Genomic DNA, 230686 nt, shown 5'->3' with positions numbered 1-230686 from the left:
TAATCTAGGTGGTGGAGTTGTAACAGATCTTGGAGGTTTTGTGGCAAGTACATATATGAGAGGTATAGACTATATAAATGTTCCTACATCTTTGCTGGCCATGGTTGATGCTTCTGTGGGAGGAAAAACAGGTGTTGATCTTGGTGTGTTAAAAAACCAAATAGGCATTATCAGTGAAGGTAGTATGGTTTTAATTGACACGTCTTATTTAGAGACCTTACCTCCTAACCACATGGTGTCTGGTTATGCGGAAATGCTAAAGCATGGATTAATTTATGATAAAGGCTATTGGGAAAATTTGGTGAATTTTGAAAATATGGACATTTCAGAATTAGACAAATTGATATATGATTCTGTAATTATTAAAAATACCATAGTTTCTCAAGACATAAAAGAACAAGGCCTAAGAAAAACATTGAACTTTGGACACACCTTGGGACATGCCATCGAAAGTTATTTTTTAAGCAACGCGGACAAAACACCGTTGTTACATGGTGAAGCAATCGCTATAGGAATGGTGCTAGAATCATACCTATCAACAAAGGTCTGTGGTTTATCGACTGATGAATTTAAAAAAATAAAGGAAGGCATTTTAAAAACATTCTCAAAAGTCAATATTGAAAAAAGAGATCAGGACGTTATTATTGACTTCTTGAAGCATGACAAAAAGAACAGTCATGGAAAGGTAAATTTTGTGCTCTTAGAATCTATCGGAAAACCAAAAATTGATTGCGAAGCAAATAACGACCTTATTCTCGAAGCTTTTAAAGATTATAATTCCTAAAGGTATCTTTGCTTTATCACCTGTATATGGTGATTTTCATGACCCACAATTATGTAACCCAGTGCTCTTACTGAAATTGGAAAGCCACTGGCCTCACCCATTTTTAAAAGTGTTTCACGATCAAAGCTTTGAAAAAGAGATATGGTAGCAAGTCTTACGCTTTTATATTCTTCTATGAGGTTTTCTAAAGAACGCTTTTTAGCATTACCACTCACTACATAACCATCTTGTTCAAAGCCAGCTAAAGGCGTCTTATCTCCCCTTGAAATACGTAGAGCCCTATATGAAAAGACCCTTTCGGTATCAATAATGTGAAGCAAAGTATCTTTTATTGTCCATTTATCTTCCGCATAAGCATAATCATGTTTTTCATAAGGCAGCTTCGAATAAAAATCTATAACGCTATCAAAACTTGATTTTAAGCCTTTTAATATATCAACATCAGAAGCCTTATCAATATAAGCCTTGTAGTATGGATTGTATTCTTTAATATTTATAGTTTCTGAAATCATCATCAAAAGTTTTTAAACAAAAAGCCCTTAGCAAATATACTAAGGGCTTCTCTATAAAATTAATAGGCTTATTATAATTCGTTAAATATGGTGTGCATTAATCGTTTTTTATCGTTAATACTTTCCTCTAAAGAAATCATAGTCTCAGTCCTGTAAACACCATCTATATCATCTATCATGAAGATAATTTCCTTAGCATGCATAGTATCCTTAGCTCTTATCTTGCAAAAAATATTAAACTTTCCTGTAGTTATGTGTGCAACTGTAACATAAGGTATGGTTTCCACACGTTCTAGAACAAACTTGGTCTGAGAGGTGTTTTGCAGAAAAACACCAACATAGGCGATAAATGAATATCCTAATTTTTTATAATCCAAAGTTAATGAAGACCCTCTTATAATTCCTGCTTCTTCCATTTTCTTTACACGTACATGAACAGTACCTGCAGATATCAATAATTTTTTAGCAATATCCGTAAATGGGATACGTGTATTATCGATAAGCATATCGAGAATTTGGTGGTCAACTTCGTCTAATTTAAACTTCGCCATAATTGTAAATCTTTAAACTTTATGCAAAAATAAAGGATTTTCATTAACAAATACGTATCTAAAAACAGTTTTTTTAAGGTTTTAATGAGATTTTTTCATTATTTATCAAAACGAAATCGTTTTCGTAACCTACTTTTATTTCTAAATCATTTACATTTTTTATTATAGATCCTTCGGCATCAATTTCCTTATGCCCAAAAAAATCATCTAACTTAGAAATTTTCTCTATAGTTGGTATAAATTCAACTTTTCCGTCAATCAATTTCTCATTATACTGTATGGCTATATCTTTTAAATTAGAAGAATCATCTGTTAGGCAAGCATTTCTGATAATGACGTCATAAAACTGTTTGCCATTTTCGGGTATGTTGAAATAATCCTCACAATTCAGGTCTTTAGTACCAGATGCAATGACGTCTAATCCTTTCAGTATGGCTATAAAAACCAAACGTCTTACCTCTTCCCTACTGTAATCATTAGGAAAATGACCAGCTTCATATAAAATTGTTGGCACACCAAAGTTTTGAAATGTATCACCAACACAGTCTAAATTAAAGCCATCATCATAGCGTGCAACACCATTAGGGATTTCCTCTTGCAGCAACTGATTAATCTCGGAGATGATGCCCATTGCAACCTTTCTATTTTCGGTTAACGTGCGTTGTGCATCTTGAGATGGCGATAAGAACGATAATATTGAGGAGTTACTGGTATCGCCTACATTATATATGGTCCTTTGGCCATGAAGGTTGAAGCAATAATCGGGTTTAAACTCATTAAAAACCTTTCTCAGCACTTTACTTTCTGGCTGTGATAAGCTTTGAGCATCTCTATTCAAATCAACATCATTGGCATTTAAGCGTGTATATCGCTCGGCACCATCGGGATTTAAAATAGGAACAACCATTAAAGTGCATGAGTCTAAAATTGTATTTGAAATCTCATTATTGGTTAAAAAGAGGTTAAAAGTATCGAACAGCGCTTTGGTGGTTGTTGATTCGTTGCCGTGCATTTGAGACCACAATAACACTTTTTTTGATCCCGTACCAAAAGTTAAACTGTAAATGGATTTGTTTAAAACTGAATATCCGACAACTGAAGTAACAGATTTAGGAAGCTTTTTTAAACACTTTTCTATATGTGAATTTGTGATGTAGCGACCAAATAGTTCTGGATTTTTAACTAGAGAATAAAGACTATTAAGATGATTTAATTTCATTAGAGAAACTTCTGGGTTACAAATGTAATCATTTGTGTTTTTACAATTGTAAACAATAAATTTATTTAAAAATGTTACAATGTTATACAACTAAACATAATGATTGACTAAGACCAACCACATAGATTGAGAATAATTTAATGATTATTATTTTTAAATCTTATTTTATTTGTTTTCAGTAATTTAATACAAAAAATCAAAGTTAAAGTTTAAGTTTTTTAATCATTTATTTTGTTAGATATTGATTATTGAAATACTAATGTTTACATTTGTACCGTTATTTAATAACAATTACTGTTTACAATGATAAACTCTAGTGAATTCACTGTTAGGCTTCAAAAAGTCATGGATTTTTACGATGAAACTGCTTCAAGTTTCGCCGAAAAAATTGGTGTGCAGCGCTCTAGTATTTCCCACATTCTCTCTGGTAGAAATAAGCCGAGTTTAGATTTTGTAATGAAAGTGCTTCACTCCTATCCGGATGTAGAATTGTATTGGTTGCTGAATGGAAAAGGCAATTTCCCAAAAACTAATACAATCTCTGAGACTCCAAATTCCAATCTTCAAATTCAAAGTGAAGATTCGCAAGAAAAACCAGTTAGCAATTCAGATATTGAAAAAATTGTGATTTTTTACAAAGACGGTACTTTTAAAAGTTATAAGCCATAAAATTAACTTCGTTATTCTTTACCTTTGCACAAAACTTTACAATGAAGCTTCTGCGCGTATTTCTTCCACTTTTGCTACTAACAGGGTGTTATTCTGTAGAACGTAACTGTGATGAGTTTAAAACTGGTGAGTTTGAATTTAACTATACTATTGATGGTATTGAAAAAACAGGTAGATTTATTAGAACCGAAACACTCAATATAGATTATTACGAAGGAAAAGTGGACACATCTTCTGTCCGTTGGATTAACGATTGCGAGTTTGTACTCAAAAAATTAAATCCAAAAACCAATTCAGAGAAAGATGAGATTCACATGAAAATATTGTCAACCACCAGTAATTCTTACACTTTTGAATATAAGCTGGCCGTAAAAAAGCCCAATAAACCAATGTATGTAGAGAAAGGAGTTGCCACAAAAATTAATTAAGGAATATGCTAGACTTTTTATTGACCTCTGATGCCATAATAGCTTTGTTAACACTCACTTTCCTAGAAATTATTTTAGGTATAGATAATATTGTTTTTATATCTATTGCCGCAAACAAACTACCGGAAGAACAAAGAAGCAAGGCAACCAATATAGGTCTTGTTCTAGCAATGGCTCAGCGTATAATATTGCTTTTCTTTGTATCGTTCCTTATTGGTCTCAGTGAGCCTTTCTATATACATGAGTCTAGCTGGCTGTCCATATCAATAAGCTGGCAAGCCATTATACTATTTGCTGGTGGGTTATTTCTTATCTATAAGAGCACAAAGGAAATACGTGAAAAAGTTGAGACGCCAGCTCATGATGAAAAAGCTGTAAAGTCTAAGGTCATAAAGTCTTTAAATCAAGCCATTACTCAAATACTAATTATTGACTTTATTTTCTCAGTCGACTCTATTCTTACGGCCGTAGGTATGACCAATGGTTTACACCCAAACCATAACTATACCCTTGTATTAATGATAATTGCTGTGATGATTTCTATTGCAGTGATGATTGGTTTTGCCAACCCAATACGTAAGTTTATTGATCGCAATCCAAGTATGCAGGTTCTTGGTTTGGCATTTCTAATTCTCATCGGCTTTATGTTAATTACCGAAGCGGCACACTTATCGCACACAGAATTCTTTGGCAACTCAGTAGGCGCCATACCAAAAGGCTACCTTTATTTTGCAATTGCCTTCTCACTTTTTGTAGAATTCCTAAACTTTAAAACGGTTAAAAAGAAAGCTTGAGTTTAAAACAATGTCGCTTGGCCTTTATCGTCAATATCAGGACCCTTACCTTCATCATCTTTTGAAGAAAGACTTTCCTTAGGTTTTTCCGTGTTTTTAGAAGTGTTGGTAACCTCTAAGTCTACTGAAACTGTTTCCTCGTCAACAACTTCGAGTTCATCTGCATGTACTTCCTCTGGTGCTTCGTAAGGCAACGGAGCCAACCTATTTATTTGGTTCACCTTGTCTTTAGTTAATTGATTTCCAAGTGCAGTAATGCCTTTTATAGCAATAAATTCTTCAAGATTGACTTCCATATTAGGTTTTCGGTCTTTGCCACGTTCTTTTGTAAACTCAACCTCTGCCATTGGTCTCCAATCCGTAAAAACCAATTCTAAACGCGAATCCTGATGATCAGAAATAAAGGATTCCTCTTTACCTTCTTGTTCTATTAAAAAGCGTTTTACGTAGTAACGTTCTTTTTCACCATCGTAATAGATAGCTGAAATCGGTTTTTTAGGCACCCATTTTTCTAGCACTATCATATCACTATCAAAGTGAGTCGTCAATTCTGGTATAATCGTTTTCGCAATTCCAGATTGTGTAATGACCAATAAACGGTCTTCGCCTCTAAACTCGCCAATGAGCTCACCTCTTTCATCTACATTGAGGCGCTGAACAGCATCATCAAACCAAATTTTACGAGGCTTGAGCGTAGAAACACCTTTCTCCTTTAGCTCTACACGCTTTACTGAATGTTTGGTTACCAAATTACCTTTAGACGAACGTCCTTTTATAAGGATATCAGCAAAGTCTAAGTCCCATTTTAGTTTTTTAATGCTTCCGACCTGGCGCAATAAAACGGTAACGACTTCGGCCTCTCCATTAGGATTTGCAGAGAAGTACCATACCAGAGAACCTTTATTACCGTTGGTTAGGTCGTATTCTCTATCCCTTGTCATACTAGTAACCGCAAAGCGTTTGACATACGAAGGCCCTTTTTTGCCATCACGATAAATCATATTGTAAATGGTACGCTTGTCTTTTTTCTTAAATACAGCAACATGGATAATATTTTTACCAATAAAGGTTTTAGAATCTACTTTGGTCACCATCATCTTTCCCTCTTGGGTAAAGACAATAATATCATCAATATCGCTACAATCACAAACATATTCATCTCTACGCAATGAGGTACCTACGAAACCTTCTTCTCTATTGACATAGAGCTTTGTGTTTCTAATTACAACCTTAGTAGCATCTACATCATCAAAGACACGCAATTCGGTTTTACGCTCCTTGCCTTCACCGTAATCTTTCTTTAATCTTTCAAAATAGGCTATAGAATAATCGATAAGATTTGCCAAATGATGCTTCATTTCAGCAATCTGATCTTCTAAAGCATCAATTTTTTGCTGCGCTTTGTCAATGTCAAACTTAGATATACGCTTAATTCTAATTTCGGTTAACCTTACAATATCTTCCTCAGTAACTTTGCGCTTTAAGTGTTTAATATATGGCTGAAGCCCTTTATCTATAGCACTGATAACCCCTTCCCAAGTCTCTTCCTCTTCAATATCGCGGTAAATTCTGTTTTCAATAAAAATACGCTCTAGTGAGGCGAAGTGCCATTGTTCTTCAAATTCACCTAACTTAATTTCTAGCTCTTGCTTTAAAAGCTGAACCGTATTATCAGTAGAACGACGTAGCATTTCCGTTACACCAACAAAATAAGGCTTGTTATCTTCAATAACACAGCCTAGTGGCGAAATTGAGGTTTCGCAATTTGTAAAGGCGTATAAGGCGTCAATAGTTTTATCTGGCGACAATCCTGAAGGCAAGTGAACTAATATTTCCACTTCTGCAGCAGTATTATCCTCTATCTTTTTTATTTTAATCTTACCCTTATCATTAGCTTTTAAGATAGAGTCTATCAACGATGATGTGGTTGTGCCAAACGGAATCTCTGTAATTGCTAAAGTATTTTTATCGTGCTGGGCAATTTTTGCTCTCACCCTTACTTTTCCGCCACGCAAACCATCATTATAATTAGTAATGTCTGCAATACCTGCAGTTGGAAAGTCTGGTAATATAGTAAAGCGTTTTCCTTTTAAATGCTTAATAGACGCATCAATGAGCTCTATAAAATTATGCGGCAATATCTTGGTTGATAGACCCACAGCAATACCTTCTCCTCCTTGCGCCAAGAGCAAAGGAAACATCACTGGTAGGTTGATAGGCTCCTTACGTCTTCCATCATAAGAGGCCTGCCATTCTGTAATTTTTGGATTATAAACCACATCTAGGGCAAACTTAGACAGCCTTGCTTCGATATAACGCGAAGCTGCAGCCCTATCACCCGTGAGAATATTTCCCCAGTTTCCTTGGGTATCTATCAATAAATCTTTTTGGCCTATCTGCACCATGGCATCTGCTATACTGGCATCACCATGTGGATGGTACTGCATCGTATGACCAACAATATTAGCCACTTTATTATAACGACCGTCGTCCAAATCTTTCATGGAGTGCATTATACGTCGTTGCACAGGCTTAAAGCCATCTTCTATGGCTGGTACAGCACGCTCTAAAATTACATAAGAGGCGTAATCCAAAAACCAATCCTTGTACATTCCGGTAACCTTGGTAATCGTCTCCTGGTTACTATTATCTTCATTTAACAATTCGTCATGTTCTTCTGCCATCTATCCTTGTTTTCGCTTTAGGTTTTCTTTTAAGTTTTTTCTAAGTGACTGCTTCACATACTTTAATTTTCTTTTTTTTACAAGGGTTACATTAAACCGTTCTTTAATGGATTTACCATTAGATTTTTTCACAAGTAATACCAGAGATTTATAAATAATGAAGTTTTTTATTTTATAACCCGCTAGTTCAGAACGGTCAAATTCTAGCTTTCGCTCCCTATAATTGATGTATTCCGTCAAAAGTAATCCTTTATTGAGTACAATTATTTTACTCCCATCGCTATCGTATTCAAAATAACCTGCAATGGAATGAAAAACTACCAAAACGATAAATAAACCTATGAGCACAAAAAATATTTCATCCTTTAAAAAGTCAAGGGATTTAAACACCGTTAGAAACAATATTGCAAAAACTATCAATATAAAATATATTGAAACAACTGTATTTTTTACTTTTCTATTGTCAGTTCTCATACCGTATCCTCAACCACATCAAGTTCTACCTTGAGGTTTTCGATTATGAATTCTTGTCTAGATGGTGTGTTTTTTCCCATATAAAAGGACAATAACTCTTCGATAGACATTTCTTTATCTAACATTACAGGATCTAATCTTATATCGTCACCAATGAAGTGTTTGAACTCATCAGGAGAAATTTCACCCAAACCTTTAAATCTTGTTATTTCTGGTTTCGGTTTCAGTTTCTCTATGGCTTCAACACGCTCTTCTTCAGAATAACAATATATTGTTTCTTTCTTGTTTCTAACTCTAAACAATGGTGTTTGTAAAATGTACAAATGACCTTCTTTAATCACCTCAGGAAAAAATTGTAAAAAGAAGGTAATAAGCAACAAACGAATATGCATACCATCAACGTCTGCATCAGTTGCTATTACTACATTATTGTACCTTAAGTCCTCTAAGGATTCTTCAATATTTAAAGCCGCTTGTAAGAGATTAAATTCCTCATTCTCATAAACAATCTTTTTACTCAGCCCATAGCAATTCAAGGGCTTTCCTTTAAGGCTAAAAACCGCTTGGGTATTGACATCCCTTGATTTTGTAATACTACCAGAAGCAGAATCTCCCTCTGTAATAAACAACGTGGTTTCTAGATTTCTTTCATTTTTAGTATCACCAAAGTGAACACGGCAATCGCGCAATTTTTTATTGTGAAGACTTGCTTTTTTAGCACGCTCTTTTGCCAACTTTCTAATGCCAGACAATTCCTTTCTTTCGCGTTCTGCCTGAAGAATCTTACGCTGAATCTTTTCAGCCGTATCAGGATTCTTATGTAAAAAATTATCGAGATTGGTTTTAACAAAGTCATTGATATAAGTTCTTACCGTAGGTAAGTCTCCACCCATATCTGTAGAGCCTAGTTTTGTTTTTGTCTGACTTTCAAAAACAGGTTCCATTACTTTTATGGCAATAGCCGTAACGACAGATTTCCTAACATCGGAAGCGTCATAGTTCTTACCGAAAAACTCTCTAATGGTTTTAACGAGCGCTTCTCGAAAAGCTGCTAAATGTGTACCACCCTGAGTTGTGTTTTGTCCGTTAACAAACGAATGATATTCTTCGCTGTACTGCGTTTTACTATGAGTTAAAGCCACTTCAATATCATCACCTCTAAGGTGAATTATTGGGTAGAGCAAATCAGATTCATTTATATTTTCAGACAAGAGGTCTTTTAGTCCATTCTCACTATAGTACTTCTCTCCATTAAAAACTATGGTCAACCCAGGATTGAGATACACATAGTTCTTCAGCATTTTTATAACATACTCATTTCGGTATTTGTAATTTTTAAAAATGCTATCATCCGGAACAAATGTTACCTTAGTACCTTTTCTACGAGACGTATCATCTAAAAACTCTTCGTCTCTTAGCTCTCCCAATTCAAACTCTGCTGAAGCAGATTTGCCATCTCGTGTAGATTCTACCCTAAAATAAGTGGATAACGCATTAACCGCTTTGGTACCGACACCATTCAATCCGACGGATTTCTTAAAAGCCTTAGAATCGTACTTACCACCAGTATTCATCTTAGACACAACATCTACAACTTTACCTAGTGGAATACCACGACCATAATCGCGTACAATGACGCGTTCTCCTTGTATTGAGATTTCAATGGTTTTACCAGCTCCCATAACAAACTCATCGATAGAGTTATCGAGAACTTCCTTAAGAAGAATGTAGATACCATCATCTGGTGAAGAACCATCACCTAATTTTCCGATATACATACCAGGACGCATTCTGATGTGTTCCTTCCAATCGAGTGAGCGTATGTTATCTTCAGTATAGTTAGTCTGTTCTGCCATAGAATTAGGACGAAATTTTTGATAGAACGCTAATATAAGACTATAGCTTAAAAAATGAAATATGGTTGGTGTAAAGTAATTAACAAGTTATCAGTATTGAAAATCTGTAGTTATCGGAATAAACGTAGTTACATAAATAGTTTAACTCATTTTACGAAAAACGAATAAAACGAGTCAACAACTGAACATCAATCTACACATTGAAAAGGAAATGCATTACATCTCCATCCTTAACGATGTAGTTTTTTCCTTCCACACGCATTTTACCAGCTTCCTTTACTTTGGCTTCACTTCCATAAGACACATAGTCATTGTAAGCAATCACCTCTGCTCTAATAAAGCCTTTTTCAAAATCAGTGTGAATGACTCCTGCTGCCTGTGGTGCAGTAGCACCAATTGCAACCGTCCAAGCTCTTACTTCTTTTACGCCAGCCGTAAAATAGGTCTGTTGATTCAATAATTTATAAGCAGATCTTATTAACTTGGCAGAGCCAGGTTCATCGAGTCCAATGTCTTCAAGGAACATTTGGCGCTCTTCGTAATCGTCGAGCTCATTTATATCTGCTTCTGTACCAACCGCTAAAACCAAAACTTCTGCATTTTCGTCTTTAACGGCTTCACGAACTTGCTCAACATATGCATTGCCAGTTGTTGCAGCACCTTCATCTACGTTGCAAACGTACATTACGGGTTTATCAGTAATAAACTGCAACGGCTTTACATACTCTACATAATCTTCGTCTGAAAACTCTAAAGCTCTAACTGAAATACCAGCCTCTAATCCATTTTTTATTTTAAGCAAAACAGCTTCTTCGGCTTGCGCTTCCTTGTTCCCAGTTTTAGCGGCACGCTTTACTTTGTCCAGCTTTTTCTCTGCAGTTTCCAAATCCTTAAGCTGCAGCTCCATATCAATGGTTTCCTTATCACGTATAGGATCTATGGAGCCATCTACATGTACAATATTATCATTATCAAAACAACGCAACACATGAAGTATCGCATCCGTTTCTCTAATATTCGCCAAGAACTGATTTCCCAAACCTTCACCTTTACTTGCTCCTTTTACCAAACCAGCAATATCTACAATCTCTACGGTTGCAGGTACTACCTTCTCAGGGTTTACCAATTCTTCTAATTTTGCCAACCTTGGATCTGGCACGTTGACCACGCCAATATTAGGCTCAATGGTACAAAACGGAAAGTTGGCACTTTGCGCTTTGGCATTAGATAAACAATTGAATAAGGTTGATTTTCCTACGTTTGGTAATCCTACTATTCCGGCTTTCATGTAAAGTTATTTTTGCGAGTGCAAATGTAGTTAATTACTAGAATAGTTTTATGTAAAAGGATTTGAAATAATTTGATGTAAAATTGCAGTTGAAGTTATTAGTTATTTACATGCTCTACAACCTCAATAGCACAGCCCCAAGCTACGGTAAATCCTGCACCTCCATGGCCGTAGTTATGAAACATATTGGGAAAACGGCTATCAAACTCAAAACGTACGGCATGCCTTTTAGGTCTTAATCCTACGATTTCTTCAATAATATCGGGTTCGTTTTGAGATGATCCACCATTTAAGAGACGTTCAACAATTAAGCGTGTATCGTTGGCCTCTACATTGGTGTTCCAATCATTGTCATAGTCTGTACCTCCAATAACACAGTCTTCACTACGATTAATAACATAACTCAGCGCCCCTTTTTTGGTAGAATCTGTATAAGACGGTATATTCATCTTATGACAGCGTAAAATCTGGCCACGCATCGGCAGTAAGTCCACATCATTGCATAGTTGCCTAGCTCCCAAACCTGTACAATTTATCACTAATTTGTCTAAAGTTGATGCTTCCTCTAGACTTGAAACAGTACGTTTTTTAAAAATGCCTCCAGAATGTTTAAAACGCGAAAACAAATAAGGCAGATACAATTGTGGTTCGGCTAACGGAACGGTTGACATCAATCCTTTTTCCATACCTATTGGCAACTCATTTGGCAATGCTTCTCTAACAGATCCTTTGGGCAACTGTTGGATCCAATCCGTATCACTATCATCATTATAAGCAGTTATAAATGGTATAAACGTCACTCCATTATCCTTCGTTATGTCTTTTTGATATTCCCTGTAAGCAAGTGTTGCCCAGCGATTGGCCTTTTCTTTCGGCTGTATCTCAAAAGGAAACCATATAGCACCTACTTTATTAGATAGGGCATTCTCAAAACCTTCTTTAGCTACTATGGTAACCTTAAATCCGCTTCCCTGTAGTTTAATCGCTTTGGTTAGGCCAATGATGCCACAACCTATGATTGTCGCAGATGTCATGATTTCATTGTTATTATTATAGGTTGTCTAGACATTTAAATAACGTTTAACAAAAAAAGTCTTTTTTAATGTAAGCAAATTACATTTATTACCATTAAAGAATAACGTTTATGTCATTTAATGAAGATTGGTTTCCAAGATGATATATAACCTTTATGTACTGTGCAGATATTATTGAACCTGAAAGTTTGAAGCGAAGTGTTGAGGGAAGTTTCAATAAAGCTGCGCAAATACCTTAGGAGTTATCTTCGTTATCATTAGTATCCTTAGCCTGCATGGCGGAACCCAAACCTGCACCAATGGCTACACCTATTGCCAGCCATAATCCAAGATTACCAGTTGCAACACCTATTGCTGTCCCTATAGCAACTCCCACTGCTATACCAATAGATAACTTATTTCCTTTTTTCATTTTGGTTAATTTATGCTATTATTTAGTACTAGTCGTGTTTTTTGAGAAAAAGCTATAAAGAAGGTACTGAGTTAAAAGTAGAGAACACAAAAATTTTACTAAAACAGATAACATTTTTTACAACCAGAAATTATACGTAGCAATCAGTCTAAAAGTGTTTGTTTTAATATTACCTCCTTTAATATCCTTATTTTTATTCACGTCAGCTAAACCAATATCATTTCTAAATTGTAAAGTAATATCTGTATTATTTTTAAATCGAAAAGTGGTACCTATACCAAATGCCAGACCATAATTAAAATCTTCAAAATTTATAAACAATGGTTCAAACTCATTTGCTTTTGCTTTATTAAAATAATTTAAAAATCCACCTCCATCAACAAAAAATTGCATTTTTTTACCAAATTTATATCTGAACAACAGAGGTATATTGAAAAAATCATGACTTTCTTTAAAAGTGTCTTTACCATCTTCATTTGCCTGGCTATCAAAATATATTATTTCTTTTTTCTTCGTCCATCTCTCAGAATTAAATCCTGTCACTATTGATATTTTATCGCTATATAAATATTCAATATTAATCCCATACATTAAACCTATTTCAAAATCACTTTTCACTTGACGTTCAAAGCCTCTTAGGTCTGTGTACTGTCCACCAACATTTAAACCAAGTTTAAGTTTCTTTTGAGCTAATGCTGGAGATAAAAAGAGAATACTAAATATTAAAACTAACGTAACTTTTGCTTTCATAAAATTTTTATTTGTTGGCTAAAATAAAAAAATCCCAAGCCAAAGGCTCAGGATTAATATTCATTTATAGTTAGTAATTAATCATTTACTCATCAGGATGCATAAAGCTCTGCTTACCTAACAACTCCTCTTCTGTTTCTACAATATCTTCGTCTGGCACACAGCAATCCACTGGGCAAACCGCAGCACACTGAGGCTCTTCATGGAAGCCCATACATTCCGTACATTTATCTGGTGCAATGTAATAAATTTCATCACTTATAGGTTCTTGTGTTTCTTCTGCATCTACTTCTTTTCCATTGGGTAAAACTACTTTTCCTGTTAGGCTTGTACCGTCAGAATAGCGCCAATCGTCGGCACCTTCGTAAATAGCAGTATTTGGGCATTCTGGCTCACAAGCTCCACAATTAATACATTCGTCTGTGATTATTATTGCCATAATTTAATTCTTCTTTTTATTGCTTAATTTTGCACTCTCTTGTAGCACGCTACAAAATACGAAGTGCAAAAATAGAGCCAAAATGGCGGTTTACCAAACACTACATGGATTTACAACAAAGAATTAACGCTTTCGCAAAATTAGGACGGTTTTTATGTCAATTTAAAACCGATGGTATCACAAAAGATGACACTGTTACATCAAACGATTTGTTTTTTGAGGGTTTTAAACATCAAATTAAATTAGCAAAAGAACACAATGGCTGGTTTACCGAAGCGAACATCTTGTTTAGTTTGGAGTCTTGGTGTAAGGCATTGACAAAGAATAACATTAAGCAATGGATATCAAAGTATAACTTCAACCTATCGGAACCAAAAACCATCGGCATAATTATGGCTGGTAATATTCCATTAGTTGGCTTTCATGATTTCCTTTCCGTGCTAATTTCTGGGCACAAGGTTTTAGTAAAACAGTCCTCTAACGATAAGCATCTTCTGCCGTTTTTGGCAAAGTATTTAGAAGTTGTTGAACCTGGCTTTAAAGATAAAATCACATTCACTGAAGGCAAACTAGAGAATTTTGATGCTGTGATCGCCACAGGTAGTGATAACACGGCACGCTATTTTGAATATTACTTTAAGGACAAGCCTTCTATTATAAGAAAGAACCGAAATTCGGTTGCAGTACTTACAGGCAATGAAACTCATGAGCAATTAGAAGCTTTATCCGATGATATGTTTAGATACTACGGTTTAGGTTGTAGAAATGTCTCAAAACTATTTGTCCCAAAGAACTATAATTTCGATGCGTTTTTTAAGGCGGTTTATAAATGGCACCATGTTATCCACGAAGCAAAATATGCCAACAACTATGATTACAACAAGGCTGTTTATTTAATGAGCGAGTTTGATATGCTTGAAAATGGATTTCTAATGGTTAAGGAAGATCCAAGCTATGCTTCGCCTATTGCTACTGTATTTTATGAAACCTACGATTCGGAAGATGATTTAAAGAAAAAACTCAAATCAGATTCAGATAAAATTCAATGTGTCGTGGCTGACGGCTTTATGAAAAACGAGGTGGATTTTGGTGAGACCCAAAAACCACAGCTTTGGGATTATGCAGATAATGTGGATACTGTTGAATTCTTGTTAAAAATTTGACCTAAAAATTATCAATTTATTAATACTTAATCCCTGATAAATTAGCACCTTTGTAGCTGTTTAAAAAATGACTCTTCAGGATATTTAGGAGATTCTGAAATAAATTCATGATAAAATGAAAAAGCATAATTTTAGCGCAGGTCCTTGTGTATTGCCAAAAACAGTAATTGAAAAAGCATCAGAAGCCCTGATAAACTTTGATGATGGACTATCCCTTATAGAAATTTCTCACCGTAGTAAGCCTTTTGTAGATGTAATGGAAAATGCCAGGTCATTGGCGTTGGAACTTCTAGGATTAGAGGGCAAAGGCTATAAGGCGTTGTTTCTACAAGGTGGAGCGAGTACTCAATTTTTGATGGTCGCTTTAAATCTATTAGAAAAACGCGCAGGTTACTTAAATACTGGTACTTGGTCGGATAAGGCTATTAAGGAAGCTAAAATCTATGACGATATATATGAAGTAGCATCCTCCAAAAGTGCTAATTTTAATTATATCCCAAAAGGTTATGACATCCCTGAAGATTACGATTATTTTCATTGTACTTCTAACAATACCATTTTCGGAACGCAAATGAAACATTTTCCTACATCACCAATCCCGATGGTATGTGATATGAGTAGTGATATCTTTTCACGTCAATTGGATTTTACTAAATTCGATTTGATCTATGCTGGCGCACAGAAAAATATGGGTCCTGCAGGTACTACTTTAGTTGTTGTGAAGGAAGATATTTTAGGTAAAGTGTCTCGTAAGATTCCATCAATGATGGATTACAAGGTTCACATTAGCAAAGGCAGTATGTTTAACACACCACCTGTATTTGCAGTATATACAAGTATGCTGACCTTGCAGTGGTTAAAGGATTTAGGTGGCATAAAAGCTATTGAAGAGGAAAATGACAAAAAAGCGCGATTGATTTATTCTGAGATTGATTTGAACCCTTTATTCAAAGGTTATGCCGTTAAAGAAGATCGTTCTAATATGAATGCCACTTTCACTCTAGAAAACGAAAATCTTAAAGAAACTTTTGATGCCATGTGGAAAGAAGCTGGCATAAACGGATTAAATGGCCACAGAAGTGTTGGTGGCTATAGAGCTTCTATGTACAATGCCTTATCGCTAGATAGCGTAAAAGTACTGGTGGAAGTTATGAGCGAACTTGAGAGTAAGGCTTAAGAAAGCCTTCAGTAAGCACTTGCAGTTTGCAGAGCTTAATAAATTAAAATAATAATAATCGTCATTCCGAACGAAGTAAAGGAATCTCTTTAATGAGATTGTCACATCATTCTTCCTCGCAATGACAAAAAACTGAATAATGAAAGTATTAGCAAACGACGGAGTTTCACAAAGCGGTATTGATGCCTTGGAAGCTGCTGGATATGAAGTCATAACAACTACAGTTGCGCAAGAGCAATTACAAAATTACATTAACGACAATAACATTGATGTCCTTTTGGTAAGAAGTGCCACAAAAGTTAGAAAGGATATTATCGACAACTGTCCTAACCTTAAGGTTATTGGCCGTGGTGGTGTTGGTATGGACAATATTGATGTAGAATATGCACGCAGTAAAGGTTTACATGTTATCAATACACCAGCAGCATCTTCGCATTCTGTTGCCGAATTGGTATTTGGACACTTCTATGGCTTGGCTCGTTTTCTTCATAACTCTAATCGTGATATGCCGCTAGAAGGTGATACTAATTTTAAAAGTTTAAAAAAATCTTACGCAAAAGGAACTGAGCTAAAAGGAAAAACACTTGGAGTTATTGGTTTTGGAAGAATTGGACAAGCTACAGCAAAAGTAGCTATCGGAGCAGGAATGAAAGTTGTTGCCTTTGATCCTTTTATTGAAAAAGCAGATTTGGAACTAGAGTTTTTTGACGGACAAAACTTAAAATTTGAAATTGAAACCATTTCTAAAGAAGACGTCTTAAAACAATCAGATTTCTTGACGCTACATGTACCTGCTCAGAAAGAGTATGTAATAGATGAAAAAGAGTTTAACCAAATGAAAGATGGTGTAATCATCGCCAATGCTGCACGTGGTGGAGTTGTAAACGAAGTGGCGCTTGTCAAAGCTCTCGAAAGCGGAAAAGTGGCTAGAGCGGCTTTAGATGTTTTTGAAAAAGAACCAGCTCCAGAAATTCAGTTGTTAATGAATCCTTCTCTTTCATTAACTCCTCACACAGGTGCTGCAACAAATGAAGCACAAGATAGAATTGGCGTGGAGTTAGCTGAGCAAATCATAAGTATTTTAAGTTAAGTCTTAAAAATGTGACCAAAGCAAAAAATATGAGTCCTACAACTGTGGGACTTTTTTTTGTACCTTCAAATACTAAATTTATTAACCGTAATCACAAAACAAAATGGAAGGAATTTTAGACTTATTAAACAGTGACTTAGGAAAAACCATCATAAGTGGTGTTTCTGGATCTACAGGAACAGACCAAAATAAAACAAGTAGTGTTTTAACCATGGCATTGCCTGTTCTTATGAAAGCTATGGAGCGCAATGCTTCTACGCCAGAAGGAGCTCAAGGTTTAATGGGTGCATTAAATAGCAAACACGACGGAAGTATCTTAGACAACTTAGGTGGTCTTTTTGGAGGTGGAGTCGATGAAGACGTAAAAACTGATGGAGATAAAATTCTTGGCCATGTTTTGGGTCAAAGACGTCATGGTGTTGAGCAAGTGTTAGGTCAGAAAGCAGGATTAGATACAAGTTCTGTTGGTAATATTCTTAAAGTTGCTGCTCCAATATTAATGGGTGTTTTAGGTAAACAAGCTCGTCAGAACAATGTAAGTTCACAAAGTGATTTAGGTGGCTTACTAGGAGGTTTATTAGGAGGAAGTAAGACTAGCAATGAGCAAAGTTTTCTTGAGAAAATATTAGATGCCGATGGTGATGGTAGTGTCATCGATGATGTTGCTGGTATGGTACTAGGTGCTGGAAAAAAGAAAAGAGGCGGACTCGGTGGTCTTTTAGGCGGTCTATTCGGAAAATAGTATTCAAATACTATGATATGTAAAAAGCAGTTCCTATTGGAGCTGCTTTTTTTGTTATTATTCTTCAACAGACTAAAAAAAGGATTGTTTACTCATTGAAACGACCAGTTTACAAAATGGGGCTATAAAATAGTGTTGATTTTACCTTGCTTTGTAGTGTTAAATAGAATTTAAAATATAAACAACACTCATTAATTTTTAATATCTTTAGTAATATGAAAAAAATCATCCCATTTATCGTATTTATAGCCCTTATTGCAAGTTGCAAATCTTACGACAATGACCAAACTATCAACAACAGTAATGATAGTGGTTTAGTGGAAAACGATACGGTTTCCATTAGTAGTGACGAAAGTGACTACGAAATTATAATCATTGAACCGGGTTTTAATGCTTGGCTGCAATCTAGAGCCAGACCAAGAGGGTTTCACTCCCAACAATGGTTAGAGTCTCGTAATGCCTTATTGGTACAATCGTGGAACCAAAGGAATCTACAACCCATGGTCTATGACCCAAATTTATATCAGCTACGGATAGATTACGATACACGCACAGATTATGGTTATGATGTTAACTATAAACTCTATAACTATTTTTTATATTTTCAGTTAAAATATAACCAAAGGTTAACATCTTTCGTTCCTAGAATTTAGCTTAAATTTGCAGCACTTAAAAAGTGTTATGGAAAAATTCAAAAAACAATGGGAAATACAACACAATTGGCAGTTGTTGTTTCCCTTTTTTGGTTTACTTGCTTTAGGCTATTCTGCCTTTAAACTCTCTAATGCTTTTTTAAAGGACTACCCTATTGCATTTTCAATTGTAGCTACAGTCCCTGTTTTTTATAGTCTATTGAAGCTAACCTTATTCATTTTCAAAAAACTGGAAAACAAGTGGATACTCGATTATAAATGGGAAATGATCCGAGTATTTATAGTCTTTGCCATAACCGGTTCATCGTCTATGCTTATAGGTAGACCAATAATGAAGTTAATAGGTATTACTAAAGAAAACTTAAATCCTCTGCTCTATTGGATTTTATTCATTATTATTGGGCTAATTTTTTATCAAATCCTTTTGGTTTTCTTTGGTTGGCTTTTTGGTCAATTTAAATTCTTTTGGGAGTTTGAAAAGAAAATGTTGAGACGATTTGGTTTAAAGCGTTTTGTAGATTGAGAATTAAGACCATTATAACATACCTTTTTAAAGTACTAGCATTTACGTTAGCACTCTCAGTGTTGTTGCCAACAGCAGTAAAGTTGTCGCATGTTTTCAATCATCATGAGCATGAAGTTTGTGAGAATGACAATAACTTAAACACACATCTTCACAAATTAGATTTAGATTGTGATTTCTACAAGTTTAAGCTTACAAGTCAATTTTATTTCAAGTTAAAATTAGAAGACTTCAAGGTTTTTGAAGACAATTATAAAATAACTAACTCTCAGTATGAGTTTGTTAGTAACTTTCAAAAATTACAAACTGCACTCAGAGGACCTCCTCAACTGATTTAATATACACAGGATACAAATTTTTTTACCAAATTATTAAATCATTACATCATGAAAAAATTATTGGCATTGGCCATAAGCTTATATTGCTTTGGTATCAATGCACAACATACATTTACAGGCAAAGTCATAGATAATACAACACAACAAAGCATCAGTTTTGCCACAATTTACTTCCCAGAACTTGAAAACGGAACTACCGCAAACGAGAACGGTGAATTCTCAATAGATATAAGCTCTGGCACCTTTAAACTCGTTGTTTCGAGTATTGGTTACGAAACTAAATCGTTGCAGATAAAGATTCCGATGTCCGAAGACTTTATTATAGTGCTTTCGGAATCTGCAATAGAGATGGAAGAAGTCATCATTTCAACACCTTTTCACAAGTTACAAAGTGAAAACGTGATGAAGGTAGAACAAAAGAAAATAAAGGAATTAAAGGCTTCTGGAGCCGTTACCTTAGCGGAAGGCATTACTAATATTGCTGGTGTGGAGAGTGTTACCACAGGGAATAGCATAGGTAAACCCGTAATACGAGGTTTAAGCTCCAATCGTGTGTTGGTTTACACGCAAGGCGTGAGGTTAGAAAACCAACAATATGGGGACGAGCACGGTCTTGGCATTAACGATGCAGGTATAGAAAGTGTAGAGGTTATAAAAGGACCCGCTTCTCTACTGTATGGTAGTGATGCCTTAGGTGGTGTGTTATACTTAAACCCAGAACGTTTTGCTAATGCAAATGAATCGTCAGCAGATGCTTCAGTAAATTACTTTAGTAATACAAGAGGTTATGCAACAAATGCTGGCTACAAAGCCTCTAAGGATGGTTTTAAATTTTTGTTTAGAGGTAGTCTTACTGAACACTCAGATTATGAAACCAATCGTTATAGAGTAACAAATTCACGCTATAGGGAACAGGATTTTAAAGCAGGTTTAGGGTATCAGGCATCAAAATTTAAAACAGAGTTCCGTTATAATTTGAATAATGCTAAAATTGGACTTCCAGAAGAAATTGGTATTCAATCCACAAACAGAGCTCCATTATTGCCTTATCAAAATATCGATAATCATATTTTCAGTTCTAAATCTACATTGTTTTTTGAAGATTCGAGCTTAGATGTTGTTTTAGGTTATACCTATAATAATAGAAAAGAGTTTGAAGAGCATCACCATCATGATGAAGACGACCACGAAAATGAAGAAGATCACGAAGACGAACATGATGAAGATGAAGAGATTACTGAGCCAGCCCTTCACATGAAGCTAAAAACCTTTAGCTATAACGTTAAATATAATCTGCCTGAACTTGGGCGTTTTGAGACCATCGTCGGTGTGCAAGGCATGAATCAGGTGAACACAAATTATGGTGAAGAGATTCTAATTCCGAATGCAACAACTAATGATTTTGGTGTACTGGCAACTTCTCATATTCATTTTGAAACGGTTGATGTGCAATTGGGTGCGCGTTATGACTACAGAAATATAGCTATAGAGAACAATGCCGAAAAAAGCTTTAATTCGTTTAACGGCGCTTTGGGCTTTAAGACAGATATTTTTAATAGAGTAACAGCGAGACTTAATTTGGCATCTGGCTTTAGGGCGCCAAACTTAGCAGAATTAGCCTCTGATGGTACACATGAAGGTACAAACCGTTATGAAATCGGAAATATTAATCTTGATTATGAACAAAATTTACAGGTAGATTTAGCTCTGGAATATAAGAACGAGCATGTTGAGTTATTTGCAAATGGGTTCTATAACAAAGTCAACGATTATATCTACTTAAATCCTAATGGTGAATTTATAGAAGACGACCCTGTTTTCATTTATGAGCAACAAGATGCCACACTTTATGGTGGTGAGTTTGGCTTACACTTACATCCACACCCTTTAGATTGGTTGCATTTTGAAAGCAGTTTTGAAACCGTTACTGGCAAATTGGATAATGATGATTATTTACCGCTTATTCCTGCTAATTCATTGACAAATACGGTAAGGGTAGAATTCGATTTTCAATCGGTTAAAGACAGTTATGTTTTTGTAAAGTTGCGCTCAACTTTCGCACAAAATAACACGAACCCTTTTGAAACTGCATCAGATGCTTACAACCTCTTAAGTGTTGGCATTGGTGGTTCTTTTGAGTTTTTAAAGAATGATATGGCAGTAACACTATCTGCCACTAATCTGTTAGATACGGAATATATTCACCATTTATCGCGCCTTAAGCCAGATGGTATTTTGAATATGGGGCGTAATGTTAATTTGGGAATTACTTATACCTTATAAAAAAAAAGCACTCAAATGAGTGCTTTTTTTATGCGTTATCTTTAGGTTTTTCTTTTTTAATGAAATAGGTGTAAATCCACATTAGAGTAAATGATGGTATGATATCAAAACCAGGCAAAGCCTCTTCAACAAAAGTGATGACACCAGCAATTCTTCCTTCTTTCCCTTTATATAATTTGGTCATTAACCAACCTGAAACTGGCGCCCAGATAATATCAGAGAATTCTCCGACACCAGGTATGATGAAAGATACAAAGCCCAATGCGTCAAACAATAGACCTAGAAATAGTATTTGGTATTTTTTCATATTTTATTTATGAATTACAGAGCAAGAAGTGTTCCAAAATATGGCACCTGTCGCTTCGTCAGAAAAATTCCATTAACATAACTTAAGGCTTTTTAACTTTTAGTTAAGACCGTTGCGTAACCTGACAAGTTAGTTTTGCAAAGTTGAAGTGTAACAACCGCAAAATAATTATGTCTTTAACAATATACTAAACTATCATCAATCATCAATCCATTATGAACTTACGTTCAATTCTACTATTGCTATTTATTTGTTTTTCAAGCATTGCCATATCCCAAGACGAGGTCATCCTTCCTGAAGAAAAAAAATCATTAAACATCAATCGAGCAGAACAAGCTCCTAAAATAGATGGCGTTTTAGATGATGTCGCTTGGCAAAATGCTGAGATAGCCACTAATTTTATTTCATTTAGACCAGAAATTGGAGATAAACGTCCACCTGAGGAACGAACCGAGGTGAAAATGACCTACGATAACCAGGCCATTTATATTGGAGCCTATCTTTACGATGATCCTACAAAAATCATGAAACAGTTGACGAGTAGAGATAATTTTGGTCAAAATGATTTTTTTGGTATCGTAATCAATCCAAACAATGATGCTCAAAACGATACACAGTTCTTCATCTTTAGCTCGGGTCAGCAAGCTGATGCTATTGCAAACCCTACAATTGGTGAAGATTTTGGATGGAATGCTGTTTGGGAAAGTTCCGTTAAAATTGTTGATGATGGCTGGATTGTAGAAGTAAAAATCCCATATCGTGCTTTACGATTTACAGATCAGGAAGAACCAACTTGGGGATTACAATTCCATAGACAATTTAGAAGAGAACGGTCGCAATACACATGGAACCCAATTGATCCAACAAAAGGAAATATTGGCATCTACCATGGAGAATTAACAGGGTTAAAAAACATTAAACCACCTGTGAGGCTTAACCTCTACCCTTTTTCAACAGGAATTATAAATGATTTTGATGGGGAAACCGAAACCGACTTAACCTTTGGTATGGATGTAAAATATGGTATTACAGACAATTTTACATTAGATGCTACTCTTGTACCAGACTTTAGCCAAGCTGGTTTTGATAACGTAACACTAAACCTTGGGCCATTTGAGCAAACCTTTTCTGAGCAACGGCAGTTTTTCACCGAAGGTGTAGAATTATTCTCTAAAGGTAATTTGTTCTTTTCAAGACGCGTAGGTAACAGACCAAGTGGCAGACTAAATCTATCTGATGACGAAGTAGCAAATGTGCCAAGTGAGGTAAAGGTTTTAAATGCGATAAAAATTTCCGGACGAACAAAAGAAGGATTGGGTATTGGAATTTTTAATGCCATTACCGAAAAAACAGAGGCAACAATTACAAATACAACCACTAATGAAAAACGTAATGAAGTCGTAGAGCCTTTTGCCAATTACAATATTCTTGTTGTAGACCAACAATTTAATGGTAACTCTTCTATTAGTTTAATCAATACCAATGTACTGAGAGAAGGAAGTTTTAGAGATGCTAATGCAACAGCATTAGTTACCAGCATACAGAATAAACGTAACACGTATAGAATAATTGGCGAAGCTAAAATGAGCAATGTTAACCGTCAATTTGATGATAATGAAACCGGATACAGTACGTTCTTTTTTATAGGAAAAGCACATGGTAATTTTAGATATAGTTTTGACCACAGCTTTGCAGACACAAAGTTTGATATTAATGATCTTGGACTTATCTTTAGAAATAACTACAATAACTTTGGAGCAGATGTATCCTATAGAATCTTTGAGCCCCAAGGCAATCTTAATAACTACCGTATAAGTGCATATATCAATTACAAAAACCTAGCTAATCCAGGAACCTTTACAGGTATAAATTTTGGAGCAAACTACAATGCACAGACCAAAGCTTTGAATAATTATGGGTTTAATATGAATATTGAACCAGGCAAACAATACGATTATTTTGAGTCTAGGGATGGCAGATTTTTTATATACGAAGATATTGTATCTGGTGGTGGGTACTACTCTTCAAATTATAACAAAAAATTTGCTTATGATATTAATGCTAACATATTTAAGATATTTGAAGATGGAAGGGATTTATTTGGGTACAACCTAAATTTAAGTCCTAGATTCAGGTTTAACGATAAATTCCAAGTGGTATATAGCATGAATCTTAATATGTCCAACGGATCCAGAGGTTATGCCACAAGAGTAGATAACCAGCCTATTTTTGGCGAGCGAAACCGCAAAAGATTAACCAATAGTATTTCAGCAAACTATACTTTTAATCCTTTTAACTCATTGGCATTAACGTTTAGACATTATTGGGATACTGTAAACTATGACGATGAATTATTTACCTTATTAGACAATGGTCGCTTAACTACAGCATCTGGTTACACTGTAGATAATATTGGTAACAGTCCAAATATAAACTTTAGTACGTGGAATATAGATTTGAGCTATTCATGGCAATTTGCACCAGGAAGTTTTTTAACAGCTTTGTATAGAAATCAGTTGTTTAATTTTGATACCATGTCGGAAGACAGTTATTCGGAAAGTTTAAATACATTATTTGATCAGCCGATGCAGCATACACTCTCTGTTAGAGTGCAGTACTTTATAGATTTTAATGGTATTAAATCTGTTTTTAAAAAGAAAACACCTGCTCAAACTGGGCAAGCGAGTAGATTTAACAATAGACCATTTAATCCGTTTAATACACTACCGTAAAACATGATGCAATAATCGTATTAAAATAGTATTTTCGCTAACACTATGATTAAGGCAACAAATATTCATAAATCCTATAGCGACCTTCATGTATTGAAAGGTGTAGATTTAACCATTTCTGAAAGTGAAATTATATCCATAGTGGGTGCTTCTGGTGCTGGTAAAACTACACTATTGCAAATCTTGGGCACTTTAGACAAACCCGATTATAAGACGGATACCGACCTCACTATCAACGGACAATCCATAACATCTTTAAACGATAAAGCATTAGCAAAATTTAGAAATAACCATATTGGTTTTATCTTTCAATTTCACCAATTACTGCCAGAATTTACAGCTTTAGAAAATGTGTGTATTCCTGCTTTTATAAATAATACACCAAAAGCAAAAGCAGAGCAACGCGCTAAGGAACTACTCGATTATTTAGGTTTATCAGAGCGTTTACAACATAAACCCAACAGTATGTCTGGTGGTGAGCAGCAGCGTGTGGCTGTAGCCAGAGCTTTAATAAATGAACCTAAAATTATCTTTGCCGACGAACCTTCTGGGAATTTAGATAGTGAATCTGCGGAACAACTTCACAATTTATTCTTTAAACTACGAGACGAATTTAAACAAACCTTTGTTATTGTTACCCATAACCAAGAACTCGCAGAAATGGCAGACAGGCAATTGACTATGGTGGATGGGAAAATTGTGGGATAGGTTTGTGTCAGGCTTATATATCTATTGTATAACCGACAGTAAAAGATTCATATATGGTAATTTTTAGGTTATTTTAGACTTTAGCAATTCCGAGTGGATACCGATATAGTCAGAACCTCCGTAATCGCCGTTAATTTCGTTAATTGCAGTAACTTATTCAAAATCAATCGTTTCCCTATCTGTTAATTTAGTTAGTTCAATAGGATTTTCCTCAAATCTTTTTACTGGTCTATCCAGTTTTTGACTTGTGTGTCCAATTGCGAATCCCATTTTATAACCAATATTGTCCTTAGTTGTTAAATATACATTATCATGTTCCTCGTCCCAATCAGGAATAAAAATCATAACTTTTTTATTTACTAAGTCTTCCCTCATCCAAGCATCTCCAGTCTCTGTCGAATACCATCCTTTAACATCAGGTTTATAATCAGATTTTAAACTTAAGTCATGAGCATTAACCAAATAATTAATAAAATAACAGTATCGCTCAAAATCAATGTCATAAGGGAATGTAATCACGAATTTATTGTTAAGAAGAAATAATCTAGGTTGAGCAATATATGTCTCTTGGTTATAAATATTACAAAATTGTTCAATAGCCTGTTTTAAATAATCCAGTTTTATATTTTTCACTAAAATTAATTTATCATTCTCAATCAGCTTGGATGGTTTTTGTGTATCGCTCGGTCTTTTTTTACTACTTAAGTCAGGTGAAGATGGTTTTAATCCAGATTGAAAAATAAAAATCACAACTATTACAATAAATCCGATAATAAAAAATGTTTTATTCATTTTGAAACAACTTTTTGTTAAAGTTTCAGTATCTCGATTCTGCTTTAATATTGCAACTATAGGTTGATTTTATCGTCTGTTAAAGAAACAGGCTCAACAAAGGTAAGCAAGTTACCATTTTAATCTCCATATGTCCATACGCAGCATTACGTATTTTTTAAGCTATCAGCATTAAAATAAAAGCCTTGTTTCCGTTTCCAAAAATGGCTTAAATCCGTAATTTTGTAGTATCCATTAAAAATAAGACCAATGACGTATAGAATTGAAAAAGATACCATGGGCGAGGTTAAAGTCCCAGCAGATAAACTTTGGGGAGCGCAAACCGAGCGTTCTCGTAATAATTTTAAAATTGGTGCACCTGCATCCATGCCTTTAGAGGTAGTGTATGGCTTTGCTTATCTTAAAAAAGCGGCTGCTTATACCAATTGTGAATTGGGTGTTTTAGACAAAGATAAACGCGATTTAATTGCGCAGGTATGTGATGAAATTTTAGATGGTAAGCACGACGATCAGTTTCCTTTGGTGATTTGGCAAACGGGTTCTGGGACACAAAGCAACATGAATGTTAACGAAGTCATTGCCAATAGAGCACAACAACTGGCTGGTAAAGTTATTGGTGAGGGTGAGAAAACCATTCAGCCTAACGATGATGTTAATAAATCCCAATCCTCAAATGACACCTTCCCTACTGGGATGCATATTGCGGCTTATAAAAAAGTGGTGGAAACGACCATTCCTGGAGTGATTCAATTAAGAAATACGCTTCATAACAAATCCCAAGAGTTTAAAGATTGTGTAAAGATTGGTAGAACACATCTTATGGATGCGACTCCGCTAACATTGGGTCAGGAATTTTCTGGTTATGTCTCACAATTAGACCATGGCTTAAAAGCTTTAGAGAGTACCTTGTCACATCTAAGTGAATTGGCACTTGGAGGTACTGCAGTAGGTACTGGCTTAAACACACCAGAAGGTTATGATGTCTTGGTTGCCAAATATATTGCTGATTTTACAGGATTGCCATTCGTTACGGCAGAAAATAAATTTGAAGCACTTGCTGCACACGATGCAATTGTTGAAACTCATGGAGCTTTGAAACTTTTAGCGGTTTCTTTAAATAAAATAGCTAACGATATTAGAATGATGGCTTCTGGCCCACGCTCTGGTATTGGAGAAATTATTATTCCTGCAAACGAGCCTGGCAGTTCTATTATGCCAGGAAAAGTAAATCCAACGCAGAGCGAAGCCTTAACTATGGTCTGTGCGCAAGTGATGGGTAACGATGTTGCCATTACTGTTGGTGGTACGCAAGGTCACTACGAGCTTAATGTGTTTAAACCTATGATGGCAGCTAATATTTTACAATCTGCGCAATTAATAGGTGATGCCTGTGTAAGTTTTGACGAGAATTGTGCACAAGGTATAGAGCCTAATCACGCAGTGATTAAAGAGTTACTGAATAACTCCTTAATGCTGGTAACAGCCTTAAATACTAAGATTGGTTATTACAAAGCAGCCGAAATAGCAAATACAGCACATAAAAACGGAACCACATTAAAAGAGGAAGCCATTAACCTTGGTTATGTTACTGCTGAAGAGTATGATGAATGGGTAAAACCAGAAGATATGGTTGGTAGCTTAAAGTAAATGTAAGTTATTGAATGTCAAGCAGAATAATAATATTATAAAATAAATTCTTACATTAGTAAAAACTAATCTAAAAAAATTATGAAAAGAACTTTACTTACTTTAATATCAATCTTCTGTGTTTTATTCACGGTCAACTCCCAAACCGTTTGGGATCCTATACAAAATATTGATCCTTCTACAGGAGCAGATGCATACGTTATAGCATCTGGTGATTTAGATGGAGATTCAGACATAGATATTGCCATGGGTACTTATAATTTTTCTGCAGATGTAGTTAAATGGTATCAGAATGATGGTAGTGGAAATTTCACAATAATGCCAACAGTTTCGGATGCTGGTACTTTATTTGGTATTGGAGGTATGGTCATAGCAGATTTAGATGGTGTAAACGGTAATGATATCGTAGCGAGTTCATATTCTAACGACACCGTAATGTTTTATGCCAACAATGGAGCTGGTGGTTTTGCAACAGGTGTTGCCATATCGACTACAGCTGATGGTGCAGGTCAGGTTACTGCAGTCGATATTAATAATGACGGTAATTTAGATATTTCAGTTGCTGAATACGATGGTGCCACAACATCTTGGTTTCCAGGGAATGGTGATGGTACTTTTGGTGCTAAACAAACAATAGCAAATGTGACCCTACCAGGGAATTTAAGTTTTGATGACTTTGACAATGATGGTGATTTAGATGCCATTGTTGGGTATATTGATGGAACAACCGATGGTACTATTGAGATTTATTACAACCAATATATAGAGAGTGGAACAATGACTGTTTCTTGGATAAAAGATACTGTAACTGTTGATAGCGGCAATCCGTTTTTATTTGTTGCAGCTTTCGCTGATGTCAATGATGACGGTATTTTGGATATTGTGAAATCTGACAACACAAGTGGTGAGGTAGCTTGGTATAGCAAAGTAAAGAACGGCCCTTCTATAGAAACTATGATTTCTGATGAAACTATCATTGACAGACCTGCCGTTGTTGCCGTAGCCGATTTTGATAATGACACTTACAATGATGTGGTAGTAACGGACGGAGGAAGTGCAGACGATGCCCTTATTTGGTTTGAAAGTACAGATTTTGGTGGTCTTAATACTGAGGCTTTAATTGCAGACCACAATTACCAAGTATTTGGAATTACAATCGCTGATTTTGACGGTGATGGAGACAAGGATATTGCGAGTGTCGGCTTCTTTAGTGAAACCGTAGATTGGTATGAAAATAGATTAGAAACTCTGTCAGACAATGATTTTGTTACTTCTCAGTTAAGTATCTTCCCTAACCCTACCAAAGACGTATTAAATTTTGAAGGGTTTAACGAAAGCATAATTGATATTACTATCACAGATATATTAGGAAAAAATATTATGACTACAGCTCATAACTCTAATGAGACTTTAGATGTTTCAGAATTAGCAGATGGTATTTATAACATTAGTATCAATGGGAAATTTGCTTCAAAATTCATAAAAAAATAGAGATATAAATATTTTAAAATCTTAAGCGCTAGTTCTATCAGCTAGCGTTTTTTTTATTCAAAAAAAAGAAAGAACTTTACAAAAAAGCAAACCCATGTCTATACTCATCACCAATATTAAGCAACTTTTACAAGTCCACGACTCTAATGTTACACTTGTAAAGGGCAATGACATGAAAACACTACCAGTGTTAGAAAATGCTTACCTATACGTTGAGCACGATACCATTATAGAATACGGTGAAATGAAATACTGTGATGGTCTTGAAGCAGAAACCGTTATTGATGCCACTGGCAAAATTGTTTTACCTTCTTGGTGCGACTCTCATACACATATAGTTTATGCAGGTGATAGAACATCAGAATTTGTTGACAGAATCAATGGCTTGAGTTATGCCGAAATCGCCAATCGTGGTGGTGGAATTTTAAACTCTGTAAAATTACTTCAAGACACTTCTGAAGAAGATTTATATGAGCAATCCATAAACCGAATGGAAGAACTCATAAAAATGGGAACAGGAGCTTTTGAAATTAAAACCGGTTATGGACTTACTGTTGATGCCGAATTGAAAATGCTACGTGTTATAAAACGTATAAAGCAGGAAAGCCTAGCCAAAATAGCACCTACCCTTTTAGCCGCTCATGCAATACCCGAAGCTTATCGTGCTAAAAAAGATAAATACATTAAATTAATTACAGAACAGTTAATCCCAAAAGCAGCCAAACTGAATATTGCATATTATATAGATGTCTTTTGTGAAGAAGGCTATTTTGATATTAATGATACAGAAGCCATTTTAAAGGCTGGCCTAAAACATAAGCTGAGACCAAAAATTCATGTGAACCAATTTAATATTCTTGGTGGAGTTGCATTAGGCGTAAAACACAATGCATTATCTGTAGACCACTTGGAAGAACTGAATGAAGATGATATTAAAGCATTAAAAAATAGCGACACTATACCAGTGGCTTTACCTGGTTGCTCATATTTTTTAAGTATTCCTTATACACCAGCAAGGCAACTTATTGATGCAGGACTTCCATTAGCAATTGCAACGGATTATAATCCAGGTTCCGCTCCCAGTGGTAATATGAATTTTATTGTAAGTGCCGCTTGCGTAAAGTTAAAAATGACACCAGAAGAAGCAATAAATGCAGCGACTATAAATGGTGCTTACGCTATGGGAATAAGTAATCTGTATGGAAGCATTACAAGAGGCAAAAAGGCTAATCTCATTATCACAAAACCTCTAAATCATTATAGCGAAATTCCTTATGCCTTTGCTCACAATCCTGTTGAGCAAGTTATTATCAACGGTCAATTAAAGGATATAAATAATCCGGAAGAGAACTTCCGGATATAGCATTATCTCAATAAACTGTTATTTCAACTCTAATCTATAGCTCGTAATTAGACTCTGTCTATCATAAATATTTACTGTATAAATACCTTTTGAGAGTTCTTCAGAATCTTCTATATCTAAATAGTCGCATTTATTTATATTCTCATTCTTATAGTCAAATGCTGTAATGAAGGAATAGTTCAATTCAAATCGTTCTTCCTTAAAGCGTTTATATTTTGGTGATACAACGAGCTGTCTAGGACCAATAACCTGAACATAAAGTTCCTTTGTGCCTTCTTTTACCAAAGGGTTTTTGGCAATGGTATAACAAACTTCAAACTTGTCGGTTTTTCTAGCTCTATTGGTTTCAATTTGTTTACCCGAAGAGCGTTCTTTAAATGCTCTAGCATTAAGGTGAACCATATTAAGAAAAGCCATACTTTCAACTTTCTTATTTAGTTGTTCTTTCTCTTCCTGAAGTTGTGAGTTTTGGTCTTGATAAGACACTAGTTGATTATGAGCCTTAGACAATTCATTTTTCCTAATATTTAGAGATTGTACTAAAAGCCCATTGTCTTGCTTCAACTCATTATTTTCTCTAATCAACCCCTTAAGTGTAGTATGTAATTCTAATTGTCTGTCTTTAAGTGTCAATAAAGATTTTAAGGTTATTGTAGTGGTTTCTAAAGAATCTACGAGCCTGTCAATTTTTAACTTAGCATCAAGTAGTTCGTCATTTTTCCAGTTCCGTTCTTCCAAAAGTTCATCGTAAGAATTAGACATATTTTCTAGTTCTTTGATCAATGCGATTTTCTCTTGCTCTAATTCTGATTTTATGTTTTGGTTTATAATAGAGAAATAAGAAATTCCGAGGGCAACTAATACTATTATAGAGGCTAAAGCTATTTTTGAACCTCTTTTGGTAATCATTTTCATAGTGTAATAATTTGGATTAATAATTCACCCTTAAGACACTTTATAATTCTTTTACCCTATGAAAATTTAAAAATAATGCACAAAAAAAACCCGGAAGCAAGCGCTTCCGGATTTTTAACTATCAATCAATCAAATAATCAACTCTTACTTCATTACAAATTCTGAAGAAGAAATCAACTCTTTATCATTAAATACATTTATCTTATAACGACCTTCTTCAAACTTAGAGTCTTCAAGTACGTTAATATATTCGCAAATGTTTAAGTTTCTGTTTTCGTAGTTAAAACGACTAATTAAACTGTAGTTTAAAACCTGGTCTTCAAACTGAATCTGTTCATTAGCACCTAATACGTTGTTCTTAGGGTCGATTACCTGAACATACAATTCTTTGTCGCCAGCTTCAGTCAATTTGTTTTTAGCAACCGTAAAACAAACTTTAATTTTGTCACTACGCTTAGCACGCTCAGTTGGTATTTGCTTTCCACTACTTCTTTCTATCACACCCATACCAATTAAACCAACAGTTTGCAAAGCAGCAGCATCTTCTACTACAGTAGCTAATTCTGTATTTTGAACTAATAAAGAATCTGTAAACACTGTTCGCTCAGCTAATTGTACTTGAGTACTATCTAAGGATGTTGCTAAATATTCGTTCTCAACTTTCAGTTTATCATTTTCAGCCATTAAGACATCCATTTCTTCCTGTAATGCCATAAACTTCTTTTTGTATCTCCATAAGCTATTTACACTTGTTTGAGATACTTTTAAAGAATCCATTAAGCCTGTAATTCTTTCTCTAGCAGCAATTAAATCTTGATTTTTAATTTCGCTCTCAGCAATGGCTTCATCATATTGTGCGGCCATTATGTTAAGGTCGTTCATTACTTGTTCCTTTTCTGTAATGAGTGTTTTTTCGGTTTCTTTATTATCTGTATAAAGCTTAGAAGCATAAAAAGCTGTTCCTAAAAATAATACCAATAAAATTCCTAATCCGACTTTTAAACCTGTACTTGTTTTTTGCGAATTTTCCATAAATTTTAGTTTTTAAGTTATTGTAATTCTTGTTTTTTTATTTAGTTTGAGTTTAAAGTAAAAGCTGTACATTTATTTTTGTAAATATTAATCCAAAATGCAAAATCTCGTTTTATTCACTTCAAAAGATCGCGATACACTTTTAAAAGCTCGTAAAGGAGAATCAAAATTTGGAGAACATATTCAGTTATTACCTAACCTCACTAACATATACGATGACATTGTTAATTTAGACGTTGACTATGTTATTTTTGGGATTTCTGAGGACATCGGAGTCTTTGCAAACCTCGGTCATACAGGTACATACAAAGCTTGGAGCACTGTGATTAAATTTTTGTTAAATACACAAAATAATGACTTTACAAAAGCCAGTCGTGTTCTAATATTAGGTCATTTAGATTATGATACTCAAAGAAAAGAGCTAACTAATTTAGATGTTTCTAAGAAGAAAAACATAAAAAAGGCAAGACATTTTGTTGAACATATTGATAATGATGTCTCTCATATAGTATCGTCAATTATTAAAGCAGGAAAGACACCAATAATTATAGGCGGAGGACATAATAATGCCTATGGAAATATAAAAGGTCTGGCATTGGCAAAAAATGACAAAGTCAATGTTATAAACTTTGATGCGCATACCGACTTTAGGCCAGAAGAAGGGAGACATAGCGGTAATGGTTTTAGTTATACCTATGCCGAAGGGTTTTTAAAAAATTATTTCATATTTGGATTACATGAAAACTATACTTCAGATAAGTTATTTAAAACCATAAAGAAGATTAAGGATATAAAATACAATACTTATGAAGCGCTAGAGGTTAGATGCGATTTAGATTACAATTCTGAATTGGAAAAGGCCTTAAACCATGTCTCTGGTAGTAGTTTTGGAATTGAACTAGATTGTGATGCCATTGCCAATATACCCAGTAGTGCGGCAACACCAAGCGGCTTTAGCGTAAAGCAAGCCAGGCAATTTGTTCATATCGTTGCCAAACACCCTAATGCAAGTTATCTGCATATTTGCGAAGCTGCACCAACTAAGAAAACTGAAACTACAGTTGGAAAACTCATCAGCTATTTAATAACAGATTTTATAAGATCACATGGGAATTGAGATTATAGATTACGATAATAAATATGCCAAAAACTTTTACGATTTAAACATTGAATGGTTAAAAACTTACTTTTATGTAGAACCATATGATGAAGAAGTTCTAAGCAAACCCGATAAATACATTATTAACAAGGGAGGCTATATTTTCTTTGCCATAAAGGGAAATAAGGTTGTTGGTACAGTGGCTTTGATGCCTACAGAAGAAAACGGAATTTTAGAACTTACCAAAATGGCAGTACTGCCAGAAGAGCGTGGACAAAAAATCGGTCAAAAATTATTACAGCATTGTATTGATTTTGCCAAGTCTAAAAACCTTAAGGCACTTCTACTCTATTCTGCAACAAAGCTAGAAAACGCCATATATCTCTATAGAAAATATGGTTTTAAGGAATTGGATCTTGAGCCCAACAGTCCTTATCAACGCTCTGATATTAAGATGTTGTTAGAATTTTAATCTAATTTTCAATAGCCTTTAAAGAATCGAGTTGACGTTGTAAAGCCTCAATTTGTTTAGAATTATCGTTGACTTTTGGTATCGCTTTTAGCGAATCCATTTGGCGCTCCATAATATCTTCATCCTTTGGCTGTTCTTGGTAGTAATAGCCAATACCTTCACTGGCTCTCCAGGCTTCGTTTAATTGGTTGTAAACGGTTTCGTCCCATGTGCTTGGATGTTTTACATCAATCCAAATCACATCACTGTACTCACTATCAATCAATACTAAATCTGGTGTAGCAGAACCATCAAATTGTTGTGCATTGGTATCACTTATGGAAGAAACCGTACCAAGAAAAAACATACGTTTTCTACCTGCAATGTCTTTTATATACGGTCTGAATTCTACTGGTGTACTGGCTTTCCAATCGTATTCTTTTCGGGATTCTTTCACTTTTAATGGCATTGCGGAAACGCCTGCAAAGCCTTCTTTTTTAGACGCATGGTCGTAATAATACATTTTATCCGTACCGTCTGCTGGAATAAAAACACTGTAACTTAAACTGGTGCGGTCATCTCCAACGGGTTCTAATCCAAACCAATGGTAGAGTCCGCTGTAGGCATCAGAATTACTTCCTGCAAAATCAAAATCCGTTACATAAGGTTGTTGATTCTGGTCTTTAGGCATCAATGGAATCTTAACCGCTGTTTCCATGTTCCAAGGTAATGGATCGCTGAATCCTCCGAGAAATTTTAGTGACTCTGCCTGAAGTTGCGATACTTTTTCAGCAAGTGTATTCTGCTTATTTAGGAATGGGTAATTCTTTATATCATCCGGACTTACAAATGTTCCTTTTCCAATGGTAATGCGCTCTAGATAGTCATTAAAATCGTGCTCACCATTGTCAATAATCATAACTCCACCAAAAGTTGGATATGGAAAAAAGAAGCCCTTCCATTTGATTAAACTAACCACTTGCACCCAATCCCCATTATCATTCTTCATGTAAAACGTATCGCTTGGCTCGTAATTAAACAACATCCAAGGGTTAAAGCGTTGCACCACGGCATTGTAGGTGTTTCGGCTAAATTTCAACGACTCGCCTATTGAAAAGGTCACAGGAATACGATTTTCGTTGGAAAACCTCGGAAAAGGCGTTGTACTACTCACAGAAAAGACTTCCTCTGTATTATCATTAATACGCTGCATGATGTACTTTTCACTCGGCTGAATGGCCATAGTCCATTTGTTCTCAGTGCCAATTCTTACCAAATGTGGCAATGACACATCCTTAGTTTCAGCAACCCGTTCTTTTGCCATGGAATGAACGTTTCGCAATGGCTGAATGCGCTCGTTTTGGGTTAATGGCAATTCATCTATTTCAACCTTATTTAGATTATTGAAGACGTTATAGGTTTTCATGTAGTCATAAAGACCTTGATTCCAACCCAGAAAATATAACAGTCCAAAAAATAAAATCAGTAATCCTAGAATACCCAAACGACCACCAGTATTGGCAATTTTTCTAAACTTCCTTAATCCTAAAACAAGAACCAAAACACTTATGAGAATGATGAAGATGTACTTTCTGAAAAATAATAGTACAGGTTGGTAATCGTCCCTAAAAAAGAACAATAAAATAAGGATTAGTAAACCGACAAAAATTGTGATTCGTTTTTGTTTTGCTCCTTTGTTCCAGTATGATTTTATCATGGTATATTTTTGTCATTGCGAATCCCGAAGTTTCGGGATATGGCAATCTTTTTATTATTAGTTTAGTTTCAATTTAAAAGATTACTTCGTTATTCTATTCCTCGTAATGACGCATCATCACATCAACCCCTTATCTTTTAATCGCTCTCTCGCACTCTTCTCGTTCGTTTTGGTTTCGGATTCGTTTTTTATTTCTTCTTTGGCTTCTTCAACAGCCTTATTATCCTTGTTCTTTAGATCTTCAATGAAATCCTTTCCTTTTTCAACGACGTTATCAAATTTATCTTCTAGTGATTCACTTTGGGTTTCAATAACTTCAGAAGACTTTATGACAAAACTTGCCACGTAAGTACCTATCAATGTACCCACAGCAAATGAGGAAAATGCAGAAATACCATCATAACTCGAAAACACAGCAAGAGGTGTTAAAAACTCGACTACCAAAGCTGCTACCAGTACCAAAGCAACTACAAAAATCAATCGTGGTAAAAAGGCCTGTTTATAGACAAATCCCTTAGGATTATTAGTACTCATTTGTAGTTCCTTGCTGTTCATAACCTTGTTTAGAAAGCGATAGGCTCCATTACCATTAGATTCTCTCCAGTAAAGAAAAATTCCGAACAATATAGCTGCTATAAAAATGACGAGTTCTATTCCCATAATTTAGTTTTTTGTCATTCTGCGCTACGACGCAGAATCCATTAATAATTCCAATCTATTGATAAATCAATCCAATTAATATTGTCCTTTTCAATTAAATCTATTTTCCACTGTCTATTCCAATTCTTTAATTGTTTTTCTCTTTTAATAGCATCATAGACATATTGATAAGGCTCAAAATACATCAATTTTGTCAAACTATATTTTGATGTAAACCCTTCAACAAGTTTACTTTTATGTTCAACCATTCTTCTTTCTAAATCATTTGTAACACCAACATATAAAGTTCCATTTTTCTTGTTTGAAAGAATGTAAACATAATATTGATGGTAATTTCCTTTCATTTTATGGATTCCGCATCAAGTGCGGAATGACAACTATTATAAAATTAGTCTAATTTTATCAAATATTGTTACTAATCGTTTCTATTACCCAATCCTTAAAAGAGTCATCCCAAGTTTCGTAACTGTTGTAAAACTGTTCCTTATCATACCAATACAAAAACAAAACATCTTTTGGTGCAATATTTATGAGCAGTTTATGTATTAAATCACGATGTTCTGCTGATAAAGATGAATGCGGTTGGTGCAATGCAAAATACATAGCTTGATCAACCATATCCTCCAACTTGTAGGCATTACTGCGCTCTAGTTTTTCTAGATATAACTCTACTCCCATCACCTGTTTACGCGCTTTGATATCTATTTTGTTCAAATAGCTTTTAAAAAGTGGCTTATTGGTTAAGATATCTTTTATTGGGTGTTCACAATCTTTAAGGGCGCTAAATAATTCAAACTTCTTAATACGATCGTAATTCGGTGTTTTGACCATGTACTCCAAATCACATTCAATAATAATATGATCTTTTAGCTTGTCGATTAATTCTGGTTGTGCAATATGATAAATCAATACATCATGAACGGTATCTTTTATCGCTTCTTTATAAGCGTCTTTGCTCTCAAATACAACAATTGGTTTTATAAAATCCCTAAGCAAATAGATGCCTCCAAAGGCTCTAGTAAAAAACGACCCAGTTGAAAAATGTAATGGATGTAGGTTTAAATCCCTATCACGTAAATCTCCGTAAGTCTTGGCAGAATCCAGTAATTCTTGGTGAATGCTTTCGTCAATAAAGTTATTTCCTGTTCGGAATTTATCGACCAATGCCAATTGCTGTTTTTGTTTGTCTTCGAGATTATCTATAAGCCGGAATGTTATACTGACATCGTCATACTTTAAAACATCCAATGGTTCGTAAAACACATCTATATCTTGATCGAAATCAATACAAATAGCCGAATCTCTTGTAATATCATTAATCTTTCTGCCATGGGTTCTAAACACATGTTGCATCATTTCCCTATCAAATGAGTGAAACGGCAAATAGACAGGTTTTCCTCTTTGCAAAGGCGAAATAATAATACCGTGTGGATTGGCATCTCCATGGTTAAGATAATGCACATCCTTTCGCTCTTCTGCAACTTCTGGGCTCCAACCCACTCCATCAATGGAAAAGGATTTTAGCTTGGTTTCCTTAAAACCCAAAGTTTTGAGACACTTGTTATAGCGCTCCACCAATTTTCCGCTCACGGGAATGAGCTCACTTCTATATAGATTTGCTTGTTTTAGTTTGTCCATATTCATTTTCCACGAAGGTGGAAATCTTATAATCCTACCTAAGCATTTCGACTGCGCTCAGTGGGACATCTAGGTTTAAATTATCAATTTATTAATCTGAGCATACTGCAACAACATTATCGTTTTTGCATCAATAATTCCTCCTGAATTAATTTTCTCAATAGCATCTTTAAAAGGCATTTCAACAATCTCAATATCTTCATTTTCATCATCAAGCCCTCCACCATTCTCAACTTTCATCTCATCTGAATATTCTCCAACAAAGCACGAAAATCGCTCAGTGCTGCCTCCTGGCGTGGCAAAAGCATCATAGATTTTGGTCAACTTCGGGACTTTATATCCTGTTTCCTCCAGTATTTCGCGTTTCATCGCGTCTTCTGCTGAGCCATCGTTATTTTCCAATATGCCTGCTGGCACTTCTAACATAAACCCTGTTTCTACGCCATTCATGTATGCTGGTAGGCGAAACTGCTTTACTAAGATTACTGTTTGCTTTTCCATATTGTAGAGCAAGGCAGCTGCTGCATTGCCACGTTCTAAAACTTCCCAAGTATTTTTAACCCAATCACCGCTTTTTAATTGATAATCGAATTTAACTTCGGATAAGGTAAAGTACTTATCGGACAGAATTTTTCGATTTATGTTTTTAATACGGTTACTCATGCTCAATCTCTTTTCCCAAATTGTTCTCTTGCCTCAGCCTCAATATTCAATTGGTTGATTCTCGCATCCACTTTGCGCTTAAAGTCCGTATCTGCAATGGTTGCCACATTATCTAAATACCTAACTACTTCTTGTCGTCTAATGTCACTGAAGTCGAGGCCTTTCATATTGGCACGCATTAATTCTTGCAGCATATTGAATTTGGTGTCGTAATCCTTTTTGAAATAAATTTCAGGATTTTCAAACCAATCTGGCTCCAAATCAAAATCCGTTAATCTCAATGATACTGCTTTTTGAATGTTCCTCACATCACGAGATGAAAAGAACGGGAATATCTTCTGAATCTCAGTGTATAAATGTGCGTAGAACATGTGCTCATCATCCTTGTACTTGCTAGCAACTTTATCAAAAGTGTTCAGAACACGTTCTTCAGTTGGCTTCTCTATTTTTTCCAAAATTTCACCTAAGTTCTTCGCTACTTTCTGTGCATCGAGATATTTATAATTATCTGGATTGTCCATATTTATAAAATTGGGCATCGTCTCTTCCAGCTTTCTCCACCACAGGTAATCCTGATCCACAAAATCTTTTTCATTTCGTGCTCCATCGATCTTAAAACGACCTTGCACTCGAGAAATCACGGCCTTATCCAACATTTCGGGCAAATTGGTAAATAAGCCTATGGAACTGTTTCCATAATTTACAGCGTATGCACCTTCGGTATATCTTAAAAACACACCAATCACTTCCTTAACACCAGCAGAAACACCTTGTACTGTACGCTCTTGTAGATTGTTTTCCGCATCATCGATTGGTGCAAAAATCAAGCGGGTTGGATCTTGTAATGGTTTCATCCATTCTACCATTTTCTCTGCAGAACCACCTTGAAATGTTGAAATCAACGTATCTGGCATTGGGTGGAACAAAAATGGAATATCCAAATTTTCACTGTGTGCCTTCAAACGTGTGGCAATGGCAGCAATGAGCATACTTTTTCCTGTTCCTGGAATTCCATAACCCATAAACACTGGCATAAATCCGCCCAATTCTTGAAATGGATTTTTCTTAGCTTCAAAATCGTAACTCAATAGACGTTCTGTCAATCGTCTGGCGAAGTGCTTTGCATCCTTATTACCTACAATTTGTTCAAATTGAACTTTATTGAACTCGACACTTACGGCTGTTCCGGCAAATACATTGTTCCAACCGTCAACCGCAAAGTCTGATTTTTCTAGTTTATAGGTTCTGTCTTCAATGGTATCGGTATATTCCAAAGTGCTTTTTCGTAATTGAATTTCATCAATTAAAGCCTCAAAATAAACCACTGTAAAATCGATGACATCTTTATCCGTTTTTATGATATCTGGATGCCCTAAATACTTATCGTAATAAAACAGTTGACATGAAATTCCTTTTAAAGGTGATAAAAACGACACTTCAGGAATTCCTGCAAACTTCTGCTTCATCACCGATAAATCATCTGAAGCGTGTGGTTTTAAATCGTGAAGAATTTTATAAGCCGTAGCAAACAACATAAAAGCCGTAGCCGTGTGCATTTTACTTTCGTACTCGCGCTTTCCCGAACTGTCCAATGCCGATTTGTTTTCGCTAAGTGTTGACAAACCAGAAGCATCGTAATAACTATCCTTAACCCAAATACCCAAGGTAATACCTTCTTGAACGGCGTACAATGATTGATTTAGATAAATAGGAATCGCTACAGACTCTGGCAATAAACGTTTCTTCAATCCCAGAATGGTTTTAGAAACCGACGTTACGTTAACATTGCTTCCTTTGTTAGCTCTTGATAAATACAATAAAATGGACTCGTCTTTGCCGTCATTATTCTTGTTTTTGGCACGTTGGCTCTGCTCCCATTGTATGGATTTTAGATAAGACGTAGCTTCATCACGAAGCATATCGAGTTCGTTAAGTTTTATTGGGAATGTTGAATTGTGTTCCATTTATTATTTATTTCGTCATTGCGAACAAAGTGAAGTAATCTGTTTCAATTGAAGAGATAACTTCGTTCCTCGTTATGACGTTACTTTTTTTCAATTTTCAAATCAGAAACCTGAATAGGCGGAATTTCTAGCTTATTCATAATCTCTGGTGTTTTGTTATACAATAATTGTATGATTCTGTGTGGTGCAAAGACATAACGTCTTCTATATAAACCTGTCCATCTTTGAAAGGTCTGCTTGCTAAAGAAACTACCTTCCTTAAATTCACTTTTGGAACTCACTTCATCAATTTTGAATGAAATAGCATAAGATTCCAGCGGAATATTTTTTTTGGCAATACCATCTAAAATAGCATGAGTGACTTCGTTCTCGTCCTTTGCAAACACATTGTGAATCGGTCCTAAATCCACACGTTTTATAAGCTTTGGCATTACCTTAGGCAATCTTTTATCGATGGCATACGCCATTGTGTCTATATTCAATTCTCTATCTGCAACCGTCTTTAAAACGTAATAGATATCTTCCCTATCCTTGAGTGGGTCTCTACCATCATAATTAAAATACATGTAGCAAATAAAAGGTCTGTTGTGCGATACTTCATAAAAACTCCAGCTTACCATATATTCTCCAGGCGAACCTTGAGGTGCGTCCAATATCTTTCCCTGAACAAATCGATTGAAAATATATTCTTTCTTCGCAGAAGTATAATACACTATTGATGCGGCTTGAAATAACTTTCGCCTAGAAATAGGCTCTTTTTTACGCATTAAGGTGTCTAAAAACTCATCCTTAAGGACATCGATATTAGTAAGCTTGCTAAGAAATTCTTCCCTAAGTTCTAAATCATTAAACAAATAACGGAACTCTAAATAATTAGGGAAACCAGAATCCGTAAGATCCACCTTCATGTTTTCTTCATCATCATACATATACTTAACACGCATGGCTTCAACAGAATACAATAACAAGTCGGTGTACTGCTTAAACAACAGTATTTCTTGTTGATTAAGTATTTGTTTTGCCTGAACAGCAGTTATGAGTTCCTTGAGCGTAAAATCTAACATCTTGTGATAGAACACATATTGCTCTTTGGAATCTAATACTGCGGAATCTAATGGAGTTACGATCATTTTTTAGTAACAAGTATTAAGTACAAAGTGTAAAGTAAACAAGTTCTATTAGAAACTTAAATGTAATGACTTGTTACTTTATACTTATTACTGAATTATCCTAAGAGGTCATCTTCATTAGGTTCTGGCTTTGGCTTACCTGCTGGCTCACCTCCATACGCTGGTGCGTTTGGATCTGCTTTATAGTATTCGTCAAAAATCTCTTTCATGTCAATACCATAACGATCAGCGAAGTTCTGCTGGATTTCTGCATCTTTTGCTCTAATATCCTTTAAGGCTTCAGCATAACTTCCGTAAACACCTTGCATTACTTTTTCGTGAACTGGAATATTATCCATCATTTCTTGACGTGCCTTAGCACTTGCAGTATGCATAGCTGCTAATGTTTCTCCAATATGCTCATCGGTCTTAACACCTAAATGCTCTAGGATTGCGGCAAACTCTTGATCTGTACGTGCTTTCAGCGCAACAACGTAACCATCATAATATTTGAGTCGCTCGTCAGTGTCCGATTTTAATTTTGCTCGATGCGTTTGAAGATTACTTCTCAAAGACGTCAACACCTTAATGGTTAAGTTATGCTTGTGTACAAAACTATCCTTAGAAGCAGCTAAAGTTGTGTAAGCATTTTTAAGGCCTTCTAATTCCTCAACCTTTTGCTCTAACCCTGTAACTTTTTCCAATGCTTCGGAATATTCCGTGGATTGCTTGTCAGCCACTTCTTCTAAAGCCTGTCTAGCTTGCTTTAATAATGCATATTGCTCTTCGAGCTTTGCCTCTACTTCTTTTTTCTTTTGAAGCGCTTTGGTATGGTTGTTACTTGCCTCTACAATTGCAGTTTTAAGACTTTCTTCAACTTCTTTTATTTCGAGCTCTCTATCCTTTAAACGCTTAATGGCAGCCTGACTTTTAAATGACAATTCATTAAGAAGTGTTTGTACATCAGCGGTTTCTATACGTTGTTGAAACATAGCTTTTGCTCTGTTATCGGCACCATCACGCTGTTTTTGTGCTTCTCTTAGTTCTTCTTCAGCACTTCTGATTTTGCTTTTTCGTCCCCAAAGATTGTTCCACCATGTGTCTGGTTTAGCCTTGGCATCCTCTAGCTCAACCTTAGCACGCTCTAGTCTTTTTACAGCATCATCAATGATTTTTTGCTCGGCAGCATTTAATGCTGAAAAGCCTTCGAACATAATACCAACTTCATCTTGATAGTCTGTTAAATCCTTAATGGCATCTAGAAGTGTCGTTCTATCTTTCTCTGCCATATCAACCACATTGTCCAATGTGGCATTTAATATTTTCTGACGACTTTCTGGATCATCCTCTTGAGCCAACTTAGACTTCATTTGGTCTATGGCTTTTCCCCAGTTTACATCTACTTTTTCAGCTTTTTCTTGTGAGTTGGTCTCTAATAAATCAAAATCATCAGACATATTGTATTATATATTTTAGTTGAACAATTTAATGGATAAGCAATTTCGGTAATTTTATGAGAGTATAAAAATTTTGCCTACTAAATTATAAGTAGTGATTGTTATAAAATTGTTACAAATTTTAAGTTATCGCTATTGTTGGGTATCTTTATGAAAAACATGCAATTATGAAATTTATAAAAATCAACCTTTTATTACTTATTCTTCTAACTACGTTTTGCTGCAAAAACGAAAAGTCAACTACTGAAACAGTAGAGTCAAATGAGAAAATGGCTGAAAATACCAAAACGGAAAGTAGCCTAAACATTATACCCATTGAGCATGCTACATTTATTTTAGAATCTGAAGATAATGTTATTTATATAGACCCAACAGGAGGTGCAGAAGCTTTTGAAAACAAAAACAAACCAACATTGGTATTAATTACCGATATCCATGGTGACCATTTAAACGTAAAAACACTAGAAGCTTTAGATTTAGAAAATGCATCAGTAATAGCACCCAAAGCAGTAGCTGATAAAATACCAAGTTCATTAAATTTGGATGTTAAAGTGCTAAACAATGGTGAGAAATTAAACTCTAAAGGTATTGAAGTTGAAGCTATCCCAATGTATAACTTACGTGAGGAAGCATTAAAATTCCATGAAAAAGGAAGAGGCAATGGTTATGTATTGAACATTAATGACGAACGTATATACATCTCTGGCGACACTGAGGACATCCCTGAAATGCGAAATCTTAAAAACATTGACAAAGCCTTTGTCTGTATGAATCTACCTTATACAATGCCAGTTGAAAGTGCTGCTGATGCAGTGTTAGATTTTAAACCTAAAACAGTATATCCTTATCACTACAGGGGTTCTGAAGGCATGAGCGATGTTAGTGAATTTAAAAAAATAGTGAATGATGGTGATAATTCAATTGAAGTGCTCCTTTTAGAGTGGTATTAATAAAACATATATGTTAAATTTTTGAATTGTTAACAAGTCATTCAAATCGTTCTTTTAGCCGAAAACACTGCGGTTTATCGAATATTTCAATCGCTTTAACGATGAAAATGTTAAAAACATTAGTGTAAATTATTTAAAACTAAGCATTTACCTTATGTTTTTTTTCTATATTAGCACCATAGAACCCAAATCTAATATTATTAATCATGCTTAACAAACTGCTTTCTAAGGCTTTAGTAGTGACGACCACGCAACTTACTATGATTTTAATAGCCGTAGCATCTATATTTCTTGTATTCATAATTATAGCCATCATAAAGATGTATAAGTTGAAAGCTGAGAATAAGAAATTGATGGAGACCAATGCGTTTAAAGATGTCGATGAGACTTATAAAGATTTTACCAGTGGTCATCTTTATGGTGATAATTAATAAAGACTTTTACCGATACAAAATGAAATAACAAAAAATGCCCACATGTTGCGGGCATTTTTTGTTGGTATGCATTAAGCTTATCGCACTAATTTCTTGTACTTAATTCGTTTTGGCATTAAATCACCGCCAAGTCGTTTCTTTTTATTCTCCTCATAATCACTGAAACTACCTGCAAAGAAGTACACCTGACTATTACCTTCAAAAGCCAAGATGTGTGTACAAATTCTATCCAGAAACCACCTATCGTGACTAATAACAACCGCACAACCTGCAAAGTTTTCTAAACCTTCTTCTAAGGCGCGCAACGTATTGACATCTAAATCATTAGTAGGTTCATCTAAAAGTAATACATTACCTTCTTCTTTTAGTGTCATAGCCAAATGTAAACGGTTCCTTTCCCCTCCTGAGAGTAGACTCACCTTTTTATTCTGTTCACTACCGGAAAAATTAAATCGACTTAAGTATGCTCTTGAATTTACTTGGCGACCTCCCATCATGATGAGTTCTTGCTCATCACTAAAATTTTGCCAAATTGTTTTTTCTGGATCAATGTTGGAGTGTTTTTGATCTACATAAGCAATTTTTGCTGTCTCCCCTACTTTAAACTCACCCTTATCTGGAGTTTCCTCTCCCATTATCATTCTAAAAATGGTAGTTTTACCAGCACCATTTGGTCCAATAACACCTACAATTCCTGCTTGTGGTAAGTTGAAGTTTAAATCCTCATAAAGTAATTTATCACCGTAAGCTTTGGCTACACCATTAGCTTCTATAACGTTGGTTCCTAAACGTGGTCCATTTGGTATATAGATTTCCAATTTTTCGTCAAGCTGCTTTTGGTCTTGACTCATCAGCTTATCGTAATTCTTCAAACGTGCTTTTTGCTTAGTCTGACGACCTTTGGCACCTTGTCTCACCCACTCCAACTCACGCTCAAGGGTTTTCTGTCTTTTTGATGCTGTCTTACTTTCTTGTGCTAATCGTTTTGACTTTTGGTCTAACCAAGATGAGTAGTTTCCTTTCCAAGGAATACCTTCTCCTCTATCGAGCTCTAAAATCCAGCCTGCAACGTTATCTAAGAAATATCTATCGTGAGTTACAGCTATTACCGTTCCTTTGTATTGTGCTAAATGATGTTCTAACCAATGAACTGATTCTGCATCTAAATGGTTGGTAGGCTCATCTAAAAGCAATACATCTGGTTCTTGCAACAATAAACGACATAAGGCTACACGACGACGCTCACCACCAGATAATACACCAATTTTTTTATCGCCTTCAGGTGTGCGTAGAGCATCCATGGCGATTTCTAATTTAGTATCTAATTCCCATGCGTTTGCAGCATCAATTTGATCTTGAAGCTCAGCTTGTCGGTTCATAAGTTTTTCCATTTTATCTGGATCACTATAGACCTCCTCTAAGCCAAATTGGTCATTGATACTGTTATATTCGTCAAGAATTGCTACGGTTTCTGCAGCACCTTCCCGTACAACCTCCATTACAGTTTTATCATCATCTAGCTGAGGCTCTTGTTCTAAATAACCAACAGAATAGTCTTGAGAGAACACCACATCTCCTTGATAATTTTTGTCAACTCCAGCTATAATCTTTAATAATGTAGATTTACCAGAACCGTTAAGACCTAAAATCCCAATTTTTGCTCCATAAAAGAAACTGAGATAGATATTCTTTAAAACTGGTGTATTTGCAGATTGAAATGTCTTGGTTACACCAGACATTGAAAAAATTATTTTTTTGTCATCACTCATTATACTCTCCCTTTTAATGCATTAAACACCCATGCTATTGCAAAAAAGCCAAAGCCGACTGTTGCAAATCCCCAACCGGCAACATCATCATATCTGTATGCTCCCATCAATATTAGTACTACACCCATTATTATCATTAGCACGGTTGCCCATGCCAATACTGTGTTTTTATTCATCGCCATATTCTTGTTCTGTTTTAATTATGTTAGTTAGTTGAAATACAAATATCGCATTTTAAATAAAAAAAGCATCACTATTTGTGATGCTTCTAACTTAAAACCTTTCGATATTTATAATTCGATCATTGGAACTTCAATGAATAATAGCTCAGTATTACTAATAGATTTTACAGTAAATGAATCCGTTTCTGAAATTCCAACGGCATCTCTAGAATCTAGATTTTCTTCATTTATTTCACTTTCGCCAGAAATATTCATAACATAAACACCATGGTCTTTAGTCATTAAATTATAAGTATAAGTTTCTCCTTTAGATAAATCAATTCTGGAAAGTTTTGCGTCTTGATGAATTTTCAAGCTTTCCTCATCATTATCTTTGAATGAAGTTACCAGTGTTTGAAGTTTTCCTTTTCTATCGTCTACATTAAATGTCTTCTGATCATAGCGTGGCTCAACACTTCGTTTTTCAGGGATAATCCAAATTTGAAATAAGCTCAAGTATTCATCAACCGATCCATTAATTTCTGAATGTTGTACTCCGGATCCTGCAGACATAACCTGCACTTCGCCAGGAAGTACTTTTTGCCAATCGTCTTTCATATTGTCACGATGTTTTAATTCACCTTTTAATGGAATGGTAATAATTTCCATATTGTCGTGTGGATGCGTACCAAAACCCATTTTAGGGGCAATAATGTCATCATTCAACACTCTTAAAGCACCAAAATGAACTTTATCTGGCTGGTACCAACTCGCAAAACTAAATGAGTGATTGGCCTGTAGCCATCCATGATTGGCAAACCCTCTACTATCTGCTTTATGCACTATTGTTTTCATTATAATTTTCCTTTCTTTTATTTCTGTAATTTTCTATCGCATTTTATCAAGAAGATTGCTTAACTGCTCTGCTTCTTCTTCACTTAAATTTTTGATTAAATCTCTATTTAAATCGTTTGGTATAGACTTTAATAAATTCAAGCCCTGTTCCGTTATCGCTATTTTTACCACTCGTCTATCATGTTCAGATGGTAAACGTTCAATTAGGTTTTTAGAGCAAAGTTTATCCATCAATCGTGTTGCATTTGGTGAACGCTCTAACATTCTATCTTTTATAGTTTGCACTTTTAAAGGTTCATCAGCACCACGCAAAATCCTCAATATATTGTACTGTTGTGGTGAAATTCCATAACTTTTAAAGAATTCGTTTTGATAACTCGTAATCCAGTTTGCCGTATACACAATATTGAGCAAAGCCTTTACTCTATTGTTTGGGAATGTTGAGTTTATTTCTTTGGCAAAATTTCCCATATCTAAAATCTTACATCATTATACTCACTACGCTTCTTAAAAACGGCATTAGCAAATGGACAAAGTGGCATAATTTTAAGGTTGTTTTCCCTGGCATAATCTACTGACGCTTCAACTAGCTTGTAACCTACTCCTTGACCTTGAAGCGATTCATCAACCTCAGTATGGTCAATTATTATTTTATCCTCTCCAGCATGGCTGTAGGTCATCAAACCTAGTTTTTGGCCATCAACTTCATAAAAAAATTCTCCTTTTTTGTCGTTATCCTGTTGTTGAATTTTCATAATTATAGGCTTTTTTCAAATTGTTTAACCTCTTCTTTTAATTCGTTATTTAGATCGTCATTAATGATTTTGCCATCCGAAAAATTATCGTTGAATGATGGCAATGAGAATTTACCAACAATATTGGCATTGTGACGAGGAAAGCGATCCTCAGCCATCTGCAAAACAGACTGCCCACCTCTTGCTCCTGGTGATGTTGCCATTAACAACATTGGCTTACCCAACCAATTTTTCTGCTCAGCTCTAGATAGCCAATCAAACAAGTTTTTAAAGACCGCTGAATATGCTCCATTATTTTCTGCAAGAGACAATACAATTCCGTCACTTTGCTTTATGTGATCCAAAAATTTTGTAGCATTCTCTGGTATGCCTTTTTCCGCTTCTAAATCCTTGCTGTAAATAGGCAAATCAAAATCGTTGAGATCTAATATGGTCGCCTTAGCACCCTCAACCAAGGACGCTGTATAGATAGATAACTGCTTATTTATTGAATCTGAACTGTTGCTGCCTGCAAAGGCTAATATGTTTTTCATCTGTTGTTTTTTTAGTTTATCAAATTTAAGAAAATTAAATTTATATTCCAAGGAATATATTTCCATGTAATATTATTTAACAAAACATTCACTTTTTATACAACAATTGGTTTTGTAAATTCGTGCAAAATAAAATTACAACAAATAGATACCCACTTGTGTGGGCAATGCCTATGGATATTAAATTCAACAAGAACGAAGACCATAATAAACTTCTACTTTCTGATCTTAAAAAACGCTTGGCCAAAGTAAAACTTGGTGGTGGCGAAAAAAGTATCGCCAAACATCATGGCAAAGGAAAAATGACAGCTCGCGAGCGGATTGATTATCTTTTGGATCCCAAATCCAAGTCCATTGAAATCGGTGCCTTTGCTGGTGAAGACATGTATGAAAATTATGGAGGTTGTCCATCTGGCGGAGTTGTTGTAAAAATCGGATATGTAAAAGGTAAACAATGTATCGTAGTTGCCAACGATGCCACCGTAAAAGCAGGAGCATGGTTTCCTATTACAGGTAAAAAGAACTTAAGAGCTCAGGAAATTGCTATTGAAAATCGATTACCCATTATATATTTGGTTGATAGTGCTGGAGTGTTTCTGCCAATGCAAGATGAAATTTTCCCAGACAAAGAACATTTCGGTCGTATTTTTAGAAATAATGCTGTGATGAGCAGTATGGGTATCACTCAAATTGCTGCAGTAATGGGTAGTTGTGTTGCTGGTGGGGCTTATTTACCAATAATGAGTGATGAAGCACTTATTGTAGATAAAACAGGTAGTATTTTCCTAGCTGGGAGCTATTTAGTAAAAGCTGCCATTGGTGAAACTATAGACAATGAAACTTTAGGTGGCGCGACTACACACTGCGAAATTTCGGGTGTTACAGATTATAAAGCAAAAGATGATAAGGATGCTTTAGATACTATTAAAAACATAGTGGATAAAATAGGTGATTATGATAAGGCTGGCTATAACCGTTCAAAATCTGCAAAACCTAAAGAAAATCCTGAAGATATTTATGGCATTCTTCCAAAGAGCAGAGCCGACCAATACGATATGAAAGACATTATAAAGCGTTTGGTTGATAACTCTGAATTTGAGGAATACAAAGAAGGTTATGGTAAAACCATTATTACAGCTTACGCTAGAATTGATGGTTGGGCAGTTGGAATTGTTGCCAATCAACGTCATATAGTAAAAACCACTGGTGCCAAAACTAAACCAAGTGAGATGCAATTTGGCGGAGTGATTTATAATGATTCTGCAGATAAAGCCACACGTTTTATAGCGAATTGCAATCAGAAAAAGATTCCTCTTGTTTTCTTGCAGGATGTTACAGGCTTTATGGTAGGAAGTAAATCTGAACACGGAGGCATCATTAAAGACGGAGCCAAAATGGTTAATGCCGTTAGTAATTCTGTGGTTCCAAAATTCACTATTGTAATTGGCAATAGTTATGGAGCCGGAAATTATGCCATGTGTGGAAAAGCGTATGACCCTAGACTGATAGTGGCTTGGCCAAGTGCAGAACTTGCTGTGATGAGCGGTAATTCCGCAGCAAAAGTATTATTGCAAATTGAGACGGCTTCACTTAAAAAAAGAGGTGAAACTATTACCAAGGAAAAAGAGGAAGAACTATTCAATAAGATAAAATCGAGATACGATAACCAAGTCTCACCATATTATGCGGCAGCAAGATTGTGGACGGACGGTGTAATTGATCCTTTGGACACAAGAACCTGGATTAGTATGGGTATAGAAGCTGCCAACCACGCTCCTATCGAGAAACCTTTCAATTTAGGAGTTTTACAGGTTTAAATGCAGCAAGACACCAACAAAAAACAGCCTCTGTATGTAATACTATTATTGATATTAGCAGCAGAGGCTGTTTTTATTTTGCCGTTTGTATTACAGCGTATTTTTAGAACTACGTTTTTAGAATCCTTTTCAATTAACGATACGCAAATAGGTAGTTGTTTTGCAGCATACGGAACCGTGGCATTGGTATCATATCTTTTTGGCGGACCGTTGGCAGATAGATTCAAACCGAATGTTTTAATGTCAGTAGCATTAATTTTAACTGCTTTAGGAGGCTTTTATTTGTCAACTTACCCAACCCTTGTCAATCTTCATATCCTCTATGGATTTTGGGGTTTCACTACTATTTTCTTGTTTTGGGCAGCAATGATAAAAGCGACCAGAATTTGGGGAGGCTCAAACAAACAAGGCATAGCATTTGGATTTTTAGATGGTGGTCGCGGATTGGTTGCCGCACTTTTTGGCTCCGCTGGAGTAGTAATATTCTCTCTGTTTATCACAAAAGACATTGAGCTGACCTCAATTGAAGAGCGTCGTGTAGCGTTTAAGGAAGTCATTAGATATACCTCAATCGCAGTAATGCTGATAGGTTTTATAGTTTTCTTTTTACTAAGGTTTAACGAAGAAGAGGATATTAAATTAGAGCATAATGCCAAACTGCTGACGATGGAGAATTTTAAAATCGTAATGAAGTACCGTGCGGTTTGGCTACTAATGATTATAATTCTTTGCGCCTATTACGGATACAAAATGACTGATCTATTTAGTAAGTATGCTGAACAAGTTATGAATTACAATAAAATTGAAGCTGCAAAAGTTGGAACGTCTCTTTTATATATGCGACCAGTAATTGGTGTCGTTATCGGTTTACTTGCTGACAGAACAAGAGCTTCGTTATGGATAATCATAGGATTTTTATTAATGACCATAACAAGCCTTATATTTTATCTTGGGATTATAGATGATAGTACCACTCTACTGTTTGTATTATCAATCGGTACCATGGCAATTGGTGTGTATTCTGCAAGAGTATTATACTTTGCTACACTTGAAGAAGCGAAAATTCCTTTAGCAGTCACAGGAACTGCAGTTGGTTTTATTTCGGTTGTTGGCTATACACCAGATATTTTCGCTGGTTTGTTGATGGGCTTTTTCTTGGATGATAATCCCGGTGCTGTTGGCTTGCAACATGCTTTTGGTATTATGGGCATATTTACCCTTGTAGGGTTATTGGCTTCTTATTTGTTTTATAGGCATTCAAAAAAAGTGTTATAATTCTTACTTTTTTATATATTTAGGAATGCAAAAAATTCTCGTTTTAATTATAACAACATTAGTATACCAACTATCTTTTTCACAATCAAATCTTGTATTAGACTTTGACGAAAAGAAGGATTATGTTTCAATTAAATCGTTAGATAAAGAATCAAAGGATAAAATTAGAGATCATATAATCTTAGATAAGGATACATTAGTAAACTTAAGAGGTAAAGTTGAAATTAAAGATGTTGAGAAATTTTGTAAATATTTCAATAAAAACGAATCTATAAGAGACCTCATCAACGCTATACAATTTGAATTACCTAAGAATAGAAAACTAGCTGAAACTAAACAATGGAATAGTAAAATAATTGTATTCATTGATAAGAATATTCCCAGAAAATTAAAGAAAAACTTTATCACTTTCTTTAAACAAATTGACAGTGTAAATAATTTTGAGTTATCATTTTCAAAATCCTTAGATGATTCTAATTATGTAATAAAAGTTTCAGACACGCTTATTCCAAATTTTAAAACTGACAGTAAGGATTTTGATGAGTTAAGTCCATATAGCAAGGCGACTTATAATCTTATCTCAGATAATAATAACAAGTTTTATAGCGGAACTCTATTAATAGATGAGAGTGTTTTAAACAATGAGGAGTTATCGCTCAAAAAATTAAAACAAATGTTTTTCATGAGCTTAGGTCCATTTGTATCAAGAAAATCATTACCCACTGAAAGTTTATTACACCCTAAATACTTCAATTCCAATAAATTATCAGAATTTGACATCAATTTATTGAGATCACACTATTTTAAAATATACCCCAGACCTTTTACCAGACCCGATTTAATAGAATTTAATAATAAAGCTAAATCCATCTGTAAAAATGAACAGTAAAAAAATATACCTATCGTTAACCTACTTTATAATAACACTATTTATTTATAGTCAAGAAAAAAATATCCAAAAGCGTTATTTAGTACCGAAAGATCATTTTAAGGAAAAATATAAGCCAAGTGACTCTTTAGGGTTTATAATTAAAAATGGAGATACATTGATAAGAGTTGATCGTTTTATATCTCCAAAAGGTGTTGCTGTACCTTATGAATATAAAGATTCTACTTTTTTAGAATTGTATAAGAAGATTGCATTTCAGCCCATACATAAAGATTCATCCAATACAAAACCAATGAAATATTGGAAAGATGATATTAGAATCTATTTCTCAGAAAATATGTCTAAATCGGTTATACGTGATGTTATGGAGTTTGCTCAAAAAATAGATGAAGAAGTAGATAGCCTTAAAATCAGTAAAGTTAAAAAAATAGAAGATTCTAACTATGTCATTTACTATGATACCGATTACGAATATCTTAATGAGATAAAGAATAAAAAAAAATCTGATTATTGGATCTCATGGAATGGAAAAAATCAAATTGAACGTGGTTATTTAAGAATTGTAAAAAGTCGTATGTTTTCAGAAAAATTAACAACTCAAAAGATTAGAGAATTATTTTTTGGAACTCTAGGTTGGTTCTATCTACAAGACGATTTAGATTGTGATAATTATGTAGCAAATTGTTATTCTGACAGTAAACATTTAACAGCCATAGATTTAGAGATTTTAAGATACCATTATTCTTACGGCATTTGTAAAGGAACTAGTCTAAAGACATTTGAAGCCCAACATAGACAATGTAAAGAGAATTTAAGAAAAGGATTGCCAGCTGGTCGCTTTATTCATCCAGATTAATTTTAATCCCTAAGTGTTCTTTAACTCTAGGAACAGTTAATAATTTAGTCTGTCTTCCATTAACATATCTAAAACCATCTTTTCCCCAAAATCCTGCTTCTTCTAGCATAATTCTGATGTCTCGTTTCCATTCTGGTATTGTAACTGTTGTATTTAGCTCTATGGCATATACTGTGTTTTCATGCAACGGATAATCTCCATTAACAGGAACACCACCTTGTGAATCCCACATCCCTAAAGTGGTACCAGATGAATGACCGTAAGTTCCCAAAGGATGTGTGTAAATTGCAGGTCTTAAACCTTCAGCTTTTGCTTCATCTAAGGATTCTTTTAAGACAACATTACCTGTTTTTCCTGTTTCAAAATTTGAGGTAAATATATCTTGAACTCGGTTTCCGTCTTTCAACGCATCAATCAAAAATTTTGGTGGTTCAGTTTCATTGGGTTTTAAGACATAAGCCAATTCTTGGCAGTCAGTATTCAACCTTAAATAGGTGATTCCAAAATCGCAATGCAATAAATCACCAGGAAGAATAACCATATCTTCTGGTCGGTTTGAAAACGCATAGAGATGGTTCCCTAATTCTTCTGCTGTGCGCTGTACATCTACTGTTGGGTGAAACCATGTTTCTAAGCCCAAAGCAGTTACCTTATCGCGCATCCACCACTCCACATCTGTTGTAGTCGTAATTCCGGGTGTAATGACTTTTTCTGAAAATGCTTCTGCAATAATATTATGGGTAATATCTACCAACTGGTTGTAAATCACCATTTCGGTTTCGGTTCGGGTTTCAATCCAACCGATAGCGAGTTGCTCTGCTGACTTCACATTAGCTTTATATTGTTCTGGCAAATGAGCCATAAACGCTTCATAATCTGTTTTTACCAATCCGTCAGCAATGTTAAAATGATCGGAATAATTTAATCCGATTGATTTAGAATTGCGTTCTTCTATAATTTCAATCAATCGTTTCCATTGGTTCGGTTCCTTTTCTTTGTCCCAAGCAGAAATAATATTCTCACCAAAATCATAACGTGCCACAGCTAATTTCTCAATTGTATTGTTCTCTTTGTCTCTGTAAAACACTAAAATTGTTCTTCGTCTTGCGTTAAGCCATGTTGCAGGCAACATGGTCTTAAGAACTGGATCTTCATTGTATTCTCTAGAAATTAAAATCCACATATCAAAACCCGTGTCATCCATCAATTTTGGCAATAGATTATCAAATCTATCCTTCAAAATATCATCTACTACTTCAGCGCGTTGACGCTCTGGTAATATTTGCTGGGCATCGAGATTTATTGAAAAAAGTAAAATGAAGACGAATAGGAATTTCATAAGTTGATATTTAGCTCACTAAATTACCTAATTTTTGAGCATAAAAAAAGAGCGCTAATTGCGCTCTTAAATTTATATGTAGTTATGTTTAGTGTGAAACACTTTCACGCTTTGCTTTCTTCTCTTCTCTAATTTCCTTAAAACGCTCTATAGCCGAACCAAATACCCAGTAAGGGATAACAAAAGTTAAAAGGAAAATCATTAACCAAAACCCAATAGTTAATATGGTTAAAAATGCTAAAAATCCTAAATACTGATCAAATTCGAACATAATTGCGTTTCATTTTTTATTGCTGCACAAAGATATAACCAAATAATAAGTTTTACAATAGCACCATTAAGATTTATTAACAGCTTATTAAACACTATAAATTCTTAACATGATAATCTACGAGTCCTTCAATAGGTCTTCTAACAAAATTCCCAACTTTAAAACCGTACTCTTCTGCAACTTCTTCAATTTCATTTTTAGAGAAAAAAGCTATGGAGCCCGCAAAATGAACAGGAACCCCCTTCTTTAATTCATCCTTAAATTGAAGTATCATGTTTTCGGTAAAAAGACGAACTCCCTTTTTTATTAGATTGACAACATAATCAGAATCTTTGTTCAAAAACATAAACTCTGCATGGTCTGCCAAATAAGCACTTGGGTTGGCTTGCTTATACAGGTTGTACTTAATAAAGTCTGCATCTAAGTTATGCTTGTGTTCAAAAGCCAACTTAATTACTTCTGGCATTTTGTTGAAATAGTAATCTCTTATGAGTTGTTTGCCAAAATAATTACCACTGGCATCATCCATAAGAGTATAACCCAAACTATCTACACGTTGGTGCAATTGTTTTCCATCAAAGTAACTACAATTAGAACCAGTACCCATAATACACACCACTGCGGCTTCGTCTTTAGCATTAATACAAGCTCTAACGGCAGCGTATGTATCTTCCCTAACCTCAACTAGAGATTGAGGAAAATAATCTTCTAAAACAGACTTTAGTAATAGACGAGGCTTTTCGGTTCCGCAACCTGCACCATAAAAAAAGATGTGCGTTACTTCAGAAACTAGAGCCATGAGCTCTTTATTCTTCCTAATGGTTTTTCTGAGCTTTTTTTCTTCAATAATGGCAGGGTTTAATCCCTTAGTCCTTATTTTATCGGCTGCTTGTTTTCCATTCTTATCTATAGCAATCCAATCGCACTTAGTAGATCCACCGTCAGTAATTAAAATCATATGCTTTCTTATATCAAAATTCCGTAGAAAAAGAGATGTTCAAACTTCTACAGAATTTCAAATTCATTTTATAAACTATTGATTTTCTGAGCTAAATCGACTAACTTATTTGAATAACCAAACTCATTATCGTACCAAGCTACAAGTTTAAAGAACGTAGAGTTGAGTTCTATCGCAGAGTCAGCATCAAAAACACTTGTTCTTACCTCACTTACAAAATCTTGAGAAACAACGGCATCCTCAGTATAACCTACAACACCATTCATAGAACCCTCAGCCGCTTTTTTGACAGCAGCTTTAATCTCCTTTAATGATGTTTCATTTTTGGTCTTAACAGTTAAATCCACAACAGAAACGTCTGCTGTAGGCACTCTAAACGCCATACCTGTTAATTTACCATCTAACTCAGGAATTACTTTGCCTACTGCTTTTGCAGCACCTGTAGAAGTTGGGATAATATTATTAAGAGCGCTACGTCCTAACCTATAATTCTTTTTAGAAGGTGAATCTACAGTATATTGAGTAGATGTAGTAGCATGTATTGTGGTCATTAATGCTTCTTCTATACCAAAATTATCTTCTATAACTTTAGCTAAAGGCGCTAGACAGTTTGTAGTACAAGATGCGTTTGATACAATGGTATGACTTGCGTTAAGTTCATTGTCATTCACACCCATAACAAACATTGGTGCATCCTTACTAGGTGCAGAAATAACAACTTTTTTTGCACCACCATCTATATGGTATTGAGCAGTTTCTAAAGTTGTAAAAATACCTGTGCACTCAGCTACGATATCAGCACCAGCTTCATCCCATTTTAAATTTTTAGGATCGCGCTCTGCAGTTACACGAATTGATTTACCATCAACTACCAAATTTCCGTCTTTTACTTCAACTTCTCCATCGAATCTTCCATGTACGGAATCATACTTTAATAAATATGCTAAATGCTCCACGTCCAATAAGTCATTTATTGCAACAACATCCACATCATCACGGTTTACAGTAGCTCTAAATACAATTCTACCTATTCTACCAAAACCGTTGATTCCTAATTTTAAATTTGACATATATCTTACTATTAATTAATTTTTCTATTGTTAAACTGTCATTATATCCGAAACTCTTAAGAGTTCCATATTAATTTTTGATTTTCCTTTTACCGCTTGGTCAAATGGTGTTAACTGTATGAGGTCATTTTTAAGACCTACCATATAATTACTTTCTCCAGCCAAAAGACTTTCAACAGCTCTTACTCCCATTCTACTTGCCAAAACCCTATCGAAACACGATGGTGAACCACCACGTTGCATGTGGCCAAGTACAGAAACTCTTACCTCATATTCAGATAAATTTTCTTCTACATAATCTTTTAGCTGAAATACATTTTTACCGATTTTATCACCTTCAGCCACAACAACTATACTCGAAGACTTTCCTGATTGTTTACTGCGTCTTAGGGATTCTAAAAGTCTGTCCAATCCTAAATCTTCTTCAGGAATAAGAATTTCTTCAGCACCAGCACCAACACCAACATTAAGTGCTATGTGGCCAACATCTCTTCCCATCACCTCAACAAAAAATAATCTGTTATGCGAACTTGCCGTATCTCTAATTTTATCTATAGCTTCTACAACCGTATTAAGCGCGGTATCATAACCCAAAGTATGCGTAGTACCAAAAATATCGTTATCTATAGTACCCGGAATTCCCATTACAGGAAAGTTGAATTCTTGGTTAAAAATCATGGCGCCTGTAAAGCTTCCATCACCACCAATCACCACTAAAGCATCTATGTTTGCTTTTTTTAATTGCTCATGCGCTTTGGCTCTTCCTTCTTTTGTTCTGAATGTTTGTGATCTTGCAGACTTTAAGATAGTGCCTCCTTTATTAATAATTCCTTTAACGCTACGCGCATCCATTTGCACAAAATCTCCATCAATCATTCCTTCATAACCTCTATAGATTCCATAGCATTCAATTTTATGATAAGCACATGCCCTTACCACAGATCTAATGGCTGCATTCATTCCTGGAGAATCACCTCCAGATGTCATTACTCCTATTTTTTTAATTGAATTTGACATTAACGTATTTCTTTTGAAAGTAAAATTAAGAAACAATGCAAACAAAAAAGCGGCTATTATGATAAAAAAACAGAGCGAAAACTAATTCAAACGTTTTCGTTAATAAGTATTTTAATAAAAAGCAGGAAAGTGTAGTTTAGGACTTAGTTTTTGTCTTCTTTTTTCTTCATGGACATATATTCTGGCATCATAGAATCCTCTTCCTTGTTCTTTTTTTCTTCTTCTTTTTTTGCCTTTTTATCCTTTTTGTTTTTTCCGGAAAATATAATATCTATGAACTCTTTAAAAGTATCGAATTCTACATTATACGATAACCCGACACCTTGGGTATAGCCTATTTCTTCACCAAAGTTTCTAATAGTGTTCTCTCTATTAAATACTTTTGCTCGTAGTGTACCCTCATCATTAAGTAACCAATCAATCTGTACGTCTCCTGTTATGGTTGTCTGTGCTGCGCTACCAAAAGGAACACCAACTTTTCCATTTACCAAAATTCTGTCTGATATTTTAGTTTGCAATGTTAAACCCACTCTACTATTGGTTTGCAGTTCTGGCGTATCTTGACCAAGCTCTAAGTCTACACCAACACGTAAATCCTCATTATCACCTCCCAATAAATTATTGACAATACCACTGAGACGTTCTGCTATAGTACCAGAAAAATTGACATCATTTACACCGCTTGCAAAACTTCCTGTTGCCAAGAATATTAATGCTTGGTTATCGCGCTCATCCTTAGAAGCTAACCTGTAATCTAACTCAGATTTTACCGTAGAGGTTACTGTTGGAAACCTAAAATCGAATTGTGGGTCTGGTTGTTCCAATTGACCCGTAAGATGAATTTCAACCTCAACAGGAATGCTTTGATTTATTGGATTGTCTAATAATACCGATGGGTTTGCCGAGCCTTGGTAAACAGCTTTAATATCTATTTGCGCCTTCATTGGGTCACCTTCCCAAACAATATTCCCTCCTTGTTCTACATCAAATCTTTTTTCTACTAAACCACGATATCTAAAATTATAAACCCCTTCAAATACTGAGAAATCTCCCCACATATTGAAGGTACCGTTAGTGTTGATTAAGAACACCAGGTTACCTTCGCCTTTACCCCTTATAGTGCTACCAGACTCCTCATCAATTACTATTTCTATTGTTGCATTCTGATTTACATTTAAATCAAAATTAAGCTCTAGTCCTTTAACCTCTATAGCTTCGGTAACTTCGCCGTTAATTCTAGCTTTCTTTTCTTCTGGACTTAAAAAATGAATAAATGAGTTATCACCAAAACTTTCAGAATCATTTAAGGGAATATTAAACACAGTGCCAGGTGCTGTGCTTCCGTCAACATCAATAACCAATTGATCTGTTGGCCCTTTTATGGCTGCATTCCCAGAAACAAAAGCTGTTCCGTAATAGAGCTCATCTTCAGACTCTTCTGTGTTTAACACCAGAAGTCTATCCGTTTCTAGCCTTAAACCTAATTTCCAATCAGAAAAATTATTGTGTTCAATATAGCCGTTGAGCGTACCTTTAGAAAAGTACTCAGAATCGGTCATGGCAACATTATTAAAAATAAACTGCTGATTACGAAGTGAGACTTTAGAATCGAAATCAAATCCGTAATCTACATTAAGATACGGAATGGAAAGGCCTGCTCTATCAAGCAATAATTCTCCATCTATACTTGGTTGTCTTAAGCTACCTGTGACTTTTGCATTACCAGAAACAAGACCTCTTATATTACTTATAACACCTTCTCCGAGTGGATTTAGTGGGTCTAGTAAAAACTCTTCAAAAGTGACATCTAAGTTTATTCTCGGGTTGCGTTCTGCGACATCGATTGTTCCTTTTGCCAATAGCGATGTTAAGTTATCATTTACAAGAGACACATCTACATTATAATCTGTAATTGAGTTATTGCCCTCTATACTTGCTGTTAAATTCCCTAGGTCGTAATCATTTACAAAAAGACTGCTTATCTCTACATCTGACTTAGGAAGATACACTCCATTATTCTGAACAATATCTAGTTTACCATTTACTATACCTCTCAATGAAAGACTATCTATACGAGGCGTAATCTTAACCAATTGTACATCCTTAAAATCTACTCTTATATTTTTATTGGCTTTATCATTAATAATACCCGAAAGCTCTATCTCCTCATTACCCTGATTTATGGTTATTGGAAAAATATCAAAGGATTTAAACTGCCTATCAAAACGTATTTTATTAAAGCTATTTTTTTCTGAATTAACAAACCAATCATAACCTTTAAACTTTACATCAGATTTTCTAAAACCAACTATAGATTTGTTGGCTTCATCAATGGTATAAAATAGATTGAGATTAAATTCATCTTGATTGTTCTTACCACCCTTAAATTCGGTCTTAACGAGTAAAGTGTCTCTTTTAGTAACATTTATAAGTGTAAAATCTGAAGCATTATATACTCCAGCTCCAAGACTATCTACTTCAATAAAAGTATTGTACAACGGATTACTATTATCTACTGATACATTAATATTATTGGCAAAATAATCTCTAAATTTAATCTCGGGAGAATTAAAGGTTAATTCAAAGCCTCTTTCGTCTGTTTCTACCCTACCCTCTATAAACGTGTTTTTACCTAATATTAGATCCTTAAAAAAGACTGCGGCAATTTTAGAATATATATTGAATTTAAAGTCTATATACTGACCACCTTCTACTTCATTGGGAATGTAATTGGTATATATACTACCTATGGAGTTTTCAACCAAATCCAAAATATCATTGGTTTTAAACTGCCCCTTTATATTTCCATTAATAATGTCTGGAGAGTTAATTGCAATCGTACGTTCATTACCATTAAAAGAAGATACAATGTCAAAATCCTGAAAGTTATATGTGTTATCCTGATTTTTATACGTTGTGTTTGTTATGTTAATGGCTCCACTGGCATTGTCAAATGTAGAGCCTGTTGCGGTCATATTTACAAGTCCTTTGAATTCTGATATACTGTCTCTAGTTACAAAATTCAGCGTTTTTAAATTGGCGTAGCCTACATTAGCGTTAAAGTCGAATTTTTTTTGCTCTTGGGAGAAATCCGCCAAACCATTAAACTCTAGTTGCAAATTGGCATCATCCGCTTTTAACTCTCCATTAAATACTTTATTACCTAAATCACCAGACACAACTATATTTTGATATACATAATCATTATATTCTAAACTAAAAATATCGCCTTTTACATCAGTTCTTAGGTTGTCTACTGTAAAGCCTTTACCGTCTACATCTAAATCTAACGAAGCCTTTTTCAATGACGGATCATCAATTAATGCACCTATATCAAATTCATCAAATACAACATTACCTACATATACAGCATTATCAATATCATTAATCTCTGTAAGTTTAAGATTTGAATCGATAAAACCCAAATCGGTATCTATGGTAATATCTGCATCAATTTGCTTTGCAGTAACATAAGATTTTCCCACTATTTTAAAATTTCCAACCTTAGAAAGAAAAGTAGGCATGGATCGCCCTAATATATTTGGAAGCAAGGCAACTAAATCATTGTAGTTAGAGGCTAAATTTTGAAACTCGCCCTCAATAGTAAAACCTTCTTCATTATTACTAAAAAGATTTTTAAAAGTGACGTCACCTATAATTCTTGTATTACGTGTGGTGCTGGTATTAAGATTATTGGCTGTTAGATTATTTAAAGTGCCTGTTAAATGAGCATTGAAACTTGCACTTTGATTAACCCCAAACTCATCAAAAAATGCATTTAATTCTGTTAAATTGATTTTTGAATCCCTAAAACTCGCATCAACATTTACCTTATTTGTAAAATCCTTTAAATCCTCCCGCTTATAACCAAACCTTAAATCCCCTTTTAATTGCGAACCTTTAGTTTTAATATCAAGATTACCAAAGTTCATATGGCTTAGAGTATATTCAAAATCTGCTGTAAGATTTTCTACCCTAACGCCTTGGCTATGGTTAAAATTGAAGGTATTGATACGTGAGCTAACATTTGGCCCATCAATCAAAAAATTAGTTGTATTGGCATTGAGTTCTGTAAACTCTAATATTTTAGGAATTTCTCTATTATCATCAATAAGTCTAAATACACCATTTTCTATAGATACATCACTCGATGAAAACAAAAATTCACTTTTTTCCTTTCGTGGATTGTCATCATCAAACTTTGCCACGAAAACATCCAAGTTTGTATCCGTTGCACCTTCGTAAGTTCTTAGGTTAAATATCAAATTTTGAATGTCTATGTCTCCAAAATTCAATTTGTTGTTATAAAGGTTCCTGAAACTGATAATCGATGTGTTGAGCTCACCAATGCTAAAGAGCGTATCCTTTTTATAATCTCTTATAAGTATTTCCTTTAATTCTACATCTCCATTGAGTTGAAGTCCAACGCGACCAACATTGATATCTGTTTTATAATCCTCGTTGAGCCTATCCGTTACATATTGACCCAGTTTAGTCTGTACGGCAGGAATTCCCAGAATTAGAAAAATAATAAGAAACAGCAACAAAAATATGCCCACTATTTTTCCTATTATTTTGAGTACTCTTTTGATAGAATTTACGCTTATGAATTGATGAAATCTTCACTACATTTGTACCACACAAAATGCCGTATTGTACAATGTTTTACCTTATCTGGTAAAATTAACAATTATTGTGCCTAATATCGACTATGGAAAAAGAAAATATTTATATCCTTGGTATTGAATCTTCTTGCGATGATACATCGGCTGCTGTACTATGTAACGACAGAATTTTAAGCAATGTTGTTGCAGACCAAAAAATACATGCAGAATATGGTGGTGTGGTGCCAGAATTAGCATCGAGAGCACATCAACAGAACATTGTCCCAGTTGTGCATCAAGCGCTAGAAAAGGCAGGAATTTCTAAAGACCAATTAAGTGCTATTGCCTTTACTCGTGGACCTGGTTTAATGGGTTCGCTTCTTGTGGGTACTTCCTTTGCAAAATCCTTGGCTTATGGTTTGGATATTCCATTGATAGACGTTAACCACATGCAAGCGCATATTTTAGCACATTTTATTGCTGAGGATAATCACAACAAACCACCTTTTCCCTTTTTGGCCATGACCATTTCTGGAGGCCATACACAAATAGTAAAAGTGACCAACCATTTTGAAATGGAAGTCTTGGGAGAAACCATTGATGATGCGGTTGGAGAAGCTTACGATAAAAGCGGAAAAGTTTTAGGCTTAGGCTATCCTGCTGGTCCAGAAATTGACAGAAGAGCACAACTCGGAAACCCAAAAGCCTATAAGTTTACCAAACCAAAAGTTGATGGCTTAAATTTTAGCTTCTCAGGATTAAAAACCGGAATCCTCTATTTTGTGCAGCGCGAAACGAAAGCCAATCCTAATTTTGTTGAAGAAAACCTGAATGATATTTGCGCATCCATCCAATACACCATCATTGGTATTTTAATGGATAAATTAAAGCTTGCCGTAAAGCAAACTGGCATAAAGCACATTGCCATAGGTGGTGGTGTATCTGCCAACTCTGGAATAAGAAAAGCCTTAAAAGATGCCGAAAAAAAACATGGTTGGACCACATACATTCCAAAATTTGAATACACCACAGACAATGCTGCTATGATTGCTATTGTTGGCTATTTAAAGTATCTGGAAAAGGATTTTGCCGATTTTGATGTAATGGCTACGGCTCGGTTGAAGATATGAATGATGATATTTTTATACTAATATTTGAAACCCTTATTTATGGGTTTTGTTTTACAGTTTTTACATTATACTTCATTCATTTATTTAAAACAAGGGTTAGGATTACACTAACTAGGCTTTTTTTTAAACATTCCATTCACCTAGTCAGATTCATCGCTATTCTCTATGCTTTATATCTTATTCTTCATTATATCAGTCATTATGATTATTCTTTAGTAGAAAATCGAGCTACAGGCACTTATGCATGGGCATATTGGTATATGTTTTTAAGGCCTTTTATTGTTATTCTTTTAATTCACCTTTTATGGTTAAAGAAATTTTACAATAAAGGATTTTACAACTTTACATTAATCTTGTTAATATTAATTGTTCACTTTTTTAATGGTGCAAATCTTGAGCGTTATATAATAATAATTTCATCAATTCATAGAGATTATGGGACATCAGATTTTTTAAAAATTGATGCCATCTGGTATGCCATCTGGTATAAAACGTCATTATTATTGCTATTAATGTTTATAGAGCGAACCTTAATATTTTCGTTTTTAGTATTCTTGAAAATCCAAATAAAAAATTTATTCACCAAATCAAAAAACTAAATTGTTAAAACATCTGTTGATAAGCTAAATCACTATAGCTCAATTTCACTTTAAATTTTATTTGTTTTGTGGTACAATCAATCTCTATATAACATGAAGCAACTTTTCTTTCTATTTTTATTAATACCTTTTTTAGGTTTTTCTCAAGACTCATTAGAACAAGAATTAGATTCCATAAGCACTACGGAAGAAGCAAAAACATTTGCCAAAACCCATAAAAAAGCCAATAAGAGTAAGCTCTATACCTTCAATAAAGAAAAGCACAAAACACGATTGGCAGACGACCTTTTTAAACTCTCAAAAGGTGCCAAAAAAGTTGTTAAAAGCGAGGATAAAACCACCTATTATAAAATTATTGACAAAGAAACGGTGCTACACTACAGAGCCAGCTATATCTATTTTGACGGTAATAAAATGAGCCTGGAGAACATCAATAAAAAGAGAGCAAAAATTATGGCACAATACAAACAAGGCTATAGATTTGACGCTTTGGCAAAACTACACTCCATGGACATAAGTGCCAATCGTGGTGGTGATTTAGGATGGTTTCCTGAAGGGAAAATGCACCCAGAATTTGAAGAAGCTATAAAGAATCATAATACCAATGATATCTTTACCTTAGACATTGAAGAAGGCAAATGGTATTATATTGTACTTAAAACTTACGATGCCAAACCTATCGAAGAGATTACCGTTTTAAAATATACCGAAGCTACCGATTAATGCAATTATTCTACAACCCAAATATATCTGAAAACGATAGTCTATTTAGTTTCGATAAAGACGAAAGCCGACATATTGTAAAAGTGCTTCGTAAAAAAGTTGGAGACCAATTGCACATTACCAATGGAAAAGGTTGGCTGTTTGAAGCTGAGTTAATTTCAGCAGACGCAAAGCATTGTTATGTGGATATTACTTCAAAAAGTTTACAACCCAAACGGAATTTTCACTTGCATCTGGCCGTAGCACCAACCAAAATGAACGACCGCTACGAATGGTTTTTAGAAAAAGCCACTGAAATTGGTATTGAAGAAATCACACCGATTATCTGTGATAATAGTGAACGTAAGGTTGTAAAACTAGAGCGTTTTGAAAGAATCATTCAATCCGCTATGAAGCAATCTCTTCAATGTTATTTGCCAAAGCTCAATGCTCCAATGTCATTTCAGGATTTTGTAAATCAAGAATTTTCAGGTCAAAAATTTATTGCGCATTGCGAGGAAACTGACAAAAAATCTTTGAAATCAGAGTTGAAAACAGATGAGGACTGTATCCTTTTAATTGGGCCAGAAGGAGATTTTAGTGTTAAGGAAATTGAAATGGCTTTGGCAGCTAATTATATTCCAGTAACTTTGGGTGACACGCGCTTACGGACTGAAACAGCCGCAATTACAGCTTGCCATTCCATAGCTTTTGTAAATAGATAATTTATGAGAAACTTAATCGCTTTATTTGTAATACTTTTTACTTCCCAACTTTTTTCCCAAGATGTTGCAGTACTAAAATACAAAGGTGGTGGCGATTGGTATAGCAACCCAACAGCACTACCAAATTTGGTAAAATATTGCAATGATAATATTGACACCAATATCAATGAAAACATACAAACAGTAGAAGTTGGTAGTACTGATATTTATCAATTTCCGCTGTTGCATATGACAGGTCATGGCAATGTGTTTTTTGACGATGATGATGCCGAAAACCTAAGAAATTATCTCATCTCAGGTGGTTTTCTTCATATCGATGACAACTACGGTATGGAACCTTACATTACAAAAGAGCTTAAAAAAGTTTTTCCTAATAATGAATTGAGAGAAATACCAAAGGATCACGCTATTTTTAATACTGCCTTTGATTTCCCAAACGGTTTACCAAAAATCCATGAGCACGATGGCAAATCACCACAGGCTTTCGGGATTTTTCATGAAGGCAGACTTGTGCTCTTATTTACTTTTGAAAGTGATTTAGGTGACGGTTGGGAAGACCAAGAAGTCCATAACGACCCTGAAGACGTACGCGAAAAAGCGCTGAAAATGGGAGCTAATATTGTGAAGTACGCTTTTGAAAACTGAATTGAGACTTTAGAGAGGAAAACTAGAAGCTAGACTTCAACACTGACTACTTAAAATGCAACTCACCCATTACACTTCCAACTTTAAAAAAGTAAAACATCCCATTACTTTGGTATGTGACAACATTACCAACGCACCAAATATTGGGAGTCTATTCCGTACAGCCGATGCTTTTGGTATTGAGCAAATTATATTCTGTGGAGATAATATTCCTTTAGGAAAGCGCATGACCAAAACATCACGCTCTACAGAAAAATATGTGAATCATAGCATTGAAGCGAATATTAATGAGGTTATTAAAAACTTTAAAGCAACAAACCATTTTATAATCGCTTTAGAAATCACTGAAAGCAGTACTGAACTCAGTCAGTTTACATTAGAAACCAACCAATCTATTGTATTAGTATTAGGTGATGAAAATTTTGGAATTTCAGAACATGTAATAAAGCTGTGTGACGCTATTTTACATATCAATATGTACGGGAACAATAGTAGTATGAATGTAGTACAAGCCACAAGCATTGCGCTTTACGAATTAACAAAGCAACTCAATCTTTAAATTTGTCTTGCTGAATTTATTTCAGCATCTTTGAGTAAATTAAAACTAATGAATTCAAAAATCATCGCAAATGGTATTTTAAGAGCTTTAGGCATATTGCTGGCCATTGCCCTGATTTTATTCTTTCTTTATAAAATTCAAGTTGTTATAGTTTATATAGCGATTGCAGCTGTGATTTCGCTCATCGGAAGACCTATTGTCTTGTTTTTGAGACGTAAATTGAAGTTCAACAATACTATTGCCGTTGTAGTTACCATGGTCTTTTTTATTGGGTTGTTGATTGGACTCATTGGTATGTTTATTCCTCTAATTGCGGATCAAGGACAAAAATTATCGTTACTAAACCTTCAACAACTAGAGAGCAATGTTGAAAACCTTTATCAGCAAATCGTAACCTATTTTGAGTTCAACAATATTGACGTAGAACAATCTATTAAGGACTCTAACTTACTGTCTAAGCTAGATTTTTCATTGATTCCAAATTTCTTCAATGGTCTAATTAGCGGATTGGGCAGTTTTAGTATTGGTCTGTTTTCTGTTCTGTTTATTTCCTTCTTCTTTTTAAAAGACAGTAGGTTATTTGAAGACGGTATTATGACCTTTGTTCCTAAGGGCAACGAAATGCGATCTAAGCGCTCATTCACAAAAATTAAAGACCTATTGTCACGTTATTTTGTGGGTCTTATTCTTCAGATTTTTATTCTATTTGTAATCTATACCATTGTGCTATTGATTTTTGGTATTGACAATGCAGTTGTTATAGCGTTTTTATGCGCTTTAATAAACCTAGTGCCATATGTTGGCCCTTTGGTTAGTGGTTTTTTAATGCTTTTGCTAAGTATGTCTAGTAACCTAGGCGAAAGCTTTAGCTTGGTGATTTTACCTAAAACTACTTATGTAATGATAGGCTTTATCGCGGCACAGCTGATTGATAATTTTTTCAGCCAACCGTTTATATTCTCTAAAAGTGTAAAATCGCATCCGTTAGAAATTTTCCTTATAATTATTATTGCTGGAATTTTATTCGGTGTTGTGGGTATGATAGTAGCCATACCAGCTTATACAGCCATTAAGGTTATTTTAAAAGAATTTTTGTCAGAATACAAAGTAGTGAATAAACTTACCAAAGGATTATAGCTATAGTTTGAACAAGGCTATTTTAAATATTGAAGTACAGGAATTTATAAATTCACATATCAATTCAGATGTTTCCAGTTTATTGTTGAAAGGTTTACCATTTGAAGGTATTGATGCCAAACTGGTTATTGAACAGATTGAAGCAAAAAAACGTTCAGAAAAAAAGTTGCCAACCTGGTTTAAAACTGAAAATATCTATTATCCCAACAAACTTAATATTGAGCAAACCTCTTCAGAAATAACAGCAAAATACAAAGCTAATTTGGTTTCTGGCAAAAGTTTAATCGATCTTACAGGTGGCTTTGGTGTGGATACTTATTACTTTTCAAAGCAAGTTGAAAATGTGATCCATTGTGAAATCAATACACATTTATCTGATATAACAGCACATAATTTTGAGCAATTAAAAGTTTCAAATGCTGAATGTAGAAATGAAAATGGAATTGAAACCTTAAAAAAATTGGACAAGCAGTTCGATTGGATTTACATCGATCCTTCCAGACGGGACAATTCCAAAAACAAGGTGTTTTTAATAACGGATTGTACGCCAAACGTTAAAACGTATCAGGGGTTATTTTTAAAATATGCAGAAAACGTGATGATAAAAACATCGCCTTTATTGGATATTTCTGCCACACTTTTAGAAATAAGTAACGTCAAGGAAATTCACGTCGTTGCAGTAAATAAGGAAGTGAAAGAATTATTATGGATATTAGAACGCAACTATTCTGGATCCGTTTTAATCAAAACCGTCAATATTCAAAAAGAAAATCAACAAACTTTTGACTTCTATTATGAAGAAGAATCTACTGCAAAAGTTGAATACACCCGACCTTCTAATTATTTGTACGAGCCAAATGCAGCCATTTTAAAAGCTGGAGCATTTAATTCGGTTAGTTCTAATTTGGGAGTAAAAAAACTTCATAAACATTCGCATTTATATACTTCTGAAACATTAATTGATTTTCCCGGAAGACGTTTTAATATTGAAAATGTTATTCCTTTTAATAACAAGGCTTTTTCTAAATTAAAAATCCAAAAAGCCAATATCACTACTCGGAATTTTCCGCTATCTGTTGCGGACATTCGTAAAAAATTAAAAGTGAAGGATGGTGGAACTATTTATTTGTTTTTCACCACAGACTTAACAAACAATAAAATTATCTTGGTGTGCTCAAAAGCATAAATCAAGTAGCAAAGTCATGTCGAACAAAAGTGAGACATCACAAATGAAACTTTGAATTCTAACGTGAGAGATTTCTCAATCGCTTAGCTTATTTCGAAATGACCTACAACTTAAAAATAGCTGTTTCTGTAAAAGCATAACAAACTGAGTCTTTTGGCTGAGAGTGCGTGTTCAACCCGGTAAATAAGCTAAATGCAGGCAATATAATTTGATGTCCACTCACTTGAAAACAGGGTAATTTTAAAAATTGTTTGCCCTTGCCTTTTATGCGTACACCAGGATGGGTATGACCTGAAATCGTAAATTGTTCTGAATGCTTTTTTAAATGCTCATGCACAAAGGTGAAAGGTGAAATTTCCAATTCTTTTTCAATCTCAAAATCAAACTTTGAAACTATGTTTTTTGAAAGTCTATCGTGGTTTCCTTTAATCAGAACGATTTGTAAATCTTCAAACTGATTTAGCCATAATTGAAAAGTGTCCATATCTACGTTAGCCTCCGCGTGAAATAAATCACCAACAATCAAGAGTTTTTGAGCGTTAAAATAAAGAACCAGTTGTTTCAAACGTTCTAAATCGTTCTGAAGCACACCATCAGGCATGGGTATACCATGTTTTCTAAAGTGTGCCGTTTTGCCGATATGTACATCGGATAGAATTAGCGCGTTTTCACTTTTCCAAAAGATGGCGCGTTGATTGGTGAGTGTCAATGTTTCAGCTTTAACAGTAATATTTTCGGTAATGATTTTTAGTTTCACAATTTTAGTCATGTCGAACTTTCGTGAGACATCCCACATATAGCTCCATTCAAATCTCAAAATTATGTGATTTCTCGCTTTGCTCGAAATGACTTCAAGCTTTTATTTATATTTATGGATGCTTTATAATCACTTTGTGTACATAACAACAAATCCTTACAGGACCACACTATACATCGGAATAACAAATAACATTCAAAGAAGATTAGATCAGCATTTCTTTGACAGTCAGAATTCTAGAAAATCGTTTGCTGGTAAATATAATTGTATCTATTTGGTATATTACGAAGGATTTGAATACCCGAGAGAAGCTATTTCAAGAGAAAAAGAATTGAAAAAATGGCGTCGTGAAAAGAAAAATAAATTGATTACAACATTTAATCCTAAATGGAAAACTCTTAATAACCAAGTAATTTAGTCATGTCGAACGTATGTGAGACATTGCATCCTCACTGAGTAGAATAAAAAATTATGAGATTTCTCACTATGCTCGAAATGACAACTCAATCAATCTTAAATGCTTGTGCTTTAATACGCTGAATTCGTTTATCCAAACTCTCGTTGCTCATTGTCCCTCGCAGACTATCAACTTTAAGCGGGAAGCTCAAAGGTGTAAAAGATTTGGCATGTTTCAAAATGATTTTGCTCTTTGAAATACGCTCAAAAGCAGCTTGTAAACGTACTTCTTCTAATTGTTGGTTGAACACTTCCGTATAGGCTTGTTTCAATAACAAATTTTCAGGTTCATAATCTTCCAAAACTCTAAATATTAATCCTGAAGATGATTGCAGACTTTTATTATTTTTTCGAGCGCCTGGTTGTGATTGTACTACCAAACCAGCTATTACTGCTATATCCCTAAATTTTCGAGATGCCATTTCTGACGCGTTAATACTCGCAATCACATCATCCATTAGATTTTCCTTGCTTAGTAATTTTGAAATATTGGCTTCGGTCACTGGAATCGGTTGGTCGCTTAATAATTCAAAACCATAATCATTCATCGCAATTGTAAAGGTTAATGGCTTTAATTTACTGATTCTGTATGCCATCAATGCCGAAAAGACCTCATGCACCAATCTGCCTTCAAACGGATACATAAACAAATGATGACCATCTCGTGTTTCAATCATTTCAACTAAAAACTCATCATCTTTTGGTATATGGGAATGATTATCTTGACGTGATAAAAGCGGGTTCAAGAATCGAAGTTCTTTTTCTAATCGTCCAGGTTCAAGCGCATCCGATAATTTTAACCGCATAAAGTGACTCAGGTGAGACGTCAAAGGCAAGCGACCACCCAACCAACTTGGCGTCACGGCTTTTTTCGCTTTACTGCGACGTACCAAAACAGTCATATCTTTAATTTGTGCTAATTCCAGAACTCGGCCTGCCAAAATAAAATTATCACCAGGCTTTAGTTTCGAAATAAAGAACTCTTCAATCATACCAATATAGCCACCAGAAAAGAATTTGACCATTAGCATCACTTCACTAACAATAGCACCAATATTCATACGATGCAGCATACTAATGCGTCGGCTTTTTACTCTGTAAAGACCATCTTCATCTTTAATTACTTTATGAAATTCCTCATAAGAACTCAGTGTTTTTCCGCCTTTAGTGACAAACTGTAAGCACCATTGCCATTCATCTTTAGTGATGTAACTAAATGCATGCGTTTCTTTTATTTGAATAAATAGCTTTTCAGAATCAAATCCCATACCCACAGCGTTGGTTACCATAAACTGAATCAACACGTCAAACGTCATTACCATTGGATCGCGGGTTTCGATTTTATTTTGTTTTACGGCTTCCTTTAATGCCGAAACTTCCACCAATTCCAAAGAATGTGTAGGAATAAAATAAATTTTGGAACGCTCATATGGCGAATGACCACTGCGACCAGCGCGTTGCATAAAACGTGCTATGCCTTTAGCAGAACCAATTTGAATCACACAATCCACAGGCTTAAAATCCACACCCAAATCGAGAGAAGACGTACAGACCACAGCTTTTAAATAGCCGTTAGAAATGCTATCCTCAATCCAATTCCTCAGTTTCTTATCGATTGATCCATGATGAATAGCTAACAATCCAGCCAATTCCGGGTTGGCATTAAGTAATAATTGATACCACAATTCTGATTGGCCGCGAGTATTTGTAAATATTAAGGTTGTAGTGTTGTTTTCAATAATTGGTATAATCTTATCCACCATTTTGGCACCGAGATGACCTGCCCAAGGCAACACTTCTATTTCATGTGGCAAGACCGAAACAATATCAATTTTCTTTTTTTGTTTTGCTTTTATTTGAGTGACTTTTAGATTGGGGCAAGGGAGAAGTACACTTTTCGCTTCCTCAAGATTACCTATCGTCGCTGTAATTCCCCAAATTTGAACTTTCGGTGAATAGCTTCGTATTTGCGACAATGCTAACTCAGTAAGCACACCTCTTTTATTACCTAGCAATTCGTGCCACTCATCAATAGCAACACATCTTACATTTTTAAACCATCTCGAATTCTTCTTTTGTGAGAACAGCAAATGCATGGTTTCGGGTGTGGTAAGCAATACATCTGGCATTAAACGTTCCTGTTTTCTTCGAATATTTGTTGGTGTGTCACCATTTCGAACTTGTACAGACCAATCCAAACCAATTTCATCAACGGCTTCGGTCATGGCTTTTGCTAGGTCTTTTGCTAATGAACGTAACGGACTAATCCACAACAATTTTAATCCTTTAGGATATTTATCTGGATGATTTAAGTAATCGATAACTACAGCTAAAAAAACTGAAAACGTTTTCCCAAAACCTGTTGGTGCCACTACCATGCCGCTGTAGCCATTGGCATAACGCTGCCAGGTTTGCGTTTGAAACGGAAAAGGCGCTTGCCCTTTCCCTGCCATCCAATTGTGGATAATCTGTAATCCTATGCTCTCGTTGAATTTGCTCAAGGTGCTGTAATGAGTTGTTTCACGTTTTCTATGGTATCAATTTCTTCCACAGGCTTATCTTTTCGCCAGCGCGAAATTCTTGGGAAACGCAAAGCTACACCAGATTTATGACGATTGCTGAGCGCAATACCTTCAAATGCGATTTCGAACACCAATTCTGGTTTTACGGTTCTAACTGGTCCAAATTTTTCAATGGCATTTTTATTGACCCAACGTGAAATTTCTGTAATTTCTTTATCCGTTAATCCTGAATACGCTTTTGCTACGGTTACTAAAGCGTCATCTTTTTTTACGGCAAATGTATAATCCGTATATTTTGAACTTCGTCTTCCACTACCCTTTTGCGCATAAATCATTACGGCATCAATCGTCAATGGGTCAACCTTCCATTTCCACCAATCTCCTTTTTTTCGCCCTGTGTGGTATGGAGAGGCTTTCTGTTTTAGCATTAAACCTTCACTGTTTATGGCTCTTGAATTATCTCTAATGGCATGTAAGTCATTCCACTCATTGAAATCAACAATAAAAGATAATTTAAGTTGTGCAGGTAACGCAACTGAATTAAAAATTCTTTCCAATATTTTTCGTCTCTCAGCAAATGGTGTCTCCCTGATATCATCGCCATTAAATTCCATAATATCGTAAGCATAAAAACCAATAGGAACTTCTTCCAGCAATTTTTTTGTGACATTTTTACGATTCAAGCGTTTTTGCAAGTCGTTGAATAACAGTACTGCATTATCTTTCATGGCCAATATTTCACCATCGATCACAAAGTCATCACTAAAATTTGAAATCACTTCGACCAATTCAGGAAATTGTTGTGTGACTAATTCTTCACCACGAGACCATATAAAAATTTCGTTATTTCGTTTTACGATTTGTCCTCGTATACCATCCCATTTTTGCTCAACAATCCAATCGTTAGGTTCACCTAATTCTGGCAATTCCTTTTCCAAAGCATAAGCCAAACAGAATGGATAAGGTTTGGAATTATCATAGTTGATGTGGGTGCCTTTTATTAATTCTTCAAAGGAAATAGAATCAATATCCCAATTTCCAATAATACTGTGCATCAGTTGATTGGCATCAATACCTGTAAGTTTTGCCAAAGCATTTACCAATGTTTTTTTGGAAACACCAATTCTGAAACTACCACCAATCAATTTGTTGAAAATAAGACGTTCTTGCTGCTCTAAACCCGACCATGCCTCGAGAACAAATGCTTTTTTATCCCCTTCAGATTTCGGTTTTAACGCTTTGAGTTCCTTCATCCATTCGCTCAAAGTCAAATCGAGCTGATGCGTTGGTAGCGGCAATAAAAGTGCAATAGTTTCGCCCAAATCACCAACTGTGCTATAGCTTTCCAGAAATAACCATTCGGGCAGTTCTGTAATTTCCATGCACCATTGTTTCATCAATGCTGTTTTTACAGGACGTGATGGACGTTTTCCTGTGAATAGTGCGATTAGCCACAGTTTATCTTTGTCTGGTGCGGTCTCAAAATAATTGACCAATGCATCAATTTTTGCATTGGTTTTGTTAGTGATTTCTATAGCACTTATGAGTTCAGAAAACTGTTTCATTCGGTTTCAGCTTTTTCAGTTTCCTTTTCAGCTTGAGCCATTTGCTCATCACCGTATTCGGTTTTTAGCTCATCGGCTTTTATTCCTATTTCATTTAGATATTTTGAAAATATTGCTTGAGAACCGTGAGTGACATAAACTTGTTCGGCTTCTGTGGCTTTAACTGCTGCAATCAAACCATTCCAATCTGCATGGTCGCTAACTGCAAATCCTGCATCAACAGCTTGCCAACGACGATTACCACGAATTTGCATCCAACCTGAACATATTGCTGTTGCTGCATTTGGTACACGTTTTAACATCCGAGAACCCAATAATGCTGGTGGTGCGATGATTATTTTATTTTGAAGGGTTTTCTTGTCCAAATCTGCCGACCACAATTTTGTTTCTGGCAAGTCTATTCCTGAACCTTCTATGGCTTCATTTAAATTTTTAATGGCTCTATGTACATAAATTTCGTCGCAGCCATCGAGTAAGGACATTAAACGCTGTGCTTTTCCTAAGGAATACCCTAAAAACACTGAGGTTCTATTATTAGCTTGATTTGTTTTTACCCAGTTCTGCAAGTCATTTTGTAATTCTTTTTCTGATTTCCAATTGTATATCGGTAAACCGAAGGTGCTTTCGGTAATAAACGTGTGGCATTTGACCGGTTCGTATGGTGCTGAAATGTAGTCAGGTTGAGTTTTGTAATCACCAGTAAAAACAACTACATAGCCTTTATATTCCAACCGTATTTGTGCAGAACCAATGACATGACCAGCAGGATGAAAACTCACTTTAACCCCATTGATAGTTATTGGATCTTCATAACCCAAACTTTCAATGTTTATATCTGCACCTATGCGATGCTGGAGAATGGCTTTAGAATCGTGCTGACATAAATAGCGTTTCATTCCCCATCGTGCGTGGTCTGCGTGACCATGGGAAATTATCGCATAATCCACAGGAAACCATGGGTCTAAATAGAATTTACCTTGTGGGCAAAAAATACCTTTTTTAGTGAATTTAATGAGTTGATTTTCTTTTGGCATAGCAATACGAAGCTATTGAAAAATGACATATTCTATTGACAAAATAGAGTTAAATTTTAACTGTTATAAAAACCCCTTTTGAGAAATAATAATGTCATCTCCCCAAAGTTTAACCAAATAAGAAATATCAATTGGAAAAAATGATGACGAGCCATCTGTGTTGTATTTTACAGGGCATTCAATACGGTTACCATCAACTATTCTACATTTGTTTTTACCATTATCTGAAATAAAAATGTCTCTAGCGTCCAACTTTTGATAGACTTTTTGTAAGTCGATAATTGCATATTTAAGAAAGGTTGTTGACTTATTTATTTCTGCTTTAGTGCTATCTATGATGCCGTAGGTGAAATAATGTGCTTTTATCTTATAGTACTCAGACTCATGACGGTCTTCAATTTTATTTTCATCTCTTCTATATCGAATTGTAAAATCAGAAAAACTGTTATATTTTTTATCCCTAAAGCGTTCTTGAACTGTTTTAATTTCATTTCCGCATCTAAACACATAGTCGATACCGTCCATCATATCTATATATTTGGCATAATCTTTTCTAAGCTGAACTTCAGTCCATTGCAATGGTTTATAAATTATGTTAGTAGCCATATGCTTGTGCACATAGTCAGTGAAGGCCCTGTCATTTTTATATTTAGACATAATGAGATAAATTTAAGTATATAATTGTCGTTATCAAAGTCATTAGAAATTTGACAAAAAATTCAAAAAATTTGTTGCGTTCTTTAATATGAAAAGTTACATTTGCACCCGCTTAACAGGTAAAAGAAATTTTATTTGTTGTTTGTGGAATTTTAAGAAATGTTCTTTTAATTTTGGAGAGGTGCCAGAGTGGTAATGGAGCAGATTGCTAATCTGTCAACGCGTAAGTGTTGCCCGGGTTCGAATCCCGGTCTCTCCGCAATATTGAATTGATAACCAATTTTTCGGGGTGTAGCGTAGCCCGGTTATCGCGCCGCGTTTGGGACGCGGAGGTCGCAGGTTCGAATCCTGCCACCCCGACAAAAAGCTTAAATAAGATTTTGTTGAAAATTTATTTTCATAAAAATTTGTTGGAAGCTTTTGTAAAAAGCAACGCTTTTTACAACAACCTATTTTCAGGATCAACGTAGTTAATCCTTGAAGGGTCGCATAGCTCAGCTGGATAGAGCACCTGCCTTCTAAGCAGGCGGTCCTAGGTTCGAATCCTAGTGCGATCACATTAAGCCTTACTAGAAATAGTGAGGCTTTTTTGTTTTATTACTCAGGGTATTCAATTCTAAGGTGGTATATGTTTGCCAACTTATGTTTTAGTACTTTTTTAATCGATTGAATTTCTTTGAATGTAATGTTGGCATTTAGAAACTGACCATTTTCCATTTGCTTGTCTATTATACTCTCTACAAAGTCATTAATTTTTGTAGTTGTAGGTTCTTTAAGGCTTTTTGAAGCGGCTTCAACACTGTCGCACATCATTAAAATAGCCGTTTCTTTACTAAAAGGCTTTGGTCCAGGGTAAGAATAATCCTCTAATTTTAAATCTTCATTTTCTGCTTTTTCCTTCATATAAAAATAATACACCATACTTGTACCATGGTGTGTTCTTATAAAATCAATCACACGATCTGGTAAATTGTGCTTTTTTGCAATCTCTATACCTTTTATAACATGATTTACTATAACTCTGGCACTTTCGCGATTCGATAATTCATCATGCGGATTTATGCCTGTACTTTGATTTTCAGTAAAATAAGTTGGATTTTTCATCTTACCAATATCATGATACAAAGCGCCTACCCTTACAAGCATAGCATTTGCTCCAATCTCATTTGCAGAAGCTTCAGCTAAATTGGCCACGTTTAAAGAATGATGAAAAGTTCCAGGTGCTTTATTAGAAAGCTCCTTTAATAATTTTGTGTTTGTGTCTGAAAGCTCAAGTAAGGATACGTCAGAAACCAGTCCAAATACCTTTTCATAAATGTATATTAAAGGTTGTACAAATAATGTTGCCAAACCACATAATATAAACAAGCCGAAAGTTTCCCATTTTAAGCTTGTTACCTGTCCTTCTTGAATTACAAAAAATGCAAAATATGCTATTATATAAATAAGTGTTATTTGACCTACTGAAATAAATAAATTAGCACGCTTATATAATTCTGAAACGGTAAGTATAGTTACAATTCCCGCGATTATCTGTAAGAACATATACTCATAACTATTAGGTACTATAAATCCTAAAAGCAATACGGTAAGCACATGTGCAAAAAGCCCTAACCTAGCATCAAAAAATGCCTTTAACACCAATGGTAAAATACAAAGTGGTACAACATAGATATACTGAGAATTATAGCTAATTACCAACGTAGTTAACAGAATCATTATAACTACATTGAAAAATATAAAGGTGACTTTTGTGTTGTTCAAAAACACCTCTATACGGTACTTTCTTAAGAATAATAATAACATTAAAAGCGCTAATGCAACCAATAAGGTGTATGCGACAAGCACCCAGTTATAATTTGCGGTATTCCAAACTTGGGATTCATACTCAGATTTTAAGGAATTTAATATTATATACTCTTCATCCTCAACGACTTGACCTTTTGAAATAATGAGCTGATCTTTATCTATACTACCTCGGGTTTGGGAAATTTGAGAAAGTTCTTCCTCTAAGGCGTTTTGGGTTAAACTCTCGTTTAGTGTAATATTCGGTTTTACAATATCAAAAAAGAGAGAGATGATTTTATTACGATCTGCAGATGGTGATTCTGAAAAATGATCATCAAGACGTTGTCGCAATTGTCCGATTTCAATTAAATCTTCATACTGTAGTTGCTTTTCAATTGTGTTTGAAGATACTAAAACCACTGGCTTAGTGTTGGGGTAATTATAGTCCGTATCTAAAATGCCGTTAGAATACAGCAAGTCAACAAAAGATCTTCCTTTCTTATATAGACTAGATTCATTGGTGTTTAAATCTAATGTGTCTTTAAATGTTTGATTGAATTTTTTTAAATATTCTGACAGCACTAAATCCTTAACCTCAGTATTTAAATCAAAATATACCGAAGCGTTGTTTTCTACCTCCAACCTTTCGCTCTCAATCTCCTCCTGTGCTTTTTTTATCGCAAAATTAAAAGGGGCATACAAGTTTTCGGACTGCCAAGGCTTTCCTTTTTCAAAAGAAAATCTAAACTTCCCTGTCTTAGGAAACAGATAGACTATAAATAATGTAGTGGACAGAAACAATAGTATTTTATATACTAATGCATGATTTTTGTACCATTTGTTGAGAAGTTCCTTCATACACAATCAAAAGTAAGAAATAATAAAATTTTAGGCTGCTATAATCCTAATTACATTCTAAAATCTCTCAAAAATTGATTAATTTCGCAGCAACTAAATAAAACATAAATATAATGAACAAGGATGTAGTTATTGTATCTGCTGTAAGAACACCAATAGGAAGTTTTTTAGGAAGCTTATCTAGTGTTCCGGCACCAAGATTAGGCGCTACTGCAATTAAAGGAGCTTTAGATAAAATTAGTTTAAAACCTGAATTGGTTGATGAAGTATTGATGGGAAATGTTGTACAAGCAGGTACAGGACAAGCCCCAGCAAGACAAGCCGCAATTTATGCAGGTATTCCAGATACAGTGCCTTGTACTACTATTAATAAAGTTTGCGCTTCTGGTATGAAAGCCATTACTCAAGCTGCCCAAGCTATTCAACTTGGAGATGCGGAAATTGTTGTAGCTGGTGGAATGGAAAACATGAGTGCAATACCACACTACTACCATGCAAGAAGTGCTACTAAATTTGGACCTGCAACACTTGAAGATGGTATGCAAAAAGACGGATTGGTAGATGCCTATGAAAAACATGCCATGGGAGTTTGTGCGGATGCTTGTGCCACGGAATATAAGTTTAGCAGAGAAGATCAAGATGCATACGCAATCCAATCTTATGAGCGCTCTAAGGCAGCTTGGGATGCTGGTAAGTTTGATGATGAAGTCGTTCCTGTTGAAGTGCCACAGCGTCGCGGTGAGCCTATAATAGTTAATCGAGACGAAGAATACACCAACGTAAAGATGGAAAAGATTCCTACTTTACGTCCTGCTTTTACCAAAGAAGGTACGGTTACCGCTGCAAATGCATCCACTATTAATGATGGTGCGGCAGCAATGGTACTGATGAGCAGGGAAAAGGCTAATGAATTAGGATTAAAACCAATTGCAACTATAAAAAGTTATGCGGATGCAGCACAAGAACCTAAATGGTTTACTACTGCGCCTGCCAAGGCATTACCAAAAGCGTTAGCTAAAGCAAATATTGAGTTAAAAGATGTTGATTATTTTGAATTTAATGAAGCTTTCTCAGTTGTTGGTTTAGCAAACATGAAAATTTTAGGATTATCCGACGACAATGTAAACGTTAATGGTGGTGCAGTTTCATTGGGTCATCCTTTAGGATGTTCTGGTGCAAGAATCCTTGTCACCCTAATTAATGTATTGCATCAAAATAATGCCAAAATTGGTGCAGCTGCTATCTGTAATGGTGGTGGTGGTGCATCTGCAATGGTCTTAGAGCGCGCTTAAAACTTTTCTATGCAATACGGCATTTGCAATTTAGGAATTGTACCCATACGATTAGAACCTAGCGATACTAGTGAAATGGTAACGCAAGCTCTGTATGGTGATCAGTTTAAAGTGCTTGAGCAACGAAAGAAATGGAGCCGTATTCGTTTTGCCTATGACAAATATGAAGGGTGGATAGATAATAAACAGTATCTAGAGATTGAAGAATCTCAGTACAAATTATTATTAGAAGCAGATATAAATTTATCGAAAGATTTAGTAGAGTTTGTTTCCGATGCATCAAATAATCTCTACCCAATTCCACTTGGGTCTGATTTAAATAGCTTAGAGCTTCTTAAGCACAAATTTGATGGTAATAGGTTGACATCAAAAAATGAAAAGAACAACATAATCCAAACATCTTTTTTGTATTTGAATGCTCCGTATTTATGGGGAGGAAAAACACCCTTCGGAATTGATTGTTCTGGTTTTACACAAATGGTTTATAAGCTAAATGGGTACAAATTATTGAGAGATGCTTCTCAACAAGCAGCTCAAGGTATGGCTTTAAGTTTTATTGAAGAGAGTGAGCCTGGCGATCTAGCGTTTTTTGATAATGCCGAAGGTGATATCATCCACGTAGGTATTATTATGGAAAACAATTACATTATCCATGCACACGGTAAAGTGCGAATAGATCGTTTAGACCATAGCGGTATCTATAATGTTGACAAAAACTCACATACACATAGGCTAAGAGTCATTAAAAAGATTGTATAAAAAAAGCGACTATTTTGGTAATAGTCGCTTTTTAATTTTATAGTTTCAAAGATTAATTTCCACCAGAACCAGCTTCAATTTCTTCAACTTTTGCTCTCATCTCCTTAAACTTTTCAGTTTCACCTAATGCACTGTATATATTCTTCAATTGACCAAGAATATCAAGATTTTTGGTATTAGGGTTTTTCTCTACATAATTTTCTAGATGTTCTGCAGCTTTTTGAAAGTGCTCATTCTTTTGAGATCTCAATTCCTCATAGCGTTTGTTATCAGCTGATGATGTACCTAATGAATTCATTTCGTCATTCAGTGCATTACCTCTATTGATCTCTATAGCAGACAAATTTAAAGCTGCATCAGAATAACTTGGCTTATACTTTAAGGTTTTATTAAAAGCTTCAATTGCATAATCGTATTGCTCAGCTTCCATTGCCAATACACCTACATTGTAATTTAATTCAGGATTTTCTGGGTCCATATTTAAAGCTTCCTTATATAACTCAGCAGCTTTATCTGTATTACCCAATTGAAGATAAACATTACCTTCTGAAAGAATTAAATTATAATCATTAGGATTATCTTCTTTTGCATCTTGGATAGCACTTAAGGCTTTTTCATTTTCACCTTTAGTAACATAAATGATGGCTATATTTTTTACTATGTCCGCTCTCCTAGATTCTGACTGGGCATCTCTAGGCTTAACATGGGTTTTTAATGTCTTTACAGACAAATCTCTACCTGCTTTATCAGCAAATATTTCTTCTTCACCAGTCTCTTTATTAGTAGCATAGTAGTTCATTTTAACACCAGTATAGCCTAAATCTTTTAACTGAATAAAGTAATCTAAGGCTGTGTCATAATCTTGATCTTCTACCGCAGAATATGCAGCATTGAATAAGTACATGGTGTCCTGAGGTGAAACTCTGTAAATTTTCTCAAACCTCTTTGCGGCTGTTTTGTAATCCTTATTATTAAAAGCATTATTAGCTTTAGTTATAAAAGAATTGAACATCTGGGATTTCATTTCGTTAGCCTCTTCAGTATACCTGAGTTTGCCCATTCCAGATTCTAACTCCTTGAGCTGATCTAAAGTAGCAATTGCTTCGTCAACATTTGCGTCGGTACCGGCACCATTAGCGTATAGTGCTTGAGCTTTAAGAAAATAAAATTTTGCCTTGGTCTTATCATCCATATTTCCAATTAATGCTTCTGCAGCCGCTACAGCAGATTTAGCATCAGCAAAATTTGAATTTTTTACTGCTTTTTCAATAGCTTTTACTTCACTCTTTTGTGCAAAAGACATAGATGTAATAGCCAAAAGCAACATTAATGTCATAAATTTTTTCATCTTGTAATAAATAATTTTGTTGTTAATTTTTAGTTTTCAGTTTCATTATTATCAATAGCCGTGCCATCCTCATTAGGTGCCTGATTGTCAGACAACTCAGAATCTAACTCTTCAACATCTTCATCGTCATCTTTCATGACTTTTGCTACTGCAGCAATAGAGTCATTGCCTTTTAAGTTAATGAGTTTTACACCTTGTGTTGCTCTTCCCATTACCCTTAAATCAGCGACTTCCATACGAATAGCAATACCAGATTTATTGATAATCATTAAATCATCGTCATCTGTCACATTCTTTATAGATACTAAGTTACCTGTTTTTTCTGTAATAGAAATAGTTTTTACACCTTTTCCGCCTCTATTGGTAATTCTGTAATCATCTAAACTAGAACGTTTTCCATAGCCATTTTCAGAAACAACGAGAATATTGCTATCCATATCATCTACTGCAATCATACCTATTACTTCATCTGTTTTTTCGTCTTGCAGCCTAATTCCCCTAACACCAGAAGCATTTCTTCCCATTGGTCTGGTCTTGGCTTCTTCAAAACGAATGGCTTTACCCGATTTAAGCGCTAACATTACCTGACTCTCTCCTGTTGTAAGCTTTGCTTCCAATAATGTATCATCTTCTCTAATCGTAATCGCATTAATTCCATTAGTACGAGGTCTAGAGTATTGCTCTAAAGATGTTTTCTTAACCTGACCTTTCTTTGTCGCCATAATGACATAATGACTATTGATATAGTCTTGGTCTTTTAAGTCTTGTGTACAAATGAAAGCCATCACTTTATCATCTTGCTCAATATTTATAAGATTCTGAATAGCCCTTCCTTTAGATGTTTTAGCTCCTTCAGGAATTTCGTAAACACGCATCCAGAAACATTTTCCTTTTTGTGTGAAGAACAGCATATATTGATGGTTAGTACCTACAAATAGGTGTTCTAAGAAATCCTCATTACGAGTAGTCGATGCTTTTTGACCTACTCCACCTCTATTTTGGGTTTTATATTCCGTTAGTGAAGTACGTTTAATATAACCTGCATGCGAAATAGTAATGACAACTTTTTCGTCTGGAATCATATCTTCGATACTCAAATCACCGCCTGCATATTCTATAACCGAACGACGGTCATCACCATATTTATCTCTTACCAATTCAAGCTCCTCCTTTATGATATCCATTCGACGCTCTTTCTTGTCTAAGATATCTTTAAGGTCTATTATAGTTTTCATTATGTCTTCGTACTCAGAACGTAATTTGTCTTGCTCCAAACCAGTTAACTGACGCAAACGCATCTCAACAATGGCCTTGGCTTGTATTTCGGAAAGTTTGAAGCGTTCAATTAAATTATTTCGAGCTTCATCTGCATTTGAAGATGCACGAATAATTTTAATAACCTCATCAATATTGTCTGAAGCTATAATTAAGCCTTCTAAAATATGAGCACGTTCTTCAGCTTTACGTAATTCATAAGTAGTACGTCTAACAACAACCTCATGTCTATGTTCAACGAAGTAGTGAATTAGTTCTTTTAAGTTTAATAATTGTGGGCGTCCATTTACTAAAGCTATATTATTAACACTAAAGGACGATTGTAATGCGGTGTACTTGTATAATTTATTAAGTACAATATTAGGAATTGCATCACGCTTTAAAACATAAACGATTCGCATTCCGTTTCTATCAGATTCATCTCTTATGGTAGAAATACCTTCGAGCTTTTTATCATTTACCAAGTCTGCAGTTTTCTTAATCATATCTGCTTTATTGACTTGGTAAGGAATTTCGTTTACGATAATGCATTCACGTCCATTAACTTCTTCAATATTGGCTTTACCACGTATAACGATTCGGCCACGACCTGTATGAAAAGCTTCCTTTACACCATCGTATCCATAAATTGTTCCTCCAGTAGGAAAATCTGGTGCCTTAATATGTTGCATCAACTCATCAATCTCAATGTCGTTATTGTCTATATAAGCTATAGTACCATTAACAACTTCCGTAAGGTTATGCGGAGGCATGTTTGTAGCCATACCAACTGCAATACCAGATGCTCCATTAACCAAAAGACCAGGAATACGCGTTGGCAAAACCGTTGGTTCTTCAAGCGTATCATCAAAATTTAATTTATGATCTACTGTTTCCTTGTCAATATCTGCCAACATGTCTTCAGAAATCTTGCGCATTCTAGCCTCAGTGTAACGCATTGCTGCTGGACTATCGCCATCAACCGAACCAAAGTTACCTTGACCATCAATTAACATATAACGCAAACTCCACTCTTGGGCCATACGCACCATAGTGTCATAAACTGAAGTATCACCATGTGGGTGATATTTACCTAAAACTTCACCAACAATTCTTGCCGATTTTTTATGTGCTGTATTTGATCTAACACCAAGTTCGTGCATACCGTAAAGTACACGTCTATGTACTGGCTTTAAACCATCTCTTACATCTGGTAACGCGCGTGACACAATGACTGACATTGAGTAGTCAATGTAAGCCGATTTCATTTCATCTTCAATGTTAATTGGAATGAGTTTTTCTCCTTCTGCCATATATAAAATTAATTAGATTTTTTGTAGGTTTTCAAAACGTGCTAATATAACCAATTTGGTAGTGTTTAAAGAGAATTTAAGGCTTGTTTTTAGGAGTTTTTATTAACAATTTTTAATATCTTTTTCGTTAATAAGTATCTTGATATTTGCTTTGATTTAAAATGCTTTTTTAGTCTATTCGTTTACACATAATATTTAAGGTATGGTTTTTGTTCTTTAGATAATATGTTTTTACTATTTTTAAAGCAGAAAGGAATTTACTATGGATGATAATTTTTCCCCAAGAGTTAAAGATGTTATAGCTTATAGCAAAGAGGAAGCTCTGCGTTTAGGTCACGATTTTATTGGTACCGAACATTTAATGTTGGGATTACTGCGTGACGGAAACGGAAAGGCAATAGATATATTAAGTTCATTGGATGTAGACCTTAATCATTTGAGACGAAAAGTTGAAATTTTAAGCCCTGCTAATCCTAATATAACAACAACATCTAACGAAAAGAAAAACTTGCACTTAACAAGGCAAGCTGAGCGTGCTTTAAAAACAACTTTTTTAGAAGCAAAACTGTTTCAGAGTACCTCTATAAATACTGCACATTTATTATTGTGTATTTTAAGAAATGAAAATGATCCAACTACTAAATTGTTGAACAAACTTAAAGTTGACTATGACAACGTTAAAGAAGAATTTAAATCTATGATTACAAGCGAAGATGATTACCTAGATGAGCCAAAGTCAGAATCGTTCTCAGATGATGATGCAAATGAAGAAGAAGAGGATGCAAAACAAAACCCGTTTGGTGGAAGCCAATCTAGCAAAACAAACAAGAAGTCTAAAACACCTGTTTTAGATAACTTTGGAAGAGACTTAACCATTCTTGCCGAAGAAGGTAAACTAGATCCTGTTGTGGGTCGAGAAAAAGAAATACAGCGTGTATCTCAGATATTGAGCAGACGTAAGAAAAACAACCCTCTCTTAATAGGAGAACCTGGTGTTGGTAAGTCTGCTATAGCCGAAGGATTGGCACTTAGAATTGTAAAGCGAAAAGTATCGCGTACTTTATTTAATAAGCGTGTAGTAACTTTGGACTTGGCTAGTCTAGTTGCTGGAACAAAATATAGAGGTCAGTTCGAAGAGCGAATGAAAGCGGTAATGAATGAGCTAGAAAAGAATGATGACATTATTCTCTTCATTGATGAAATTCATACAATCGTTGGTGCTGGTGGAGCAACTGGTAGTTTAGATGCTTCTAACATGTTTAAACCTGCTCTTGCTAGAGGAGAGATTCAATGTATTGGAGCCACAACTTTAGATGAATACAGACAGTATATTGAAAAAGATGGTGCCTTAGAACGTCGTTTTCAAAAAGTCATTGTTGAACCAACAACTGTTGAAGAGACAATTGAAATCCTAAATAATATTAAAGGTAAATACGAGGAACACCATAATGTTGATTATACAGATGACGCAATTGAAGCTTGTGTAAAATTAACTAATCGCTATATGACTGAGCGATTCCTTCCAGACAAGGCCATTGATGCCTTAGACGAAGCAGGTTCTCGTGTTCATATAACAAATATTGACGTGCCTAAGCAGATTCTAGAGTTAGAGAAGAAGCTAGAAGAGGTTAAGGAAACCAAAAACAGTGTTGTAAAGAAACAGAAGTATGAGGAAGCTGCAAAGCTAAGGGATGATGAAAAAAGATTAGAAAAGGAGCTTGCTTCAGCCCAAGAAAAATGGGAAGAAGAAACCAAACAGCACCGAGAAGTGGTTACCGAAGATAATGTAGCTGATGTCGTATCTATGATGACAGGTATTCCTGTAAACAAAATTGCACAGACTGAAATCAATAAATTGTCTCAATTACCAGACCTTATTAAAGGAAAAGTAATCGGTCAGGATACTGCTGTTGCAAAAGTTGTTAAAGCAATTCAGAGAAACAGAGCTGGATTAAAAGACCCTAATAAACCAATAGGTTCGTTTATATTCTTAGGCCAAACAGGAGTTGGTAAAACTCAATTGGCAAAAGTATTGGCTCGCGAGTTATTTGATAGTGATGACGCCTTAGTACGCATTGACATGAGTGAATACATGGAGAAGTTTGCGATATCTCGTTTAATTGGAGCACCTCCAGGATACGTTGGCTATGAAGAAGGTGGTCAGCTTACTGAAAAAATTAGACGTAAGCCATACGCTGTAGTACTTTTAGATGAAATTGAAAAAGCACATCCAGATGTCTTCAACATGTTATTACAGGTTCTTGATGATGGATACTTAACGGATAGCCTTGGTCGTAAAATTGATTTTAGAAACACCATAATTATTATGACTTCTAATATTGGTGCGCGCAAATTAAAAGACTTCGGAACTGGTGTAGGCTTTGGTACTTCTGCTAAAGAAGCTCAAGAAAGTGATTATGCCAAAGCAGTCATTGAAAACGCACTTAAAAAAGCCTTTGCGCCAGAATTCTTAAACAGAATTGATGATGTCATTGTCTTTAACGCTCTAGAAAAAGAAGATATCAATAAGATTATTGATATTGAATTAGTGAAGCTTATAAGCAGAATTAAAGATTTAGGTTATGAACTTAAATTAACAGCTAAAGCGAAAGACTATATTGCTGAAAAAGGATTTGATAAGCAATATGGCGCAAGACCCTTAAACAGAGCTATACAAAAATATGTGGAAGATGCTCTTGCTGAGGAGATTATCAATTCTAAAATCCATGAAGGTGATACCATTACCATGGATTTGGATTCTAAAAATGATAAATTGAAGATTAAAATTAAATCTTCAAGCAAGACTACTGAGTCCTAAACACTTAGAAAATAAACACTAAAAACTCCTCAATATTTGAGGAGTTTTTTTATATATTAAGGGAACCTTTGAATTATTAAATCATGAAAGAATCCCTAACCTTCGACTTTTGTGATATGACGATTTATGATCACTATGTCGTTGTTGTTATGAAAGAAGGAGTAAATATTACACCAGATTACAACAATGTTTTGGTGGAAGTAACTGACGCTTACTATGCGGACAAACCTTTCGTTTACATAACACATAGAGTCAATTCGTATTCCGTAGATCCAAAAATCTACTATGAAACTGCAAAAATTGACAATCTAATAGGGTTTGCCGTGGTCTCCAGTAATTATAAAGCCAAGGTTAATGCTCAAATTGAGCAAATGTTTTTTACCAAATCTTTTGAAATATTTACCGAATTAGATGACGCTTTTAGCTGGGCCAATGAACTTATAGAAAAGAATAGCTAGAGTGTGAACATCAATGTTTTTCCACACCATAATTATTTAAAAACAACTCCTCTACTTCTATATCAACCTCTTTAATAAACCGTATTGAAGCTTCAATATCATTATGTAACACCTGATCTTCTTTTATAAATGGAACGACCTTTCTATAGTGTTCCAAGAAAGACTCAAGTAACGGAGACGTTTTTAATGGTCTTCTAAATTCTAAGGCTTGTGAAGCATTCATTAACTCAATAGCAATAATGCGCTCTACGTTTCTAATTAATGTGTGAGCTTGAGTTGCAGCATTGGCTCCCATACTTACATGGTCTTCTTGTCCATTACTAGAAACGATACTGTCCACACTAGCAGGTGAAGCCAATTGTTTATTAGCACTAACAATACTAGCTGCTGTATATTGTGGTATCATAAAACCAGAATTCAATCCAGGATTATCTACGAGAAACGCTGGCAAACCTCGTAACCCTGAAACTAATTGAAATATTCGGCGTTCAGAAATATTACCGATTTCAGCCATAGCAATTTTTAAATAGTCTAAAGCCAAAGCTAAGGGCTGCCCATGAAAATTACCACCAGAAATTATCATATCCTCATCAGGAAAAATATTTGGGTTATCCGTAACAGCATTAATTTCTGTTAAAATCACTTTCTCTACAAAATCCAGAGTATCCTTTGTAGCTCCATGTACCTGAGGAATGCATCGGAACGAGTATGGATCTTGCACATGTTCTTTTTCTCTATTGATGAGTTCACTTCCTTCCAAAAGTTCACTAAATCTCCTTGCAACTTTTCTCTGACCTGGATGTGGTCTTACATCATGGACCAAATCGTGAAAAGGATCTAATCTCCCATCAAAAGCATCTAAAGAAATAGAGGCTATGATATCTGCCATATATGATGTTTTGTGAGACATCAATAACAAATAAACACCATAAGCACTCATAAACTGTGTGCCATTTAAGAGCGCCAAACCTTCTTTAGCTTCAAGTTTAATGGGCTCCCAACCATATCTTGTTAAAAGTTCTGAAGCTTCAAAATTTTCACCGTTATGCACAACACTTCCCTTTCCTAAAAGCGGTAAAGCTAAATGTGCTAAGGGTGCCAAATCACCTGATGCTCCCAATGACCCTTGTGTAAATACAAAAGGAAATATATCATTATTAAAAAAGTCTATAAGCCGCTCAATGGTCTTTAACTGCACACCACTATGTCCATAACTTAATGATTGAATCTTTAAAAGCAGCATCACTTTAACAATGGATTCTGGAACACGATCACCAGTGCCACAAGCATGAGACATCACAAGGTTTTCCTGAAGCTTCGTTAAATCCTTATCTGAAATCTTTACATTATAAAGCGATCCAAAGCCTGTATTAATTCCATAAATTGGCTTTTTATTATTGGCTAGCTTTTCATTTAAATAAGCTTTACAGGCTGTTATTTTATCAATTGACTTCTGAGAGAGTTTTAATTTTTTATTTTCTTTAAAAATATTGTATATCGTAACAATATCAATTGTTTCAGAAGAAATGATATGATAGTTATCCATAGATTCTAAGTTATATCCTTCAAAATTGAGAATATTTTTTGGTTTCACAACAATTTGTTAATAAATCATATTCTCTTGAATATCTCCTTATAATTTATATTTTTGATACTCAACAAAACATTAATTATGAAAAGATTATTTGTCATTTGTATTGCAGTTTCCCTCTTTGCATGTAAGGAAGAACCAAAAATCGATTATGCATTACTTTCAGGTAAAATTGAAAATCCTGCTAATAAGGTTGTTACTATTCTAAACGGCAGAGAAAAAGTAAAAGAAATAGCTCTAAACGACGATGGAACCTTTGCTGATACTCTAAAAATTGAAAATGGCACTTACACTTTCGATCACGGAAGGGAAATAGCTTATCTATACTTAGAACAAGGTGACGATATTAATGTTACTGTAGATACAAAAGAGTTTGATGAAAGCATAAAGTTTACTGGTATAGGATCTGAAAATAATAACTATTTAGCCAAAAAAGTTTTAGCTGATGAAAAATCTAACTTAGATTTTGCAAAGGTGTTTGCTATGGAAGAAGCAGAATTTCTTGCTACTATGGATGAAGTAAAAAGCACTAAGTTAGAATTGCTTAAAAGTGCAGAAAACATAAGTGATGGCCTCAAAGCTATAGAAAAGAAAAATATTGATTATGAACATTTTGCAGACCTTCAAAGCTATAAGTCTTACCATGCTTATTATGCAAAAAAAGAAGAATTTAAGCCTTCTGAGGATTTTATAAAGTTATTGCAATCCGTTGATTATAATAACGAAGAAGATTATGCCAAGCTTGACAGTTACAAAAGACTGGTACAGGGTCATTACGCATCTAAAATAAGTGACAGCAAAAATCCATCTGAAGTTTTTGAAGATATCAATAACAACACGTTTTCAGCTCTAAAGGCTGATCTTTCCAATAGATTACGTTATGATATTTCGCCAAATAATGAGCATAATGAAGCCTATTACAATGGCTTAATGGCCATGTCTTCTGATGAAAAATTCAAAGAAGGATTAACAGCTAAGTATGACAAAGTAAAGAAGCTGGCAAAAGGAATGCCTTCACCAGAATTTGTAGAATATGAAAATCATAAAGGTGGCACAACATCTCTAGAAGACCTAAAAGGAAAGTATGTCTATGTAGATGTTTGGGCAACTTGGTGTGGACCTTGTATTAGGGAAATACCTTCACTAAAAGAAGTAGAAAAACAATTTCATGGTAAAAACATTGCATTTGTTAGTACTTCTATTGATAAAGCCTCCGCTCATAATACTTGGGTAGAAATGGTGAAGGAAAAAGAACTTGGAGGTGTGCAATTAATGGCTGATAACGACTGGAATTCACAATTTGTAAAAGACTATGCCATTGAAGGCATCCCAAGGTTTATCTTAATTGATCCTGATGGTAATATTGTTAGTGCGGATGCACCAAGACCATCCAATCCTAAATTGGTGAAGATGTTTAATGAATTGAAAATATAATTAGTGGAATAAGTAAAAAAAGCCTTCGAAATGAAGGCTTTTTTTTATGTTCTATAAGCAAGAATCTCTATCGTTTTTTAGGCCTCCCTCTTTGTTTTTTCGCTTTTTGTTGCTGTTCTTCTTGTGCCTCTTCCTGTGGTTCTTCGGGTTGTTTAAATAAATCGATATAAGCTTTACCAATATAATCTATAATGTGGCTTGCAATTAAACTTTGGTAGCCATAATCCTCCAAAGCAATATCTGCTGACTTCCCATGAAGATAAACACCAAAAATAGTGGCAGCCAACTGCTCGTAACCTTGAGCAACCAAACCAGAAATTATCCCGGTTAGCACATCTCCACTTCCTCCTGTTGCCATACCTGGATTCCCTGTGGTATTTACATACAGTTTATCACCAAATACGGTGATACTATGAGCACCTTTAATCAGTACAATAACCTTGTATTTTTTAGAGAATGCCTTAACTTTTTTAAGTTTTTCAAAATCGTCTGACCACTTCCCTATCAAACGTTCAAGCTCTTTAGGATGTGGTGTTAAAATGGATTGCTCAGGTAATAATTTCAATAGCGCTTTTTTCTTTGAAAGAATATTCAATCCATCAGCATCAATAACCAAAGGGGCTTTATTTGTTTTCAAAAAATTTTCTAAAGCACTTATTGTTTCATCCTCTGTTCCGAGTCCAACACCTACTCCGACCACTGTTGGATCAATATTGAAATTAATATTACTAATAAAATTGGGTTTTTCATCTGTAATCACCATAAGTTCTGGCAACGATGTTTGCAAACTCTGGTAACCACATTCTGGTACGTAAGCCGTTACCAATCCTGCACCAGAGCTGAGTGCAGCTTTACAGGCCAAATTTACAGCGCCAATTTTTCCATAGCTTCCACCGAGAATCATAACATGACCAAAATCACCTTTGTGCGAAAATTTATCCCTAGGTTTATAAAGCGGTAAAACTTCTAACTTTGCGATAAGCTCTGCTTCCGTTTCAGTTTGCATGAGATAACCTCTATCAATGCCAATATCCAAAACTTCCCATTGTACTGTATATTTAGCTGTCTCTGGTAAAAAGAATACCAATTTTGGAGATTGAAAACTTAAGGTATAACCAGCGTGAACTACGGCATTTTCATCCTCAACAGCTTTGTCTGTATATAATCCTGAAGGAATATCTATTGCTAATGTATAGGCCTTAGAAGATCTCCACCATTGAAATAACTTCTGAACCCATTCGTTAGGTGGTCTATTCAACCCAATACCAAAAACAGCATCAACGATTATATCTCTTTCTTCTATAACAATTTCCGAAAAATCTGCGCCACAACTCAACATAATTGGCCATTCCTTGGTGACATCCTTTATACGGTCATAATTGATGAGAAAATCTTTAGACCGTTTATCGCTACAATTAACAATATAAGTCACCACATTATAACCATGTGTAATTAAATGACGAGCCAAAACCAAACCATCACCTCCATTATTACCAATACCACAAAACACATGAATAGGCACTTGTGCGCCTTGCATTCGCATATGAATCCAATTGAATATTTGGGTACCTGCGCGTTCCATTAAATCTGTAGATGAGATGTTTTGGCGTTCGGTAGTGAGTTTGTCACCTTCGTAAATTTGCTCTTTCGATAATATTTTCATGTAATAATTCTGTATATTAAATGCTATATTGTTATGTAAAAATAACATATTCCCAGCCAACCGAATAAAAACTTCTCGATGTTTAATGACTTCAGGAAATTCATTTTATACACAAAGACTTCATGTTAGACCAATAACAACAAAGGATGCACCTTTTATTTTGGAGTTAATGAATACACCAAAATGGATTCAGTTTATTGGCGACAGAAATGTAAGAACCGTTGAAGAGGCAGAAAACTACATTATAGAAAAAGTACTTGTACAGTTTAATAAACATGGTTATAGCAACAATGTTATTTTAAGAAAAGATGATAACGTAAAACTTGGCACTTGTGGCATATACCATAGAGAAGACAGGGAAGATCCAGATATAGGTTTTGCATTTCTTCCTCAATTTGAAGGTAAAGGCTACGCCTATGAAGCTGCCAATAAATTAATGCATGTGGCGCAACAAGACTATGGATTAACCGAACTAAGCGGTTATACCTTAGAAGAGAACGCTGCATCACGAAAACTATTAGAGCGATTGGGCTTTAGCTTAAAAGGTTTAGGAAACTTGCCCAACAGTGATGATGAGTTATTGCACTACCATAGGGTTTTAGATTTTTAAAGTCCATTAACTTTTACACTTTACCCCAAATTCTTGTGGCTTATGTAATTTTTAATGCCCAAATCTTTAGAATTGCTACATTTAGACATTATTCAAAATGTTCTATGGTAAAGCAAGCATGTTTTAATATCATTCTATTTTGTTCCATTTTATGTGTTAGCGCACAGCAATTCACTCTAAAAACCGATTTAAGTGACTCAGTTAGTGAAACTTCAGGATTACTGTATTTAAACAACACGCTTATAACCCACAACGATTCTGCAACAACCAACCAACTGTTTGATGTGGACACCTCAACTGGTATGGTGACTAGAACCGTAACTATAACAAATGCCACAAACACAGACTGGGAAGATCTCACACATGATGACACATATATTTACATTGGTGATTTTGGAAACTACCAAGGTGACCGAACCAATTTAAAAGTCTATCGTATAGCGATAGTAGATTATTTTGCTAGTACGTCAGTAACAGCAGACGAGATTAATTTCAGCTACAGTAACCAAACCGATTTTACACCTAGCCCTTTAGCAACAAACTTTGATGCTGAAGGCTTAATTCATTATAACAATAATTTATATGTGTTTTCAAAAAATTGGGTGGATGGCAACACCAACATCTATCAATTACCCAAAACACCTGGAACACACAGTCTTTCTATGGTTGACACAATAGCCGCAGAAGGTCTAATTTCCGGTGCAACATTTAATATTCTGAGTAATGCTGTAATGTTGATTGGTTATGATGCAAACGGAGCATTTTTAATTGAGCTAGAGAGTTTTCATTCTGGTTTGTTTTCTAATGGGAGCGTTACGAAAACTTCCGTAAGCGTGCCAGCAAATTATTCGCCACAGATTGAAGGTGTCATTCCGTTGAATGTGGATGAGTACTATGTTTCAGCTGAGGAAAATTCTTCACTAAATGCTGGTTTGTACAGTTTTAATACTTCAACTTTAAGTACTTCTGACATAGAAACTGAATCTATTTCTTTTTATCCAAATCCTGCTAAGAGGCTAATTACTTTAAGTCAAAATAATCTTGAAACAAAGATTTATTCCATTACTGGGCAATTGGTAAAAACCTCCAACAAGAAACAAATTGACATTTCTGATTTGAATTCTGGTGTCTATTTAATTAAAATTGAAGAAAGTTCTAGTGGTAATGGCGTAACAAAACGATTGATTGTTGAATAGGCTTTGACCTTTCAAACTAAACAGGGTTACGATTCGTTAAGTATCAACCCAGAATCCTAACCAACAACTCTTTAAGCAAATCACCTTGCGGCACAGCATTGGCACCTACACCTTTTCCTTTTACATCAAACTCACGAAGCAACGAAATAACAGCACTCACCTTTTTCATCGGATAATTACGAGCAGCTGTTAAATATTCATTTACAAAATACGGATTAACTCTTAGGGCTGAAGCTACGCTTCGAGGGGACTTATCATGCATGCCATGAAGGTGCAATAATTGAGAAAAGAAACTAAAAAGTAGTGAAACCGTAACCACCATAGGGTTATCCTTAGGGTTATCTGCAAAATATTTTGCTATTTGGTGTGCTTTTACCACATTACGCTCACCAACCGCTTTTCTAAGTTCAAAATTGTTGAAATCTTTACTTATCCCAATGTTTTCTTCAATATGCTCTGGAGTAATCTGAGTGCCTTTTGGGAGAACGATTTTTAACTTATCGAGCTCATTATTCACTTTACTTAAATCAGTTCCTAGAAACTCAACAAGCATTTGGGCAGCCTTTGGAGAAATATCGTAACCTTGCCCTTTAAGTACACGCCTTATCCAATCTGGTACTTGATTGTCGTATAGTTTCTTACTTTCAAAAACAACACTTCCATGTTTATTTAATGCCTTATATAACGCTTTACGTTTATCTATTTTTTTGTACTTGTAGTTAATGACCAAAACTGTGGTTGGCTGCGGATTTTCGGCATATTTTGCCAATTGTTCAATGGTTCTACTTAAGTCTTGAGCCTCCTTGACAATAACCACCTGTTTTTCCGCCATCATTGGATAACGCTTGGCGTTACTTACAATATCATCAATAGAAACATCACGGCCATAAAGCACCATTTGGTTAAAACCTTTTTCAGCTTCATCTAGCACATTATCTTCAATAAAATCCGAAATCTTGTCTATATAATAGGCTTCCTCACCCATGAGAAAATAAATGGGCTTGATGTCCCCTTTTTTAATCGCGCCAACTAGTTGTTTTACTTCGTCCAAAGTTTTCTAAAATTCCAAAGTTTAAAACTCTAAATTCCTAAAAATGAGCATACACTATTGGAATTTGGAGTTTGTCTATTGAATATTGCTTTTATGTCCTTAAATTTGATTGAAATATTACAACTTAAGCATTGCAAGACCTCAACTTTCCTAAGTTTGAATACCGACTCAAAAGTACAGAAAATAAAGTTTCTATTTTTGATGTCATTCGGAAAAAATTCATCATTCTTCAACCCGAAGAATGGGTAAGACAGCACTGTGTCCATTTTTTAATCAATGAGAAGAAATTTCCTAAATCTCTAATCAATGTTGAAAAGGAATTGACCATTAACGGATTGAAAAAGCGGTACGATATTGTGGTGTTTAATCCTGATGGGAGTATTCACCTTATGGTTGAATGTAAATCATACAATATAACCATAGACCAAAGCACTTTTGACCAAATTGCACGTTATAATTTACAACTAGATGCGACTTATCTTATGGTAACCAATGGAATTAATCACTATTATTGTGAAATGGATATGCAAGCAGAACGTTACGTGTTTTTAAAAGATATTCCAGATTATACCTCAGTATAAATGTACACAACAAAAGACATCGCAGTAGTAATTTTAAACTGGAATGGTAAAGCATTACTCAAGCAGTTTCTACCTTCGGTTGTCAATCATTCTGATGGTGCTAAAATCTATGTTGCGGATAATGCCTCAACGGATGGTTCCGTTTCTTTTGTTTCTGAACATTTCCCAACATTAACCACCATTCAGAATGCAGAAAACGGTGGTTATGCCAAAGGTTATAACGATTCCTTAAGATATATTGAAGAACCACTACTCTGCCTTTTAAACAGTGATATTGAAGTGACTGAAAATTGGTTAAAGCCCATTGTTGATGAGTTTAACGCGAACATTCAAACTGCTATCATTCAACCAAAAATATTAGACTACAAAAACAAGGATTATTTTGAATATGCTGGTGCAGCTGGAGGCTTTATAGATAAATACGGATATCCCTTTTGCAGAGGTCGCATTTTTGATACCATTGAAAAAGATAACGGCCAATACAATGATACCATAGATATCTTCTGGGCATCTGGAGCTTGTTTTTTTATTAAAAATTCCGTGTTTAAGGAACTAAACGGGTTTGACCAATCCTATTTTGCCCACATGGAAGAAATTGATTTATGTTGGCGAGCTTTCAACACCAACCACAAGGCAAGGTATGTAGGAACCTCAACCGTTTACCATGTTGGTGGTGCTACATTGAGCAATACCAATCCAAGAAAAACCTATCTCAATTTTAGAAATAGTCTATTCACGCTCGTAAAAAATACAGATTCTAATGTTTTTATAAGAACTATTGTTAGAATGAAGCTTGATGGTATAGCCGCAATGCGATTTTTGTTTCAACTTAAGCCGAAATATTTTTTCGCTATTTTTAAAGCCCATCTATCTTTTTACAAGTATTTGAGACAAATTTTAAGTCAGCGAAAACAACTTCCAAAACGGCCAAATTACTATAGAATCAATTCGATTGTTTGGGCTTATTTTATCAAAAAGAGAGAAAAATTTTAATTGTTTATAAAACTGTTAAAATTTTTGTTAATCATTGTTCAGCCCACTATTCTTTTCAATAATTTTGATATGTTAAAAATTAACAATTAAAACTAGTATCAAAATTATGAAAAAACTAATGTTATTAAGTGTTTGCTCAATGGTGTTGTTAGCATCTTGTGTGTCGAAGAAAGAGTACGCGGCGCTTGAAGCAAAACATCAAGAAACCCAAGATTTATTGAATTCTGCGACTGTAAAACTAAATAAATGCCTATCTGATGCTGCTGCTGCTAATGCTAGAGTCGAAACAATGAAAGACCAGTTGGCTGACATGAGAAAGAGCAATGAAGCCTTGATAAAAAGCTCACAAGATTTAACTGAGCTTACCAGTAAAGGTGCAGAAAACCTTGAAAAGTCATTAGAAAGTCTAAGAGAGAGTAACCTTAAAATTACACGTCTACAAGATGCGTTATCTCGTAAGGACAGTGTTACACTTGCTATTGTTACAAGTCTTAAGAAAGAAGTAGGTCTTAACGATCCTGATATTGAGGTGAATGTTGAAAAAGGGGTTGTATTTATCTCAATCGCGGATAAATTATTATTTAAAAGCGGGAGTTATACTGTAACTAACCGTGCTAAGGAAATTTTAGGAAAAGTTGCTAAAGTAGTAAACAGCAAGCCTAATTTTGAAGCTATGGTAGAAGCACACACCGATAACGTACCTTACAGCAAGCCACCTTTATTAGATAACTGGGACTTGAGTGTAAAACGTGCAACTTCTGTGGTAAGAGTATTAGAGGAATTAGAAGTAAACCCACAACAATTGGTTGCTGCTGGTCGTAGTTACCACGTACCTTTAGTTGAAAATGATACTGCTGAAAACAGAGCAAAAAACAGACGTACAAGAATCGTTGTGATGCCAAAAATCGATCAGTTCTACGAAATGGTTGAGGAAGAAATGAAAAACCTTTCTGCTCAGAACTAAAATCTTGTAGATATAATATGAAAACCCAATGCGATGGCATTGGGTTTTTTTGTTAATATCAATCTTTAATAACAGCTATAAGTTCTGGTAATAAGGCAATAGCTGTTAAGACCACAGCATTACTTTTCTTTTTGGTGGTTTTATTTGAATCCTTAGAGTCCGCTTTTGCAACTTCATCTTTTCTATTAGGAATACGTATCATTACTACTGAATTTTCAGAGTCTTCAATAAAGTTTTCTTTTGCAAACTCATAAGCGAGCTCAATGCCATCTTCTTCAAAAGTTTTCACACTAGACTTTGGATGTTCAATAACATATAGTAGTTTTTTTATGTCAGTTGCTTCAACTTGAGTAAGTGCAATGCCACTAAAACTTGAATATGTAACAATACTAATGAGATCGTCCTCAGTAACTCGCTTAGTCAACAATTTAAAAGCTTGTTTTAGAATTACCTTATCTTCTGTATTGAAATCATCAGCGTAAGTCTCAATAAGGAATGTGATGTTCTTTGTTTCGGTCGAGTCGGTTTGAACACTATAATGTTCTACTATAAATGTAATAAGGTTATCAAGTGTAACTGATTCTGTTTCAATGTTTTTTTCCTGTGCAAAACTTGCCGATGTCATCATCAAAGCAAGTAATAATGTGAATAGTCGTTTCATTGGTTTGGTGTTTATAGTTGATATAAAACTATGCACCTTACCTAGAAAATAAAACTGGAAATGAGTGAAGTATGCGTATGAATGAGTTAACTACTCAAAACCGCTTTTATGGTTTTTTTACGCTGTATTTTTCCTGTTGTGGTTTCAGAAAATTTATCAATGACATAGATTTTCTTTGGGATTTCAAACTTATCCAATGTTTTTAATTCCTTAATATTCTTAAGAATGTGCTCTGTGGATTCTTTTGAATTTTCAACAATGAGAACCAACTTTTCACCTAGATCAGTGTCATCTTCTCCAGCGATAATATAACGCTCATTGATTATAGGTTGCAATTTTTCCTCTATTTGCTCAGGAAACAGTTTTACTCCACCTGAATTTATGACATTATCGTAACGTCCGAGTAATTTAAAACTGGTTTTAGATTGTAAATCAACAATATCGTTGGTCACCAATGGCTCTTTAACCAGATTAGGTGCATGCACAATCAAACAGCTTCTATCATCTGTGGTAAATTCAACATTAGGCAACGCCTTAAAATATGGTTCTCCGTCACCTGCTTTTGATTGCAGTTGTCTAACAGCCACATGTGTAACGGTTTCAGTCATACCATAAGTTTCGAAAAACTTTGAAGGTGCTTCTTTAACTTTTTTCAGCAATGGCTTGGTTACCATAGAACCACCTACAATTATGGTTTTTATATTGTTGACATAATCTATAGTATGCTTTAACTGAAGCGGCACCATAGCACAAAAGTCATAGTGCTTTTCGTAATTAAATATCGGTTTTGAACTTGGCTCTACAAAGTCTATTTCCAATCCCAATACCATAGCTCTTACAAACATCATTTTACCAGCAATATAGTGGCTAGGTAAACAATGTAATGCTTTATCGCCAGGTTGCAATCCAAAAAAATCACCAGTAGCAATGGCAGAGTTTACCATAGCCTGTTTCTGTAGTTTTATCTTTTTAGGTTGGCCGGTGGAACCCGAAGTCTTAACGACCAAGTAATCATCATTGTTTAACCAATCGATTAAAAAATTACCTATTTCTTTTTCGTAAGGGTCTCCTTCTTTTATAACGCTATAGGCAACTTCATTTAAATCTCCATGATTAAAATGAATTCCATTAAACTTAAATCGGTTATGAACTTTATTGAAAGTAGGTGTCATTATTTAATAATTTTATAATCTTCTTTTTGTGGAGGAACTACTTTTCCGAATAAACGCTCTTTCCAATTGTTCCATCCGTAGCGTTTAGATAGAATCAACAACATTATTGGATATACTACCAAAACAGGAACTAATATTTCACCAATAATACTCATTGATGGTTCTGCGGTGCTTCTAAAAATGGCATCCGTTTGTAATGCTGTCCAGTCTGCAGTTACCAATAGCGATGCCAATAAATTGTTACCTAAATGAAATCCTAATGCGAGTTCCAATCCATCATCCATCAAGGTCATTATACCCAGTAACAATCCTGTACCAATGTAGAAAATCATCATTTTCCAGAATCCTATAGCTCCAACTTCTGGGTTGGCACTATGTGCAATACCAAATAGTATTGAGGTAAATATCAATGGAAACCACTTATTCTTAGCCAACACACCGAGATGTTGCATAAGATAACCTCTAAACAAGTATTCTTCTAAACCGATTTGAAATGGAAATAAAATAATACTTACCAAAAAGAGGATAGCAAACTTGCTGGCATCAAACTGAAAAACGATCTCTGAGGAATCTATTGAATATGCTACGAAAAAGCTTACTAGAGTAAATACGGCTATCATCATAAACGAAAAGAAAACCCTACCGAAATCCACCTTGCTTCTTCCTGTGGTTAGGGATAATATACTGCGTTGATGTACAAATTTCACTAATAGAAACAATAGTCCTAATAATATAGCAAATGGCGCTAAGTTTATGGCCAAATTTAAGCTAGAAGGTATATTTGCGAAAAGCTCGTAAGCAGCATCTAGATCAGATTGATCATAGGTTAAATAGATTACAAAATTTATAAAGAAAACGCCTCCAACAATAACCGTTGTTAGAAAAAACATCCATAAATAAAGCTGGCCTTTGTAGGCTTGTTGTATATAATTCATCGCTATAAATTAAAATTCCAAGGTTGTTGATTATCGTATTGCAAAGTACCATTTTTTACGGTTAATGGCGAATCAAAGTTGTTGGTAAATAAACTTCCCGTGCCTAATCCTTGTGGCAAACTATTTTTAAGCGTATAGGTCCATTGGGAAATGGCATTCAACCCTACATTACTTTCAAGAGCGCTTGTTATCCACCATTTAATATTTAGTTGTTCAGCTAAGTTAATCCATTGCTGACTTCCGCTAAAACTACCAATCAAACTCGGTTTTAAGATGATATATTGCGGTTTTATGGTTTGAAGCAAATCATTTTTGTCTTCTTTAGCGAACACACCAATCAACTCTTCGTCCAAAGCGATAGGTAAAGGCGTGACTTCACAAAGTTTTGCCATGGCTTCAAATTGCTTGGGTTTTATGGGTTGCTCAATCGAATGAATTTTATATTCTGAAAGACGTTTCAATTTCTCTAAAGCTTCATCCTTTGAAAAAGCGCCGTTGGCATCCACACGCAATTCTATATCAGAAACCGAAAATTCTTTTCTAATGGATTTAAGGATATCTAATTCCGTTTGAAAATCAATAGCACCAATCTTCAGTTTAATGCAATCGAAACCAGATACAATTTTGTCCTTGATTTGTTGGCGCATAAAACTCTCGTCACCCATCCATACCAAACCATTAATGGGAATACTATCAAACCCTTTCGTAAATGCTGATGGAAATAAGGTGAATTCATCTGCGCTTTCCAAAGATTTAAACGCGGTTTCCAAACCAAATTGAATACTTGGAAATTCAACAAGCTCACTGACCAAGTTTTCTTTACCTAAATTGATGTTTTCACAAGCCCATTTCAGTCGTTCTTCGTAATCAGGTCTGTCATCAACGCTCAAGCCTCTTAAAATACCACACTCACCTATACCTCTTTTTCCGTTTTCCTCCAGAATAATAAACCAAGTCTCTTTTGTAGTCATCACACCTCTTGAAGTGCCACTTGGCCTTTTAAAGTTTAGAATATATTTATGATAGGTGGCTTTAATCATTTTAAATATTGTGGTGCATGCTAAATTGCAATTGCCCTTTTCCCCAAGCATTGGTCTTTTGGTTCATCCAACCGAACTGAAAACGAATTTTCGGATTCAATACATAGCCAACACCTAAATAGGTTCTGTTTCTATCAAATAGCTGCACTTCCCTTCCGTCTCCAATATCCATTTGACCATTGATAAACAATTCGTTATATAATGCCAAATAAACGGCTTTCGGACTCAATTCCTTGGAATTTAAAGGCACATTCAAAAACAAGTTATAACGATAGCGTGTTCTAAAATCTTGATTTTCAACAAATCGCTGTTCGTATCTAAAACGATGCGTTAAGTAAAATCTATTGCCCAACTTTTGAGGAATCAATGCTTCTTGATAGATTCTGCTCTCTCCAGAGGTTTCATCGCTTTCTCCGAATTGACCTGTGGTGACGTTACCGTAACCCAACGTGAATTTTACTCCAGCATCTTTAGGCGAAAAGGTAATCCCGGAGCGTAATAACAACTGCTCCATATCGCCGAGACCTTGCCAATCTCTATATTGAAAATCCCCTTGAAATCCCCATTGACTATCTTTAAACTGATGGCTAAAAAAGTACATGTACCACGCTCCGGTTTGCGATTCGTCAACTTGTGAAAAGCTACTGTTTAAGGCTAAAAAGAATACTAAAATTAATAGTTTAAATTTCATAAATAATAATTTCAAAAAATCAAAGGTTAAAAATACGCAACTCCCTTTTTTTAGACGAGCGATTGTTTTAAAAATTTTCTATTTTTAAAGAAAATTCAATGCCAGATTTTCCGAACATAATCCTGTACGCCATTCCGTTTTTTATTTTGGCCATGCTGCTAGAATTGTATGTTACTGCTAAGCAACATATTAAGTCTTACGAGACAAAGGATGCATTTTCATCCATTGCTATGGGATTGGGTAATGTGATTCTTGGTTTTGTCAGTAAAGCTCTGGTGTTACTGGTCTTCTTTTTAATTTATGACAATTTTAGACTGTTTGATATTCCTGTAGCGTGGTGGTCTTTTGCCTTATTGTTTTTTCTAGATGACTTTTCATATTATTGGTTTCATCGAATTTCCCATGAGTGTCGCTTGTTTTGGGCGTCGCATGTGGTGCACCATTCCTCGCAGCACTACAATCTAAGTACTGCGTTACGGCAAACGTGGTCTGGTGGTTTTTACACCTTTATTTTTTGGTTATGGTTGCCGTTGTTGGGCTTTCATCCTGCCATGATTTTGTTGCAAATGTCCATTAGTTTACTGTATCAATTTTGGATCCATACCGAAGCCATCAATAAAATGCCTAAATGGTTTGAAGCTGTTTTTAACACACCATCGCACCATCGTGTGCATCATGGTAGCAATCCTATTTATCTAGATAGAAATCATGCAGGCATTTTAATTATATGGGATAAACTCTTTGGGACTTTTCAACCAGAATTAGAAGACGAAAAAGTAACCTACGGTTTGGTAAAGAATATAAAAACCTATAACCCAATTAAAATCGCTTTTATTGAGTGGTGGTACATGTTTAAGGATGCCTTTACAGGCAAAAAATCTGTGAAGAACAGAATACAGTATTTAATTAAGCCACCTGGTTGGAAGCATGATGGTACTGGGAAGGTTTCTGATGATTTGCGGAATGAGTGGTTGAACTCCAACAAATGATTTTCCATCTCAAAAAAGGTAGTTCAATGTTAAGTTAAAATAGGTGTCCTTGGCTAAACGTATATGAACTTAATTTTATAAAGTGGAAGGTTAAGTTAAAGTTGCTATTAATTAAAATATTATTGAGTTATTAACTTGATTGTCATAGCTCAACACTCTCACCAATGTCCAATAACATCAAATCCTTATCCTTATCAAAGAATTTACGTTTGGCGTCTTCGTGGTCTATTTCAATATACCCGAAGGTATCAAAATGATAGCCCAAAATTTTATCGCATTGCACAAAATCACTGGCTATAATGGCGTCCTCTACTCCCATGGTAAAATTATCTCCAATCGGTAAAATGGCTAAATCGAGTTTGGTCTGCATTGGGATGAGTTTCATATCCATCGTTAAAGCCGTATCACCAGCGATATAAATGTTTTTATGTTCTCCTTCAATTATAAAACCACCTGGTTGGCCTCCATAGCTACCATCTGGAAACGACGACGTATGTATGGCATTAACGTATTTTACATTTCCGAATTCAAAATCCCAAGAGCCACCATGGTTCATAGGATGTCCTTCTAAATCTAGGTTTTGATAATGCGTTACGATTTCGTAATTAGAAACAATAACAGCTCCTGTACGTTTGGCAATCGCTTCAACATCTAAAATATGATCTTGATGCGCATGTGTCACTAGAATATAATCTGCTTTAAGACTTTCTATATCAATCTCTGAAGCTTTTTCGTTGCCTGAAATAAACGGATCAACCAGAATATGTATATCTTTAATTTGTAAACCTAAACAGGCGTGACCGTAAAATGTAATTTTCATCTGTTTTAAATTTTAAGGAGTAATACGTCCTTAAATTTAATATAAAATATAGCCAATACCTAACAAGAGCGAAAAGAGAAATGTGGATAATGCCAAGACCTTTAATTGACTGTCAAAGTCATTAGGTTGCTTAGCGGCTTTTATCTTTTTAATGTGAAAGATCAATGGTATAAAAGCGAGTAGATACAAAAAATTGTATGGCGCTACATAATATAGAATTGAGAATATTACCGTAATGACCATAGCACCTATAATGAGAAGAAAATGGTATTGCTTGGCACGGTGAATACCCAACTTAACAGCTAAGGTAATTTTACCAACATTGGCATCTGCATTAAGATCTCGCATATTATTGAGGTTTAAAACACCAACACTCAACAGACCCAAGGCAATTGCAGGTAGTATAACCACATGGTCTATGGTTTGCATGTAAAGTAAGTAACTGCCCATAGTACTCACAAGTCCAAAGAAAACAAACACAAAAATATCTCCCAATGCCCTGTAACCATAAGGTGAATCTCCCATGGTGTAATTTAATGCGGCATATACTGAAATACCACCCAAAAAAACAAATAATAATAAAAACAAAAAATTAGTGGGGCCAAAAGCAGCTAAAATTAGGGACAGCGTTAAAATAATGACCACTACAATATTAAACTTAATGGCATCGAGCATTTCATTTGGAGTGATTTTACCACTTTGTACAGCGCGACGTGGCCCAACACGATCATCATTATCCGCTCCGTTAACACTATCTCCGTAGTCATTGGCTAAATTAGAAAGTATTTGTAGGCTTATGGTTGTTAAAATAGCCAATACTAAAACCCACCAGTTAAAACGACCATTGTAACTGGCGAAACAAGTGCCGACAATAATTCCTGAAACAGAAAGCGGTAAGGTTCTTAGTCGCATGGCAGAAAGCCATGGTTTAATTTCTTTCATTCAAAATGTGTTAGATTATGGAATCCATTTCTTATCGAAGTTGGGTTTCCTTTTCTCTAAAAAGGCATCTCTTCCTTCTTTTGCCTCATCTGTCATATAGGCTAACCTTGTAGCTTCACCAGCAAACACCTGTTGCCCAACCATTCCGTCGTCCGTAAGGTTCATAGCAAACTTTAGCATCTTAATTGAAGTTGGCGATTTAGCTAATATTTCTTGTGCCCATTCATAAGCAGTCGTTTCCAAATCAGCATGTGGAATAACCGCATTGACCATTCCCATTTCATAAGCTTCTTGGGCTGAATAGTTTCTTCCGAGGAAAAATATTTCACGTGCTTTTTTCTGACCTACCATTTTGGCTAAGTATGCCGAACCATAGCCACCATCAAAACTGGTGACGTCTGCGTCAGTTTGTTTAAAAATAGCGTGTTCTTTACTGGCAAGGGTTAGATCGCATACCACATGTAAACTGTGACCTCCACCAACGGCCCAACCCGGTACAACAGCTATAACTGCCTTTGGCATAAAACGGATAAGACGTTGAACTTCCAATATATTTAAACGATGGTAACCATCCTCACCTACATAACCTTGGTGCCCTCTTGCTTTTTGGTCACCACCAGAGCAGAAACTCCAGATACCATCCTTTGATGACGGACCTTCAGCACTCAGCAAAACCACGCCAATATTTACATCTTCATTGGCATCATAAAATGCGTCGTAAAGTTCTGAAGTTGTCTTTGGGCGAAAGGCATTTCGTACGTCTGGGCGATTAAAAGCAATTCTGGCTACTCCATTACTTTTATGATATGTTATATCTTCATAAGACTTGGCAACTTTCCAATCTATATGACTCATATTTTTCAATATTTTGACAACAAAAATAAGGAATTAATAATAATGAATTAAAGGTAATTTTTATTTGATTTTTTAAGGTGCAATAATATATTTACATACCCTTATTATTAACCCTAACCTTAATCAATAATGATTAATGAACTTAACCTGAAGAGCAAAAAATATCGTGTTTACAAATCTGAAATAGGCGATTTATACCTCTTTGATAATTATGTTATCACCAACTTCAACGAAGGTGTAGATCTTAATTATGCTAACTTCTATGAAGCTGGCCTCGAAATAAGGAATCACTTTATGGATAAGCCGTTTGGCTATATTGCCAACAGAAATAATTCCTATTCCATAAACCTACATGATGTTACAATTTTCAACAAAGCCTTTCCTAACTTAAAAGCGTATGCTATTGTTACTTACAATACTTTAACTGAAAGAGTATTTGAAATTGAAAATCACTTTTTCACCTCAAACCGACAAGCGTTCAAGAATATTAATGATGCTATTGCATGGGTTGAGGAAATCCTGTCTTAACAACTAAAATTATTGTATAGTACAATTCTTATAGTGTTTTAATTTTCAATATCTTAAGTGACCTTTTTAAAATTAATGTGTCACATAATAGGCGCTTATTTAAAGTGCTGAAAATTTAGTTGTTAATTAAAGACATATAGTAATGACAATTGCAAACTCTAACGTTGCATCTCAAATTGTTAAACAAACACAATCAGACGTAGGTACCGTGCACTTCTTTGACCATTTGGCTGTTGTAGAATTTAATGAAGGGACGCACATAGATCTAAAATCAGTGAGACAAACACTTGATGATGTTCTGAATCATTTTGGGTATTCTAAGCCCTTCGGAATTATAGCAAATAGAGTCAACTCTTATTCTATTTCTTTACTAGATATAAAAGATGCTAGAGCTACTCTACCAAACTTAACTGCGTATGGTATCGTTAGCTATAATAGTGCCACAAGAATGAATGCAGAAATTGAAAGTAGTTTTTGTGAGTGGAACGACATTTGCTTTAACAACTTATACGAAGGTCTAGACACCATTCACAAAAGAGTTATAAGAAAAAGTGCTTAGTTTAATCAACCAACCGTATTCCATCTGCTTCAATAGTAATCTGACGCTCTTTGTATAAAGACCCTATGGCTTTTTTAAAGCTCTTTTTACTCATTTGTAAGTGCTCCTTTATGTCTTCTGGACTCGATTTATCGTGTAATGGCAAAAAGCCACTGTTGTCTTGCAACTCATTTAATATATGTTCTGCATTTGGCTCTATATTTCTATAGCCTATTTGGCTTAAGGAAATATCCAGCTTATTATCGTGGCGTACTTTCTTCACTATTCCTTTTAGTCGATCACCAACACTAATGTCTTTATAAATATCGTCGTTGAATACTAGGCCAAGATGTTTTTTGTTTACGATGACATTCATTCCTATTTCTGAAGGATGCGATACTATTAAATCCACCTCATCAAATTGGGAGACCGTTAATTCCTTGTTGTCTAAAAAATGATTGGTTTTACTCGAAGCTACCAAACGCTCCGTTTCTTCATCTAAATAACAATGTACCAAATACCAGCCACCTGCTTTCATTTTAAAGGCTTGCTCCTTAAATGGGCAGAACAATTCCTTTACCAAACCCCAATCTAAAAAAGCTCCGAAATTAGTTACCTGGTTACAGCGCAATAAAGCAAAATCACCTTTTTTTATATAAGGCGTGTCGGTTGTAGCTACTGGTCGCTCTTCATTATCTAAATACACAAATACCTCAATCTTATCGCCTATTTCAAATTCTTCTGGCACATAACGATTAGGCAAGAGTACCTCGCCATCCTCACCATCACCCAAAAACAAACCCGGTTCTCTATCCCTAAGTATTTCTAATGTATTGTATTCGCCTAAATGTATCATGATGCAAAGGTATTGATATTAGTACAAAGAAAAAGCGCTATAATTAAAATTATAACGCTTCTTTTATATTTAAAAATCTATCTATTAGTAAACAGACGCTTTATTAAAATGCTTACATAATAAGTAATATACCACAGCTCTATATTTGTTTCTGTTAGATTGACCGTAAGTATCCATGACAGACGCAATAGCTTTATCTAAATCAGCGCTATCCTTTAAGCCTAATTTTTTGATTAAATAGTTATTCTTAACCGTTGCCAACTCACTCTCATCAGAACCTGATACTGTAGATGAATCAGCATTATAAATTGAAGGACCTAAACCTACAGTTACTTTGGTCAATAAATCCATATCTGGATTTACACCACATTTTTCCTTTAAATCTGCTGCATATTTTGCAATTAACTCGTCTCTTTTACTCATTGTAATAATTGTTTTAGTTTAAATAAATTATCTCACTAAAGGTAAGTATTTTTTAGACACATTAAAAATAGACAAGTCACATCTTAGGCAGATTTAACTTTAAGTTTACTTAATAAATTTAAAGTAATCTAGAAGAATTTCATCATTAACAGTTGAAGGAGTAAAAACTTCTAACAATTTAGGTTGACTAGATACTGAATAAAAAGAATCTAAGCTTTCATTTAATGCCGCTTCATTTGATACATTATGATATTCAAAACCATACATTTCACAAAGTTGCTTTGCTGTTAACGGATGTTTGGTTTCAAAATAAGTATCAAAATTTTCAGTGTTTTTATGACCTGGTAAGATTCTAAAGATGCCACCACCTCCGTTATTTATAACTATAATTCTAAAACTGTTAGGTATGTAATTGTTCCACAAGGCATTACTATCATAAAAGAAGCTCAAATCGCCCGTTATAAAAGTGACACGTTGGTTACTCAAAACTGCTGACCCAATGGCTGTACTTGTACTACCATCAATACCACTAGTACCTCTATTACAGAAAACACTAATGTCTTTTCGTAATTGAAATAACTGGGTATATCGAATGGCTGAACTATTACCAACCTGTAACTGACTATCTTTAGGAATACTTTTTAATATCGAATCAAAAGCCTTGAAGTCTGAAAAGGAAATGGTTTTTAAATAAGATTGATGGCGTTTTCGTCGCTTCTCTCGTACAGATAACCAAGACGATTTATAGGTGCTTTTTGTATGGTGTGTTACTTTAGACAAAAATGTTTCTAAAAAAGTATTTGGAGTCAACTGAACATGTTTACTCAAGCTAAAAAAAGTATCATTAGCCCTTAACATATCCACATGCCAGTGATGTTCTGGCTTATACTGTCTTAGAAATGCCTTAATCTTTTTTGAAACGACCAAACCTCCAAAGGTTAAAAGAATATCTGGTTGTAATGCTTTAAATTCTTCGGCCTCTAATGGTGCAATGATTTTATCTATACTTGGGAAAAAATCTGGATGATTTAGATTAGAAGTCGTTTCTGTAAAAACCAAAATACTGTCATCATCCGCTATCTGCTGAATCCATTGTTCTTCAATAGAATTGGGTTGAAGCACACCTACCAAAATCATTTTACGTTTAGCACTGTGCCATAGATCCAATAAACTATCAATTTCAAAATCATCAATCTTCTCTATTCTGCTTTTTAAATTAAAAGGCTTTGGCTTAATTGTTAACTCCTCAACAGTATCATACAATGGTTCGTCAAAAGGTATGTTTATATGTACAGGAGCAGATTCCAATTTCGCTACAGTTAAAGCATCATGGATTTCGGATTCGTTATAGGTCTGTATATCTTTCTGTAGACCTAAAAAGTACTCGAGTTTGTTTTCTATACTTTTAAGAATCGGCAACTCATCATCTTTATTTCTACGCTTGTTTTCTAGTAAGTCTAATTTTAGGTTCGCATTGTATAAACTATGCTCACCATAAACATTTTTCTGCTTTATGGTTTGCCCATCACCAATACCAATGAGGTGTTTTGGTCTATCAGCAGAAATTACCACCAACGGTATACGACTGTAATATGCTTCTGAAACTGCAGGATAATAATTCAGTAAAGCACTTCCCGAAGTGCAAACCACAGCAACAGGTTCTTGCAGCTGTTGGGCAATTCCCAATGCGAAAAAAGCGGCACAGCGCTCATCAACTATGCTATAGCATTCAAAAAAATCATCGTGAGTAAACCCAATGGTTAAAGGTGCATTTCTACTTCCAGGAGATATAACAATGTGCTTAATATTATGCGTTTTGCATAAGGTGACTACCGTCTGGGACAAGGGAATTTTAGAATGCTTCATCTATTTGCAAAGGTAAGAAATATCAATGGCTTTATTCCAGTACTTTATTGATCGTTTTGGTCTTATTTACCGTTTCTTCCCATTCATTTTCAGAAACGGAATCCTTGGTAATTCCACCACCTACATAAATTAAGGCATCACCATGCTTTATCTGCATGCAACGTAAATTTACATAGAAGTTAGACTGTGTTTTAACTACTGTATAGGCATTATTCTCAACATTCCGTCTATTGGTATTTCTGGTTCTGGAATGTTTCAAATTCAGTTCACCCAAAAATCCTGTGTAATACTCACGATTGTAATTTTCATGATGAAGAATAAATTCTTTTGATGCTTCCTTTGGATAGCCACAAACAGCAGGTGTTGGGTGCAAAGCTTCAATAATAGATTTTAAATCTGTTGTGTCATTAATACGACTTGTAACTCTTGATTTTAGATGAAGTAAACTTCCTGCTTTAACCGTTTCCGCCTCTGTTACATTAACTTTACTAGAGTATGGTTCTATTTGTTTCTTAATATAATCTACTACTATTTGCTGTTCTTCTATTTCCTTAGCATTCCAAGACACTTCTTTTCCAGTTTGCGTTGCTTGCGTACCAGCCAATGCTATGGTTGTTAATTGCTTACCTTCTAACTTAAACAATAATTCTGGTGTGGCACCAAGCCATAAGCCTATTTTTGGGTGATACCAACAATAGACCATTGCATTTTTATAGGTATTGAACAATCGTTTAAAAATGGCTAAAGGATTATTGGTTTGCGTGGCTTTTTTTACTAGCCTAGACAAGACCACCTTTTCTAAGTCTCCTTTTTTAATAGTCTCTATACCTTTTGAAACTAATGCTAAGTGGTTGTCTTTAGCTTGAGCATCAATAGAAGTGGTGTTGATTTCTGTCTCTAAGTCGAGATGAGAAGCTTCTAGCGTGTAATGTTGGCAATGCTCCTGAGGTAGAAGAATACTGTCATTATTCAAATCAAAAGGTGCAAAGACAAAACCGCTTTCTGTAAAATTTGACGTCGTGTGCAACGCATCATCATACTGCAACCAACATTTTATAACTGAATTGATCGGTCTGCTATAAACCGCAAATGGTAGTTGATTTTTATACTGATTTTCTAGAGTTTCAAAAAATGAATCTACCGTCATCAACTATTTCTTTTTTGGCAGTGAAATGGTTGACAATCGACAAATGGATATTAAGTTATCGGCTTCATCGGTGACTCTAATATCCAGAAGCTGCGTTGTGCGTCCCTTATGCAAAAAAGTCGCTTTGGCATAGACATAGCCTTCACTAATACTTTTGATGTGATTGGCAGTAATTTCTAACCCTCTGACAAAGTACTTTTCTCTATCTGTAAAGATTAAAGCTGCGAAACTGCCCACACTTTCTGCTAATGCTGCCGTTGCACCACCATGTAAAACACCATCGGGTTGATGTACTCTTGGCGTCACTGGCATTTTTGCCACAAGAAAATCTTCTCCATAGTCCGTCATCTCAATATTTAAGGTTTCTAATAAGGTATTTTTACTCGCAGCATTGGCTTTGGCGATTAATTCTTCTTTAGATATTTGCATAGAAAACAGTATTTTTAAAGTCGTTTACAAAAATACTGAAACTACCAAGAATAATGAATTCGGAAGAAAAAGAAATCACCTACCAAACTAGCAACTCCTACTCTACTTTAAACCAACTTACAGAACGTACTAAAAACGTGTGGTTTGTATGCCATGGTATGGGTTATTTGAGTCGCTATTTTTTGAAATATTTTAAAGAATTAAATGCTGAAGAAAATTACATCATCGCTCCTCAAGCTCCAAGCAAATACTATATTCAGCCGAAAATGCATGTTGGCGCTAATTGGTTAACGCGAGACAACACCAAAGCCGGAACCAAAAACATTATGAATTATTTTGATGCCATTTTTGAAGCTGAGGAAATTCCTGAAGATGCCAACTTTATTGTTTTTGGCTATTCACAAGGTGTCAGTGTTGCTATGCGATATATGGCTAAACGACAGTTGCAATGTCATCAACTGGTGTTGCATTCTGGTGGTATTCCTAAAGAGTTAACAGCGGAAGATTTTGCGTACTTGGATGAAGACACAAAAGTAAAATTGATTTACGGTACTGAAGATGAGTATTTGAATACAGCTCGTATTGAAGAAGAATCTGCCAGAGCTATTAACCTTTTTGGAGATCGTGTTACGATTCTTCCTTTTGAAGGGAAACATGTGGTTAATGTGGATTATATTAATAATTTGGTTTGAGTCTGTCATTCCTGCGCAGGCAGGAATCTAATTATATTATAATACAACATATCATTGAGCAATTTCGATTGTGTTTAAATGTGAACACACGCGTTTCTCTAAAGCTTTAGCGTAAGAACAGTCGAAGTGCTATTGTATTTAAGAACTTTTTATTTCATTCATTTTGTCTTGATACAAAACGAATCAAAAAATCAAAACGATTTGTTAGGAAATTGCAAAGCACCATTCACTAATATATCATGAGTTTATTTTCAATTTATATTTTACCTTTCAATCCTTGAATATAGTTTTAATAGTCTTTTGGGCTCATTATTTCTGAAAATCGTTGCTTCCGACGTTGTCGGAATTTCAAGTCAATAAGAATATTTTAGTTTTGATTTATGAACATACCAACCCTAGAAAACAGTAGAGTAAAACTTAGTCTCTTAGACCTGAGCAACTACAAACATTTAGAATCCATTGCCCAAGAAAAAGATCTCATTTTCTATTCTCCATCAGATATTTCTTCACCAGAAAAACTGAGGGACTATGTACAAGTGGCTGTGGATGGCTATTACCATAAAACCACAATTCCGTTTCTAGTTTATGATAAAGAAAAGCAAGCTTATGCTGGTTCTACGCGTTTTGGACTCATCAATTGGAACAACAAAGTGTTGCATATCGGCTGGACATGGATAGGACACCGTTTTCAAGGTACAGGACTTAATATTAACATGAAGCTTTTAATGCTAGAATATGCTTTTGAAACTCTGGAATTCGAAAAAGTGGAATTCAGGATAGATGAGCGCAATAAAAAATCGCGTATAGCTGTGGAAAAATTGGGTGCAACACTTGAAGGCATCTTAAGAAAGGATACTGTGATGAATGATGGTTTTAGGCGTAGTACTTGTTGTTATGGCATTTTAAAAGAAGAATGGAACACCATTAAAGAAAACCTACAGCGCCTAATCTAAATTATTGGTAACATTCAAAGCAGCTCAATAATTCTTTGGGTAAGCTAATATCATCAGATCCATTTAAAGGTTCTGTTACCTTGCCTTGGTCTTGTATAATGTTATGAAATTTAAGTGCATATGCTTTTAGATCATTTCTGCGACTCTTTATTTTTCCCAATATGTCATCAGCATCCAAATCCCTGATATGTTGAGGCCAAACGTTTAGAGACTCCTCTAAGGCAGCATCAGTAAGCAATTCTTGTAATGCATTAGCTTCTTGTATAAAGAAATCTTTTGGAGTATTCAGCAGAAAATAACGATCAAACGGATATACATAGCCTTCCATATAATCGATATCCTCATCAAAAGGACGCAGTTCTGTTACCACTTCTTTTCGTGATAATATCAATGGAATAATACCTTCTAAATGAAAAAAGGCATTGTCCCTATCACCAGCAATCGGTATCGCTTTATAGATGGAATCCTTTTTTTGAACTGCCCAACCCCATTGTTTGGTGTGTCTGTCCCAATCGCCTATCAACATATCAAACAATCGGCTTCTTACCAATGCTGGAATATCTACATGGAGGCTGTCCTTGAGTTCTAATTTCATTTCCTGTAAATCATCAGTCTCTACAATCTCAACAATATTGTTGTACTTAGTATAATTGATGTCACTTTCGGTTTCATATTCCAATAAATACAGACGATTGCCATAATCCTCATTAAATTGTTTTAATTTGGATTGTTTTGGAACAAAAACCATTTGCGGACTTGTATGCAACACATTGGCTTTTTCAGCCAACTCTGCTACTAAGATTGCGGCAAAAGGATGTTGTGCAGAGATACCATCTACAACAATATTTTCTAAGTTTAATGTTTTTAAAAATTCTGGGATTAATTTTTCTGCATCCTTATTGACGCTACGTAAGGTGTAGGTGACACTATCAGCACCTTTTAGTTTTAGGGAATGCGTCTGTTTGCCACCGCCTTCTTTTAAGATGGTCATACCACCTTTTAGCGTATCTAAAAACACAATGGGCACTTTTACTTTGGCAGACCAAGCCGCTCTGTATTGTTCTCCTTGAAATAATCTTTTAATATCATCGGCTTTGTACAAATCACTTGGCACCAATTCCACGGAGTCGTAATCCCTAAAGTTGGTGGTTTCTAAATCCTCAATGTTTTGGATAATGGCCTTAGTGTATATCTTGTCCGTATTACCGACCGACCAATATAATAGAAATATAAAAACCGTAACAATGATAAGAAGCGTTACGATGATGATGCGTTTAATTTTCAATGGATACGTAAAATTATAGTGTTAGCTTTCAAGTTATAAAGTTAGGTTTTATAACACTATAATTTTAACCTAAATACGTGATTTTAGAACTGATATGAGTTTATCTGAAGTTATAGTTCTTAAAAATTCTTGTATGGAAAAACAATTGTCTTCGCTCGCCTGTCTGCCGACAGGCAGGCAATGACATAGTGTTAGCTTGATTGCTGAAGATTTTTATTCTTTTCTTTAAGAATGGCCAATTGCTTTTCTAAAAAGGTAATGGCCTCTTCGGTTTTATAACTTGCTTTAGAGGCGAAATCCTTTAGGTCTTCCTTAAATTTATCCTTACCAGACTTAGCGGCTTTGGACAGATCGTCTTTAACTTCTGTAAAATCGTCCACCAACTGGTCTTTAATCTCCTTACCTTCTTTTTTAAGTTTGTCTCTGGTAACACTTCCTTTTTCTGGCGCTAAAAGTACACCTGCTGCTGCTCCGATTAGTGCTCCTAAAACGAGCGCTCCTTTATACTGTATCATAATTTTTCTTTTTTTAAACTGTTGAACTTCTGCCTGTTGGTAGACAGGTGTTTTACTTATGTGTCGTAGTAGTTGGTGTTTTGTTACAGATAATTAATTTCCATATATCATATCTTCTGCATTAGGCATAACCTTTCTTACTCGAGTTTTATTTTTAGTTGAAAATTCCATTATCCATAGAGTACCATCTTTTTCAATTAGTCCTCCACTTGGTGACCATCCTTCATCAGAAACAAAAACTGTTGTAATCTCACCTTTGTGGTTAATTTTTTTAACCTTTCCTGCTCCATATAAAGCAACATAAATATTCTTATGCGTGTCCGTCCATAATCCAAAAATGTAATGACGATCTCCAACACCCATAAATGGAGCTCCATTTTCTTTTAAGTTCTCTGCTAAGACCTCAACATTTCCAGAAGGTGTTATTTTTTTAATTTTTAAATTATCAACGACATAAAGATTCTCGTCATTTGTAGAAAAATGCATCCAGCGAATATCATCAAATTGGTGCGATGAGAATTTATAATTATCTCCGTTTACAGACTGCTTCATCAGCACTTCGCCATTTCCTGATTTTTTTGACCAATAGGAATTACCTTCGTTATCTCTTATCAAAGTTGTGTTGTCTAAAAACCCTTCAAAATCTGGAATGACTTTTTCAAAATTACCCTCTTTATTTAGGCACCAAACATAATTTCCCCAGGTGTCTGTTGCTTCACCATTGTACCACTCGTGTTCACCATATAAATTACCATTTGAATCAAGATAGAGCTCATGAGTGTGTACATTTTCAACTGCTATTGTCAATTTTCCTTCCTTAGATATTTTCCAAACATGGGTCAAATCCGTGTAGTAAACATTTCCTTCATTATCCATTACAATTCCGATTCCTGGATGTGCTTCTAGTGAATTTATTATAAAGAAATAGAATAAGAGTAAAATCAACTTTTTCATATTACGTGTTTTAATTAAGATCTAGTTGGTAGATATGAAGCTGTCTTATTAGCTAAGTTATATATTAATCATATAAACTCATTGTCTTTTAACCCTTTATTATAAAATAACCTTATATAATTTAGCAAGATTAGAACAATAAAACACAGAGTTGAAGAACGTGTTTTAGTTATATAGTTTTCTTTTAATCATTTTGGCAGATATGATACGAATACCATTGACAGGATACTTCTGTTTATTAGTCTTAACCTGTGCAATACTATCAACAACATTCATTCCCATAACAACTTCACCAAAAACGGTATAATTTTGATCTAAACGTGGTACACCTCCAATGGTTTTATAAACGTCTCTATGAGCTTCTGGTACGCTGTATTTTTGCATTTTCTCAAGTTCTACAGTAGTTAAAGAATCTACTTTTTTTTGTAGCATAAGAAGTTCGGTAATATCATCTTCGCTTACTTCTTCGTCTGGTAGTGCAATTAGTTTTTGATATTTAGAAAATTCTTGCTTAAATTCTGGTTGATTAAAAACACTGTTCTTAGCCGTTAAAAAATTAATCTTTTCTGTGTGATTATCTATAGTGCTATCCGTTTGTTTTCCTGTTTGGATAATGTAAAACTGAAAACCACTGGACGAACGACTTGGATTCATGATATCTGGGCTTCTGGCCGCTCCTAAAGCACCACGTTTATGAAAAAGGTTGTTGTTGAACTCAGCTTCAATTGTATATGATAATTCTGGATCACCTTTAGGATTATAGGTTTGTGACATTTTACTCGTTGGGTTCCCAGCCTGAATGACATAATCATTTATTACCCGATGAAAAGCAATACCTTCATAAAATTTTTGATTCACTAACTTGATAAAGTTATTGCGATGCTTTGGTGTTTCATCAGATAAACGCAAAATAATTGTACCAAAATCGGTTAGCATCTCAACGTCTTTTGATAAGTCGCTTTGTTTTACGCCTTCTTCTATTTCCTTGTCACATCCAAGAACAGCGAGGATTAAAAACCCCATGAGACATTTTGTAAAAACTTTCATAATTATGTTTTTAGTTTTTCTAATTTTTATATTGAACTATCATGACATAATCGAAATTCTTCAAGTTTCTGATTATTGAAGCTCTTTGCCTAATGGTATTAGTAGTCTATTAATATAAATTAATTGTCTGTTAAGTAGTTCTTTATAACGTCTTGATAATTGGATTTGCTGATACATCAAACGTTTTAGGGCGGTTCTCTTTTCAGTTGTATTTAAGGTTACTGATTCTGATATAAAAAAGGTTTTATCTTGGGCTATAATATCTAAATCCAATAGTTTTTCCAATAACATACCTTTCTTTTCAAATACTAAATCACTTCTCTTTTCATCTCCAAAGAATTCGGTTCTTGGGAATGAAAGCTCATAAGTTTTAACAATTAAACTTCGTAAAGAATCATTCTTAATGTATTCTAGACCTTTTGATTTTAAAGTCTCATAGGCTCCTTTGTCATAATTTATTTTATTATCTAAACAGGATTGATTTAAGTTATACATAAAAATTGAATCCGTTTCAATCTTTCCACTGTTTAAAAAAGAGAGTATATAGTTGATTGCGTTATCTCTTCTTTTTACGTTGGTCATGATGTTGTCATTATTTTGAGCATCTCGTTTTAATGAAGTATATATTTCTGTAAGCGCCTGGTTTTCATAGACCCTATCTTTTCTGTATTCATTTTGGGTATTGATCTGTAAGGCAATTAAAATTCCGATAACCACTAAAATGATTTCACCAATGGCATATTTTAAGTATTTGCCTGTTTTGTTTTGCGCCATAAGGTTGTATCTTATTTTTCGGAAAAATTTTATCATATCACTTATTTAATCTTTTTAAACTCCGTCCTATATCTACCATTAGATAAATAATAACCAATAACCTCATTGTTTGTGTTATAGGATAATTCTCCAAATAAGTAATTGTTAAATGTGAATGTGTTTTTGGAATCTGGATAAAAAGTAAAAATGAATTGATTTTCAGGATTGGTATTTCTAAATCCTGTCATAATCATTTTATCGTTCTGTCTTATAATTTTATGAGTGAACAAAAGGTTTGTGTAAGTTCCTAGGTAATGATCGTATGCTTTTGAGTTTTTTATTATAGAAGTATCCTTCTCTATCTTGAGATAATCTGACAATTCGTCGTAAGCCTCTAAAGCATTTTGCTTAAACCCTTTAGTATATCTTTTGTGATTATTTAAATTTATGAGTTGAAAATTTGCGACGAGATTTAAGTAAATAGAATCTGTGAGTAAATAGTTTATGGCTTCATCATTTAATTGATCGCTCATAGTCATATCGAAATACCAATTTTTTTCATTTTTATATTTCTTAAGATACTCTAACACTAAATTTGTTGTAATGTCATCGGTAAGATCCACTCGTTTTTTGTTGGTACCGTAAATTTCTTTTAGTTTAGAAATAATTGAATCTTGCTCTAGGGTAAAATCATCTTGTTTATCAATTAAATTTTTAAAGGCATCATCTGCTATTTCAACAGCTTCTTGACTCAATATAATAATATCAGACATATCTTGATTTTTATAGTACTCATAGTTAACATTCCTATTAACTACGTCATAAACTAGTTTGTCTTTACCTCTATATTGCTCAATGACATTATTTGCCTTTCCTATATTAAAAGCCAGTTCTTTATGAACCTGTTGCATTAAGATTTCAGATTTTTCGGCAGCTTTTCTATCCTCGTTCCAATTATTAATTGAGAGCGCAATTAAAATACCAATCACCACAAGTACAATTTCTCCTACAGCGTATTTAAAGTACTTTGATGTTTTGCTTTGTGCCATGAGATTGTATCTGATTTTTCGGAAGAATTTTATCATGATTCATTGCTTTAATTATGTGGTCATATTGACTATTCTATATGGTATTCTGTTTTAATTTTATCCATTAAAATGGTGCCTCGAGTTTTAAATTTATTCAATAATCTACTATAGGCTCTGTGCGATCTAGAATATGCAAAAAAATGACTTTTAAATAAGTCATCTTCAAAAATCATATCTACAAAGGTGGATCTATTATTGTTTATCCTATAATCTACTCGTATTCCTTTATATTGGATATGACTCGTTAATTCACTAAACTTATTAGTTAGAAATTTCTCATCTATTTCGATTTCAAATAGAAGTTGACTATATAACAATGACAAGGCTTCAGATAACTCATTATTAAGCTCGTAATTAAGCTCTATTTTAGATTCGAGCACACGTACTCCTGTGTCAATAATCTTAATGTCTGGAAAACCAGTTGTTGAAAAAAAATATTCTTGAAAATAATCAGTGTTTGTTAATAGGGAATCTCGATTAACCTCTTCTCTAATAATACGATCCATTAAAGAAAACCTGGCTTCCATGACTGCAACGTCGCGTTCAATTTCTTTAGAAGAATTTTCAAAGTCTTTAACAATACGTGCATATATATTTCTAATTTGATTTTTTTCTTTCTGCTTCTCGTTCCAATTATTAATAGAAAGTGCTATTAAAATCCCAATCACCACAAGTACAATTTCGCCTATGGCGTATTTAAAGTATTTGGATGTTTTGTTTTGTTCCATGAGCTTGTATCTAATTCGTCTAAAGAATTTTATCATAAGACTTTATTTAATTTTTTTCCAAGTTATCTTTCGACCACCTCTATAAAAGACCATTCCCTTGACTTCGTTATCATTATCATAGGTTAAATTGCCATAGTATTGCTTATTCGTAAAAAGGGTTTTAGAATCAAGATATAGTGGATATTTTTCAATCTTAGTAGAATCGTTATTTTCAATTACAGTTTGTATGAAATGATTACCCTCCTCTTTAATGTGCAACGTAGAATTATCATTAGTATATGTTCCCAAATAATCTCTATAGCCAGTCAAATCTTTTACTATCGCTGTATCAGGAGTTATTTTTAAATGATGACTTAATTGAGCGTAGGTTATAATGGCGCTTTCTCTGAATCTTTTTACACCATTATTTTGCTGAGCAGGACCAATTGTATAAAAGTATGACGCGTCATTTAAATATTCTGGATCAGTGAGGAAATAGTTAACCATATCGTCACTTATTGACTGGTAACTAATAAAGTTAGGGTACCATGGCTGTTCGTTTTTGTATTTTTTATGCAAATCAAAGATGAATTCATAAATCTCAGTATCCAAAAAGTCTACCTCTCCTTTAAAATTACTGTAGACGAGCTTTAATTTAGAGAGCAAGTCATCTTGCTCTTGGGTTAATTTTTCGTCGGAATTCAATAATTTTTGAAATGTATCATCAGAAAGTTCTACTGAATTGCCACTAAATAACAAGTATGCATAACCATGAAGTTTATAATTTTCTTTAGTCGCCTTTTTGTTAATTATTCTGTAATAAATATAATTCTGACGTCTAAAATAGACGACCTTAGTATTTGCCTTTTCTATATTAAATTTAAGTTCCTTAAGTGTCTTTTTAAATAATAGATTTGTATAATCTGCAGCTTTACGTTCTTCATTCTTATTGTTAATGGAAAGCGCTATTAATATGCCTATGACAACCAGAATGATTTCACCAACAGCATAAAGTAAATACTTCCCCACTTTGTTTTTGTTGAGTAGGTTTTGACGGATTTTACGAAAGAATTTTATCATTAGTTAGGTGCATTTGTTAATTTGTTTTTAGTGCATCTATTTCAATTTTAATATTATCAGCAACTTTTAAAGCAGCTTCTAATGTTTTCCTATGTATATATAAAAGTTGATATTTACCTCCTCTACTACTATTAATATGATAAAGTATGTTATCACTATGCTCTAAAAACTTTTTATAAGATAAGCTAGTCATTGTCAAATCTGTTCCATCATATCCAAAATAGGGTCCAATTTCACGACTTAAAATGTTGCTATAATCAATATTTTCAGTATTGTTTACTAATAAGGATAGGAACTCATAATCAAACTCATATAGATTATTAATGTCATCTCTTAAGGTCTCATTTGAGATAATGGATAGGCCTTTTTGTTTAGCTTCTTGAAAATGAGAATCATGTAAAATAATGAACGATTTACTAACTGTGATGTAATGTAGTTCGGCTATAAAATTTTTATTTAATTCTTTTTTGTTTAATATATGGTCGATTAAAAAACTAACTGTTTCTATCCCATTTCTAGTTCCACGAATATTGGTATTTAAATCGATGGTGTCCCTTAAAATGTCTTTTCTAATACCTTCTAAAATATCGATTTCAACAATTCTTTGCTTTCTTAATTCGTTTTGATTATTTAATTGTAGTGCAATTAAAATGCCAATAACAACTAATAAAACCTCTCCAATAGAATACAGTAAATACTTACCAATTTTATTTTTGTTCAGTAAGTTTTGGCGGATTTTCCTAAAGAATTTTATCATAATTCTAAGGTTTTAGTTTGGTATAGGTTACCGGAATATGACCTTCGTGAATAGTCATGGTGATATTATCTCCTGAATTACTTTTATTAAAGATAAACACACCACCAATAGGATTAGCACTTGAAAACTTACTTTCAGAACTAACATGAATTAATCCATCTTCTTGCAATGGATGTTCTCTATTTACTATTAAAAAGCCATCATTATTAATTGTTATCTCTGCTTTAGATTCATGGTTTGTGCTTCTAACATAGCTACCAACATAACGGTTTAGCACTTCCTCATCAGTAATAAAATCAAGTGAGTCTGTCATTTTGTTTAAGACAGATGCTATTTCCTCATAACACCTAACTGCATGTGCTCTATAAAACAAAATTGTTCTTCTATGATTTCTAATAACTATACCATGATATTTTTTAACTCTATTTTTATAGCGATAATCATTAAGTCTATACATTATGGCCTCTGTACTTTTTTTATGATCTGGTTCGGTATACCAAGGCTTTTCTGCAAGAATATCATTAGATTCAATAACATGGTCGTTCAGTCGTTTATTAAAACGTTCTACTGATTGCCTTCTGGTACCATGCAACTCATTCAAAAAAGAAACTGATTGACTATATTTTTCTGGAATGGCATCAATGTTACTCATTAAAACTTTATGAGCATTATCGGATGGGGTGTAAAAACCCATTGTTAAGGCTGCTCGCCATATAGGATCACTATCTTCTTTAGCATAGTCTTTATAAGTTAAGTCTGTGTTTAGCACTAAGCTTAGTAAAGAGTCCTTTCTTTGATAGATGTCAATATACGCTGTGCTTCTACTTATATCTGTTTCTAAATCTTTAAGTACGTCTTCAAAAATGGCATCGATTTTAGCTTCTGCTTTTTTTTGTTCGCTACGTTGGTTAAGATTTAAGGCAATGAGAATACCAACAATTACAAGTATGATTTCACCTAAGGCATAGAGTAAGTACTTCCCTATTTTGTTCTTGGTAAGTAGTTCTTTTCTAATAGTTCTAAAAAACTTAATCATAGCTTTTATTTTACTATTAAGTAAGTCCGCAAACGGCCATCTCAATCAAAGGTCTACCAGACCTCTGATTTTGTATGAACAAAATTCTGTTTCGATATTGAAAGAACTTTAGCATGAGGAAGTTGATTGATTCCTTTAAAGGTAGGTTAATTAATCGACAACCACACTATACAATTAACTCTAACTTTTTGATAATGAGTTTATTCTAATGATTCACACCTATAGTGCTTTTATTTTATAGACAATTGCGCAAGATTGGAAAAGTAAAACACAAACAATACCTTTAGTTTTGTTATCCATAAACGATAGACCAATGGCAGAGCGACCAAAAGCAAAACAGCGTTATCTGGAAAACCTAAACTGTGTATTGGATTATATACATAACCATTTAGATTCTAAAATTGATATTGCACATTTGGCAGAGTTGTCCCATTTTTCAAAATATCATTTTCATCGTATCACTCGTGCTTTGTTGGGTGAGCCTTTGGGTGCTTATATTACACGAGCTCGTGTTGAGGCTGCAGCAAAACTAATTCGCTATTCAGATAATTCCATTGAAGACATTGCGTATAGTGTAGGTTTTGAAACTCCGTCTTCCCTATCTAAAGCGTTTAAAAATCATTTTGGAATTTCGCCCAGTGCGTATCGTAATAATAAAGATATCATAATCAAAAAACAGAACATCATGAAAACAGAACTCAACATTAAAAAACCAAAAATTCAAGAGCTAGAAGATCAACAATGTTTGTACTATACTATGTATGGCGCTTATCAAGATCTAGACTATGGTTTGGCATGGGAAAAACTTTGGGCAGAGGTAAAAGCACAGCAATTGTTTACCAAAGGTATTCGCCATATTGGCTTGCCTCACGATGATCCAAAGATTACGGAACCTAATAAAATCCGTTACGATGCGTGTTTAATTATTCATAAAGATGCTAAACCCAATGGAGATATTGGTGTAAAAACCCTAAGAGGCGGAAAGTTCGCCACTTTTCTTTACCAAGGCAGTTACAAGCACTTTGCAGACGTCTATGACTATATGTTTAATGAATGGTTGCTCAATACAGATCATGAATTGAGAGATGCTCCTTGTAGAGAAAAATATATAAGTGATGCCAGACGTGTAGCCGAAGAGAAATTAAAAACTGAGTTTTATATTCCGATAAAGTAACCTCCTGTGTCAGTTTGAGCGCAGTCAAAACCTCGTGTTATAAGCCTTATAATATTTCGATTGTTCTTACGCTAAAGCTTTAGCGACACGCGTGCGCTCAATATGACATTTATGTTTTCATTAAGCGCACCTAGTTTTATTCACGTTCATACTGCGCTTTCACCATCTCATATAACTCATCAAGCTTAGCTTTAAGTTCCTTATTCTCTTGTTCTAAATTTTCAATCTTAGAGTTTAGAGCTTTTATGGATTGTACATAAAGCGCATCATAAGTACCATAAGCCGTTTGATAAAACCCTTGGTTATCCATACTCACATTTTCTGGAAACACCTCTTTCAATTCCTGAGCTACAAATCCATATTGTTGCCCTTCCGGTCTGTTATTTCCTGTTTGGTTATCGTCCCACTCATAAGTGACACCTCGCATTTGCAATAATTTCTGCAATGCGTCCATCTCTCTAAACGTATTGATGTTTTTCTTTAAACGTCTATCACTATTTGCCAACCAATCACCTGCTGTAGTTTTTGAAGCATTTCCGTTGACTTCTAAGATATTGGTTGTTGGGATACGCATTATACCTGTTCTTCCATCTTTAAGTATTGTGAATGCATTATTGTTATTTGGAATTGAAGGAGTAGCATCTCCATTAGCAACTACAAACAATCTGTCATCTTCATCGCTAATTGTAATACTTGCAGGAGTATAAACCTCTTCATTAAATCCAAAAACCGTTTCGGAAAATGAATAGGCTCTTACATCGTTGCCTATGGCAACACTTCGGTCACCAGAAGCAATTGTTGATAAACCAATAGCTACACTATTATTTCCTGATGATTGAGAACCATTTCCGATAGCAACACTTGAGGATGCAGAAGCTGTGCCACCTTGCAATGCTATTGAAAAAGTTCCCGTTGTCGCACTGTTGATACCTGCCAGACTCTGGCTGCCTGCTGCGTTGCTACCAGAAAATGACACCGAACCTGAACCCGAAGCTATCGCAAACTGACCAAAGGCGAAGCTTCCATCACCTGAGGCTGTATTATTGTAACCAATGGCCGTTCCGTTGGCAGCAGTGACCGAGTTGGATAAACCTAATGCCAAACCATTGTTTGCCGATGCCGATACCGTACTTGAGCTTCCTATAGCGATGCCCTCTTGAGCTTCTGATGATGAATTTGGTCCTATTGAAATACTGGACTCTTCTGTAGCATTACCGCCTTGCAATGCTATTGCAAAAGTTCCCGTTGTCGCACTGTTGATACCTGCCAGACTCTGGCTGCCTGCTGCGTTGCTGCCAGAAAATGACACCGAACCTGAGCCAGATGCTGTCGCAAACTGACCAAAGGCGAAGCTTCCATCACCTGAGGCTGTATTAATGTAACCAATGGCCGTTCCGTTGGCAGCAGTGACCGAGTTGGATGAACCCAAAGCCAAACCATTGGTTGCTGATGCTGATACCGTGCTTGAGCTCCCTATAACAATGCCCTCTTGAGCTTCTGATGATGAATTTGGTCCTATTGAAATACTGGACTCTTCAGTAGCATTACCGCCTTGCAATGCTATTGCAAAAGTTCCCGTTGTCGCACTGTTGATACCTGCCAGACTCTGGCTGCCTGCTGCGTTGCTGCCAGAAAATGACACCGAACCTGAGCCAGATGCTGTCGCAAACTGACCAAAGGCGAAGCTTCCATCACCTGAGGCTGTATTATTGTAACCAATGGCCGTTCCGTTGGCAGCAGTGACCGAGTTGGATGAACCTAATGCCAAACCATTGGTTGCTGATGACGACACCGTGCTTGAGCTCCCTATAGCAATCCCCTCTTGAGCTTCTGATGATGAATTTGGTCCTATTGAAATACTGGACTCTTCTGTAGCATTACCGCCTTGCAATGCTATTGCAAAAGTTCCCGTTGTCGCACTGTTGATACCTGCCAGACTCTGGCTGCCTGCTGCGTTGCTGCCAGAAAATGACACCGAACCTGAGCCAGATGCTGTCGCAAACTGACCAAAGGCGAAGCTTCCATCACCTGAGGCTGTATTATTGTAACCAATGGCCGTTCCGTTGGCAGCAGTGACCGAGTTGGATGAACCTAATGCCAAACCATTGGTTGCTGATGCTGATACCGTGCTTGAGCTCCCTATAACAATGCCCTCTTGAGCTTCTGATGATGAATTTGGTCCTATTGAAATACTGGACTCTTCAGTAGCATTACCGCCTTGCAATGCTATTGCAAAAGTTCCCGTTGTCGCACTGTTGATACCTGCCAGACTCTGGCTGCCTGCTGCGTTGCTGCCAGAAAATGAAACCGAACCTGAGCCAGATGCTGTCGCAAACTGCCCAAAGGCGAAGCTTCCATCACCTGAGGCTGTATTATTGTAACCAATGGCCGTTCCGTTGGCAGCAGTGACCGAGTTGGATGAACCTAATGCCAAACCATTGGTTGCTGATGCTGATACCGTGCTTGAGCTCCCTATAACAATGCCCTCTTGAGCTTCTGATGATGAATTTGGTCCTATTGAAATACTGGACTCTTCAGTAGCATTACCGCCTTGCAATGCTATTGCAAAAGTTCCCGTTGTCGCACTGTTGATACCTGCCAGACTCTGGCTGCCTGCTGCGTTGCTGCCAGAAAATGAAACCGAACCTGAGCCAGATGCTGTCGCAAACTGCCCAAAGGCGAAGCTTCCATCACCTGAGGCTGTATTTCCTGAACCTAGAGCTATAGAATTATTTCCTACATTAATATCATTCCACTCATTCCCAAAAGTTTCACCAGCTCTAAAAGCACCTTTACTCTTATCAAAAAAGAAACGTGAGCCCGAACCTGATAATACATTACTTCCAAATACAAAATCATCACTAAAAACATTCGTTGTGTTTTGTACTATACCACCAATACTTTGAAATTCACCTGAAGCACCAAAAGTGAGTTGATTCCAACTTGAGCCATTATAAAACCAAAAACCAGAAGATAAATTGGTTTGATATATCATAAGTCCTTCGGCTGGTGATGCTATGGCAAGCCGGTCTGACTCTGTCATTCTTGGAATCAATAAACCTGAGGTGGTACTTTCAATATCCAACATTGATGAAGCATCAGGATTAGTTGTACCAATACCCACTTGGGAGAATGATAAATTAATGCAAAAACAAATGAAAAGTAATTTTAGGGTTTTCATGATGCGTGGTTTTATAGTTTATACCTACATCGTATAAATTCAAAAATGTCATCGTTTTAATAAAACAGAAGCAACACTAATCACTTTCCTCCTTACGGTAATACTTTTGCACAATTTCAGTTTCTAGTGTCTTTATTTTTTTCTTAATAGCAGAAAGTTCTGCCTGTAAACGTTTTAAAGTTTTGAGTTGTAAGGTTTCATCATCCATTATGGTATCTGAGGCTGAAAATGCACGAGGCAACGTGGAAGCTTGCCAACTTAGGTTACCGTTACCATCAGTTGTTAATATATCACCTGAATTACCATCGTTGACTGGGAGTGTATATTGTGAGTTTATGGTCACCTCGCCCATTGCCGAAACTTCAAAAGCATTCCGATTTAAAAATTCGCTAGCGTAAACTTGCCAACTACAGCCAGAAACTCCACTACACGTATAAGTACTATCATATGCAGTTGGAATACGCTCTTTCCCTATAACAAATTTTGAGGATGACGTAATTGCTGTGTGTGGTCCAATGGCTATGATACCATCACCAACAGGCTCAGTAGTATCCGATCCTACTGTTATTGCCGCTAAGCCTTCTGAGGCTCTAATATCCACTTTACCATATTTGTATAAGTCACCATTAATATCATTCCTACCTGGACCATGCCAATCATCATCACCCTCTTTTGACAAGTACGTCCAAGTACCTCCCTTATAATACCAAAACCCAGATTCTAAATTGGTTTGATATACCATAAGTCCTTCGACTGGTGACCCTATAGCAAGTCTTTGGGCTTGGGTCATTCTTGGGATTAATAAACCTGAAGTAGTACTTTCAATATCCAACATTGACGAAGCGTCTGGATCTGTTGTGCCAATACCCACTTGGGAAAATGATAAATTAATGCAAAAACAAATGAAAAGAAGTTTTAGGGTTTTCATAATGAGCGGTTTTGTAGTTTACCACTGCATCGTAGAGAAATAAAAATGTCATCATCTCTGAATGAAAAAGGAAATATAGTCTTACCATTTAATCGTATAAATATAAGCTCTAACGATTATAGTAAATGTTTAATCTATAAAAGATTACTTTACGCTCAATCAACCAACCAATCATGAAAATTATTATTACGTTACTTGCTTTTGCATTTTTTAATCTAAGTTCATCGCAAGTCACTCTAGAAGATGATGGCTTACATTTTGCAGTGGGTGCAGCCATATCTAGCGGAACATATGCCTTAATATATTCTAAAACAAAAAATAAAAGTAAGGCATTTTGGTATAGTTTCGGGCTTTCTTCACTAGCTGGGTTTTCTAAAGAATTCTATGACGGTAATATTATTAGTGGCAAGTTTGATACCAGCGAGTTTGTGGCTACAATGTTAGGTGGTCTTACTGCCAGTTACACCTTCAATATTTTTACTGGAAAACAAAAGAAGAAAAAGCTAGAGGAAGAATTAGCGCTGCTTAATTTATAAGTTTCGCAACAATGTCTTTTACAGGAAGGATTTCCTTAGTATGCTCAATACTTGGTCCTGCAACCCACACTGTTTTATAAGTCGCTTTTTTAGCGGCTTTTTCTGTGGCTTTCATTCCGATGGAAAAACGAATCATCTTCACCCATTTTTTTAGTTTTCGATTTTTGTTCAGTAGATTTTCAATCCAAGTGGCTTTAGTGCCAATTTTCTGAACATAAGGCGTGTTGATAACAGTACATGGTGTACCAGAAATACGTTCGGTCATTATAATGTCATCAGCACCATAATCCACACAGGCTTGTTTGTATTCGTCAGTAACTCCTGCTTCTTCTGAAGCAATAAAAGGACTTCCAACCGAAACACCTGCTGCACCATAACTCAACATTTTATCAATATCTTCTTTACATCCTACTCCACCAGCAGAAATTATGGGAATGGATAATTCCTTATGCAATAAACTCGTTAAATCTTCTGGAGATAAATTCCCTCTATGACCACCTGCTTCATTATTTACAGCAATGGCTGCATCTGCTCCAAGGCTTTCCACTTTTTTGGCAAATTTTAAATCCGTCACATCGCAGAATACCTTAATACCAACGGCATGTGCTTGTCTGATAGTTTCCTCTGGACTTCCCAAAGAGGTAATAATAAAATCACAACCTTCTTCGCAAATGACTTCTAATTGTCCTTTGTATTTAATATTAGATTTATTCACAATTAAATTAAAGCCAAACGAACCTCCTTCAACCTTATTTGCTTTCAGTTCTTTTATAGCAGCTCTTAACTCTTCAAGTGTTCTGTAATTCAACGCAGGAATACAACCTGCAATACCAGCTTTCATAGCTTCAGTAACCATAGCCACGTTAGACACCAAGAACATTGGTGCTTGTATGATTGGGTATTTTATGTTTAGGAGTTGGGTTAGTTGAGTACTCATGCCTGAAATTGATTTGAGCAAATATACTAATAATTGCTATGCGTGCATAATACTTTTTACTCTAAAAATCTATAGTACCCACATTTTAGATAGGCTCCTTCAGGAAATGAAATCGGATGATCAACATCATGCTGGGTTTTTAGAACGGTTTCGAAAAGTCTGGATTGTTCATTTAACACTCTATTGTTTAAATCAAAAAAAGATTGAGCCAGAACTCTTGAAGAACAAGATGCCAATACCAGCAATCCTTTCTTTGCTGTGAGCTTCTCTCCTAGTGATGCCAACTGTGCGTACTTTTTCTTTGCCAGTTCCACGTCAGATTTTTGTTTGGCGAAACTTGGTGGGTCGATTACAACGACATCATAACGTTTGCCTCTCTTAATCAATTTTTTCATTTCGGTAAAAGCATCACCTGCAATGGTTTTATGAAGTCCTGAATAGTCGTTCAAGCTTCCATTTTCTAAAGCGATTTCTAGTGCTTGCTTGCTTATGTCCAAACTTGTGACTTCAGTTGCTCCTTTAGCTAATGCATGTACAGAAAATCCACCTGCATAAGAAAATACATCCAAAACTGTTTTGTGTGAGCTTAACTCTGCTACTCTTTTTCGGTTATGTCTATGGTCTAAAAAGTAGCCCGTTTTATGACCCTTTATCACGTTGGCAGTAAATTTAACTCCATGTTCTATAAATTCCACAACTTCATTTTCTAAATCACCATAGATTACCTTACCATCTTCAAGATTATGATTTTTACTGTTTTGAAGATTCCTGCTCAAACGCATCACTATGGTTTTTGTCATAGAAACTTGTTGCAAACTTTTTACTATAGGTTCTAAATAAGGAAGCCATATTTCGGAATATAATTTTACAACTAAAACCGAATCATAAACATCTGCTATTAAGCCTGGAAAACCATCATTCTCACCAAATAACAGTCTATAACTATTGGTATTAGTTTGCAGTAGCTCTAACCTTTTGTCATAAGCCAGTTCTATTTTTTGGTGAAAGAAATCTGTATTAATTTCCGCTTTGGTTTCCGCATTGTGAATCATCTTAATACGGATTGGTGATTTATCGTCGTATAATCCAAAGCCTATAACCTTATTCTTGTTTTTGCTGAATACGATTGCTAAATCTCCTGTCTTTGCATCATCATTAATCTTTACAATGCTATTTGAAAAGACCCAAGGATGACCTTTTACAACAGATTGTTCTCCTTTAGAGCTCAGTTTTACAGCTAGATTTTTTGGTCTAACATTATCCTTAAATGATATATGGAAAGGCATGAATATTCTAAATTAAAGAAACTTCTATTTTACAATATGAAGGTAAAATTAACCTTAAATACATCAATAAAATGTCTTTTAATAGATAAAAACTTACTGTTAGCCTTATAAATGCTATTTATTAACAATTGTTAATATCTTTGACATGCATCCAAATCTATGAACAAACTTTAATGGTAATCACTTAAGAGGGTTCTATAATAACTTACTACATGAAAAATATTTTAATTTATGGTGCATCTGGCCACGCTAAGATGATTGTGGATATTATACAGAAGAATAATACTCACAATTTCTTGGGCTTTATAGATTCTTATAAGCCTATTAATGATGATGTATATGGATTTAAGGTTTTAGGTAATTTAGAATTACTGCCAAGCCTCATCAAAAAGTTTGATATTGACGGAATTGTTATTGGTATTGGCAATAATGATACACGGTTACTTGCATATAAGAACATTATTGACGTTGCGCCTAACCTCGAGTTTATTCCTATAGTACATCCCAGCGCTATACTTGCAAATGATATTATAATACCTGAGGGTACCGTAGTTATGCCTGGAGCTATAGTAAACGCTAATGCTAAAGTTGGGAAGTTTTGTCTTTTAAATACAAAATCGTCTCTAGGACATGATTCTATAATGTCTGATTTTTCGAGCTTAGCATCTGGAGCCACAATAGGCGGCAATGTAAAAATAGGGTTTTGTTCTACAATATGCCTAAGCGCATCAGTTGCACAAAATATAACCATAGGTGATTATACTACTATAGGAGGAGGAGCATTAGTTCTAAAGCCTATAGGTGATCATAAGTTAGCATTTGGTGTGCCTATAAATACTATAAAGGACAAAAAAGCGAGTTCTAAAATTCTGGTTAAAAAAGTGCCTTATGCTTCTTAACTCGTTAAGAAATAAGTTTTTTTGGACACTTGATGGCCTTAAAGGAGGGCTTATAAAAAACCAACTCAATGAAGTTAAACTTGGCGTTAAGCATCCTAATTCTGATAAGGCTAAAGACTTAAAGAATCAACATACCAACAACATTATTAAGCACGCTGTTGAAACGACTCCGTACTATGGTAATTTTAATGATGCTAAAACCATTTCAGATTTTCCCGTAATAAGAAAAACGACCATTCAGGATAACTTTGAACAGTTTCAGTCCTATAAATTTAAGGATGCAGATAATTTTAAAGTCTCTACGAGTGGCTCTACTGGAGTTCCTTTTTTCTTATATCAAAACAAAGGGAAACGCAACAGAAATCATGCTGATATCATATACTTCTTCAACGCTGCCAGTTTTGAAATTGGCAATAGACTTTATGAACTTGAAGTTTGGAGAGGACACAATGAAAAGGGTAAATTAAAAGCTTGGCTGCAGAATGCCGTTCAGTTTGATATCTCTAGATTGACCGATGAAAGAATTGAAGCATTTTTAAATCTTATAAAAAAAGATAGGCAGTCTAAAAAAACCATGTTAGGTTTTGCGTCTTCATATGAAATGATCGCCCAATACTTAGAAAGAAACAATATCTTTTTAAAAGATACAGGCATAATAGCTGCTATTGCAAACTCAGAGTATTTAAACCCATACACCAAAGAAACCTTGGGTAAGCATTTAGACACACAAGTACTTTCAAGATATTCTAGCGAAGAAGTGGGTATGATTGCCCAGCAAACGCTGCAATCACCCAACAACTTTGTAATTAATCATGCTAGTTACCACGTAGAAATTTTGAATCTCGATAATGACAAGCCTGTTAAACCAGGTGAATTTGGAAGAATTGTAGTTACTGATTTGTTTAATTATGCCATGCCAATAATTAGATATGATACTGGTGATATTGCAAAACTTGCTTTAAATGAAGATGGTGTAGAGGTATTAGAACAAATTGAGGGTCGTAAAATGGATGTTATCCATGACTCTAAAGGAAATATTGTGTCTTCGTTTGTGGTTTATACCAAGTTTTACAATTACTACCATTTATTAAAGCAGTATCAGTTTATACAACAAGGGGAAAAAGAATATGAAGTAAAACTGAATCTACAAGGCGAAAATTTTGAATTTGAAGATGAATTAATTAACAGTATAAAATCTGACTTTGGTAGCGATGCCAATGTTGTCATTACTTATGTTGATGAAATTCCACCATTATCTTCCGGAAAAAGAAGAAAAGTAATCAATAATTATAAAAAAGCTTAGGCACGTTTTAAGGCTAGGGCTAATATCTCATCTGTAAAATCACCTAGCAAAGGCCCATCTGCTATTTGCAAATCAACACCTAGCTTGTGGGTATTGTATTCTATTAAATATGGTAAATCGTCTTTGCTTATTCCTATATCCCAAGCAATAATTTTAAAATACGGAACCACATGATGCATTGACTTTACCATTTCTTGCACTTTTACATAATTGGGTATTTTACAGCCTGCTAAACTGATACCTGTTGAAGCTTCTTTTACTACTTCACCTTTAGGGTTATAACCCTTTCCTTTTAGGGTGCCATCATCTAATATACCGCAAAAGAGACCTCCTGTTGAGAAATTATCCGTAGAGCTTCCTAACTTTCCAACTCTCAAAACTGAAGATAATATATGTACTCCTTCATTATTTAAGTAAGACACTATTCTAAGGGTGTTTAGGCTGGAAGGGTTGAGAGATTTCAACACGGCACTTTGTTCTAAACATTCTTGAACCACAAAATCTTTTCCATATAATTTGAACAGTTTTTCGATACTGTAATCTTTATAAGTGGTCTTGGAATTAAGGACACTAAATGTATTAACCATTTTTCCGCGTCCAGTATCTATGGTTGGTTTGATTATTAATTTGCCTTCAACAGCTCCACAGGCATCAATTGCGCCTTGTAAATCGACAATTTCGTCGTTTATATAATAGAAACCATTAATATTCTGAACAATACGCCTAGGTTGGTTAAACTCCCTAAATAAATTGTAAGTCAAGTTTTTGTCTAATAGTGCTGGCCACTGTCTTCTCTGGTTCAACATAGGATTAATCCTAGGGTTAAAAATATCGTAAGGGACATAATTTTTATGAAACTCACCATTTATACCTTTATAATACCTGTGCCAATAAGTGTTTTTCAAATTATAACCCCTTGATTTATAATAAGATTTGGCTTCTTTAATTTCTTCAGCACTTAGTTTTGGCAAATCTCTTTTTGCCAATAAAGTTTTCATATATCGTCTAGCACTTATCTCTAATTGCAATTGCGTTAATCGTTGCTGAATAATAGGTATTCGCTTAATAAATGAATTTTTAAAATGTTGATATAAAGACATAAATACACGCTATTATTAAACTATTCTAGTGCCTTTGCTAAGATTTCATCTGTAAACTTACCGAAAAGTGGTCCTGTTACTATTTGAACTTCTAAACCTTGATTGTAGGTATTATACTCAACTAAAACTGGCTTATTGTTTTTATTAATGGCGATATCCCAAGAGACAAGTTTAAAATATGGAATTCTAACGTGAATGGACTTTACCATATCCACAACTAGATTATAATTAGGCACAGTATATCCAATGAGTTTTACACCAGAAAATGTTTGATCTAGAGCTACCCCTTTTTTAGAATAGCCTTTGGTTTTAATTCTTCCATAATCATCTACACCACACAATATGCCACCAGAGGAGTAATTATCCGTGCGACTATTTAAACCCCCTACTCTGGCAGTAGTAGAAAGTATATTTACTCCATTACCGTTTAGATATGATATTACTCGTAAGGTATTTAAACTTGAAGGGTTGAGTGTACGCATTGTTTCACTTTGCTCTAAAAACTCTTGTACAATGAAATCCTTTTTATATAGTTTTAAAAGGTCCTCAACACTTAAATTTTTGTGTGACGTTTTATTTCCTATAACCTCAAAAGCTACAACCTTTTTACCACCACCTGAATCTATACTTGGTTTGATGATAAGTTGGTTTCCGTTTTTACATATTTCATTTACAGCTTCATCAAAAGTAGCAGGTTGGTCATTTATATAATAAAAGCCGTTGATATTCTGAACTACACGTTTTGGCAGTTCAAATCCTTTAAATATTCGATATATTATATTCTTATCCAACAGAGCTGGCCACTGTATCTTTTCATTAAGCTTTGGTGAAATTTTAGTTTTAAATAAGCCTAATGGAATATAATCTTTATGAAATTCTCCATTCATGGATTTGTAGAACGTATGCCATTCCGTATGATTTAACTTGTAACCTCTTGACTTAAAAAATGATTTCGCTTCTTTAATTTCATTTGGACTCAATTTAGAAACCTCAATATTGCGCATTAAAGCTTTAACTTTATTGCGAGAGTTCATTACATGATTGAAATCGAGAACGCGTTTTCTTAAACTACTGAAATACTTTGACGCTATTTTTTTAAAGAAACGGTACATATCATGAAGTTAATATTTCTTTAATGTATAGTTAAATGTCCACTTTTTAAATAATATAACACTAAGATATAGGGCGACGGTTTTAGCCTTTAATTTGTATTGTATTCTTAAAGCAGATTTATTAAAATATTCAGTAATAGCATGGTGGTAAATTACTCCTTGCTTTTCAAATAACCCATAACGTTCGTATTTCATGTAGGGTGAAATATTCTTTCCTCTATACTTATCAAATGTATATAGACTATGTATATAGATATCTTTCTCGGATAAATGGAAATAGCGTTTTCTAAAATAAAAGGGCTTGTTTTTAATCATAGAATAGGCAACAATTTCATTATTGTGCTTTATGCCCATGCATATATCACCATTTTTTAGATCTTCATGAAAATCTTTTTGGTCTAGGCCACTAATTGAAGCTTTTATCAATTCTAAATCTGACTCATCAAAAACCGTAACCGTAGAATTTATTTTTTCACCTCTAATTTTCTGAAGCACAGCAGTATCTTTAGTTGAAATAAAATAATAATACGGCATTATATCTATGCCAATCTTGGCAAGATTATTACGCAGACCTTGCATAAACAAACCATGTTTGGAGAGTTTATAAATCCACTTTATTCTATCGATAATACCCCTTTTATTATTTTCCATAATAATAGTTCTATATAGAGCCTATTTTAGCTATAGTTTTTTAAAGTAAAATTCATAGTCCATTTTTTAAAGATCACTAAACTGAGGTAGAGTTTCATTGGCTTAGAATTCAATTTCTTCTTAAACCTTATTGTGGACTTATTAAAATACTCGCTAACACTGTAAAAGTTTGTTATACCTTTTTTCTCTAAATGCTCGTAACTGTGATAGCGTAAATATGGTGCAAGGTTCTTTCCTCTATAGGCTTCAAAAGTGTACATACTATGCAAATAGCTTTCCGTAGGTCGCAAATCAAAAGAACGTTTTCTAAAAGTAAATGGCCTACACTTTATAAACATATAAGCAGCAATCTCCTCTCTGTTTTTTAACCCTATACAAATTTCACCGTTTTTAAGGTCAGCCAATAAATCTTTCTGCTCAATACCTATTATGGTATTCTTTATGTAATTAATTTCAGCTTCACCAAAAGTGGTTATTTCAAAATCTTTATCTTCTCCCCTAATTTCTGGAGGTGTAACAGGGCTGGTAGCTTCCCTAACCCAATAATATGGCATAAAATCCAATCCAATTTTGGCTAAATTATTACGCACACCATGCCAAAACAATCCATGTTTTATGATATTGGACATCCATTTAACTCTATAGGATAAGCCTTTTTTGTCTCCTTCCATAAATTAATGGTTATTTGTAAATACGACCATAGCGACCATTGCCAGGCTCCATATCCATTTGAACTCTAAACTCTGACGGAGTCATAATTTCTCTGTTATTGGCTTTGGCAATAGTATGTATTCGTTCTATAAGTGATGTGTTTGTTGCCAATCGTGTACGTTCTGCATCAAACCAAATATTGTCCTCTAAACCAACTCTTACTCCCTTACCAATAGCAATAGCCAAAGAATTCATCATTAATTGTCCATTACCTATACCAGCTATACTAACCAAAGCATCTTCCGGAATATCATTAAGCATTACTCCTGTATGCAATAAATTGGTTTGTGCGCAGGCAATATTTCCAAAAAGTAGATTATAATATAATGGAGGCCTTATGTAATCTTTCTTCACCAAATACTTTCCAAAGTTAATCATACCTACATCAAATACTTCCAGTTCTGGTACAATTCCCTTAGCTTTCATTGTTTTTGCCAAGTCTTCAATCATACTTGGAGCGTTCATACTCGCTACCTTATTAAAATTTAAAGAACTTAGGGTTAAACTGCCCATATCTGGTTTTAAGTCACCCTCTAAAGATAATACGTCTGCTCTCTTATCCAAAGTATTAAAATTACGACCACTAAGCGATGTACAAATCACTAAGTCTGGCGCGTATTTTCTTATACCCTCTATCAATTGAGCGTAAACTTCTTTTTTGTAAGTAGGTACACCAGTCTTTTCATCTCTGGCATGTATGTGAGTCATGGTTATGCCTAGCTCGTACGCACGGTGAACATCTTCTACAATTTCATTGACTGTAACAGGTACATGAGGTGTCATGTCCTTAGTGGGTATCATTCCGGTAGGAGTGAAGTTTATTATTAGCTTATTCATTCGATTTGGGTTAAATGATGACGAAAGCTAGCTTATTTCTTAAATAAAACACAAATAATCCGATTAAATGGGAGTGTATGACTATAAATTGAACATTTTTTAAGTTTGTAGCAACAAAAAAACGCAATCAAATTAATGATTGCGTTTTTATATTCTAGATTCTGAAATAAATTCAGAAATCAAAGATTTGACCTAGTCAATGAAAAATCTAACTTACTTCACTTCCTCAAAGTCTACATCCTCTACATCACTACTGTCGTTAGCATCTTGAGCTTGTCCTTTTGCACCTGCTCCTGCATCCGTTGGTCCACCTTCTGGTGCACCTTGTGCTTCGGCCTGTGCTTTGTACATCTCTTCGCTAGCAACTTTCCATGCTTCATTGATTTTCTCTAAAGCTGGATCTATTACCACGATATCTTTAGTTTCATAAGCTTTCTTCAATTCCTCTAAAGCTTCTTCAATTGGCTTCTTCTTATCATCTGATAATTTATCACCAAATTCTTCTAATTGCTTTTCAGTTTGGAAAATCATCGCATCAGCCTGATTCAACTTATCTGCAGTTTCCTTAGCTTTTGCATCTGCTTCTGCATTAGCTTCAGCCTCTTGCTTCATTTTAGCGATTTCCTCTTCTGTTAATCCAGATGACGCTTCAATACGGATATCTTGCTTCTTACCAGTCGCTTTATCTTCCGCAGATACTTTAATGATACCGTTGGCATCAATATCAAACGTTACTTCAATCTGAGGTGTTCCTCGTCTTGCTGGTGGAATTCCATCCAAGTGGAAACGACCAATCGTTTTGTTATCTGCTGCCATAGGACGCTCACCTTGTAATACGTGAATCTCTACCGATGGCTGATTATCTGCTGCTGTTGAGAATACTTGTGATTTCTTAGTCGGAATCGTCGTATTGGCTTCAATCAACTTGGTCATTACATTACCCATGGTTTCAATACCTAGTGATAATGGAGTAACATCTAATAAAAGAACGTCTTTTACGTCACCAGTTAATACACCACCTTGAATACCAGCACCCAATGCTACAACTTCGTCAGGGTTTACACCTTTACTTGGTGCTTTTCCGAAGAATTTCTCTACAGCTTCCTGTACTGCAGGAATACGTGTAGAACCACCTACCAAGATTACTTCGTCAATATCAGACTTAGATAATCCTGCGGCTTTCAATGCCGTTTCACATGGCTCAATAGTACGCTTGATTAAATCATCGATTAACTGCTCAAATTTAGAACGTGTCAATGTACGTACCAAGTGCTTAGGTCCACTAGCGGTAGCGGTTACATAAGGTAAGTTGATTTCTGTCTGTGCAGAAGATGATAATTCAATCTTCGCTTTTTCAGCTGCTTCTTTAAGACGTTGTAAAGCCATAGGATCTTTACGTAAGTCCATATCTTCATCATTCATGAACTCATCAGCTAACCAATCGATGATTCTTTCATCAATATCGTCACCACCTAAATGTGTGTCACCATCTGTTGATAATACTTCAAACACTCCGTCTCCTAATTCAAGAATGGAAACATCGTGTGTACCACCACCAAAATCGAATACAACGATTTTTTGGTCTTTAGATTTTTTATCCAATCCGTAAGCTAAGGCCGCAGCAGTAGGCTCATTGATAATACGCTCTACTTTTAATCCTGCAATCTCACCAGCTTCTTTTGTTGCTTGACGCTGTGAGTCATTAAAGTATGCTGGCACAGTAATAACTGCTTTACTTACATCAGCTCCTAAATAATCCTCAGCAGTTTTCTTCATCTTTTGAAGAATCATAGCTGACAATTCTTGTGGTGTGTATAAACGACCATCAATATCCACACGTGGAGTATCGTTGTCACCTTTTACCACTTTATACGGCACACGTTCTGCTTCTTTTTTAGATTCAGAATATTTGTTACCCATAAAACGCTTAATAGAATAAACCGTTTTTGTTGGGTTTGTCACTGCTTGTCTTTTTGCTGGATCACCAACTTTAATTTCACCACCTTCTACAAAGGCGATAACCGAAGGTGTTGTTCTCTTACCTTCAGCGTTTGGGATTACAACTGGCTCGTTACCTTCCATTACAGAAACGCAAGAGTTGGTTGTACCTAAATCAATTCCAATAATCTTACTCATAATTAATATCTATATTTTGTTGTGTTTTTAATTTTTAACTCGACTAGTATAGGTCAAGTTCTATGCCATGACAAAAAATGTGACATGATGTCAGATTTCTTTTTGAGAAAGTATTTCTTATTGAGCATCACTTTGGAATAACCTTTGATGCTATAAAGAAAAACTTTAGATATCATGAAACGTATTTTAACCTTTATTTCAGTATTTGCTTTATTATTAACCGCTTGTGAAGGTCCTCAAGGTCCTCCGGGTTTTGATGGATTTGATGGCCAGGATGGCCAAGATGGTGTTGGTGTTCCGCCAGCTTTCGAAATTGTTCTAGATTTTACTCCTGAAGATAACTATGAACTTATAGAACCTTATGGTTTTGAGGTTGGACCTACAGCTGTTGCCCTAGTTTATATTTCATGGGAAGTAGACAATGGTCAGGACATATGGCGACCATTACCTCAAACGGAATATTTTGAGGATGGAACTCTAGTCTATAATTTTGATTTTACACAAAATGATGTCCGATTCTTTTTAGACGGAACCATAGACTTTTCGACATTAGACCCTTCTTACACAGATGCGCAAGTATTCAGAGTTGTTTTGGTACCTGCTGAAAATGTTGGCCGTGTAGATTTATCTGATTTAAATGCTGTAATGAGCGCATACGGAATCGAAGAATTTATAAAACGTTAACTTAACCTATATATAAATTAGCTAGCAGCTTTGATTAAAAATCAAGGCTGTTTTTTTATAAAAAATCCAGATAAACATAATGTATATTTGCAATAGAAATTTAGAACACAAATGGAATGTATCTCTGTTTTTGACATGCTTAAGATTGGCATTGGACCATCGAGCTCACATACCTTAGGGCCTTGGCGTGCTGCTGAGCGCTGGATACAAGAACTTAAAGATAAAAACCGCTTTGATAAGGTTGAAAACATAACTGTAGATCTTTATGGTTCATTATCCCTAACAGGAAAAGGACATGCCACGGATTATGCTGTAATGTTGGGTCTTAGTGGATCCGATCCTGAGCGCGTTCCGGTTGAGGATATTGACAAAACTGTGGCTAATATAAAAACTACAAATACCTTAAATTTTAATGGTGAAAAAACACTTCCTTTTAACCCAAAGGAACAGATAAAATTCAATCGTAAGTTTTTACCGTTTCATGCCAATGGACTTACTTTTACTGCTCTTATAAATGGTCGAAATTATAAATCCACCTACTACTCTATTGGTGGAGGCTTTGTAGTACAGGAAGAACGTAAAATTTCTAAGGCCAACAAAATTATTTTCTACTGTACATTCCCTTATCCTGTTGAAAAAGGAGATGAACTTCTAAAATATTGCCATCATTTAAATTTACCAATTTCTGGAGTTGTATTGGAAAATGAAAAATCCATACGAGATGAAGGCAACATCGATTTCGAATTACAGCGTATCTGGACGACAATGCTAGAATGTATGTACACAGGCTGTCACACAGAAGGTAACCTACCAGGCGGACTTAATGTAAGGAGACGTGCTTACGATATGCACAAAAATTTAATAGGTGATTATACATATGAAAACCCTGAAGCCTGGTTGCAAACCATTAGAAAAACTGAAGTTAAATTCAGACAAATATTAAAATGGGTAAGTTGTTTTGCTTTGGCTGTGAATGAAGTTAACGCTTCGCTCGGTCGTGTGGTTACGGCACCTACAAATGGTAGTGCTGGAGTGATTCCTTCAGTATTGATGTATTATATGGTTATTGAAAATCATGAAGCAGACTTTGAGCACATTAAAAAGTTCTTATTAGTGGCCAGCGAAATTGGAAGTATCTTTAAAAAAGGGGCGACTATATCTGCAGCAATGGGAGGCTGCCAAGCAGAAATTGGAGTGTCCTCAGCCATGGCAGCAGGTGCGCTATGCGAATTGATGGGAGGAACACCAGAACAAGTTTTAGTAGCTGCCGAAATTGCGATGGAACATCACTTAGGCTTAACCTGTGACCCTATTGGTGGATTGGTACAGATTCCATGTATAGAACGTAATTCTATGGGAGCCATTAAGGCTATCAATGCTGCTGAATTGGCACTAGATACAGATCCTAAAAATGTAAAAGTACCATTAGATAAAGTCGTCAACACTATGTGGGAAACCGCAAAAGACATGAATACCAAGTATAAAGAAACCTCGGAAGGTGGTTTGGCTGTTGGTGTTCATATGTCGGATTGCTAGATTGCTAGATTGCTAGATTGCTAGAAAAAAGTCTAACAAATCTAATTATCTAAAAATCTAACGCTCTAATTTTTACACCCTTCTCTCCTTCTTGTATCGACCAAATAAATAATTTTCCACTCATCATTTACCTTTATAAGCTGAAAGGAATTCACTCCACAGTGACTAAAGTTGCCATTATACCAAAATTCGTAAGGTGTCCAAGCATTTGCCATGTTTCCATCTACTTGAATATTGAAATCCAACAATTTTTCCTCAAACGTTCTGTCCTTAGGAATACTAGCGATATTCTTAAGAAACTGGCTGTAGTCACTTTCTTGTAAAACTGTCTTGCCTTCTTTGTCCACCGAAATGGATTGCATTATTATATCGCCTTTTGCCATAGCCTTAAGCTTTGTGGTATCTTGTTTATGGAAAGATTCGAAAAATTTAACGATTGTTGCTTTTACATTTTCCTTTTCAGTTTTTTGTGCGTTTACAATCAATGTGAAGCAGAACGCTCCAAGTAGTAACAGTTTTTTCATCTTATAAAATTTTAGTCAAAATACGACTGATACCGTATTTCTATCGTAGAATAAACAAAAGTTTAACAAATCTCTTTATTTTTACATCACTAATTTAATCAATATGTCTGTAGCCAAGAAAGAATACAAAAGAATTACCGTAAAAACCCTTGTGGATATGAAGTCCAAAGGCGAAAAAATATCCATGCTCACCGCTTACGATTACACCATGGCAAAAATTGTTGATGGCGCAGGTGTTGATGTAATTTTGGTAGGCGATTCTGCAAGTAATGTTATGGCTGGGCATGAAACAACTTTACCTATTACATTAGACCAAATGATTTATCACGCATCATCTGTTGTACGTGCTATTGATAGAGCATTAGTGGTTGTTGATTTACCTTTCGGAACCTACCAAAGTGATCCAAAGGAGGCTTTACGTTCTGCCATACGTATTATGAAGGAATCTGGTGGACATGCCGTAAAGCTTGAAGGTGGTAAAGAAATAAAGGATTCAATTAAGCGTATTCTAAATGCTGGTATTCCGGTTATGGGACATTTAGGACTCACACCACAATCCATTTATAAATTTGGAACCTATACTGTTAGAGCAAAAGAAGAGCAAGAAGCTTTACAACTTAAGGAAGATGCTATAATGTTAGAAAAAGCGGGTTGTTTTGGCATTGTCTTAGAAAAAATCCCAGCAGATTTAGCTAAGCAAGTCGCAGAAAGCGTTTCTATACCAATTATAGGTATTGGTGCTGGTGATGGTGTGGATGGACAAGTACTGGTGCTTCACGATATGATTGGGATGACGCATGAGTTTAACCCTCGTTTCTTACGTCGCTATATGAATCTTTATGATGACATGACCAACGCTATCTCTCAATATGTAGAAGATGTGAAGTCTGAGGATTTTCCTAATGATAAGGAGCAGTATTGATCTAGATTGTTAGACTTTTAGATTGTTAGACACATAACTGAAAAATGGCTCATAAATTTAAAGAATTACAAATTTGGAAAAGAAGTAGGTCATTCTGCTCAAGAATTTATGAAATAACATCAAAATTTCCTGATTCAGAAAAATTCGGACTGACACACCAGCTAAGACGTGCGTCGGTCTCTATACCTTCTAATATTGCTGAAGGGTCCTCAAGACACTCAAATAAAGATTTTGCTAGATTTTTACAAATCGCAATTGGTTCCGCTTATGAAATAGAAACACAATTGCTCATTTCTTCTGATTTAAAATTTATATCAGATATAGAACTAGAATCAATTCTTTCTGAATTAGATGAAGTTATTAAGATGATTTCAAAGTTTAAATCTACTTTAATCTAAAAATCTAACTGATCTAAAAATCTATTTTGTCTAAAACTCTATCAAATAAAACCAATCTTCAAGTCCTCTACGAAGACAATCATATCATCGTTGTCAATAAACGTGCTGGTGATATTGTGCAAGGAGATAAAACTGGTGACAAACCTTTAAGTGATGTTGTAAAGGATTACATAAAAGATAAATACGACAAACCTGGGAATGTATATTTAGGTGTTGTGCATCGTTTAGATAGGCCTACCACAGGTATTGTGCTGTTTTCTAAAACCAGTAAGGCCTTACCAAGACTCAATAAATTATTCGCAGAAAAAAAAGCCAATAAAACGTATTGGGCTTTGGTAAAAAATCCACCTCCGAATACAGAAGACCAATTAATCCACTGGCTAAAAAAGAATCCTAAAAAAAATAAATCAACAGCATATAGCAAAGAGGTTGATGGTAGTAAAAAAGCTATTCTTCATTATAAAATCATTAAAGCATTAGATAATTTTTATTTACTCGAAGTTGATTTAGAAACCGGAAGACACCATCAAATCCGTTGTCAACTTTCTAAAATCGGTTGCCCTATTAAGGGAGATTTAAAATATGGCTTTGATCGTAGTAATAAAGATGCGAGCATTAGTCTTCATGCAAGACGACTGGAGTTTGTTCATCCTGTAAAGAAAGAAAATGTAATCATAACCGCACCTGTGCCAAAGGATACTTTATGGCAAGCTTGTGAAAGTTAGAGTGTTCGGTATGGATATTTTAAATTGAGTTTAGTACCGTTTTCAGGCTGTGTGTTTAACTGAAAATCTGCATTTATCAACTCTGCACGTTTTTTCATATTGGTCATTCCAGACCCTTGCTCTGCAGTAGCTAAATCGAAACCATTACCATCATCTTCTACCTCAATGTTCAAAAATTCTTTGTGATAGTTAATTTCAACATTCAGATGTTCTGCTTCAGCATATTTTAAAGTGTTTGAAGTAAATTCCTGTAAAATCCTAAAGAGAATGATTTCGTCTTTATGGTTTTCAAATTCTACATTATCTCCATTAATAGTGAGATTTGCTTGTATTAAACCTGACTTATTTAGGCGTTCAATTTCATTCTTTACTGTGGCATCAAACCCTAAATTGAAAATGACATCACTATTTAAGGATTTTGATAAAGCTCTTACTTCGTCTAACGATTCTTTTAAGTATTGAGAAGCATTAGCAACTTTAGATTTAACCTCTTCTCCAACCACTTTTACTGCAGATTTCATTTGCATAGTGGCCAGCACAAGCATTTGTCCAACGTTATCATGAAGTTCTCTGCCTACGTGCTTTAGAGTTTCTTCTTGAATCTCTTGTTGGGTTTTAGCCAATTCTTCTTCAAACTCTTTTTGTTGTTTTATTTTATCAAGTAATAATTGATTTTTACGTTTTTGAAACATGATAAAAAACAGAACAAACACAACAATTATAATCAGGAAAAAGAAAATGACATAAGAAATTAAGGCAATTTCCTCGTTGCTGATGGTTTTTTGTATTGAATTGTATAAAGAAATCCAAATGTAAAGCATACGTATAAAAAAATGTTAGCAATTAGAAGATACAAACTTCTAAATTCAATGAAACTTTGATTGATCTCATAGAAATATGCATCAAAGATAAATAATGGAGTAACACATAAAAACCATAATAAAAGCCCTGAACTTATATAAAAATATGGCGATTTATAAAAGAACAATATCTTTTCGCTATTCAACAATTGCTTATAATATAGCATCACAAAAACGAATACGACAAATGTACTTAAAAGAAAATCATAGGGTATTGATTTTATAAAAAACCCGCCAGAAAAAACAAAATACAATACCGAAAATATTACATATAAAATTATAATTAGCTTGATAATATTTTTATCTATTTTACTCTTTATCAGTTTGTTATAAAACACCCCAAACAAAAGAATTGTTGCTAGGTTAAATAGATTATAAAGCCATGAATTGTAGCAAAAAACACTGTTTTTTATCCAAATAAATATCTCATTATCAAAATTATACTGAAGTATGTAACCGTACATACCAATTGTCTCAACAATGACCATTATCCAGAGATACCATACAAATGGTTTTATTTTATAATCTCTAGTTTTAATGTAATAGATTGATCCGGCAACGGCTGCAATTAACTCTAATATATGGAAAAGGAATACGTTAAAATTCATTCCATCTTAGTCAGTTTTTTACTGTGGATAATTAGCGCCTGGTGGCATTCCATTCCCTCCATGATTTAACCCTGAACCACCTGGTATATCTCCACTCTCTTGAAACATAGGAAAGACGCTACCTTGAGACTTATTCATATAACCAGTTGGTATAAAGAACATCGTTGTTAATCCTGTTTCTTCACCAGAATTTGGATGCGCTCCTAAATAAACACGGATTCCATCCATGGTATAACCTAATTCACCAGCCTGGTTTTCTGCATAATTAATGTAGTTCTGAATATCCTCAAGTTTCCACCAAGAAGAACGATTATCACCTCCGTCAGCAGAATTCTTATAAAGAGAATCATTAATAATGCGATGTTTAATGTTGTACGCTTGATCTAAAGTCTTTGCCTCTTTGGGCGTAATCAACCCTTTTGGTTCTGTGATTGGAGATTCGTTCTCCATTTCCATAGATCCACAACAATAATAATACATCGCCAAGGCACCTAGTAATACACCAAGAATAAGTAATCCTAATTTTTTCATAATAAGTCTTCAAATTAATTAATAGTTGAGCCTAAATTATTGAAATTAGTTAACAAAAAAAATTATTATTAATTGTTTTCTTACAACTTCAGCCTTTTAGTCTAAGATTTATGATGTTTCCAGTAGTTTTTTGACTCAACACATTAATGGATTTTTCCGTTAATTGAAGTACTCTAGGATAACCTCCAGTGGTCTGGCAATCTCGCATCAAAACTATTAAATTGCCCTTTGGTGTAAGCTGAACTGTTCCCGGCAAAACTGGTGAGGTTAGGATAGACTCAAGATTATTTTTCAAAAGTGGCTCTAATTGATAGGCCATGCGGTTATTGTATTTTGAAACTTTAAGTTCAGAATTAATAAGCTGCGTTTTTAGCTCGGTTGATAATTTATTGAACTCTGGTCCTTTATACACTTCGAGAATATCACTTAACACTACAGAATCATCAAATTTTACTGATGCCTTGGATATACTATAACTGCTATCATTACTCGCGTATTTTAACGTATCACCTTTACTGATGGTGTTGAATTCTGTAATGGGACTGTACTGGCTTCGGCTTTCTAAAACTTCATTGGTTTTAAATCCGTCTTTTATGGCTAAATAGGTTCTAAATCCCGTTTTAGTCTTTCCAAAACTTATAATGTCATTTTTTTCCACGCCTATGACTTCGCTTTGTTTTACCAAACTATTATTCAACTTTGTATTCATTACTGCTCCTGAAATGACTATAGTAGTTGGCTTTGTAAACTGAAATTCACCACCAATCATGGTCATTTCAATTAAAGCTGAATCCATATCATTCCCTAGTAGCAGGTTTGCGAACTGAGCGGAATATGCATCCATAAAACCAGAAACTGGTACTCCATAATTTCTAAAGCCAAAACGCCCTAAATCTTGAACTGTTGAATAAAACCCAGGTTTTAAAACTTTAAGCATTTTGTTTTATGGGTTTTAATTGATATGCTGATTTAGACATACGTTTTTCAATGTCTAAGTATTCACTCTCCTCAATAGGCCTGAACTTTACCTTATCTCCTGCTTTTACAAAACAAGGTGGATTTTGTGAGGACATAAAAAATTCTACTGGAGTTCTACCAATTATATGCCATCCTCCAGGACTGTCTTGCGGATAGATTCCTGTTTGCCGCCCACCAATGGCAACCGAACCTTTTTTAATATTGAGATTGGGTGTTGACTTTCTATCTAAACAGATCTTAGGAGGAAGTCCTCCCAAGTACAAAAATCCAGGTAAAAAACCGATGAAATATACCGTGTAAATTTCGTTAGAATGAAGTTCAATAATTTCATTTTTTGATAGCTTTTTTTGATTCGAAAAATCTTCTAAATCATGACCGAATTCCTTATTATAACAAACAGGTATTTCCCAAATAGAAGCGTTAGTGGATTCAACCTCATTTTGTTCATTATACATGGTTTTTAGACTCGAAATTTCATCATTGATGTTGTCAATAGTAAAATCATAATTTATTAATATTGAGTTGTATGTATTGATTACCTTAACTTTTTGTTTAATTATATATTTTTTGATGTTATTTTTAAAATTCAAGATGTCTTTTAAAATTTTTTCATCAATTATCGCTGGCCATTCAATTAAAATGGCACGTTCTCCATAGCGAGAAAATTTTAAATTATAAGGCATAAATTTTTAACTGATTTGAATTTTATATTCGGGCAGTTTTTCATTCAAAAACTTTAAAATTTCTGAAGCATTTTTAGTGTCTCCATGAACGCAAAAAGTTGATGCTTTTAGAAGTACTTCTACCCCATCAACTGTACTTACTTTTTGATGCGTTATCATCCTTAAGACATGGTTAAGAATTTCATCCTTTTCCGTTAAAATTGCATTATCCATTTCTCGAGACACCAAAGAAAGATCTGTATTATAGTTTCTATCTGCAAAAGCTTCATAAGTCACTTCAATACCTTCTGCTTCCGCTACTTTAGCAATGACAGAAAAGTAAGGCGCATAAAGTTTTAAAGGCAAAGCGATACTTTTTATAACTTCAACAATCACATTTGCTGTTTTCTCATCCTTTGCGGCCAAATTGTACAAAGCACCATGTGGTTTAATGTGATGTAACATAGCATTTTCTGAACGCAATACATTTTGAAGTACTCTAATTTGCTGCTTTAGACTGGTATATAAGTCTGCGGCTGTCATTTCTATAATCTTCCTTCCAAAATTAGTTTTATCGGGAAACGATGGGTGTGCGCCAATCTTAACATTATGTGCTCTAGCTAACCTTACGACTTCAGTCATTGTAAAGGTGTTGCCCGCATGACCACCACAGGCAATATTGCACGATGACAAATGTGGCATTAATTCAGGCTCATTGCCCATACCTTCTCCTACGTCAGCATTGATATCTATTTTTATTAAAAGACTCATAAAAACACCCCTAAAGTCCCCTCAATGGGACAATTATTCAACAAAACATTTAGATAAGATTAAAAACACTTAAAATTCCTTTTACACCTAAAAAGATAGTGATTATTAGAATTATAATTCCAAGAATGTTCTGAAGTTTTGAGTTTGTATAGTTCCCAAGGACAATCCGTTTGTTCATAACCCAGAGTAAAAATCCTGCAATAATAGGCAACAGCAAACCATTAGCGACTTGGGCAAATTTGATGATTTCAATAGATTTAAATCCAATTGAAGAGAATATGACACCTAAAACAAGAATACTCATCCAAACCGTTCTAAATTTTGGTGACTTAAGATTTGCTTCCCAACCCAAACAGCCACTCGCTACAAAAGCTGCTGCCAAAGGTGCAGTTATAGCGCTTGTAATGCCAGCAGCAAACAAACCGATGGACAAAAAGTATTTGGCATTAACACCGAACAAAGGCTCAAGTCCTTTGGCCAGATCTGATGCATTTGAAATATCTTGGTGCGGAATAGCAGAAGCAGTTATAATTATACACATCGACACCAAACCTCCTAAAACCACTGCGATTATTGTGTCTTTCCTGGCGTAACGTAAATCACTCTTGGATTGCCATTTGGTCTTTGCCAAGGACGCATGCAAGAATAAATTATAAGGCACAACAGTTGTACCAATGAGGCCAATAATGGTGAGAATACTCTTATCGGGAAATTTAGGAATGAGCATACCTTTTGCCACTTCCAAAATATCGGGTTTTGTAATAATAGCTGTGGTTAAAAATGCTAAACTCATCAGAATCACCAATGAAACTAAGGTTTGTTCAAGCACTTTATAATTTCCAATATAGAGTAAAATAAAGGCTACAGCACCTATAACAATGGGAATAACCGTGAAATTTGAGCTACCAATGACAATTTCAGGATTACCGAAAAGCGTTTGCACTCCCAAAGCTCCTCCACTAATGTTTCCAGCTTCGTAAGCTGCGTTACCAACAACAATAGCTGACAACATTAAACCAATCGCTAATCCTCTTGCTATTGGACTTTTTATTTCTTCTCTAATAACTTCAGACAAGCCCTTTTGGGACACAATACCCAATCTAGCTGCCATTTCTTGTAATACAATAGTTGCCAAAACCGATAACACTAATGCCCAAAGTAGTGCATAACCAAAGTTGACACCAGCCAAGGTACACAGTGTTACAGTGCCTGGACCTATAAATGCTGCCGCTACCAATGGACCAGGTCCTATATTTTTGAAGAATTTCCTAATCATTATCTATGGAATTCAAGGCATAAATAGCGAAACTACCTAGCCAATGCCCACCTTCGTAACTATCTCCTACAATACTTGGTAAGGAATAATTAATGTGTTTGTTGGCTAAATTTTTGAGATGATCAAATTCAGGAATACCATTGGCAATTTCGTTGAGACTCCATGCTCTTGAAAAGTTAACACCATCGAGATGCACGAGTTTTCCGTCCGTTCGGTCTGAGACTTTACCGACTTCGATATCAAAATCTTCGTTATTTAGCTGTGGCAAAAAATCGTTTACCCAAGCCATAAACTCATCTTTAGACAATATACGCTTCATTAAAGCCGCTTCTTCCAAACAAGGAGATAAAAAATCGAATCCACTTGGCTCCCATTCCAACGGACAATCTTGATCATCCATATAAAAATCCTTGGCTCGTTTTTCAATGACAGCTTTCAGCTCTGAATGCCCTACTGTTACTGCATAATCGTAGGCAAAACTTAACCCGAAGGCTGTATTTGGGTGCTCTCCCACTCTGATTGGGTAATTAAGTTTGGGTAGAAACTCTAAATATTTATTGACGATTAAATCTGTTAACGGTTGGAGGTTATTTTCCACTTCCCTTGCTGTAGAGTGATCCCATTTGTGTAGTTCTTCAGCTAATTTGAGCAACCATGCCCAACCATAAGTACGTTCGTAAGTTTTATTGTGCTTACCGTGGAAATAGGCGACTTCTTTTTCAATATTTTCTTTTGAAATACTTTGCACCAACCAACTCTGCATCTCGGTTTGCTTTTCCAAATCTTGAAACTGACGTAATAAGCTCACCATGCTCCAATGTCCATGAACAGCAGAATGCCAGTCAAAACAACCGTAAAAGGTTGGATGTAATGTTTTTGGTGATTTTAAATCGTCATCGCTTCCTAAGGTTTGACCGAGTTTGTTAGGATATTCAGTACCAACGCAAGCAAGTGGTAATTCTGCTAAACGGTTGGCTTGTTCTAGGTTTAAGGTTGGTATTTTTTCGTTTTCAATTTTGGCAGTTACGTTGTCAGCGTTCTTTTCCTTTTTGGTATTACAACAAAAAATAAAAAAGCAAAGCAACAGGACTATATGTTTCATAATAATTCTTTTAAATTTTATCAAAATTGCTCCATAGCATTTCGACTGTGCTCAATGTGACATGTAAATAGAAAACAGTTACCCTAACCAACCCTCTCTATCCAAACTTCGATACTGAATAGCTTCACTTATATATTATCCGCCCATTAAACCTTTAAAACCTTCAATTAGAATTTGTCCAAACCCAACACTTTTACCTTCTTTTACAATCCAATTAATAATATCAACACCTTGAAAATAAATTCTACTATATAAAACAGCAATCCTTTTTTTAATTTGACCTTGTGTTAATTGAGGAAGATATTTATTTAACTCTTTTAATTCTTCAATGATTTCATTTTTTTCCTCACTATCTTCAATTGAATCATCTGCAACTAAAAACCCAATGGTCTTATCTATAAAAATATTTAGTAAAGTTCTGTTCTTAAAAGATAACGCCTTATCATCACTTTTATCATCCAAAAAACTGAATACTTGAAAGAATCTATTTTCATAATCTCTTAGAACTTTATCTTTAGGATGAATGCTTATGTTCTCATATTTTTTTAGAATATTTAGCCAGTGATTAAATCTGTTCAATATTTCTTCTTTTGAAGAAGATATTATTGGCATATTAAATAAACCCTTTTCCCTATTACTACTTGGCAAATGTAAAACCTTAAAAGAGACGTGGTTATTTGAATAGTTCGGATTTGCAACACTAAATTTAAAGTCATAACCTTTTCTAGTATACTCAATTTTCAATTCTAAATTTTCATCTTTAACTATCCTGAGAATATCATCATTCTCTTTGACTTTATTTCTTAATTTTTGAAAAGTATTTTGTACATTTTCTAACAGTACAACTGGATAATCAGCATAATTCATAAACTCATTTGATTTTATTTGATTTTAAACTTACCCCAACCAACCCTCTCTATCTAAACTTCGGTATTGTATCGCTTCGCTAATATGAGCACCCAAAACATTTTCAGAACCTTCTAAATCGGCAATGGTTCTCGACACCTTAAGAATTCTGTCATAAGCTCTAGCAGAGAGATTTAAACGTTCCATGGCGGATTTTAAAAGCTGTAATGACGCATCGTCTAACTTGCAATATTTTCTGATTTGCTTGGTGTTCATCTGCGCATTATAATGCACATTTTCCAATTCTTTAAAGCGTTCGGTCTGTACTTCTCTTGCTTTAGTCACACGTTTTCTTATATCCACTGAAGATTCGCCTTTTCTATCGTCAGATAGTTTTTCAAAAGGTACTGGAGTCACTTCAATGTGAATATCTATTCGATCTAACAAAGGTCCTGAAATTTTACTGAGATAACGTTGCATTTCTGCAGGACTAGACGTCACTGGCGCATCTGGATCATTAAAATAACCACCAGGACTCGGATTCATACTCGCCACCAACATAAAAGAGGATGGATAGGTTACCGTAAATTTTGCTCTTGATATGGTTACTTCTCGGTCTTCCAAAGGTTGACGCATTACTTCCAGAACTTCACGTTTAAACTCTGGTAATTCGTCTAGGAATAACACTCCGTTGTGTGATAATGAAATTTCACCTGGTTGCGGATAGCTTCCGCCTCCAACCAGGGCAACGTTTGTTGTTCTGTATAATGTGTGCTTTATTGAAAATAGACTATACCCATCCTGAAACACAGTACTAGCAAAGAGATAAGCCAAAATACTGAGTTTAAAGTGTACTGATTGAACCCAGCCTATTTTCAATACATGAACCATAAGTATAAATGTAAATAATAAAAATAAACATTATGGAGAACTTAAAAATTTATGTAGGAACGTATGCAAAGTACAATAACGGAAGTATTGCTGGTAAATGGCTGGACTTATTAATGTATGACAGTTTTGAAGAACTAAAAGATGCTATTAGAAAGATACATAGAGATGAAATAGACCCTGAATACATGTTTCAGGATTGGGAATGCGATGTAATATTTGAAAGTTTAGGACTAATAAGTCAATCTTATATTTCAGAAGAAATTTACAATGTTATTGAAGCATTAAAACACTCTTATTATGATGTAGAGGTATTTAACAGTTATTGTAACGTGTTTGGAATGTACTCTAATGACATTAACGAACTTATTGAGCGTATAGAGGAAAGCTATTGCGGAGAATATTCAAGTGATATTGAGTTTGTAGAGAATTTACTAGAAGAAACTGGAAGCACTATTGAAAACCTTCCAAGCTACATACATATTAATTGGGAAAGCACTGCAAGAGATATAATGATGGACTACTCAACAGATAACAACTACTACTTTAGAAACTATTAATAATTTCACAATGAAAGCACGATATATAAGAATAAGTACTGCCTCTCAAAAAATCGAGAGGCAACTCACTAAAAAACATCCAAACGAAGCCGTATTTATAGACATTATAAGTGGTGCTACAGCCTTTAAAACAAGAGAGAAAGCCAAAGACCTTCTAGAGCAAATAAAAGGCGGTAAAATCAATTATATAACGGTGCATAGTATTGATAGACTTGGTAGAAATTTAATTGATATACTTTCAACTTTAGAGCTATTTGAGCAATATGGAATCATTTTAAAAGTTGATAATTTAGGTATTGAAAGCCACATTGCAGGAAAGCCAAACTTCGCTTTTAAACTCATTATTTCAGTTATGGGAAGTATTGCTGAAATGGAGAGAGAAACTATCTTAGAACGTCAAAAAGAAGGAATATTGTTAGCTAAAATAAATGGTGTTTACAAAGGAAGAGTCAAAGGTTCTAAAGAATCTAAAAAAGAATTTTTAGCGAGGCATAAGAAAACAATAAAACTGCTAAATCAAAACCATTCTTTGAGAAACATTGCTAAACTTTGTGATATTAGTTTAAGTACTGTACAAAAAGTAAAAAAAATATACTACGGAAATTGAAATTGACTCTTGGCAAAAGATAAACACCACTATCTAAAATGCTTAAAGTCCTAGCAAAAACAAGACCTAAAGAAATATTCTCAAAAGCTTTTATACTTTGCCATGGGATATTGATACGTTAAAAACATATATCAGGTAAAAATTGACAAATAGGTATTGTTAACACTCACTAAGAGCAAAGAATAAAAACTAAAATTTCAAAAATCTTAATTCAAAAATTCAAATTGAGACCCCACCCCTATTCGAAAAATCGACTTTTCCCTTTGGCAACATGGGGGTTAAACATATATAAACCCTAATGAGACAAAGAGAGAGAAAAAAACTTTAAGACAGTAAAGTGATTTAGGTATTTACCTATTGACAATGCTGTTATCAAAAGGGTTGCAAGGTTTTTAGCTTTTTGACAACCGAGGTAATCATATAAAGCAAGTCTTTATTTATTGTGCCAACATATTTACATACCAAATACCTAAAAGAAAAGCAATAACCAATATTGGTACATATAAATATCTAATTAAGTATGGACTTTCGTTTTTATACTTTCTTCGTCTAAACCATTCGACTAAAACAATGAAAAATAGTAGTGAACTAAAAGCAAATATTATCTCGTCTCCATAGTAATCATAACTATCAATTTCAACACTATAAACAAAGAAAGCAAAAAGGCTCGATAGTATTGTTGGCAGGATTAATTCACCCAAATAAGGTAAATACTTTGAGTTTAAGATTTTGTTTAGCATAAAGAATTGTTTACTGCTTCACCAAACCTCTAGGCAAAAAGATTAATTCATTAAAAAAAAAGAAGCGTGAGGTTTCAAGCCTTGCAGTAAAGAGGTTCGCCAAAACCTACAGTAAACAAGTACTAACTCACGCCCATTATGGACGAGAGCATTTCACTTGTTATTCTTACTGTTTAAAAATTGGCGATTTCTTTACTGAACAACAGTTTAACGCTTCCGTATATTTAAAAGGTCTTTCCTCTTATAGTTTTTATTTTGGTTCGTAAAAATAACTAAAGAAATTTTAATATCTCATTTAGAATTGTAACTTTACGAAAACCCTATAATTAATAACAAGCGACTCCTTAGAGACGCTTTATTTGTTTAATATTGAGACAGTTATAAAATCTAATGGCTATAAAAAAATCAGAACTATACAGTTCCCTTTGGGCAAGTTGCGATGAATTAAGAGGTGGTATGGATGCCAGCCAATACAAGGATTATGTGTTGGTAATGCTCTTCATAAAATACATAAGTGATAAGTGGGCTAACCAGCCTTATGCCCCAATTACAATACCAGAAGGAGCTAGTTTTAAAGATATGACCCTTCTCAAGGGTAAAACAGATATCGGTGACCAAATCAATAAAAAGATAATTGCACCTTTAAAAGAAGCTAATAAACTCTCGGATATGCCTGACTTTGATGACCCTGTTAAGCTCGGTGAGGGAAAAGAGAAAGTTGAGCGATTGACAAATCTTATTTCAATCTTTGAAAAGCCCGAACTAGACTTCAGTAAAAACCGTGCTGAAGGAGATGATATTCTAGGAGATGCCTATGAATATCTTATGAGGCACTTTGCAACAGAGAGTGGAAAGAGTAAAGGGCAATTCTATACACCTGCTGAGGTGAGTAGAATCATGGCAATGATAATTGGCATACACGATGTAGAGTCAAGTGCTAATACAACCGTTTATGACCCAACATGTGGGTCTGGCTCATTGCTTTTAAGAATTGGTACAGCAGCTAATACTAAAGTAACTTTGTACGGTCAGGAGAAGGACTCTGCTACATCTGCATTAGCCAGAATGAACATGATACTTCACGATTACCCTACTGCGGAGATTAAACAAGGGAATACACTCGCAAAGCCATTATTTAAAGATGAAAATGGCAGCATGAAGCAGTTTGATTATGTGGTTGCCAATCCACCGTTTAGTGATAAGCGTTGGAGTACTGGTCTATCTTTACCTGAAGATGGAAAATACAATCGCTTTGAGGGGTTTGGAATCCCACCATCTAAAAATGGAGACTTTGCTTATCTGTTGCATATTTTACGTTCGTTGAAGCGTAAAGGTAAGGGTGCGGTCATCTTGCCTCATGGAGTTTTATTTAGGGGCAATGCTGAAGCTGAAATAAGAAAGAACCTAATTAAACGAGGCTATATAAAAGGACTTATAGGTTTACCAGCTAACTTGTTTTATGGTACAGGCATTCCTGCGTGTATTATTGTTTTAGATAAAGAGAATGCTCAAAACCGTAAAGCCATTTTTATGATTGATGCCAGCAATGGCTTTGTTAAGGATGGTAACAAAAACAGACTGCGAGAGCAGGACATCAGAAGAATTACGGATGTATTTAACAACCAAACTGTAATTAAAGGCTACAGCAAAGTGGTGTCTATTTCAAGTATTGAGAAGAATGAATACAACTTAAACATCCCTCGATATATCGATGGTCAGGAAAAAGAGGATATTCAAGATATAGATGCACATCTTAATGGAGGGATTCCTAATGTAGATATTGACGATTTGGAAAAATATTGGAAAGTATACCCTTCTCTTAAAAATGACTTGTTCACAGGGGACAGGACAGGTTACTCTGCTTTAACAGTTCCTAATGACCAGATTAATGCTACCATATACGAGCATCCAGAGTTTGTGTCTTTTATGGATGATATGGATACGCTTTATCAATCTTGGGCTTCAGAAACGGAAGCCTATGCAAAAGCATTAGTTAAAAATTGTCACCCTAAGCAAATCATTTTAGATATATCAGATAATATCTTAGAACTGTATAAGGGCAAACCGTTGGTAGATAGGTATGATATATACCAGTATTTACTAAGCTACTGGCATGAGGTCATGCAGGATGATGTCTATATCATATCTTATGATGGATGGAAGGCAGAAACCTATAGAATCTATAAAGAGAACAACAAAAAGCAAATGGTTGACAAAGGTTGGACATGCGACCTCATACCTAAAGAGCTTGTTACAAATCGCTATTTTGAAGCTGAGAAATTAGAAATAGAAGACCTTAATGCACAGCTAGAAAATACTGTTGCTCAATACCAAGAATTAGAAGAAGAACACAGTGGTGAAGAGTCTGCCTTGTTTGGTGTGACTAAGAAAAAGGATGCTGAGGAAAATTTAGCAGAATTTAAAGAGGCAGCACTCAACGAGTATTTTCCTGCTTTGTATGAAACCAATGAGAATATTAAGGAAAGTTTGCCAAAGCTCATAGAAGAGCTCAATAGCTTCAGTCTCAATCCGTTTTTTGATGGTTTAAAAGGTAAAAGTGGTAAACCAACCAAAACCAATGTTCAAAAAGCTTATAAGGCAATGGATGAGGAAACTGAGAATGCCAAAGTACTTAAGGCGTGGCTTGATGCAAACGATAGTATTACACTGGCAAAAAAAGACCTTAAGCATTTAAATGAAACCATTGAGCAATCCTTACAGGTAAAAATAGAAGAAGATAAAACACAGGAGTACATTTTTGAGCTCACCATTATCTTTCAATACCTAGACTTAAGAGATAAGGAAACGGAGCTTAAGAAGTTGATTAAGGACAAGGTACAGGAGCTAGACGATAAGCTATATGCCAAATACCCTGAACTAACCGAAGGCGAAATAAAAGTATTAGTAGTAGATGATAAATGGTTGACCACATTACATAAAACAATTAGCTCAGAGATAGACCAAATAAGCCAACGTTTAACCAACCGCATTAAGGAATTAGCAGAACGTTATGGGACACCATTGCCAAAAACGAATAAGATGTTAGAAGAATTAGAAGCTACGGTCAATAGTCACCTTGAAAAAATGGGATTTGAATGGAATTAACAGCGGCAAAAAATAAGCAATCTGAAGTAGGATTTATTCCAGAGGGTTGGGAGATATCAATCATAGAAGAAATTTGTGATGTAATTGACCCTCATCCAAGTCATCGTGCACCGAAGAGGACTAGAACAGGTGTTCCCTTTTTAGGGATAGGTGATTTTGATGAACTTGGAAATATAGTCGCAACTAATCCTAGAATTGTTGGTTTTGACGTACTTGAAGACCATAACAAGAGATACAATTTAAATGAGAACTTAATTGGGTTAGGTAGGGTTGCCTCTATTGGGAAAGTGGTTAGTTTAAGGAATGATATTGGGGATTATACCATTTCGCCAACGCTGGGAATTCTCAGGAGTAAATCTGTAAACCCTGATTATTTAAAGCATATTCTTAAATCTGATTTCATCCAGAATTACTTCAATAAAATAATGAGTGGTTCTACCAGAAGTTCTGTTGGTATGGTTGTTCTGCGAAAAGTTCCAATACCTATACCAAAAGAATCAGAACAACAAGCCATTGCCCAAGTCCTATCTGATACTGATGCCCTTATTCAAGCCCTTCAAAAAAAGATAACCAAGAAAAAACTCATTAGAAAAGGTACAATGCAACGGTTGTTGAAACCTAAAGAAAATTGGGATATTAAATTAATTGAAAATATTTGTGATGTGATAGACCCTCATCCTAGTCATAGAGCACCGGCAAAGACAGCAGTTGGAATTCCGTTTTTGGGAATTGGTGATTTTGACGAGAATGGGAAAATAATAACGGAGAATCCTAGAATTGTAGATTATCAAGTTCTTAAAGAACATAATAAGCGATATAATTTAAATGAAGGGTTGATTGGTTTAGGAAGAGTCGCATCAATTGGAAAAGTAGTAAAATTAAGAAATGATATTGGAGACTATACAATATCACCGACTTTAGGAATTCTAAGATGTAAATATGTTAATGCAGATTATTTGAGATACGTTCTAAAATCCGATTATATAAAACAGTATTTCTCGAAAGTTATGAGTGGTTCAACCAGAAGTTCAGTTGGAATGATTGTATTGAGAAAAGTACCCATACCACTGCCTGATGAAAATGAACAAAAACTTATTGTCCGCCAACTTTTGGATATTGATGCTGAAATTGGAAACTTAGAGCAAAAGCTTTCAAAATACAAATTAGTTAAACAAGGCACGGCGCAACAATTACTCACAGGAAAAATAAGAATACTATGACCAAGAATAATCAAAATAGTGTCAACTTGAAGTGCAGTAGATACAATTACCTCATCAAAAAAGGTTTTGCATGGGAGAATTGACAGCTAAGAAATATAAGAAAACCGATTTAGGAATAATACCTTGTGATTGGAATCAAAACGAAGTAGGTAATTGCTTTTTAATTCATAACAATTTGAGACTTCCTATTAGCGGAGATATTAGAAAAAGTATCCAAGGACCGTATCCCTATTATGGTCCAACTAAAATCCAAGATTATATTAATGAATATAGAGTAGATGGGACCTATGCACTTATTGGTGAGGATGGTGACCATTTTTTGAAATGGAAAAACGAATCCATGACCCAATTAGCAAAAGGAAGATTTAATGTAAATAATCATGCACATTTACTGAAAGGCAAAAATGACGAGACAACGACAGAATGGTTTTATTATTTTTTTAAGCATCGCGATATTACACCTTATTTGGCTAGACAAGGAGCAGGGCGTTATAAGTTATCAAAAAGCGCTCTAATTACCTTACCATGTGTCTATCCCTCAATCAAAGAGCAAAAGTTGATAACTGAAGTCTTATATGATACCGACACCCTTATCCAAGCTCTTGAAAAAAAGATAGTTAAGAATAAACTCATTAAAAAAGGGGTGATGCAGAAACTGCTGACACCTAAGAATGGATGGAGATATATCAGATTGGGAGATATTGCTAGCATGAATAGTGGAGGTACACCATTGACAATTAATGCAAAATTTTACGATGGAGATATTGTTTGGGTTTCAATTTCAGATATTTCTGGGGCTGGTAAGTACATTTCTAACTCAACAAAGAAAATTAGTGAACAGGGTTTAAATAATAGTTCGGCTCGCATATTTAATTCAGGAACTGTTCTGTTGGCAATGTATGCTTCAATTGGGAAATGTTGTATCGCAACAAGAGATGTCACGACTAGTCAAGCTATTTTGGGTATTACAACATCAGAAAAATTATATAACGAATATCTATATTATTACTTGATTTTTAAAGTTAATGACCTAATTAGCCAAGGACAGCAAGGAACTCAATCAAATTTGAATAAAGGAATAGTAGAAGATTATCAAGTACACTTACCAGAGTTTGATGAACAAGTGGAAATCGCAAATACTTTGCGTGATATCGATGATGAAATTGATGTTCTAGAACAAAAACTTTCAAAATATCAATTAGCCAAACAAGGTATGATGCAACAATTACTCACTGGAAAAATTAGATTAGTGTAAAAATTAGAGAACAATAGTTTATGGATATAAAAGCAGAAGTAAAAAGTATTTCAGAGTTAAAAGATTTTTTCTTTTTAGTTCCAGATTACCAACGTGAATATGTATGGAAACCAGATGACCAAGTTGAGCAATTTCTTATTGACATAGACAATGAGTTTAATCCGGATTCAGAGGAGCAAAAAAGCTACTTTATTGGTTCAATAATCATTGTTGAAAATAGAGGTAAATATGATGTTATTGATGGTCAGCAACGATTAACTACTATTGTCTTAACGCTTTGTGCGTTTAGAGACATTTTAAGACCGCTTAAGGGTGAATTGGATACAATAGGAGAGGAATATCTAAAATCAATTGAAGGGCTCTTATTTTCCTTTGATTTAAAGACCAAGAAATCTACATACAGACTTGAATTGCAATATGAAGAGAGTAAAGATTATTTAAATACACTTATCCTCAGTAAAGAGTTTGAGGAAGAAAAAAGTCCTTCCATTTATTTGATGGAACAGGCTTACAATCGTGTAAAATCCCACTTGGAGTTATACTTAAAGGAAGGTTTAACTCAATTACTGGACTATGCTAGTTATTTTCTCACTCATATAGAAATCGTAGTTATAAAACCAGAAAATTTAAGTAGTGCTCTAAAGATATTTGAAACCATAAACCAAAGAGGAACAAACCTCAACGCCATGGATTTGGTTAAGAACTTATTGTTTATTGAAGCCGATGAGGATGAGTTTGATTACATCAAAAAGACATGGAAGAAAATAACCGATAATCTCCAGTCTTGCGGTGAGGAAAATAGCCCTTTACGTTTCCTTAGATACTTTTTAATGGCACGTTACCACAATGGAATAATACGAGAGGATGATATTTACTCTTGGATTATTTCTGCTGAAGGTAAGAAAGCAACGGATTACCAAAATAATCCTTCTGCGTTTGCCAAAGAGCTCATGAAGATATCAAAGCGATATGCAGATTTGGTTAACGCTACTCAGCATAAAGATAGCGAAGGCAAATATCCTGAAGTTGCCAATATTGGTTATATCAATAAAGTGAAATCTCGACAGCATTTAGTCCTTCTTTTAGCTTTAGATATCAATACAACTGATGAAGAGATAAATTACTTAGCAAAACAAATAGAAAGCTTTTTCTTTTACAGTAACACGCTTGGAATACAAGCGAAATACAATGAGAGTCTATTTATAAAATGGGCAAATGAGTTAAGACAGGATAAAGGGTTAACCCATATAACAAATGTTGTTGAAAACTTTATAGTACCATACATTAAAGAAAGAACATCAAAAATTCGTTCGGAGTTTTTGAATATTTTCCATGCGCATTACAATCCACTCTACAGATTACGTTTCATTTTTGCTAAGATTGAAAATACCATTTTGGAACAAGCAGGATTGCCATTACAGGATTTGAAATTCTTGGACAAGATGCAGATAGAACACATTTTACCTCAGACACCAAAAGATGGAATCTTAACGGATGAATTTGAGGATATGGATGACTACACGGATTACGTGTACAGTCTGGGTAATGTGATTTTGTTAGAGAGCCAAATTAATCAGGCGGTCAATAACTTTAATGATTTATCTAGTGACTGGTTTACGAAGAAGCAAGGGGAATATATTAATTCTACAGTGACTTCTGTAAAACTTCTCAATGACGAATTTAAGGTTGGAATTAATACAGCTTTAAATCGATTTAGAATCGATAAAGATTTCTTATTCACATCTTGGGATAAGGATGCTATTGAGAAGCGACAGAAAATATTACTGGATTTGGTCTATGAAACATGGAAATTCAATAACAAACGAATAGACAGCTAGAAACGATGAGCGAAATAGGCAACATAGAACGTGTTACTCAAGACCGAGTTGTAAAACTTTTCCAAGAAGAATTGGATTATACCTATTTAGGTAACTGGGAAGAGCGACCTGATAATAGTAACATAGAAGAGGACTTATTAAAATCGTATTTGCTTCGTGCAGGTTATACTGAGGCTCAGAGTAAAAAAGCCATTTTTGAACTCAAACAAGTAGCGACTGATTTTAATGACAGCTTATATACCACTAACAAAAAAGTATATAATAAGCTACGTTATGGTATAGAAGTAAAAGTTAATGTTGGCGATAATTACGAAACTATAAAGCTCATAAATTGGCAAGACCCAACAGAAAATGACTTCTATATTGCTGAAGAAGTCACAGTGGTGGGTTCTAAAACCAAGCGACCTGATGTGATACTTTACATTAATGGAATTGCCATTGGAATCATAGAATTAAAACGAGGTATAGTTAATATTGGTGAAGGTATTAGACAGAATATAACCAATATGCAAGACCGTTTTATTGAGTCTTTCTTTGGGACGATGCAAATACTCTTCGCAGGAAATGACTCAGAGGGCTTAAGATATGGTACAATAAGTAGTGAAGAGAAATTCTATTTCAGTTGGAAGGAAGATGCAGATGATGATAGCAGACTAATGCTGGATAAGTACCTCATTAAAATGTGTGGAAAAGAACGGTTGATAGAATTACTCTATGACTTTGTACTCTATGATGGAGGTATTAAGAAACTGCCGAGAGTACACCAGTATTTTGCCATTAAGGAAGCTCAGAAGTTTGTAAATAGATATGAAGGTGGAATCATTTGGCATACACAAGGAAGCGGTAAGAGCTTAACCATGGTATATCTAGCTAAATGGATATTAGAGAACAATCCAAAAGCACGGATTGCTGTAATCACGGATAGGGATGAATTAGATAAGCAAATTGAAGGAGTGTTTACAGATGCTGGGGAAGAAATTTTTAGAACTAAAAGTGGCAGGGATTTAATGAATAAGTTAGCACAGCCATCACCAAGAATGCTGTGTTCATTGGTACATAAATTTGGAAGAAAGGACGTTACAAATTTCAATAAATACATAGAAGAGTTAGAGGCTAATCCTATTCAAGTATCAGGTGAATTATTCGTATTTGTGGATGAGTGCCACAGGACACAAAGCGGAAAATTACACAGAACTATGAAGGCTATGTTGCCTAATGCTGTGTTTATTGGCTTTACAGGAACGCCATTACTCAAGAAAGACAAGAAGACAAGCTTAGAGGTTTTTGGCAAATATATCCATACCTACAAGTTCAATGAAGGCGTTGAGGATAAGGTGATTTTGGACTTGATGTATGAAGCACGAGATATTGACCAAAGATTAAGTTCACCAAAGAAAATTGACAAGTGGTTTGAGGTCAATACAGAAGGCTTAAATGACTTTCAAAAAGCTGAATTGAAAAAGAAATGGGGTACGATGCAAAATGTGCTTAGTAGTCGTTCTAGAATGCAAAAAATAGTTGATGATATCACGCTCGATTTTAGAGAAAAAAGATTATTGAGGTTTGGTTCATCTAATGCTATTCTGGTAGCAAATTCTATTTATGAGGCTTGTGAATACTATAAACTCTTTCAGAATACTGCATTTAAAGGAAAATGTGCCTTAGTAACTTCTTACAACCCAAATATAAGAGATGTAACAACAGAGGACACAGGAGCTAACACTGAGACACAAAAAGAGGCTATTTACAATCTATATGAGGAGCTTTTAAAAGAAGTAGTACCTCAACCTGAAAAAACAAAAGCAGAGACTTATATAGACTGGGCTAAAAACAAATTTAAGACAGAACCAGCCAATATGAAGGTGATGGTCGTGGTATCAAAACTTCTAACAGGGTTTGATGCACCAAGTTGTGCTTACATATATTTGGATAAAAGCATGCAAGACCATGGTTTATTTCAAGCTATTTGTAGAACAAACAGAGTTGCTGGAGAAGAAAAGGATTATGGGTATATAGTAGATTATAGAGGTATGTTTGATAATGTGGGTCAGGCAATTTCAGTATATACTTCAGAACTAGACATGGATGATTTTGAGTCTGATGATATTGAAATCATGTTACAAGACCGTTTAGATGCTGGTAAAAAGCGTTTAGATAATGCTAGAGAAGAATTGGCTTTGCTCTGTGAGCCTGTTGAACCACCTAAAGGAACGTTAGAATACCAAAGGTACTTTTGTGGAAATCCTGAAAATGAAGATGATTTAAAAGCTACTGCATTAAGACGAACTCAACTCTACAAGAAAATAGTAGGTTTCATTCGTGCTTACGCAAATATTCAAGAAGAGCTCAGTGAGGCAGGATATTCGCCTAAAGAAATAAAAGAGATAGAGAAAGACCTTGATTACTATTATCACTTGAGAGACCATATTAAAAAGGCTTCTGGTGAGACGTTGGACATGAAGACCTATGAGGCAGATATGAGGCATTTAATAGATGCATATATTCAAGCAGATGACCCAGAGGATATAACACCCTTTGAAGGGATGTCCCTTTTAGATATTGTCTCAAATGAAGGGGTTGCAGAATTAATAGGTGCTCTACCTAAGGATGTTCAGAAAAACAGAGGCGCAGTTGCAGAACTTATTGAAAACAACGTCAGGAGAAAAATTATTAACGAACAACACATTAACCCTGCTTTTTTTGAAAAAATGTCAAAGCTCTTAAACGAATTAATACAGCTAAGACGAGAAGGAGCAATTTCTTATGAAGAGTATTTGAGACGAATTGCAGAGTTGGCTAAAAATGTTAATACAGGCGAAACGGATGACACACCACCAGAGGTTAAAACAGCAGGAATGAGAGCACTTTATAACAATCTGGATAATAATCTTGAATTGGCGATTCAAATAGATTCTGCACTAAAAACAAACAGTCCTGCTGATTGGAGAGGTCATAATGCTAAAGAAAATGTTGTTAAGCATGAGTTGTATCAAATTTTGAATGATGTGGATGAGGTAGAGAGAATATTTAAGATAATTAAAGAACAGGTAGAATATTGATGCAACATTTAAAACTTGGAGATATTGATATTGAGGTTGACCAAAAGGATATAAAGAACATCCATTTGAGTGTATATCCACCCAATGGTAGAGTCCGTATAGCTGCACCAGAACGAATGGATTTAGATACAATTAGGGTGTTTGCTATTTCAAAATTGCAGTGGATAAAGAACCAGCAGGAAACTCTTCAGCAACAAGAGCGAGAACCAAAGCGAGAGTATATAAATAGAGAGAGTCACTACTTTTTTGGTAAGCGTTATTTGCTAAAAGTCCATGAGGTTGATTTAGCACCTAGAGTTGAGGTTGACCATAGGTATATTCATTTATTCGTTAGACCTGATTCACCAATTGAGAAAAAGGCAGAGGTCATGGACGAATGGCACAGGTCAGAACTCAAAAAGATTGTTCCTAGTCTTATCGCTAAATGGGAAAAGGAGATTGGCGTAGCAATTTCTGATTATGGCATAAAAAAGATGCGTACCAAGTGGGGAAGTTGCAATACTGAAGCAAAACGTATTTGGTTAAATTTAGAGTTGGCTAAAAAACCGAAAACTTGCTTAGAATACATAATAGTTCATGAACTTGTGCACCTTTTGGAAAGAAGTCACAATGAGAGATTTGTGAAGTTTATGGATGAGTTTATGCCTAAATGGAGGTTTTATAGGGATGAGTTAAATAGACTGCCATATAGCCATGTAGATTGGGATTATTAACTCAATTAAGAAATTTAAATAATAATACATTATGGAATGGATTTTTAAATCAACAGGGGAAATTAATCATTATAATCCCCATATACATGAAGGAACTCAACCTATTAGAGTACTTAATCACATGAACGTCCATATGTTTATTAATACACATCCTAATTTCGCAGAAGAGCTAAAAAAAGCAATCAATGAGAATGGGCTGTCTTCTAAAATAAATATTGTATTTGGAGAAACAAGAATAGAAAGAACACCTTACATTAGAAATGATAACAAATCTATTTATTTAGATGAAACATTTCTTTCTTATTTATGGTGTATATGTCATACTGTATGGACTGTGTATATTCAGGAAATTGATTTTCCTAGATGCAACAGTCTAAATGGAAAAGAAGTATATAAAATTGACGCTCAAATAACAGAAAAAGCTTATGATTTATTTGATTATGCAAAGTCGTTAATTGTGTCTTATTCAAAATGGGATGTTGACAAAATGCCAAACCCTGAAAAATACCAAGCTGAATACAGGGATTTTATAGAACAACCCAATGGTTTTTATACTGAAGCTATAAAGTTTATACTCTGCCATGAGTATATACATGCTATTAAGCATATTGATGAGATAAACGCCGGCGAGTATGAAAATTCACATTTCATAGAATTTGAAAAGGAAGCGGACTATGAAGCCATTGAATTATTAAAAAAGGGAATTTTTCCTAATAGAATAAATCAAATAGCAGTTCACGTAGGGATTACATTAGGAATCCTTTCTATGCTATATTTTCGCCCAAATACAGACGCCCCTAGGCATCCAAATACAGAGGATAGGTTGGTTGTTGCTTTGAATCAATTAGAATTATCTGATGATTCACCTTGCTGGGGTATTGCTTTAATTGGAATGGATTTATGGGCTAAGCAATTTGACCTTGGCATAAATTGGAATACAGAATTAAACGAAAAGGAAGCGTTTGAAGATTTTATTGCTCAAATAAAAGCTTTGTAATTCGTTAAAAATAATATTGGACATTAGTAATAAATCCCATATAATTTTATTCACCATAATGAAATTTTAAGTTCAGAGGTAAAGCCAAAAACGTTAATTAACTCTATCCTAATAATATTTTATTCTATCATTTTTATCGTTTTAATTGAAGTGTTTATAAAAACAAAGGTACTTGTTTGGTTAGCATATTTTTCTTTACAGAGTAAGACTTCATTTTTTTCTGTTTTTCCATTGTTTGGTAAATTCATCTTCCTCTACCCCTAAAGGAAATAGAACATAGTACCAAAGACAATTAAGGTAGTACCTCACTATTCTATACCACCTTGGCTGTTTTCTTTTATTTCTATTTGACCTCAAAATATTGAATTAATCTAATAAACAACTATATTACTGTTAACTACCAAGATTTGGATTTCACATCTGGGGCAATACCAAACTCTTTAATTAGTTCGTCCTTAATTACTTCTTCCAGAATACCACCAAAATCTTCCGTTGTAATTAAACAGTCATGCAAAGTAAAAATAGGTGCTTTTCGATAGAACTTTTTGTTAAAAGCTCTCGCAACCACATTCAATAAATACTCCGACTCTACTTGAAACAAAATATGTGATAATTTTTTATACCATCTTTTATCTTCAGAAGACTTTAAATTTTTAAAATCATTTATAATTTTCATCAATTCAGGAAACTTATTGGAGAAAATTTGTCTGTAAAACTCATAACTTTCTGCACTTGTTGAAGCAAATATCATTGCTAAAATCTTCTTTTTTGCAATTCTTCTAACTTGCTTATAATTCCCGAAATATTCATCATCATAGCCAAGCTGGTCGTTATAAATTATCTTTAAATCATTCATGCTATAATACTCTTGAATTTCCCCCATAAATGAATCATAAAAACTTCCATTGAGAGCTAAATCACTAAACAGCTCAATCTCTTTTACAGAAAGGGTTTCAAGAGATTTGCAGAACATTAGTAGGGAGTTATTAGATTCTAGAGAGGTCAAATAAACATTATTACTTATTAGCATATTAAGAAAGAATATAATTGAATTTGATAAGTCTACTTCAACTAATCTTTTATTATCATAAGTTAAATACTTTCTAAAATCACTTGGTAACATTGTTAAGTTAGTATGTAATCTAGAATCTGTTTCTTTTGTATAGTAAAACCTATACACTTTATTATGTATATCTGCGATTTCATAAACTTCATTTAAATACTTACCGTAATCCTTAGTACTCTCAAATCTTTTATTACAATGCTGAATAGCACTAATAAAATCTATTTCTAATTTCTGATTCTGGAAATACTTCAATAGAAACTTATATTTCCCTGTCATAACTATTGGCGGAATCTTTGTGCTGTATCTCCTTATTTTATTTATCAATCTCCAATCACTTAAATAATGAGGAGTTAATTTCATTTTGGTGTAATAAGGGTTAACTCTATATGAATAGGAACGTTTACCAACCTCATAGCCTTTTCTATATAATGCACTTAAACCCCTTTGTTCGGTTGTATTTCGGCTTAACCTTCTATCATATTTCTTGAAATTTGAAATAAGAAACTCAATATGTTTTTTATGTTTATCATCCCTTACCAATACATCTTTTTTAGAATCAATTTTGACATAATGCTCTCTTAATCTTTTTCTTTCACCCGATTCTTCATCAAAACTTTCTATAAAATTTGCATGACCATTTAAAACATAATTAATTAAGAATCTCAAATAGTCAATATCTAAATCAACATTATTTTTAGTTACTATATCGTCTATATCTAATTCACTTGGAGTGAACACAACAAATTGTTTCATTAGCTATTTTGGTTGGTAGATTTATTCAAAAATATACAAATGTTTACTTTCTAGAGTTTATTCGATTTCTAGCTGATGTATAATTTTCCATATAGTTATTTAAAACGTCATTATCGATTTCTACACCATTTACTATCAATTCTTTCTCTTCATCTGTTATTTCATAATCTCCTGTTTGAATAAACTTCTTCATTCTATGTGGATTACTCGAAAACGCATAATTCTGCTGCCCTGATTTTGTATTGAACTTAACAGCTATGTAATAGAATTTTATTGATTTGTCGTATCTAATAAAGACCCTATTGATATATTTAGAAATTAACTCTTTTCGTCTATTAAATGGTGTATCTGTCCTGACTTTATCTATATCAAAACCAGCTGTTTTCCTGAGTTCAATTGCTTTTAACTGAAACTCAATTTCCTCATTTAAATTATTCAATATTATTTGAAACTCATCTATTTTTTTATTTCGATTTTCCTTTTGGAGAATAGCCTCACCTACATTAAAGAAGCCATCTATTGCTAGTTGATTCACTTTTGAAATTTCCTTATTTAACGATGACAACTGTTTCTCAATTTCTTTTTTCTCTTCATTCAATTTATCAATAATATCATCTTCCTTGTTTTCTTTTTCAAGCTCATCAATAACATAAGCATCTTCAAGTACAACCTCCCAAAGGAATTTCTCAATAAAATCGATATTAATTGACCTGTTACCACAATTTATGTCTTTATATCTTTTAGAGCTACACATATAGTAATGGTCATGCTTATTAGTTCTTGTTCTACCATACATATTCCTACCACAAACTCCACATTCTAACACACCTTTTAATAAATATTTATGATTGACCTTTTTACCAGAATTATTTCTATTTTTCTTTAAATTTTCATTTACTTTCTGCCAGAATTTAGGCTCTATTATTATAGGGCTTTCATATATTTCACCCCCAAATTTTCTTACCCCCTTATAAATTGTATTCTTTATAATTCCACGTACACTATTACCTGACCATTTTATATCAGATTTTTTAGTAGTAGTTATTTCTCCTGTATATTTATTCTTAGTTCTAATTACCCCCTCACCTATTTTATTATATCTGGTGGGTACATTTTCAGATGATAAATTCTCTGCAATTTTGTTAGTTCCAATTCCATTTAAACTATCGCTATAAATACGTTTTACAATAATAGCCTCTTCTTCATCAATTATTAAATAATTGTTTTCATCCTTTGTATAGCCATAAGGATATATACTGGAATGAACTTTTCCTTCTTTAGCATTTCGATGTAATACCGATTTAATTTTCTTTTTTGTAAGTTTTACATAATACTGGTTCATTATGGAAACCATATCACCAAGCATTTCACTTTCCATATCATTCAAATCAATTATTCCTGTAGACGTGTATAATTGTATTTGGTTTTCCCTAAAAATATTATTCAGTAAAAATCTTACTTGCGGATTTCTTTCTAATCTAGATTGGTCATAAGCATAGACAATAGTTATCTTTCCTTCGATAATATCGTCAACCATTCTAGCTAAACTGGGTCTTTGTTCTATTAAATGTAAATTTCCTGAATAACCTTGGTCAATATAAGTTTCAAATTCCAAGCCCTCTCTTTTGGCTAACTCTATTCCAGATTCTCTCTGGTCATGAATTGAACGGTCTTTACCTTCTTCTTTATCTACAGATATTCTACAATATATTCCTAACATTGCGCTAAAATTTAAATAATGTTGTGTAAATATAAAAAGAATTATATATTTGTACACAACATATTATGCAACATTGCTGATAGTATGATGTGGACTCCGAAACGGTCGTTGCGCCATCAAGCCAGCATGGGCTTTTACCCGACCAACCACCGAATGTATTTTCGTCGTCTCCAAAGCTTCATGAAGCGTCATTGGTGGCAAAATACTTGGCAAACGTTTTGCCAACATGGTTTTACCAGAACCCGGAGGACCGATAAGAATAATGTTGTGACCACCTGCTGCTGCAATTTCCATACAGCGTTTTATACTTTCCTGGCCCTTTACATCCGCAAAATCGAATTCCGGGAAATCGAGGTTTTTATAAAACTCCTCACGTGTGTTTATAATGGTTTCTTCAATATGAATATCTTTATCAAAATGCTCAATCACCTGCGTGATGTTATCGACTCCATAGACTTTTAAATCGTTGACAATTGCTGCTTCCTTTGCATTTTGACTTGGCAGTATAAAACCTTTAAAACCTTCTTCCCTAGCCTTCACAGCTATTGGCAATGCTCCTTTAATAGGCTGCAAACTTCCATCTAAGGACAATTCGCCCATAATGAGATAGTCTTCTAAGTTTTCAGCCTTTATTTGACCTGATGCAGCCAGAATCCCAACAGCTAAGGTTAAATCGTATGCTGAACCTTCCTTACGTAAGTCGGCGGGTGCCATATTGATGGTTATCTTTTTCCCTGGAATGCGATAACCATTGTTCTGAAGTGCTGCTGCGATACGATAATTGCTCTCTTTTATCGCGTTATCTGGAAGTCCGACCAAATGGTAACCAACACCTTTATCTACATTAACCTCAACAGTTACGGTTGAAGCTTCAACACCAAAAACGGCACTGGCGAAAACTTTTTTGAGCATGTATTTTTCGTTTTTCTAAATGTAGAAAAATTGATTTGAATAAAAAAAAACCTTTCAGAATATAATCTTGAAAGGTTTTTGTATTCGTAAACGAGATTCTTGACTTAGACTTCGACTGTTCTTTCGCTAAAGCTTCAGCAACACGTAGGTTCTCAGTCTGACAGCTCTGAACGACAGATTAGTTTTTTATGAACTTTTTAGTGGATTTTGATTGACCTGATTGAATTTCCAAAAAATAGACACCGTTAGACAAACTTGAAACATCCAAACTATAATCCGAAACTGAAATTTCTATAGAATTCAGTTCCCTACCATTAATATCAACAATGGTTAATCCATAAATAATTTGATTGGATGTTATCTGCAACTTGTTTTTTGCAGGATTTGGATACAACTTTACATTCTGTAGCTCTTCCTCATCAACACTTAATGGCTCAACGATTTCTGTATTGACCGTATTGGTTGTTATTGGTGGGTTAAAATCGAAATAAATATCTGCTACTCCGCTGATAATGTCGCCGACTTGTACATCTGCTTTTGGCTTAATTTTGTAAGCCACGTAGCCATTAGATCCCTCTTCATCTTCATCACTATGAGGTAAATTTATTTCATCAAAAATAAATTGTACAAAATTACCATTTGTTATTTCTACACGTCCTTGATGACTTAGGGACTCAAGTTGCATTGTCGTCCAATCGAGTTTATCGTCTAATTGGTGATCTACCCTAACATTTATAGCCGAAGCAGTACCTATGTTTTGGAAACGAATTATGTAGTTCAAATAGTTGCCCACATCATCAATTAATATTTCATCTCCTTGTAAACAACGAATATCATTAGGGTCATACGGTCCAACTACGGGTTCGAATAGTTCAAAAGTATTATCATCTGGTGTAAGATCACCATTAACGGGATAAATTGTACCTGTTAATGTAATGGTGTCAAATATAGTAGCAGTGACAAAAAACTCAAGTGGTAAGATTCGGGTTTCCAAAGGGTCTAAATCTTCAAATTCTAAGACAATACTATTACCAGTATCCACTACGGTTTCAGTACCTGCATTTAAGAACTCTAATTTATCTGGTTCATAATCAAAAGTTATTGAACCATCTAACGTATTAGTGCCAACATTTCTATAAACCACATAATATGTAATATTTATAAATTGTCGAGGTGTTTGTGACGAATAAATACTAATATTTAAGTCATTGATATCTGCCGAGATTTCCAGACAAAAGTTAACCGTATCGGTGTTTTGCAAACCCGAAAATGTGGACGTCGCAGAATTTGGTGATATAGAATAATAGCTTGGTAAATTATTAACTGTGGTGGTGTAAGTATCCTCTCCAACAAAAAATTGATAAGCACCTGTTTCTGATGAAAATGTGGCAAAACTTTCTGATGGACTCTCTGTACTTATAAGTACATCCGAGAGATTTATATTACCATCTGCACAACCATTGTTATTTACATCTAATGACAACACTCCATTAATTTCATTTCTTAATTCCCCAAGATTTTTAAACCAGTGCGTATACCAGTTAGATTGGTAGTCTGAAACTATGTCAACTTTACCATCATTATCAATATCCTCACACACTATTGACCTGTAAAGATCTGCACCACTCGGCGACCCAAAATGGTGAACTAATTGTTCTTGCCCAAAAGCACCTAGGCCATCGACATTCTCAAACCATACGATATCATCATCTTGAGACAAGGCAACGGCAATATCCAAATCACCATCAGAATCTAAATCTGCAACAGACATGTCTCTATACGATATACCTTCTGCGATGACATTTCCGTTTCCAAAATTTGCTACTCCATCCAAGTTCTTAAACCATACAATATTTCCGTTACTATTATTGTTTGTTATTACATCTAAAAAACCATCATTGTCTATATCCTTTATGAAAGCTTTTGTGGTCCAAATATCATCATCAATGATTATTTTAGGCCCAAAGACACCTTGACCATCCAAGTTCTCAAACCAAAAAATCCCAATGTGCGAACCACTGAGTATATCTAAGTCTCCATCTCCATCAATATCGGCAGAACGCACGATATTAGCTTCTTCATTTTCGACAACATACTGCTGAGCACCGAAATCTCCCTCACCATCTAAGTTTTCATGCCAAATTATTTTGTTCCCAGACTCAACGGAATAAACAATATCATTGTCATTATCGCCATCTAAATCACAAACAAAGATATTTCTGGCAAAATAAGCCTCTGAATTAATTACAATGTCTGGACCGAAATTTCCTGAACCATCTAAATTTTTAAACCAAACCATTCTATGGTCTGATGAGGCTAAAACGTCCATGTCGTTATCTCCATCCAAATCTGCTATAAAAGCTGTAAACGCTAGATCTGCATTTGATTTTATAAGTTTTGGCGTATTGAAACTACCAAGGCCATCCTGGTTTTCGAACCAAGCAATTTTACCATCACTTAGGCTGGTCGTTAAAATATCATTATCACCGTCATTATCAATATCTTTGGATAATATATCAGAAAACCCAGGCGTAAAGATGATGATATTGGGCTCATCGTATTCAAAAATTCCTTGGCCATTTAGGTTTTCGTGCCACTGATTATTTGTAGTCACATCCAAATCTCCATCTCCGTCCAAATCCACTATAAAAGGAAATCCTTCGGAATCATGATCGGCTATATTACTTACTGGAATTTGGCTCATGGCCCCATTTCCATTAAGATTTTCATACCATTTTAGTTGAGTACTGCTGACTATTAAATCTAAGTCCCCATCATTGTCCATGTCTGCTGAATTAAGAATTGTACCATTTGGTATAATATCTTGCGCACCGGAGAATGTACCTTGCCCATCTAGGTTTTCATATAGTTCATTCTTCATGAAAATATCCATATCACCATCATTATCTATATCTGCAATATGGATACTGTTGTAAACATATGTAAGATTTAGTGCTATTATTTGCTCACCACCGAAATTTCCTTGGCCATCTGTATTTTCAAACCAGACTAATTTATCATCGCCCTGTGAAATCGAAGCTATATCTAAATCACCATCACCGTCTAGATCAGCTACCTCTAAAGAAACTAAAGAACTTATTGAATCAGAAATAATTTGCGCATCTCCAAAATTTCCTTGACCATCTAAATTTTCATACCATAGTGCTTCTCCCAAAGTTAGAGAACCAACTAACACATCTATGTCGCCATCATTGTCAATGTCACCTACTTTTATTGACCGAATATTACCTAGCGATGAATCAATAAGTATTTCATCACTAAATGTTCCTAAACCATCTAAATTTTGAAACCATCTTACTTTAGTACCAGACTGAGAAAGTACATCTAAGTCATTATCTCCATCAAAATCTGCTGCAAACACTAAATCGCCCGACTCTTCAGAAAATACATTACGCACACCAAATTTACCCTGACCATTCAAGTTTTCGTACCAGGTGGATGCTGACAACATATCCATATCTCCATCGCCATCAATATCAGCAGGAAAATAAGGGTCGGCATCAATAAAAAAATTTAAACCAAAAATAATCTCTCTTTCAAACCCAAGCTGCCCAAAACCAAGCTGCAAACCAAAAATTAAAATAAGTAACGTGTAAAAATGTTTCATTATAAATGTATTACACTTCAAATTTACCTTTATTGATAGAATTTACAAATTCCAGTCCACGCCATTCATTATAATAAATATTCCTTTTGTCGATAAACCCTACATGTCCACCATATTTGGGCATTTCTAAAAATAGGTTTGGGTTGTGTTTCGCTTCTTTTACAGGATAACATTCCGCAGATAAAAACGAATCATTAAGTGCGTTGATTACTAAACTTGGCACTTTTATGTTCGGCAAAAATTGCAGACAACTCGCTTTCTCATAATATTCATAAGCATCCTTAAAACCGTGGGCTTTAGAGGTATAAACTTCATCGAATCCAATTAAAGTTTTGATTGAATTAAAATCCTTAATATTAATATTATCAGTAAATTGTGATAACTTAGGTTTTAATTTATCTTTTAAATGTTTTAAAAACCGAATCGCATAATGCTTATTCTTTAAGCTCAACAATGCATCACATGAGCCTTTTAAATCGCAAGGTGTAGAAATGGCGATAACTGCTTTTATTTCTTTTGGCACATCATCACGTTCGCCTACATATTTTAGTGCCATATTAGCCCCTAAGCTGATGCCTTTGATATAAATCTCATCGTATTGGTTTTTCTCCAATATACTATTGATGACGGCTTCCAAATCTTCCGTTGCACCCGAATGGTAACTGCGATACAATAAATTGGGTTCGCCACTACAACCTCTAAAGTTTACTGCACAGGCATCAATGCCATTTTTGTTAAATAATTTTGCTGTGCCAGTGATATATGGTCGCTGTGCATTTCCTTCTAAACCATGAAGCAAAACAATGACCTTATTCGACTTTTGCTCAGCGTAACTCCAGTCTAAATCGAGAAAGTCACCATCTGGTAACGTGATGCGTTCTCGTGTTTGTACGACACCTTTCACGCGTCTTGCCAAACCTGAAAATACGGTTGATGTAAAGCTTTTCTTTGCCCAGAATGGCGGTTTGTATGTGGATTGGATTATTGGAATAACAAGCCCTTTAATTCATTTATTAAAAACCCTCTTTACACCCCTAAAGTCCCCTCAAGGGGACAATCGAAGTGACGATAGCTCTATTTTAAGACTGTAAACTCTATCGAAGAGTCATTAAACACTCTATGCGTTTGTGCTTTAAAATCAGACTCCTTGGCTTCAAAGATGTTATCCACATACGTCTGCGGATTGGCATCTATGTAAGGGAAAAACGTACTCTGCACCTGCACCTGAATTTTATGTCCTTTTTTAAACGTATGGAAGACATCTTGCAACTTCAAATTTACCGCTGTTTTTTGATTTGGAACAAAAGGCTCTGGCTTTTCCATGCTGTTTCTAAAGCGACCTCTCATAACTTCACTTCTTACCAATAGATGGTAGTTACTGAGTTTTAGATGATCCTGTACATCTTCATTGTCCTCTGGTGTTTCCATATCAGATGGGTACACATCAATGACTTTCACAATCCAATCGGCTGCTGTCCCTGTGGTAGACACATTTAGCTTTGTTAAAATATCTCCGGCTAACGTAATGTCTTTTTCAAGTATGTCAGTTTCAAACACCAATACATCTGGTCGTCTTGCAGCGAAACGTTGGTCATCGGTCATAAACTTTCGTGGTGTAAAGACCACTTTAATGTCTTCAGAATATGGTACTGGTTTCAACGGGTCACTGATAAAATCAGACGTTGCCATCATACGATTTGGTTGTTGAGTTAACCTTTCATTTGGCTGTAGCCAATAGCTTTCCTTTGCCGCATTCTTAGGTGGCCATGATTCAAAGCTTTGCCACATTTTCGTCCCTGTATTGAACATATGCGCTTCGGCCAAACCAGTTTCACCATTAGCTTCACCTTTAAGGAAATGGTTAAAGAATTTGGTTTCAATATTCTTCTGAAAATAATCCGAAATGCTATCCCCAAAATGGATATTCCCAATCACTTGTCTTGGATTACTTCTCGCCCAATCACCATGACTCCAAGGACCAAAAACTATAGTATTGTAGTTGTCGCTATTATTCTCAATACTTTTATATGTGTTGAATGGACCATACAAATCCTCAGCATCAAAAAACCCTCCAACGACCATCGTTGCTGGCTTAATGTCTTTTAAATGTTGAATGATGCCTCGGCTTTTCCAAAATTCATCATAAGTGACATGCTCTTTTAGTTGTTCCATAAACACATTGGTGGAATCGTAAAATCTATCAAGCTTGCTAAGCGGTATGTTATCCACAAAAAACTGATATTGATCTTCAGTACCGATATCTGGAAATTCGTACCAAGCCTCCGTAGTTGGCTCATCCTTCATATAGCCAAACACCGAAGTGGCGCGCCAGTAACTCAGTAAATAAGCACCATTGTGAATAAAATCATCAAAAAAGAAATCTCCTATACAAGCTTGAGGCGATACTGCTTTTAACGCTGGATGCGCATCTAACAAAGAATACGTAGCATAAAATCCAGGATAGGAGATACCGTAAGTACCAACCTTACCGTTGTTGTTTTCAACATTGTTTATGAGCCACTCAATAGTATCGTAAGTATCAGTGGCTTCGTCGGTTTGATTTTCTGTTTTATTAGGAATGTAAGCACGCATATTATCGTAAACTCCCTCACTGTTCCAGCGACCTCTTACATCTTGATACACCATAATATTTCCTTCTTCCATAAGGTATTTATTAGGTCCTAATTTTGCCTTAAACTCATCTTCACCATAAGGTCTGCAACTATATGGCGTTCTCATCATTAGTATCGGATATTCTTTTGAAGTGTCCTTAGGTGAATAAATGGTGGTATGCAATTTAATACCATCGCGCATTGCAATCATCACCTCTTTTTTGGTGTAGTTGTCCTTTGCGTAGGTGTTTTCACCTTCCGCTATTTCAGGTGAATCTATAGCTTGATGCTTGTCATCCTTGCAACTATAAAGTAAAAATGCGATTAAAATTAAGCTGAAAACTTTTTTGATCATGATCTTGGTATAATTTTTAAAAACCTAAAGATAAGTATTGCCATTAAAAAAACCTTTTAAAGAATCATCTAAAAAAGGTTATATCTCATATTAAGTGTAATGGGTTTTACTTCCTGTGTTTTAAAGCATCCTGAGGTGTCGGTACAAAATGTCCTTTACCTCCTGCTCTATCATCGTCGAAAGTTACTGGAATATCATCATTTTCAGTACGTTCGTGCCATGTAACATTTTCTTTACCATCATCTCTTTTTACCATAGTAATGCAATCCTCAACAGGACAAACCAATGAGCACAAATTACAACCAACACAATTTGCTTCTATAATACTCGGAATTCTGATTGCTGGATCATCAGACAAAGCAATAGCTTGGTGCGCTCCATCATCACAAGCAATGTAACACAAATCACAACCAATACATTTGTCCTCATTTATTTCGGCAACGACTTTATGTTTGAGATTTAAATGCTTCCATTCCGTAACATTTGGCAATGCTTTACCAGCAAAATCATAAATAGTTTGGTAATTTTTCTCTTCCATAAACTGGCGTAAACCTGCTTCCATTTCGCGTACAATTCCGAAACCATAATGCATTACTGCTGTACAAACCTGAACTGAGGTCGCACCTAACAAAATAAATTCAACCACGTCACGCCAAGTTTCAATACCACCAATACCAGATAATGGCACTTTACCAATTTCTGGATGCTGTGCTAAATCCTTGAGCATGTGCATCGCAATTGGTTTTACAGCAGGACCACAATACCCTCCATTGGTTCCCTTTCCATCTACGATTGGATAAGGTGCATAAGAATCTAAATCGATGCCAACAATACTTTTAATAGTGTTGATTAGGGATATGGAATCCGTTCCACCTTGAACGGCTGCCAATCCTGGGTCGGTAATATGTGAAATATTTGGTGACAGCTTAGTAATTACCGGAATATTGGCTGCTTCCTTCACCCAACCAACAATAGTTTTTAAAACTTCTGGTTCTTGACCCACAGCTGATCCCATACCACGTTCACACATTCCATGAGGACAGCCAAAATTAAGTTCAATACCGTCTGCACCAGCATTTTCTACATCTTTTATAATTTGCTCCCATTCTGCTCTGCTTTCCACCATTAAAGATGCAATGACTGCATGATCTGGAAAGTATTTTTTAACTTCTTCAATTTCACGAAGGTTATCAGCTAATGGTCTATCCGTAATCAATTCGATATTATTGAAACCCATCATTTTGGTACCTCTATAATTTACGGAACCATAACGACTTGATACGTTTACTACCGGAACACCAAGCGTTTTCCAAACCGCTCCTCCCCAACCAGCATCAAAAGCTTTCATTATTTGATATCCTGAATTTGTTGGAGGTGCTGATGCGAGCCAAAACGGATTCGGTGATTTAATGCCTGCGAAGTTTATGGATAAGTCTATCATATTTTTGTTTTTTTCATTCCGAAATTGATGCGAAATCTATTTTACTTGCTCTACAACAATGAGATCCTGAATCAAGTTCAGGATGACATCTGGTATTATTCTTTATTCAAATAATTATGCATACCACGTGCTGCCATTTTTCCATCATATGCTGCATTGACCACTTCTGCACCACCATTTATGGCGTCACCACCTGCAAAATATTTCGGATTGGAAGTCTGAAATTCAGCATTGGTTTCTATTCTTGTTTTATGATCTACTTTGAGATTGTCAATAAGCTCATATAAATGTCCTTGTTTTGCTTGTCCTGTGGCTTTTATTACCAAATCGCATCGCACTACAAAAGTGTTTTTCATATTGGTTTTTAATTTGCCTTCAACAATTTCTGTTTTTGCAAATTTCACACCTTCAACTTTTCCGTTTCCTACAATCTCTAAAGGCGTAACATGAAACAAACTATCTACTCCAGCACTTATGGCTAAATCATACTCAAAACCATAGGCACCCATTTTCTCTTTGGAATTTCGATAGGCTAAAACTACTTTTTTGGCTCCCATCCTAGCCGATTCTGAAGCTGCATCCATTGCTGTATTTCCACCTCCTAACACAACAACCTTTTGAGGGACTTTCATTTTGTGCTGTTTTTTACGAAGCTCTTCAATAAACTCTACAGCTCCTACAACATTGGCTTTGTCTTCTCCTTCTAATCCTAAAGTTCTTGTGTTTCCTAATCCTACCCCCAAAAAGATGGCATCGTAATTATGCTCTAATTCTTTTATTTGTTCTTTGGAATCTATTGCCGAATTGTATTTAATATTGAATCCTAAATGTTTCTGAAGGTATTCAATTTCACTTAAAACTTCTTCATTGGTTATTTTATATGGTGCAACACCATGAACATTCAATCCTGATGGCAATGATTTTGCTTCAAAAACATCAACCTCATAACCTAAAGTTCTTGCTTCACTTGCAAAAGCAATTCCTGCAGGACCTGAACCAATAACTGCTGCTTTTTTACCATTTGATTTTCCGGCTTTAAAAATGACTTTGTCTTCTCCAATGGTTGTATTTGTTGCATAGTTTTGAAGTCTCCCAATTTGAATTGGTGGCACATCCTGATGATTATACACACAAGCACCTTCACACAAGACACCTGTTGGACAAACCACTCCACAGGCATTTCCTAGCCAGTTGGCAGCAAAAATCGTTTTTGATGCTCCAGTGACATTATCCGTATGAATCTGTTTAATAAACAACGGAATGTCAATATGCGTAGGACACGCTTGAATACATGGTGCATCATAACAAAACAAGCATCGTGAAGCTTCATAATAGGCTTCAGTATCGTTCATCAATGGTTTTTTCTGCTTGAAATTCTTATCGAATTCTTCCTTTGTGGTCGGTCTTTTATATTCTGCCATATCTTATAAATCAGTTAATCTGCCATAGGTTTCCGGTCTTCTATCTCTGAAAAATTGCCAAGTAGAGCGTACTTCTTCTATTAAATCTAAATCGAACTCTGCCACTAATAACTCATCATCATCTCGAGAAGCCTCAGCAAAAATTTGTCCGCGAGGGTCAACAAAATATGATTGTCCGTAAAACTTACCTAAATTCCATGGTTTCTCTTCTCCAACTCGATTTATGCACCCCATAAAATAGCCATTAGCAGCTGCATGTGCTGGTTGTTCTAACTTCCACAAGTATTCGCTTAATCCCGCTACAGTTGCTGAAGGATTATAAACAATCTCAGCTCCATTAAGACCTAAAACTCTTGCTCCATCAGGAAAATGTCTGTCATAGCAAATGTACACACCAACCTTAGCGTATTTAGTTTGAAACACAGGATATCCCATATTACCAGGTTTAAAGAAGAACTTCTCCCAGAACCCAGTGGTATGTGGAATATGATTTTTTCTATACTTTCCTAAGTAAGTTCCATCTGCATCTATGACTGCAGCTGTATTGTACAATACTCCTGGTGATTCCTTTTCGTAGATTGGAACGATAATCACCATATTATGTTTTTTAGCAAGCACTTGCATTTTTTCTGTAGTTGGCCCTGGAACAGATTCTGCGGATGCATACCATTTTTTATCCTGTCCAGGACAGAAATATGGTGTATTGAATATTTCTTGTAAACACAAAATTTGTACACCTTGTTTTCCAGCTTCCTCAATGTACGGAATGTGCTTATCGTACATAGCATCCATGATTTCTTGAATGGTTCCTTCTCCTTCCGTCATTGGAAGACTCATTTGTATCAATCCTGATTTTACTTTTCTTGGCATTGTCTTACTGTTTGTTTATTGATATTTTTAATCGTTTAGATAACTGTCTTGCTTGTTTTTCCTCGCGGAATAAATTGTCCGTGTCCTGCTTTCAATTTACATTCTTCATCTTCGATCGCAACTTGTCCTCTTAAAATTACGGTTTCGGTTTTTCCTGTTATTTTCATGCCTTCGTAGGCTGAATAATCTACATTCATATGGTGAGTATCCACTGAAATTGTGTGTTCCTTTTTTGGGTTGAACACTACTAAATCAGCATCACTTCCTATGGCAATGGTTCCCTTTCTAGGATACATGCCGAATATTTTTGCCGCATTGGTTGAAGCCACTTCAACATATTTTGGCAGTGATATCTTTCCTTTGTTTACGCCTTCAGAAAACAATAGTTCCATACGATGCTCAATCGCTGGGTGACCATTAGGAATTTTTGAAAAATCATCTTTTCCCATTTTCTTTTGTTCCCACATAAATGGACAATGATCTGTACCAACTACTTGTACCAATCCTTGATTGATTCCTGACCATAAAGCTACTTGGTCTTTCTTTTCGCGCAATGGTGGGCTCATTACCCATTTAGCGCCATCAAAATCTTTTTCATACAATGAAGCATCCAAAATCAAATACTGCGTACAGGTTTCCACAAATACTTTTTGATTACGTTGTGTTGCTTTTCTAACGGCGTTTAACGCACCTTCACAAGTCATGTGTACAATATAACCAGGACAATCTGTATAGTGCAACATATCTGAAAAACGTGCTGACGCTTCCGCTTCTGTAACTTCTGGTTGTGATAAATAATGGTATAAAGGTGATAAATTCCCTTGTGCTTTATTTTTTGCGATGAGCGAATCAATCATGTCGCCATTTGTTGCGTGAACAGTAACCAATCCTCCATGTTTTTTAACTACCTTCATCAGTTGTACCATTTGACCATCATCAATCATTAACGCTCCTTTATAGGCCATAAATGTTTTAAACGATGTTATACCTTCTTCCTCTATCATCTCAACAACTTCTTTTGCGACATCATCATTGAAATCCGTAATTGCCATGTGATATGAATAATCTCCAATGGCTTTTCCTTTAGATTTGCCTTGCCAAGTTTTTAAGGCATTATGAAGCGTATCACCTTGTGTTTGCAATATGAAGTCTATAATCATTGTTGTACCTCCATGCAAAGCAGCACGAGTTCCTGTTTCATAATCGTCACTAGAATAGGTTCCCATAAAAGGCATATCTAGATGCACGTGAGGGTCAATTCCACCAGGAAAAACAAGTTTATTTGAAGCGTCAATAATTTTATCAGCTTTATAATTTAAATCTTTTCCAATAGCCACAATTTTTTCGCCTTCTGTGTACACATCAGCGATATAACTTTCGGAAGCCGTAACAACACGACCATTTTTAATCAGTATAGACATTTTACTTTTTCTTCATTAATAAATAATACAGGACAAACGAAATGATGAATCCTGTAAACCAAGATAGTGAATACAAGAAACTCAATGCAGGCACCCAATAACCAATCAGTGCGGCAAACACACCAATACCTAATGAAATCATTGCAGCCCTATTAAATCCTGTTTTGTTATAGGAATAGATTCCTTCTTCTTTATAGAGTTCAGCCAATTCCATTGTCTTGTTTCGGACTAAAAAATAATCGGCAATCAGAATTCCAAGAACCGGACCCAACAAACCACTTACAAAAATCAAGAATCCTGAAATTTCGTTTAATAACCACCAAGGCATAATTAAAATTCCTATAATTCCTGTGATGGTTCCACCAGTTTTAAAACTAATCTTTTTAGGCCATAGATTTGAAAATGCATTAGATGGTGCTATAACATTGGCCGCTATATTGGTACTCAACGTAGCTATTATCATAAACACCTGCGCTACAATAACGACGACTGGATTTTCGAATTTTGCAATTAACGATACTGGATCCCAAGGTGCATCATCTGCTATCAATATATCCTTAAAGTTAATAATTGCTGCGCAAGTCACAAAGATCCCAACAAAAGAATAGAGCATCATGGTTGCCGGAAGCCCTAAAAACTGTCCCACAACTTGATCTTTCTGAGTGGATGCATAACGCGTAATATCTGCTATACTTATGGACATAGTAGCCCAGAAACCAACCATAGCAGTAAGCCATAAAATATAACGCCACAATTTACTTTCCTTAGAATTTGGGTCGACAATATTTGCTGTAACAACACTGGATAACACTGATGATTCTCCTTCTGTGTTTCTGAATTGTACCTTAACATTTTCAGGATTAGAAATCGCTATAGGTTGATTTGTAAAAGTTTCCCATGTTGTATTTTCATTGGAAACGATATTATACTCTGAAACTTTCAGGTTTCCTTCTTTATCATGCAATGCATTAAGATTTAGAAAATAAGTATCATTTTCATGAGTTATAGTTGCGGCAGTATTTTCAAGCTGAACACTTTGGTCTAATACAATTGAAAACCCTTCCGCTTTATTATAACTCCAATAAATCAGAACAATACCTATGATAATTAAGATGGGAGCCGAATAGGTTTCGAGCCATTTGATGCTTTCGGTGCCCTTCCAGATGAAATACATATTAATGAACCAGAAAATACCGAAGCTCACGAATTTGCCAATAGACAAACCCAACTCTCCTGTCGAACCTGTAATCGCATTAAAAATCGCATAAATCGCCAATCCACCTATCCAAGTTTGTACGCCAAACCATCCACAGGCAATGACTCCTCTTGTGACCGAAGCCAAGTGAACACCTTTAGTGCCAAATGCGGCTCGACCAATCACAGGAAATGGAATACCATATTTTACGCCTGCATGGCCGTTGAGTACCATTGGGATAGTGATTATTAAATTAGCAAGACCTATAATGATAAGAGCTTCATACCAATTTAAGCCAGTCTTAATCATGTAAGAGGCTAAAAGATACGTTGGAATACAAACCGCCATACCAACCCAAATAGCAGCCAAATGCCATTTACTCCAAGTTCTTTGGTTGGTAGGTACAGGAGCTAAATCCTCACTATAAAGTGAAGAGCTAGATACATCTTCTTGTAATTCTACAATGTCTTTGCTCATTTAATGGAACGCTATTTTTCCCATCCTAACCTTCCCTAAGGGAAGGAATAAATGCGTTATTATTTTTCTGTTTCTATACTTTAGACCTCACAGGTTTTAAAACCTGTGAGGTCTAATTTCATGAGATTCCTGCCTACGCAGGAATGACATACTCATCAGCAATTGCAATGGCTTCAGAGATTATTTTTAAGCCCTCATCGACTTCTTCTTTTGTTACATTTAGAGGAGGCGCAATGAAAATCCAGTTCCAGCGTACAAACGTAAACATGCCCAATTCTCTAATCTTTGCAGCCATTTTGTTAGTCATTTCCATCTCACTTGGTTTAGCATTCCAAGGTGTAACAGGTTCTTTAGTTTTTCTGTTTTTAACCAATTCTATACAACCAAGCAATCCTGTATTTCTAAAGTCTCCAATTGATGGATGTTTTGCTTTTAGTTTTTCGACTTCAGCTTCGATATATTGTCCCATTTCGGCTGCTCGCTCTACTAAATTATCTTCTTCAATGATTTTTAAATTCTCCAATGCTGCAGCACATAATGTAGGATGTGCAGAATAGGTCAATCCAATTACCATAGGATTGTCATTGAAATATTCTGCAATTTTATCAGTGACCACAACACCTCCAAGAGGTAAATACCCAGAAGTTAAGCCTTTAGCCAAACACATCATGTCTGGTGTTACATTGTGATGATCTATACCAAACATTTTTCCTGTGCGACCAAAACCACTCATAACCTCATCATCAATCATCATAATTCCATATTTATCACAAAGCTCTCGAACACGTTTTAAATACATTGGTGGATATTTTATACATCCTGATGAACCAGATTCGCCTTCAAATAAAATAGCAGCAACACTACCAGGATTTTCAAACTGAACAACGCGTTCTAAGTGTGCAATGGCACGTTCACCACATTCTTCAATAGATTTAGAATTCCACGGACAACGATATGCATAAGGATTTTCAACATGTACCACATTTGGCATTGCTTGACTATCTGAAGGAAAACGTCTTGGGTCTCCTCCTGCTGTCATAGCACCATAAGTGCCACCATGATAGGCTCGATAATGTGTGATTATTTTATGTCGTCCTGTGTACATTCTCGCTAATTTAATAGCGTTTTCTATGGCTTCTGCTCCACCAAGAGTAAAGAATGTCTTAGCAAGGTTACCTGGTGTAATTTCAGCGAGTTTTTTGCCTAATTGACCACGAACATCAGTTGCCATTCCTGGATACACATAACTTACTTCCTGCATTTGTTTTACAACTGCATCAGTGATGCGTTGGTTTCCATGACCAATATTAACATTCATTAATTGAGAAGAAAAGTCTAAGTATTTTTTTCCATCTCTATCATAAACATAAGAGCCGTTGGCATGTGATGCGTTTATTGGTTCAAGTCCGCCTTGCTTAGACCAGGAAAAAAGTGTGTAGTCGAGGTTATTTTTTATGATTTGTTGATTACTCATTAAGTTGAATTGATTGAAATTTAGAGTTAAATATTATGAGATTCCAGCCTTCGCAGGAACTTTAGCTCATCCAATTGGTTTTTGCCTCTGGATTCCATTTGATGGTTGTTTTCTTATTTTGAGTCCAAAACTCTATGGAACTTCTACCTGTAATGTCACCAACTCCGAATTTTGATTCGTTCCAACCTCCAAAAGAAAATGGTTCTCTAGGCACTGGAACTCCAATATTAACGCCAATCATTCCAGCACTTGCGCGTTCCATAACTTGTTTTGCCAATCCTCCACTTTGTGTGAATACAGCTGCTGCATTACCATAATTGGAACCGTTTTCTATCTCTATAGCTTCGTCTAAATCTTTAGCACGCAATATTGAAATTACGGGTCCGAAAATTTCTTCACGAGCTACAGACATGTCAGTAGTTACATAATCAATAATGGTTGGTCCAACGTAATAGCCTCCTTCTTTTCCTTTTACAGTAGCGTTACGACCATCGAGCAAAATTTTAGCACCATTTTTTTCCGCTTCAGCGATATAGCCTTCTATGCGTTCTCTCGCTTCTTTTGTAATAACAGAACCCAAATTTTCACCTGGAATTATGGTTTTGGCTTCCTCTACCATTCTGTCAATAATATGTTGCACTTTATCTACACCAACCATTACAGAAGCTGCCATACAGCGTTGACCTGCACAACCAGACATAGAAGCCACAACGTTTGAAGCTGTCATTTCTGGATTGGCATCAGGCAATACCAGTAAGTGATTTTTTGCGCCTCCTAAAGCCACACATCGTTTTAAGTTTGAAGTTGCACGTTTATATACAATTTTCGCCACTTTAGTAGAGCCTACAAACGACACTGCTTTAATTTCTTCATGATCACAAATGGCCTCAACCACTTCCTTACCGCCATTAACAATATTAAACACACCATCTGGAAGTCCAGCTTCCTTAAGCAATTCTGCCATACGAACTGTGCTTAGTGGCACCAATTCCGATGGTTTCATTACCATGGTGTTTCCTAGCACAAGAGCATTTGGTAATGTCCAATGTGGCACCATATTCGGGAAATTAAAAGGTGTAATGGACGCTACAACACCAAGAGGTTTGCGTTCAATACGGCATTCTACACCTTTACTGACTTCTTGCACTTCGTTTGTAATAATTTGTGGAATGGAAACTGCAAACTCACAAAGCTCCATGCTTTTTTCAACTTCAGCTTTAGCTTCGCCATAGGTTTTACCATTTTCTAGTTGAACTAACTCGGTTAGTTCTTCCATGTTTTTTTCGAGTAAAGTGCGATATCTGAAAAAGATTTGAACGCGTTCTTTAAAGGTCATTTCAGACCAAGATGGAAACGCTTTTTTCGCGGCTTGCACGGCAGAATCTACATCTTGAGTTGTGGATAAAGGAATTGAGGAAATTTTACTTCCATCTAATGGACTTAAAACATCCATAGAGTTTTGGCCATTTCTTTCAAACTTACCATCTATATAATTTTTTACTTCGGAAAGTGTTTCGCTTACATTCATCATCAGCTTATCAGATTAATTTTATTAATATTTGAACAAAAAATAAGAATGCTGTAGAAAATTTGCCAAAGGGTTGACTATTTCTAACCGCACTCTATCCAAATATATGAAATATATATTAATATGAGCTTATTATTGAAAAGTCAATAATAAATCGAGCGTAATGTTGAATGATTTTTAGTTTAGTGCTTAAACTTCGACAGAAGTAAACTTGAAATCGCCTCCATTGAATAATCCTTTATCACTCAGTTTTAAAGAAGGTATAACCAACAGTGCCATAAAGGACAAACTCATATAAGGAGCATGAAGCTTACTGCCTAATGCCTTTGCCATTTTGTCCAATTCGGAATACTGTTTGCCAATAGTTTCTGCATTTTGATCGCTCATAATGCCAGCAACAGGCAATGGAACGACTTTCTCATCACTACGACTTGTCGCGCAAATTCCACCTTCGTTTTCAATTAAAAGATTAACTGCTTCGCAAATGGCTTCATCTGATACTCCAACAGAGATAATATTATGAGAATCATGACCAACGGAACTTGCTATGGCTCCTTCTTTCAATCCGAAATTTTTAATAAATGCTATTGTTGGTTTATCGTTCTGGTAGCGATTGACAACGGTCATTTTTAGGACATCATTATCAATATTTGAAACTAGATTCCCGTCTTCAATCTTAGAATCTTCAATGATTTCATTGGTTACCAATTCACCATCTAAACATTCTATAACTCGAATTTGTTTCGCATTGGATTCAAACCTAAAATCAGAAACTTCTTTTTTATCTGTGTTGAAATTGTTTAAGTTTTCAAATTGAACATGATTAATTTTTGAGACTCCATTATCGTAAACCAAATCACCATTGATATATGTTTGAAGCGGTTTAAAGTCTTTTAAATCCTCGACCACAATCATATCTGCATCATCACCAATCTTTAGCAAACCAACATCGAGATTATAATGTTTTACAGGATTGGAACAAGCGGCTTGAAGCACTTTATAAATATCGATTCCCTTTTCTACTGCTCTTGCGCATAACTCATTAATATGCCCAAGTAATAAATCATCTGGATGCTTGTCATCACTGCAGAACATCATGTTTTCATAATGTTTGTCGAGCAAGTCAATTAGTGCCTTAAAGTTTTTGGCAGCACTACCCTCTCGGATAATGACTTTCATACCCTTTTGAAGTTTTTCTAAGCCTTCTTCATAGGTGAAACATTCGTGGTCTGTGGAAATTCCTGCCGAAATGTATTTGGTTAAATCATCTCCTCGCAATCCTGGCGCATGACCATCAATGGGCTTGTTGTAGTGTTTTGCCCATTCCAGTTTTTTAAGTACTTCGGCATCATCGTAAATGACTCCTGGATAATTCATCATTTCGGCCAAATATTTAATATCTGGGTTTGCCATTAAGGTTTTAATAGCGTCGGAATCGATAACAGCTCCTGCAGATTCAAAGTTTGTAGCTGGCACGCAACTTGGCGCTCCAAAATTGAATTTAAATGGTGTTTGTTTACCGTTCTCAATCATAAACTCAATACCTTTTACGCCAAGCACATTTGCAATTTCGTGTGGATCGGAAACGGTTGCGACTGTACCATGCTTTACAGCTATTTTAGCAAATTCGCTTGGCACTAGCATAGAACTTTCAATATGGATGTGTGCATCTACAAAACCTGGTAGGATGTAGTGATTTTCTTCACAGTCCTTTTCTTCAATAAATTTAATCTTACCGTTTTCAATGGTGATTTCTCCTTTGAAGATTTTACGGTTTGGGATGTCTATTATGTTTCCTTTTAGTTTCATATTTTTTGACACGGACCTGCCTGCCGGCAGGCAGGTTACACAGATTCTCACGGATTAACCAATTCTACTTTTAAAATTTGATCTGTTTCATTAGTCACTTTATAACGTTCATCTGCTCGTTTTCCAACTATCCAAACTATGTCATTATTTGAGGTCAATACCCATGTTTTTTCTTTCTCGATTAAAGACAATTTTTCATCTTTTAAATATTTGCTGACTTTCTTTTTGCCTTTCATTCCCAAAGGATGAAATACGTCCCCTTCTTTCCAAATTCTTAGTCCCAAAGGGAAATTCAATTTGTTCTTATCAACATATATAGTCGTATTGCTGTTTTCTTTCACAGCATCTGCTTCATCAAAAAATAAGATTCCTAAAGGTATTTTTACTCTACTATTTTTAACTTCGGCTTCGCTCAGAGTGACACTTTCGGTTGCTTTAGACTTTTTCTCAGACAAAATCAAATAGTCACGATGTTTTACCAAACGATGTGTGCTGGAAAACACTTGCTTTCCAGATTGTGCATCCAAGAGATTAACAACATCGTTCCACTCGGTAAATCCAAATTCATTTAGAAGTTCAAATAAATACGCTTTTGGATTCTTCAAGTTTTTAAATTCTGAAACCTTGAAAAACACATCATCTTCATCTAATGAAACTATTGCCTTGTTTGCAACGGCATCAACACTTTCTGCAACAATATCTGCTGTATCATTGAGATGGTCCAATGTATTTTGAAAGCTATCCAACAACTGCGGATTGATTTCCTTTAAAATTGGCACGACTTCATGACGTAACTTGTTCCTCAAATATTTTCTTGAAGAATTACTGCTATCCTCTCGCCATTTAATTTGGTTTTCTTTTGCGTAAACTTCAATTTCCTGTCTTGAAAATGGCAACATTGGCCTAACTATGTTTTCATTCTTCATCGGGATTCCCGTTAAGCCATTCAGCCCTGTACCACGAGTGAAGTTGATGAGAAAGGTTTCGAGATTGTCGTCTGCGTGATGTGCTGTTAAAATATAATCGAACTTCAATTGCTCTGCCAATTCAGCAAACCAATTATAGCGCAGTTCTCGAGCTGCCATTTGGATGGAACGTTTAAAATCCTTGGCATAAGCTTCGGTATCAAAATTCTGGACAAAGACTTCAACATCTAAATCTTCAGCTAAGTCCAGAACAAAGGCTTCATCTGCATCGCTTTCTTCATCACGCAAATTAAAATTGCAGTGTGCGAGTGAGAAATCGAGATTCAGTTTTTTACACAAATGCGCCAATACCACACTATCTATTCCTCCAGAAATGGCAATGATTACTTTGCTTTCCAGCAGAAAAGGTAGTTTTTGTTGTAAGTGGCTTTTAAAATTCTTAAGCATTTCGTAAAGATACGATATACAATTAGTGCTGCAATTACATACGTTAAAATGATAAAAATCATTGAAAATATGATTATTTATAGATAACTTTAAGGAACACAAAAACAAAAGGTTATGAGCACATTACAAGAACTCTCTTCCAAATCTGCAAAAATTACCTTTGATAAAAAAGTTCTTTCTGCAGTAAGTCACTTACACCCTTACGTAAAACACCGAATTTATATTGCTGAAACCTCTGGTATTCTTCCAAAAAACATGTATTCTTCCAACGGAATTATTGATGAATGCATTATACAGCTCTACAATAATGGGTTTAATATCGATGCTGAACGCCATGCTGTAAAACTGGAATTATTTAAGCTGGTTGATGATTATATGAATGAACTCTTTAAAAAAGAGGTATTTCATAAAAACACTATCAGTACCAGTGAAATGCGGAAAAGAGAAATCGCAAAACTCGGTGAAGATTATACCATAGATGCAGATATGGATTTAATATTAAATACTGAGCTTAACGACATTTCGTACCAACGAGAAAAAGACAATGAGCTTTATTTATACGAAGACAAGGAGACCTCAATACTTAGAGCTTTTGAAGTTTCCAACTTACCTGCAAAACGATCTCCAGAAGTATTTGGGCGATTTTACAATTGGCTACCTATAAACATCTCTAACATAGTGGATTTGTATATTTTTGGAAACCTCGATTTTGAAGACATTGCCAAAATAAAGAACATCAGTAACTCCCGTGTAAAATTAATTTTTGATAGGGTTAAGAAAAGTTTTAGAACACATATTGAGTAGGGATTTAGTGAGAAGCGTGAAGTTTCTCGCTAAGGCGCAAAGACGCAAAGCTTAGTAATACTGAGTGCAATTTTACTTTATACTTAACACTGCGGCTAAAAACTAATTCTCCAAAACCTCGCGCATAGCTTTGGCCTTAATCAAGCATTCTTCATATTCTTTTAATGGGTCACTTTTAGTTGTAATGGCACTACCAACGGAGTAAGACACATATTTTTTTGTCTCGTTATAAAGAATACTACGTATAATCACATTAAAGTCGAAATCACCATTTGGCGTAAAATAGCCAACCGAACCTGAGTACAAGCCACGTTTGGTTTCTTCCAAATCCTCTATAATTTTCATTGCTGAAATCTTTGGCGCTCCCGTCATGCTTCCCATTGGAAAAGTGGTTTTCAATATATCAATAGGCTTAATATTTTCTGAAACTCTTGAAGAAATTGTTGAAATCATTTGATGCACCTGCAAAAACGTATAGACTTTGCACAGTTCTTCAACTTTTACACTTCCCTTCTCTGCTGTGTGTGATAGATCGTTTCGTACTAGATCCACAATCATAATATTCTCGCTACGTTCTTTTTCGTCTTTTGATAATGTTTCTTTTAGCTCAGCGTCTTCTTTCTTTTCCGCTGATCGCTTTGCCGTTCCTTTTATAGGTTGGGAGATGATCTTATTACCCTCTTTTTTGATGTAGCGCTCTGGTGAAGCTGATAACAAATATTTATCCTCTAGTTTTAGGAAGGTTGCGAAAGGAGGTTTTGATATCGCATTAAGCTTGTTAAACGTTTCTAATGGGTTGATTTGACTGTCTTCAGCGTAGAATTCTTGACAAAAGTTGGCTTCGTAGATGTCGCCTCTTTGGATGTGAGCGAGCATTTTGTTGACTTTTTCGAAGTAGTTGTCTTTATGGATTCTGAGTTTGATTTTTATTAGATCATTAGATTTTTGGACTGTTAGATTGTTAGATTCTTGGATCTTTACTAAATCACTTTCAATCTCATCGTCCACCATTTTTAGATATTGAATTTCGACTTCATTTCCTTTAAGCAAAAAGAGTTTTTTTGGTTGAAAGAAATATAAATCTGGAAATGCTAAGCCATCAAAATTATTGGATACTAACGCTTCTGTAGTATTCTTAAGATCATAAGTGAGGTAACCGAAAATCCAATCTTTAGTTGATTGTTGGTATTCGTTAAGTCGCTCAAAAGCATCAACATAATCCGTTTTAATGGATGTAAAGGCATTTACCGCTAAAACAGCATCAAAATTGCTGTATTTGCCTGAATGATTGTTAGAATCTATCCAAACCACATCATCGAATTGCTGTGCCCAAACCAGCAATTGTTGCTTGAAATTTTCAGGATGTTTTAGTGAATGCTTAAGTGTTGTTCTCAATAGAAAAATAATTAGTGCAATTTACCGAAAATTAAACTTGGAGTAAAAAAATTTAAAACCAGTTTGGATTTTGAATACTAAGAGGCCTTTAATTCTGAAAACGTATCTTTGTCGCTTAAAAATAAACTGTGACATTTCAAGATTTAAACTTAAACACCCCTTTATACAACGCTATTGAAGACTTAGGCTTTGAGAGCCCAACTCCGATACAGGCGGAGGCTTTCAATGTTGTGGCTTCCGGTAAGGATGTCGTTGGTATTGCACAGACTGGTACTGGTAAAACCTTTGCCTATATGCTTCCGATTCTACGACATCTTAAGTATTCGAGACAAGACAACCCAAGGGTTTTAGTTTTGGTGCCAACACGAGAGTTAGTGGTACAGGTTGTGGAAGAGATTGAAAAAATGTCGAAGTACATTAACAATCGTATTTTGGGTGTATATGGTGGTACTAACATCAACACACAAAAACAAGCTGTGGCGCAAGGTCAGGATATTATTGTAGCTACGCCTGGTCGATTATACGATTTGGCAGTTAGTCGTGTATTGCAGTTAAAATCAATTCAGAAATTAGTGATTGACGAAGTGGATGTGATGCTAGACTTAGGTTTTAGACATCAACTGATGAATATTTTTGATATTCTACCTCCACGCAGACAAAACATTATGTTCTCTGCCACTATGACCCAAGATGTGGATGAATTGATAACTGATTTTTTCATTAATCCGACCAAGATCTCAATTGCTGTTTCTGGTACTCCTTTAGAGAATATCAAACAGCAACGTTACGATGTTCCTAATTTTTACACCAAGGTCAACATTCTGGAACATCTGCTTCAAGACAAGGATGAATTTTCAAGAGTATTGATTTTTGTGGCTTATAAAAAGATGGCGGATCGTCTTTTTGATCAGCTTGAAGAACTGTTTCCTGGTGATAGCTGTGTTATTCATTCCAACAAAACCCAGAACTATAGGTTACGAAGTATTGAACAGTTTAGTGAGGGAGAACATCGATTATTAGTTGCCACGGATGTTATGGCCAGAGGTTTGGATATTGACGATGTATCGCATGTTATCAATTTTGACACTCCAGATTATCCTGAAAACTATATGCACCGCATCGGTAGAACTGGTCGTGCAGAAAAAGAAGGTAATGCTTTGCTTTTTTCAACAGAAAAAGAACAAGAAGCCAGAGAGCGTATTGAAGCCTTGATGGACATGAAAATTGAAACCATCGACATTCCTGAAGACGTTGAAATTTCTACTGAACTCATTGAGGAAGAACGGCCGCAAATACGTGAGCACAATAATCCTATAAAACGTAGATCTGATGATGACGTTGGGCCAGCATTCCATGAGAAAAAGGAAAAGAATAAAAAAGAGAACTTAGGTGGTTCTTACAGACGTGAAATAGCCAAGAAATATAAAAAGCCTAAAACCCGTGGTGATAAAAATTATAATCGTAGAAACAAAAAGCGGAAATAGTGTCTAGTGTCTGGTGTCTGGTGCCTGGTGTCTGGTGTCTGGTGTCTGGTGTCTGGTGTCTGGTGTCTGGTGAAAAGTAATATAAAATAAAAAAGCACTTATCAAATCAATGAAAAGTGCTTCTTAGAAGTCAAGTACAGCAGGACCGCATTTTATTATAAAATAAAATCTATAACCCTAACCTTATAGTTGGTCCTGCATTTGTACTTGATTTTCCGTAATGTCATTTATTGGCACTATTAGTCTTCCATTTTCGTTTTTTAGAATTATTGAGATGCTTTTTACTTCATCAATGGTATAGGTCTGATCATTGAAAATTATTTTTTGACCTACTTCAAATGTTTTTCTGGCGTAAAAAGTTCTGAGCAATTTCCCAACAACTTCTCTTGCTCCAAATCCAAAAGCAATGGCGAATGCCAATAGAAATGCAGCAATGATCATGTTTATGTTATTGGTGATTATCTCAGTATTAATCCCAGCTTGGTTTAATGCAGTAATAGAAATAAAGGTCAGTATTAAGAAAAAGACCACCTGGCTGATCATTTTAGCTCCAGATAAATCCATAGACTCAAATAATGATTTTAAGCCATTTTTTACAAAATTTGCAAACAACAATCCAAGAATGAATATGACTAAAGCAGCGAATAATTGCGGTAGATAAGATAGCAGGTCACTAATCTGTTCTGTGATGATTTCTAATCCCATAATATCTGATGCCGTAACAAAAATTACGATATACATCAGGTACTTAACTATTTTAGAAACTACCTTAACAGTGTCAAAGTTTAGTTTTTTGCCTTCAATAATCTCAATTTCGTTCAACTTATCATCTAGCTTATTGGCCTTGACAACTTTTAAAATTTTCTTTATTAGTTTAACGACCAATTTAGTAACAATCCATCCTATGATAAGCACTATAAGTGCACCTATTATATTTGGAAAAATTTCAGTGATCTCTAACCATATATTGGTTAGAGATTTCATTGCTACTTCTGAAAATTCACTCACTTTGTCCATACTTATTAATTTTAATGTTAGGGTTTATTAAGTATTACTTTTTTCTTTTGCTGGTTACACTATCAATGATATGACCTATGTTATACGAAAATAACTCAGCCAATTCCATAAACAGCTTGGCCATTGCAATATCGTGCATGACTTTTGCCTTCAGTTCTGGCGGAACTTCCTTTAAAGGCTTGTTTATTTGCTTAAATGGATTTTCCATCTTTCGTATAATTATCGTACTTACGTACCAATTTTTCTTTTGCTCTTTTTAAGCGCATTTTAACGGCGCTTTCACCGATATCTAAAGCTTCAGATAATTCCTTAATAGATAAATTATCTTGATACTTTAGCAATAAAATCATTTTCTCATCAGGCGAAATCAATTCCATTACTAGCTTTAACTGCTCTAGTCGCATGTTTTCGAACTCACGCGTAGAATCAATATTCTCTCCTATATTTTGAATGTCAATACTTTCTGAACTTACCGATTTTTTTTCAATCTTTTTGGCGGTATTTCTGGTCACATAATTTACACAATGATTGTATGTAAAAGCATACAACCAAGTAGAAAATTTTGACTTCCCTTTAAAACTTGCCAGCTTTATAAAGACTCTTAAAAAAACATCTTGTGTTAGATCTTTGGCTTCGTCAACTCCATTGGCAAATCCATAGCACTTATTATAAACCATTGTAGCATATCTATCGTACAGCACCTCAAACAACATAGTGTCGTTGGTTTTTACGATAGCTTCTACAAGCGCTTCATCGGTTAGGCTATGAACAGCTTCAGTTGTCAATTGATTTTTTAGTCTGTTAACGTTGGTTATTAAGGTTAAGACACAGTTTTTATAATGAGGTCACATTTTTTCTGCAATTTTTCTTACAAATCTTTAATTAAATTATAGTTCAGTGAATATCCTCATCAAGATATAAAATGTATATTCGTAAACTGCTAAATTTCAATCCCATACAAGATGAAAAAAATTATCATAATTCTCACCATTGCAGTTCTTTTTTTTTCGTGTAAAAAAAATGCAGACAAAATAAATACTGAAATTGGTTCAAAGGTTGCTTCAAATTATTCATGCGTACCTCCAGTAACAGATTTTAAATGGTACACAGAAGATAATATTGCACCTCTTCTAGATGGCTATGATGTTATTGATTATCCGATTACCACGAAAGACACTTTGGCTCAACGCTATTTTAATCAAGGTATGGCTTTGGCTTATGCTTTTAACCATGCTGAAGCTGCACGTTCTTTTTATTATGCTACTAAACTAGATCCAAGCTGCGCTATGGCGTTTTGGGGTTTTGCCTATGTTCTTGGCCCAAATTACAATGCAGGTATGGAGCCAGACAACTATGAGCGCGCTTATGAAGCTATACAGAAAGCGAAAGAATTATCAGTAAATGTTTCGGAAAAAGAAAGGCTATTTATTGACGCAATGGCTTTGCGCTATTCTAAAGAACCTCCAGAGGACAGAAGCCAATTGGACACTCAATATTCAGAGGCTTTAGCTAGTTTATATGACAAGTACCCAAATGATTCAGAAATATCAGTGCTTTATGCCGAATCCATGATGAATTTACATCCTTGGGATTTATTTGATAAAGAGGGAAATGCACGTCCTTGGACGCCTGAAATTATTTCAATATTAGAAAGCACCATTGAAAAACATCCAAAGCATCCAGGTGCTCATCACTTTTATATACATTCAGTTGAAATGTCCAACACACCAGAAAAATCAGATGCTTCTGCTCAACTATTCGATAATGGATTGGTTCCTGGTTCTGGTCATTTGCTACATATGCCTTCGCATACGTATATAAGGACTGGTGAATACCACAAAGGCACATTGTCAAACATTGCAGCTGCAAAAGCGGATAGTATTTATGTCACCAATTGCCATGCTCAGGGTGCTTACCCTTTAGGTTATTACCCTCATAACTATCATTTTATGGCAGCTACTGCAACACTAGAAGGTAATAGTCATTGGGCAATGGTAGGTGCTAATAAAGTTTCTGAACATGTACATCCAGACATTATGAAAGAGCCAGGTTGGGGAACGCTACAACATTATTACGTTATACCTTACTATGTTGCTGTAAAATTTAGAATGTGGGACGAAATTTTAAACATGAAATTAAACACCTACAATCTAAAATATCCTAAAGCTATTCGTCATTATGCAGAAGGCATGGCACATCTAGGGAAGGACAATATAGACAGTGCAAAAGCAGAACTTACGGCTTTAGAAACTTTAGCAAAAGATGAAAGTTTAAAAGACGTTACGATTTGGGATATTAATACAGTTTATGATTTAGTTCAAATAGCTGAAAAAGTTTTAAAAGCCGAATTATTACTTGCCAAAGCAAAAGAGAACCCAAAACATTTAAAAGAAAGTATTGTTTTACTGAGAGAAGCGGTTAAAATGGAAGACGCTTTAAACTATAATGAACCGCCAGATTGGTTTTTCTCCATCAGACATCAGTTAGGGAAAGCACTTGTGCTTAATGGTCAACAAGACTTAGCCATTGAGGTTTACAAAGAAGATTTAAAGAATTATCCCAATAATGGCTGGGCTTATCACGGTATGCTAAATGCTTACAAAACTTCGGATGACAAAGCACAAATAGAAGCCACAACTGAATTGTTTAAAAACAGTTGGAAACATGCGGACTTTGAATTATAGAGGGAATTGTTCTTTTTAAGAGAATTTATCGCTTCAACTTTAGTGTCTTTCAAAAATTCAATCATTTACTAATGAGCATGTTACAGTTTGTCGGAAAGCTATAACCATTAATCGAAGTTCCAGGTGAAAAATTTTGAAACCTCTATAAAAATTTTAATTTTAAATGAATAAAAGACCAAATCTAACGTTATAATAGCCCTTACTATTATTTATTAACCGCTTATAATGAACGATTATCTACACAATACCATTCCTAATCTAAAACCTTTTGATTTTGATCGGCATCACGATTCTCATTTAATAAATCAGCAGTGGGTTCTGGTGAATGGTATTTCTAAGAAGAAAGCTATTTACACCTTTAGAAAAGATAACATTCTAGAAATTGAACGAAAGGATGCTTCTATAAAAACGTCATGGGATATAGATATCCAAAATATCTTTACCATAGAAACAGAAGATGGTATCATTACAGTTAAAGCCTATTTTAAGGATGACGATATCTTAGTTTTGAATCATCAGGACAAACAAGAATTTGCAATGTATATAAATACGACGAATTACGAGAATGAACTCAATTCCGTTGAAGATATTCAATCTTACCTAAAGCAGAAGTACAAAAAGAAAGTAAGCAACATTATCTACGAACACGAATTCTATTACATCTCAAAATCCGAAGAGTTTGGCCCAAATACCGTTGAAGAACTTACAGAAAAGGTGAAAAACGAAGAGATTAGCGCCTATTGTTTTGTGCGTGATGTTAATGAAGGGGATTATTCTAAACGGTTACGTATTGCAGATTTGATGCAAGAGTTGTAATCATAAAGCATTGAAGATAGAAAAAGCGAACCACACTTCAACTTCGCTCAGTGACCAGTTCGCTTTTTAGATAACTAAATTAACTTAAGCTAAGCATGCAAAGCTCTATCATCAGTAGCAGCCAAAGCCGCTTCCTTAATAGCTTCTGCAAACGTTGGGTGTGCATGCGAATATCTCGAAATATCCTCAGCAGACGCTCTAAATTCCATAGCTGTAACCGCTTCTGCGATTAAATCTGCACAACGCGCGCCAATCATGTGGACACCTAGGACTTCATCTGTGGTTTTATCGGCTAAAATTTTCACAAATCCATCTATATCACCACTAGCTCTTGCACGACCTAGCGCTCTAAATGGAAATTGCCCAACCTTATATTCAACTTTATCTTCCTTAAGTTCTTCTTCGGTCTTACCTACAGCAGCAACTTCTGGCCATGTGTACACCACGCCAGGAATTAAGTTATAATCTATATGTGGTTTTTGTCCTGCTAAAGTTTCGGCAACAAAGACACCTTCCTCTTCAGCTTTGTGTGCTAACATCGCTCCTCTTACCACATCTCCAATAGCATAAATGTTCTTGGTGCTAGTCTGTAAATGATCGTTTACTTCAACCTGTCCTCTATCATTGATTTTTACTCCAGCAGCTTCAGCATTCAACCCGTCTGTATAAGGACGACGACCAACAGAGACTAAACAATAATCTCCTTTAAATTCTACAACCTCACCTTTTTTGTTCTCAGCTTTTACAATGACTTCCTTGCCTTTATTCTCTACAGACTGTACCTTATGAGAAACCATCATTTTGCATTTGGCTTTCTTAAAGACTTTATTCAATTCTTTAGATAAGCCAGCATCCATGGTTGGCAGTATTCTATCCATATACTCCACAACTGTGACTTCTGCTCCTAAACGTCTATAAACCTGACCAAGCTCCAGACCAATAACACCACCACCAATAATGATTAAATGTTTAGGCACTTCTTTTAGTTTTAAAGCTTCTGTTGAAGTGATGATGCGTTCTTTATCTAATTTTATAAAAGGTAAATTAGATGGCTTAGAACCTGTAGCGATAATGGTGTTTTTTGCTTCAATTTCTCCAGCATCCTTACCATCAATCTTAATGTGTGTTGCATCCTTAAAAGAACCTAAACCTTCGTAAACATCGATATTGTTTTTTTTCATTAAGAAATCAATGCCACCTATGGTTTGATCTACCACGGCTTGCTTACGAGCTATCATTTTTTCTAGATTTACCTTAATTTCACCAGGAATCTCAATACCATGATCTTCAAAATGTTTTGTAGCTTCTTCATAATGATGCGAAGAACTCAATAAGGCCTTACTAGGAATACAGCCTACGTTTAAACAAGTTCCTCCAAGTGTTGAATATTTTTCAATAATAGCCGTTTTCATGCCCAATTGCGCGCAACGGATTGCTGCCACATAACCACCTGGACCCGAACCTATTATTGATACATCGTATGATTTCATAATGTTTTAGTTTATTTTAAATTGAAATGCTAATTGAAATGCTCTGTTAAAATTTTTATTATCAATTGCAGTGACATCGGTTAATCCGAAATAATATCTCACCGAAGCACTAACTTTTTCAGAAATTACAAGAGTTGCTCCTGCATTGATACCAAAATCCCTATCGTAAAAATCTGATTTCACATCTGCCAAGGAACCTGTTCCGTTTTTAGCCGTTACTAACAAACCAACTTGTGGACCAGCATCGAAACTGAATTTTTCTGAAACAAAATATTTGGCCATAACTGGCAATATTATATAATTGAGTCTAACATTAGATGTATTCCCCTCACTATCGAGCTTAAATCCATATACTGAAAAAAGTAATTCTGGCTGAATTTTAAAATCTTTGGCTGCATCTATCTCCATAAAAAATCCTGCATGAAAATTCACCATTGAAGATAAATTATCAGTACCATCGCCAGATAAATTGGATATGTTTCCACCTATTTTAATACCCATTGGATGTTCTTGGGCATTGCCATTAAGTACTGCTAAAAGTAGAAGAATAAAAAGTATTCTCATTGTATTGCAAAATGAGATGCAAAAATACAAATGTTTTGTCGGAAGGCAATGGAAATAAAATCTAGAAATAACTATAAACTATTAGACCTTTTTTGCCACTAAAGTAAGGCCTGGTTCATTGATAGTTAAAGACTTAACGATACCATCTTCAACCTGAAATGTTATATATACTGAACTTATTCCATTATACAAGAACTTGTTATTACCTACAGGATACAGACCTCCACCAAACTTGCCCAATTTGCCAAGAGATAACATTTTGCGCATATTCACTTTTACCGAAAACCCTTCATTTTCTCCATCACCATAACGATAATCACCTAAATATTTTGGCATTTGATCTTCATCCAGTTTTTCATACGTCTCACCATCAGCATCGCCCAACATTTGCAAATAATCTATAAGTTTTTCGGAATTTAAAATCTGTTGACTTGTCATTTTGTCCTTCATCCTTAATCCAACCTCAGCATGTTGCAAAAGACTTATACCATGTGGACCTTGAAGTTTCTGAATTCCTGGTGTCATTTCTATCATTGATTTTACAATATTATAACCTCCAAGCATCGCATAAGTGAACATGGTTGGCCGAGCTCCTTTGCTCATCAAATAATCCACAATATCCCTTCTACCTACATGCGAAGCTGCTCCAATGGCAGATTCCCAATCTCCAAAGCTCCAATCCCATGTGGCACGAGCCAACTCAGTACGTTTATCGACCAATTCCTTAACACGGTCAAGGTCAAAATGCGACTTACCGACTACCTCATTAACAATCTCATCATCTATTGAAGGGTAACGATGAAACAGTTTTCCATCATTCTTTTGATAAGATAAAATTTGTTTGGCGAATGTAATACTAGGAATTGAGATAGCAAGTGCCCCAAAAATTGAACTTTTTACAACGGCTCTTCTCGATATTGGTTGTGATAGTTTCATAATGACTGATTTAAATAGTCATATTAAGATATAGATAATATACCAATCAATTTATATCATTAGCAAAGAATTAACTTGGAGTTAAATTCGATTTAAGAAGGAAATCCGAGCATTTCACCCATACCAACCGTAAACAGCCAGCAACCATAAATGGCATGTTCAATAGACACCAAAAGCGTGGATTTTGTTTTTTTGAAGGTAAGTGCAAATAGAATTCCGCCAATAAAAGTCAACACCATCACCAGCGTGTTTTTAAAGAAAAGATGCGCTAAGGAAAATAGTGCAGCATTCACCAAAATAAAAAGGGCGTCATTTCTAAACAAAGATTCGTAACGTTGAAAGAAAAACGTTCTGTAAATCAATTCTTGGGGATAGACTGAAAAAATGGTATAAATAAACAATATCAAAGCCCAGAACATGGGTTTATTCTTTATGACAACAAATAAGTTTTCTACATCGAAGATATACATGTATATCGCTGTCAACATGCTGATAGAAATTAGCTTTATTGCGGTACGCATCCAAAATTGTTTCCAGTTGATGTGTTGCCTAATCTTGAATTTGTTGTTTTCCACCTTAAGAAGTACATAGACCACATATACAAAGCCCAGACAACCTATGGCCATCTTAATCCAGATATTGAACTCCAAAGCAAAGCTTGTGGGAACCAATACAAAAATCACAAAAAACTCTATAAGTCTATACCGAATGCTTTGCATAAGCTATATTGAAATTGCTGTGGTGTGTTTTACCTCGTTAATCATAAACATACTATAAGTACTGCCAATATGATCTATTGTGGTTAATTTTTTTACCATAAACTCCCTAAACGCCTCCATGTCCTCAACTAAAACTTTGATAAGATAATCATAATCTCCACTAATATGATAACATTCCAACACCTCGTCAAGTTTTGCCACTTCCCTTTCAAACTTAACAACATAATCTTGAGTATGCTGAACTAATTTAATGCTACAAAATACCACAAAATCTTTATCCACACTCTTCTGGTCAACTAATGCCACATATTTTTTAATAGTACCATTGTTTTCAAGCTTTTTAATTCGCTCGTAAACCGCTGTAACCGATAAACCTAATGCATACGCAAGTGCCTTATTAGTTTGCTTACTATCTCGCTGCAATAGCTTTAATAGTTTTTTATCAATTTCATCGTACATCATAATTATATTTTTTCTGTTACAACGCTCTTATGATTACAAAATAAGAATATATAACTATAACACTTAATAAATATAGTTTTATTTTCTAAATAATAGCTTAACTATTGATTATTAGTCTATATATAATGACTTTTGTTAAAACCAATAATACTAAAATTATGAAATTTAAACCTGCAAACAACATACAAGATTTACAATATTTTGGAGAATTTGGTGGTGTTAACCCATCAATATCCGATTCATCAACCTATACATTCCTATCGGCAAAAACGATGTTCGATACCTTTGAAGGCAATGCAGATGGATGTTACTTATACTCACGTCATTCCTCGCCTTCAAATTTATATTTAGGCGAAGCACTCGCTGCTATGGAAGGCACAGAAACAGCGACGGTAACAGCTTCTGGAATGGGAGCCATAACACCAGTGTTATTACAACTTTGTGCTTCTGGTGAACACATTGTAAGCAGTAGAACGATTTATGGCGGCACTTACGCTTTTCTAAAGAACTTCGCACCTCGATTAGGCATAGACACCTCATTTGTGGATATCACAAAGTTAGAAACCGTTGAAGCTGCCATTACACCAAAAACAAAAGTGTTGTATTGTGAGTCTGTTAGCAACCCTCTACTCGAAGTAGCAGATATCAAAGGTCTAGCTGAATTAGCAAAAAAACACAACCTACAATTAGTGGTGGACAATACTTTTTCTCCATTATCGATTTTACCAGTAAATTTGGGTGCAGATGTGGTCATTCATAGTTTAACAAAATTCATTAACGGATCTTCTGATACCGTTGGTGGTGTGGTTTGTGGAACACAAGAATTTATTGACCAATTGAGAAATGTTAATGATGGTGCAGCCATGTTGTTAGGTTCAACAATGGATAGTTTGCGCTCTGCTTCAGTATTGAAGAACTTAAGAACACTTCACATTAGAATGCAACAACACAGCCAAAATGCAACGTATTTGGCTGAGAAATTTGAAAAAGACGGACTAACAACCGTTTACCCAGGATTAGCCTCTCACCCATCACATGAGTTGTTTAAATCCATGATGAACGAAAAATACGGATTTGGAGGAATGTTGACCATTGATGTTGGCACATTAGACAAAGCTAATGGCTTAATGGAATTGATGCAAGAACGCAACTTAGGATATTTAGCTGTGAGTTTAGGATTTTACAAAACCTTATTCAGTGCTCCAGGAAGCTCTACATCTTCCGAAATACCAGAAGATGAACAAGAAGCTATGGGATTAAGTGATGGACTGATACGTTTTTCAATTGGATTAGATGCTGATATTGAACGTACCTATGACATGATGAAAGCCTGTATGATTGAGTTGAATATTCTTGAAGCTGAAATGGTATAATTAAAGTCCAGACCTGATAGGTTTTAAACCTGTCGGGTCTTAATCACCTCCCTTTCAATCTTCGCCAAAGGGCATCCATAGTATATTCAAAATCCTCCATTTCTGGCGCAAATGGTTTCATGTTCAATCGGTCTCCATCTTTGAACAATCTTAAATTAAAAACCGCCTTGTAGCCATTGCGAGTTTCTACCAGTGGATATCTTAAATCTTTATATAAATAGTTATCATCAGCTGTTAATTCTACATTAAAATAGTCATTGCTAAACCATGCCAAGTCTCTAATGTCATTGTATTCCGCTTTTGTCAACGCTCTTGTTTTTGGAATGGTTTGCCAATCAGAAAAACGATTAGAGGCATCAAACAAAGAATAAAAACCAACTTGGTAAGCCTCCTCGGTTTCTGCGATACCATACCAGAGCACGTTGTTTAAAATGGCAGGTTGTGTACTATATCTTGAATAGCTTATGCCTTTATCAGAAAGCGAATTTTCAAAAACATTATCAACATATATCTTGTTGAAGATGGTCAATAGCATATAAAACGAGCTGATACCGATTCCTAATTTTAACCATAAACGTCTTCGGTTACTTTTTCTTTTGAAAAACATCAAAATAATCAAACAAATTAAAAACGGTGCCGTATATAAAGGGTCTGCAACGGCAATATTATTGAAAGCCACGCGATAATTTGAAAACGGTGCAAATAATTGCGTACCATAAGGTGTAAAGCAATCTAAAATCGGATGGGTGAATAATGACCAAAAGAAAAGTTTGGTCCAGTCTTTTTGTGTTGTGGTATGTAATCGTTTTCCTGAATTATAAAGCTTATGTACCAACCAACCTAATAAAAAAGCTGCTAAAACTGAAAATAATACCGAATGCATAAACCCTCTATGAAACAACATGGCGTCAATCTCATTGCCGTACAATAAAGATCCAACAAAGACGTCTAAATCTGGAATTGTACCACCAATAGCGCCAAACAAAAGCGCTTTGTTTCCTATTTTTTTACCAAGGACAGCTTCTCCACAAGCTGCACCTAAAATGATCTGAGTTAATGAATCCATACAGACCCGTAAAAATACAATTTAGAAAATAAATAATTAATCGGATTTTTAACTGTTTAACCTGTATCTATTCAATAAATCTGTATTTTTTATAATCTGACGCTGAACACTCGTTTTTAAATTTTTTATTTCTTCATCTCGCTTAGAATTGTGAACAACATCAGAATTTGCTTCTAAAAAATTTATATAACTTAAGGTCTTCAAGTTTCTTTTAAGATGACGATTTTCCTTTTTTATTTGCAATTCTATATGAGTTTCGTTTTTAAAACTTGATACTTCAGTACCTTTAATCTGGTTTCCCTCAAAGTGTAATTTTAATCTTGAAAAACTAACTGATTGTACTTTACGACTGAGAAAATGAATATTATTTTGAGGATAAGAATAATCATTGGATAATACCGTAGATCTACCAATAGCAATTAAGTATATACAAAATGCTAGTATTATTACAAAAAACAACACAAAATATACAGAAGCGATCATAACTTATCAGTTTTATGGTCTAATTATTAATGTGACACAGATAGTATACTCTTTTGTCACATTTTTTCGATAAACTACAGGAATAATCTTTTTAAACATTTCTTGCATATCGATAAGCCAAATACATAATTTAAAATCATTTTATTATGTAAAGTTTAAGCTAATAACTTAACCTATGTTCTAATAAGACAAACTAAAGTTCAATTACCCTATATTAAAATCTTTTAAATATTATATGTATAAGTGAATAAGCATTTGAATTGCACATATTATTTGTGATAAAAAAGAGAATGTCGTAACATTACAAAACTAAACTGAATTATAATGCAAGACAACGATTTATCTCAAATTGACACTGAAGACCAAAATATTATTGATAACACAGAGCTTAATATCTGGGAAGCATTAATACCTGTTTTTGCATTAGTAGGTATATTGGCTTACAATATATATGTTTATGGTGATGATGCCTTAAGTGGAAGTAATCAATTTATTCTTTTAATGGGTGCCGCAGTTGCGGCTATTGTTGGCTTTTTTAACAAGGTCAAGTACACAAGAATGCTCGAAGAGGTTGCAGAAAATGTAAAATCCACAACTGGTGCATTACTCATACTTTTAATGGTTGGAGCACTTGCTGGTACATGGTTAATCAGTGGCATAATACCTACAATGATATATTATGGATTACAAATTCTAAATCCTACAATTTTTCTTGCTGCTAGTGTGGTCATATGTGCAATTATTTCAATAGCAACAGGAAGCTCATGGACCACATCGGCAACAATAGGCATAGCCTTGATTGGTATTGGAAAAACACTTGGAATAGATATAGGAATGACAGCTGGAGCTGTACTGTCTGGCGCCTATTTTGGAGATAAAATGTCACCATTAAGTGACACCACCAACTTAGCGCCAGCAATGGCTGGCGGAGAGTTATTTTCTCACATTAAGTACATGGCTCTTACTACCATACCTACCATAGTTATTACACTTATTATTTTTATTATTATCGGTCTTAATATTAACACTTCTGGGACACCCCAAATAAATGATAAATTAAATGCCATAGATGGTGCTTTTAATATTAGTCCTTGGCTTTTTATTGTTCCAGTAATAGTAATCCTAATGATAATTAAAAAAACTCCTCCTCTTATTGCTTTGTTAATTGGAGCTTTATTAGGCGGAATAACTGCAATTATTGCGCAACCTCAAATCATAACCACTATCGCTGGTGCAGAGACACTAACGTTCCAATCAGCATACAAAGGAGTAATGAATGCTTTAACGGTTGACACGGCTGTTACAACCTCGAGCGCAGAACTTAATGACCTTTTCACTTCTGGTGGCATGAAAGGTATGCTAGGCACCATTTGGTTAATTATTTGTGCAATGGTATTTGGTGGCATTATGGATGCCATAGGTGCCTTATCTCGAATTACGGACTCTTTACTAAAAATGGCTACAAGTGTATTTGGATTATTTGCCAGTACTGTTGCCAGTTGCCTTGCATTAAATCTTACAGCATCTGATCAATATTTAGCATTAGTTGTTCCTGGTAAAATGTTTAAAAAAGCTTATGAAGACAGAGGATTGGCACCAGAAAATTTAAGTAGAACACTTGAGGATTCCGGTACTGTAACCTCGGTTTTAATTCCTTGGAATACCTGCGGAGCTTACCATTCAAAGGTTTTATTTGGTTACGCAGGTGCCACGGCATATATCCCTTATGCTTTCTTTAGCATAATTAGTCCGTTTATGACTTTACTTTTCGCAGCTTTCAAAATTAAAATCAAACAATTAAGAAGCAAATAGACTAACTATATCTTTTAATAAATATTTAAAATACATCTTCATTGTCAATCCTATATTGATGCGTAACTTTGCAGCCGAATTTAAATTTTAACATAAAAAATAAATTAAAAAAATGGCTGTATTAGTAGGAAAAAAAGCACCTCAATTTAATGCACAAGCGGTTGTTAACGGTCGCGAATTTGAAGAAAATTTCTCTTTAGATCAATTTATAGGAAAAAAGCACGTTGTGCTATTCTTTTATCCAAAGGATTTTACATTTGTTTGCCCAACGGAATTACACGCATTTCAAGAAAAGCTGAAAGAATTTAAGTCTCGTAACACTGAAGTTGTTGCCGTATCTACAGATACAGAGCAATCGCACTTTGGTTGGTTACAATTGGAAAAAAACAAAGGTGGCATCCAAGGTATTACCTATCCTTTAGTTGCTGATACTAACAAGACTATTTCTAAGAATTACGATGTCTTGGCTGGTGATTATTACTATGATGAAAATGATATGTTACAAGCTGAAGGCGAATTAATCGCTTACAGAGGGTTGTTCTTAATTGATAAGGAAGGTATCGTTCGTCATCAAATAGTGAACGATTTACCATTAGGAAGAAATGTTGATGAAGCTTTACGTATGGTAGATGCTTTACAATTTGTTGAAGAAAATGGTGAGGTTTGCCCAGCCAACTGGAACAAAGGTAAAACAGGAATGCAAGCCACTCACGAAGGTGTTGCTGAGTTTTTGGAAAAGCATGTGAATTAATTTATCATAGTTAATTCATTTAAAAGAGATTATCAGAAATAAACATTGTCAATCTGAACTTGTTTCAGATTCTAATTGTAATTGAAACTTTAGCCATAAAGATTCTGAAATAAATTCAGAATGACAGTTTCAACATTATTTCTGATAATCTTTTTCTATTTCAAAATTTCTTCAAGATTCTTAAATCCCTTTTCAACAGCATAATCCAGTGCTGTTTTGTTATTATTATCTTTTAAAGACTTATCCGCTCCTTTATTTAAGAGCATTTTTACTACAAGTGGCTGGTCGTACATGGTTGCAAAAATCAGAGCTGTCTCTCCATTATTGTTTTGAACATTGACATCTGCTTTATTCCGAAGCAATAAATTTACCAAACCTGTATGGCCTTTAAAAGACACACCTATTAAAGCCGTATTTCCAGCCGAATCACTAGCATCGACATCTGCGTTATACTCCAGAAGTGTTTTAGCAATAGCCTCTTGATTAAAATAGGTAGCAAAAATCAATGGCGTAAACCCTCTTGAATCTTTTATGTTAACCAACTCTGGATTTCTCTTAAGTTGCAACCTTACATTTTCCTCTTTTCCGGATTTTATGGTGTTAAAGAATAATTCTTGTTCGTTCATAATTTTATATTTTCTTAAAAGGTTATAAGATTCCTGCCGTAGTTTATCTTGAGCTTAGTAAGTAGAAAGGCAGAAATGACACATTAAAAAAGGAATGCATTTAAAAAATTACATTCCTTTTTTATTCATAAACTGTTAATCGGTCTTATTTTAAATCGAATCGATCTGCATCCATTACTTTGGTCCAAGCAGCAACAAAATCCTTTACAAATTTTTCTTCAGCATCATTTGCACCATAAACTTCAGCTACCGCTCTTAATTCGGTATTAGATCCAAAGATTAAATCAGCTCTTGTACCAGTAAACTTTACTTCTCCCGTTCTACGATCTCTTCCTTCAAAATATTTTTCATCTTCTGAAGTTGCACTCCAGGTATAAGTCATATCTACTAAGTTCTTAAAGAAATCATTAGTAAGATGCCCAACATTTTCGGTAAACACTCCATGTTTAGAACCATCGAAATTAGCTCCCAATACACGCATACCTCCAACGAGTACAGTCATTTCTGGAATAGAAAGTGACATTAAATTTGCTTTATCAATTAATAAATCTTCAGCAGCAACATCTACATTAGAATTCTGATAATTTCTAAAACCATCACCTAATGGTTTTAAGTAGTTAAATTGTTCAATATCTGTTTGCTCTTGGGTGGCATCACCTCTTCCTTGAGAGAATGGCACGGAAATATTGTGTCCTGCATGTCTTGCTGCTTCTTCTACACCAACTGTACCTGCCAATACAATAAGATCAGCCATTGAAACTGTTCCGTTGAATTCATTTTGAATTCCTTCTAAAACATTAAGAACCTTATTTAATTCTTCAGGGTTGTTCACTTTCCAACTGCGTTGTGGCTCTAGACGTAATCGTGCACCATTAGCACCACCTCTTTTGTCAGAATTTCTATAGGTTGAAGCCGAAGCCCAAGCTGTTTTTACCATTTCTGAAATCGATAAACCAGATGCAAGAATCATTTTCTTTAAGGATTCAATATCAGAATCTGTTAATGTATAATCTACTTTTGGGATAGGGTCTTGCCAAATCAATTCTTCTTTTGGCACTTCAGGTCCTAAGTATCGATCAATTGGTCCCATATCTCTATGGGTTAATTTATACCAAGCTCTAGCGAAAGCATCTTCGAATGCTTTATGGTCCTTATGAAAGCGCTTAGAGATTTCTAAATACGCAGGATCAGTTTTTAAAGCAATATCTGCCGTTGTCATCATCAATTCCTGTCTTCCGTTTGGATCACCAGCTTTAGGTGCCATTCTCGCTTTAGACTCAGCCGTTGGTCTCCATTGATGAGCACCTGCCGGACTCTTAGTTAATTCCCAGTCGTAATTTAATAGCACATCAAAATAGTCGGCATCCCATTTAGTCGGATTTGGTGTCCATGCTCCTTCAATCCCACTAGTAATAACATCTTCTAAAACACCAGATTGGTATGAATTTTTCCAACCCATACTCATTTGCTCAATAGGTGCTCCATGTGGTTCTGCACCTACAAATTGGTTAGGATCTGCAGCTCCATGCGCTTTACCGAACGTATGACCACCTGCAACCAAAGCTACAGTTTCTTCATCATTCATTGCCATACGACCAAATGTTTCCCTTACATCTTTAGCAGAGCCCATAGGATCTGGATTACCATCAGGACCTTCAGGATTTACATATATCCAACCCATCATTACAGCTGCAAGAGGATCTTCTAAATCCCTAGTGTTATAATCCTTACCGTCATAACGCGCTTCATTTGCTCCCCATTCTGTTTCACTTCCCCAGTAAACATCTTGTTCTGGCTCCCATATATCTTCTCGCCCTGCTGCAAAACCAAACGTTGGAAATCCCATAGATTCTAATGCGCAATTACCAGCTAAAATCATTAAATCTGCCCAAGAAATTTTGTTTCCATATTTCTTTTTTATTGGCCATAATAACAATCTGGCTTTGTCTAGATTGCCATTATCTGGCCAACTATTAATTGGGGCAAATCTCTGATTGCCAGTACCTGCTCCACCTCTACCATCTCCAACTCTATATGTACCAGCACTATGCCAAGCCATACGAATCATAAAACCACCATAGTGACCATAATCTGCTGGCCACCAATCTTGGGAATCGGTCATGAGGTTTAAAACGTCCTGTTTTAATTCGTCATAGTTTATACTGTTAAAAGCCTCAGCGTAATTAAAATCTTCTCCTAGCGGATTTGACTTTGCTGCATGCTGTCTTAAGATATTTAGTTTAAGTTCATTTGGCCACCAGTCTCTATTTTTTACTCCTCCTCCACCAACTGCATTTTGTTTGCCACTTAAAAAAGGGCAATTACTAGCTGTACTTTCATTAAGCTCAAAGGTTTCAGTATTCTTATTATCCATTTGTATTTGGTTTTATCAGTTTTAATTTCGTTGTCTATAAATTTATGAAATTATGAGCATCTAATAAAGTCTCTATATCTTTTTATCTAATGTTTTTATAGTCAAAACTTATGATATAGATTATTTGAATAACATTAATGCATATTAAATGATTCTTGATGTAGGAAATCTTACCAAAAAGTTGTAACTTAATGTGATCATTTAACACCTATAGTTATGAGTACTTCAGAATATACAAAAGTTTACAGCGGTAACTTCGTTGTTGTAACACGTTTAAAAAGCGAATTAGAGAATACTGGGATTATTCCAATTATTAAAGACGAAGGCGAATCGCAACGTTTAGCTGGCTATGGCTCCATGAACCAAGGCTTTCAGGAAGTCTTTGTTCATAATGACGAATTGGATAAAGCGGTTGCTATTGTGGAACGGGTTAAGGGTGAGATGGAGGCATGAGGCAAAAATTCTCATATTTTATTGCATTCTTTTTATTATTTTTCAACTGTAACAATGATAGCAAACATTTAATTACAGAAAACACTTTCAAGAACAAAACGTTTGTCTCATACTATGAATCGGAAAAAGATTCATTAATCGTTGAATTTACCGATTCAACTTACCAATACTTAAACTTTAGCAAAGAAAGGCGCAATTGGCGCATCACATATTACGATAATTCAACTTTTTTAATTTTAGATAGAATAGCAATTGGAATTAAGCAACTAAATGATTCTACTTTTAAATGCTTTAATGTAAGTTATAATGATGTAGAATTTGAAATGAGATTAAGAAAGCCGAAATGGAAAAAAGAAAAAATTTATGGCAAATGGGTTGAGGATATTTATCGTGGAAAAACCGAAGACTTCTTTCCTCCATTCACTGTTCCATATCCTAAAGAAGATTACAGTTGGCCACCATTTTATGAGATTTCAGAAAACAAAATAGTTAGTAATTATTATTTAGTAAATGAATCTAAATATGAAATAAACAATTCGAACGAATATTTATTTATGTGCTTAAATAATTATAAGAAAGGAGAAGAACTAGAATGGAGAATTAAAGTAGTTACAGACTCAACATTAATTATAAGCCGTATGATTGATAGAACATATCAAGATTATGACTCTAATGAATTTTCAGAAGATATAAAACTAATTAGAATAGATAACTAAGCCGTCACAGCATACATCTTCTCACGCTGCTCTTTAATCTTTTTATCACTCATATATTCATCAAAAGTCATATAGCGATCAATGACTCCGTTTGGCGTGAGCTCAATGATTCTATTACCAACAGTTTGTGCAAACTCGTGATCGTGCGTGGTTAATAATACAGTTCCTTTAAAATTTTTAAGGGCATTGTTAAATGCGGTAATACTTTCCAAGTCCAAGTGGTTAGTTGGTTCATCAACCATAAGCACATTAGCTCTAATCATCATCATACGACTTAGCATACAACGTACTTTTTCTCCTCCAGATAATACGTCTGAAGTTTTAAGGGCTTCCTCTCCACTGAAAATCATTTTTCCGAGGAATCCTCTGATGTATACCTCTTCGCGTTCCTCTTCAGAGGTTGCCCATTGACGTAACCAATCCACCAAACTTAGTTTGTTGTTGAAGAATTCACTGTTATCTAATGGTAAATAAGATTGATTTGTTGTTACTCCCCAATTATATTTACCAGAATCCGCTTTTTGCTTTCCATTAATGATTTCATAAAAAGCCGTAGTGGCTCTCGAATCCTTGGAATACACAACAACCTTATCACCTTTCGCTAAATTGATATCAATATTCTTGAACAATACTTCACCATCTAAACTTGCCGATAAGCCTTCAACATGTAAAATTTGGTCACCAGCTTCGCGTTCGCGCTCAAAAATGATGGCAGGATAACGTCTGCTACTTGGTTTAATATCCGAAATGTTCAATTTATCGATCATCTTCTTTCTACTCGTTGCCTGCTTGGATTTTGCAACGTTAGCAGAAAAACGACGAATAAACTCCTCAAGTTCTTTTTTCTTCTCTTCAGCTTTTTTGTTTTGTTGTGCACGTTGTTTTGCTGCTAATTGAGACGATTCGTACCAAAACGTATAGTTACCAGAATAATGGTTAATCTTTCCGAAGTCAATATCAGAGATATGTGTACAAACAGCATCTAAAAAGTGTCTATCGTGAGATACCACAATGACGCAGTTATCATAGTTTGCCAGGAAATTTTCCAGCCAAGTAATAGTTTCGTAATCCAAGTCGTTGGTAGGCTCATCCATAATCAATACATCCGGATTTCCGAATAAAGCCTGAGCCAAAAGTACACGTACCTTTTGCTTACCATCTAAATCTGCCATTAAGGTATAATGAAAGTCTTCCTTAATGCCTAAGTTGGATAATAATGCTGCAGCATCAGAATCGGCATTCCACCCGTTCATTTCTTCAAACTCTACTTGAAGCTCACCTATCTTTTCAGCATTCTCGTCTGTATAATCAGCGTATAGTGCATCGATTTCGGTCTTTAATTTGTATAAAGGTTTGTTACCTTTTAAAACGGTTTCTAAAACCGTATCCTCATCGTGTTTGTTGTGATTCTGCTCTAAAACAGACATACGCTTACCAGGCTCAAGATGAACGTTTCCAGATGTTGGATCCATTTTTCCTGCTAAAATCTTTAAAAACGTTGACTTTCCTGCACCATTGGCACCAATGATACCGTAACAATTTCCATTGTTAAATGTAGTGTTGACATCATCAAAAAGGATGCGTTTTCCGAACTGTACTGAAAGATTAGAAACTGATAACATTTTATAGTTTTAAAATTTGGCGCAAAAGTAGAAAATTTAAGCGATTAAGCGAAATAAAAGCACCTTATAACAAGATTTAACGTGGCATTAACAAGGCATGAAGGTTTCAACACATATTTTTGTTACACTAAATTGATGAAATTCCCCATGTTGACTAGACACATAGCTTTATCATTACTTTTGCTAACCATTGTCCTTGGATGTAAATCTAGCAGTGGAGAAAATAATGACTATGCCTATATTGGTGGTGAAATCATAAACCCAAAAAATAAAAGTGTAATACTTCACAATACTCAGGGAGAAGTCTTTGACACCCTGAATCTCGACGCAAATAACAGATTTATACATAAAATAGAAAATCTAGAGTCTGGCCTATATTTAATTAGACATGGTGGCGAATATCAAACGGTATTATTAGAACCCTCTGATAGTATAATGTTTAGACTTAACACTTATGATTTTGACGAATCATTGGTGTTTACGGGGAAAGGAGCAAAAAAGAACAATTATCTTATAAAAACTTACCTTTCTAATGAGTCTGAGGCCAAAAAATTAGTGAAATACTCTAAAATGGAACCTGAGGCTTTCAATGAATTTGTTGAAAAAAGACGAAAGCGACAATTGGAAGAATTTTATCAGTTTTTAGAATATAACGACGAATCCGAGTTTTTTAAATCCATAATTGAAGCCAATATCAATTACAATAGCTATGCAGACAAGGAAATTTATCCTTTTGCCTACTTTGGGAACAATAAACTTATTCACATTAAAGATTTACCAGAAGATTTTTATGCTCATAGAGATAACATAGATTACAATGCTAATCATTTGAGTCATTTCTTTTCTTACAATCGTTTTTTATTTTCCAATATTGATAATCTGGCCATAAAAACTTATTACAAAAACAATCCATATCACAGTAAGTTTGATAGACATTCTCTAGCGTATAACAAGTCTAAATTAGATTTAGTTGATAGTATTGTTTCTGATGAAGCCATAAAAAACAACTTACTTAAATACAAGACCAAAGATTACGTCAGTTACAACCACACAGAAGCGGAAGCTAACGAATTACTTGATTATTATTTAGCAAAGAGTACTAATGAAGAGGATAAGGCATCTATGAAAGATTTGGTGTCTTCATTACGCCTTTTGAGACAAGGTAATCCTTTACCGAATTTGGCTGTAGTTAATTATAATGATACAGAGCACTATCTAAGATCTATTATTAATAAACCGACCATCATCTATTTTTGGTCTTCAAACTCTAAAAGCCAGTATAGAAACAGTCATTATATAGTTGCGGAGTTAAAAGTGATGTTTCCACAGGTAGATTTTATATCCATTAACGTTAACGATAATGACGATAAATTCTGGAAAAACATTATCAACAATTATGATTTTCCTACAATTAATGAATTTAAGTTCAAGGATTCTAAAGCAGCACGTAAGACATTGGCCGTAAACTATCTAAATAAAGCTATTATTGTTGATGAGAATGCTGTGATATTGCATCCTAATGCCAATATCTTTAGCTCTGAGTTTAACGAAACCCTTGAAGGACTTCTACAAAAAAAGCACCTTATCGCTAAACGTTAAGATGCTTTATAAGTATATAAATCAGTTCTTTTCTAATTTCCTTTCTTATAATCTGCTAAGAATTTCTCTAAGCCAATATCCGTTAAAGGATGCTTTAATAAGCCAACGATTGAGCTTAAAGGACCTGTCATTACATCTGCTCCCAATTTAGCACAATCAATAACGTGCATAGTGTGACGTATAGAGGCTGCTAAAATTTGTGTTTCAAAAGCGTAGTTGTCATAGATATGACGAATTTCTGCAATAAGATTTAAACCATCTGTAGAAATATCATCCAAACGACCAATAAATGGAGATACATAAGTTGCACCAGCTTTTGCGGCAAGTATTGCTTGTCCTGGAGAAAACACCAATGTAACATTAGTTTTTATACCTCTATCAGAAAAATATTTACAAGCTTTTACACCATCCTTTATCATTGGTAATTTAATAACGATTTGATCGTGTAATTCAGCTAAAGCTTCACCTTCTCTAACCATGCCCTCAAAATCGGTAGATATAACCTCAGCAGAAACATCTCCATCTACAATATTGCAAATATCTACATAGTGTTTCATAATGTTATCCGTACCAGTAATACCTTCCTTCGCCATTAAAGATGGGTTTGTTGTTACGCCATCTAAAATGCCCATATCTTGAGCCTCTTTAATTTGGTCTAAGTTTGCTGTATCAATAAAAAATTTCATAGAAAATTGTTGTGTTTTTAGTTGCTGCAAATTTACAACTATTCGTTAGGTTGACTTCAAAGAAATAGTCAAAATATATTAACAAGTTATTGAACAATTAAGGTATATGTCTTCTGTGTACTGTGATTGCATAAAGTATCCGTATAGTAGGCATCTCCATCATCATCGTATTCTACATTAACTGGACCTTCTACATATAAGTAAACCTCAATTTCAAAAGTTCCTGTTTCCACAGGCAGTCCTTCAAAGCTAATAATTCTGTTATTTATAAAGTAACCCACACCTTCTGGTAAATCGGCTTCATTAATTTCAAAAAAATAATCGTAGTTATTATCCCTTGGCTCATTCTTTATCTCAGCTGAAATATCTACATAATAATAAGTACTGGTAGAAGCAATGGGAAATGTCTTATCTGGCAAACTTGGATTGCGACCTGCTACACAGTCTAAAAAATCATCGCAGCCAAAAAACAAAACAGTAATGAGCAGTAAGGGGAAGAGTTTCTTAGATTTCATAATAGCTAGATTTGAAGAACATACCTCAAATAGCGTACCAAATATCAACTATAACTCATAATGCTTCATCAGCATTTTTTCATAAACTTTATCTGGAAGGATTCGTTTTAAAACAACAGAAAATTTCTGCATAAAGGCACCGACTTTATAATGAATTTTGGGTTTAGAAGTCTGAATGATGTTGTAAATCGCTTTTGCCATTTCATTAGGATCACCACCTTCATCAACATGAGCATCCATTGTTTTTAAAGAATGTCCGTATTTATCTTTATATGGCGAACCTTCCAATACAGGCGCATGATAACGACCTGCGGCAATATTGGTAGCAAAATCGCCTGGTGCCACGTTGGTCATTTCTATATTAAAATCCTTGAGCTCCATCCTAAAGGCTTCAGTAATGATTTCCAAAGCACCTTTACTCGCGCTATAAACACCTCTAAACGGCAATCCCATGTAACCAGCAATGGATGTAATGTTTATAATCAATCCAGAATTTTGCACACGCATACTTGGTAAAACAGCCTTAATCACGTTGATAGGCCCAAAAAAATTGGTTTCAAAATTACGTTTGATTTCTTCATCAGGAATTTCCTCTACAGGACCAGTAATGCCTGCACCAGCATTATTAATTAAGACATCTATTTTGTTTTCGAGCTTTAGGACTTCAGCAATACAACTTTTTATGCTTTCTGTTTTGGTAACGTCTAAAGCTACAATAGGAAATTTACTGTCAGGATATTTATCAGGATTACGACTTGTTCCATAGACTACAAAACCTTTGGTTTTAAGAAATTCGCCAACCGATTTTCCTATTCCTGAAGAACCACCTGTGATTAAAACAACTTTAGACATAATAATTTATAAAAATTCAAATTGCAAAATACAAAATTCCAATAGCAAAAATTTAGAATGATGATATGAAATACTGATGGATTCGGAAACTAAATGAAGAGATTCCTGCCTTCGCAAGAATAAACAAAAAAAAGGCAAGCTACCTACATCACACCGCTACGACCGCGTACCCTTGCTACGTTCCCGTCCTGGGGGATTCAGCAGGAGCTGGTTGTGTAGGACTTGCCGGCTGCAAAGATACAACCTTTTAATACTATAACCCAAACAAAATATTAGAAAATCTACTGCAAATTAAACCTACTGCAATACAGAACATTACACAATTTTTTAAGTTTAACCATAGCAATGCTATGCTGAAAATTATAAAAAATCCTGTTTTATTGTAAGTTTAATTCTCCTCACGAAGTTCTAATACCCTGTTTGGGCTTAACAATGATTTTTAAACTGAATTTTTATTAATAACTTGCCAAAAATATTCATTAAACATATGCAGTTATATAAATACTTTGTTCTCATTTGTTTAAGCCTTGCACTCACCAATTGCGGAGACACCAATGCTTCTAAACAAACAGGTTTATCTATAAAATCTAAAGCCAAAGCTTTTACACTTGGAGATACGTTAAGTTTATCCATTAATAATCCGAAACAACTTAATATCACTAGCATTGATTATCAATTGGATGGTGAACCTATTACTGAAGATGCTGTACTCAACAACATAACTTTAGGAGAAAAGACAATTTCTGCAACGGTAACTTATGATGATAAATCTGCAACGGTATCCATGCCAATTAAGATTTATAACAATGTCATTCCGACCATATATACTTATGAAGTTGTTAATACCTATCCTCATGATATTTCATCTTACACTCAAGGGCTTGAGTTTCATAATGGTGAACTCTATGAAAGTACTGGCCAGTATAAAGAATCAAAACTTAGAAAAGTAAACTATGAAACTGGTGAGGTTTTAAAAAACGTCAATTTAGACGATTCCTATTTTGGTGAAGGACTTACTATTCTTGATGACAAAATTTATCAGCTCACATGGAAAGAAAACAGAGGCTTTGTGTATGATGTAAATACTTTGGAAAAGCTAAGTTCATTTAACTACGGAAAAAGCAAGGAAGGTTGGGGAATTTGTAATGACGGCGAAACACTCTATAAATCTGATGGTACAGAAAAAATATGGTACATAAACCCTAAAACGCTGACCGAAGAGAGTTACGTCCAGGTCTACACTGAAAAAGGGAAAATACCTCAACTCAACGAGCTAGAATGGATTGATGGAAAAATTTTCGCCAATATCTATCATAGAAACGGTGTAGTTATCGTTAACCCTAAAACAGGAGGTGTAGAAGGTGTCATTGATTTTGAACCGCTTAAAAAACTAGTGACGCAGCATGACGAATTAGATGTACTTAACGGTATTGCCTATCATCCTGAACGCGGAACTATCTTTGTCACTGGTAAAAATTGGGACAAACTCTTTGAAGTTAAAATAAAGGAAAAGTAAACTTCACTCACCAAAAAGGACAGTTCACTCATTCTACATTTTATGTTATACTTTGCTTTTGGTTCTTTGATGTATAAATCAAACAACCATGAAAAAAACTATTTCCATTAGTATTCCAGAGCCTTGCCATGAAGATTGGAATAAAATGACACCTAGAGAAAAAGGTCGTCACTGTGCTGCCTGCAACAAAACCGTTATTGATTTCACATCTAAAACAGATGAACAAGTCATAAAGACTTTTGAAAACGAAAACAATCTCTGTGGCAGATTTAAAACACAACAACTCAATAGGGAAATGGTTTTAGCCAGAAAAGACAAAAACAACTATTTGTCCTTAGCCGCGTCTGGTCTATTTGCATTTATGGCTTTAGGTCATCAAGATATACATGCACAAGGCGAACCAAGAACTGTAAAAGTTGATTCTTTAAATACACCCCAAGTAAAAGGGAAAATCGCAACATCAGTTATAAATCAAAGAACAGTCTCGGGAATCGTTACAACAGCAGACGATGGTTTGCCACTGCCAGGTGCTTCGGTAATTATTAAAGGGACTTACACAGGTGCTCAAACTGATTTTGATGGCAAGTATTCCATAAAGGTAAATACAGGTGATGTTTTAACTATCTCTTATGTAGGTATGAAAACAACTGAAATTACCATCGGAAACTCCAACACTTACAACATAGTAATTGAACTAGATGAAGATTTGCTATTAGGTGAAGTTATCGTTGGTGGTATTACTGCTGTTCAACAATACACTAACCATTGCAATATGAGTTATGATGAACCAGAATTAGTGGCTTCTGAAGCTGAACAAGAAAAATCCAGAGCTATTAGAGAACATCATCAAAAATGGAAAGAGCGAAATAAGGCCAGAAGAGCGAAATGGAAGGCTGAACGCATCGCCAAACGAGAAGCCATTAAAAATGGAGAAAGAGAACGTACAGCTTTTGGCAAATTCTTATTTGGTATTAAAAGTCTTTTCTCAAAGAAATAATATCTTTAAGCATCAATAACTATTTGATGCAAATATTTCAAAAAACCATAACCGTTACAAAAGACGATTTAGATCAGCTCAACCATGTCAACAATGTGCGTTATGTACAATGGGTACAGGACATTGCTGAAGAACACTGGCTAAAAAACACCACACCAAATATTTTAGATAATTACTTTTGGGTTTTAGTGAGCCATCATATTGAGTATAAAAGTCAGGCCGTTTTGGGTGACCAGCTCAATATTAAAACCTATGTATCAAAGTCAGAAGGTGTCACTTCCAATCGTCATGTTGAAATTTTTAATCAAAATAACGGTAAACTAATTACAACGTCTGAAACCAAATGGTGTTTTATGGATGCCAAAACCAAGAGGCCAACACGCATTACACCAGAAATCGCAGCGCTTTTCAATTAACAGTAATTTAGGTTAAAGTTTTTTTAATACGTCCTTGTGTTTTGCCTTAAAAGCTTTTCTTTATTGCACCAATCCATCGCTATGCGTCAATTCTTTTTAGTCTTAAGCCTATTACTCTTCAATATTTTATTGTTTGGGCAGACCTTAGAAGGAAAAGTTTACGATTCAAAATCTACGGTCAAAGACATTAAAGTAGTAAACAAAACCCAGAACAGGCTTACGGTTACAGACAAAGACGGTAACTTTAGTATCGTCGCCAAGGCTAGCGATACCATTGCTTTTGAGTCCATCTTTTACCATCAAAAAACCGTGGTTTTAACCCAAACTCATTTTGAAGAACCTAATGTTTTTGAACTTAAAAAAATTACAAACGCGTTAGACGAGGTTGAAGTGAAGGCAGAACCCGAGCAACCTGTTTTTGAAGTTGAAACCTACAACACAGAGCTTCATAATTTAATAAAAGAGGATATAAAGAACAATCCAGGTTTATATCAACCAGCTGGTGCCACGTATGGAGTTGATTTTGTTTACCTAATAGGCCAGGTCGTTAAGCTTTTTAAAAGAAAAAAGGAAAAATTACCTGAGTACACACCAATAACCTATAAACTGATGGACTCACTTTTCAGCACAAGTTCATTTTTCAATAAAAGGCTTGTTACTGAAAATCTAAATATTCCAGAAGATAAAACCAAGCTCTTTTACGACTTCTGTTCTGCCAAAGGCATCAGTTCTGAATTATTAAAAGATGAAAAGAAAATGGAGCTTTTAGAAGCATTGGTTTTAAATAGTCAATTATTTCTCATTTTGCTTGAGGAATATGGTGAGGAGAATGTCTCTAAAGATTGAACTTGTCCGGTTGAGTGCAGTCGAAGCCTTAATGTTTATTAAACCTATTAGCTCTTCGACTGCGCTTAGAGTGACATTTTAGTTCATTTAATCTTTACATCATAATAATTCCTAACTTCAAAAGTTATATTTTTAAGCCATAATTATTTTGTTTATGAAGCGACTGCTATCATTCTTTATTTGCCTAGTTGTATTATTATTTTGGAGTTCTTGCCGTAAGGATTTTGATTTCTCTCCAAGTACCGGAAGTCTCGAGTTCGCAAAAGACACCGTTTATTTAGATACTGTTTTTACCAACATTGGTTCTAGCACGTACAATTTAAAAGTGTATAACCGAAGTGATGATGATATTGTCATCCCAACGATTCAATTGGAAAATGGCGTGAATTCCTTTTACAGAATGAACGTTGATGGCACAACAGGACTTGAAGGCGCACAAGAAGGTAAATTTTTTGAAGATGTAGAGCTTTTGGCAAATGATAGCCTTTTTATTTTTATTGAAACCACCATAGATATTGAAACACTTTCTGCGTCCGATATTCAGTTTTTATATACAGATCGAATCTTGTTTGATTCGGGCAGTAACCAACAAGATGTAGATTTGGTGACTTTGGTAAAGGATGCTGTTTTTATATATCCTGCAAGGGATGAAACCACTGGTATTATAGAAACCTTAACTTTTGATGTCGATGGAGATGGCGATGATGACGAAACCACACTCCAAGGTCGCTTCTTAGAAAATGACGAACTCACATTTACCAACGAGAAACCTTATGTGATTTACGGTTATGCTGGTGTTGATGATGGACAAACACTAACCATAGAAGCAGGTACACGCGTACATTTTCATGCAGATTCTGGTATCATTGTCACTGATGGAGGAAGTTTAAGCATCAATGGAGAACTAAGCACAGATCAAGAAGTTCTGGAAAATGAAGTCATTCTTTCTGGTGATCGTTTAGAGCCTCTTTTTGAAGATGTACCAGGTCAATGGGGAACTATTTGGCTGTTTAATGGTAGTGAAAACAATACCATCAATTATGCGACCATAAAAAATGCAACCATTGGTATTCTATCAGAAGGAGATCAAGATGCACCAAACGATAAATTGACCATTACCAATTCACAAGTTTATAATTCCAGTGGGTTTGGAATTTTAGGGAGAGCAACATCGATTTCAGCAGAAAATGTGGTGATTAATAACTCTGGACAATCTTCTTTTGCAGGAACATTAGGAGGCAAATACAACTTTACACATTGCACCATAGCTAATTATTGGAATAGTAGTTTTAGACAGTTTCCTGCCCTACTCCTCAATGACTTCACCTTTGTTGAAGAAGACGCTATAGTTATTAACGATTTAACGGAAGCCAATTTTAACAACTGTATCATTTACGGTAATGATAATCCTGAATTTTTATTGGAAAACGAAGGCGCAGTTTTTAACTTTAAGTTCACCAATTGCCTCTTGCGCTTTGATAATGATAACCTTAGCGGAACTGGCAACTACGAGTTTAATAACACCACGTTCTACGATGGCAATGTCTTTAACCAAGACCCAGATTTTGAAGACCCTTTTGAAAACCTAATGCGTATTGGTGCAGATTCTGGTGCCAATGGTATTGGTAATGCAACGTTCACTAGCCAAGTACCTTTTGATATTTTAAATGTCGCTCGTACCAATCCATCTGATGCTGGTGCTTATGAGAGTGTGGTTTTTGAGGATTAATTTATTTATCAATTTGAATGAAAAATTTCCTTTTAATATTAGTATTGCTTATCATATTTAGTTGTCAGTCAAAAACTAATTCTGAAAATAATATCGAAACAGTTTTTCCGGATAAAAAGTACGGAACTGAAACAAAAGTTTTTGGAGATAGCTTGAAAATTATTTATGAATACAAAGGCGATACTGTTATTCAAAAAAGGATAGACTTAAAAGGAACTTCAGACGATAATTTTGACAGTAGTTTTAATATTGTGTCAATTTGGTCAACTCAAAAGGTATCAAAATTAGATTGCACCAAATATTTAAAGCTCAATCATGATGAAGTTAATTTTAATTTTTGCCTAAATGATGTCATTTCAAAAGTTGATAATGACATTTTAAAGTATTCAGACAAAACCTGGAAAATTGAAAATCTTGAAAAGCTTAAAAAAGACTTGCTCAACATTAAAAATGGGAATTCTGAAAAACTAACCGAAAGAACATATTATTTAATTTTTGATTTGATAAGAGAAATCAACTTTTCTGCTTTCGACAATAAAACAAAATCTGACATAGAAAAAATAAGAATAGAAGAGTATGAAACGAATTTTTCAGGTGGTAACAACTATTATTTAATCAATAAAAAGAAAGATACCATTGCCCGATTTACTGTTAATCACTGGATAAGTTAAAAACGTGCGACTAAAATTATTTTTTATCATTTAATAACTAATCATAAACATACTTCACAATATTAAAAAGCCCTTCAAACTAAGTTGAAAGGCTTTTTTAACAATCTTTAGACCTCACAGGTTTTGAAAACCTGTGAGGTCTGTCTCTAAATATTTTCTAAGCAGTAAACAAAGGTCTCCCTCCCATTAATTCATTCACTTTTTTGGCAACACCTTCCAATACCGTTTCATTTTCGTAATTGGTAATCACCTCATCAATCAAATCCACCACATAGCTCATGTCGTTCTCTTTTAAACCTCTCGTTGTAATCGCAGCAGTTCCTACTCTAATACCTGAGGTCACAAAAGGAGATTCCGTATCAAATGGTACCATATTCTTGTTCACTGTGATATCTGCTTTTACTAGAGCATTTTCAGCATCCTTACCAGTAATATTTTTATTTCTAAGGTCAATCAACATCATGTGGTTGTCCGTTCCACCAGAAATTAAATTATAGTCTTTTACCACAAACGCTTTCGCCATAGCATCAGCATTGCTTTTCACCTGTAGCATATAATGTAAGAAGTCATCGGTTAACGCTTCACCAAAAGCAATGGCCTTGGCTGCAATGATGTGCTCCAACGGTCCACCTTGATTTCCTGGGAATACAGCAGAATCTAAAAGGCCTGACATTTTTCTAAGCTTTCCGCTTTTTAAGGTAATTCCAAATGGATTGTCGATGTTTTCACCCATCATAATCATTCCACCTCTTGGCCCTCTTAAGGTTTTATGTGTCGTTGTCGTTACCACATGGCAATGTGGCATCGGATCATTTAGAATGCCTTTGGCAATCAATCCAGCAGGATGCGATATATCAGCCAATAACACGGCTCCAACATTATCAGCAACTTCCCTAAACTTGGCAAAGTCAATATCTCGCGAGTACGCAGACGCACCAGCAATAATCATTTTTGGCTTTACTTTTTCCGCCTGATCTGCCAACATATCATAATCAATATATCCTGTATCTTTCTTTACACCGTAGAATGTCGGATTATAAAGTTTTCCTGAAAAATTCACAGGAGAGCCATGTGTTAAATGACCACCATGAGATAAATCAAATCCAAGAATAGTATCTCCAGGCTTTAAGCATGCTGCAAAAACAGCTGTATTAGCTTGGCTTCCTGAGTGTGGCTGCACATTAGCGTAAGCCGCACCAAATAAAGCTTTAGCTCTATCGATTGCAATTTGCTCAACTTCATCCACCACTTCGCAACCACCATAGTAGCGCTTACCAGGATAACCTTCAGCATATTTGTTGGTTAATACAGAACCTGCAGCTTCCATCACCTGGTCACTGACAAAATTCTCAGAGGCAATAAGCTCTATACCATCGGTTTGGCGTTCTCTTTCGGCTTCTATGAGTTCAAAAATTTGTTCGTCGCGTTGCATAAATAAAGTCTTTATTAAATCAGCAACAAAAATAAGGAATACAATTAGTTTTAATATCAAAAATTATGTAGGTTTGAATAGAAATTAATAACATTTAATCAACAATTATATATGCCATTATCAGCCAATAATCCAAATAGAGCCTCTTGGTTATACGTAAATAAATATTCCGATTTCCCAATTCAGAACATTCCTTTTGGAGTTTTCCTCACAAGAGAAGATATCATTACCATAGGTACACGAATCGGAGACACAGCCATTGACCTTGGTGCGCTTCATCAATTGGGCTATTTTGAAGGCATTCCGTTAACAGACGATATTTTTCTTCAGGATTCATTAAACGATTTTATTGCTGATGGTAGAAAAACTTGGCGAGCGGTTCGTAATCGTGTTGCTGAAATTTTTGATGCTGAAAATGACGAATTAAAAAACAACACCAAGCACAAAGAGATCATTTGTTTTCGATTGGATGAAATCGAAATGCAAATGCCAGTGCAAGTCGGTGATTATACCGATTTTTATGCGAGTAAAGAACACGCGACTAACGTAGGTACTATGTTTCGTGGTAAGGACAACGCCTTAATGCCAAACTGGTTGCACTTACCTGTTGGGTATCATGGTCGTAGTTCATCAATTATTACAACGCATATTCCTATTCACAGACCGCAAGGACAAACGTTACCAGAAGGAGCGGACAAACCTGTTTTTGGACCAAGTAAATTAGTGGATTTTGAATTGGAAATGGCGTTTATCACCACTGATGCCAATGAACTGGGTGAGCCAATTCCTATTGAAGAAGCAGAAGAATACATCTTTGGACTCGTCGTATTTAATGACTGGTCGGCAAGAGATATTCAAAAATGGGAATACGTACCCTTAGGACCTTTCTTAGGGAAAAACTTTGCTTCATCAATTTCACCATGGATTGTAACTCTTGATGCACTTGAACCTTTTAGAGTGGAGAGCCCAAAACAAGATCCAAAGCCTCTACCCTATTTACAAACCAAAGGAAAGCATAGTTTCGACATTAAATTAGAAGCTGGTATCATTCCTAAAGGTGGTAAAGAAACTATAATTTGTAAAAGCAATTTTAAATATATGTACTGGAGTATGGCACAGCAACTGGCACACCACACGGTTAACGGTTGTCCTGTAAATTCTGGTGATATGATGGGTAGCGGAACCATTTCTGGCCCAACTGAAGATTCCTATGGTTCTATGTTAGAGCTCACATGGAAAGGTTCTAAACCTATTAAACTAAAAGATGGTACAGAACGTAAATTCATTAATGATTACGATACGGTAGTTATGCGAGGCTATTGCGAAAATGACGATGTACGTATTGGATTTGGTCAAGTAAAAACACAGTTATTGCCTGTTTTTAATCCGAAGAAAAAGAAATAGCTTCGACAGGCTCAGCTACCAAAAAAATCGACAGGCTCAGCTATCGCAAATCAGAAAATGTATTTTATAAGCCGTTGACTGAGCTTGTCGAAGTCAACATAATTAATAATTAGTTATGCCCAAAGGCTTTACATATATATATATTAGAATGTTCCAACGGAAGTTACTATGTCGGAAGCACAATTGATTTAGCTTTGAGGTTTCACCAACACCAAATAGGAGAAGGCGCAAATCATACCAAAAAATATCTTCCAGTAAAGTTGGTTTATGTTGAAACATTTCCGCGAATTGATTTAGCTTTTAACAGAGAAAAACAGCTCCAAGGATGGAGTAGAAAAAAGAAAGAAGCACTCATCTTTAATCAAAAAGAAACACTTCCAGAGCTTTCCAAAAACTATACACAATTTCCTAGAAATTAAAATTTAATCAAGAAAATCATTCCCAATCTATACACCTAATAATCATACATTTAAAGTATTTTTTGTGTTATATTTTTGAGTTTGTAGACTGAGCCAGTCGAAGTCTGGCACAGTACTTGGTTTATACTTCGTATAACCTATAAAACACAAGATTATGAAACGAATTTTACTTTTAACAGCACTTGTTTCGGTACTCGTATCTTGTAGTGCCAAAAAACAAATTGAAAGCGCCATCAGTCATGGTAATTATGACCAAGCTATTTCTGAAGCGTTAAGAAAACTAGAGAACAACAAAGACAAAAAACGTAAGCAAGCTTATGTGGTGATGCTTAAGGATGCTTATGATAAAGTCTTGGCAGAGGATTTGGCACGTATTGCACATTTAAAGCAAGATGGCAATCCTGAGTTATACAAAACCATTTACGAAAGCTATGCCGATTTAGAAGCAAGGCAAAACGCTATAAAACGCATCATGCCTTTAAAGATTGGTAACAGAACCATAAGCTTTACATTTAACGATTACAGTAATGCTTTGGTTGACTACAGATATAAAACCTCTGATTATCTTATGGATAAAGGATTGGATCTGTTAGACATCAATGATAAATTCAATGCAAGAGAGGCTTATAGGTTGTTTGACTATGTCAATAACATCAACCCAAATTTTGAGGATGTGAGATCCTTAATGCAAGAAGCGCACCTTACAGGTATGGATTATGTACATGTGTCCATTAAAAACGAAACACATCAAATCATACCTCAACAATTGGAAGCTGAGTTGCTAGATTTTAACACCTATGGTCTTAATCAGTTCTGGACGAGCTATCACGCTAACGCAGATAATAATATAGATTACGATTATGCCATGGAATTACAGATAAAGCAAATCAATATTTCGCCAGAACGAATCAATGAAAGACAAATGCTGAGAGAAAGGCAAATTGTAGATGGTTGGGAATATTTGTTGGATGATAACGGCAACGTAGCCAAAGACAGTTTAGGTAATGATATTAAAGTCGATAAAATCGTTAATGTAAGAGCTCGTTTTTTTGAAGTCTTACAAACCAAGTCTGCCCAAGTGATTGCAGATGTAGTTTACACGGATTTAAAACAAAACCAGGTGATTGACGCCTTTACCATAGATAGTGGCTTCACCTTTGAAAACGTTTTTGGACGATTTAGAGGTGACAGAAGAGCCTTAAATAGAGACGACAGAGTTCTTTTAAACCAAAGACAAGTACGTTTCCCAACGGATGCCCAAATGGTCTATGACTCTGGTGAAGATTTAAAATTAAAACTAAAGAACATTATCAGTTCTTATAGATTGAATGGTTAACAAAATAAAACCTCTCGGAAACGGGAGGTTTTTTATGGTTTTGATTTGGTGCGTATTTTATAAAACAAAACTAAGACAACAAAATTTTCGTATATCTTGTACATCTTAGTTTACCGTTTTTATGAAAGTTATTGTCCTGTTGTGTTTTATGTTATTATCTGCTAGCAGTTATTGCCAAGGTAGAATTGATGGCTTTTATCGCGGACAAGGTAATACCACATTAGTATTAGGCTATGGTTATGAAGACAGCAAAAGCTATCTCATAGGCAGAGAACCTTCATCACTCAACAGAACACTAACCTATATCAGTGTTTTTGCGGCGCATGGTGTATTGGACAACCTAGATGTGCAGGTGAGTTTACCTTATTTAGAAAGTGACACTAACAAAAGTTTACAGGACATTTCATTGTTTTCCAAATATAGGTTCTATAACAAAACCACTCAAAATGGACAGTTACAGCTTAGTGCTGGTTTAGGATTTTCTACTCCGATTAACGACTATAAAATTGGCGGATTAAATGATATTGGGCAACAAGCCACAATACTAGATACCAGAGCCATGGCACATTACAAATGGAACTCTAACTGGTTTGTTACAGTACAAAGTGGTTTTAGCTATAAACTAGAAGAAGTACCCAACAGCATACCATTTGTTTTTAAGGCTGGTAAAGCAACAAAAAACTGGTATTATGATGTATATTACGATTTTCAATACGCCATAGGAGGCATAGATTATAGAGGTACTCCCGCTCCCCAAAACTTTAGGGAACTTGGAGTGAGTTATCATAAAGTGGGTGCGACTCTA

Annotated in this window: 207 protein-coding genes, 3 tRNA genes, 1 other RNA gene and 2 pseudogenes (2 of these 213 cut by a window edge); 89 read left to right on the top strand and 124 right to left on the bottom strand. The window is 35.0% G+C overall.

Annotation, left to right across the window (positions count from 1 at the left end):
• On the top strand, positions 1–784 hold the 3' portion of the coding sequence (gene aroB / locus ACQ65V_RS12105; RefSeq protein ID WP_430468102.1) for a 3-dehydroquinate synthase. 287 nt of this gene lie to the left of the window's left edge; only the last 784 of its 1071 coding nucleotides appear in the window; its start codon lies beyond the left edge, outside the window; it ends in the stop codon at positions 782–784.
• On the opposite strand, the gene ACQ65V_RS12100 is transcribed toward aroB, so the two are convergent.
• The 3 genes from ACQ65V_RS12100 to ACQ65V_RS12090 all read right to left on the bottom strand — a co-directional run bounded on the left by ACQ65V_RS12100 (position 781) and on the right by ACQ65V_RS12090 (position 3066).
• A complete protein-coding gene (locus ACQ65V_RS12100; RefSeq protein WP_430468101.1) occupies positions 781–1299 on the bottom strand; it encodes a DinB family protein in 519 nt (172 codons plus the stop codon). The two genes, aroB and ACQ65V_RS12100, sit on opposite strands and share 4 nt — an antisense overlap.
• Before the next feature lie 68 nt (positions 1300–1367).
• Positions 1368–1847 (bottom strand): Lrp/AsnC family transcriptional regulator, encoded by a 480-nt coding sequence (locus ACQ65V_RS12095; RefSeq protein ID WP_155087414.1) that lies wholly within the window; start codon positions 1845–1847, stop codon positions 1368–1370.
• Between the two features lie 73 nt (positions 1848–1920).
• Complete coding sequence (locus tag ACQ65V_RS12090) at positions 1921–3066, bottom strand: M14 family zinc carboxypeptidase (protein ID WP_430468100.1); 1146 nt, start codon at positions 3064–3066, stop codon at positions 1921–1923.
• Between the two features lie 303 nt (positions 3067–3369).
• On the opposite strand from ACQ65V_RS12090, the gene ACQ65V_RS12085 reads away from it, so the two are divergent.
• Genes ACQ65V_RS12085 through ACQ65V_RS12075 form a run of 3 tightly spaced genes read left to right on the top strand, consistent with a single transcriptional unit; the run spans position 3370 to position 4957 of the window.
• A complete protein-coding gene (locus ACQ65V_RS12085; RefSeq protein WP_430468099.1) occupies positions 3370–3735 on the top strand; it encodes a helix-turn-helix domain-containing protein in 366 nt (121 codons plus the stop codon).
• 41 nt (positions 3736–3776) lie between these two features.
• On the top strand, positions 3777–4163 hold the full coding sequence (locus ACQ65V_RS12080) for a hypothetical protein (protein ID WP_430468098.1): 387 nt from the start codon (positions 3777–3779) through the stop codon (positions 4161–4163).
• Positions 4164–4168: 5 nt separating this feature from the next.
• On the top strand, positions 4169–4957 hold the full coding sequence (locus tag ACQ65V_RS12075) for a TerC family protein (RefSeq protein ID WP_412560975.1): 789 nt from the start codon (positions 4169–4171) through the stop codon (positions 4955–4957).
• A gap of 2 nt (positions 4958–4959) precedes the next feature.
• Here the strand turns inward: ACQ65V_RS12075 and ACQ65V_RS12070 are convergent, their stop codons facing one another.
• From ACQ65V_RS12070 to ACQ65V_RS12035, 8 genes are all read right to left on the bottom strand, one after another.
• Positions 4960–7641 carry a DNA gyrase/topoisomerase IV subunit A gene (locus ACQ65V_RS12070; protein WP_155087409.1) on the bottom strand — a complete coding sequence of 894 codons (2682 nt, stop codon included), beginning with the start codon at positions 7639–7641 and terminating at the stop codon, positions 4960–4962.
• Positions 7642–8031, bottom strand: coding sequence for a hypothetical protein (locus tag ACQ65V_RS12065; protein ID WP_273290822.1), 390 nt, complete (start codon positions 8029–8031; stop codon positions 7642–7644).
• 80 nt (positions 8032–8111) lie between these two features.
• Entirely contained in the window at positions 8112–9971 is a 1860-nt protein-coding gene (locus tag ACQ65V_RS12060; RefSeq protein WP_155087407.1) for a DNA topoisomerase IV subunit B, read from the bottom strand.
• A 193-nt stretch (positions 9972–10164) separates the two neighbouring features.
• Entirely contained in the window at positions 10165–11259 is a 1095-nt protein-coding gene (gene ychF / locus ACQ65V_RS12055; RefSeq protein ID WP_430468097.1) for a redox-regulated ATPase YchF, read from the bottom strand.
• Positions 11260–11357: 98 nt separating this feature from the next.
• Positions 11358–12293: an FAD-dependent oxidoreductase gene (locus ACQ65V_RS12050; protein WP_430468096.1), complete on the bottom strand. Its 936-nt coding sequence runs from the start codon at positions 12291–12293 to the stop codon at positions 11358–11360.
• 235 nt (positions 12294–12528) lie between these two features.
• Positions 12529–12705: a hypothetical protein gene (locus ACQ65V_RS12045; protein WP_430468095.1), complete on the bottom strand. Its 177-nt coding sequence runs from the start codon at positions 12703–12705 to the stop codon at positions 12529–12531.
• Positions 12706–12822: 117 nt separating this feature from the next.
• Complete coding sequence (locus tag ACQ65V_RS12040; RefSeq protein ID WP_430468094.1) at positions 12823–13455, bottom strand: outer membrane beta-barrel protein; 633 nt, start codon at positions 13453–13455, stop codon at positions 12823–12825.
• Between the two features lie 85 nt (positions 13456–13540).
• Positions 13541–13894: a 4Fe-4S dicluster domain-containing protein gene (locus tag ACQ65V_RS12035; protein WP_430468093.1), complete on the bottom strand. Its 354-nt coding sequence runs from the start codon at positions 13892–13894 to the stop codon at positions 13541–13543.
• Between the two features lie 104 nt (positions 13895–13998).
• Between ACQ65V_RS12035 and ACQ65V_RS12030 the strand changes: the two genes are divergently transcribed.
• From ACQ65V_RS12030 to ACQ65V_RS11995, 8 genes are all read left to right on the top strand, one after another.
• Positions 13999–15057: an acyl-CoA reductase gene (locus tag ACQ65V_RS12030; RefSeq protein ID WP_430468092.1), complete on the top strand. Its 1059-nt coding sequence runs from the start codon at positions 13999–14001 to the stop codon at positions 15055–15057.
• Between the two features lie 115 nt (positions 15058–15172).
• A complete protein-coding gene (serC, locus tag ACQ65V_RS12025; protein ID WP_430468091.1) occupies positions 15173–16234 on the top strand; it encodes a 3-phosphoserine/phosphohydroxythreonine transaminase in 1062 nt (353 codons plus the stop codon).
• Positions 16235–16373: 139 nt separating this feature from the next.
• A complete protein-coding gene (locus ACQ65V_RS12020) occupies positions 16374–17324 on the top strand; it encodes a D-2-hydroxyacid dehydrogenase (RefSeq protein WP_430468090.1) in 951 nt (316 codons plus the stop codon).
• 103 nt (positions 17325–17427) lie between these two features.
• Entirely contained in the window at positions 17428–18066 is a 639-nt protein-coding gene (locus tag ACQ65V_RS12015) for a DUF937 domain-containing protein (RefSeq protein ID WP_430468089.1), read from the top strand.
• A 215-nt stretch (positions 18067–18281) separates the two neighbouring features.
• Complete coding sequence (locus tag ACQ65V_RS12010; protein ID WP_430468088.1) at positions 18282–18719, top strand: DUF6146 family protein; 438 nt, start codon at positions 18282–18284, stop codon at positions 18717–18719.
• Between the two features lie 28 nt (positions 18720–18747).
• Complete coding sequence (locus tag ACQ65V_RS12005; RefSeq protein WP_412560987.1) at positions 18748–19242, top strand: DUF6787 family protein; 495 nt, start codon at positions 18748–18750, stop codon at positions 19240–19242.
• Complete coding sequence (locus ACQ65V_RS12000; RefSeq protein ID WP_430468087.1) at positions 19239–19580, top strand: hypothetical protein; 342 nt, start codon at positions 19239–19241, stop codon at positions 19578–19580. The genes ACQ65V_RS12005 and ACQ65V_RS12000 overlap by 4 nt, the downstream gene beginning before the upstream one ends.
• 48 nt (positions 19581–19628) lie before the next feature.
• Positions 19629–21863 (top strand): TonB-dependent receptor, encoded by a 2235-nt coding sequence (locus ACQ65V_RS11995; RefSeq protein WP_430468086.1) that lies wholly within the window; start codon positions 19629–19631, stop codon positions 21861–21863.
• A gap of 28 nt (positions 21864–21891) precedes the next feature.
• Here ACQ65V_RS11995 and ACQ65V_RS11990 read toward each other — a convergent pair whose 3' ends face one another.
• Positions 21892–22170, bottom strand: coding sequence for a hypothetical protein (locus ACQ65V_RS11990; RefSeq protein WP_430468085.1), 279 nt, complete (start codon positions 22168–22170; stop codon positions 21892–21894).
• Between the two features lie 215 nt (positions 22171–22385).
• Between ACQ65V_RS11990 and ACQ65V_RS11985 the strand changes: the two genes are divergently transcribed.
• Positions 22386–24902 carry a DUF5916 domain-containing protein gene (locus ACQ65V_RS11985; RefSeq protein WP_430468084.1) on the top strand — a complete coding sequence of 839 codons (2517 nt, stop codon included), beginning with the start codon at positions 22386–22388 and terminating at the stop codon, positions 24900–24902.
• A gap of 45 nt (positions 24903–24947) precedes the next feature.
• Positions 24948–25610, top strand: a complete 663-nt coding sequence (locus ACQ65V_RS11980; protein WP_430468083.1) for an ABC transporter ATP-binding protein — start codon at positions 24948–24950, stop codon at positions 25608–25610.
• A 153-nt stretch (positions 25611–25763) separates the two neighbouring features.
• Here ACQ65V_RS11980 and ACQ65V_RS11975 read toward each other — a convergent pair whose 3' ends face one another.
• Positions 25764–26402: a hypothetical protein gene (locus ACQ65V_RS11975; protein ID WP_430468082.1), complete on the bottom strand. Its 639-nt coding sequence runs from the start codon at positions 26400–26402 to the stop codon at positions 25764–25766.
• A 249-nt stretch (positions 26403–26651) separates the two neighbouring features.
• On the opposite strand from ACQ65V_RS11975, the gene fumC reads away from it, so the two are divergent.
• From fumC to hutI, 3 genes are all read left to right on the top strand, one after another.
• A complete protein-coding gene (gene fumC / locus ACQ65V_RS11970) occupies positions 26652–28049 on the top strand; it encodes a class II fumarate hydratase (protein WP_430468081.1) in 1398 nt (465 codons plus the stop codon).
• An 81-nt stretch (positions 28050–28130) separates the two neighbouring features.
• A complete protein-coding gene (locus ACQ65V_RS11965; RefSeq protein ID WP_430468080.1) occupies positions 28131–29540 on the top strand; it encodes an FG-GAP-like repeat-containing protein in 1410 nt (469 codons plus the stop codon).
• A 94-nt stretch (positions 29541–29634) separates the two neighbouring features.
• On the top strand, positions 29635–30903 hold the full coding sequence (gene hutI, locus ACQ65V_RS11960) for an imidazolonepropionase (protein WP_430468079.1): 1269 nt from the start codon (positions 29635–29637) through the stop codon (positions 30901–30903).
• 18 nt (positions 30904–30921) lie between these two features.
• Here the strand turns inward: hutI and ACQ65V_RS11955 are convergent, their stop codons facing one another.
• Both ACQ65V_RS11955 and ACQ65V_RS11950 read right to left on the bottom strand, forming a co-directional pair.
• Positions 30922–31812, bottom strand: a complete 891-nt coding sequence (locus tag ACQ65V_RS11955; protein ID WP_430468078.1) for a hypothetical protein — start codon at positions 31810–31812, stop codon at positions 30922–30924.
• Positions 31813–31962: 150 nt separating this feature from the next.
• Positions 31963–32850 carry a chromosome partitioning protein ParA gene (locus ACQ65V_RS11950; RefSeq protein WP_155087385.1) on the bottom strand — a complete coding sequence of 296 codons (888 nt, stop codon included), beginning with the start codon at positions 32848–32850 and terminating at the stop codon, positions 31963–31965.
• Positions 32851–32947: 97 nt separating this feature from the next.
• On the opposite strand from ACQ65V_RS11950, the gene ACQ65V_RS11945 reads away from it, so the two are divergent.
• Positions 32948–33967, top strand: a complete 1020-nt coding sequence (locus ACQ65V_RS11945) for a formimidoylglutamase (protein ID WP_430468077.1) — start codon at positions 32948–32950, stop codon at positions 33965–33967.
• Entirely contained in the window at positions 33957–34421 is a 465-nt protein-coding gene (locus tag ACQ65V_RS11940) for a GNAT family N-acetyltransferase (RefSeq protein ID WP_430468076.1), read from the top strand. Before ACQ65V_RS11945 ends, ACQ65V_RS11940 begins: the two co-directional genes overlap by 11 nt.
• Before the next feature lies 1 nt (position 34422).
• Here ACQ65V_RS11940 and ACQ65V_RS11935 read toward each other — a convergent pair whose 3' ends face one another.
• The 8 genes from ACQ65V_RS11935 to ACQ65V_RS11900 form a co-directional block, all read right to left on the bottom strand.
• Positions 34423–36117 carry a hypothetical protein gene (locus ACQ65V_RS11935; RefSeq protein ID WP_430468075.1) on the bottom strand — a complete coding sequence of 565 codons (1695 nt, stop codon included), beginning with the start codon at positions 36115–36117 and terminating at the stop codon, positions 34423–34425.
• Between the two features lie 117 nt (positions 36118–36234).
• Positions 36235–36777, bottom strand: coding sequence for a hypothetical protein (locus ACQ65V_RS11930; protein ID WP_430468074.1), 543 nt, complete (start codon positions 36775–36777; stop codon positions 36235–36237).
• A 41-nt stretch (positions 36778–36818) separates the two neighbouring features.
• The gene (locus ACQ65V_RS11925; RefSeq protein WP_430468073.1) at positions 36819–37121 is read right to left on the bottom strand and encodes a GIY-YIG nuclease family protein; all 303 of its coding nucleotides are present in this window, start codon (positions 37119–37121) and stop codon (positions 36819–36821) included.
• Between the two features lie 58 nt (positions 37122–37179).
• Positions 37180–38415 carry a DUF6638 family protein gene (locus tag ACQ65V_RS11920; RefSeq protein ID WP_430468072.1) on the bottom strand — a complete coding sequence of 412 codons (1236 nt, stop codon included), beginning with the start codon at positions 38413–38415 and terminating at the stop codon, positions 37180–37182.
• Between the two features lie 75 nt (positions 38416–38490).
• Positions 38491–39078: an NUDIX domain-containing protein gene (locus tag ACQ65V_RS11915; protein WP_430468071.1), complete on the bottom strand. Its 588-nt coding sequence runs from the start codon at positions 39076–39078 to the stop codon at positions 38491–38493.
• Positions 39079–39080: 2 nt separating this feature from the next.
• On the bottom strand, positions 39081–41042 hold the full coding sequence (locus ACQ65V_RS11910; RefSeq protein ID WP_430468070.1) for an AAA family ATPase: 1962 nt from the start codon (positions 41040–41042) through the stop codon (positions 39081–39083).
• Positions 41043–41122: 80 nt separating this feature from the next.
• Positions 41123–42172 carry a hypothetical protein gene (locus ACQ65V_RS11905; RefSeq protein WP_412561007.1) on the bottom strand — a complete coding sequence of 350 codons (1050 nt, stop codon included), beginning with the start codon at positions 42170–42172 and terminating at the stop codon, positions 41123–41125.
• A gap of 95 nt (positions 42173–42267) precedes the next feature.
• Positions 42268–43608, bottom strand: a complete 1341-nt coding sequence (locus ACQ65V_RS11900) for a microtubule-binding protein (protein ID WP_430468069.1) — start codon at positions 43606–43608, stop codon at positions 42268–42270.
• 167 nt (positions 43609–43775) lie between these two features.
• Here ACQ65V_RS11900 and ACQ65V_RS11895 point away from each other — a divergent pair, with 167 nt between their 5' ends.
• Both ACQ65V_RS11895 and ACQ65V_RS11890 read left to right on the top strand, forming a co-directional pair.
• Entirely contained in the window at positions 43776–44558 is a 783-nt protein-coding gene (locus tag ACQ65V_RS11895; RefSeq protein WP_430468068.1) for an MBL fold metallo-hydrolase, read from the top strand.
• Positions 44559–44764: 206 nt separating this feature from the next.
• Positions 44765–44989, top strand: a complete 225-nt coding sequence (locus ACQ65V_RS11890; RefSeq protein ID WP_155087371.1) for a hypothetical protein — start codon at positions 44765–44767, stop codon at positions 44987–44989.
• Positions 44990–45069: 80 nt separating this feature from the next.
• On the opposite strand, the gene ettA is transcribed toward ACQ65V_RS11890, so the two are convergent.
• The 6 genes from ettA to ACQ65V_RS11860 all read right to left on the bottom strand — a co-directional run bounded on the left by ettA (position 45070) and on the right by ACQ65V_RS11860 (position 49065).
• Positions 45070–46761, bottom strand: a complete 1692-nt coding sequence (gene ettA, locus ACQ65V_RS11885; RefSeq protein WP_412561010.1) for an energy-dependent translational throttle protein EttA — start codon at positions 46759–46761, stop codon at positions 45070–45072.
• Entirely contained in the window at positions 46761–46943 is a 183-nt protein-coding gene (locus ACQ65V_RS11880; protein ID WP_273290890.1) for a CAL67264 family membrane protein, read from the bottom strand. Before ACQ65V_RS11880 ends, ettA begins: the two co-directional genes overlap by 1 nt.
• A 108-nt stretch (positions 46944–47051) precedes the next feature.
• Positions 47052–47777 carry a pirin family protein gene (locus tag ACQ65V_RS11875; protein WP_430468067.1) on the bottom strand — a complete coding sequence of 242 codons (726 nt, stop codon included), beginning with the start codon at positions 47775–47777 and terminating at the stop codon, positions 47052–47054.
• 33 nt (positions 47778–47810) lie between these two features.
• A complete protein-coding gene (locus ACQ65V_RS11870) occupies positions 47811–48248 on the bottom strand; it encodes a MarR family winged helix-turn-helix transcriptional regulator (RefSeq protein WP_430468066.1) in 438 nt (145 codons plus the stop codon).
• Positions 48249–48250: 2 nt separating this feature from the next.
• The gene (locus ACQ65V_RS11865) at positions 48251–48532 is read right to left on the bottom strand and encodes a GNAT family N-acetyltransferase (RefSeq protein WP_430468065.1); all 282 of its coding nucleotides are present in this window, start codon (positions 48530–48532) and stop codon (positions 48251–48253) included.
• Between the two features lie 2 nt (positions 48533–48534).
• Positions 48535–49065, bottom strand: a complete 531-nt coding sequence (locus tag ACQ65V_RS11860; RefSeq protein ID WP_430468064.1) for an NADPH-dependent FMN reductase — start codon at positions 49063–49065, stop codon at positions 48535–48537.
• 173 nt (positions 49066–49238) lie between these two features.
• On the opposite strand from ACQ65V_RS11860, the gene ACQ65V_RS11855 reads away from it, so the two are divergent.
• Genes ACQ65V_RS11855 through ACQ65V_RS11840 form a run of 4 tightly spaced genes read left to right on the top strand, consistent with a single transcriptional unit; the run spans position 49239 to position 53902 of the window.
• A complete protein-coding gene (locus ACQ65V_RS11855) occupies positions 49239–50882 on the top strand; it encodes an acyl-CoA carboxylase subunit beta (protein WP_155087689.1) in 1644 nt (547 codons plus the stop codon).
• Positions 50883–52157: an MFS transporter gene (locus ACQ65V_RS11850; protein ID WP_430468063.1), complete on the top strand. Its 1275-nt coding sequence runs from the start codon at positions 50883–50885 to the stop codon at positions 52155–52157.
• 25 nt (positions 52158–52182) lie between these two features.
• Positions 52183–53046 carry a hypothetical protein gene (locus tag ACQ65V_RS11845; RefSeq protein ID WP_430468062.1) on the top strand — a complete coding sequence of 288 codons (864 nt, stop codon included), beginning with the start codon at positions 52183–52185 and terminating at the stop codon, positions 53044–53046.
• Positions 53036–53902, top strand: coding sequence for a hypothetical protein (locus ACQ65V_RS11840; RefSeq protein ID WP_430468061.1), 867 nt, complete (start codon positions 53036–53038; stop codon positions 53900–53902). Before ACQ65V_RS11845 ends, ACQ65V_RS11840 begins: the two co-directional genes overlap by 11 nt.
• On the opposite strand, the gene ACQ65V_RS11835 is transcribed toward ACQ65V_RS11840, so the two are convergent.
• The 6 genes from ACQ65V_RS11835 to ACQ65V_RS11810 all read right to left on the bottom strand — a co-directional run bounded on the left by ACQ65V_RS11835 (position 53886) and on the right by ACQ65V_RS11810 (position 63116).
• Entirely contained in the window at positions 53886–55241 is a 1356-nt protein-coding gene (locus tag ACQ65V_RS11835; protein WP_430468060.1) for a M24 family metallopeptidase, read from the bottom strand. The two genes, ACQ65V_RS11840 and ACQ65V_RS11835, sit on opposite strands and share 17 nt — an antisense overlap.
• 88 nt (positions 55242–55329) lie before the next feature.
• A complete protein-coding gene (locus tag ACQ65V_RS11830; protein WP_430468059.1) occupies positions 55330–55512 on the bottom strand; it encodes a hypothetical protein in 183 nt (60 codons plus the stop codon).
• Between the two features lie 94 nt (positions 55513–55606).
• Entirely contained in the window at positions 55607–56470 is an 864-nt protein-coding gene (locus tag ACQ65V_RS11825) for an N-acetylglucosamine kinase (RefSeq protein ID WP_430468058.1), read from the bottom strand.
• Between the two features lie 68 nt (positions 56471–56538).
• The gene (gap, locus tag ACQ65V_RS11820) at positions 56539–57540 is read right to left on the bottom strand and encodes a type I glyceraldehyde-3-phosphate dehydrogenase (protein WP_273292929.1); all 1002 of its coding nucleotides are present in this window, start codon (positions 57538–57540) and stop codon (positions 56539–56541) included.
• 30 nt (positions 57541–57570) lie between these two features.
• Positions 57571–58557, bottom strand: a complete 987-nt coding sequence (gene pfkA, locus ACQ65V_RS11815) for a 6-phosphofructokinase (protein ID WP_273292931.1) — start codon at positions 58555–58557, stop codon at positions 57571–57573.
• Positions 58558–58700: 143 nt separating this feature from the next.
• Positions 58701–63116 carry a translocation/assembly module TamB domain-containing protein gene (locus tag ACQ65V_RS11810; protein ID WP_430468057.1) on the bottom strand — a complete coding sequence of 1472 codons (4416 nt, stop codon included), beginning with the start codon at positions 63114–63116 and terminating at the stop codon, positions 58701–58703.
• Between the two features lie 152 nt (positions 63117–63268).
• Between ACQ65V_RS11810 and tsaD the strand changes: the two genes are divergently transcribed.
• The 7 genes from tsaD (at position 63269) to ACQ65V_RS11775 (ending at position 69844) form a co-directional block, all read left to right on the top strand.
• Positions 63269–64291 carry a tRNA (adenosine(37)-N6)-threonylcarbamoyltransferase complex transferase subunit TsaD gene (tsaD, locus tag ACQ65V_RS11805; RefSeq protein ID WP_430468056.1) on the top strand — a complete coding sequence of 341 codons (1023 nt, stop codon included), beginning with the start codon at positions 63269–63271 and terminating at the stop codon, positions 64289–64291.
• Between the two features lie 692 nt (positions 64292–64983).
• Positions 64984–65613, top strand: coding sequence for a peptidylprolyl isomerase (locus ACQ65V_RS11800; RefSeq protein WP_430468055.1), 630 nt, complete (start codon positions 64984–64986; stop codon positions 65611–65613).
• Positions 65613–66317: a 16S rRNA (uracil(1498)-N(3))-methyltransferase gene (locus ACQ65V_RS11795; protein WP_430468054.1), complete on the top strand. Its 705-nt coding sequence runs from the start codon at positions 65613–65615 to the stop codon at positions 66315–66317. The genes ACQ65V_RS11800 and ACQ65V_RS11795 overlap by 1 nt, the downstream gene beginning before the upstream one ends.
• Positions 66318–66320: 3 nt before the next feature.
• Positions 66321–66962 (top strand): DUF4159 domain-containing protein, encoded by a 642-nt coding sequence (locus ACQ65V_RS11790; protein ID WP_430468053.1) that lies wholly within the window; start codon positions 66321–66323, stop codon positions 66960–66962.
• A gap of 55 nt (positions 66963–67017) precedes the next feature.
• Positions 67018–67521, top strand: coding sequence for a TrmH family RNA methyltransferase (locus tag ACQ65V_RS11785; protein ID WP_430468052.1), 504 nt, complete (start codon positions 67018–67020; stop codon positions 67519–67521).
• Between the two features lie 48 nt (positions 67522–67569).
• Positions 67570–68658 carry an AI-2E family transporter gene (locus ACQ65V_RS11780; RefSeq protein WP_412561027.1) on the top strand — a complete coding sequence of 363 codons (1089 nt, stop codon included), beginning with the start codon at positions 67570–67572 and terminating at the stop codon, positions 68656–68658.
• Positions 68659–68665: 7 nt separating this feature from the next.
• Entirely contained in the window at positions 68666–69844 is a 1179-nt protein-coding gene (locus ACQ65V_RS11775; RefSeq protein WP_430468051.1) for a THUMP-like domain-containing protein, read from the top strand.
• 103 nt (positions 69845–69947) lie between these two features.
• Here ACQ65V_RS11775 and pdeM read toward each other — a convergent pair whose 3' ends face one another.
• On the bottom strand, positions 69948–70601 hold the full coding sequence (pdeM, locus tag ACQ65V_RS11770) for a ligase-associated DNA damage response endonuclease PdeM (protein ID WP_430468050.1): 654 nt from the start codon (positions 70599–70601) through the stop codon (positions 69948–69950).
• Between the two features lie 136 nt (positions 70602–70737).
• On the opposite strand from pdeM, the gene ACQ65V_RS11765 reads away from it, so the two are divergent.
• Entirely contained in the window at positions 70738–71019 is a 282-nt protein-coding gene (locus tag ACQ65V_RS11765; RefSeq protein WP_317166960.1) for a GIY-YIG nuclease family protein, read from the top strand.
• Positions 71020–71104: 85 nt separating this feature from the next.
• Here ACQ65V_RS11765 and ACQ65V_RS11760 read toward each other — a convergent pair whose 3' ends face one another.
• The 4 genes from ACQ65V_RS11760 to ACQ65V_RS11745 form a co-directional block, all read right to left on the bottom strand.
• Positions 71105–73558: a ligase-associated DNA damage response DEXH box helicase gene (locus tag ACQ65V_RS11760; RefSeq protein WP_430468049.1), complete on the bottom strand. Its 2454-nt coding sequence runs from the start codon at positions 73556–73558 to the stop codon at positions 71105–71107.
• Positions 73555–75144 (bottom strand): ATP-dependent DNA ligase, encoded by a 1590-nt coding sequence (locus tag ACQ65V_RS11755; protein WP_430468048.1) that lies wholly within the window; start codon positions 75142–75144, stop codon positions 73555–73557. Before ACQ65V_RS11755 ends, ACQ65V_RS11760 begins: the two co-directional genes overlap by 4 nt.
• Positions 75141–76178, bottom strand: coding sequence for a ligase-associated DNA damage response exonuclease (locus ACQ65V_RS11750; protein WP_430468047.1), 1038 nt, complete (start codon positions 76176–76178; stop codon positions 75141–75143). The genes ACQ65V_RS11755 and ACQ65V_RS11750 overlap by 4 nt, the downstream gene beginning before the upstream one ends.
• Before the next feature lie 63 nt (positions 76179–76241).
• A complete protein-coding gene (locus ACQ65V_RS11745) occupies positions 76242–76835 on the bottom strand; it encodes a hypothetical protein (RefSeq protein WP_430468046.1) in 594 nt (197 codons plus the stop codon).
• 175 nt (positions 76836–77010) lie between these two features.
• Here ACQ65V_RS11745 and ACQ65V_RS11740 point away from each other — a divergent pair.
• The 3 genes from ACQ65V_RS11740 (at position 77011) to ACQ65V_RS11730 (ending at position 77392) form a co-directional block, all read left to right on the top strand.
• Positions 77011–77094 (top strand) — tRNA-Ser (locus ACQ65V_RS11740).
• Positions 77095–77120: 26 nt separating this feature from the next.
• Positions 77121–77195 (top strand) — tRNA-Pro (locus ACQ65V_RS11735).
• Positions 77196–77318: 123 nt separating this feature from the next.
• Positions 77319–77392, top strand: a tRNA-Arg gene (locus ACQ65V_RS11730).
• A gap of 40 nt (positions 77393–77432) precedes the next feature.
• Here the strand turns inward: ACQ65V_RS11730 and ACQ65V_RS11725 are convergent.
• A complete protein-coding gene (locus ACQ65V_RS11725; RefSeq protein WP_430468045.1) occupies positions 77433–79481 on the bottom strand; it encodes an HD family phosphohydrolase in 2049 nt (682 codons plus the stop codon).
• 113 nt (positions 79482–79594) lie between these two features.
• Here ACQ65V_RS11725 and ACQ65V_RS11720 point away from each other — a divergent pair, with 113 nt between their 5' ends.
• Together ACQ65V_RS11720 and ACQ65V_RS11715 are read left to right on the top strand one after the other, a co-directional pair.
• A complete protein-coding gene (locus ACQ65V_RS11720) occupies positions 79595–80773 on the top strand; it encodes an acetyl-CoA C-acyltransferase (protein WP_430468044.1) in 1179 nt (392 codons plus the stop codon).
• Between the two features lie 9 nt (positions 80774–80782).
• Positions 80783–81532: an NlpC/P60 family protein gene (locus tag ACQ65V_RS11715; protein WP_430468043.1), complete on the top strand. Its 750-nt coding sequence runs from the start codon at positions 80783–80785 to the stop codon at positions 81530–81532.
• Between the two features lie 52 nt (positions 81533–81584).
• On the opposite strand, the gene ACQ65V_RS11710 is transcribed toward ACQ65V_RS11715, so the two are convergent.
• Positions 81585–82880, bottom strand: coding sequence for a tetratricopeptide repeat protein (locus tag ACQ65V_RS11710; RefSeq protein ID WP_430468042.1), 1296 nt, complete (start codon positions 82878–82880; stop codon positions 81585–81587).
• A gap of 29 nt (positions 82881–82909) precedes the next feature.
• The gene (gene gyrA, locus ACQ65V_RS11705) at positions 82910–85447 is read right to left on the bottom strand and encodes a DNA gyrase subunit A (RefSeq protein WP_430468041.1); all 2538 of its coding nucleotides are present in this window, start codon (positions 85445–85447) and stop codon (positions 82910–82912) included.
• A 262-nt stretch (positions 85448–85709) separates the two neighbouring features.
• Between gyrA and ACQ65V_RS11700 the strand changes: the two genes are divergently transcribed.
• Positions 85710–88265 (top strand): ATP-dependent Clp protease ATP-binding subunit, encoded by a 2556-nt coding sequence (locus tag ACQ65V_RS11700; protein WP_430468040.1) that lies wholly within the window; start codon positions 85710–85712, stop codon positions 88263–88265.
• An 83-nt stretch (positions 88266–88348) separates the two neighbouring features.
• A complete protein-coding gene (locus ACQ65V_RS11695; protein ID WP_430468039.1) occupies positions 88349–88723 on the top strand; it encodes a hypothetical protein in 375 nt (124 codons plus the stop codon).
• 10 nt (positions 88724–88733) lie between these two features.
• On the opposite strand, the gene hutH is transcribed toward ACQ65V_RS11695, so the two are convergent.
• Entirely contained in the window at positions 88734–90269 is a 1536-nt protein-coding gene (gene hutH, locus ACQ65V_RS11690; RefSeq protein ID WP_430468632.1) for a histidine ammonia-lyase, read from the bottom strand.
• Positions 90270–90395: 126 nt separating this feature from the next.
• Between hutH and ACQ65V_RS11685 the strand changes: the two genes are divergently transcribed.
• Positions 90396–91748 carry a redoxin family protein gene (locus ACQ65V_RS11685; RefSeq protein ID WP_430468038.1) on the top strand — a complete coding sequence of 451 codons (1353 nt, stop codon included), beginning with the start codon at positions 90396–90398 and terminating at the stop codon, positions 91746–91748.
• Between the two features lie 67 nt (positions 91749–91815).
• Here ACQ65V_RS11685 and ACQ65V_RS11680 read toward each other — a convergent pair whose 3' ends face one another.
• Positions 91816–93411: an NAD(P)H-hydrate dehydratase gene (locus tag ACQ65V_RS11680; protein WP_430468037.1), complete on the bottom strand. Its 1596-nt coding sequence runs from the start codon at positions 93409–93411 to the stop codon at positions 91816–91818.
• Between the two features lie 85 nt (positions 93412–93496).
• Here ACQ65V_RS11680 and ACQ65V_RS11675 point away from each other — a divergent pair, with 85 nt between their 5' ends.
• Positions 93497–94021: a GNAT family N-acetyltransferase gene (locus ACQ65V_RS11675; protein ID WP_430468036.1), complete on the top strand. Its 525-nt coding sequence runs from the start codon at positions 93497–93499 to the stop codon at positions 94019–94021.
• Positions 94022–94125: 104 nt separating this feature from the next.
• Positions 94126–95217, top strand: coding sequence for a T9SS type A sorting domain-containing protein (locus ACQ65V_RS11670; RefSeq protein WP_430468035.1), 1092 nt, complete (start codon positions 94126–94128; stop codon positions 95215–95217).
• Positions 95218–95260: 43 nt separating this feature from the next.
• On the opposite strand, the gene holA is transcribed toward ACQ65V_RS11670, so the two are convergent.
• Complete coding sequence (holA, locus tag ACQ65V_RS11665) at positions 95261–96268, bottom strand: DNA polymerase III subunit delta (RefSeq protein WP_273292913.1); 1008 nt, start codon at positions 96266–96268, stop codon at positions 95261–95263.
• Positions 96269–96399: 131 nt separating this feature from the next.
• Here holA and ACQ65V_RS11660 point away from each other — a divergent pair, with 131 nt between their 5' ends.
• The 3 genes from ACQ65V_RS11660 (at position 96400) to ACQ65V_RS11650 (ending at position 98806) form a co-directional block, all read left to right on the top strand.
• A complete protein-coding gene (locus ACQ65V_RS11660; protein ID WP_430468034.1) occupies positions 96400–96849 on the top strand; it encodes a type I restriction enzyme HsdR N-terminal domain-containing protein in 450 nt (149 codons plus the stop codon).
• Positions 96850–97842, top strand: coding sequence for a glycosyltransferase family 2 protein (locus tag ACQ65V_RS11655; protein WP_430468033.1), 993 nt, complete (start codon positions 96850–96852; stop codon positions 97840–97842).
• Between the two features lie 106 nt (positions 97843–97948).
• Entirely contained in the window at positions 97949–98806 is an 858-nt protein-coding gene (locus ACQ65V_RS11650) for an OmpA/MotB family protein (protein ID WP_430468032.1), read from the top strand.
• Between the two features lie 58 nt (positions 98807–98864).
• Here the strand turns inward: ACQ65V_RS11650 and ACQ65V_RS11645 are convergent, their stop codons facing one another.
• From ACQ65V_RS11645 to ACQ65V_RS11625, 5 genes are all read right to left on the bottom strand, one after another.
• The gene (locus tag ACQ65V_RS11645) at positions 98865–99467 is read right to left on the bottom strand and encodes a hypothetical protein (RefSeq protein WP_430468031.1); all 603 of its coding nucleotides are present in this window, start codon (positions 99465–99467) and stop codon (positions 98865–98867) included.
• Positions 99468–99553: 86 nt separating this feature from the next.
• A complete protein-coding gene (locus ACQ65V_RS11640) occupies positions 99554–100639 on the bottom strand; it encodes an AMP-binding protein (RefSeq protein WP_430468030.1) in 1086 nt (361 codons plus the stop codon).
• Entirely contained in the window at positions 100639–101574 is a 936-nt protein-coding gene (locus tag ACQ65V_RS11635) for a CPBP family intramembrane glutamic endopeptidase (RefSeq protein ID WP_430468029.1), read from the bottom strand. Before ACQ65V_RS11635 ends, ACQ65V_RS11640 begins: the two co-directional genes overlap by 1 nt.
• 2 nt (positions 101575–101576) lie before the next feature.
• A complete protein-coding gene (locus tag ACQ65V_RS11630) occupies positions 101577–102611 on the bottom strand; it encodes an o-succinylbenzoate synthase (protein WP_430468631.1) in 1035 nt (344 codons plus the stop codon).
• Positions 102612–102615: 4 nt separating this feature from the next.
• Entirely contained in the window at positions 102616–103305 is a 690-nt protein-coding gene (locus ACQ65V_RS11625; protein WP_430468028.1) for a DUF2490 domain-containing protein, read from the bottom strand.
• A gap of 98 nt (positions 103306–103403) precedes the next feature.
• On the opposite strand from ACQ65V_RS11625, the gene ACQ65V_RS11620 reads away from it, so the two are divergent.
• A complete protein-coding gene (locus tag ACQ65V_RS11620) occupies positions 103404–104294 on the top strand; it encodes a sterol desaturase family protein (protein ID WP_430468027.1) in 891 nt (296 codons plus the stop codon).
• A gap of 142 nt (positions 104295–104436) precedes the next feature.
• Here ACQ65V_RS11620 and ACQ65V_RS11615 read toward each other — a convergent pair whose 3' ends face one another.
• Genes ACQ65V_RS11615 through ACQ65V_RS11605 form a run of 3 tightly spaced genes read right to left on the bottom strand, consistent with a single transcriptional unit; the run spans position 104437 to position 106911 of the window.
• Complete coding sequence (locus ACQ65V_RS11615) at positions 104437–105114, bottom strand: metal-dependent hydrolase (RefSeq protein WP_430468026.1); 678 nt, start codon at positions 105112–105114, stop codon at positions 104437–104439.
• Between the two features lie 36 nt (positions 105115–105150).
• Positions 105151–106056, bottom strand: a complete 906-nt coding sequence (menA, locus tag ACQ65V_RS11610) for a 1,4-dihydroxy-2-naphthoate octaprenyltransferase (RefSeq protein WP_155087318.1) — start codon at positions 106054–106056, stop codon at positions 105151–105153.
• Positions 106057–106071: 15 nt separating this feature from the next.
• On the bottom strand, positions 106072–106911 hold the full coding sequence (locus tag ACQ65V_RS11605; RefSeq protein WP_155087317.1) for a 1,4-dihydroxy-2-naphthoyl-CoA synthase: 840 nt from the start codon (positions 106909–106911) through the stop codon (positions 106072–106074).
• A 129-nt stretch (positions 106912–107040) separates the two neighbouring features.
• Here ACQ65V_RS11605 and ACQ65V_RS11600 point away from each other — a divergent pair, with 129 nt between their 5' ends.
• Together ACQ65V_RS11600 and ACQ65V_RS11595 are read left to right on the top strand one after the other, a co-directional pair.
• On the top strand, positions 107041–107439 hold the full coding sequence (locus tag ACQ65V_RS11600; RefSeq protein WP_412561051.1) for a hypothetical protein: 399 nt from the start codon (positions 107041–107043) through the stop codon (positions 107437–107439).
• Positions 107440–107581: 142 nt separating this feature from the next.
• Entirely contained in the window at positions 107582–107998 is a 417-nt protein-coding gene (locus ACQ65V_RS11595) for a hypothetical protein (RefSeq protein ID WP_430468025.1), read from the top strand.
• 1 nt (position 107999) lies between these two features.
• Here the strand turns inward: ACQ65V_RS11595 and ACQ65V_RS11590 are convergent, their stop codons facing one another.
• The 5 genes from ACQ65V_RS11590 to ACQ65V_RS11570 form a co-directional block, all read right to left on the bottom strand.
• Entirely contained in the window at positions 108000–108833 is an 834-nt protein-coding gene (locus ACQ65V_RS11590) for a CvfB family protein (RefSeq protein WP_430468024.1), read from the bottom strand.
• Positions 108834–108917: 84 nt separating this feature from the next.
• The gene (locus tag ACQ65V_RS11585) at positions 108918–109256 is read right to left on the bottom strand and encodes a DUF2853 family protein (RefSeq protein WP_155087313.1); all 339 of its coding nucleotides are present in this window, start codon (positions 109254–109256) and stop codon (positions 108918–108920) included.
• 105 nt (positions 109257–109361) lie between these two features.
• Complete coding sequence (menD, locus tag ACQ65V_RS11580; RefSeq protein ID WP_430468023.1) at positions 109362–111122, bottom strand: 2-succinyl-5-enolpyruvyl-6-hydroxy-3-cyclohexene-1-carboxylate synthase; 1761 nt, start codon at positions 111120–111122, stop codon at positions 109362–109364.
• A 31-nt stretch (positions 111123–111153) separates the two neighbouring features.
• Entirely contained in the window at positions 111154–112269 is a 1116-nt protein-coding gene (locus tag ACQ65V_RS11575; protein WP_430468022.1) for a chorismate-binding protein, read from the bottom strand.
• A gap of 3 nt (positions 112270–112272) precedes the next feature.
• A complete protein-coding gene (locus tag ACQ65V_RS11570; RefSeq protein WP_430468021.1) occupies positions 112273–112698 on the bottom strand; it encodes a PaaI family thioesterase in 426 nt (141 codons plus the stop codon).
• Positions 112699–112751: 53 nt separating this feature from the next.
• On the opposite strand from ACQ65V_RS11570, the gene ACQ65V_RS11565 reads away from it, so the two are divergent.
• Both ACQ65V_RS11565 and ACQ65V_RS11560 read left to right on the top strand, forming a co-directional pair.
• Positions 112752–113390, top strand: a complete 639-nt coding sequence (locus ACQ65V_RS11565) for an alpha/beta hydrolase (RefSeq protein ID WP_430468020.1) — start codon at positions 112752–112754, stop codon at positions 113388–113390.
• A 380-nt stretch (positions 113391–113770) separates the two neighbouring features.
• Entirely contained in the window at positions 113771–114343 is a 573-nt protein-coding gene (locus ACQ65V_RS11560; RefSeq protein WP_430468019.1) for a GNAT family N-acetyltransferase, read from the top strand.
• A gap of 1 nt (position 114344) precedes the next feature.
• Here ACQ65V_RS11560 and ACQ65V_RS11555 read toward each other — a convergent pair whose 3' ends face one another.
• From ACQ65V_RS11555 to ACQ65V_RS11510, 10 genes are all read right to left on the bottom strand, one after another.
• Positions 114345–115628: a hypothetical protein gene (locus ACQ65V_RS11555; protein WP_430468018.1), complete on the bottom strand. Its 1284-nt coding sequence runs from the start codon at positions 115626–115628 to the stop codon at positions 114345–114347.
• A 191-nt stretch (positions 115629–115819) separates the two neighbouring features.
• Entirely contained in the window at positions 115820–116143 is a 324-nt protein-coding gene (locus tag ACQ65V_RS11550; protein WP_430468017.1) for a YtxH domain-containing protein, read from the bottom strand.
• 93 nt (positions 116144–116236) lie between these two features.
• Complete coding sequence (locus ACQ65V_RS11545) at positions 116237–117097, bottom strand: hypothetical protein (protein WP_430468016.1); 861 nt, start codon at positions 117095–117097, stop codon at positions 116237–116239.
• A gap of 165 nt (positions 117098–117262) precedes the next feature.
• Positions 117263–118144 (bottom strand): peptidylprolyl isomerase, encoded by an 882-nt coding sequence (locus tag ACQ65V_RS11540; protein ID WP_430468015.1) that lies wholly within the window; start codon positions 118142–118144, stop codon positions 117263–117265.
• Between the two features lie 72 nt (positions 118145–118216).
• On the bottom strand, positions 118217–118954 hold the full coding sequence (locus ACQ65V_RS11535) for a DUF6090 family protein (protein ID WP_430468014.1): 738 nt from the start codon (positions 118952–118954) through the stop codon (positions 118217–118219).
• A 5-nt stretch (positions 118955–118959) separates the two neighbouring features.
• Positions 118960–119982, bottom strand: coding sequence for a DUF6090 family protein (locus tag ACQ65V_RS11530; protein ID WP_430468013.1), 1023 nt, complete (start codon positions 119980–119982; stop codon positions 118960–118962).
• A gap of 32 nt (positions 119983–120014) precedes the next feature.
• Complete coding sequence (locus ACQ65V_RS11525; RefSeq protein WP_430468012.1) at positions 120015–120749, bottom strand: DUF6090 family protein; 735 nt, start codon at positions 120747–120749, stop codon at positions 120015–120017.
• Between the two features lie 6 nt (positions 120750–120755).
• Entirely contained in the window at positions 120756–121772 is a 1017-nt protein-coding gene (locus ACQ65V_RS11520; RefSeq protein WP_430468011.1) for a hypothetical protein, read from the bottom strand.
• A 16-nt stretch (positions 121773–121788) separates the two neighbouring features.
• Positions 121789–122529, bottom strand: a complete 741-nt coding sequence (locus tag ACQ65V_RS11515; protein ID WP_430468010.1) for a DUF6090 family protein — start codon at positions 122527–122529, stop codon at positions 121789–121791.
• Positions 122530–122533: 4 nt separating this feature from the next.
• The gene (locus ACQ65V_RS11510; protein WP_273292087.1) at positions 122534–123565 is read right to left on the bottom strand and encodes a hypothetical protein; all 1032 of its coding nucleotides are present in this window, start codon (positions 123563–123565) and stop codon (positions 122534–122536) included.
• Positions 123566–123878: 313 nt separating this feature from the next.
• On the opposite strand from ACQ65V_RS11510, the gene ACQ65V_RS11505 reads away from it, so the two are divergent.
• Entirely contained in the window at positions 123879–124739 is an 861-nt protein-coding gene (locus ACQ65V_RS11505) for an AraC family transcriptional regulator (protein ID WP_430468009.1), read from the top strand.
• 136 nt (positions 124740–124875) lie between these two features.
• Here the strand turns inward: ACQ65V_RS11505 and ACQ65V_RS11500 are convergent, their stop codons facing one another.
• On the bottom strand, positions 124876–127920 hold the full coding sequence (locus tag ACQ65V_RS11500) for a tail fiber domain-containing protein (RefSeq protein WP_430468008.1): 3045 nt from the start codon (positions 127918–127920) through the stop codon (positions 124876–124878).
• A gap of 76 nt (positions 127921–127996) precedes the next feature.
• Positions 127997–128848 (bottom strand): hypothetical protein, encoded by an 852-nt coding sequence (locus ACQ65V_RS11495; RefSeq protein WP_430468007.1) that lies wholly within the window; start codon positions 128846–128848, stop codon positions 127997–127999.
• Between the two features lie 173 nt (positions 128849–129021).
• Between ACQ65V_RS11495 and ACQ65V_RS11490 the strand changes: the two genes are divergently transcribed.
• On the top strand, positions 129022–129384 hold the full coding sequence (locus ACQ65V_RS11490) for a hypothetical protein (RefSeq protein WP_430468006.1): 363 nt from the start codon (positions 129022–129024) through the stop codon (positions 129382–129384).
• Here ACQ65V_RS11490 and ACQ65V_RS11485 read toward each other — a convergent pair.
• Both ACQ65V_RS11485 and ACQ65V_RS11480 read right to left on the bottom strand, forming a co-directional pair.
• Positions 129374–130321 carry an NAD(P)H-dependent flavin oxidoreductase gene (locus tag ACQ65V_RS11485; RefSeq protein ID WP_430468005.1) on the bottom strand — a complete coding sequence of 316 codons (948 nt, stop codon included), beginning with the start codon at positions 130319–130321 and terminating at the stop codon, positions 129374–129376. The two genes, ACQ65V_RS11490 and ACQ65V_RS11485, sit on opposite strands and share 11 nt — an antisense overlap.
• 56 nt (positions 130322–130377) lie before the next feature.
• Complete coding sequence (locus tag ACQ65V_RS11480) at positions 130378–131607, bottom strand: class I SAM-dependent rRNA methyltransferase (protein ID WP_430468004.1); 1230 nt, start codon at positions 131605–131607, stop codon at positions 130378–130380.
• Between the two features lie 212 nt (positions 131608–131819).
• Between ACQ65V_RS11480 and ACQ65V_RS11475 the strand changes: the two genes are divergently transcribed.
• Positions 131820–132506, top strand: coding sequence for an acetyltransferase (locus ACQ65V_RS11475; protein WP_430468003.1), 687 nt, complete (start codon positions 131820–131822; stop codon positions 132504–132506).
• Positions 132496–133809 carry a CoF synthetase gene (locus ACQ65V_RS11470; RefSeq protein WP_430468002.1) on the top strand — a complete coding sequence of 438 codons (1314 nt, stop codon included), beginning with the start codon at positions 132496–132498 and terminating at the stop codon, positions 133807–133809. Before ACQ65V_RS11475 ends, ACQ65V_RS11470 begins: the two co-directional genes overlap by 11 nt.
• Here ACQ65V_RS11470 and ACQ65V_RS11465 read toward each other — a convergent pair.
• From ACQ65V_RS11465 to dnaK, 6 genes are all read right to left on the bottom strand, one after another.
• Positions 133806–134807 carry a sugar-transfer associated ATP-grasp domain-containing protein gene (locus ACQ65V_RS11465; RefSeq protein WP_430468001.1) on the bottom strand — a complete coding sequence of 334 codons (1002 nt, stop codon included), beginning with the start codon at positions 134805–134807 and terminating at the stop codon, positions 133806–133808. The two genes, ACQ65V_RS11470 and ACQ65V_RS11465, sit on opposite strands and share 4 nt — an antisense overlap.
• Positions 134808–134929: 122 nt before the next feature.
• Positions 134930–136021, bottom strand: a complete 1092-nt coding sequence (locus ACQ65V_RS11460; RefSeq protein ID WP_430468000.1) for a sugar-transfer associated ATP-grasp domain-containing protein — start codon at positions 136019–136021, stop codon at positions 134930–134932.
• 9 nt (positions 136022–136030) lie between these two features.
• Positions 136031–136672, bottom strand: coding sequence for a hypothetical protein (locus ACQ65V_RS11455; protein WP_430467999.1), 642 nt, complete (start codon positions 136670–136672; stop codon positions 136031–136033).
• Positions 136673–136698: 26 nt separating this feature from the next.
• Positions 136699–137343: a GNAT family N-acetyltransferase gene (locus ACQ65V_RS11450; protein ID WP_430467998.1), complete on the bottom strand. Its 645-nt coding sequence runs from the start codon at positions 137341–137343 to the stop codon at positions 136699–136701.
• A 10-nt stretch (positions 137344–137353) separates the two neighbouring features.
• On the bottom strand, positions 137354–138220 hold the full coding sequence (locus ACQ65V_RS11445) for a 3-keto-5-aminohexanoate cleavage protein (RefSeq protein WP_430467997.1): 867 nt from the start codon (positions 138218–138220) through the stop codon (positions 137354–137356).
• 213 nt (positions 138221–138433) lie between these two features.
• Positions 138434–140356 (bottom strand): molecular chaperone DnaK, encoded by a 1923-nt coding sequence (gene dnaK / locus ACQ65V_RS11440; RefSeq protein WP_430467996.1) that lies wholly within the window; start codon positions 140354–140356, stop codon positions 138434–138436.
• Positions 140357–140530: 174 nt separating this feature from the next.
• Here dnaK and ACQ65V_RS11435 point away from each other — a divergent pair, with 174 nt between their 5' ends.
• Together ACQ65V_RS11435 and ACQ65V_RS11430 are read left to right on the top strand one after the other, a co-directional pair.
• Entirely contained in the window at positions 140531–141040 is a 510-nt protein-coding gene (locus ACQ65V_RS11435; protein ID WP_412561078.1) for a collagen-like triple helix repeat-containing protein, read from the top strand.
• A 111-nt stretch (positions 141041–141151) separates the two neighbouring features.
• Positions 141152–142576, top strand: a complete 1425-nt coding sequence (locus ACQ65V_RS11430) for an L-serine ammonia-lyase (protein WP_430467995.1) — start codon at positions 141152–141154, stop codon at positions 142574–142576.
• 65 nt (positions 142577–142641) lie between these two features.
• Here the strand turns inward: ACQ65V_RS11430 and ACQ65V_RS11425 are convergent, their stop codons facing one another.
• A complete protein-coding gene (locus ACQ65V_RS11425; protein ID WP_430467994.1) occupies positions 142642–143100 on the bottom strand; it encodes a nuclear transport factor 2 family protein in 459 nt (152 codons plus the stop codon).
• Positions 143101–143203: 103 nt separating this feature from the next.
• On the opposite strand from ACQ65V_RS11425, the gene panB reads away from it, so the two are divergent.
• Genes panB through ACQ65V_RS11410 form a run of 3 tightly spaced genes read left to right on the top strand, consistent with a single transcriptional unit; the run spans position 143204 to position 145145 of the window.
• Positions 143204–144022, top strand: a complete 819-nt coding sequence (gene panB / locus ACQ65V_RS11420; RefSeq protein WP_430467993.1) for a 3-methyl-2-oxobutanoate hydroxymethyltransferase — start codon at positions 143204–143206, stop codon at positions 144020–144022.
• Positions 144023–144066: 44 nt separating this feature from the next.
• On the top strand, positions 144067–144420 hold the full coding sequence (locus tag ACQ65V_RS11415) for a four helix bundle protein (RefSeq protein ID WP_430467992.1): 354 nt from the start codon (positions 144067–144069) through the stop codon (positions 144418–144420).
• Positions 144421–144446: 26 nt separating this feature from the next.
• The gene (locus ACQ65V_RS11410) at positions 144447–145145 is read left to right on the top strand and encodes an RluA family pseudouridine synthase (RefSeq protein ID WP_430467991.1); all 699 of its coding nucleotides are present in this window, start codon (positions 144447–144449) and stop codon (positions 145143–145145) included.
• Here ACQ65V_RS11410 and ACQ65V_RS11405 read toward each other — a convergent pair.
• The 9 genes and pseudogenes from ACQ65V_RS11405 to ACQ65V_RS11365 form a co-directional block, all read right to left on the bottom strand.
• Positions 145142–145966, bottom strand: coding sequence for a sensor histidine kinase (locus ACQ65V_RS11405; protein WP_430467990.1), 825 nt, complete (start codon positions 145964–145966; stop codon positions 145142–145144). The genes ACQ65V_RS11410 and ACQ65V_RS11405 overlap by 4 nt on opposite strands.
• Before the next feature lie 665 nt (positions 145967–146631).
• The gene (locus ACQ65V_RS11400; protein ID WP_430467989.1) at positions 146632–147144 is read right to left on the bottom strand and encodes a hypothetical protein; all 513 of its coding nucleotides are present in this window, start codon (positions 147142–147144) and stop codon (positions 146632–146634) included.
• 88 nt (positions 147145–147232) lie between these two features.
• Positions 147233–148081, bottom strand: a complete 849-nt coding sequence (locus tag ACQ65V_RS11395) for a biotin-dependent carboxyltransferase family protein (protein ID WP_430467988.1) — start codon at positions 148079–148081, stop codon at positions 147233–147235.
• The gene (pxpB, locus tag ACQ65V_RS11390; protein WP_430467987.1) at positions 148074–148805 is read right to left on the bottom strand and encodes a 5-oxoprolinase subunit PxpB; all 732 of its coding nucleotides are present in this window, start codon (positions 148803–148805) and stop codon (positions 148074–148076) included. The genes ACQ65V_RS11395 and pxpB overlap by 8 nt, the downstream gene beginning before the upstream one ends.
• A 6-nt stretch (positions 148806–148811) precedes the next feature.
• Positions 148812–149555, bottom strand: a complete 744-nt coding sequence (gene pxpA / locus ACQ65V_RS11385) for a 5-oxoprolinase subunit PxpA (RefSeq protein ID WP_430467986.1) — start codon at positions 149553–149555, stop codon at positions 148812–148814.
• Positions 149556–149604: 49 nt separating this feature from the next.
• Entirely contained in the window at positions 149605–150831 is a 1227-nt protein-coding gene (locus ACQ65V_RS11380; RefSeq protein WP_430467985.1) for an Nramp family divalent metal transporter, read from the bottom strand.
• Complete coding sequence (locus ACQ65V_RS11375; protein WP_430467984.1) at positions 150824–151933, bottom strand: DUF2891 domain-containing protein; 1110 nt, start codon at positions 151931–151933, stop codon at positions 150824–150826. The genes ACQ65V_RS11380 and ACQ65V_RS11375 overlap by 8 nt, the downstream gene beginning before the upstream one ends.
• Before the next feature lie 135 nt (positions 151934–152068).
• Positions 152069–152800 (bottom strand): hypothetical protein, encoded by a 732-nt coding sequence (locus ACQ65V_RS11370; protein ID WP_430467983.1) that lies wholly within the window; start codon positions 152798–152800, stop codon positions 152069–152071.
• 30 nt (positions 152801–152830) lie between these two features.
• Positions 152831–153532 (bottom strand): annotated as a pseudogene (locus ACQ65V_RS11365) (YifB family Mg chelatase-like AAA ATPase); the annotation flags it as partial.
• A 170-nt stretch (positions 153533–153702) separates the two neighbouring features.
• On the opposite strand from ACQ65V_RS11365, the gene ACQ65V_RS11360 reads away from it, so the two are divergent.
• Both ACQ65V_RS11360 and ACQ65V_RS11355 read left to right on the top strand, forming a co-directional pair.
• Positions 153703–154227 carry an antirestriction protein ArdA gene (locus tag ACQ65V_RS11360; protein ID WP_430467982.1) on the top strand — a complete coding sequence of 175 codons (525 nt, stop codon included), beginning with the start codon at positions 153703–153705 and terminating at the stop codon, positions 154225–154227.
• Positions 154228–154237: 10 nt separating this feature from the next.
• Positions 154238–154834, top strand: a complete 597-nt coding sequence (locus ACQ65V_RS11355) for a recombinase family protein (protein WP_430467981.1) — start codon at positions 154238–154240, stop codon at positions 154832–154834.
• Positions 154835–155271: 437 nt separating this feature from the next.
• Here the strand turns inward: ACQ65V_RS11355 and ACQ65V_RS11350 are convergent, their stop codons facing one another.
• The gene (locus ACQ65V_RS11350; protein ID WP_430467980.1) at positions 155272–155574 is read right to left on the bottom strand and encodes a hypothetical protein; all 303 of its coding nucleotides are present in this window, start codon (positions 155572–155574) and stop codon (positions 155272–155274) included.
• Positions 155575–155964: 390 nt separating this feature from the next.
• Between ACQ65V_RS11350 and ACQ65V_RS11345 the strand changes: the two genes are divergently transcribed.
• The 7 genes from ACQ65V_RS11345 to ACQ65V_RS11315 all read left to right on the top strand — a co-directional run bounded on the left by ACQ65V_RS11345 (position 155965) and on the right by ACQ65V_RS11315 (position 167761).
• Positions 155965–158679, top strand: coding sequence for a type I restriction-modification system subunit M (locus ACQ65V_RS11345; RefSeq protein ID WP_430467979.1), 2715 nt, complete (start codon positions 155965–155967; stop codon positions 158677–158679).
• Positions 158670–159899, top strand: coding sequence for a restriction endonuclease subunit S (locus ACQ65V_RS11340; RefSeq protein WP_430467978.1), 1230 nt, complete (start codon positions 158670–158672; stop codon positions 159897–159899). The genes ACQ65V_RS11345 and ACQ65V_RS11340 overlap by 10 nt, the downstream gene beginning before the upstream one ends.
• Before the next feature lie 70 nt (positions 159900–159969).
• Complete coding sequence (locus tag ACQ65V_RS11335) at positions 159970–161154, top strand: restriction endonuclease subunit S (protein ID WP_430467977.1); 1185 nt, start codon at positions 159970–159972, stop codon at positions 161152–161154.
• Between the two features lie 20 nt (positions 161155–161174).
• Positions 161175–162992: a DUF262 domain-containing protein gene (locus ACQ65V_RS11330; protein WP_430467976.1), complete on the top strand. Its 1818-nt coding sequence runs from the start codon at positions 161175–161177 to the stop codon at positions 162990–162992.
• 5 nt (positions 162993–162997) lie between these two features.
• Positions 162998–166051: a type I restriction endonuclease subunit R gene (locus ACQ65V_RS11325; RefSeq protein ID WP_430467975.1), complete on the top strand. Its 3054-nt coding sequence runs from the start codon at positions 162998–163000 to the stop codon at positions 166049–166051.
• Entirely contained in the window at positions 166051–166764 is a 714-nt protein-coding gene (locus ACQ65V_RS11320) for a M48 family metallopeptidase (protein ID WP_430467974.1), read from the top strand. Before ACQ65V_RS11325 ends, ACQ65V_RS11320 begins: the two co-directional genes overlap by 1 nt.
• Before the next feature lie 31 nt (positions 166765–166795).
• The gene (locus tag ACQ65V_RS11315) at positions 166796–167761 is read left to right on the top strand and encodes a hypothetical protein (RefSeq protein WP_430467973.1); all 966 of its coding nucleotides are present in this window, start codon (positions 166796–166798) and stop codon (positions 167759–167761) included.
• A 397-nt stretch (positions 167762–168158) separates the two neighbouring features.
• Here ACQ65V_RS11315 and ACQ65V_RS11310 read toward each other — a convergent pair whose 3' ends face one another.
• The 15 genes and pseudogenes from ACQ65V_RS11310 to tilS form a co-directional block, all read right to left on the bottom strand.
• Complete coding sequence (locus tag ACQ65V_RS11310) at positions 168159–169580, bottom strand: hypothetical protein (RefSeq protein ID WP_430467972.1); 1422 nt, start codon at positions 169578–169580, stop codon at positions 168159–168161.
• A 43-nt stretch (positions 169581–169623) separates the two neighbouring features.
• The gene (locus ACQ65V_RS11305) at positions 169624–171300 is read right to left on the bottom strand and encodes a recombinase family protein (protein ID WP_430467971.1); all 1677 of its coding nucleotides are present in this window, start codon (positions 171298–171300) and stop codon (positions 169624–169626) included.
• 66 nt (positions 171301–171366) lie between these two features.
• Positions 171367–172212 (bottom strand): annotated as a pseudogene (locus ACQ65V_RS11300) (YifB family Mg chelatase-like AAA ATPase); the annotation flags it as partial.
• A gap of 178 nt (positions 172213–172390) precedes the next feature.
• On the bottom strand, positions 172391–175840 hold the full coding sequence (locus ACQ65V_RS11295; protein ID WP_430467970.1) for a T9SS type A sorting domain-containing protein: 3450 nt from the start codon (positions 175838–175840) through the stop codon (positions 172391–172393).
• 10 nt (positions 175841–175850) lie between these two features.
• The gene (locus ACQ65V_RS11290) at positions 175851–176831 is read right to left on the bottom strand and encodes a YheT family hydrolase (RefSeq protein WP_430468630.1); all 981 of its coding nucleotides are present in this window, start codon (positions 176829–176831) and stop codon (positions 175851–175853) included.
• 83 nt (positions 176832–176914) lie between these two features.
• The gene (locus ACQ65V_RS11285) at positions 176915–178807 is read right to left on the bottom strand and encodes a CocE/NonD family hydrolase (protein ID WP_430467969.1); all 1893 of its coding nucleotides are present in this window, start codon (positions 178805–178807) and stop codon (positions 176915–176917) included.
• Positions 178808–178913: 106 nt separating this feature from the next.
• Positions 178914–180248: an NAD-dependent dihydropyrimidine dehydrogenase subunit PreA gene (gene preA, locus ACQ65V_RS11280; RefSeq protein ID WP_273292442.1), complete on the bottom strand. Its 1335-nt coding sequence runs from the start codon at positions 180246–180248 to the stop codon at positions 178914–178916.
• Between the two features lie 95 nt (positions 180249–180343).
• Complete coding sequence (locus ACQ65V_RS11275; RefSeq protein WP_430467968.1) at positions 180344–181669, bottom strand: FAD-dependent oxidoreductase; 1326 nt, start codon at positions 181667–181669, stop codon at positions 180344–180346.
• A 3-nt stretch (positions 181670–181672) separates the two neighbouring features.
• On the bottom strand, positions 181673–182539 hold the full coding sequence (locus ACQ65V_RS11270) for a nitrilase-related carbon-nitrogen hydrolase (RefSeq protein WP_430467967.1): 867 nt from the start codon (positions 182537–182539) through the stop codon (positions 181673–181675).
• A gap of 35 nt (positions 182540–182574) precedes the next feature.
• Positions 182575–183960 (bottom strand): dihydropyrimidinase, encoded by a 1386-nt coding sequence (hydA, locus tag ACQ65V_RS11265; RefSeq protein ID WP_430467966.1) that lies wholly within the window; start codon positions 183958–183960, stop codon positions 182575–182577.
• 1 nt (position 183961) lies between these two features.
• Positions 183962–185632 carry an NCS1 family nucleobase:cation symporter-1 gene (locus ACQ65V_RS11260; protein ID WP_430467965.1) on the bottom strand — a complete coding sequence of 557 codons (1671 nt, stop codon included), beginning with the start codon at positions 185630–185632 and terminating at the stop codon, positions 183962–183964.
• Between the two features lie 133 nt (positions 185633–185765).
• Complete coding sequence (locus ACQ65V_RS11255) at positions 185766–187106, bottom strand: aminotransferase class III-fold pyridoxal phosphate-dependent enzyme (protein ID WP_430467964.1); 1341 nt, start codon at positions 187104–187106, stop codon at positions 185766–185768.
• A gap of 61 nt (positions 187107–187167) precedes the next feature.
• Complete coding sequence (locus ACQ65V_RS11250; protein ID WP_430467963.1) at positions 187168–188637, bottom strand: CoA-acylating methylmalonate-semialdehyde dehydrogenase; 1470 nt, start codon at positions 188635–188637, stop codon at positions 187168–187170.
• Between the two features lie 186 nt (positions 188638–188823).
• Positions 188824–190443 carry an adenine deaminase gene (ade, locus tag ACQ65V_RS11245; protein WP_430467962.1) on the bottom strand — a complete coding sequence of 540 codons (1620 nt, stop codon included), beginning with the start codon at positions 190441–190443 and terminating at the stop codon, positions 188824–188826.
• Between the two features lie 47 nt (positions 190444–190490).
• Positions 190491–191816: a tRNA lysidine(34) synthetase TilS gene (gene tilS / locus ACQ65V_RS11240; RefSeq protein WP_430467961.1), complete on the bottom strand. Its 1326-nt coding sequence runs from the start codon at positions 191814–191816 to the stop codon at positions 190491–190493.
• Between the two features lie 114 nt (positions 191817–191930).
• On the opposite strand from tilS, the gene ACQ65V_RS11235 reads away from it, so the two are divergent.
• Positions 191931–192620 (top strand): hypothetical protein, encoded by a 690-nt coding sequence (locus tag ACQ65V_RS11235; RefSeq protein ID WP_430467960.1) that lies wholly within the window; start codon positions 191931–191933, stop codon positions 192618–192620.
• 102 nt (positions 192621–192722) lie between these two features.
• Here the strand turns inward: ACQ65V_RS11235 and pabB are convergent, their stop codons facing one another.
• Positions 192723–194015 (bottom strand): aminodeoxychorismate synthase component I, encoded by a 1293-nt coding sequence (gene pabB / locus ACQ65V_RS11230; RefSeq protein ID WP_430467959.1) that lies wholly within the window; start codon positions 194013–194015, stop codon positions 192723–192725.
• Between the two features lie 128 nt (positions 194016–194143).
• Here pabB and ACQ65V_RS11225 point away from each other — a divergent pair, with 128 nt between their 5' ends.
• A complete protein-coding gene (locus tag ACQ65V_RS11225) occupies positions 194144–195499 on the top strand; it encodes a DEAD/DEAH box helicase (RefSeq protein WP_430467958.1) in 1356 nt (451 codons plus the stop codon).
• A 183-nt stretch (positions 195500–195682) separates the two neighbouring features.
• Here the strand turns inward: ACQ65V_RS11225 and ACQ65V_RS11220 are convergent, their stop codons facing one another.
• Genes ACQ65V_RS11220 through ACQ65V_RS11210 form a run of 3 tightly spaced genes read right to left on the bottom strand, consistent with a single transcriptional unit; the run spans position 195683 to position 197301 of the window.
• Positions 195683–196516 carry a mechanosensitive ion channel family protein gene (locus ACQ65V_RS11220; protein ID WP_273290254.1) on the bottom strand — a complete coding sequence of 278 codons (834 nt, stop codon included), beginning with the start codon at positions 196514–196516 and terminating at the stop codon, positions 195683–195685.
• A 34-nt stretch (positions 196517–196550) separates the two neighbouring features.
• Positions 196551–196724, bottom strand: a complete 174-nt coding sequence (locus tag ACQ65V_RS11215) for a hypothetical protein (protein ID WP_202913865.1) — start codon at positions 196722–196724, stop codon at positions 196551–196553.
• On the bottom strand, positions 196708–197301 hold the full coding sequence (locus tag ACQ65V_RS11210; protein ID WP_430467957.1) for an RNA polymerase sigma factor: 594 nt from the start codon (positions 197299–197301) through the stop codon (positions 196708–196710). Before ACQ65V_RS11210 ends, ACQ65V_RS11215 begins: the two co-directional genes overlap by 17 nt.
• Positions 197302–197478: 177 nt before the next feature.
• Here ACQ65V_RS11210 and ACQ65V_RS11205 point away from each other — a divergent pair, with 177 nt between their 5' ends.
• Together ACQ65V_RS11205 and ACQ65V_RS11200 are read left to right on the top strand one after the other, a co-directional pair.
• Positions 197479–199200 (top strand): hypothetical protein, encoded by a 1722-nt coding sequence (locus ACQ65V_RS11205; protein WP_430467956.1) that lies wholly within the window; start codon positions 197479–197481, stop codon positions 199198–199200.
• A gap of 225 nt (positions 199201–199425) precedes the next feature.
• Positions 199426–200016, top strand: a complete 591-nt coding sequence (locus ACQ65V_RS11200) for a hypothetical protein (RefSeq protein WP_430467955.1) — start codon at positions 199426–199428, stop codon at positions 200014–200016.
• An 89-nt stretch (positions 200017–200105) separates the two neighbouring features.
• On the opposite strand, the gene lpdA is transcribed toward ACQ65V_RS11200, so the two are convergent.
• The 5 genes from lpdA to ACQ65V_RS11175 form a co-directional block, all read right to left on the bottom strand.
• Entirely contained in the window at positions 200106–201506 is a 1401-nt protein-coding gene (lpdA, locus tag ACQ65V_RS11195; protein ID WP_430467954.1) for a dihydrolipoyl dehydrogenase, read from the bottom strand.
• 6 nt (positions 201507–201512) lie between these two features.
• Complete coding sequence (locus ACQ65V_RS11190; protein WP_430467953.1) at positions 201513–202070, bottom strand: porin family protein; 558 nt, start codon at positions 202068–202070, stop codon at positions 201513–201515.
• 81 nt (positions 202071–202151) lie between these two features.
• Positions 202152–203006, bottom strand: a complete 855-nt coding sequence (locus ACQ65V_RS11185) for a hypothetical protein (RefSeq protein ID WP_430467952.1) — start codon at positions 203004–203006, stop codon at positions 202152–202154.
• Between the two features lie 92 nt (positions 203007–203098).
• Entirely contained in the window at positions 203099–203725 is a 627-nt protein-coding gene (locus ACQ65V_RS11180) for a CPBP family intramembrane glutamic endopeptidase (RefSeq protein WP_430467951.1), read from the bottom strand.
• Positions 203726–203728: 3 nt separating this feature from the next.
• A complete protein-coding gene (locus tag ACQ65V_RS11175; RefSeq protein ID WP_430467950.1) occupies positions 203729–204187 on the bottom strand; it encodes an Lrp/AsnC family transcriptional regulator in 459 nt (152 codons plus the stop codon).
• A 158-nt stretch (positions 204188–204345) separates the two neighbouring features.
• Between ACQ65V_RS11175 and ACQ65V_RS11170 the strand changes: the two genes are divergently transcribed.
• A complete protein-coding gene (locus ACQ65V_RS11170) occupies positions 204346–205560 on the top strand; it encodes an aminotransferase class I/II-fold pyridoxal phosphate-dependent enzyme (RefSeq protein WP_430467949.1) in 1215 nt (404 codons plus the stop codon).
• A 43-nt stretch (positions 205561–205603) separates the two neighbouring features.
• Here the strand turns inward: ACQ65V_RS11170 and ACQ65V_RS11165 are convergent, their stop codons facing one another.
• Both ACQ65V_RS11165 and ACQ65V_RS11160 read right to left on the bottom strand, forming a co-directional pair.
• Entirely contained in the window at positions 205604–206626 is a 1023-nt protein-coding gene (locus ACQ65V_RS11165; RefSeq protein ID WP_430467948.1) for a metal-dependent hydrolase, read from the bottom strand.
• A 48-nt stretch (positions 206627–206674) separates the two neighbouring features.
• Complete coding sequence (locus ACQ65V_RS11160; RefSeq protein ID WP_430467947.1) at positions 206675–207109, bottom strand: hypothetical protein; 435 nt, start codon at positions 207107–207109, stop codon at positions 206675–206677.
• 324 nt (positions 207110–207433) lie between these two features.
• Between ACQ65V_RS11160 and nhaC the strand changes: the two genes are divergently transcribed.
• Positions 207434–208921 (top strand): Na+/H+ antiporter NhaC, encoded by a 1488-nt coding sequence (gene nhaC, locus ACQ65V_RS11155; RefSeq protein ID WP_430467946.1) that lies wholly within the window; start codon positions 207434–207436, stop codon positions 208919–208921.
• Between the two features lie 112 nt (positions 208922–209033).
• Complete coding sequence (locus tag ACQ65V_RS11150) at positions 209034–209672, top strand: peroxiredoxin (protein WP_430467945.1); 639 nt, start codon at positions 209034–209036, stop codon at positions 209670–209672.
• 155 nt (positions 209673–209827) lie between these two features.
• Here the strand turns inward: ACQ65V_RS11150 and ACQ65V_RS11145 are convergent, their stop codons facing one another.
• Both ACQ65V_RS11145 and katG read right to left on the bottom strand, forming a co-directional pair.
• Positions 209828–210298, bottom strand: a complete 471-nt coding sequence (locus tag ACQ65V_RS11145; protein WP_430467944.1) for an ankyrin repeat domain-containing protein — start codon at positions 210296–210298, stop codon at positions 209828–209830.
• 145 nt (positions 210299–210443) lie between these two features.
• Positions 210444–212672, bottom strand: coding sequence for a catalase/peroxidase HPI (katG, locus tag ACQ65V_RS11140; protein WP_430467943.1), 2229 nt, complete (start codon positions 212670–212672; stop codon positions 210444–210446).
• 216 nt (positions 212673–212888) lie between these two features.
• Between katG and ACQ65V_RS11135 the strand changes: the two genes are divergently transcribed.
• Both ACQ65V_RS11135 and ACQ65V_RS11130 read left to right on the top strand, forming a co-directional pair.
• Positions 212889–213125 (top strand): putative signal transducing protein, encoded by a 237-nt coding sequence (locus ACQ65V_RS11135; protein ID WP_155087238.1) that lies wholly within the window; start codon positions 212889–212891, stop codon positions 213123–213125.
• Positions 213122–213841: a hypothetical protein gene (locus ACQ65V_RS11130; protein ID WP_430467942.1), complete on the top strand. Its 720-nt coding sequence runs from the start codon at positions 213122–213124 to the stop codon at positions 213839–213841. The genes ACQ65V_RS11135 and ACQ65V_RS11130 overlap by 4 nt, the downstream gene beginning before the upstream one ends.
• Here the strand turns inward: ACQ65V_RS11130 and ACQ65V_RS11125 are convergent.
• Complete coding sequence (locus tag ACQ65V_RS11125; protein WP_430467941.1) at positions 213838–215463, bottom strand: ABC-F family ATP-binding cassette domain-containing protein; 1626 nt, start codon at positions 215461–215463, stop codon at positions 213838–213840. The two genes, ACQ65V_RS11130 and ACQ65V_RS11125, sit on opposite strands and share 4 nt — an antisense overlap.
• Positions 215464–215610: 147 nt before the next feature.
• On the opposite strand from ACQ65V_RS11125, the gene ACQ65V_RS11120 reads away from it, so the two are divergent.
• Positions 215611–217062: a TlpA family protein disulfide reductase gene (locus ACQ65V_RS11120; protein WP_430467940.1), complete on the top strand. Its 1452-nt coding sequence runs from the start codon at positions 215611–215613 to the stop codon at positions 217060–217062.
• Positions 217063–217094: 32 nt separating this feature from the next.
• Here ACQ65V_RS11120 and fsa read toward each other — a convergent pair whose 3' ends face one another.
• The 4 genes from fsa to ffs all read right to left on the bottom strand — a co-directional run bounded on the left by fsa (position 217095) and on the right by ffs (position 219343).
• A complete protein-coding gene (fsa, locus tag ACQ65V_RS11115) occupies positions 217095–217748 on the bottom strand; it encodes a fructose-6-phosphate aldolase (protein ID WP_273289898.1) in 654 nt (217 codons plus the stop codon).
• Between the two features lie 86 nt (positions 217749–217834).
• Complete coding sequence (locus tag ACQ65V_RS11110) at positions 217835–218263, bottom strand: hypothetical protein (RefSeq protein WP_430467939.1); 429 nt, start codon at positions 218261–218263, stop codon at positions 217835–217837.
• 48 nt (positions 218264–218311) lie between these two features.
• On the bottom strand, positions 218312–219115 hold the full coding sequence (locus tag ACQ65V_RS11105; RefSeq protein ID WP_430467938.1) for an SDR family oxidoreductase: 804 nt from the start codon (positions 219113–219115) through the stop codon (positions 218312–218314).
• A 129-nt stretch (positions 219116–219244) separates the two neighbouring features.
• An RNA gene (ffs, locus tag ACQ65V_RS11100) (signal recognition particle sRNA small type) lies at positions 219245–219343 on the bottom strand.
• Positions 219344–219602: 259 nt separating this feature from the next.
• On the opposite strand from ffs, the gene ACQ65V_RS11095 reads away from it, so the two are divergent.
• From ACQ65V_RS11095 to ACQ65V_RS11070, 6 genes are all read left to right on the top strand, one after another.
• Positions 219603–220631 carry a glutaminyl-peptide cyclotransferase gene (locus ACQ65V_RS11095; RefSeq protein ID WP_430467937.1) on the top strand — a complete coding sequence of 343 codons (1029 nt, stop codon included), beginning with the start codon at positions 219603–219605 and terminating at the stop codon, positions 220629–220631.
• 88 nt (positions 220632–220719) lie between these two features.
• Positions 220720–221628, top strand: coding sequence for a carboxypeptidase-like regulatory domain-containing protein (locus ACQ65V_RS11090; RefSeq protein WP_430467936.1), 909 nt, complete (start codon positions 220720–220722; stop codon positions 221626–221628).
• Between the two features lie 26 nt (positions 221629–221654).
• Positions 221655–222044, top strand: coding sequence for an acyl-CoA thioesterase (locus tag ACQ65V_RS11085; RefSeq protein ID WP_430467935.1), 390 nt, complete (start codon positions 221655–221657; stop codon positions 222042–222044).
• Between the two features lie 81 nt (positions 222045–222125).
• A complete protein-coding gene (locus ACQ65V_RS11080) occupies positions 222126–222890 on the top strand; it encodes a carboxypeptidase-like regulatory domain-containing protein (RefSeq protein ID WP_430467934.1) in 765 nt (254 codons plus the stop codon).
• 154 nt (positions 222891–223044) lie between these two features.
• Positions 223045–224619 carry a right-handed parallel beta-helix repeat-containing protein gene (locus ACQ65V_RS11075; RefSeq protein WP_430467933.1) on the top strand — a complete coding sequence of 525 codons (1575 nt, stop codon included), beginning with the start codon at positions 223045–223047 and terminating at the stop codon, positions 224617–224619.
• A gap of 17 nt (positions 224620–224636) precedes the next feature.
• Positions 224637–225290 (top strand): hypothetical protein, encoded by a 654-nt coding sequence (locus tag ACQ65V_RS11070; RefSeq protein ID WP_430467932.1) that lies wholly within the window; start codon positions 224637–224639, stop codon positions 225288–225290.
• Between the two features lie 157 nt (positions 225291–225447).
• Here the strand turns inward: ACQ65V_RS11070 and glyA are convergent, their stop codons facing one another.
• Entirely contained in the window at positions 225448–226722 is a 1275-nt protein-coding gene (gene glyA, locus ACQ65V_RS11065; RefSeq protein ID WP_430467931.1) for a serine hydroxymethyltransferase, read from the bottom strand.
• Between the two features lie 111 nt (positions 226723–226833).
• Between glyA and fahA the strand changes: the two genes are divergently transcribed.
• The 4 genes from fahA to ACQ65V_RS11045 all read left to right on the top strand — a co-directional run.
• Positions 226834–228126 carry a fumarylacetoacetase gene (gene fahA, locus ACQ65V_RS11060; protein WP_430467930.1) on the top strand — a complete coding sequence of 431 codons (1293 nt, stop codon included), beginning with the start codon at positions 226834–226836 and terminating at the stop codon, positions 228124–228126.
• A 134-nt stretch (positions 228127–228260) separates the two neighbouring features.
• Entirely contained in the window at positions 228261–228545 is a 285-nt protein-coding gene (locus ACQ65V_RS11055) for a GIY-YIG nuclease family protein (RefSeq protein WP_430468629.1), read from the top strand.
• Positions 228546–228699: 154 nt separating this feature from the next.
• Positions 228700–229881 (top strand): hypothetical protein, encoded by a 1182-nt coding sequence (locus tag ACQ65V_RS11050; RefSeq protein ID WP_430467929.1) that lies wholly within the window; start codon positions 228700–228702, stop codon positions 229879–229881.
• 121 nt (positions 229882–230002) lie between these two features.
• On the top strand, positions 230003–230686 hold the 5' portion of the coding sequence (locus ACQ65V_RS11045) for a hypothetical protein (protein ID WP_430467928.1). 117 nt of this gene lie beyond the right edge of the window; 684 of the gene's 801 nt are visible here — the first part of the coding sequence; its start codon is at positions 230003–230005; the stop codon falls past the right edge of the window.

This window comes from Winogradskyella ouciana (genome assembly GCF_965284585.1).
In the GTDB taxonomy this organism is placed as follows: Bacteria; Bacteroidota; Bacteroidia; order Flavobacteriales; family Flavobacteriaceae; genus Winogradskyella; species Winogradskyella ouciana.
Note: the sequence above shows the minus strand (reverse complement) of the source record. Positions and strands in the feature narration are given on the sequence as shown.

Bases quoted from the DNA above. Each gene is read 5' to 3' on its own strand.
- ACQ65V_RS12100 (WP_430468101.1), bottom strand. From the start codon at position 1,299: ATGATGATTTCAGAAACTATAAATATTAAAGAATACAATCCATACTAC.
- ACQ65V_RS12095 (WP_155087414.1), bottom strand. From the start codon at position 1,847: ATGGCGAAGTTTAAATTAGACGAAGTTGACCACCAAATTCTCGATATG.
- ACQ65V_RS12090 (WP_430468100.1), bottom strand. From the start codon at position 3,066: ATGAAATTAAATCATCTTAATAGTCTTTATTCTCTAGTTAAAAATCCA.
- ACQ65V_RS12085 (WP_430468099.1), top strand. From the start codon at position 3,370: ATGATAAACTCTAGTGAATTCACTGTTAGGCTTCAAAAAGTCATGGAT.
- ACQ65V_RS12080 (WP_430468098.1), top strand. From the start codon at position 3,777: ATGAAGCTTCTGCGCGTATTTCTTCCACTTTTGCTACTAACAGGGTGT.
- ACQ65V_RS12075 (WP_412560975.1), top strand. From the start codon at position 4,169: ATGCTAGACTTTTTATTGACCTCTGATGCCATAATAGCTTTGTTAACA.
- ACQ65V_RS12070 (WP_155087409.1), bottom strand. From the start codon at position 7,641: ATGGCAGAAGAACATGACGAATTGTTAAATGAAGATAATAGTAACCAG.
- ACQ65V_RS12060 (WP_155087407.1), bottom strand. From the start codon at position 9,971: ATGGCAGAACAGACTAACTATACTGAAGATAACATACGCTCACTCGAT.
- ychF (WP_430468097.1), bottom strand. From the start codon at position 11,259: ATGAAAGCCGGAATAGTAGGATTACCAAACGTAGGAAAATCAACCTTA.
- ACQ65V_RS12050 (WP_430468096.1), bottom strand. From the start codon at position 12,293: ATGACATCTGCGACAATCATAGGTTGTGGCATCATTGGCCTAACCAAA.
- ACQ65V_RS12045 (WP_430468095.1), bottom strand. From the start codon at position 12,705: ATGAAAAAAGGAAATAAGTTATCTATTGGTATAGCAGTGGGAGTTGCT.
- ACQ65V_RS12040 (WP_430468094.1), bottom strand. From the start codon at position 13,455: ATGAAAGCAAAAGTTACGTTAGTTTTAATATTTAGTATTCTCTTTTTA.
- ACQ65V_RS12035 (WP_430468093.1), bottom strand. From the start codon at position 13,894: ATGGCAATAATAATCACAGACGAATGTATTAATTGTGGAGCTTGTGAG.
- ACQ65V_RS12030 (WP_430468092.1), top strand. From the start codon at position 13,999: ATGGATTTACAACAAAGAATTAACGCTTTCGCAAAATTAGGACGGTTT.
- serC (WP_430468091.1), top strand. From the start codon at position 15,173: ATGAAAAAGCATAATTTTAGCGCAGGTCCTTGTGTATTGCCAAAAACA.
- ACQ65V_RS12020 (WP_430468090.1), top strand. From the start codon at position 16,374: ATGAAAGTATTAGCAAACGACGGAGTTTCACAAAGCGGTATTGATGCC.
- ACQ65V_RS12015 (WP_430468089.1), top strand. From the start codon at position 17,428: ATGGAAGGAATTTTAGACTTATTAAACAGTGACTTAGGAAAAACCATC.
- ACQ65V_RS12010 (WP_430468088.1), top strand. From the start codon at position 18,282: ATGAAAAAAATCATCCCATTTATCGTATTTATAGCCCTTATTGCAAGT.
- ACQ65V_RS12005 (WP_412560987.1), top strand. From the start codon at position 18,748: ATGGAAAAATTCAAAAAACAATGGGAAATACAACACAATTGGCAGTTG.
- ACQ65V_RS11995 (WP_430468086.1), top strand. From the start codon at position 19,629: ATGAAAAAATTATTGGCATTGGCCATAAGCTTATATTGCTTTGGTATC.
- ACQ65V_RS11990 (WP_430468085.1), bottom strand. From the start codon at position 22,170: ATGAAAAAATACCAAATACTATTTCTAGGTCTATTGTTTGACGCATTG.
- ACQ65V_RS11985 (WP_430468084.1), top strand. From the start codon at position 22,386: ATGAACTTACGTTCAATTCTACTATTGCTATTTATTTGTTTTTCAAGC.
- ACQ65V_RS11980 (WP_430468083.1), top strand. From the start codon at position 24,948: ATGATTAAGGCAACAAATATTCATAAATCCTATAGCGACCTTCATGTA.
- ACQ65V_RS11975 (WP_430468082.1), bottom strand. From the start codon at position 26,402: ATGAATAAAACATTTTTTATTATCGGATTTATTGTAATAGTTGTGATT.
- fumC (WP_430468081.1), top strand. From the start codon at position 26,652: ATGACGTATAGAATTGAAAAAGATACCATGGGCGAGGTTAAAGTCCCA.
- ACQ65V_RS11965 (WP_430468080.1), top strand. From the start codon at position 28,131: ATGAAAAGAACTTTACTTACTTTAATATCAATCTTCTGTGTTTTATTC.
- hutI (WP_430468079.1), top strand. From the start codon at position 29,635: ATGTCTATACTCATCACCAATATTAAGCAACTTTTACAAGTCCACGAC.
- ACQ65V_RS11955 (WP_430468078.1), bottom strand. From the start codon at position 31,812: ATGATTACCAAAAGAGGTTCAAAAATAGCTTTAGCCTCTATAATAGTA.
- ACQ65V_RS11950 (WP_155087385.1), bottom strand. From the start codon at position 32,850: ATGGAAAATTCGCAAAAAACAAGTACAGGTTTAAAAGTCGGATTAGGA.
- ACQ65V_RS11945 (WP_430468077.1), top strand. From the start codon at position 32,948: ATGCAAAATCTCGTTTTATTCACTTCAAAAGATCGCGATACACTTTTA.
- ACQ65V_RS11940 (WP_430468076.1), top strand. From the start codon at position 33,957: ATGGGAATTGAGATTATAGATTACGATAATAAATATGCCAAAAACTTT.
- ACQ65V_RS11935 (WP_430468075.1), bottom strand. From the start codon at position 36,117: ATGATAAAATCATACTGGAACAAAGGAGCAAAACAAAAACGAATCACA.
- ACQ65V_RS11930 (WP_430468074.1), bottom strand. From the start codon at position 36,777: ATGGGAATAGAACTCGTCATTTTTATAGCAGCTATATTGTTCGGAATT.
- ACQ65V_RS11925 (WP_430468073.1), bottom strand. From the start codon at position 37,121: ATGAAAGGAAATTACCATCAATATTATGTTTACATTCTTTCAAACAAG.
- ACQ65V_RS11920 (WP_430468072.1), bottom strand. From the start codon at position 38,415: ATGGACAAACTAAAACAAGCAAATCTATATAGAAGTGAGCTCATTCCC.
- ACQ65V_RS11915 (WP_430468071.1), bottom strand. From the start codon at position 39,078: ATGAGTAACCGTATTAAAAACATAAATCGAAAAATTCTGTCCGATAAG.
- ACQ65V_RS11910 (WP_430468070.1), bottom strand. From the start codon at position 41,042: ATGGAACACAATTCAACATTCCCAATAAAACTTAACGAACTCGATATG.
- ACQ65V_RS11905 (WP_412561007.1), bottom strand. From the start codon at position 42,172: ATGATCGTAACTCCATTAGATTCCGCAGTATTAGATTCCAAAGAGCAA.
- ACQ65V_RS11900 (WP_430468069.1), bottom strand. From the start codon at position 43,608: ATGTCTGATGATTTTGATTTATTAGAGACCAACTCACAAGAAAAAGCT.
- ACQ65V_RS11895 (WP_430468068.1), top strand. From the start codon at position 43,776: ATGAAATTTATAAAAATCAACCTTTTATTACTTATTCTTCTAACTACG.
- ACQ65V_RS11890 (WP_155087371.1), top strand. From the start codon at position 44,765: ATGCTTAACAAACTGCTTTCTAAGGCTTTAGTAGTGACGACCACGCAA.
- ettA (WP_412561010.1), bottom strand. From the start codon at position 46,761: ATGAGTGATGACAAAAAAATAATTTTTTCAATGTCTGGTGTAACCAAG.
- ACQ65V_RS11880 (WP_273290890.1), bottom strand. From the start codon at position 46,943: ATGGCGATGAATAAAAACACAGTATTGGCATGGGCAACCGTGCTAATG.
- ACQ65V_RS11875 (WP_430468067.1), bottom strand. From the start codon at position 47,777: ATGAAAACAATAGTGCATAAAGCAGATAGTAGAGGGTTTGCCAATCAT.
- ACQ65V_RS11870 (WP_430468066.1), bottom strand. From the start codon at position 48,248: ATGGGAAATTTTGCCAAAGAAATAAACTCAACATTCCCAAACAATAGA.
- ACQ65V_RS11865 (WP_430468065.1), bottom strand. From the start codon at position 48,532: ATGAAAATTCAACAACAGGATAACGACAAAAAAGGAGAATTTTTTTAT.
- ACQ65V_RS11860 (WP_430468064.1), bottom strand. From the start codon at position 49,065: ATGAAAAACATATTAGCCTTTGCAGGCAGCAACAGTTCAGATTCAATA.
- ACQ65V_RS11855 (WP_155087689.1), top strand. From the start codon at position 49,239: ATGGATATTAAATTCAACAAGAACGAAGACCATAATAAACTTCTACTT.
- ACQ65V_RS11850 (WP_430468063.1), top strand. From the start codon at position 50,883: ATGCAGCAAGACACCAACAAAAAACAGCCTCTGTATGTAATACTATTA.
- ACQ65V_RS11845 (WP_430468062.1), top strand. From the start codon at position 52,183: ATGCAAAAAATTCTCGTTTTAATTATAACAACATTAGTATACCAACTA.
- ACQ65V_RS11840 (WP_430468061.1), top strand. From the start codon at position 53,036: ATGAACAGTAAAAAAATATACCTATCGTTAACCTACTTTATAATAACA.
- ACQ65V_RS11835 (WP_430468060.1), bottom strand. From the start codon at position 55,241: ATGAAATTCCTATTCGTCTTCATTTTACTTTTTTCAATAAATCTCGAT.
- ACQ65V_RS11830 (WP_430468059.1), bottom strand. From the start codon at position 55,512: ATGTTCGAATTTGATCAGTATTTAGGATTTTTAGCATTTTTAACCATA.
- ACQ65V_RS11825 (WP_430468058.1), bottom strand. From the start codon at position 56,470: ATGATTTTAATTACTGACGGTGGATCTACTAAGTGCGATTGGATTGCT.
- gap (WP_273292929.1), bottom strand. From the start codon at position 57,540: ATGTCAAATTTAAAATTAGGAATCAACGGTTTTGGTAGAATAGGTAGA.
- pfkA (WP_273292931.1), bottom strand. From the start codon at position 58,557: ATGTCAAATTCAATTAAAAAAATAGGAGTAATGACATCTGGAGGTGAT.
- tsaD (WP_430468056.1), top strand. From the start codon at position 63,269: ATGGAAAAAGAAAATATTTATATCCTTGGTATTGAATCTTCTTGCGAT.
- ACQ65V_RS11800 (WP_430468055.1), top strand. From the start codon at position 64,984: ATGAAGCAACTTTTCTTTCTATTTTTATTAATACCTTTTTTAGGTTTT.
- ACQ65V_RS11795 (WP_430468054.1), top strand. From the start codon at position 65,613: ATGCAATTATTCTACAACCCAAATATATCTGAAAACGATAGTCTATTT.
- ACQ65V_RS11790 (WP_430468053.1), top strand. From the start codon at position 66,321: ATGAGAAACTTAATCGCTTTATTTGTAATACTTTTTACTTCCCAACTT.
- ACQ65V_RS11785 (WP_430468052.1), top strand. From the start codon at position 67,018: ATGCAACTCACCCATTACACTTCCAACTTTAAAAAAGTAAAACATCCC.
- ACQ65V_RS11780 (WP_412561027.1), top strand. From the start codon at position 67,570: ATGAATTCAAAAATCATCGCAAATGGTATTTTAAGAGCTTTAGGCATA.
- ACQ65V_RS11755 (WP_430468048.1), bottom strand. From the start codon at position 75,144: ATGAAACAGTTTTCTGAACTCATAAGTGCTATAGAAATCACTAACAAA.
- ACQ65V_RS11750 (WP_430468047.1), bottom strand. From the start codon at position 76,178: ATGCCAAAAGAAAATCAACTCATTAAATTCACTAAAAAAGGTATTTTT.
- ACQ65V_RS11745 (WP_430468046.1), bottom strand. From the start codon at position 76,835: ATGTCTAAATATAAAAATGACAGGGCCTTCACTGACTATGTGCACAAG.
- ACQ65V_RS11725 (WP_430468045.1), bottom strand. From the start codon at position 79,481: ATGAAGGAACTTCTCAACAAATGGTACAAAAATCATGCATTAGTATAT.
- ACQ65V_RS11720 (WP_430468044.1), top strand. From the start codon at position 79,595: ATGAACAAGGATGTAGTTATTGTATCTGCTGTAAGAACACCAATAGGA.
- ACQ65V_RS11715 (WP_430468043.1), top strand. From the start codon at position 80,783: ATGCAATACGGCATTTGCAATTTAGGAATTGTACCCATACGATTAGAA.
- ACQ65V_RS11710 (WP_430468042.1), bottom strand. From the start codon at position 82,880: ATGAAAAAATTTATGACATTAATGTTGCTTTTGGCTATTACATCTATG.
- gyrA (WP_430468041.1), bottom strand. From the start codon at position 85,447: ATGGCAGAAGGAGAAAAACTCATTCCAATTAACATTGAAGATGAAATG.
- ACQ65V_RS11700 (WP_430468040.1), top strand. From the start codon at position 85,710: ATGGATGATAATTTTTCCCCAAGAGTTAAAGATGTTATAGCTTATAGC.
- ACQ65V_RS11695 (WP_430468039.1), top strand. From the start codon at position 88,349: ATGAAAGAATCCCTAACCTTCGACTTTTGTGATATGACGATTTATGAT.
- hutH (WP_430468632.1), bottom strand. From the start codon at position 90,269: ATGGATAACTATCATATCATTTCTTCTGAAACAATTGATATTGTTACG.
- ACQ65V_RS11685 (WP_430468038.1), top strand. From the start codon at position 90,396: ATGAAAAGATTATTTGTCATTTGTATTGCAGTTTCCCTCTTTGCATGT.
- ACQ65V_RS11680 (WP_430468037.1), bottom strand. From the start codon at position 93,411: ATGAAAATATTATCGAAAGAGCAAATTTACGAAGGTGACAAACTCACT.
- ACQ65V_RS11675 (WP_430468036.1), top strand. From the start codon at position 93,497: ATGACTTCAGGAAATTCATTTTATACACAAAGACTTCATGTTAGACCA.
- ACQ65V_RS11670 (WP_430468035.1), top strand. From the start codon at position 94,126: ATGGTAAAGCAAGCATGTTTTAATATCATTCTATTTTGTTCCATTTTA.
- ACQ65V_RS11655 (WP_430468033.1), top strand. From the start codon at position 96,850: ATGTACACAACAAAAGACATCGCAGTAGTAATTTTAAACTGGAATGGT.
- ACQ65V_RS11650 (WP_430468032.1), top strand. From the start codon at position 97,949: ATGAAAAAACTAATGTTATTAAGTGTTTGCTCAATGGTGTTGTTAGCA.
- ACQ65V_RS11645 (WP_430468031.1), bottom strand. From the start codon at position 99,467: ATGAAACGACTATTCACATTATTACTTGCTTTGATGATGACATCGGCA.
- ACQ65V_RS11640 (WP_430468030.1), bottom strand. From the start codon at position 100,639: ATGACACCTACTTTCAATAAAGTTCATAACCGATTTAAGTTTAATGGA.
- ACQ65V_RS11635 (WP_430468029.1), bottom strand. From the start codon at position 101,574: ATGAATTATATACAACAAGCCTACAAAGGCCAGCTTTATTTATGGATG.
- ACQ65V_RS11625 (WP_430468028.1), bottom strand. From the start codon at position 103,305: ATGAAATTTAAACTATTAATTTTAGTATTCTTTTTAGCCTTAAACAGT.
- ACQ65V_RS11620 (WP_430468027.1), top strand. From the start codon at position 103,404: ATGCCAGATTTTCCGAACATAATCCTGTACGCCATTCCGTTTTTTATT.
- ACQ65V_RS11615 (WP_430468026.1), bottom strand. From the start codon at position 105,114: ATGAAAATTACATTTTACGGTCACGCCTGTTTAGGTTTACAAATTAAA.
- menA (WP_155087318.1), bottom strand. From the start codon at position 106,056: ATGAAAGAAATTAAACCATGGCTTTCTGCCATGCGACTAAGAACCTTA.
- ACQ65V_RS11605 (WP_155087317.1), bottom strand. From the start codon at position 106,911: ATGAGTCATATAGATTGGAAAGTTGCCAAGTCTTATGAAGATATAACA.
- ACQ65V_RS11600 (WP_412561051.1), top strand. From the start codon at position 107,041: ATGATTAATGAACTTAACCTGAAGAGCAAAAAATATCGTGTTTACAAA.
- ACQ65V_RS11595 (WP_430468025.1), top strand. From the start codon at position 107,582: ATGACAATTGCAAACTCTAACGTTGCATCTCAAATTGTTAAACAAACA.
- ACQ65V_RS11590 (WP_430468024.1), bottom strand. From the start codon at position 108,833: ATGATACATTTAGGCGAATACAATACATTAGAAATACTTAGGGATAGA.
- ACQ65V_RS11585 (WP_155087313.1), bottom strand. From the start codon at position 109,256: ATGAGTAAAAGAGACGAGTTAATTGCAAAATATGCAGCAGATTTAAAG.
- menD (WP_430468023.1), bottom strand. From the start codon at position 111,122: ATGAAGCATTCTAAAATTCCCTTGTCCCAGACGGTAGTCACCTTATGC.
- ACQ65V_RS11575 (WP_430468022.1), bottom strand. From the start codon at position 112,269: ATGACGGTAGATTCATTTTTTGAAACTCTAGAAAATCAGTATAAAAAT.
- ACQ65V_RS11570 (WP_430468021.1), bottom strand. From the start codon at position 112,698: ATGCAAATATCTAAAGAAGAATTAATCGCCAAAGCCAATGCTGCGAGT.
- ACQ65V_RS11565 (WP_430468020.1), top strand. From the start codon at position 112,752: ATGAATTCGGAAGAAAAAGAAATCACCTACCAAACTAGCAACTCCTAC.
- ACQ65V_RS11560 (WP_430468019.1), top strand. From the start codon at position 113,771: ATGAACATACCAACCCTAGAAAACAGTAGAGTAAAACTTAGTCTCTTA.
- ACQ65V_RS11550 (WP_430468017.1), bottom strand. From the start codon at position 116,143: ATGATACAGTATAAAGGAGCGCTCGTTTTAGGAGCACTAATCGGAGCA.
- ACQ65V_RS11545 (WP_430468016.1), bottom strand. From the start codon at position 117,097: ATGAAAAAGTTGATTTTACTCTTATTCTATTTCTTTATAATAAATTCA.
- ACQ65V_RS11540 (WP_430468015.1), bottom strand. From the start codon at position 118,144: ATGAAAGTTTTTACAAAATGTCTCATGGGGTTTTTAATCCTCGCTGTT.
- ACQ65V_RS11535 (WP_430468014.1), bottom strand. From the start codon at position 118,954: ATGATAAAATTTTTCCGAAAAATAAGATACAACCTTATGGCGCAAAAC.
- ACQ65V_RS11530 (WP_430468013.1), bottom strand. From the start codon at position 119,982: ATGATAAAATTCTTCCGAAAAATCAGATACAATCTCATGGCACAAAGC.
- ACQ65V_RS11525 (WP_430468012.1), bottom strand. From the start codon at position 120,749: ATGATAAAATTCTTTAGACGAATTAGATACAAGCTCATGGAACAAAAC.
- ACQ65V_RS11520 (WP_430468011.1), bottom strand. From the start codon at position 121,772: ATGATAAAATTCTTTCGTAAAATCCGTCAAAACCTACTCAACAAAAAC.
- ACQ65V_RS11515 (WP_430468010.1), bottom strand. From the start codon at position 122,529: ATGATAAAATTCTTTAGGAAAATCCGCCAAAACTTACTGAACAAAAAT.
- ACQ65V_RS11510 (WP_273292087.1), bottom strand. From the start codon at position 123,565: ATGATTAAGTTTTTTAGAACTATTAGAAAAGAACTACTTACCAAGAAC.
- ACQ65V_RS11505 (WP_430468009.1), top strand. From the start codon at position 123,879: ATGGCAGAGCGACCAAAAGCAAAACAGCGTTATCTGGAAAACCTAAAC.
- ACQ65V_RS11500 (WP_430468008.1), bottom strand. From the start codon at position 127,920: ATGAAAACCCTAAAATTACTTTTCATTTGTTTTTGCATTAATTTATCA.
- ACQ65V_RS11495 (WP_430468007.1), bottom strand. From the start codon at position 128,848: ATGAAAACCCTAAAACTTCTTTTCATTTGTTTTTGCATTAATTTATCA.
- ACQ65V_RS11490 (WP_430468006.1), top strand. From the start codon at position 129,022: ATGAAAATTATTATTACGTTACTTGCTTTTGCATTTTTTAATCTAAGT.
- ACQ65V_RS11485 (WP_430468005.1), bottom strand. From the start codon at position 130,321: ATGAGTACTCAACTAACCCAACTCCTAAACATAAAATACCCAATCATA.
- ACQ65V_RS11480 (WP_430468004.1), bottom strand. From the start codon at position 131,607: ATGCCTTTCCATATATCATTTAAGGATAATGTTAGACCAAAAAATCTA.
- ACQ65V_RS11475 (WP_430468003.1), top strand. From the start codon at position 131,820: ATGAAAAATATTTTAATTTATGGTGCATCTGGCCACGCTAAGATGATT.
- ACQ65V_RS11470 (WP_430468002.1), top strand. From the start codon at position 132,496: ATGCTTCTTAACTCGTTAAGAAATAAGTTTTTTTGGACACTTGATGGC.
- ACQ65V_RS11465 (WP_430468001.1), bottom strand. From the start codon at position 134,807: ATGAAAACTTTATTGGCAAAAAGAGATTTGCCAAAACTAAGTGCTGAA.
- ACQ65V_RS11460 (WP_430468000.1), bottom strand. From the start codon at position 136,021: ATGTACCGTTTCTTTAAAAAAATAGCGTCAAAGTATTTCAGTAGTTTA.
- ACQ65V_RS11455 (WP_430467999.1), bottom strand. From the start codon at position 136,672: ATGGAAAATAATAAAAGGGGTATTATCGATAGAATAAAGTGGATTTAT.
- ACQ65V_RS11450 (WP_430467998.1), bottom strand. From the start codon at position 137,343: ATGGAAGGAGACAAAAAAGGCTTATCCTATAGAGTTAAATGGATGTCC.
- ACQ65V_RS11445 (WP_430467997.1), bottom strand. From the start codon at position 138,220: ATGAATAAGCTAATAATAAACTTCACTCCTACCGGAATGATACCCACT.
- dnaK (WP_430467996.1), bottom strand. From the start codon at position 140,356: ATGAGTAAGATTATTGGAATTGATTTAGGTACAACCAACTCTTGCGTT.
- ACQ65V_RS11435 (WP_412561078.1), top strand. From the start codon at position 140,531: ATGAAACGTATTTTAACCTTTATTTCAGTATTTGCTTTATTATTAACC.
- ACQ65V_RS11430 (WP_430467995.1), top strand. From the start codon at position 141,152: ATGGAATGTATCTCTGTTTTTGACATGCTTAAGATTGGCATTGGACCA.
- ACQ65V_RS11425 (WP_430467994.1), bottom strand. From the start codon at position 143,100: ATGAAAAAACTGTTACTACTTGGAGCGTTCTGCTTCACATTGATTGTA.
- panB (WP_430467993.1), top strand. From the start codon at position 143,204: ATGTCTGTAGCCAAGAAAGAATACAAAAGAATTACCGTAAAAACCCTT.
- ACQ65V_RS11415 (WP_430467992.1), top strand. From the start codon at position 144,067: ATGGCTCATAAATTTAAAGAATTACAAATTTGGAAAAGAAGTAGGTCA.
- ACQ65V_RS11405 (WP_430467990.1), bottom strand. From the start codon at position 145,966: ATGCTTTACATTTGGATTTCTTTATACAATTCAATACAAAAAACCATC.
- ACQ65V_RS11400 (WP_430467989.1), bottom strand. From the start codon at position 147,144: ATGAAAAAATTAGGATTACTTATTCTTGGTGTATTACTAGGTGCCTTG.
- ACQ65V_RS11395 (WP_430467988.1), bottom strand. From the start codon at position 148,081: ATGCTTAAAGTTTTAAAACCTGGGTTTTATTCAACAGTTCAAGATTTA.
- pxpB (WP_430467987.1), bottom strand. From the start codon at position 148,805: ATGCCTTATAATTTAAAATTTTCTCGCTATGGAGAACGTGCCATTTTA.
- pxpA (WP_430467986.1), bottom strand. From the start codon at position 149,555: ATGAGTCTTTTAATAAAAATAGATATCAATGCTGACGTAGGAGAAGGT.
- ACQ65V_RS11380 (WP_430467985.1), bottom strand. From the start codon at position 150,831: ATGATTAGGAAATTCTTCAAAAATATAGGACCTGGTCCATTGGTAGCG.
- ACQ65V_RS11375 (WP_430467984.1), bottom strand. From the start codon at position 151,933: ATGAAACATATAGTCCTGTTGCTTTGCTTTTTTATTTTTTGTTGTAAT.
- ACQ65V_RS11370 (WP_430467983.1), bottom strand. From the start codon at position 152,800: ATGAATTATGCTGATTATCCAGTTGTACTGTTAGAAAATGTACAAAAT.
- ACQ65V_RS11360 (WP_430467982.1), top strand. From the start codon at position 153,703: ATGGAGAACTTAAAAATTTATGTAGGAACGTATGCAAAGTACAATAAC.
- ACQ65V_RS11355 (WP_430467981.1), top strand. From the start codon at position 154,238: ATGAAAGCACGATATATAAGAATAAGTACTGCCTCTCAAAAAATCGAG.
- ACQ65V_RS11350 (WP_430467980.1), bottom strand. From the start codon at position 155,574: ATGCTAAACAAAATCTTAAACTCAAAGTATTTACCTTATTTGGGTGAA.
- ACQ65V_RS11345 (WP_430467979.1), top strand. From the start codon at position 155,965: ATGGCTATAAAAAAATCAGAACTATACAGTTCCCTTTGGGCAAGTTGC.
- ACQ65V_RS11340 (WP_430467978.1), top strand. From the start codon at position 158,670: ATGGAATTAACAGCGGCAAAAAATAAGCAATCTGAAGTAGGATTTATT.
- ACQ65V_RS11335 (WP_430467977.1), top strand. From the start codon at position 159,970: ATGGGAGAATTGACAGCTAAGAAATATAAGAAAACCGATTTAGGAATA.
- ACQ65V_RS11330 (WP_430467976.1), top strand. From the start codon at position 161,175: ATGGATATAAAAGCAGAAGTAAAAAGTATTTCAGAGTTAAAAGATTTT.
- ACQ65V_RS11325 (WP_430467975.1), top strand. From the start codon at position 162,998: ATGAGCGAAATAGGCAACATAGAACGTGTTACTCAAGACCGAGTTGTA.
- ACQ65V_RS11320 (WP_430467974.1), top strand. From the start codon at position 166,051: ATGCAACATTTAAAACTTGGAGATATTGATATTGAGGTTGACCAAAAG.
- ACQ65V_RS11315 (WP_430467973.1), top strand. From the start codon at position 166,796: ATGGAATGGATTTTTAAATCAACAGGGGAAATTAATCATTATAATCCC.
- ACQ65V_RS11310 (WP_430467972.1), bottom strand. From the start codon at position 169,580: ATGAAACAATTTGTTGTGTTCACTCCAAGTGAATTAGATATAGACGAT.
- ACQ65V_RS11305 (WP_430467971.1), bottom strand. From the start codon at position 171,300: ATGTTAGGAATATATTGTAGAATATCTGTAGATAAAGAAGAAGGTAAA.
- ACQ65V_RS11295 (WP_430467970.1), bottom strand. From the start codon at position 175,840: ATGAAACATTTTTACACGTTACTTATTTTAATTTTTGGTTTGCAGCTT.
- ACQ65V_RS11285 (WP_430467969.1), bottom strand. From the start codon at position 178,807: ATGATCAAAAAAGTTTTCAGCTTAATTTTAATCGCATTTTTACTTTAT.
- preA (WP_273292442.1), bottom strand. From the start codon at position 180,248: ATGATAGACTTATCCATAAACTTCGCAGGCATTAAATCACCGAATCCG.
- ACQ65V_RS11275 (WP_430467968.1), bottom strand. From the start codon at position 181,669: ATGGCAGAATATAAAAGACCGACCACAAAGGAAGAATTCGATAAGAAT.
- ACQ65V_RS11270 (WP_430467967.1), bottom strand. From the start codon at position 182,539: ATGCCAAGAAAAGTAAAATCAGGATTGATACAAATGAGTCTTCCAATG.
- hydA (WP_430467966.1), bottom strand. From the start codon at position 183,960: ATGTCTATACTGATTAAAAATGGTCGTGTTGTTACGGCTTCCGAAAGT.
- ACQ65V_RS11260 (WP_430467965.1), bottom strand. From the start codon at position 185,632: ATGAGCAAAGACATTGTAGAATTACAAGAAGATGTATCTAGCTCTTCA.
- ACQ65V_RS11255 (WP_430467964.1), bottom strand. From the start codon at position 187,106: ATGAGTAATCAACAAATCATAAAAAATAACCTCGACTACACACTTTTT.
- ACQ65V_RS11250 (WP_430467963.1), bottom strand. From the start codon at position 188,637: ATGATGAATGTAAGCGAAACACTTTCCGAAGTAAAAAATTATATAGAT.
- ade (WP_430467962.1), bottom strand. From the start codon at position 190,443: ATGAAACTAAAAGGAAACATAATAGACATCCCAAACCGTAAAATCTTC.
- tilS (WP_430467961.1), bottom strand. From the start codon at position 191,816: ATGCTTAAGAATTTTAAAAGCCACTTACAACAAAAACTACCTTTTCTG.
- ACQ65V_RS11235 (WP_430467960.1), top strand. From the start codon at position 191,931: ATGAGCACATTACAAGAACTCTCTTCCAAATCTGCAAAAATTACCTTT.
- ACQ65V_RS11220 (WP_273290254.1), bottom strand. From the start codon at position 196,516: ATGGACAAAGTGAGTGAATTTTCAGAAGTAGCAATGAAATCTCTAACC.
- ACQ65V_RS11215 (WP_202913865.1), bottom strand. From the start codon at position 196,724: ATGGAAAATCCATTTAAGCAAATAAACAAGCCTTTAAAGGAAGTTCCG.
- ACQ65V_RS11205 (WP_430467956.1), top strand. From the start codon at position 197,479: ATGAAAAAAATTATCATAATTCTCACCATTGCAGTTCTTTTTTTTTCG.
- ACQ65V_RS11200 (WP_430467955.1), top strand. From the start codon at position 199,426: ATGAACGATTATCTACACAATACCATTCCTAATCTAAAACCTTTTGAT.
- lpdA (WP_430467954.1), bottom strand. From the start codon at position 201,506: ATGAAATCATACGATGTATCAATAATAGGTTCGGGTCCAGGTGGTTAT.
- ACQ65V_RS11190 (WP_430467953.1), bottom strand. From the start codon at position 202,070: ATGAGAATACTTTTTATTCTTCTACTTTTAGCAGTACTTAATGGCAAT.
- ACQ65V_RS11185 (WP_430467952.1), bottom strand. From the start codon at position 203,006: ATGAAACTATCACAACCAATATCGAGAAGAGCCGTTGTAAAAAGTTCA.
- ACQ65V_RS11180 (WP_430467951.1), bottom strand. From the start codon at position 203,725: ATGCAAAGCATTCGGTATAGACTTATAGAGTTTTTTGTGATTTTTGTA.
- ACQ65V_RS11175 (WP_430467950.1), bottom strand. From the start codon at position 204,187: ATGATGTACGATGAAATTGATAAAAAACTATTAAAGCTATTGCAGCGA.
- ACQ65V_RS11170 (WP_430467949.1), top strand. From the start codon at position 204,346: ATGAAATTTAAACCTGCAAACAACATACAAGATTTACAATATTTTGGA.
- ACQ65V_RS11165 (WP_430467948.1), bottom strand. From the start codon at position 206,626: ATGGATTCATTAACTCAGATCATTTTAGGTGCAGCTTGTGGAGAAGCT.
- ACQ65V_RS11160 (WP_430467947.1), bottom strand. From the start codon at position 207,109: ATGATCGCTTCTGTATATTTTGTGTTGTTTTTTGTAATAATACTAGCA.
- nhaC (WP_430467946.1), top strand. From the start codon at position 207,434: ATGCAAGACAACGATTTATCTCAAATTGACACTGAAGACCAAAATATT.
- ACQ65V_RS11150 (WP_430467945.1), top strand. From the start codon at position 209,034: ATGGCTGTATTAGTAGGAAAAAAAGCACCTCAATTTAATGCACAAGCG.
- ACQ65V_RS11145 (WP_430467944.1), bottom strand. From the start codon at position 210,298: ATGAACGAACAAGAATTATTCTTTAACACCATAAAATCCGGAAAAGAG.
- katG (WP_430467943.1), bottom strand. From the start codon at position 212,672: ATGGATAATAAGAATACTGAAACCTTTGAGCTTAATGAAAGTACAGCT.
- ACQ65V_RS11135 (WP_155087238.1), top strand. From the start codon at position 212,889: ATGAGTACTTCAGAATATACAAAAGTTTACAGCGGTAACTTCGTTGTT.
- ACQ65V_RS11130 (WP_430467942.1), top strand. From the start codon at position 213,122: ATGAGGCAAAAATTCTCATATTTTATTGCATTCTTTTTATTATTTTTC.
- ACQ65V_RS11125 (WP_430467941.1), bottom strand. From the start codon at position 215,463: ATGTTATCAGTTTCTAATCTTTCAGTACAGTTCGGAAAACGCATCCTT.
- ACQ65V_RS11120 (WP_430467940.1), top strand. From the start codon at position 215,611: ATGTTGACTAGACACATAGCTTTATCATTACTTTTGCTAACCATTGTC.
- fsa (WP_273289898.1), bottom strand. From the start codon at position 217,748: ATGAAATTTTTTATTGATACAGCAAACTTAGACCAAATTAAAGAGGCT.
- ACQ65V_RS11110 (WP_430467939.1), bottom strand. From the start codon at position 218,263: ATGAAATCTAAGAAACTCTTCCCCTTACTGCTCATTACTGTTTTGTTT.
- ACQ65V_RS11105 (WP_430467938.1), bottom strand. From the start codon at position 219,115: ATGTCTAAAGTTGTTTTAATCACAGGTGGTTCTTCAGGAATAGGAAAA.
- ACQ65V_RS11095 (WP_430467937.1), top strand. From the start codon at position 219,603: ATGCAGTTATATAAATACTTTGTTCTCATTTGTTTAAGCCTTGCACTC.
- ACQ65V_RS11090 (WP_430467936.1), top strand. From the start codon at position 220,720: ATGAAAAAAACTATTTCCATTAGTATTCCAGAGCCTTGCCATGAAGAT.
- ACQ65V_RS11085 (WP_430467935.1), top strand. From the start codon at position 221,655: ATGCAAATATTTCAAAAAACCATAACCGTTACAAAAGACGATTTAGAT.
- ACQ65V_RS11080 (WP_430467934.1), top strand. From the start codon at position 222,126: ATGCGTCAATTCTTTTTAGTCTTAAGCCTATTACTCTTCAATATTTTA.
- ACQ65V_RS11075 (WP_430467933.1), top strand. From the start codon at position 223,045: ATGAAGCGACTGCTATCATTCTTTATTTGCCTAGTTGTATTATTATTT.
- ACQ65V_RS11070 (WP_430467932.1), top strand. From the start codon at position 224,637: ATGAAAAATTTCCTTTTAATATTAGTATTGCTTATCATATTTAGTTGT.
- glyA (WP_430467931.1), bottom strand. From the start codon at position 226,722: ATGCAACGCGACGAACAAATTTTTGAACTCATAGAAGCCGAAAGAGAA.
- fahA (WP_430467930.1), top strand. From the start codon at position 226,834: ATGCCATTATCAGCCAATAATCCAAATAGAGCCTCTTGGTTATACGTA.
- ACQ65V_RS11050 (WP_430467929.1), top strand. From the start codon at position 228,700: ATGAAACGAATTTTACTTTTAACAGCACTTGTTTCGGTACTCGTATCT.